192 protein-coding genes, 1 tRNA gene and 1 other RNA gene are annotated in these 212,993 nt (G+C 63.4%); 94 read left to right on the top strand and 100 right to left on the bottom strand.

The window, feature by feature from the left end:
• The first annotated feature begins 259 nt into the window (after positions 1–259).
• Positions 260–1,399 (top strand): MFS transporter, encoded by a 1,140-nt coding sequence (locus AC0L2F_RS25190; RefSeq protein WP_473250237.1) that lies wholly within the window; start codon positions 260–262, stop codon positions 1,397–1,399.
• A gap of 6 nt (positions 1,400–1,405) precedes the next feature.
• Here AC0L2F_RS25190 and AC0L2F_RS25185 read toward each other — a convergent pair whose 3' ends face one another.
• Positions 1,406–2,395 (bottom strand): Bug family tripartite tricarboxylate transporter substrate binding protein, encoded by a 990-nt coding sequence (locus AC0L2F_RS25185; RefSeq protein WP_473250236.1) that lies wholly within the window; start codon positions 2,393–2,395, stop codon positions 1,406–1,408.
• 296 nt (positions 2,396–2,691) lie between these two features.
• Between AC0L2F_RS25185 and AC0L2F_RS25180 the strand changes: the two genes are divergently transcribed.
• Positions 2,692–5,532 (top strand): ATP-binding protein, encoded by a 2,841-nt coding sequence (locus AC0L2F_RS25180; protein WP_473250235.1) that lies wholly within the window; start codon positions 2,692–2,694, stop codon positions 5,530–5,532.
• Positions 5,533–5,548: 16 nt separating this feature from the next.
• Here the strand turns inward: AC0L2F_RS25180 and msrA are convergent, their stop codons facing one another.
• From msrA to AC0L2F_RS25150, 6 genes are all read right to left on the bottom strand, one after another.
• On the bottom strand, positions 5,549–6,064 hold the full coding sequence (gene msrA, locus AC0L2F_RS25175) for a peptide-methionine (S)-S-oxide reductase MsrA (protein ID WP_473250234.1): 516 nt from the start codon (positions 6,062–6,064) through the stop codon (positions 5,549–5,551).
• 153 nt (positions 6,065–6,217) lie between these two features.
• Positions 6,218–6,640, bottom strand: coding sequence for an OsmC family protein (locus AC0L2F_RS25170; protein WP_473250233.1), 423 nt, complete (start codon positions 6,638–6,640; stop codon positions 6,218–6,220).
• Between the two features lie 111 nt (positions 6,641–6,751).
• Positions 6,752–7,600: an enoyl-CoA hydratase/isomerase family protein gene (locus AC0L2F_RS25165; RefSeq protein ID WP_473250232.1), complete on the bottom strand. Its 849-nt coding sequence runs from the start codon at positions 7,598–7,600 to the stop codon at positions 6,752–6,754.
• 62 nt (positions 7,601–7,662) lie between these two features.
• Positions 7,663–8,976, bottom strand: coding sequence for an epoxide hydrolase family protein (locus tag AC0L2F_RS25160; RefSeq protein WP_473250231.1), 1,314 nt, complete (start codon positions 8,974–8,976; stop codon positions 7,663–7,665).
• 233 nt (positions 8,977–9,209) lie between these two features.
• Positions 9,210–9,923 (bottom strand): VOC family protein, encoded by a 714-nt coding sequence (locus AC0L2F_RS25155; protein ID WP_473250230.1) that lies wholly within the window; start codon positions 9,921–9,923, stop codon positions 9,210–9,212.
• 33 nt (positions 9,924–9,956) lie between these two features.
• Positions 9,957–10,628: a sensor histidine kinase gene (locus AC0L2F_RS25150; protein ID WP_473250229.1), complete on the bottom strand. Its 672-nt coding sequence runs from the start codon at positions 10,626–10,628 to the stop codon at positions 9,957–9,959.
• Positions 10,629–10,960: 332 nt separating this feature from the next.
• Here AC0L2F_RS25150 and AC0L2F_RS25145 point away from each other — a divergent pair, with 332 nt between their 5' ends.
• Complete coding sequence (locus AC0L2F_RS25145; protein WP_473250228.1) at positions 10,961–13,804, top strand: ATP-binding protein; 2,844 nt, start codon at positions 10,961–10,963, stop codon at positions 13,802–13,804.
• A gap of 118 nt (positions 13,805–13,922) precedes the next feature.
• Positions 13,923–14,630, top strand: coding sequence for a hypothetical protein (locus tag AC0L2F_RS25140; protein WP_473250227.1), 708 nt, complete (start codon positions 13,923–13,925; stop codon positions 14,628–14,630).
• A gap of 26 nt (positions 14,631–14,656) precedes the next feature.
• Here the strand turns inward: AC0L2F_RS25140 and AC0L2F_RS25135 are convergent, their stop codons facing one another.
• The gene (locus AC0L2F_RS25135) at positions 14,657–17,539 is read right to left on the bottom strand and encodes an ATP-binding protein (RefSeq protein ID WP_473250226.1); all 2,883 of its coding nucleotides are present in this window, start codon (positions 17,537–17,539) and stop codon (positions 14,657–14,659) included.
• A gap of 355 nt (positions 17,540–17,894) precedes the next feature.
• Between AC0L2F_RS25135 and AC0L2F_RS25130 the strand changes: the two genes are divergently transcribed.
• The gene (locus tag AC0L2F_RS25130) at positions 17,895–18,878 is read left to right on the top strand and encodes a helix-turn-helix domain-containing protein (protein WP_473250225.1); all 984 of its coding nucleotides are present in this window, start codon (positions 17,895–17,897) and stop codon (positions 18,876–18,878) included.
• An 84-nt stretch (positions 18,879–18,962) separates the two neighbouring features.
• On the opposite strand, the gene AC0L2F_RS25125 is transcribed toward AC0L2F_RS25130, so the two are convergent.
• A complete protein-coding gene (locus AC0L2F_RS25125) occupies positions 18,963–21,284 on the bottom strand; it encodes a molybdopterin guanine dinucleotide-containing S/N-oxide reductase (protein ID WP_473250224.1) in 2,322 nt (773 codons plus the stop codon).
• 336 nt (positions 21,285–21,620) lie between these two features.
• On the opposite strand from AC0L2F_RS25125, the gene AC0L2F_RS25120 reads away from it, so the two are divergent.
• The gene (locus AC0L2F_RS25120; protein ID WP_473250223.1) at positions 21,621–21,989 is read left to right on the top strand and encodes a RidA family protein; all 369 of its coding nucleotides are present in this window, start codon (positions 21,621–21,623) and stop codon (positions 21,987–21,989) included.
• A gap of 25 nt (positions 21,990–22,014) precedes the next feature.
• On the opposite strand, the gene AC0L2F_RS25115 is transcribed toward AC0L2F_RS25120, so the two are convergent.
• Positions 22,015–22,959: a LysR family transcriptional regulator gene (locus AC0L2F_RS25115; protein ID WP_473250222.1), complete on the bottom strand. Its 945-nt coding sequence runs from the start codon at positions 22,957–22,959 to the stop codon at positions 22,015–22,017.
• Between the two features lie 232 nt (positions 22,960–23,191).
• On the opposite strand from AC0L2F_RS25115, the gene AC0L2F_RS25110 reads away from it, so the two are divergent.
• From AC0L2F_RS25110 to AC0L2F_RS25100, 3 genes are all read left to right on the top strand, one after another.
• Positions 23,192–24,127, top strand: a complete 936-nt coding sequence (locus AC0L2F_RS25110) for an MBL fold metallo-hydrolase (protein ID WP_473250221.1) — start codon at positions 23,192–23,194, stop codon at positions 24,125–24,127.
• A 15-nt stretch (positions 24,128–24,142) separates the two neighbouring features.
• Positions 24,143–25,144 (top strand): alpha/beta hydrolase, encoded by a 1,002-nt coding sequence (locus tag AC0L2F_RS25105; protein WP_473250220.1) that lies wholly within the window; start codon positions 24,143–24,145, stop codon positions 25,142–25,144.
• 230 nt (positions 25,145–25,374) lie between these two features.
• Positions 25,375–26,157, top strand: a complete 783-nt coding sequence (locus AC0L2F_RS25100; RefSeq protein WP_473250219.1) for a Crp/Fnr family transcriptional regulator — start codon at positions 25,375–25,377, stop codon at positions 26,155–26,157.
• Here the strand turns inward: AC0L2F_RS25100 and AC0L2F_RS25095 are convergent.
• Complete coding sequence (locus AC0L2F_RS25095; RefSeq protein WP_473250218.1) at positions 26,144–27,073, bottom strand: hypothetical protein; 930 nt, start codon at positions 27,071–27,073, stop codon at positions 26,144–26,146. The genes AC0L2F_RS25100 and AC0L2F_RS25095 overlap by 14 nt on opposite strands.
• A gap of 14 nt (positions 27,074–27,087) precedes the next feature.
• On the bottom strand, positions 27,088–27,372 hold the full coding sequence (locus tag AC0L2F_RS25090; RefSeq protein ID WP_063995382.1) for a hypothetical protein: 285 nt from the start codon (positions 27,370–27,372) through the stop codon (positions 27,088–27,090).
• A gap of 354 nt (positions 27,373–27,726) precedes the next feature.
• Here AC0L2F_RS25090 and AC0L2F_RS25085 point away from each other — a divergent pair, with 354 nt between their 5' ends.
• The 15 genes from AC0L2F_RS25085 to AC0L2F_RS25015 all read left to right on the top strand — a co-directional run bounded on the left by AC0L2F_RS25085 (position 27,727) and on the right by AC0L2F_RS25015 (position 43,428).
• Complete coding sequence (locus AC0L2F_RS25085; RefSeq protein ID WP_473250217.1) at positions 27,727–28,827, top strand: inositol-3-phosphate synthase; 1,101 nt, start codon at positions 27,727–27,729, stop codon at positions 28,825–28,827.
• Positions 28,827–29,426 (top strand): histidine phosphatase family protein, encoded by a 600-nt coding sequence (locus tag AC0L2F_RS25080; RefSeq protein ID WP_473250216.1) that lies wholly within the window; start codon positions 28,827–28,829, stop codon positions 29,424–29,426. Before AC0L2F_RS25085 ends, AC0L2F_RS25080 begins: the two co-directional genes overlap by 1 nt.
• Positions 29,423–30,526 (top strand): CgeB family protein, encoded by a 1,104-nt coding sequence (locus AC0L2F_RS25075; RefSeq protein WP_473250215.1) that lies wholly within the window; start codon positions 29,423–29,425, stop codon positions 30,524–30,526. The genes AC0L2F_RS25080 and AC0L2F_RS25075 overlap by 4 nt, the downstream gene beginning before the upstream one ends.
• 2 nt (positions 30,527–30,528) lie before the next feature.
• Positions 30,529–31,338 (top strand): nucleotidyltransferase family protein, encoded by an 810-nt coding sequence (locus AC0L2F_RS25070; RefSeq protein ID WP_473250214.1) that lies wholly within the window; start codon positions 30,529–30,531, stop codon positions 31,336–31,338.
• A complete protein-coding gene (locus tag AC0L2F_RS25065) occupies positions 31,335–32,102 on the top strand; it encodes a TIGR04290 family methyltransferase (protein ID WP_473250213.1) in 768 nt (255 codons plus the stop codon). Before AC0L2F_RS25070 ends, AC0L2F_RS25065 begins: the two co-directional genes overlap by 4 nt.
• Entirely contained in the window at positions 32,099–33,052 is a 954-nt protein-coding gene (locus AC0L2F_RS25060; RefSeq protein WP_473250212.1) for a glycoside hydrolase 5 family protein, read from the top strand. Before AC0L2F_RS25065 ends, AC0L2F_RS25060 begins: the two co-directional genes overlap by 4 nt.
• Positions 33,040–34,245: a phosphopentomutase gene (locus AC0L2F_RS25055; RefSeq protein ID WP_473250211.1), complete on the top strand. Its 1,206-nt coding sequence runs from the start codon at positions 33,040–33,042 to the stop codon at positions 34,243–34,245. Before AC0L2F_RS25060 ends, AC0L2F_RS25055 begins: the two co-directional genes overlap by 13 nt.
• Before the next feature lie 209 nt (positions 34,246–34,454).
• The gene (locus AC0L2F_RS25050; RefSeq protein WP_473250210.1) at positions 34,455–35,567 is read left to right on the top strand and encodes an NAD-dependent epimerase/dehydratase family protein; all 1,113 of its coding nucleotides are present in this window, start codon (positions 34,455–34,457) and stop codon (positions 35,565–35,567) included.
• On the top strand, positions 35,567–36,631 hold the full coding sequence (locus tag AC0L2F_RS25045; RefSeq protein WP_473250209.1) for a GDP-mannose 4,6-dehydratase: 1,065 nt from the start codon (positions 35,567–35,569) through the stop codon (positions 36,629–36,631). The genes AC0L2F_RS25050 and AC0L2F_RS25045 overlap by 1 nt, the downstream gene beginning before the upstream one ends.
• A complete protein-coding gene (locus AC0L2F_RS25040) occupies positions 36,628–37,914 on the top strand; it encodes a TIGR04295 family B12-binding domain-containing radical SAM protein (protein WP_473250208.1) in 1,287 nt (428 codons plus the stop codon). The genes AC0L2F_RS25045 and AC0L2F_RS25040 overlap by 4 nt, the downstream gene beginning before the upstream one ends.
• Positions 37,911–39,014 carry a glycosyltransferase family 4 protein gene (locus AC0L2F_RS25035; RefSeq protein ID WP_473250207.1) on the top strand — a complete coding sequence of 368 codons (1,104 nt, stop codon included), beginning with the start codon at positions 37,911–37,913 and terminating at the stop codon, positions 39,012–39,014. The genes AC0L2F_RS25040 and AC0L2F_RS25035 overlap by 4 nt, the downstream gene beginning before the upstream one ends.
• The gene (locus AC0L2F_RS25030; RefSeq protein WP_473250206.1) at positions 39,011–40,141 is read left to right on the top strand and encodes a CgeB family protein; all 1,131 of its coding nucleotides are present in this window, start codon (positions 39,011–39,013) and stop codon (positions 40,139–40,141) included. Before AC0L2F_RS25035 ends, AC0L2F_RS25030 begins: the two co-directional genes overlap by 4 nt.
• A complete protein-coding gene (locus AC0L2F_RS25025) occupies positions 40,138–41,226 on the top strand; it encodes a CgeB family protein (RefSeq protein WP_473250205.1) in 1,089 nt (362 codons plus the stop codon). The genes AC0L2F_RS25030 and AC0L2F_RS25025 overlap by 4 nt, the downstream gene beginning before the upstream one ends.
• Complete coding sequence (locus AC0L2F_RS25020; protein ID WP_473250204.1) at positions 41,223–42,347, top strand: CgeB family protein; 1,125 nt, start codon at positions 41,223–41,225, stop codon at positions 42,345–42,347. The genes AC0L2F_RS25025 and AC0L2F_RS25020 overlap by 4 nt, the downstream gene beginning before the upstream one ends.
• Positions 42,348–42,360: 13 nt before the next feature.
• On the top strand, positions 42,361–43,428 hold the full coding sequence (locus AC0L2F_RS25015) for a UDP-glucuronic acid decarboxylase family protein (protein WP_473250203.1): 1,068 nt from the start codon (positions 42,361–42,363) through the stop codon (positions 43,426–43,428).
• Between the two features lie 34 nt (positions 43,429–43,462).
• Here the strand turns inward: AC0L2F_RS25015 and AC0L2F_RS25010 are convergent, their stop codons facing one another.
• On the bottom strand, positions 43,463–43,723 hold the full coding sequence (locus tag AC0L2F_RS25010) for a hypothetical protein (protein WP_007613108.1): 261 nt from the start codon (positions 43,721–43,723) through the stop codon (positions 43,463–43,465).
• A gap of 133 nt (positions 43,724–43,856) precedes the next feature.
• Positions 43,857–44,354: a ferritin-like domain-containing protein gene (locus AC0L2F_RS25005; protein WP_473250202.1), complete on the bottom strand. Its 498-nt coding sequence runs from the start codon at positions 44,352–44,354 to the stop codon at positions 43,857–43,859.
• A 226-nt stretch (positions 44,355–44,580) separates the two neighbouring features.
• Between AC0L2F_RS25005 and AC0L2F_RS25000 the strand changes: the two genes are divergently transcribed.
• Positions 44,581–45,183 carry a NuoB/complex I 20 kDa subunit family protein gene (locus AC0L2F_RS25000; RefSeq protein WP_473250201.1) on the top strand — a complete coding sequence of 201 codons (603 nt, stop codon included), beginning with the start codon at positions 44,581–44,583 and terminating at the stop codon, positions 45,181–45,183.
• Between the two features lie 58 nt (positions 45,184–45,241).
• Here the strand turns inward: AC0L2F_RS25000 and AC0L2F_RS24995 are convergent, their stop codons facing one another.
• From AC0L2F_RS24995 to AC0L2F_RS24975, 5 genes are all read right to left on the bottom strand, one after another.
• Complete coding sequence (locus AC0L2F_RS24995) at positions 45,242–46,102, bottom strand: SIR2 family NAD-dependent protein deacylase (protein WP_473250200.1); 861 nt, start codon at positions 46,100–46,102, stop codon at positions 45,242–45,244.
• Positions 46,103–46,582 (bottom strand): NUDIX hydrolase, encoded by a 480-nt coding sequence (locus tag AC0L2F_RS24990; RefSeq protein ID WP_473250199.1) that lies wholly within the window; start codon positions 46,580–46,582, stop codon positions 46,103–46,105.
• A 74-nt stretch (positions 46,583–46,656) separates the two neighbouring features.
• Positions 46,657–47,442 carry a succinate dehydrogenase iron-sulfur subunit gene (locus AC0L2F_RS24985; protein WP_473250198.1) on the bottom strand — a complete coding sequence of 262 codons (786 nt, stop codon included), beginning with the start codon at positions 47,440–47,442 and terminating at the stop codon, positions 46,657–46,659.
• A 39-nt stretch (positions 47,443–47,481) separates the two neighbouring features.
• The gene (locus AC0L2F_RS24980) at positions 47,482–47,646 is read right to left on the bottom strand and encodes a hypothetical protein (protein WP_473250197.1); all 165 of its coding nucleotides are present in this window, start codon (positions 47,644–47,646) and stop codon (positions 47,482–47,484) included.
• Positions 47,618–48,127, bottom strand: a complete 510-nt coding sequence (locus AC0L2F_RS24975; protein ID WP_473250196.1) for a DUF2243 domain-containing protein — start codon at positions 48,125–48,127, stop codon at positions 47,618–47,620. Before AC0L2F_RS24975 ends, AC0L2F_RS24980 begins: the two co-directional genes overlap by 29 nt.
• 269 nt (positions 48,128–48,396) lie before the next feature.
• Between AC0L2F_RS24975 and AC0L2F_RS24970 the strand changes: the two genes are divergently transcribed.
• Positions 48,397–48,771, top strand: a complete 375-nt coding sequence (locus AC0L2F_RS24970; RefSeq protein WP_473250195.1) for a DUF4142 domain-containing protein — start codon at positions 48,397–48,399, stop codon at positions 48,769–48,771.
• An 88-nt stretch (positions 48,772–48,859) separates the two neighbouring features.
• Positions 48,860–49,075, top strand: a complete 216-nt coding sequence (locus tag AC0L2F_RS24965) for a hypothetical protein (protein WP_473250194.1) — start codon at positions 48,860–48,862, stop codon at positions 49,073–49,075.
• Between the two features lie 767 nt (positions 49,076–49,842).
• On the opposite strand, the gene AC0L2F_RS24960 is transcribed toward AC0L2F_RS24965, so the two are convergent.
• Positions 49,843–50,016 carry a hypothetical protein gene (locus AC0L2F_RS24960; protein ID WP_197031172.1) on the bottom strand — a complete coding sequence of 58 codons (174 nt, stop codon included), beginning with the start codon at positions 50,014–50,016 and terminating at the stop codon, positions 49,843–49,845.
• A gap of 149 nt (positions 50,017–50,165) precedes the next feature.
• Here AC0L2F_RS24960 and AC0L2F_RS24955 point away from each other — a divergent pair, with 149 nt between their 5' ends.
• Complete coding sequence (locus AC0L2F_RS24955) at positions 50,166–50,735, top strand: DUF1236 domain-containing protein (protein WP_473250193.1); 570 nt, start codon at positions 50,166–50,168, stop codon at positions 50,733–50,735.
• Positions 50,736–50,776: 41 nt separating this feature from the next.
• On the top strand, positions 50,777–50,965 hold the full coding sequence (locus AC0L2F_RS24950; protein WP_473250192.1) for a hypothetical protein: 189 nt from the start codon (positions 50,777–50,779) through the stop codon (positions 50,963–50,965).
• Between the two features lie 29 nt (positions 50,966–50,994).
• Here AC0L2F_RS24950 and AC0L2F_RS24945 read toward each other — a convergent pair whose 3' ends face one another.
• A complete protein-coding gene (locus AC0L2F_RS24945; RefSeq protein ID WP_473250191.1) occupies positions 50,995–51,477 on the bottom strand; it encodes a metallophosphoesterase family protein in 483 nt (160 codons plus the stop codon).
• Positions 51,478–51,491: 14 nt separating this feature from the next.
• Complete coding sequence (locus AC0L2F_RS24940) at positions 51,492–51,710, bottom strand: DUF6894 family protein (RefSeq protein WP_007613137.1); 219 nt, start codon at positions 51,708–51,710, stop codon at positions 51,492–51,494.
• 131 nt (positions 51,711–51,841) lie between these two features.
• On the opposite strand from AC0L2F_RS24940, the gene AC0L2F_RS24935 reads away from it, so the two are divergent.
• The 12 genes from AC0L2F_RS24935 (at position 51,842) to AC0L2F_RS24880 (ending at position 63,914) form a co-directional block, all read left to right on the top strand.
• Positions 51,842–51,964 (top strand): hypothetical protein, encoded by a 123-nt coding sequence (locus tag AC0L2F_RS24935; RefSeq protein WP_007613138.1) that lies wholly within the window; start codon positions 51,842–51,844, stop codon positions 51,962–51,964.
• A 150-nt stretch (positions 51,965–52,114) separates the two neighbouring features.
• A complete protein-coding gene (gene coxB, locus AC0L2F_RS24930) occupies positions 52,115–53,089 on the top strand; it encodes a cytochrome c oxidase subunit II (RefSeq protein ID WP_473250190.1) in 975 nt (324 codons plus the stop codon).
• A 2-nt stretch (positions 53,090–53,091) separates the two neighbouring features.
• Positions 53,092–54,999 carry a cytochrome c oxidase subunit I gene (gene ctaD, locus AC0L2F_RS24925; protein ID WP_473250189.1) on the top strand — a complete coding sequence of 636 codons (1,908 nt, stop codon included), beginning with the start codon at positions 53,092–53,094 and terminating at the stop codon, positions 54,997–54,999.
• The gene (locus AC0L2F_RS24920) at positions 54,996–55,595 is read left to right on the top strand and encodes a cytochrome c oxidase subunit 3 (protein ID WP_473250188.1); all 600 of its coding nucleotides are present in this window, start codon (positions 54,996–54,998) and stop codon (positions 55,593–55,595) included. The genes ctaD and AC0L2F_RS24920 overlap by 4 nt, the downstream gene beginning before the upstream one ends.
• Positions 55,592–55,945 (top strand): hypothetical protein, encoded by a 354-nt coding sequence (locus AC0L2F_RS24915; RefSeq protein WP_473250187.1) that lies wholly within the window; start codon positions 55,592–55,594, stop codon positions 55,943–55,945. Before AC0L2F_RS24920 ends, AC0L2F_RS24915 begins: the two co-directional genes overlap by 4 nt.
• Positions 55,933–56,856, top strand: coding sequence for a cytochrome c oxidase assembly protein (locus tag AC0L2F_RS24910; protein WP_473250186.1), 924 nt, complete (start codon positions 55,933–55,935; stop codon positions 56,854–56,856). The genes AC0L2F_RS24915 and AC0L2F_RS24910 overlap by 13 nt, the downstream gene beginning before the upstream one ends.
• Positions 56,857–56,928: 72 nt before the next feature.
• Complete coding sequence (locus AC0L2F_RS24905; RefSeq protein WP_473250185.1) at positions 56,929–57,720, top strand: GlcG/HbpS family heme-binding protein; 792 nt, start codon at positions 56,929–56,931, stop codon at positions 57,718–57,720.
• 107 nt (positions 57,721–57,827) lie between these two features.
• Entirely contained in the window at positions 57,828–59,663 is a 1,836-nt protein-coding gene (locus tag AC0L2F_RS24900) for a methanol/ethanol family PQQ-dependent dehydrogenase (RefSeq protein WP_473250184.1), read from the top strand.
• On the top strand, positions 59,647–60,486 hold the full coding sequence (locus tag AC0L2F_RS24895) for a substrate-binding domain-containing protein (RefSeq protein WP_473250183.1): 840 nt from the start codon (positions 59,647–59,649) through the stop codon (positions 60,484–60,486). The genes AC0L2F_RS24900 and AC0L2F_RS24895 overlap by 17 nt, the downstream gene beginning before the upstream one ends.
• Positions 60,486–61,121, top strand: coding sequence for a c-type cytochrome (locus AC0L2F_RS24890; protein ID WP_007613167.1), 636 nt, complete (start codon positions 60,486–60,488; stop codon positions 61,119–61,121). The genes AC0L2F_RS24895 and AC0L2F_RS24890 overlap by 1 nt, the downstream gene beginning before the upstream one ends.
• A 19-nt stretch (positions 61,122–61,140) precedes the next feature.
• A complete protein-coding gene (locus AC0L2F_RS24885) occupies positions 61,141–61,509 on the top strand; it encodes a c-type cytochrome (protein WP_007613168.1) in 369 nt (122 codons plus the stop codon).
• Between the two features lie 5 nt (positions 61,510–61,514).
• Positions 61,515–63,914, top strand: a complete 2,400-nt coding sequence (locus tag AC0L2F_RS24880) for a glucose/quinate/shikimate family membrane-bound PQQ-dependent dehydrogenase (RefSeq protein ID WP_473250182.1) — start codon at positions 61,515–61,517, stop codon at positions 63,912–63,914.
• Here AC0L2F_RS24880 and AC0L2F_RS24875 read toward each other — a convergent pair.
• From AC0L2F_RS24875 to AC0L2F_RS24865, 3 genes are read right to left on the bottom strand one after another with little or no spacing between them, the layout of a single operon-like run.
• Positions 63,874–65,700 (bottom strand): SDR family oxidoreductase, encoded by a 1,827-nt coding sequence (locus tag AC0L2F_RS24875; protein WP_473250181.1) that lies wholly within the window; start codon positions 65,698–65,700, stop codon positions 63,874–63,876. The genes AC0L2F_RS24880 and AC0L2F_RS24875 overlap by 41 nt on opposite strands.
• Before the next feature lie 57 nt (positions 65,701–65,757).
• Positions 65,758–66,159 (bottom strand): hypothetical protein, encoded by a 402-nt coding sequence (locus tag AC0L2F_RS24870; RefSeq protein ID WP_473250180.1) that lies wholly within the window; start codon positions 66,157–66,159, stop codon positions 65,758–65,760.
• 22 nt (positions 66,160–66,181) lie between these two features.
• On the bottom strand, positions 66,182–66,376 hold the full coding sequence (locus AC0L2F_RS24865) for a hypothetical protein (RefSeq protein WP_063995349.1): 195 nt from the start codon (positions 66,374–66,376) through the stop codon (positions 66,182–66,184).
• Positions 66,377–67,142: 766 nt separating this feature from the next.
• Between AC0L2F_RS24865 and AC0L2F_RS24860 the strand changes: the two genes are divergently transcribed.
• From AC0L2F_RS24860 to AC0L2F_RS24850, 3 genes are all read left to right on the top strand, one after another.
• Positions 67,143–69,575 carry an autotransporter family protein gene (locus AC0L2F_RS24860; RefSeq protein ID WP_473250179.1) on the top strand — a complete coding sequence of 811 codons (2,433 nt, stop codon included), beginning with the start codon at positions 67,143–67,145 and terminating at the stop codon, positions 69,573–69,575.
• 512 nt (positions 69,576–70,087) lie between these two features.
• Complete coding sequence (locus AC0L2F_RS24855; RefSeq protein WP_473250178.1) at positions 70,088–70,564, top strand: Arm DNA-binding domain-containing protein; 477 nt, start codon at positions 70,088–70,090, stop codon at positions 70,562–70,564.
• Positions 70,565–70,978: 414 nt separating this feature from the next.
• Positions 70,979–71,206, top strand: coding sequence for a hypothetical protein (locus AC0L2F_RS24850; protein WP_231170972.1), 228 nt, complete (start codon positions 70,979–70,981; stop codon positions 71,204–71,206).
• Here the strand turns inward: AC0L2F_RS24850 and AC0L2F_RS24845 are convergent.
• The 3 genes from AC0L2F_RS24845 to AC0L2F_RS24835 are packed head-to-tail and all read right to left on the bottom strand — an operon-like array spanning position 71,203 to position 74,951.
• Positions 71,203–71,553 (bottom strand): phasin, encoded by a 351-nt coding sequence (locus AC0L2F_RS24845; protein ID WP_473250177.1) that lies wholly within the window; start codon positions 71,551–71,553, stop codon positions 71,203–71,205. The genes AC0L2F_RS24850 and AC0L2F_RS24845 overlap by 4 nt on opposite strands.
• Before the next feature lie 17 nt (positions 71,554–71,570).
• Entirely contained in the window at positions 71,571–72,434 is an 864-nt protein-coding gene (locus AC0L2F_RS24840; protein WP_473250176.1) for an alpha/beta fold hydrolase, read from the bottom strand.
• A 9-nt stretch (positions 72,435–72,443) separates the two neighbouring features.
• Positions 72,444–74,951 carry an alpha/beta hydrolase gene (locus AC0L2F_RS24835; protein WP_063995343.1) on the bottom strand — a complete coding sequence of 836 codons (2,508 nt, stop codon included), beginning with the start codon at positions 74,949–74,951 and terminating at the stop codon, positions 72,444–72,446.
• 134 nt (positions 74,952–75,085) lie between these two features.
• Between AC0L2F_RS24835 and AC0L2F_RS24830 the strand changes: the two genes are divergently transcribed.
• The 5 genes from AC0L2F_RS24830 (at position 75,086) to AC0L2F_RS24810 (ending at position 78,465) form a co-directional block, all read left to right on the top strand.
• Positions 75,086–76,012 (top strand): alpha/beta fold hydrolase, encoded by a 927-nt coding sequence (locus AC0L2F_RS24830; protein WP_063995342.1) that lies wholly within the window; start codon positions 75,086–75,088, stop codon positions 76,010–76,012.
• Positions 76,009–76,602: a hypothetical protein gene (locus AC0L2F_RS24825; RefSeq protein ID WP_007613194.1), complete on the top strand. Its 594-nt coding sequence runs from the start codon at positions 76,009–76,011 to the stop codon at positions 76,600–76,602. Before AC0L2F_RS24830 ends, AC0L2F_RS24825 begins: the two co-directional genes overlap by 4 nt.
• Before the next feature lie 90 nt (positions 76,603–76,692).
• Entirely contained in the window at positions 76,693–77,340 is a 648-nt protein-coding gene (locus tag AC0L2F_RS24820) for a CoA transferase subunit A (protein WP_007613196.1), read from the top strand.
• Positions 77,341–77,344: 4 nt separating this feature from the next.
• Positions 77,345–77,995 carry a 3-oxoacid CoA-transferase subunit B gene (locus tag AC0L2F_RS24815; protein WP_063995341.1) on the top strand — a complete coding sequence of 217 codons (651 nt, stop codon included), beginning with the start codon at positions 77,345–77,347 and terminating at the stop codon, positions 77,993–77,995.
• 11 nt (positions 77,996–78,006) lie between these two features.
• A complete protein-coding gene (locus AC0L2F_RS24810) occupies positions 78,007–78,465 on the top strand; it encodes a MaoC family dehydratase (RefSeq protein WP_007613199.1) in 459 nt (152 codons plus the stop codon).
• Between the two features lie 17 nt (positions 78,466–78,482).
• Here AC0L2F_RS24810 and fabI read toward each other — a convergent pair whose 3' ends face one another.
• The 4 genes from fabI to AC0L2F_RS24790 are packed head-to-tail and all read right to left on the bottom strand — an operon-like array spanning position 78,483 to position 83,699.
• The gene (gene fabI / locus AC0L2F_RS24805; protein ID WP_473250175.1) at positions 78,483–79,271 is read right to left on the bottom strand and encodes an enoyl-ACP reductase FabI; all 789 of its coding nucleotides are present in this window, start codon (positions 79,269–79,271) and stop codon (positions 78,483–78,485) included.
• Positions 79,268–80,482 (bottom strand): acetate/propionate family kinase, encoded by a 1,215-nt coding sequence (locus AC0L2F_RS24800; protein WP_473250241.1) that lies wholly within the window; start codon positions 80,480–80,482, stop codon positions 79,268–79,270. Before AC0L2F_RS24800 ends, fabI begins: the two co-directional genes overlap by 4 nt.
• A gap of 5 nt (positions 80,483–80,487) precedes the next feature.
• The gene (locus AC0L2F_RS24795) at positions 80,488–81,450 is read right to left on the bottom strand and encodes a phosphate acetyltransferase (RefSeq protein WP_473250174.1); all 963 of its coding nucleotides are present in this window, start codon (positions 81,448–81,450) and stop codon (positions 80,488–80,490) included.
• A gap of 23 nt (positions 81,451–81,473) precedes the next feature.
• Positions 81,474–83,699 (bottom strand): DUF3141 domain-containing protein, encoded by a 2,226-nt coding sequence (locus tag AC0L2F_RS24790; RefSeq protein ID WP_473250173.1) that lies wholly within the window; start codon positions 83,697–83,699, stop codon positions 81,474–81,476.
• Positions 83,700–83,959: 260 nt separating this feature from the next.
• On the opposite strand from AC0L2F_RS24790, the gene AC0L2F_RS24785 reads away from it, so the two are divergent.
• A complete protein-coding gene (locus AC0L2F_RS24785; RefSeq protein WP_063995336.1) occupies positions 83,960–84,493 on the top strand; it encodes a GNAT family N-acetyltransferase in 534 nt (177 codons plus the stop codon).
• A gap of 621 nt (positions 84,494–85,114) precedes the next feature.
• Here AC0L2F_RS24785 and AC0L2F_RS24780 read toward each other — a convergent pair.
• A complete protein-coding gene (locus tag AC0L2F_RS24780; RefSeq protein ID WP_473250172.1) occupies positions 85,115–85,465 on the bottom strand; it encodes a hypothetical protein in 351 nt (116 codons plus the stop codon).
• A 341-nt stretch (positions 85,466–85,806) separates the two neighbouring features.
• Here AC0L2F_RS24780 and AC0L2F_RS24775 point away from each other — a divergent pair, with 341 nt between their 5' ends.
• On the top strand, positions 85,807–86,268 hold the full coding sequence (locus tag AC0L2F_RS24775) for a hypothetical protein (protein ID WP_245313335.1): 462 nt from the start codon (positions 85,807–85,809) through the stop codon (positions 86,266–86,268).
• A gap of 1,213 nt (positions 86,269–87,481) precedes the next feature.
• On the opposite strand, the gene AC0L2F_RS24770 is transcribed toward AC0L2F_RS24775, so the two are convergent.
• Both AC0L2F_RS24770 and AC0L2F_RS24765 read right to left on the bottom strand, forming a co-directional pair.
• Positions 87,482–88,003: an HdeA/HdeB family chaperone gene (locus AC0L2F_RS24770; RefSeq protein WP_231170975.1), complete on the bottom strand. Its 522-nt coding sequence runs from the start codon at positions 88,001–88,003 to the stop codon at positions 87,482–87,484.
• A gap of 658 nt (positions 88,004–88,661) precedes the next feature.
• The gene (locus tag AC0L2F_RS24765; protein ID WP_473250240.1) at positions 88,662–89,795 is read right to left on the bottom strand and encodes an AraC family transcriptional regulator; all 1,134 of its coding nucleotides are present in this window, start codon (positions 89,793–89,795) and stop codon (positions 88,662–88,664) included.
• Positions 89,796–90,424: 629 nt separating this feature from the next.
• Here AC0L2F_RS24765 and AC0L2F_RS24760 point away from each other — a divergent pair.
• The 6 genes from AC0L2F_RS24760 to AC0L2F_RS24735 all read left to right on the top strand — a co-directional run bounded on the left by AC0L2F_RS24760 (position 90,425) and on the right by AC0L2F_RS24735 (position 97,891).
• A complete protein-coding gene (locus AC0L2F_RS24760) occupies positions 90,425–90,883 on the top strand; it encodes a hypothetical protein (protein WP_473250171.1) in 459 nt (152 codons plus the stop codon).
• Positions 90,884–91,682: 799 nt separating this feature from the next.
• Positions 91,683–92,303 (top strand): glycosyltransferase family 2 protein, encoded by a 621-nt coding sequence (locus AC0L2F_RS24755; RefSeq protein ID WP_473250170.1) that lies wholly within the window; start codon positions 91,683–91,685, stop codon positions 92,301–92,303.
• Positions 92,304–93,600: 1,297 nt separating this feature from the next.
• On the top strand, positions 93,601–93,795 hold the full coding sequence (locus AC0L2F_RS24750) for a hypothetical protein (RefSeq protein ID WP_106942268.1): 195 nt from the start codon (positions 93,601–93,603) through the stop codon (positions 93,793–93,795).
• A 246-nt stretch (positions 93,796–94,041) separates the two neighbouring features.
• Complete coding sequence (locus AC0L2F_RS24745; protein ID WP_007613237.1) at positions 94,042–94,806, top strand: outer membrane protein; 765 nt, start codon at positions 94,042–94,044, stop codon at positions 94,804–94,806.
• Between the two features lie 285 nt (positions 94,807–95,091).
• Positions 95,092–96,144: a SphA family protein gene (locus AC0L2F_RS24740; protein WP_473250169.1), complete on the top strand. Its 1,053-nt coding sequence runs from the start codon at positions 95,092–95,094 to the stop codon at positions 96,142–96,144.
• Between the two features lie 343 nt (positions 96,145–96,487).
• Complete coding sequence (locus AC0L2F_RS24735) at positions 96,488–97,891, top strand: invasion associated locus B family protein (RefSeq protein WP_473250168.1); 1,404 nt, start codon at positions 96,488–96,490, stop codon at positions 97,889–97,891.
• 890 nt (positions 97,892–98,781) lie between these two features.
• Here the strand turns inward: AC0L2F_RS24735 and AC0L2F_RS24730 are convergent.
• The 5 genes from AC0L2F_RS24730 to AC0L2F_RS24710 all read right to left on the bottom strand — a co-directional run bounded on the left by AC0L2F_RS24730 (position 98,782) and on the right by AC0L2F_RS24710 (position 103,368).
• Positions 98,782–98,857 (bottom strand) — tRNA-Lys (locus tag AC0L2F_RS24730).
• Positions 98,858–99,046: 189 nt separating this feature from the next.
• Entirely contained in the window at positions 99,047–99,682 is a 636-nt protein-coding gene (locus tag AC0L2F_RS24725) for a Spy/CpxP family protein refolding chaperone (protein WP_473250167.1), read from the bottom strand.
• A 196-nt stretch (positions 99,683–99,878) separates the two neighbouring features.
• Complete coding sequence (locus tag AC0L2F_RS24720; RefSeq protein ID WP_473250166.1) at positions 99,879–100,883, bottom strand: TRAP transporter substrate-binding protein; 1,005 nt, start codon at positions 100,881–100,883, stop codon at positions 99,879–99,881.
• Between the two features lie 222 nt (positions 100,884–101,105).
• A complete protein-coding gene (locus AC0L2F_RS24715) occupies positions 101,106–102,668 on the bottom strand; it encodes a 2-isopropylmalate synthase (protein ID WP_007613245.1) in 1,563 nt (520 codons plus the stop codon).
• Positions 102,669–103,104: 436 nt separating this feature from the next.
• Entirely contained in the window at positions 103,105–103,368 is a 264-nt protein-coding gene (locus tag AC0L2F_RS24710; RefSeq protein WP_007613247.1) for a hypothetical protein, read from the bottom strand.
• Positions 103,369–103,649: 281 nt separating this feature from the next.
• On the opposite strand from AC0L2F_RS24710, the gene AC0L2F_RS24705 reads away from it, so the two are divergent.
• The 10 genes from AC0L2F_RS24705 to AC0L2F_RS24660 all read left to right on the top strand — a co-directional run bounded on the left by AC0L2F_RS24705 (position 103,650) and on the right by AC0L2F_RS24660 (position 117,679).
• Positions 103,650–104,870, top strand: a complete 1,221-nt coding sequence (locus AC0L2F_RS24705; RefSeq protein ID WP_063995328.1) for an SMP-30/gluconolactonase/LRE family protein — start codon at positions 103,650–103,652, stop codon at positions 104,868–104,870.
• Positions 104,871–105,075: 205 nt separating this feature from the next.
• Complete coding sequence (locus tag AC0L2F_RS24700; RefSeq protein WP_473250165.1) at positions 105,076–106,260, top strand: calcium-binding protein; 1,185 nt, start codon at positions 105,076–105,078, stop codon at positions 106,258–106,260.
• A 10-nt stretch (positions 106,261–106,270) separates the two neighbouring features.
• Positions 106,271–107,374 carry an NAD(P)/FAD-dependent oxidoreductase gene (locus tag AC0L2F_RS24695; protein ID WP_473250164.1) on the top strand — a complete coding sequence of 368 codons (1,104 nt, stop codon included), beginning with the start codon at positions 106,271–106,273 and terminating at the stop codon, positions 107,372–107,374.
• Between the two features lie 241 nt (positions 107,375–107,615).
• A complete protein-coding gene (locus AC0L2F_RS24690; protein ID WP_063995325.1) occupies positions 107,616–108,857 on the top strand; it encodes an ABC transporter substrate-binding protein in 1,242 nt (413 codons plus the stop codon).
• 104 nt (positions 108,858–108,961) lie between these two features.
• A complete protein-coding gene (locus AC0L2F_RS24685) occupies positions 108,962–109,837 on the top strand; it encodes a branched-chain amino acid ABC transporter permease (RefSeq protein ID WP_007601104.1) in 876 nt (291 codons plus the stop codon).
• A 1-nt stretch (position 109,838) separates the two neighbouring features.
• On the top strand, positions 109,839–110,765 hold the full coding sequence (locus tag AC0L2F_RS24680; protein WP_063995324.1) for a branched-chain amino acid ABC transporter permease: 927 nt from the start codon (positions 109,839–109,841) through the stop codon (positions 110,763–110,765).
• Positions 110,765–112,246, top strand: coding sequence for an ATP-binding cassette domain-containing protein (locus tag AC0L2F_RS24675; protein WP_473250163.1), 1,482 nt, complete (start codon positions 110,765–110,767; stop codon positions 112,244–112,246). Before AC0L2F_RS24680 ends, AC0L2F_RS24675 begins: the two co-directional genes overlap by 1 nt.
• 40 nt (positions 112,247–112,286) lie before the next feature.
• On the top strand, positions 112,287–113,528 hold the full coding sequence (locus tag AC0L2F_RS24670) for an ABC transporter substrate-binding protein (protein ID WP_473250162.1): 1,242 nt from the start codon (positions 112,287–112,289) through the stop codon (positions 113,526–113,528).
• A 172-nt stretch (positions 113,529–113,700) separates the two neighbouring features.
• Positions 113,701–116,214, top strand: coding sequence for an excinuclease ABC subunit UvrA (uvrA, locus tag AC0L2F_RS24665; protein WP_473250161.1), 2,514 nt, complete (start codon positions 113,701–113,703; stop codon positions 116,212–116,214).
• Between the two features lie 154 nt (positions 116,215–116,368).
• Positions 116,369–117,679 carry an ABC transporter substrate-binding protein gene (locus tag AC0L2F_RS24660; protein WP_063995323.1) on the top strand — a complete coding sequence of 437 codons (1,311 nt, stop codon included), beginning with the start codon at positions 116,369–116,371 and terminating at the stop codon, positions 117,677–117,679.
• Between the two features lie 231 nt (positions 117,680–117,910).
• On the opposite strand, the gene AC0L2F_RS24655 is transcribed toward AC0L2F_RS24660, so the two are convergent.
• From AC0L2F_RS24655 to AC0L2F_RS24645, 3 genes are all read right to left on the bottom strand, one after another.
• Positions 117,911–119,080: a Gfo/Idh/MocA family protein gene (locus AC0L2F_RS24655; RefSeq protein ID WP_473250160.1), complete on the bottom strand. Its 1,170-nt coding sequence runs from the start codon at positions 119,078–119,080 to the stop codon at positions 117,911–117,913.
• Between the two features lie 49 nt (positions 119,081–119,129).
• Positions 119,130–119,441, bottom strand: a complete 312-nt coding sequence (locus tag AC0L2F_RS24650) for a septal ring lytic transglycosylase RlpA family protein (protein ID WP_007601095.1) — start codon at positions 119,439–119,441, stop codon at positions 119,130–119,132.
• Between the two features lie 103 nt (positions 119,442–119,544).
• A complete protein-coding gene (locus tag AC0L2F_RS24645) occupies positions 119,545–120,390 on the bottom strand; it encodes a CmcJ/NvfI family oxidoreductase (RefSeq protein WP_473250159.1) in 846 nt (281 codons plus the stop codon).
• A gap of 438 nt (positions 120,391–120,828) precedes the next feature.
• On the opposite strand from AC0L2F_RS24645, the gene AC0L2F_RS24640 reads away from it, so the two are divergent.
• Entirely contained in the window at positions 120,829–121,923 is a 1,095-nt protein-coding gene (locus AC0L2F_RS24640; RefSeq protein WP_473250158.1) for a catalase family protein, read from the top strand.
• A gap of 5 nt (positions 121,924–121,928) precedes the next feature.
• On the opposite strand, the gene AC0L2F_RS24635 is transcribed toward AC0L2F_RS24640, so the two are convergent.
• Complete coding sequence (locus AC0L2F_RS24635; RefSeq protein WP_473250157.1) at positions 121,929–125,000, bottom strand: ATP-binding protein; 3,072 nt, start codon at positions 124,998–125,000, stop codon at positions 121,929–121,931.
• Between the two features lie 201 nt (positions 125,001–125,201).
• On the opposite strand from AC0L2F_RS24635, the gene AC0L2F_RS24630 reads away from it, so the two are divergent.
• Positions 125,202–125,381 carry a hypothetical protein gene (locus AC0L2F_RS24630; protein ID WP_007613268.1) on the top strand — a complete coding sequence of 60 codons (180 nt, stop codon included), beginning with the start codon at positions 125,202–125,204 and terminating at the stop codon, positions 125,379–125,381.
• 204 nt (positions 125,382–125,585) lie between these two features.
• Here AC0L2F_RS24630 and AC0L2F_RS24625 read toward each other — a convergent pair whose 3' ends face one another.
• Positions 125,586–126,056: a hypothetical protein gene (locus tag AC0L2F_RS24625; RefSeq protein ID WP_473250156.1), complete on the bottom strand. Its 471-nt coding sequence runs from the start codon at positions 126,054–126,056 to the stop codon at positions 125,586–125,588.
• A gap of 345 nt (positions 126,057–126,401) precedes the next feature.
• Here AC0L2F_RS24625 and glgC point away from each other — a divergent pair, with 345 nt between their 5' ends.
• The 3 genes from glgC to AC0L2F_RS24610 all read left to right on the top strand — a co-directional run bounded on the left by glgC (position 126,402) and on the right by AC0L2F_RS24610 (position 129,615).
• Positions 126,402–127,664, top strand: coding sequence for a glucose-1-phosphate adenylyltransferase (gene glgC, locus AC0L2F_RS24620; RefSeq protein ID WP_007613273.1), 1,263 nt, complete (start codon positions 126,402–126,404; stop codon positions 127,662–127,664).
• Positions 127,661–129,115 (top strand): glycogen synthase GlgA, encoded by a 1,455-nt coding sequence (glgA, locus tag AC0L2F_RS24615; RefSeq protein WP_473250155.1) that lies wholly within the window; start codon positions 127,661–127,663, stop codon positions 129,113–129,115. The genes glgC and glgA overlap by 4 nt, the downstream gene beginning before the upstream one ends.
• 239 nt (positions 129,116–129,354) lie before the next feature.
• Complete coding sequence (locus AC0L2F_RS24610) at positions 129,355–129,615, top strand: SemiSWEET transporter (RefSeq protein ID WP_473250154.1); 261 nt, start codon at positions 129,355–129,357, stop codon at positions 129,613–129,615.
• 46 nt (positions 129,616–129,661) lie between these two features.
• Here AC0L2F_RS24610 and AC0L2F_RS24605 read toward each other — a convergent pair whose 3' ends face one another.
• Positions 129,662–130,459: a DODA-type extradiol aromatic ring-opening family dioxygenase gene (locus tag AC0L2F_RS24605; protein WP_473250153.1), complete on the bottom strand. Its 798-nt coding sequence runs from the start codon at positions 130,457–130,459 to the stop codon at positions 129,662–129,664.
• A 154-nt stretch (positions 130,460–130,613) separates the two neighbouring features.
• Between AC0L2F_RS24605 and AC0L2F_RS24600 the strand changes: the two genes are divergently transcribed.
• Complete coding sequence (locus AC0L2F_RS24600; RefSeq protein ID WP_007601069.1) at positions 130,614–130,793, top strand: hypothetical protein; 180 nt, start codon at positions 130,614–130,616, stop codon at positions 130,791–130,793.
• A gap of 17 nt (positions 130,794–130,810) precedes the next feature.
• Here AC0L2F_RS24600 and AC0L2F_RS24595 read toward each other — a convergent pair whose 3' ends face one another.
• Together AC0L2F_RS24595 and AC0L2F_RS24590 are read right to left on the bottom strand one after the other, a co-directional pair.
• Positions 130,811–132,271, bottom strand: coding sequence for a carboxylesterase/lipase family protein (locus AC0L2F_RS24595; protein WP_473250152.1), 1,461 nt, complete (start codon positions 132,269–132,271; stop codon positions 130,811–130,813).
• A gap of 80 nt (positions 132,272–132,351) precedes the next feature.
• Complete coding sequence (locus AC0L2F_RS24590) at positions 132,352–132,561, bottom strand: hypothetical protein (RefSeq protein WP_473250151.1); 210 nt, start codon at positions 132,559–132,561, stop codon at positions 132,352–132,354.
• A gap of 229 nt (positions 132,562–132,790) precedes the next feature.
• Between AC0L2F_RS24590 and AC0L2F_RS24585 the strand changes: the two genes are divergently transcribed.
• From AC0L2F_RS24585 to AC0L2F_RS24575, 3 genes are all read left to right on the top strand, one after another.
• Positions 132,791–135,481 carry a flavin-containing monooxygenase gene (locus AC0L2F_RS24585; RefSeq protein WP_473250150.1) on the top strand — a complete coding sequence of 897 codons (2,691 nt, stop codon included), beginning with the start codon at positions 132,791–132,793 and terminating at the stop codon, positions 135,479–135,481.
• A 128-nt stretch (positions 135,482–135,609) separates the two neighbouring features.
• The gene (locus tag AC0L2F_RS24580; RefSeq protein ID WP_018457466.1) at positions 135,610–135,882 is read left to right on the top strand and encodes a hypothetical protein; all 273 of its coding nucleotides are present in this window, start codon (positions 135,610–135,612) and stop codon (positions 135,880–135,882) included.
• Positions 135,883–135,970: 88 nt separating this feature from the next.
• Positions 135,971–136,276 carry a hypothetical protein gene (locus AC0L2F_RS24575; RefSeq protein ID WP_007601056.1) on the top strand — a complete coding sequence of 102 codons (306 nt, stop codon included), beginning with the start codon at positions 135,971–135,973 and terminating at the stop codon, positions 136,274–136,276.
• A gap of 15 nt (positions 136,277–136,291) precedes the next feature.
• On the opposite strand, the gene AC0L2F_RS24570 is transcribed toward AC0L2F_RS24575, so the two are convergent.
• From AC0L2F_RS24570 to AC0L2F_RS24515, 12 genes are all read right to left on the bottom strand, one after another.
• A complete protein-coding gene (locus tag AC0L2F_RS24570; protein ID WP_473250149.1) occupies positions 136,292–136,447 on the bottom strand; it encodes a hypothetical protein in 156 nt (51 codons plus the stop codon).
• Between the two features lie 114 nt (positions 136,448–136,561).
• On the bottom strand, positions 136,562–137,077 hold the full coding sequence (locus AC0L2F_RS24565; protein WP_473250148.1) for a septal ring lytic transglycosylase RlpA family protein: 516 nt from the start codon (positions 137,075–137,077) through the stop codon (positions 136,562–136,564).
• 239 nt (positions 137,078–137,316) lie between these two features.
• Positions 137,317–138,969, bottom strand: coding sequence for an NAD-dependent malic enzyme (locus AC0L2F_RS24560; protein ID WP_473250147.1), 1,653 nt, complete (start codon positions 138,967–138,969; stop codon positions 137,317–137,319).
• Between the two features lie 1,990 nt (positions 138,970–140,959).
• On the bottom strand, positions 140,960–143,290 hold the full coding sequence (locus tag AC0L2F_RS24555) for a mechanosensitive ion channel domain-containing protein (protein ID WP_473250146.1): 2,331 nt from the start codon (positions 143,288–143,290) through the stop codon (positions 140,960–140,962).
• A 1,046-nt stretch (positions 143,291–144,336) separates the two neighbouring features.
• Positions 144,337–145,287: a polyphosphate kinase 2 family protein gene (locus AC0L2F_RS24550; protein WP_007613291.1), complete on the bottom strand. Its 951-nt coding sequence runs from the start codon at positions 145,285–145,287 to the stop codon at positions 144,337–144,339.
• Entirely contained in the window at positions 145,247–146,266 is a 1,020-nt protein-coding gene (locus tag AC0L2F_RS24545; RefSeq protein WP_473250144.1) for a branched-chain amino acid ABC transporter permease, read from the bottom strand. Before AC0L2F_RS24545 ends, AC0L2F_RS24550 begins: the two co-directional genes overlap by 41 nt.
• Complete coding sequence (locus AC0L2F_RS24540; RefSeq protein WP_007613294.1) at positions 146,263–147,144, bottom strand: branched-chain amino acid ABC transporter permease; 882 nt, start codon at positions 147,142–147,144, stop codon at positions 146,263–146,265. Before AC0L2F_RS24540 ends, AC0L2F_RS24545 begins: the two co-directional genes overlap by 4 nt.
• A 13-nt stretch (positions 147,145–147,157) precedes the next feature.
• Positions 147,158–147,862, bottom strand: a complete 705-nt coding sequence (locus AC0L2F_RS24535) for an ABC transporter ATP-binding protein (protein ID WP_473250143.1) — start codon at positions 147,860–147,862, stop codon at positions 147,158–147,160.
• Between the two features lie 3 nt (positions 147,863–147,865).
• A complete protein-coding gene (locus AC0L2F_RS24530; protein ID WP_473250142.1) occupies positions 147,866–148,633 on the bottom strand; it encodes an ABC transporter ATP-binding protein in 768 nt (255 codons plus the stop codon).
• Positions 148,634–148,664: 31 nt separating this feature from the next.
• Entirely contained in the window at positions 148,665–149,975 is a 1,311-nt protein-coding gene (locus tag AC0L2F_RS24525) for an ABC transporter substrate-binding protein (protein ID WP_473250141.1), read from the bottom strand.
• 95 nt (positions 149,976–150,070) lie between these two features.
• Positions 150,071–150,775 (bottom strand): NUDIX hydrolase, encoded by a 705-nt coding sequence (locus AC0L2F_RS24520; RefSeq protein WP_473250140.1) that lies wholly within the window; start codon positions 150,773–150,775, stop codon positions 150,071–150,073.
• A 29-nt stretch (positions 150,776–150,804) separates the two neighbouring features.
• The gene (locus tag AC0L2F_RS24515; protein WP_007613301.1) at positions 150,805–151,830 is read right to left on the bottom strand and encodes an ABC transporter substrate-binding protein; all 1,026 of its coding nucleotides are present in this window, start codon (positions 151,828–151,830) and stop codon (positions 150,805–150,807) included.
• A gap of 137 nt (positions 151,831–151,967) precedes the next feature.
• On the opposite strand from AC0L2F_RS24515, the gene AC0L2F_RS24510 reads away from it, so the two are divergent.
• Positions 151,968–152,417 carry a cupin domain-containing protein gene (locus tag AC0L2F_RS24510; RefSeq protein WP_473250139.1) on the top strand — a complete coding sequence of 150 codons (450 nt, stop codon included), beginning with the start codon at positions 151,968–151,970 and terminating at the stop codon, positions 152,415–152,417.
• A 39-nt stretch (positions 152,418–152,456) separates the two neighbouring features.
• Here the strand turns inward: AC0L2F_RS24510 and AC0L2F_RS24505 are convergent, their stop codons facing one another.
• Both AC0L2F_RS24505 and AC0L2F_RS24500 read right to left on the bottom strand, forming a co-directional pair.
• Positions 152,457–153,242, bottom strand: coding sequence for an ABC transporter permease (locus tag AC0L2F_RS24505; RefSeq protein WP_007613304.1), 786 nt, complete (start codon positions 153,240–153,242; stop codon positions 152,457–152,459).
• Complete coding sequence (locus tag AC0L2F_RS24500; RefSeq protein WP_026232716.1) at positions 153,242–154,060, bottom strand: ABC transporter ATP-binding protein; 819 nt, start codon at positions 154,058–154,060, stop codon at positions 153,242–153,244. The genes AC0L2F_RS24505 and AC0L2F_RS24500 overlap by 1 nt, the downstream gene beginning before the upstream one ends.
• A 144-nt stretch (positions 154,061–154,204) precedes the next feature.
• Between AC0L2F_RS24500 and AC0L2F_RS24495 the strand changes: the two genes are divergently transcribed.
• Together AC0L2F_RS24495 and AC0L2F_RS24490 are read left to right on the top strand one after the other, a co-directional pair.
• Positions 154,205–154,987: an ATP-binding cassette domain-containing protein gene (locus AC0L2F_RS24495; protein ID WP_473250138.1), complete on the top strand. Its 783-nt coding sequence runs from the start codon at positions 154,205–154,207 to the stop codon at positions 154,985–154,987.
• Positions 154,984–156,543 (top strand): glycine betaine ABC transporter substrate-binding protein, encoded by a 1,560-nt coding sequence (locus AC0L2F_RS24490; RefSeq protein WP_473250137.1) that lies wholly within the window; start codon positions 154,984–154,986, stop codon positions 156,541–156,543. The genes AC0L2F_RS24495 and AC0L2F_RS24490 overlap by 4 nt, the downstream gene beginning before the upstream one ends.
• Positions 156,544–156,577: 34 nt before the next feature.
• Here the strand turns inward: AC0L2F_RS24490 and AC0L2F_RS24485 are convergent, their stop codons facing one another.
• The 11 genes from AC0L2F_RS24485 to miaA all read right to left on the bottom strand — a co-directional run bounded on the left by AC0L2F_RS24485 (position 156,578) and on the right by miaA (position 168,522).
• Positions 156,578–158,290, bottom strand: coding sequence for a sulfatase-like hydrolase/transferase (locus AC0L2F_RS24485; RefSeq protein WP_473250136.1), 1,713 nt, complete (start codon positions 158,288–158,290; stop codon positions 156,578–156,580).
• A 233-nt stretch (positions 158,291–158,523) separates the two neighbouring features.
• Entirely contained in the window at positions 158,524–158,814 is a 291-nt protein-coding gene (locus AC0L2F_RS24480; protein WP_018454346.1) for a DUF1330 domain-containing protein, read from the bottom strand.
• A 69-nt stretch (positions 158,815–158,883) separates the two neighbouring features.
• Complete coding sequence (locus AC0L2F_RS24475; RefSeq protein ID WP_473250135.1) at positions 158,884–159,729, bottom strand: SDR family oxidoreductase; 846 nt, start codon at positions 159,727–159,729, stop codon at positions 158,884–158,886.
• A 473-nt stretch (positions 159,730–160,202) separates the two neighbouring features.
• Entirely contained in the window at positions 160,203–161,222 is a 1,020-nt protein-coding gene (gene ilvC / locus AC0L2F_RS24470; RefSeq protein ID WP_007600992.1) for a ketol-acid reductoisomerase, read from the bottom strand.
• Between the two features lie 148 nt (positions 161,223–161,370).
• Positions 161,371–161,973, bottom strand: a complete 603-nt coding sequence (locus tag AC0L2F_RS24465) for a LysE family translocator (protein WP_473250134.1) — start codon at positions 161,971–161,973, stop codon at positions 161,371–161,373.
• 2 nt (positions 161,974–161,975) lie between these two features.
• Positions 161,976–162,872, bottom strand: coding sequence for an EamA family transporter (locus AC0L2F_RS24460; protein WP_473250133.1), 897 nt, complete (start codon positions 162,870–162,872; stop codon positions 161,976–161,978).
• A gap of 189 nt (positions 162,873–163,061) precedes the next feature.
• Complete coding sequence (locus AC0L2F_RS24455) at positions 163,062–163,751, bottom strand: class I SAM-dependent methyltransferase (protein WP_473250132.1); 690 nt, start codon at positions 163,749–163,751, stop codon at positions 163,062–163,064.
• Between the two features lie 3 nt (positions 163,752–163,754).
• Entirely contained in the window at positions 163,755–164,297 is a 543-nt protein-coding gene (ilvN, locus tag AC0L2F_RS24450; protein ID WP_007613340.1) for an acetolactate synthase small subunit, read from the bottom strand.
• Positions 164,298–164,320: 23 nt separating this feature from the next.
• On the bottom strand, positions 164,321–165,304 hold the full coding sequence (locus tag AC0L2F_RS24445; RefSeq protein ID WP_473250131.1) for a threonine dehydratase: 984 nt from the start codon (positions 165,302–165,304) through the stop codon (positions 164,321–164,323).
• A gap of 154 nt (positions 165,305–165,458) precedes the next feature.
• Entirely contained in the window at positions 165,459–167,234 is a 1,776-nt protein-coding gene (locus AC0L2F_RS24440) for an acetolactate synthase 3 large subunit (RefSeq protein WP_007613345.1), read from the bottom strand.
• Positions 167,235–167,565: 331 nt separating this feature from the next.
• Positions 167,566–168,522, bottom strand: a complete 957-nt coding sequence (gene miaA, locus AC0L2F_RS24435; protein WP_473250130.1) for a tRNA (adenosine(37)-N6)-dimethylallyltransferase MiaA — start codon at positions 168,520–168,522, stop codon at positions 167,566–167,568.
• Between the two features lie 11 nt (positions 168,523–168,533).
• On the opposite strand from miaA, the gene serB reads away from it, so the two are divergent.
• Entirely contained in the window at positions 168,534–169,439 is a 906-nt protein-coding gene (serB, locus tag AC0L2F_RS24430; protein WP_473250129.1) for a phosphoserine phosphatase SerB, read from the top strand.
• 138 nt (positions 169,440–169,577) lie between these two features.
• On the opposite strand, the gene AC0L2F_RS24425 is transcribed toward serB, so the two are convergent.
• The 11 genes from AC0L2F_RS24425 to AC0L2F_RS24375 all read right to left on the bottom strand — a co-directional run bounded on the left by AC0L2F_RS24425 (position 169,578) and on the right by AC0L2F_RS24375 (position 179,274).
• Positions 169,578–171,074 (bottom strand): Do family serine endopeptidase, encoded by a 1,497-nt coding sequence (locus tag AC0L2F_RS24425; protein WP_063995296.1) that lies wholly within the window; start codon positions 171,072–171,074, stop codon positions 169,578–169,580.
• Between the two features lie 144 nt (positions 171,075–171,218).
• Complete coding sequence (locus tag AC0L2F_RS24420; RefSeq protein ID WP_007613351.1) at positions 171,219–171,425, bottom strand: DUF2065 domain-containing protein; 207 nt, start codon at positions 171,423–171,425, stop codon at positions 171,219–171,221.
• Between the two features lie 71 nt (positions 171,426–171,496).
• Positions 171,497–172,393: a protease modulator HflC gene (gene hflC / locus AC0L2F_RS24415; RefSeq protein ID WP_063995295.1), complete on the bottom strand. Its 897-nt coding sequence runs from the start codon at positions 172,391–172,393 to the stop codon at positions 171,497–171,499.
• Positions 172,390–173,526, bottom strand: coding sequence for an FtsH protease activity modulator HflK (hflK, locus tag AC0L2F_RS24410; RefSeq protein ID WP_473250128.1), 1,137 nt, complete (start codon positions 173,524–173,526; stop codon positions 172,390–172,392). Before hflK ends, hflC begins: the two co-directional genes overlap by 4 nt.
• Positions 173,527–173,680: 154 nt before the next feature.
• A complete protein-coding gene (locus AC0L2F_RS24405) occupies positions 173,681–174,190 on the bottom strand; it encodes a dihydrofolate reductase (protein WP_473250127.1) in 510 nt (169 codons plus the stop codon).
• Positions 174,190–174,675: a GNAT family N-acetyltransferase gene (locus AC0L2F_RS24400; protein ID WP_473250126.1), complete on the bottom strand. Its 486-nt coding sequence runs from the start codon at positions 174,673–174,675 to the stop codon at positions 174,190–174,192. The genes AC0L2F_RS24405 and AC0L2F_RS24400 overlap by 1 nt, the downstream gene beginning before the upstream one ends.
• Before the next feature lie 5 nt (positions 174,676–174,680).
• Positions 174,681–175,475 carry a thymidylate synthase gene (locus AC0L2F_RS24395; RefSeq protein ID WP_007613362.1) on the bottom strand — a complete coding sequence of 265 codons (795 nt, stop codon included), beginning with the start codon at positions 175,473–175,475 and terminating at the stop codon, positions 174,681–174,683.
• Between the two features lie 224 nt (positions 175,476–175,699).
• Complete coding sequence (locus AC0L2F_RS24390; RefSeq protein ID WP_007613363.1) at positions 175,700–177,265, bottom strand: tripartite tricarboxylate transporter permease; 1,566 nt, start codon at positions 177,263–177,265, stop codon at positions 175,700–175,702.
• Positions 177,266–177,272: 7 nt separating this feature from the next.
• On the bottom strand, positions 177,273–178,034 hold the full coding sequence (locus tag AC0L2F_RS24385) for a tripartite tricarboxylate transporter TctB family protein (protein ID WP_007613365.1): 762 nt from the start codon (positions 178,032–178,034) through the stop codon (positions 177,273–177,275).
• Between the two features lie 95 nt (positions 178,035–178,129).
• On the bottom strand, positions 178,130–178,660 hold the full coding sequence (locus AC0L2F_RS24380; RefSeq protein ID WP_473250125.1) for a chromate transporter: 531 nt from the start codon (positions 178,658–178,660) through the stop codon (positions 178,130–178,132).
• Complete coding sequence (locus AC0L2F_RS24375) at positions 178,657–179,274, bottom strand: chromate transporter (RefSeq protein WP_007613368.1); 618 nt, start codon at positions 179,272–179,274, stop codon at positions 178,657–178,659. The genes AC0L2F_RS24380 and AC0L2F_RS24375 overlap by 4 nt, the downstream gene beginning before the upstream one ends.
• 84 nt (positions 179,275–179,358) lie before the next feature.
• Between AC0L2F_RS24375 and ssrA the strand changes: the two genes are divergently transcribed.
• From ssrA to feoB, 7 genes are all read left to right on the top strand, one after another.
• Positions 179,359–179,724: a transfer-messenger RNA gene (ssrA, locus tag AC0L2F_RS24370) on the top strand.
• Between the two features lie 114 nt (positions 179,725–179,838).
• Positions 179,839–180,354: an SspB family protein gene (locus AC0L2F_RS24365; RefSeq protein WP_473250124.1), complete on the top strand. Its 516-nt coding sequence runs from the start codon at positions 179,839–179,841 to the stop codon at positions 180,352–180,354.
• 87 nt (positions 180,355–180,441) lie between these two features.
• Positions 180,442–181,929, top strand: a complete 1,488-nt coding sequence (gene fumC / locus AC0L2F_RS24360) for a class II fumarate hydratase (protein WP_473250123.1) — start codon at positions 180,442–180,444, stop codon at positions 181,927–181,929.
• Between the two features lie 276 nt (positions 181,930–182,205).
• Entirely contained in the window at positions 182,206–182,394 is a 189-nt protein-coding gene (locus AC0L2F_RS24355; protein ID WP_473250122.1) for a DUF4169 family protein, read from the top strand.
• Positions 182,391–182,642 carry a ribbon-helix-helix domain-containing protein gene (locus tag AC0L2F_RS24350; protein ID WP_007613372.1) on the top strand — a complete coding sequence of 84 codons (252 nt, stop codon included), beginning with the start codon at positions 182,391–182,393 and terminating at the stop codon, positions 182,640–182,642. Before AC0L2F_RS24355 ends, AC0L2F_RS24350 begins: the two co-directional genes overlap by 4 nt.
• A gap of 130 nt (positions 182,643–182,772) precedes the next feature.
• Positions 182,773–183,048 carry a FeoA family protein gene (locus AC0L2F_RS24345; protein ID WP_007600961.1) on the top strand — a complete coding sequence of 92 codons (276 nt, stop codon included), beginning with the start codon at positions 182,773–182,775 and terminating at the stop codon, positions 183,046–183,048.
• Positions 183,049–183,068: 20 nt separating this feature from the next.
• The gene (gene feoB / locus AC0L2F_RS24340) at positions 183,069–184,940 is read left to right on the top strand and encodes a ferrous iron transporter B (RefSeq protein WP_473250121.1); all 1,872 of its coding nucleotides are present in this window, start codon (positions 183,069–183,071) and stop codon (positions 184,938–184,940) included.
• Positions 184,941–185,109: 169 nt separating this feature from the next.
• On the opposite strand, the gene AC0L2F_RS24335 is transcribed toward feoB, so the two are convergent.
• The gene (locus AC0L2F_RS24335) at positions 185,110–186,771 is read right to left on the bottom strand and encodes a hypothetical protein (protein ID WP_007613375.1); all 1,662 of its coding nucleotides are present in this window, start codon (positions 186,769–186,771) and stop codon (positions 185,110–185,112) included.
• A gap of 281 nt (positions 186,772–187,052) precedes the next feature.
• A complete protein-coding gene (locus AC0L2F_RS24330; RefSeq protein ID WP_473250120.1) occupies positions 187,053–188,219 on the bottom strand; it encodes a GAF domain-containing sensor histidine kinase in 1,167 nt (388 codons plus the stop codon).
• Positions 188,220–188,366: 147 nt separating this feature from the next.
• Here AC0L2F_RS24330 and AC0L2F_RS24325 point away from each other — a divergent pair, with 147 nt between their 5' ends.
• A complete protein-coding gene (locus AC0L2F_RS24325; RefSeq protein ID WP_473250119.1) occupies positions 188,367–188,864 on the top strand; it encodes a GNAT family N-acetyltransferase in 498 nt (165 codons plus the stop codon).
• On the opposite strand, the gene AC0L2F_RS24320 is transcribed toward AC0L2F_RS24325, so the two are convergent.
• Entirely contained in the window at positions 188,846–190,027 is a 1,182-nt protein-coding gene (locus AC0L2F_RS24320; RefSeq protein WP_473250118.1) for an MFS transporter, read from the bottom strand. The two genes, AC0L2F_RS24325 and AC0L2F_RS24320, sit on opposite strands and share 19 nt — an antisense overlap.
• 61 nt (positions 190,028–190,088) lie before the next feature.
• Complete coding sequence (locus tag AC0L2F_RS24315; protein WP_198287912.1) at positions 190,089–190,484, bottom strand: (R)-mandelonitrile lyase; 396 nt, start codon at positions 190,482–190,484, stop codon at positions 190,089–190,091.
• A 298-nt stretch (positions 190,485–190,782) separates the two neighbouring features.
• Here AC0L2F_RS24315 and AC0L2F_RS24310 point away from each other — a divergent pair, with 298 nt between their 5' ends.
• Positions 190,783–191,682: a LysR family transcriptional regulator gene (locus AC0L2F_RS24310; protein WP_473250117.1), complete on the top strand. Its 900-nt coding sequence runs from the start codon at positions 190,783–190,785 to the stop codon at positions 191,680–191,682.
• A 44-nt stretch (positions 191,683–191,726) separates the two neighbouring features.
• Here AC0L2F_RS24310 and AC0L2F_RS24305 read toward each other — a convergent pair whose 3' ends face one another.
• The 4 genes from AC0L2F_RS24305 to AC0L2F_RS24290 all read right to left on the bottom strand — a co-directional run bounded on the left by AC0L2F_RS24305 (position 191,727) and on the right by AC0L2F_RS24290 (position 198,486).
• Positions 191,727–191,969: a hypothetical protein gene (locus tag AC0L2F_RS24305; protein WP_027519553.1), complete on the bottom strand. Its 243-nt coding sequence runs from the start codon at positions 191,967–191,969 to the stop codon at positions 191,727–191,729.
• Positions 191,970–192,027: 58 nt separating this feature from the next.
• Positions 192,028–193,146 carry a DUF2336 domain-containing protein gene (locus tag AC0L2F_RS24300; RefSeq protein WP_007613391.1) on the bottom strand — a complete coding sequence of 373 codons (1,119 nt, stop codon included), beginning with the start codon at positions 193,144–193,146 and terminating at the stop codon, positions 192,028–192,030.
• 325 nt (positions 193,147–193,471) lie between these two features.
• Positions 193,472–197,116, bottom strand: a complete 3,645-nt coding sequence (locus AC0L2F_RS24295) for an AsmA family protein (RefSeq protein WP_473250116.1) — start codon at positions 197,114–197,116, stop codon at positions 193,472–193,474.
• A gap of 140 nt (positions 197,117–197,256) precedes the next feature.
• Complete coding sequence (locus AC0L2F_RS24290) at positions 197,257–198,486, bottom strand: cytochrome P450 (RefSeq protein WP_473250115.1); 1,230 nt, start codon at positions 198,484–198,486, stop codon at positions 197,257–197,259.
• Between the two features lie 129 nt (positions 198,487–198,615).
• Here AC0L2F_RS24290 and AC0L2F_RS24285 point away from each other — a divergent pair, with 129 nt between their 5' ends.
• The 4 genes from AC0L2F_RS24285 (at position 198,616) to AC0L2F_RS24270 (ending at position 200,817) form a co-directional block, all read left to right on the top strand.
• Positions 198,616–199,227 carry a TetR/AcrR family transcriptional regulator gene (locus AC0L2F_RS24285; RefSeq protein WP_007613400.1) on the top strand — a complete coding sequence of 204 codons (612 nt, stop codon included), beginning with the start codon at positions 198,616–198,618 and terminating at the stop codon, positions 199,225–199,227.
• A gap of 192 nt (positions 199,228–199,419) precedes the next feature.
• Positions 199,420–199,956, top strand: a complete 537-nt coding sequence (locus AC0L2F_RS24280) for a hypothetical protein (protein WP_007613402.1) — start codon at positions 199,420–199,422, stop codon at positions 199,954–199,956.
• Positions 199,957–200,018: 62 nt separating this feature from the next.
• A complete protein-coding gene (locus AC0L2F_RS24275; protein ID WP_007600942.1) occupies positions 200,019–200,372 on the top strand; it encodes a hypothetical protein in 354 nt (117 codons plus the stop codon).
• Between the two features lie 16 nt (positions 200,373–200,388).
• Entirely contained in the window at positions 200,389–200,817 is a 429-nt protein-coding gene (locus AC0L2F_RS24270; protein WP_007613404.1) for a hypothetical protein, read from the top strand.
• Between the two features lie 75 nt (positions 200,818–200,892).
• Here the strand turns inward: AC0L2F_RS24270 and AC0L2F_RS24265 are convergent, their stop codons facing one another.
• The 6 genes from AC0L2F_RS24265 to AC0L2F_RS24240 all read right to left on the bottom strand — a co-directional run bounded on the left by AC0L2F_RS24265 (position 200,893) and on the right by AC0L2F_RS24240 (position 207,820).
• Positions 200,893–201,348: a hypothetical protein gene (locus tag AC0L2F_RS24265; protein WP_473250114.1), complete on the bottom strand. Its 456-nt coding sequence runs from the start codon at positions 201,346–201,348 to the stop codon at positions 200,893–200,895.
• 116 nt (positions 201,349–201,464) lie between these two features.
• A complete protein-coding gene (locus AC0L2F_RS24260; protein ID WP_063995277.1) occupies positions 201,465–202,838 on the bottom strand; it encodes an HD-GYP domain-containing protein in 1,374 nt (457 codons plus the stop codon).
• 188 nt (positions 202,839–203,026) lie between these two features.
• Positions 203,027–204,331: a glycoside hydrolase family 130 protein gene (locus AC0L2F_RS24255; RefSeq protein WP_473250113.1), complete on the bottom strand. Its 1,305-nt coding sequence runs from the start codon at positions 204,329–204,331 to the stop codon at positions 203,027–203,029.
• 43 nt (positions 204,332–204,374) lie between these two features.
• Positions 204,375–206,651: a glycosyltransferase family 4 protein gene (locus tag AC0L2F_RS24250; RefSeq protein WP_473250239.1), complete on the bottom strand. Its 2,277-nt coding sequence runs from the start codon at positions 206,649–206,651 to the stop codon at positions 204,375–204,377.
• On the bottom strand, positions 206,639–207,604 hold the full coding sequence (locus AC0L2F_RS24245; protein WP_473250112.1) for a class I mannose-6-phosphate isomerase: 966 nt from the start codon (positions 207,602–207,604) through the stop codon (positions 206,639–206,641). Before AC0L2F_RS24245 ends, AC0L2F_RS24250 begins: the two co-directional genes overlap by 13 nt.
• A gap of 24 nt (positions 207,605–207,628) precedes the next feature.
• The gene (locus AC0L2F_RS24240; protein ID WP_035974339.1) at positions 207,629–207,820 is read right to left on the bottom strand and encodes a hypothetical protein; all 192 of its coding nucleotides are present in this window, start codon (positions 207,818–207,820) and stop codon (positions 207,629–207,631) included.
• Between the two features lie 417 nt (positions 207,821–208,237).
• Here AC0L2F_RS24240 and AC0L2F_RS24235 point away from each other — a divergent pair, with 417 nt between their 5' ends.
• Entirely contained in the window at positions 208,238–208,549 is a 312-nt protein-coding gene (locus AC0L2F_RS24235) for a hypothetical protein (RefSeq protein WP_473250111.1), read from the top strand.
• 39 nt (positions 208,550–208,588) lie between these two features.
• Here the strand turns inward: AC0L2F_RS24235 and AC0L2F_RS24230 are convergent, their stop codons facing one another.
• Complete coding sequence (locus AC0L2F_RS24230) at positions 208,589–211,174, bottom strand: EAL domain-containing protein (protein ID WP_473250110.1); 2,586 nt, start codon at positions 211,172–211,174, stop codon at positions 208,589–208,591.
• Between the two features lie 150 nt (positions 211,175–211,324).
• Positions 211,325–212,617, bottom strand: a complete 1,293-nt coding sequence (locus AC0L2F_RS24225) for an MFS transporter (RefSeq protein WP_473250238.1) — start codon at positions 212,615–212,617, stop codon at positions 211,325–211,327.
• Positions 212,618–212,993 lie beyond the last annotated feature (376 nt).

Here is a 212,993-nt window from a genome sequence, read left to right as displayed (position 1 = left end):
CAGAGGCGCGACACAGGCGAGGTCCCGTAGCCCGGATGGAGCGCAAGCGTAATCCGGGAAGGTGCGAAACACGGCGCTAGCGGCCCCGGATTGCGCTGCGCTCCATCCGGGCTACGAAGCCTCACTCCTTGGTTCGCACTGGCGTTCCGGCCGCCCAGGGGCCGCCTGCGACACTTCGAGTCCGCCGCGGACATAAAGACGCGACAATTGCGAGGCTTGTCGATTGCCCCTGCCCTGATTCCCCCTCCCCGGAGTTCCCATGTCTTCTGCCGACAGGCCGGCGACACGCCTTGCGACCAGGCTTGCCTTCCTCGTCGCGGGCTTCGGCATCTCGTGCTGGGCACCGCTGGTGCCGTTCGCGAAGGCGAGGCTCGCCGTCGACGACGGCATCCTCGGACTGCTCCTGCTCAGCCTCGGCATCGGCTCGGTCATCGCGATGGTTCTGACCGGCGTGCTGAGCGCGCGCTATGGCAGCAAGCCGATCATCATTGCGGGCGGGCTCGCTCTTGCCCTGGTCCTGCCTCTGCTGACAATCGCGAGCTCGCCCGCGACGCTGGCGCTGACACTCCTCGCATTCGGCGCCGCGCTTGGCTCCATCGACGTCGCCATGAACATCCACGCGGTTGAGGTGGAGCGCGCCGCGGGACGTCCGCTGATGTCCGGCTTCCACGCGCTGTTCAGCATCGGCGGCTTCGCCGGGGCCGCGCTCATGACCGCACTGCTCTCGCTGCAACTCGGTGCGCTCGCTTGCACGCTGATCTGCTCCGTCCTGATGCTGATCGCGATGCTGGCAGCCTGGCCGCGGCTGCTTCGCTCCGTGCAGGTGCAGGAAGGACCGCTGTTCGTGCTGCCGCATGGCGCCGTGCTCCTGCTCGCGCTGCTTTGCGCCATCACCTTCCTGGTCGAAGGCGCGATGCTTGATTGGGGCGCGTTGCTCGTCATCGGGGCGGGTCTCGTTTCGGAAGCGCAAGGCGGGATCGGCTACATCGTGTTCTCGGTCGCGATGACGATCGGGCGGCTCGCCGGCGACGCCGTCGTCGCACGCATCGGAGACCGCACGACATTGTTCTGGGGCAGCCTGATTGCGATCGCGGGTTTCGTGGTCATGCTCACCGCTCCCGTCGTGGCGGCCGCCGTAGGCGGCTTCCTGCTCATCGGCCTCGGCGCATCGAACCTCGTGCCGGTGCTGTTCCGCCGGGCGGCGAGGCAGACGGTGATGCCCACCGGGCTCGCCGTCGCGGCGATCACGACCGCCGGCTACGCCGGCGTTCTCGTCGGCCCCGCCGGTGTCGGCTTCGTGGCACGTCTTGGCGGATTGCCGGTGGCGTTCTGGCTCCTGACCGCGCTGATGGGCCTCGTCACGCTGACGGCGCGTATTGTTACGCGCGCCGACAGCTGAGCGGCCTCACAAATTGCTCATCCCGATCGATTTGATCAGGGGCGCGAGGCTTGCGGATGTGGCCTCCACGATGCGCTGGAATTTGTCCGGGCTTGAATCGTCGTCCGGCTCCATGCCCTGGGCGCGATAGCTCGCCAGAAGCGCCGTATCGGCCATGGCGAGCCGCGTCGCCTGCGCGATCCGGTCGATGATCGCATCGTCGGTGTGCTTGGGTGCGAACAGACCGAACCATCCCTCATACCGGATGCCGGGCATCCCGGATTCGACGGCGGTCGGGATCTCCGGCGCGCCGCTCAGCCGCGTTTCGGTGGTGACCGCGAGCAGCCTGACTTTCCCCGCTTGGGCCAGCTGCTGCAATTGAACGGACATGACGGCAATGACGAGCGATATCTGGCCGCTGACGAGGTCGTTGGTCGCCTGCGCAATGCCGCGATAGGGCACGTGGACGATGTCCAGCGCGCCGGCCTGCTGCTTGAAGGATTCGCCGACCAGATGGTTTCCGGTGGCGATCCCCGGCGTGCCATAGGACAGCTTTCCTGGATTGGCTTTCGCATAGGTGATCAACTCGCGCAGGTTTGCGGCAGGCACCGAAGGATTGACGGCGAAAACCAATGCGCTGTTGATCAGGCGGTAGATGGCGCGGAAATCGCCAACGGAATATCCGGGATTCGCCGACGTCATGGGAATGATGACCTGCGTGCTGCCGTTGCCGAGCAGCAGCGAATAGCCGTCGGGCTCCTCACGCGCGACCGCCGCGGTCCCGATGGCGCCGCCCGCGCCGCCGATATATTCGACGAAGGTCGGCCCGAGCAGCGACGACATCTTGTCCACCCAGGGGCGCGCGATCTGGTCACCCGATCCGCCGGCTCCGTAGGGAATCACCAGGCGAATGGGACGAGACGGATAGTCGGCGGCTTGTCCGCTGCGGGGAAGCGCGGCGAGCGCCGCTGCGCTTGTCAACGCGTGCACGAACTGTCGCCGCGTGAAAGAGGCCATGCTGGAAATTCCGGAAGTCGGCAGTCAATGTGGTGGCGGGACCGGCTCCCGGACGATGCCATCGCAGCAATCCGGCATGACAGTCAATGCTCCATCTGGGCGAGCCCCGGCGTCACCGCATTGTCACATCGGCCTAACTCTTTACTTTCCAAGCGTTATTCGGCGAGCGCGCCGACCCAAGCCGTCCACGCAGGGCTGCCAGCCCTGCCCACTGCTTTCGGCCAGTTTACTGTACGCCTCGTTCTGGTAGACGAGAAAGTAATACCTTTTGACTCCCTTCGAGGGGGCGATGGCGCGTGCCAGATCATAGCGAAGACTCGGCCATTTCCTTTGGGCCATTTCGACTGTTTCCGAAGTCCCGACTCTTGGAGAAGGAGGGCTCGCCGCTTCATGTCGGCGGCCGCGCGCTCGACATTCTCATCTTCCTTGCAGGACGCCCCGGAGAAGTCGTCGACAAGAGAGAGCTCGTCAAGCGCATCTGGGCCGGCGTTAATGTCGACGAGGGCAGCCTGCGCTTTCACGTCGCGGCGCTACGCAAGGCACTCGGCGACACCGGCAAGTCGGCCCGTTACGTCGTCAACGTGCCCGGCCGAGGCTATTGTTTTGTCGCCTCGTTCGCTCAAGCAGCTGCGCCGGCCGCACCGCTCCCGGCCGAAGCCGCTCCTCCCCGCTCGCTGCCCGCTCAGCTCACGAGGATGGTCGGCCGGGAAGATGTCATCGAGAAGATCTCGAACGGACTTTCGCTCTATCGCTTCATGACCGTCGTCGGCCCGGGCGGTATCGGCAAGACCTCGGTCGCGGTCACCGTCGGGCATCGCCGTTCCCAGGATTTCGCCGGGCGAGTCTTCTTTGTCGATTTCGGTCCGCTGAGGGATGCCAGTCACATCGCGACCACCATTGCTTCGGCGCTCGGACTGACCATCAGCGCGGAGGATCCGACGCCGGCCCTGCTGACGTTTCTCAAGACCGGCCCTGCCCTTCTGATCTTCGACAGTTGCGAACATGTGCTGGACAATCTGGCGCCGCTCGTCGAGCGCATCGTTCGCGAAGCACCGCAGCTTCGTGTTCTCGCAACCAGCCGCGAGTCGTTCCGGAGCGAAGGCGAGCGGATTTTCCGGCTGTTCCCGCTGGATTGTCCGCCCGAGCGCGAAGGGCTTGCCGTCGACGAGATCCTTGCCTACCCCGCGGCTCAACTCTTCGTGGAGCGCATTGCGCAGAGCTCGGGCCCGTTCCAGCTCAGCGCGGAAGAGGCCCCCCTCGTCGCGAGCATCTGCCGGCGCCTCGACGGCATCGCGCTGGCGATCGAGCTCGCGGCGGGCCGCGTCAATGCTTACGGCATCGCCGGGACGGCAACTCTGCTCGACAGCCGCTTTTCGCTGCAATGGCGGGGACGGCGCACCGCCGTGCCACGGCACCAGACGCTCGCAGCGGCTCTCGACTGGAGCTACGACCTTCTGCCTGCCGCGGAGAGCGCCACGCTGCGACGCCTGTCGGTCTTTGCCGGGCCTTTCGCGCCGGAGGCGGCTGCGGCGGTCGCGTCCGGTGACGGCCTCAACGCATCCGAGACTCTCGAAGCAATCGACAGCCTGGTAACCAAGTCGCTAATTTCGCCGTCCGGCTCGCGGACGCTGCGCTATCGGCTGCTCGACACCACGCGCACCTATGCATACGGAAAACTCAACGAGCTCGACGAAGCCAGGCAGTTCGCGCGGCGTCATGCCGAGCATTTTCGCGATTTATTCGAGCGCGCGGAGGCCGATATTTCGACGCCGCTGCCCGAATGGCTGAGCATCTATGGCGCGGAGCTGGACAATGTGCGTGCGGCGTTGGACTGGGCCTTCGGGCCCGACGGCGAGGCGAGGCTCGGTGTCGCGCTGACGGCGGCCGCGGTCACGCTGTGGGTGCGTCTCTCGCTGTTCGCGGAATGCCGTGAGCGCAGCAGAACGGCCCTCGCGGCGCTCGGAGACACCGCCGACGACGACCGCATCCGCATGCAGCTCCTGTCGGCGCTCGGCTGGTCGCTGATGTATGGCGAGGGTCGCGCGCGGGAGGCGCGACCGATCCTCGATACGACCCTCGAGCTGGCTGACAGGCTCGACGACAAGGATTTCAGGCTGCGCGCGCTCTGGGGCTTGTGCATCGACCAGTTCAACAACGGACAGTTCGGCAAGGCCCGTGCGCTCGCCGATCGCTTTGCGAACGCAGCTGCGAATTCGTCCGACAGGACCGATGTCATGCTGGGCGACCGGCTGATGGCCGTGGCGCTGCACTATCTCGGGGATCAGAACGAGGCTCGGCTGCGCATCGACCGGGTCAATGCATCGCTGCATGTACTGGCGGAGAAGCCGAAGATCTTCCCGCTCGATCTGAGAATCTCGACGCAATATTTTCGGGCTCGCATCCTGTGGCTTCAGGGCCTGGCCGATCAGGCACAGGCCCTCACGGCCAGAAACATCGAGGAAGGCCGCGCCAATGGCCACGCGCTGACCTTCTGCAGCGTACTCGGACAAGCCGCCTGTCCGATCGCCTTCTGGTCCGGCGATTTCGACGCCGCGGAGCGTCACGGCATCGAGCTGCTCGAACACACCGAGCGCCACGCCATCCGGCTGTGGGGCCTGTGGGCACGGGCCTTCAACGCCGCAGTCATGGTCAGGCGCGGCGACGTCACGACCGGCCTGCCGCTGCTGCGCGAGGAGCTCAATCGCGCCGGCGATGCGCGCTTCCTGCCGCGCTTTCTACCCCTGCTCGGCGAGCTCGCCGCGTGTTCCGGAGAGGCCGACCAGGTCGATCGCGGCCTCGACGTGATCGAGGATGTCCTGACCCGCTGCAACGACCGGCAGGAGCTCTGGTATCTGCCGGAGCTGATCCGCATCAAGGGAGAGTTGATGCTCAGGAGCGCCCGGCATTCAGAGGATGCCGAGGCGGGCTTTCGCGAGGCCATGGACATTGCCGTCCAGCAAGGCGCGCGTTTCTGGGAGCTGCGAAGCGCGGTCAGCCTGGCGCGATTGATGATCGGGGCTGGCCAGAGCGCGAACGCTCTGGCGGTTCTCGATCATGTCTGCGGAGCGTTTGCCGAGGGCTCAGACTTCGCCGATATGCGCGTTGCCCGCGACCTGGTCGCGCAATTGCGAACCTGAACGCGCGCTCACTAGCCTAGCCTGCCGCTGCGGCCCCGCGCCGCGGCAGTTTCCAGTCGGGGCGGATGAAGTGGCAGGTGTAGCCGTCAGGATAACGTTCGAGATAATCCTGATGCTCCGGCTCGGCTTCCCAGAACTCGCCCGCGGGCGCGACCTCGGTCACGACCTTGCCAGGCCAGAAACCGGAGGCCTCGACGTCTGCAATCGTATCCCTGGCGATCCGCTTCTGTTCGTCGCTGGTATAAAAGATCGCCGAGCGGTAACTCGTGCCCAAATCATTGCCCTGACGGTTGAGCGTGGTCGGATCGTGGATCTGGAAGAAGAATTCCAGCATGGTCCGAAAGCTGGTCTTGGTGGGATCGAAGGTGATCTCGATCGCTTCGGCGTGGCCTTCGTGATTGCGGTAGGTGGCATTCTTCACCGCGCCGCCGGTGTAGCCGACGCGGGTGGCGACCACGCCCGGCTGCTTGCGGATCAGATCCTGCATGCCCCAGAAGCAGCCTCCGGCCAGAATTGCGCGTTCCGTTGTCATATCTCCACTCCCAATTGATCCGTCCGTCCGTTCTGCATCCGTCGCATCCTATGCTTTTGGCGGTCGAGCCGAAAGCCGGGCATTTGTCCATCCAGTTCCTCTCGTGGAAGCCAAAGCTTCCAGAACCGGATGGAGACACAATGAAAGCGCGCCCTACGTCAGTTTAGCGTCGAGCGTGATCGCGGCGTTGAGCACTTTCGACACCGGGCAGTTCTTCTCGGCCTCGCCGGCGATGCGGGCAAAGCCGGCGTCGTCGAGGTTCGGCACCTTGGCACGCAACGTCAGGGCCGATTTGCTGATCTTGAAACCCTTGCCTTCGGGCTCGAGCGTGACCGCGGCTTCCGTCGTGAGCTCGTCAGGTGTGAAGCCGGCGAGTTGCAGGCCGAAGGCCAGCGCCATGGTGAAACAGCCGGCATGGGCCGCAGCGATCAACTCCTCGGGATTGGTGCCCTTCTCATTCTCGAAGCGGGTCTTGAACGAATAAGGCGTCGCGGCGAGCACGCCGGATTCGCTCGATAGCTGACCGGTGCCATCGCGACCGGTGCCTTTCCAGACTGCTGTTGCCTTGCGGATCATCTCAATTCTCCTCGTTGATTTTTTCAGCACCGGCGCTCGGTACCGGACGAAAGCGACATTGGCACGACCGCCTGTCGCCGTTCCAACCGGCCGAACGCCGCAGCGGTTCCGTTAGGCGCCAATCTGTCCGACGTGGAAGCCGAGCCGGTTCTCGACATCCCCGGCGCGATGGAAGCCGCGCGACATCAGCGCCTTGATACGGGTCTGGCTCGCGGGGCGGTTGAGCGAAGCCAGGAAGGCGTCCCATTCCGGCTTGATCTCGACATCCGGCGGCAGGCTCGCGACGTCGACGAGGCGCTTGGTCTCGGCGATCGCCTCCTTGTCAAAGGACGCGATGCGCATGGCCAGCGCCTCGACGAAGCCGTCGAGCTCGGCATCCGGCAACGACCGGTTCACATAGCCGTAACGTTCGGCGAGATCGCCGCGGATGTCGTCGGCGCCGAGCAGAACTTCGAGCGCACGGCCGCGGCCCATCAGGCGCGGCAATCGCGCCATCGGTCCGCCGCCGGGCACCAGGCCCGCACCGACCTCCCATTGCGACAGGATCGCCTTTTCGCGGCTGGCAAAGCGCATGTCGCTCGCGAGCGCCAGCTCGCTGCCGACGCCGGTCGCACGGCCCCTGATCGAGGCAATCGAAACGACCGGCGCGCGGCTGAGACGCACCAGCATGTCGGGCAGCGCCTGCAGGCCGGTCGGCCCGGGCGGGATACGAAGCGAATCCTCCAGCGGCGCGAGAAAGTCGTAATGCGTGATGAAGAAGCCTTCGACGGCGCTGTCGAACACCACGACCTTCACCTCAGGATCGGTCTCGATCGCCGTGACGACGTCGTCGAGAAGCGGAAGCTGCCCGGGGCCGAAGATATTGACGGGTGGCATGTCGAAGGTGACACGCCAATAAGACGGCAGCCGACGTTCCAGGCGGATTTGGTTGGTCGTGAAGGTACGTTCGGGGCGGTTCATGATTGGATTCCTGGTCTGTGGGGAAAGAGGGGAACGCGCGGAAGTGCGCGTCCCCGCAGGTCTCAGATCGACTGACGCAGCGGTCGGAAGGCGGCGCGCATTTCCGCGCAGAACAACGCTGGCTGCTCCCACGCCGCGAAATGGCCGCCCTTGTCGAGACGGTTGTAATACATCAGCTTCGGATAGGCCTTCTCGGTCCAGCTGCGCGGGGCGGCGTAGATCTCGTCCGGGAAGACGCTGACGGCGACCGGGATCTTGATGTGCTTGGGCTCGAAGAACACCAGCTTGTTCTCCCAGTACAGCCGCGCCGAGGACACCGCGGTGTTGGTGAGCCAATAGAGCGTGATGTTGTCGATTACGTCGTCGCGCGACAGCCCTTCCGTCTTGCCGTCGAACACCCGAGCAATCATGGCGGTGCTGCGCGCATCATGGTCGAGCATCCAGGACGCGAGGCCCGCCGGCGAATCCACCAGGCCATAGAGCGTCTGAGGCCGGTTGGACATCTCGATCGCGTAACCGAGACCGTGCTTGTAGAAGTCATCGAGCTGATCGTAGGCGTAACGCTCGTCGGCCGAGAGGTTCGACGGCCGCGATCCGCCGGGCTGAAGCGCCCTGGCGATGTCGTCCGGAACGGTCGCGGGCATGTTGGTGTGGATGCCGAGCAGCTCGGGCGGCGCGATCGCGGCCATCTGCTCCGTCACGGCATTGCCCCAATCGCCGCCTTGCGCGACATAGCGGTTGTAGCCGAGCCGCTTCATCAGCACGGTCCAGGCGCGCGCGACGCGCTGAGGGTCCCAGCCCAGCTCCGTCGGCTTGCCGGAGAAGCCGTGACCGGGCAGCGAGGGGATCACGAGATCGAAGGCGTCCGCCGCCGTCGCGCCATGTGCGGTGGGGTCGTTGAGCGGGCCGACGATCTTCATCTGCTCGATGATCGAACCGGGCCAGCCATGCGTGACGATCATCGGCAGCGCGTTTTCGTGACGCGAGCGAACGTGAATAAAGTGGATGTCGACGCCGTCGATCTCGGTGACAAATTGCGGCAAGGCATTCAGCCGCGCCTCGATCTTGCGCCAGTCGTAGTCGTTCTGCCAGTAGTTCACGAGCTGCTGCACCGTCTTCAGCTGCACGCCCTGCGATTGATCGGCAACGATCTCACGATCCGGCCAGCGCGTCGCCGCGAGACGGCGGCGAAGTTCGAGCAGATCCTGCTCGGGCACGCTGACGTGGAACGGGCGAACCGCGCCACTCACGCCTGCCTTGGCGGAATGCAGCGGCAGCAGGCTCGATACGCTTGCGGCAACCGCGGTCATCGCGGCCTGGCTCAACAGTTGACGGCGGTCTGGATTGAGAATGTCGATACGTGCTTGCGTTGTCATGTTCGATCTCCCTGGGTTTGGTCGGTGGCGCTGACCGAATTCGACATCAACGCCTCGGTTCGTCATGGAGAGAGATTGGCGCAGGCCTTGGCAATTTGCTCGTTATGGGTTGTTAGACCGCGTTAGCCGTTGCGAGACGCGATGCGCGCGGCCAAAGCAACACGGCACGCGATGAACTCTTTCATCGCGCGCCGCGTCGGCTTGCATCAGTCGGAGAATCCGTGCTGTCCCACTCAGGACGGCAGCGGCTGGCCCGCCTGCTCGCGGACGATATAATCGGCGTACCAATCGGCCCAGTTCTCATCGTGCCCGCCGGTCCGCTTTTCGTGCTCGCCATGGGCCGCCGCCGCGCGGCGCACTGCCGCGGCCAGCGCAGCCTGCGAAGCGAATGTCGTACCGTCGCCCGCGATCCGTCCCGGCAATCGCGTCGTGACCTCCTGGAACAGCCAGCCATTGCCGTCGGGATCGCTGAACGAGGCATATGAGCCGTAGCTGCCGCGCTTCGGATCAGCACCGCTGACCCGAACGCTGCCGGAGAGATAAGGCTCGTCGGTTCCCGCGTGAACATCGCCGGCGCCATGGAATGGCGCGCTGACCTCGATGCCGCGGTCGAGCAGATCCTTTCGCGCCGCCTCCAGATCGGAGACGATCAGGTAAAGGCCTCGCACCGAGCCCGGCGCTGCCGCGGTCACGTTCCTGCCGAAGATCACCGAGCAGGCCGAGCCTGGCGGCGTGAACTGGATCACGCGCCAATCATCGCCGGAGGCAAAATCGGCGTCCAGTCGCCAGCCGAGACGCGCGTAGAAGGCCTTGGCGCGATCGACATCGGACACGGGGATCACGATCACCTCGAGCCTCTGATCAACGCCACGCAATGTCGAACGCTTGTTCGCAGACTTGTTGGAAGGATTGGCCGCGGCGTCGCGGTCGATTTCGGTAGTGGCCATGTCGAACTCCCTGGGTTGGATCTAAGACGAACTTCAAGCAGCAGCGATCGGCATCACGATCGTTACGCGTGTGCCGTCTTCTCCCGCTTCGCCCTGCAGCCGGGCGTGAATGCTGCGTGCGAGTCCTTCGAGAATCCGGCTGCCGGTGCCCTGAAGCGGCCCGGTCGCGCCGATCCCGTTGTCTGTTACCGTGCAGAACCAGGCGCCATCGCGATTGGCCATGTCGATGCGGATCATTGCGTCATTCCTGTTCGGGAAGGCGTGCTTGGCCGCATTCGTCACCAGCTCCGTCAGCATCAGCGCAAGCCGGTGGCATTGCGACGCCGGCAGCGTGCCGTTCTCGATCGCCGCCTCGCAGCGGATGCCCGCTGGCTCCAGGACCGCCTCGGAAATCGCTCCGCACAGATTTTCGAAGAAGGCCGCCACCGGGATCGCCGTATGGTCGTCATTGTCGGACAGGAGTTGATAGAGCCTTCCGAAGGCGACGATCCGCCGCTCGAGCCGGTCCGCTGCAAGCGACACATCCCTGGTACCCGTTCGGGTGAAATCGCGGCGGACTGACGCACCCAGTATCGTCAGCGTGTTCTTCATCCGATGGTGGGATTCCCGCAGCACGAGCTCCCAGTCACGCGACTGATCGTCTAAATTGGCCACAAATTGAGATCGAACGACGTCGTCATTCGGCCGAGCATTGAAACCGGACATCGTAGCCTCCCCGTTGGAATTAGCGTCAAACTCGGAACTGATACTGGATCCAGTTCGCGCGCATTGCTCGTTAGACGTTGCAAGATTTTGTTATGATGAGGGTACGACGACCGGACTCCGAGCCGTAAGCTTGGCCGTCAAGCACGCCGCCGGGTTTATCCCGATCGCTTCGCAAGATGTTGGCGTTTAAGCCAATTTGATACGGATCGCCGCGAGAGCCGGCCAATTGCTGGCGCCCCGCGCGATTTCGCCACTTTCGGCCAGTTTACTCTGGGTTCCCTTCTGGTAGATCAAAGTGCAGAGTTCAGCTCTTTCACTGGAATGATTGGCCCGTGCCGGACACTAACGACCAGGATTCGGCCATTGCTTTCGGGCCATTCCGGCTGTTCGCAAAGACGCGGCTGCTCGAGAAGGACGGCGCCCCGGTTCACCTCGGCGGCCGTGCGCTCGACATTCTCGTTTTTCTCGCCGAGCGCGCCGGCGAGGTCGTGGACAAGCGTGAGTTGATCCGGCGAGTCTGGTCCGACGTGAATGTGGACGAAGGCAGCCTGCGCTTTCACATCACGACGCTGCGCAAGGCCTTGGGCGATGCGGGCGAAGGCTCCCGCTACGTCGTGAACGTCCCCGGACGGGGTTATTGCTTCACGGCCGCGCTGCTCCGGGCCGCCCCGTCGGAGAACCGGACCAGCCTGCCCGTTGCTGGGCCGCGCTCGCTGCCCTCGCCGCTTTCGAAGATGATCGGGCGGGACGATGCGGTCGCGAAAATCTCCGCCGAGCTTGCGCAACATCGCTTCGTCACGATCGTCGGCCCCGGCGGGATCGGCAAGACTTCGGTCGCACTGGCGGTCGCGCATCGCGAGTTCCAGGCCTTCGACGGCCATGTGTGTTTTGTCGATTTCGGCGCACTGAGGGAGACCCGGCTCGTTGCGGGAACGATTGCGGCCGCGTTGGGCCTGACCGTCAATTCCGACGACCCGATGCCGGGATTGCTGACGTTCCTGCGCAACCGGCGGATGCTGCTGGTCTTCGACAGTTGCGAGCACATCCTCGACGATCTCGCCCCTCTCGCCGAGCGTATCGTCCGGGAAGCGGGCGGGCTGCATATTCTCGCCACCAGCCGCGAATCCTTCCGCGCCGAAGGTGAGCGTGTCCATCGGCTGTTTCCACTGGATTGCCCGCCACAGCGCGACGGACTCGGCATCGCCGACATCCTTGCCTATCCCGCAACTCAGCTCTTCGTGGAACGCATTGCAGAGAGCCTCAGCGAGTTCGAGCTCAGCGAAGAGGATGCGCCGCTTGTGGCCGACATCTGCCGTCGGCTCGACGGCATCGCGCTCGCGATCGAACTCGCGGCGGGGCGTGTGAACGCCTATGGCATTGCCGGGACCGCGTCTCTGCTCGACAGCCGTTTCTCGTTGCTCTGGCGCGGGCGGCGCACCGCTGTCCCGCGGCACCACACCCTGAGTGCGGCGCTCGCCTGGAGCTATGATTTGCTGCCGCCAACCGAAAGCGCAACGCTGCGCGGATTGTCGGCGTTCGTCGGGCCGTTCACGCTGGAAGCCGCGCTTGCGGTTGCATCCTGTCAGGGCATCGGCGAGGCAGAAGCCGCCGAGGCGATCTCCAATCTACTTTCCAAATCGCTGATCGCGACCTCGCCTGCGGAGCGGCGGCTGCGCTATCGCCTGCTCGACACCACACGTGCCTTCGTCGCGGACAAGCTCGTCGAGAACGGCGACGCTGACCGCGTCGCACGCGCCCACGCCGAATATTTCCGCGACTTCCTGCGCGACATCGCCGTCAAATCCACGGGCATGCAGACGGCGGGCGGCTTCCTTCCCTATGCCGACCACCTGCCCAATGTCCGGGCCGCGCTGACCTGGAGCTTTTCAGATGGCGGGGACCGAACGATCGGCGTGGATCTGGCGGCATCAGCGGCGCAATTCTTTCTCGAGCTGACATTGCTGACGGAATGTTACCGCTGGACCCAACAGGCGCTGGCGTCCCTCGACGCGAGCGCGGTGGATGGCCGCAATGAAATGATCTTGCAGGCGGCGCTCGGCGTCTCCGCGATGTTCACGCAGGGCAATACCGAAGCGGTCCGCTCGGCATTCACGCGCAGTCTCCAGCTCGCCCAGGAGCTCCAGGATCTGCACTGGCAGCTCTGGCTGCTGCGCGGACTACACATCTACCTCACCAGGGTCGGGGATTTTCACGGAGCGCTCGGAACCGGCGAACAGGGCGAGAGCGTCGCGCGGAAGCTGAACGATCCCGCCAGCACGCTGAACGTCGAATGGATGTTGGGCGTCGCGCATCATTTGATCGGCAACCAGGACAAGGCGGTGCAGCTCTGCGAGAGCGCGATGTTGCATAATCCCGGCTCGCAGCGGCTGAATATCGGGCATCTCGGCTATGACGACCGCATCGTCGCACTGGTGGCGCTGGCGCGCGGGCTTTGGCTCACCGGCCGGCCCGATCGTGCGATCGAGGCGTCCCGATACACCATTCGCGAAGCCGAGCTGCTCGAACAGCCGCTCACTCTCGGTATTTCCTTGATCTGGACCATCTACGTGTTTCTCTGGGTCGGCGACTTGGCCAATGCGGAAATCCTGATCGAGCGACTGATCGATCATTCCGCGCGGCACTTCCTCGGGCCCTATCATGCGGTCGGCGTCGGCCAGAAGGGTGAGCTGCTGCTTCGCCGCGGCGACGCCGCCGCCGGCATCGAGCATCTCCGCCGCAGCCAGGCTACGCTGTACGCGACGCGACACCGGATCATGACCACGGTGTTTGCGACCGCGCTCGCGGAGGGACTCGTGGCGCAGAACCTGGCCGACGAAGCCTTGCAGACCATCAATGGTGCCATCGCGGAAATCCCCGCTCACGGTGAATCCTTCGACATGCCCGAGATGCTCAGGGTCAAGGGCGACATCCTCGCCCGGTCGGGCAATGCCGCGGAGGCCGAAAGCTGTTTCCGGGACTCGCTCGATCTGTCACGCCGCCAATGTGCGCTCGGCTGGGAGCTGCGGGGGGCCATCAGTCTCGGCCGGGTCTGGCGCCAGGCCGGAAAAGCCGGAGACGCACGCGCCCTGCTCGCCCCGCTGGTCGCGCGCTACCAGGAGGGCCTCCAGACCCGTGATCTCGTCGCGGCCAGGGAGCTCCTTGCGGCGCTGAATTGACAATATCTTCAACGGGATACCACAAGAATTTCCGCTCGCAACTCCTAACAAATTCTAACACGCCAAGCCGCATCCGCCCCGCCATGGTGGTGGCACTTCATGGTGGATATGGCGGGACATGGCGCTTCTTGACGATGTAATTGATGCCAGCGGCGGAATGGCCCGCTGGAATAGCTTGAGCCGGTTCACGCTTCACCTCTCCGTCGCCGGAACGCTGTTCTCCAGCACCGGACATGCCAGCGAATTCAAGGACGTGACGGCGGAGGGCTCGACCCGCACGCAGTCGGTCCGCTTCACCGGCATCACCGGAGGCGAACACTCCGGCTCTTTTCAGCCGGACGCGATCACGATCGAAAGCCTCGAGGGTGAGATCCTGCGGACCTGGCGCAATCCAAGCCTTGCGTTCACCGAGGCCGGTTCGCCCACGCTGGTGGACGAACTGCATCTCGTCTTCTTCTGCGGCGTCGCGATCTGGAATTATCTGACCAATCCATTCCTGCTCGCTCATCCCGATGTCGTGGTGGAAGAACTGCCACCATGGCAGGAGAACAACGAGTCATGGCGGAGGTTGCGGGCGCAGTTCCCGCCGGGCCTGATCACGCTCGCGCCCGAGCAGATCTTCTATTTCGACGACAACGCGTTGCAACGGCGGACCGATCACGATCTCTTTGGAATGAAGGTCGCGCATTACTCCTGGGCCCATGACAGCTTCGGCGGCATTGTGGTGCCGACACTCCGACGCGCGCAGACGCTGCGGCCCGACGGAACCGTGGTCGCCAAGCCCGTGCTGATGGACGTCGAGATCTTTGACGCCGTCTTCGAGTAGCGGCCCGCGCGATTCGCTTCGACTGGTCAGGCCGCCGGCTCGTTCAGCATGCGCCGTGCTGCAATGAGATCGGCGGTCTCGAACCCTTCCGAGAACCGGGCATAGGTTTGAGCGAGCTGTTCGAGCGGATTTTGCCCGCGCTGCCGGACTCGAAGCCGCGCCAGCGACATCTCGGCTCGCAGCCGCCAGGACAATGCGCCCTGCTGTTCGGCGAGCGAGATCGAGGCGACAAGATCTGCCTCGGCCGCGTCGAGATTGCCGCCATGGGCCTCCAGCTCTCCCCGCAGACGGAGCAGCTCGGGCATGTCGAAGGCGCCGCCTTCCTGCTCGACCCGCAGAATGGTTTCGTGAAGAACCTGAATGCCTTCCGCCAATCGTCCCAAGGTGACCAAACCTTGGGACAGATCCGCGGCGAACGCCGAAGCATAGAGCTCGTAGCGATCGGCGTGCAGGCGTGGAAGCGCACTCCGCATCAGGTCGACGCCGCCGGCGACCGCGCCCCGAGCGATCATGCTCTGCGCCCGAAAACCCGCCGCAACGGCTTCGTAGGGCACGAGTCCGTGCATGCTCGCATGCGCGGCCAGACGACCGGTCATGGCCTCGACCGACGACCAGTCGCCGAGCCAGCCGAACACCGAAGCGGACCAGCATAATGCGATACAATGCATGACCACGTCATGCGGCGCTGAAGCGCCGACAAGCGGCCGGACGCATTCAAGCGCGCGATCGGGAAAGCCGCGCAGCCATAGCACACGCGCAAGCGGAATCTGCGGTGTGCGTGAATAGGCGAAGTGCCCGGGTTGGGTCCCGCGGAGCGCAGCGTCGTCGCGCAGGCCCTGGTCGAGATGGGCTTGCGCCTCGGCCTGATCTCCGGCGAGGTGATATGACACGCCGAGCAGCGCTTTGCTCCCGGCGATGCCCGCGGCATCGCCGATCACGCGGGCAATCCGCTCGGCGTGAAGCGCAGTCGGCACCAGACGCCGATAGCGACCGGTCCGGCGGTAGAACATATTGAGCCGGGACAACAACCTGAATGTGTTGGCGTGATCGGAAAGCGCTTCCGCTATCTCCAGCCCGCGCCTGAGCGCCGCTTCCGCCTGCTCGCTGTTGCGCTCGGTAAACATGAAGGCGTGACCGAGCGTCGACTGAAGTTCGAGCTCCCATGCGCCGCCCCGGTCGGCCTCGTCGAGCATTGTGAGTGCGCGATCGGACCAGATGCGCGCCTCGTTCAGCAAATTGAGTTCGACGAACAGCCTTGTGCAGCTGCCGGCGAGCGGCACGCGCAAGCCGGCGCCCTCGTCGTTGGCATAAATCCATTGCAGCGCAGCGCGGGCATCGGCGAGCAGGCTCGCGCGTTCCTGCAATCGCGACGCATGATCGCTGCCCTCCTTGTCCTTCATGCCCGCTTCGAGCGTGCATTGAACATAGAGAGCGTGACGGTGCGCGATCTGCGCCAGCTGTCCGCCGTCGGCCAGTTTCTGCAGGGCATAGGCACGCGTTGCGTCGAGCAGGCGATAGCGCCGCGATGCGCCGTCCGGCTGGTTGGAAACCAGCGACTTCACCACGAGTTGCTCCAGCGCCTCGACGACCCGATCCTCCGGCATCTCCGCCCCGGCCGCGACCGCTATCGCGCCCTTCAACGTGAAGTGACCAGCGAAGACGGCGAGGCGCTGAAACACGATCCGCTCGCTCTCGCCGATCAGACCGAAACTCCAGTCGAGCGTGGCGCCGAGCGTCTGCTGCCGCGGCGGCGCCGTTCGCCGCCCGCGCCATTCGAGCTGCAGCCGGTTGTCGAGCAGCGCCGCCATCTCGCGCAGTCCATAGAGACCGACGCGTGCGGCAGCCAGCTCGATCGCCAACGCGATGCCGTCGAGCTTGCCGCAAATCCGGGCCAGGAGTTCGGCATCCTCGTCGGTGATGTCGTCGCGATGCCCGGCCGCGACGGCCCGATCGACGAACAGGCGCACAGCGGGATAGGCCAGCACCTCGCCGGCACTGAGGCGGGTGCCCTGGGGCGGCCCCGGGAGCGAAACGAGCTCGAAAATCTGCTCGCCTTCCACCAGCAGCGACTCGCGGCTGGTTGCGAGAATGACGATGCCCGGCGCCTCCCGGTAGATGTTTTCTGCAAGACGCGCGACCTCCTCGATGACGTGCTCGCAGCTGTCGAGCACGAGAAGCAGCCGCCGGCCGCGCAGGAAATTGACGATGCTGGCCGAGGGATCATCGTGGTGGACGACGAGCCCCAACGCGGCAGCAACCGTGCTCGCGACCAGGGCCGCGTCCTTGAGCGGACCAAATTCGAGGAAATGGACGTTGCCGTCGAAGCTATCGCACATCTCGTGCGCGAGCGCGGTCGCAACGGTGGTCTTGCCGATGCCGCCCGGCCCTCGCAGCGTGACGAAGCGATCGCGGAGCAAGCGCGCCGCCAACTCGGCCACAGCGTCCTCCCGCCCGACCATCCGGTCCAATCGGCGCGGCAGCGACGGTGGCGGCTCGGCCCTTACAGGCGCACGCGACGCCGGCGCAGACACCTCCGCGCGCTCGCCACGCCGCACGGGCGCGACGAAGCAATAGCCCCGGCCCGGAATGGTGGTGATGTAGCGGGCACCATCCTTTCCGTCGCCGAGCACCTTGCGTAGCTCCGCAACATGGACGCGCAGGCTGATCTCCTCGACGGAGAGCCCGGACCACGCATAGCCGAGAATCTCGTCCTTCGGGACCACTTCGCCGGCGCGACTGACCAGCAGGCGCAAAATATCCATCGCGCGGCTGCCGAGCCTGACCGGCAAGCCATCCTTCTCCAGCAGCCGCGACCGAAGCGAAAATGGCCCGAACGCGACGGTATCCAAATCGAGCATCGTCGCGGCCTCGCTGCCGCGGGGGCCGTGTCCCGCCGAGAGCTCGGTCACTTCTGACTCATCCTGACAGCTGCTCCATGGAAATGCGGCGTGACTATACCCGGCACTGGTGCGAGGTCCAGCGAGGGCACCGCGCAGAACTCACACCGCCGCATCGATCTCCACGGGATGTTCTGCGCTCTCCCGAGTCGGGTCGGAGATGCGCAAATATCTGATAAAATTTGAAAAAAAGACGCTTCCTGAGACGGGATGTCGCACCTGATGCGGTCCCACAAAAACTAACACATCCTAATCACCACTAACGAGCTTGCAGCGCAGCTCACCCCTATCCTCTCACCATGGAAAACGCGGGGCTTTGCGCGTTTGCTGGTCGCAAACAGCGGAGAAAGCCCGGAGAGGACGAACGATGTTGACCAATTTGCAGGCGGCTGATGCCTGGATTGAATTTCCGGGCGGCTCGGGGGATTGCGAGATCCCCCAGGCAACACAGGCGATCATTCGGGAGCGTCAATGGCGTCAGATCGGTCCGCGCACGGGGGCGGCGGCCGAGGACATCGCGATCTCGCGATGGGAAGACCCGCGGAGCACCTCGTCGCACCAGGCGACGACCCCTGAGGATCGGTATTTCGTCGGCATCGCACTGAAGGCCACGCGCGCGAAACTCACCCGGGATCGTCAGGTCATTTTCGACGGCACCATGCCCGCGGGCACACTGTATCTCACCGCGCCGTCGAATCCTGTCGCTGTGCAATTCCAGTCGCCATGCGCCTTCCTGCACTTCCACATATCCGCGGATCATTTTCCGGAGCAATCTTCGGCGACCGAAGGATTGAATGATCTCGTCCTGTTGCGCGACCCGCTCGCGGCCGAGCTTGGCAAGGCGCTGATCGAACTTGGCGACGCCGCGGACCGCGAGTTCACGCGCTGCATTGGCCAAACCCTTGCGATGCATCTGGCGCGCCTGGAATTGCCACGCGCCAGGGTCAATGCCTTGCCGAAATGGCGGCTGCGGCGGGTCGAGCAATATGTCGCCGATCATTTCCACCGCTGCATCAGCCTGTCCGAACTCGCCAAGGTCGTCGGCCTGTCCAGGATGCACTTTGCGGCGCAGTTCCGCGTCGCGACCGGTTACCGGCCCCGCGAATATCTGCTCAATCACCGGATCGAGCAGGCCAAGACGCTGCTGGCGACCACGGAACGGCCGCTGGCGGAGATTGCGCTTGCGGTCGGCTTCAGCACGCAGGCGCATTTTTCGACCGTCTTCAAGCGCATCAGCGACCAATCCCCGGCACGCTGGCGCCTCGCCAGCAAGGGCGAGCGGCGAGAGGTGCAAGCAGTGCCGCCGCGTCGTCCTTCTACGGAGAGGGGCTGGATCAGCGCAGCCGCATAAGCATCCGCTCGCGCCCTCATCCTCCCGGGCCTGCGAGCCACTTGGGGCCGCCCCTGCACCCCACACAGTGCGGCCCCTTTTTTTCTACACCGGATCGAAAGCCCGGATCGGCGGCAGATTGCCGGTGAACTTCTCGACCTCGACCGTCGTGAGCTGGCCGGTGCAGCCTTGCGCAAAGGACGAGGTGCCGACGTCGCGGGTGAGCACGTTCGGATTGCCGTGCACGCAGAGCGGCGCGTTGTCTTCGGGATCCATCGGATCGTACCACGCGCCGGTCGGGAGCTGGACCACGCCGGGCGCGATGCCGTCGGTGACGTGGACCGCGGCGAGACAGGCGCCCCGCGCGTTGAACAGGCGGATGATGTCGCCGTCCCTGATGCCGCGGGCATCGGCATCAACCGGGTTCATGCGCGCGACCTCGCGCCCGCGATGTTTGCTTTGAAGCGAATGTCCACCGAAATCGAGTTGGCTATGCAGACGCGTCACCGGCTGGTTGGCGACCAGAAAGCACGGCGCCGCCGGCTTGGGCATGTCGGACTTCTCCAGCCAGACCGGATGGCCCGGACAATCCGTATCGCCATGACCCGCGATCTTGGCGGAGAATATCTCGATGCGGCCGCTCGGCGTCGGCAGAGCGTGATTGACGGGATCGTCGCGGAAACGGCGCAGCCGGCCGCCGTCGTCGGGCTGTTGCGGCACCACCAGGCTGCCCCGCCGCCAGAACTCTTCGAAGCTCGGTGCCTCCAGGCCGCGCGCTTCGAGCGAGGCGCGGGTCGGCTCATAAAGATGTTCCAGCCACTGACGTGACGTCCGCCCCTCGGTAAAGGGTTCGCGCGCGCCGAGACGGTCGGCGAGATCGGCGAAGATCTCGTAGTCGTCGCGCGCAAGACCGAACGGCTCGGCGATCCGGTGCATCGCGACCATCAGGGGATCGTTGCTGGAATAGCCGATGTCTTCGCGCTCGAGCGTCATCGTCGAGGGCAGCACGATGTCGGCATGCCGGGCCGTGGCAGTCCATGCGAGCTCGTGCACGACCAGCGTGTCGACTTTCGCAAACGCCTTGCGCAGGCGGTTGATGTCCTGGTGATGATGGAAGGGATTGCCGCCGGCCCAGTAGACGAGGCGGATATCCGGATAGGTGCGCGTCTCGCCGTTATAGCGATAGGTGCTGCCGGGATTGAGCAGCATGTCGGCGATGCGCGCCACGGGAATGAAGTCGCGGACAGCGTTGCGGCCCTGCCCCAGTGTCGGCCCCGGCACGTCGTTGACTCGGCGGCCATAATAGCCGATCGCCCCCAACGAATAGGCGTAGCCGCCGCCGGAGAGGCCGATCTGGCCGAGCGCTGCCGCCAGCACCATGCCCATCCACACCGGCTGCTCGCCATGCTCGGCGCGCTGGAGCGAATGAGAGACGGTGATGAGCGCACGCTTGCCGGCGAGCCGGCGCGCCAGCTTGCGGATCGTATCCGCGTCGATGCCGCAGATCGCGGCGGCCCATTCGGCGTGCTTGGGTTGGCCGTCGCTGTCACCGGTGAGATAGCGCAGGAAGACGGGCCATCCCTCAGTGTAGCGATCGAGGAAAGCCTGGTCGTGCAGGTTTTCCGCGACCAGCGTATGAACGATGCCGAGCATCAGCGCGGTGTCGGTCCCGGGCACGCATGTCATCCATTCGGCGCCGGCTTCGACGGGCAGGTCTTCGCGCAACGGACTGACCAGGATGAACTCGCAGCCGCGGCGGCGCGCAGCTTCCATCGCGCCGCGCTCGACATGCTTGCTGATCGAGCCGCCGGCGACCATCGAGTTCTTCAGCGCCATGCCGCCGAACGCCAGCACAATGTCGGTGTCGGCCGCGATCTGCTCCCAGGTGACGTTGCGCTTGGTGATGTCCTCGTAACCGCAGAGGATCTGCGGCAGCAGCACCGAGGACGCGCCGGAGGAATAGGAGTTCACCGAGCGCACGTAGCCGCCCAGGGCGATGTTGAGAAAGCGATGCACCTGGCTCTGGGCGTGGTGGAAGCGGCCCGCACTCGACCAGCCATAGGAGCCGCCGAACACCGCGCCGGGGCCGCGCATGTCACGGATGCGTGCCAGCTCGTCGCCGAGCAGATCGAGCGCCTTCTCCCAGCTGACGGAGACGAATTCGTCGCGGCCGCGGCGATCATCGGGACCAGGACCGCGTTCGAGCCAGCCGCGGCGGATCGCGGGTTGGGTGATGCGCGCCTGATGGCGCAGCGCGCCGGGAAAATTGTCGATGATGCGGTTCGGATCGGGATCGCCCGCATACGCCCTGACCTCGAGCCCGGCCTCGCCTTGACGTGCCGAGAACACACCCCAATGCGAGGTGTGCGGCTTGAAGCCGTCGGACAGGTCGAGGCCGGGGTCGGGGAAGCCAATCGTATCGTCCATCGTCGCATTCCTTGTTCCGGTCGCGGCACTGTCCAGGCCGCACCGATAATCCGGGTCGCAGTATAGCGATCCGCTCTTCGATGTCGTCGGTCAGGGCCGACGAAAATGCCGGACGCTCGTGCAAGGACAGATGGCGAACGTTCGCAGGGACGTGGGCGGTGATTTTTCGACCAATTTGTGCTTTTATTTTCAACGCCTTAGCGGTGCATTCAGAGCCGTGCGGGCCGCCTTCCGGCAAGACTTTTTCGGTAAGACTTGGCGCGAGATCTCTTGCGACGACACTGACATTGAAATGTGCGATATCCCGGCCCGTCACACAGCAACATCGGTCCCATCATGATCAAGCGCGTCTTGCCCTACGAAGGTCTGCTCCACGAAGTGGTCGAGCATCATGGCGTGCTTTACATCGGTGGAATCGTCCCCGAGGACACGAGCCTCGATATGTCGGGCCAGGCAAACGACGTCCTCGGGCAGTTGGCGCAGTTGCTCAAGACCCTCGGATCCGATCTGAGCAACGTCTTGCAGGTGACGATCTACATGACCAGCCTCAAGGAGAAGGCAGAGTTCAATGCGGCCTGGAAAGCGCATTTTGCAGAGGCTCATCTGCCGGCGCGCGCCGCGATCGGCGTGGCCGATCTCGGTCCCGGTGTCAAACTCGAGATCACGGCCATCGCCGCTCGAGGATCATCAAGTCTGGATGCGTAACCTGGTGCGGTTGAGGCAAGTCGAATCAGGAGGCGGCCGCTTGGTACAGGCACTCACGTAACCAAGCATGAGCGCCGTCCTCCTGATTGCGCGGATGCCACAGCGCAACGATGCGTGCCGGCGGCAGATCGAGCGGCGGCGGCGTGAGATCGAGCTCGTGGGAAAATCGCATCAGAAAACGCCGCGGAAGGGTACATATGCAGTCGCTGTGGGCAAGGATGACCGGCGCCAGCGCATAGGTTTGAATCGAGACGGCGACTCGTCGGGAACGTCCGAGCGCAGCCAGCGCATCGTCGACGAGGCCTGAGAAGCCGCCGCCGTCGGCAGAGATCAGCAGATGATCGAGCGCACAAAAGCGATCAAGATCGAGCGCGCCGTTGCCGCGGGGATGACCCTTGCGCTGGGCGGAGAGGAAGCTGTCCTCGAAAAGCGGGCGCTGCATCAGATCGCCGTGTGCCCCATCAGCCCCCGTCACCAGAATGTCGATCTCGCCCCGCTCAAGACGATCGACGACGTCGCGCGTCGGATGGACGAAGGCCAGCCGCGCCCGTGCGGCCGTGGCGGTCAACCGCGCGACGAATCCGGGCGCCAGCGTGACGGCTGGATTTTCATGGATGGCAACGACAAAGGTGCGCTGGCTGCGGGCAGGGTCGAATACGGCCGGTCCCTCGACCATGCGACGGAGCTTGCCGAGCACGTCTGCCAGGTCCGCCTGCAGCTCCACCGCTCTCGTCGTCGGCACCACGCCGCGGCCCGCCGCCGCGGGCACGAACAACGGGTCGGCAAAGACCTGTCGCAGCCGGTTCAGCCGAGCCGATAGCGCTGGCTGGCCGATGTTCAGGCGCGACGCCGCACGCGTGACGTTCCGCTCGCGTAGCAGAGCCTCCAGCGCGAGCAACAGGCCAAGGTCGATCTCGGCGAGATCGGTGTCGTCGGCCAGCCGACCTGGACCGTGTTCCGCATCCGGCATCGGTCCTCCTCCGTTCAAGGCACATGATCGCGGCCGGACGAGCCGCGATGAGAGACGTAAAGCCAAAATGGCGGTCTGAAAAGCTCGGCTGACAGCCTTTCGATATCGACGCGGTCGATGGGACCTATCGAGCCCACAGCCCTCCTCGCGGCATGGTGCGCTTCGTACTTCACGGTCACGGCGGCGCCGGCAATCAGGCCGGCTCAGCCACGACCTGGAGTGGAGGACCTTGATGACGCAAGCGACGAAAACCTATCGCGTTGGCGATGCAGCCGTCACGCGGATCGATGAATTGCGGCTTGCCGCATTCAAGTTCGGCGCCCTCTATCCTGACGCCGAGCCGGATGCGCTTGAGCGCCATCGCGAGCGGCTCGAGGCGGGCTCGTTCGATTCCGCGACCGGCACCTTCATTCAGAGCATCCACAGCTGGCTGGTCAAAACCCCGCACCACACGATCCTGATCGACACGGCAACCGGCAACGACAAGAACCGGCCCGACATCCCGCCGCTCCATCGTCTGAACGAGCCCTTCCTGGCGCGGCTGGCCGCGGCGGGCGTCACCCCGGAACAGGTGGACTACGTTCTGCTCACGCATGTCCATGCTGACCACGTCGGCTGGAACACGCGCCTGGTCGATGGTCGCTGGATTCCGACATTCCCGAATGCGACCTACGTCTTCTCCGGGATCGAGCAGGCATATGGCGAGCGCCTCGCGGCGGGCGCGGACCCCACAGGGGCAGCCCGCCCAGACCCGGCGCTCGGCCCGGCGGCGCGCAAGCCGGCCGATCGCGTCTATGACGACAGTGTGCGGCCCGTGATCGAGGCCGGGCTTGCCCAGCTCATCTCCATGAATGGTGAGGAGGTCCTCGACGGCGTCTCCTTCATTCCGACGCCCGGCCACAGTATCGATCACGCGTCGATCCGTCTCGTATCCCGCGGCCAGCAGGCGCTTTTTGCCGGCGACGTGATGCACCATCCGTTACAGGTGTATGAGCCTTCGCTCAATTCCTGCTTCTGCGAATTTCCCGAGGCCGCCTTGCGCTCGCGCGCCAGCGTCCTGGAGGACGCAGCCGAGCGTGGCGCAACCGTCTTCACCACCCATTTCGCACAATCGTCCGTCGGACGCATCGACCGTCGCGGCGATCGCTTCGCCTGGCAATTCCTCTGATCAAGGAGACCGACCATGGACCAGAAAACTTACGCGCAGGCAGACGGATCCGACATCATGGTCGAGGATCTCATGATCCCGAGCGACACGGCCGGCATCTCGCTTCACTTGCGCAACAAGCGACAAGCGATGCACACGACGTTTTCCGCCGAGCGAACCATCCTGATGGTGCATGGCGCGACCTATTCGTCGGACAGCCTGTTCGATGCGCCGCTCGGTGGCATCTCCTTCATGGATTATCTCGCCGGGCACGGCTACGACGTCTTTGCACTCGACGTGCGCGGCTATGGCGGATCGACGCGTCCGCCCCAAATGGACGCGCCGCCCGAGGGCTCAGAGCCGCTCGTGCGCACCGAGGTGGGCGTGCGCGATCTCGCCAGCGCAGTTCATTACATTCTGAAGCAGCGCAACATCATGCAGCTCAATCTGGTCGCCATGTCCTGGGGCGGCTCTGTAGCCGGCGCTTACACGGCGGGCAATAACGACAAGATCGTAAAGCTCGCGCTGGTCGCGCCGCTGTGGCTGCTGAACGGCCCCGCTCCGATCGATGCGGGCGGCCGCCTCGGGGCCTATCGCAACGTCCCTGTTCTGGACTTCAGGGAGCGCTGGCTTTCGGCAGCGCCGGAAGCAGCGCGATCAAGTCTAATTCCGGCAGGCGGCTTCGAACTCTGGGCGAACATCTCGCTCGCGACGGACCCGCAGGCCGGCGCAGGAGCTCGTCCGCTCATGCGTGCCGTGAACGGCCCGATCCTGGACATCCGCGAGTACTGGGCCGCCGGCAAGGCCCTTTACGACGCCAGCGACATTCGCGTGCCGGTGCTCCTGGTTCACGCCGAATGGGACCGGGACGTGCCCATCAGCTCGGCGCAGGACTTCTTCCTCTCGCTGAAGCACGCGCGATATCGGCGATGGGTCGAGATCGGCGAAGGCACGCACATGGTTCTGCTGGAGAAGAACCGGTTGCAGGCGTTCGACGCGATCAACCAGTTTCTCTCGGAACAGTATGAGCATGAGTAGCGCGATCGAGCGCTCCTCGCGCTTCCGGTTCCCTAATCGTCCGATCCCTGAGGACGATCGCATGCGCCATCTACTGTTCCGGAACCGTTTGACCGATGGTCCCTCCGACTTCCGGGCGCATGCTGGGCGGACAAACAATGACCCGCATGGAGTGAAACTATCAAAGTTTAATGCGCTCTGTCGTTTTCATCGATCAGATTGGAGACGGGTTCTGAGTTGTCAGGCGACCAATGCAGGCAGGATTTGCGTTCTCCAAGCTCGCCGACCGGTTGGCGAGCCTCACTCCCGTAACGGCCGACGATCTCCACCTGCTCGCGGACATGGCAAGCACAATCGCGCATCTCAGTTCGCGTCAGGCCGTTTTGCGGCATGGCGACGATGCCACCCAGTGCTGTCTGCTCCTTCAGGGATATCTGTCGTGGCAGGATGCAGAGAGTGCGGACGGGCAGATCACGTCAATCCATGTTCCCGGCGACATCGCCGATCTACACACGCTTTATCGTCCTCGTGTTGACGGAAACCTGATCGCGCTCGGCCCTGCCATCGTCGCTCTCGTGCCACACCGCTTCTTTCACGATTTGTCCGCGCGTTCGCCCGCTATGTCTCGCGCATTGCTGCTGATGCTGCTCACCAGCCACGCCATTCAGCGCAACTGGACAGTGAACCTGGGCAGCCGTGATGCATTGACGCGCGTCGCGCATCTGCTGTGCGAGATCACCACCCGGCTGCAAAGCGTCGGCTTGGCGAGAGATCTCAGGCTGCCGTCACCCTTTACTCAATCTGACCTTGCGGCAGCATGCAGCATCTCCCCCGTCCACGCCAACCGCACAATTCAGGAACTCCGACGATGCAACCTCCTGCAATGGCAGGGTAAGACGGTAACGATCACGGACTGGCCGGGACTCGTGCGGCTCGCAAGATTCGATCCGACTTACCTGGGCATTCAGTCCAGCCGCGACGATGCGTCGTCCTCGCGTCTCAGGCCACTTACGGCGGACCTTACGCTCGCTTGAGCCCGCTTCTGACGACACCCTGGAGACTTGCGGAGCGTGCAATCAGGGCCTCCCGCACCTCTCCAAGGATGCTATCCCAATTGCCTGGTGTCCTCTGATGAAACAGCCGCAGGCTTGGATACCAAAGGGAATGGGACTCGGATGACGGCCAGCGCCAGTCGCAATCCGCATGCAACAAGACCCACGCGTCACAGCCGAGGGCTCCCGCGAGATGGGCCACCATGGTGTCGACGCAAATGAGCAGATCGAGCCGCTGGAGGAGATGACCGAGAACCGCAATGTCAGGCGTGCTGACGTCCTTCGCGCCGATCTCGGCCAGTTCGCACGTTCGGGCCCCGCGTTGCAGCGAGCAGAGCGTGACGCCGGGAACGGCAAGATGCCCTAGCAGGGACGGCGGGATGGTCCTTCGCTTGTCCCAATTGCCGACTTCCCAAACCAGGCCGACGGCAAGACCGTGTGGCAGTGGTAGCTCGACCGCCGGAGGCAGCGATACGTAAGGTGCACGCATCTCGACGTGCTCCCGCCTCGCCCTTATGGCGTGCGGCACCTCCATGATTTCGATATCGACCTCGAAGTCGATGTCAGGCGCACCGTCGTGGAGCGGAAAGGCCCGATCGACGCCGGCCACTCGCTCGACCAGCGGCAGAAGCTCGCCCTGGGACCAGACCGTGGCGCGGCGCGCGACGTCACGAAGCGGCCGCATGAAGCGCAGGAACTGGATGGTGTCGCCGAGCCCATGGTAGCAGCGGACGAGCACATCCTTCCCCCTCAGGTCCTCACCACGCCAGATCCGCTGCAGGTGACGCGGCCCGGTGTGCTTGGGTGGATAGGCAAGCATTGCCAGATCGCGGTCATTGATCGCCCAGGCGCCTTCGAAGTCGCCTGCCCGCATCGCTTCGGTCCAGCTGCCCGACACGCCCGGTGATCCGATCAACGACGCACGAATTTGTGAAAGCGACTGACCTTGCCGTCCTTGGTGCGGTCCTGATGAAGGAACGCGATGCCGGTCTCGTCAAACTTGGCGAAGAATTCGTCCCAACTGATCCTGTCGAGACCTGCGTCGGGCGGATCGAAATCGATGCGCAGGATTCCGGCGTGTCCGTCCTCCTCGGTAGCCTTGACCGTCGCGGGCTTTCCCCCGCGCTCCTCCGCCCATTTCCGGATGACGTCGTGGCTGGTGGTCTGCTGGGCTTCGCTGGTTTGTGATGATGACATGTGACACCTCGATGGCTGACAAAGAGCGAGCGACGCATAGGTCGTCGCGTCAGACTGTTCGCCGTGAACGCCGGACGGGAGGATTTGTTCTTTCGTGGTGTGGGGCTCTCTCGGAGCATCATCTTCTTCATCTTCATCATGGAAGCTTTTCGTTCCCGCCAAACGGCCTCGAATTCTATCCCAGGTTAAGCGCGCTAAATTTTTTTGGCCGGAATCTGACGTGAGGCGGACTTAGTGGGGTGAGTTCAGGAACGAACATACGTTCCTCACGTTCGCCGACGTACTTACGTCAACACAGTACGTCTTCAACACTGCATGCCTTAACGCTGCACGTCTTCCGGAGGGCCTCGATCCATGCATTCTCGTCTTCAGAACAGGCGGCGCGTGCGCGTCGGCATCGTCGGTGTCGGCAATTGTGCGAGCTCCTTCGTTCAGGGGCTCTCCTACTACCGGGACGCCAAATCGAATGAGCCGGTGCCTGGGCTGATGAACGCCGATCTCGGCGGCTACCACATCAGCGACATTCAGATCGCGTCGGCCTTTGACGTCCATGCCGGCAAGGTCGGACGCGACGTGGCCGAGGCGATCTTCGCAGCACCGAATAACACGCACCGCTTCTCCGACGTCGCGCCCACTGGGATCATGGTCCAACGCGGCCCGGTCATGGACGGCGTCGGCCATTATCTCAAGGACGACGTCCCGATTGCGGATGTGCCGGAAGCCGACGTCTCCGAAGTGCTCGCGACCTCGCGCACGGACGTGCTCGTGTCCTATCTTCCCGTCGGCTCGCAGCGCGCGAGCGAATTTTACGCCGCGCGCGCGATCGAGGCCGGCTGCGGCTACGTCAACTGCATCCCGGTCTTCATTGCCTCGAATCCGGACTGGCGGCGGCGTTTCGAGGATGCAGGCCTGCCGATCGTCGGCGACGACATCAAGAGCCAGGTCGGCGCCACCATTCTGCACCGTGTGCTCGCCAATCTCTTCCGCGAACGCGGCGTGCGGCTGGACAGAACCTACCAACTCAATGTCGGCGGCAACACCGATTTCAAGAACATGCTCGAACGCGAGCGGCTGACGTCAAAGAAGATCTCCAAGACCCAAGCCGTGACCAGCCAGTTCGACGTACCCATGGATGCCGACAATATCCATGTCGGCCCGAGCGATCATGTGCCGTGGCTGACCGACCGCAAGCTGGCTTTCATCCGGCTGGAGGGAACGACGTTCGGCGGTGTTCCCTTGAGCGCGGAAGTCAAGCTCGAGGTCTGGGACTCCCCCAACTCGGCGGGCGTCGTGATCGACGCGGTCCGCTGCGCCAAGCTCGCCATGGACCGCGGGCAGGCCGGCGCGCTGACAGGCCCTTCGAGCTATTTCATGAAGTCGCCGCCTCAGCAGTTCACGGACGAGGAAGCCGGACGGCGAACCCGCGCCTTCATCGACGACAAGGCGTACACCTGATGGCGAAGATCATTCATCTGATCCGCCATGGGCGTCACGCCCTGCTCGGCCGCACGCTCTGTGGCCGGATGAAGGGCGTAGAACTCGATGATCTCGGCTGTGAGGAAATCGCGCGATGTGCCGATACCTTCAGGCCGCCGCCGAGCATGGTTCAGTCGAGCCCGCAGCGGCGCTGCATGCAGTCGGCCTGCATCCTGGCCGCACGCTTCGGCTTGCCGGTCGAGATCGTGCCGGCACTCGACGAGCTCGACTACGGCGAATGGACCGGACTATCGTTCGAGACGCTCGCCCGGGACCCCCGATGGTCGCGCTGGAACGAACAACGCGGAACGAGCCGCCCACCGGGCGGCGAAAGCATGCGATCGCTGCAGAAGCGCGTCGTCGCCCATCTGGAACAGGTGCGCAATGATCATGGTAGCGGCACCGTCGTCGTCGCCGTCAGCCACGCCGAACCGATCCGCGCGGCGCTGCTGCATTATTCCCGGAAAGAGCTCGACGACTTCCTCTCGATCGAGATCGACCCCGGCAGCGTCAGCACCCTCAGCGTGGACAATCGCGGACTCAAGATCACCGGGATCAATCAGCGGGTGCCAGCGTGAAGATCGTCATTTTCGGCCTGACAATTTCCTCGTCCTGGGGCAACGGTCACGCCACCTTGTGGCGAGGGCTTTGCAAGCATCTCGCGCGAGCCGGCCACAGCGTCGTCTTTTTGGAGCGCGACGTGCCCTACTACGCCGGCGCGCGGGATTTGCACGAACTGCCCGGCGGGCAATTGCGCCTGTTTTCGAACTGGGAGGATGTGCTTCCTTTGGCGCGCAGCGACATTCGCGAGGCCGATGTCGCGATCGTGACCTCCTATTGTCCCGACGCGATCGCCGCGACGGAGCTCGTCCTGTCCGAGGGTCGTGCGTTGCCCGTGTTCTACGACCTCGATACGCCGGTCACGCTGGCGAAGCTCATGGACGGCGAGGCCGTTCCCTATATCGGGCCGCGCGGCCTGCGGGATTTCGCGCTGGTCCTGAGCTTCACCGGCGGTTCCCGCATCTGCAACGAATTTCGCGACAGGCTCGGCGCCTGGAATGTCCGCCCGCTCTACGGCCATGTCGATACGGACATCCATCGGCCCGTGCCGTCGCGGCCGCATTACCGTGCGGATCTGTCCTATCTCGGCACATATTCGCAGGATCGCCAGCGCGCGCTCGAGGCTCTCTTCGTCGAACCCGCACGTAACAGGCAGGATCGCCGTTTCCTGATCGGGGGTGCACAATACCCGGAAGATTTTCCCTGGTCGCCAAACATCTACTTCGTGCAGCACTTGCCGCCGTCGGAGCACGCGTCGTTCTTTGCGTCGTCCCGGCTGACACTCAACGTGACGCGCCGGGCCATGGCGGAGATGGGCTGGTGCCCCTCCGGCCGCCTGTTCGAAGCTGCTGCCTGCAAGGCCCCGCTCCTCAGCGACGACTGGCCGGGACTCGATGAATTCTTTGTACCCGGGCGGGAGATCCTGATCGCACGCGATGCAAAGGACACACTTGCTGCGTTGACGATGGCCGACGCCGAGCTTCAGCACATCGCCGGGCGCGCATATGAACGGACCATGGATCAGCACACATCCGACAAGCGCGCAGCCGAATTGATTTTGCTGCTCGAGCAGACGGCATCCCTCGGCGCTCGCCGACAGCAACCCGAGGAGGCCTGATCATGTGGGGCATCGTTCCGGCCGCGGGCCGCGGCAGCCGCATCCAGCCGCTCGCCTTCTCCAAGGAGTTGCTTCCGGTCGGAAGCCAACGGGACGATGGCGTCGACCGTCCGTGCGCCGTCTCCGAATATCTGCTGGAGCGGCTGATCCTTGGGGGGGCCGACAAGATCTGCTTCGTGATCTCCCCCGGCAAATCGGACATCCTCGAATATTTCGGCGATCATTACGGCAGCGCCCAGCTCGCCTATGTCGTGCAGCCCGATGCGTCGGGGCTGTGCGATGCCGTGTTCAGGGCGGGCACGGTGGTCGGCCACGACGAAGACATCCTGGTCGGACTTCCGGACACCGTCTGGTTCCCAAAGACAGCGCTGCAGGCGTTGCCGGCCGCCGACCTGTCGTTTCTGCTGTTTCCAGTCGAGCACCCCGAGTTCTTCGATGCCGTCGTGCTCGACGGCGACCGCGTCACCGAGATCCAGGTCAAGCAGCCGGATGCGGCGTCGAAATGGATATGGGGCGCCTTCAAGATGTCCGGCAACGGATTTCGCGAGCTCCAGTCGCTGTGGACGAAGCGCGAGCGCCGGGATGAATATTTCGGGACACTCGTCAATGCCTACATCGCGGCCGGCGGCCAGGGTTTCGGCGTCAAGGCCGGCGAATCCTATGTCGACGTCGGCACCATCGACGGCTACCGGACGGCAATGGCGTTGCTCGCGGAAAGCTCCGCCGGGAACGGACGCTCTCGACTGCTGGCCGGCGGTTCGCCGGAGGCCGCCCGCCCGGCCCACGCAATGAACAATGGAGTGACCGCATGAGCAGTGGCGCCCTCTCCCGCGAGGAAATCCGCCAGCGCGTCGATGCCCTCGGGCCATGGTTTCACAATCTGGACCTGAACGGCGTGCCGACCGCGCCTTCACACTTTCTCGGCGACTACCCCAACGTGAAATGGCGCCGCTTCTCCGGAATCATCCCGGACCGTCTCGAAGGCAAGACCGTGCTCGATATCGGCTGCAATGCCGGCTTCTACGCCATGGAGATGAAGCGGCGCGGCGCCGAGCGCGTTCTCGGCCTGGACACCGACGACGAATATCTCGCGCAAGCGCGCTTCGCGGCTGAGGTGAACGGGCTCAGGATCGAATTCCGCAAGATGTCAGCCTATGATGTCGGACAACTCCGCGAAAAGTTCGATCTCGTGATCTTCATGGGCGTGCTCTATCACCTGCGGCACCCTCTGCTGGCACTCGACCTGATCCACGAGCACGTCGCCGGCGATCTCCTGCTGTTCCAGTCGATGCAGCGCGGCGACAGCCGCGTAGATCCCCTCGACAAGAACTACGACTTCTGGACCACCGATCAGTTCGATTCCCCGGGCTATCCAAAGCTGCACTTCATCGAGAACAAATATGCCGACGACCCCACCAATTGGTGGGTGCCGAACCGCGCCTGCGCCGAAGCCATGCTGCGTAGCGCCGGCTTTGCGATCGCAGCGCATCCGGAAGAGGAAGTCTATCTCTGCAAGCGGGTGACAAGGCCGCAGGCGGAAGGTCCGGTCTATCCGTCGCGGGAGACCGGCCGATGATCGAAGCCGCCAAGATCTGGAACGAGCCCAACAACAAGTCGCACTGGGACATCCTGATCGATCCGGATTGGACCATGTTCGCAAACCTGGCGCTCGCTGCGGGAAAGGCGATCCGCAGCGCGCATCCCACGCTCCCGCGCGTGCTTGGCGGCATATCGCCGATTGATCCGTCCTTCATCCGCAATATGCAGGCGCGCGGCGTGCTCGATCATGTCGATGCCGTGGCCGTGCACGGCTTTCCGCTGGACTGGAACCTGTGGCAGATCGCGGAATGGCCGGCCAAGATCGACGAGATCAAGGCCGTCACTTCCCTGCCGGTGTGGGTGAGCGAGGTGGGAGTCTCGTCCTTCGGTGCCGAGGAGGTGCAGGCCTGGGGAATGACCCGAACGGCGGAGTTGTTGATCGGCCGGGCGCCGCGAATTCACTGGTACAGCCTCTACGATCTTCCTTCGAGCTGGGAGGCAACCACGCGGCACAAGGAAGCTGAAGGCTCGTCGTACTATCGGCACTTCCACATGGGGCTGCTGCGCGAGGACGGAACCCCGAAAGCCTCGGTGGACCTGTTCGGCCAATATGCACCTGCGATGGGCCTGTGCCAGTGGTTTCACTTCGAGGACCACCGCCTCGATGACGCCGTGCGCTGGATGCGCCGGCTGGGCGTGCAGCATCTCAGGACCGGCCTGTCCTGGGCCGACAGCTTCCGTCCCAACGCGCTCGACTGGTTCGATCGGCAGATGGACGCGCTGGCCGAGTTTCAGGTCACAGTGACCTTCTGCTTCACCCCGGAACATCGGGGTATCGAGCCTCATCACACCAGCCCGCCGCTCGACGTGAACGAGTTCGCGGATTTCTGCGCACAGATGGTCGAACGCTATTGCGCGAAAACCGGGCTCGCGCCGTCGGCAGCGTCTTCGCGCCCGGCCATCTCGGAGCCGACATGCGTGCCCTGATCCTGGTGATGGACTCCGTCGGGATCGGCGCCGCGCCCGATGCCGTCAATTACGGCGACGAGGGTGCCGATACCGTCGGCCACATTGCTGAGATGTGCATGGCCGGAAATGCCGACGGACCGCGCCGGGAGGGGCCGCTTCGGCTTCCCAATCTGGTTGCGCTCGGACTTGGGCAGGCTTGCCGTCTCGCCACCGGGCGCGTACCGCCGGGGCTCGACGGCCGGCCTGAGCAGGCGCGATTTGGCTGCGCGAGCGAGATCTCCAAAGGCAAGGACACGCCATCCGGCCATTGGGAGATCGCCGGCGTGCCGGTGTCATTCGACTGGGGCTATTTTCCCAGAACCAAGCCGTGCTTCCCGCGCGATTTGATGGAGAGCCTGTGCGAACAGGCTCGTTTGCCCGGCATCCTCGGGAACTGCCACGCCTCCGGCACCGAGATCATCGCGGAATTCGGCGAGCGTCACATCAGAACGGGCGAACCGATCTGCTATACATCGGCCGACAGCGTGTTTCAGGTCGCAGCGGACGAGGAGACGTTCGGACTCGAACGCCTCTATGAGGTCTGCCGCGTCGCCCGCCGATTGGTCGACCCCCTCAACATCGGCCGCGTCATCGCACGTCCCTTCATCGGCACGTCGGCAGGTGACTTCAAGCGAACAGCGCACAGGAAGGACTTTTCCGTTCCGCCGCCGGAACGGACGATCCTCGATCTTGCCGAAAGCGCAGGCCGTGACATCGTCACGATCGGCAAGATCGATGACATCTTCGCCCATCGCGGGACTGGGAGGAACCTGCGCGGCGATGGCAATCAGGCGCTGTTCGATGCCACGCTCGATGGGTTGGCCTCTCTCGCGGAGGGCGGGATGTTGTTTGCCAACTTCATCGATTTCGACACGCTGTACGGCCATCGGCGCGACGTCGCGGGCTATGCAGCGGCGCTCGAAACATTCGATGCGCGCGTTCCGGATCTGCTGAACCGCCTGCGCGACGATGATTTCCTGATCATCACGGCCGATCATGGTTGCGACCCGACCTGGAGCGGTACCGACCACACGCGGGAACAAGTGCCGATTTTGGCATGGAGCCCCCGGTCAACTTCTCCGATCGGCAAGCGCGCCGGATTTGCGGACATCGGCGCGACGGTTGCGAGCCATCTCGAACTGCAGGCGCCGGTTCACGGCTTGCATTTCTAGCCCGCTGCACCCGGCAGATTCACCTGGGTTATTGATCCAGGTTAGAGAAATATTCGTTTGTAGGTTTCGCAGGAACGAACATTCCTTGCATCGCTTCTACTCCCAAATGTGACTGGCGCGCCGGTCGCCCGACCAGAACAGCAGCGCGCTTTCATTCTCATCACGGATTGATCCCGCAGGATCGATCTCACGGCGGCACGGAGCGGTGAATGACGCGAGTATTGATCACTGGAGGTGCGGGATTCATCGGATCGCATGCAGCCGACGCGCTGCTGGCGGCCGGCTATGAAGTCCGGCTGCTCGACAATCTCTCGCCGCAGGTCCACGGAGGCAACCGCCAGCGTCCCGCCTACCTTGCCAAAGACGCGGAGCTCGTCGTCGGTGACGTCACCGACGCTCACGCGGTCGATCATGCGTTGCGCGGCACCGACATGGTCCTGCATCTCGCATCAGCAGTCGGCGTCGGCCAGAGCATGTACGACATCGAACCCTATGTCAGAACCAACGAGCTCGGTACCGCCGTGCTGTTGCAAACACTATCCAAACGCCCGGTCGCGCGGCTCGTGGTGGCCTCGTCCATGAGCATTTACGGCGAAGGTCTTTACCGGAGCGCCGATCAGAGTGTGGTCGCCTGCGAGGAGCGGGCGGTCGAGCAGCTTCGCCGCGGCGATTGGGAGCTGCGCGATGCAGCCGGCAACCCGCTCGATCCCGTCCCGACGCCGGAGACAAAGCAGCCTTCGCTGAGCTCGATCTATGCGCTCAACAAATATGCGCAGGAGCGCATGTGCCTGATCACGGGAAAAGCTTATGGCATCCCGACCGTGGCGCTACGCTTCTTCAATGCGTTCGGGCCGCGTCAGGCCCTGTCCAATCCGTATACCGGTGTGCTGGCCATCTTTGCCGCCCGGCTGCTCAACGGCCGCCCTCCCCTCGTCTTCGAGGACGGCCGGCAGCGCCGCGACTTCGTCCATGTGCATGATGTCGCCCGCGCCTGCCGAATGGCGCTGGAGGCGGAGCACGCGCACGACGTCTTCAACGTCGGCTCCGGCCAGAGCCGCACCATTCTCTCGGTCGCGGAGGATCTGGCCGAAGTCATGGGGCGCCGCGACATTGCGCCCGAGCTGACGCGGAAATATCGCGCCGGGGATATCCGGCACTGTTTCGCCGACATGGGAAAATCCCGCGACGTGCTCGGCTTCGAACCTCGCGTCGCATTCAGGGATGGGCTCGAAGAGCTGGCGGAGTATCTCGCCGACCAGATCGCTGACGATCAGGCCGAGCGAGCCACCAGGGAGCTGCAGCAACGAGGATTGGTCGCGTGATGAGTGAACGAGACAACAGACCGGTCCTGATCACCGGCGGCTGCGGGTTTATCGGCTGCAACCTCGCCGACCGCCTGGCGGAGCGCGGCGAGCCGGTTCTGATCCTGGATAATCTCGCCCGCGCCGGCGTGCGGGAGAATGCGCAGTGGCTGAAGTCCCGGCATGGCGACCGGGTCACAATCACCGTGGCCGACATTCGCGAGCCGATCCCGGTGATCGACGCCGTCCGCGAAGCCCGCGCCGTGCTGCACTTGGCCGCGCAGGTCGCCGTCACCGACAGCGTGAGCGATCCGGCCGCCGATTTCGAGATCAATGCGCGTGGCACATTGAACGTGCTCGAAGCCGTGCGGCTCCACAACAACACCGCGCCGATCGTGTTCGCCTCGACCAACAAGGTCTACGGACGCCTGATCGACGATGGCGACATCGCGCTCACCGGCCGCCGCTACACGCCGACAAGCGGCCTGCTCGCCCCCGGCATCTCGGAAAATGCGCCGCTCGACTTCTACAGCCCCTATGGATGCTCCAAGGGAACGGCGGATCAATACGTTCATGACTATGCGCGGGTCTACGGCCTGCAGACCGTGGTGATGCGGATGAGCTGCATCTATGGGCCCCGCCAATTCGGCACCGAGGATCAGGGCTGGATCGCGCATTTCCTGCTGAGCGCCATCCGCAATAAAGAGCTGACGATCTATGGCGACGGCCATCAGGTCCGCGATGCGCTTCACGTCTCCGACGCGGCCTCGGCCTGGCTCGCCGTGCTCGATGGCATCGCGCTCGCCCGTGGACGCGTCTTCAATCTCGGCGGCGGTCCGGCCAACGCGATCAGTCTGCTGGAATTGATCGACCGCATCACCGATCTGACCGGCCGCAAGGTGGCCTATCGCTTTGCCGATTGGAGGCCCGGGGATCAGCCCTGGTACGTCACCGACACGCGCGCACTCTCCAACGCGCTCGGCTGGGCCCCTCAGGTTTCACTCGCAGACGGTCTGCGATCCCTTCACACCTGGCTAGACGGCAGGTTCGGATCGTCACAAGGCAATCGCGAGGCGCTGGCATGATGCGTGTTGCCCTCATCAACCCAAACTGGGATTTTGGCGGCAGCATCTATTTCGGCTGCCGATCCCCTCACCTTCCGCTCGAACTCGGGATCTCTGAGCATTACCTGAAGGCGGCCGGGCACAGGACGCTGCTGCTCGACGCCCACATGTTCGATCTTTCCCTCGCCGATATCGAAGCCGAGCTGCGCGCGTTCGGCCCCGACCAGATCGTCATCACGACGGCACCGACCTATCTGTTCTGGCGCTGTGCCCCTCCCGAGCTCCGCGTTCCGCAGGAGCTTGCGATGGCGGTGCGCGACTTGGCTCCGATCCTCATCGCGGTGGGTCCCCACGGTTCGACAGTGCCAAGGGCCGCGCTTCGAAAGCTCGGCACCGACATCGTCGTGATGGGCGAGTGCGAGGCATCGTTGCTGCGTCTGGCCAATGGCGAGCGGGATTTTCCGGGCCTGTGCTTCGCCGATGGCGCATCGCTCCGCGTCAATGGCGGCCCGCAGGCGGTCGCATTCAAGGATCAGCCGCCGCTCGACTGGCCGGAGGAGATGATCCGGCGGCACCACCATCACCACCACCGTTTCGAAGCCGAGCCGCAGGCGCCCGGCGCCGAGGTCGAGTCGTCCAGGGGATGTCCGTACAACTGCACCTTCTGCGCCAAGGAGAACTTCCGCAACGCCTACCGCAAGCGGCCTCCCTCCATCGTTCTCGAAGAGATCGATGGCCTGCGTCATCAGGGCATCGAATATGTCTATTTCATCGACGAGATTTTCCTACCGAACGCGGAACTGCTGGAAGGGCTGACCACACGCGGGCTGAAGTTCGGGGTGCAGACCCGCATCGACCTCTGGAAGCCGGACATGCTGGCTCTGCTCGGCCGCGCCGGCTGCGTCTCGATCGAAGCCGGCATCGAGAGTCTTACGGTCGAGGGCCGCGCCGCGCTCGCCAAGAACTGCAAGATGACGACCGACCAGCTTGCCGAACGGCTGGTTGAAGCGCGCCGTCACGTTCCTTTCGTGCAGGCCAATTTGATCGAAGTCCCCGAGGACGAGGACCCCGTCGTGCAGCGCTGGCGCCGCACCATGCAGGACGCCGGCATCTGGGCAAACGATCCGGTCCCGCTGTATCCCTATCCGGGCTCGCCGGATTATCGAAAGCTGTGGGGCGAGCCCGACGATTTCGCCTGGGAGCGCGCGCACCGGCACTATCTCGCGATGTTCGATCAGTTCAGCGACGTGCAGAACGATCGCCCGGTCCCGCTCGAGGCTCTCGAACTGCAGGTGGCATCATGAGCCGCAGCTCGCAGCTCAGGATCCTGATGACGACCGATACCGTCGGCGGCGTCTGGACCTACTCGTCATCGCTTGCTTCGTCCCTTGCTGCGGAGGGCGCCGACGTCACCCTGGTGACGATGGGCCCGCGCGCGCGGGCCGGCCAGCTTGAGATGCTGTGTGGCTCGCGGGTCCGCCTGATCGAAACGGACCTTGCACTCGAATGGCAGGACCCGGAAGGACAAGATCTGGCCCAGGCCAGGCGCGTCCTTGCGAAGCTCGAAGCCGGAATGCGGCCTGACGTCGTTCACCTCAACAGTTTTCGCGAGGCGACCTTCGCCTGGCGCGCTCCGGTGGTGGTCGTCGCGCATTCCTGCGTCAACTCCTGGGGGCTCGCCTGCCGCGATACGAGCTGGCTCGGCGAACCGAAATGGCGCGGCTACACCGAACGAGTGACGGCCGCACTCGACACGGCACAGGCCTGGGTTTGTCCCAGCCAGTCCTTCCACGATGACATTGCGGAAATCTATCGGCCTCGCTCGCGCGGCGTCGTGATCTGGAATGGAATTAGTCCTCACGGTTTTGCAGGACGGAAGCAAGCCATGATCTTTGCGGCGGGCCGGCTCTGGGACCGCGCCAAGAACATCGAGGTCCTGGCGGCTACAGCGCCTGGGCTGGACTGGCCCGTTCAGGTCGCCGGGCCGGCGGATGAACGCCCTTCCGCTTCCGTCACCTGGCTCGGGCATTTGCCTCACGAAGCCATGCGCGCGCACTTGCAGCACGCCGCCATTTTCGCCAGCCCCGCGCTCTACGAGCCGTTCGGCCTCTCCGTTCTGGAAGCCGCGGCGGCGGGATGTGCGCTCGTCCTATCCGACATTCCCACTTTCAGGGAATTGTGGAGCGAGGCCGCGCTGTTCGTCGATCCCACCGACAGCAAGGCGCTGCATCGAGCACTCGCAGGTCTGTGCACCGACGATCGCGAGCGGGTGCGGCTGCAACGTGCCGCCTTTGAGCATTCCCTGACCTACTCGCTGACCCGAACCACGAGCGCCTATCTCAGCCTCTACGAGGAGCTGCTTGCCGTCCATCAGGCGCCCGCCCCCATGGAGGTACGCGCATGAAATGTGTTCTGTTCTACCACGCGTTCACCTCCTGCTGGAACAACGGCAATGCCCATTTCCTGCGCGGCTATGCCCGCGAACTTCACGCGCTGGGTCATGAGGTCGTCGTGTTCGAGCCGATCGACGGCTGGAGCCGCTTGAATGCGATCCGCGAGGGTGGCAGTCAGACGATGGAGGATATTCCAATGCTGTTTCCCGGCATCGGTATCCGTCGCTACGACGCCGCCCTTGATCTCGATGAAGCCTTGCACGGCGCCGATCTCGTCGTCGTCCACGAATGGAATTCGCCTGATCTGATCGCAGACATCGGATCGAGACGGGCTCACGGCGCTCCGTTCACGCTGCTGTTCCACGACACCCATCATCGCGCCGTCAGCTCACCGGACGAACTTGCGCAATTCGACCTCGACGGCTTCGACGGTGTGCTCGCCTTCGGAGAGATCCTTCGTCAAATCTATCTGAAGCTCGGCTGGGCCGACCGGGCCTTCACCTGGCACGAGGCGGCCGACATCGCCCTGTACCATCCGCTGCCAGATATCGAGCGCACCGACGATGTCGTCTGGATTGGCAATTGGGGCGACGGCGAACGCAGCGCCGAGCTCAACGAATTTCTGGTCGAACCCGTGGCCGAGTTGAAGCTGCGCGCGGGGGTCTATGGCGTCCGCTATTCGGACGCGGCGCTCGCGACCATTCAGGCGGCAGGCATTCGGTATGGCGGCTGGCTGCCCGCACACTGGGCTCCCATTGCTTTCGCCGGCGCGCGCGCGACTGTCCACGTTCCCCGCGGCCCCTATGTCCGCTTGCTTCCGGGCATTCCAACCATTCGCGTCTTCGAGGCGATGGCGTGCGGCATTCCACTGGTCTCGGCCCCTTGGTCAGACGCGGAAGGCCTGTTCCCGGAAGGTGCCTATCTGAGCGCCGCTGACGGCACCGAAATGAAGCGGGCGCTTCGTACGCTGTTCGATGACCGGGAGTTATGGTCCGCTACCGTGGAGACCGGACTCCGGACAATCAAGGAGCGTCACACCTGCCGTCACCGGGCGGAGCAGCTAGTCGGCATCGTGCAGGACCTCAGGGCCTCAGGCCACGCCACACAGCCCTTGCGATATCTCGGAGCCTCCGCATGAAGATCTGCTTCTTCGGATCCAGCCTCGTCTCATCCTACTGGAACGGTGCCGCCACCTATTACCGCGGCATGCTGAAGGAGATTGCCGCCCTCGGCCACGACGTCACATTCTTCGAGCCCGATGCTTTCGAGCGCCAGGCCCATCGCGACATCGACGATCCCGACTGGGCGGAGGTGGTGGTCTATGCCGCGACGCCCGACGGCTGGCGAAGCTCGCTCGACGAAGCCGCACGGTCGTCCGACATGCTGGTCAAGGCCAGCGGCGTCGGTGTCTTCGATCGGGAACTGGAGAACGCGGTCGCCGAAATTCCGTCGAATGCAATGCGCATCTACTGGGACGTCGATGCCCCCGCGACGCTGGAGTCGGTGGCGGACAATCCAGACCATCATCTGCGCCATGCGATCCGGTCCTACGACATGGTTTTGACCTATGGCGGCGGCGATGCCGTCGTATCCGCCTATCGCGGCATCGGCGCGCGGGACTGCGTGCCGATCTACAATGCGCTCGACCCCGCCACACACTTTCCGGCTCCGCCAAATCCACACTTCGCGTGCGATCTGAGCTTGCTGGCAAATCGCCTCCCTGATCGCGAGCAACGCGTCGAGCGGTTCTTTATCGATGTCGCACGCCAATTGCCGGACAAGACGTTCCTGCTCGGTGGATCGGGGTGGGACTCCAAAGACACGCCAGCCAATCTGCGCAAGGTCGGGCATGTCGGCACCGGCGACCACAACGCCTTCTTCGGCTCCGGTCTGGCTACGCTGAACGTCAATCGCGACAGCATGGCGCGCTACGGCTTCTCGCCGCCAACACGCGTGTTCGAAGCCATTGGTGCCGGAGCCTGCCTGATCACCGACCAGTGGGACGGCATTGATCATTTTCTCGAGCCAGATCGCGAGGTGCTGGTGGCCGCGAGCAGGGCGGAGGTCGCAGAGCATCTTGCCGCACTGCGCTCCGACCGGGCCCAGGCGATCGCAGCGCGCGCTCGTGCGCGCATTCTGAGCCATCACACCTACCGGCAGCGCGCGCGCCAGTTCAACAATCTCTTTGCCGCAAGCAATTCGCGAATCGAGGCAGCAGAATGAACCTCAATATCGTCGTCGTCGGTCTTTCGGTTACTTCGTCCTGGGGCAATGGCCATGCCACGACCTACCGCGCCCTGATCGAAGCCCTGGCACGACGAGGTCACCAGGTCACATTTCTGGAACGCGACGTCCCCTGGTATCGCGAGCATCGTGATCTTGCCAAGCCTTCCGCTTGGACTGTCGAGCTTTATCAATCCTTGAAGGACATCCCGCAGCGTTTCGGAAAGATGATCCGGGATGCCGATCTGGTCGTCATCGGCTCCTACGTGCCCGAAGGCATCGCGATCTCCGAATGGATCACGACCCATGCCCGGGGGATTACCGCCTTCTACGACATCGACACGCCCGTCACGCTTGCGAAGCTCGAGCAGGGCCTGGACTACCTGTCCGCTGCGATGATCCCGCGCTTCGACCTTTATTTGTCCTTTGCCGGCGGCCCGGTGCCCGGCATGATCGAGGAGAACTATGGCAGTCCGCTAGCTCGGGTGCTGTATTGCAGTGCCGACACCGACATCTACGCGCCGCAACGCGCGGAGCAGAAATGGGCACTAGGCTATCTCGGAACCTACAGCGAGGACCGGCAGCCGGTTCTGGAGCAGTTGCTGCTCGCCCCTGCTCGCACTCTGTCACGCCAGCAATTCGTCGTCGCCGGCGCGCAATATCCCGATGAGGTGGTCTGGCCTGCCAATGTCGCCCGGATCGAGCACCTTACACCCAAACATCATCCGGACTTTTACGCAGAGCAACGCTTTACGCTAAACGCCACCCGCGCCGACATGCGCGCGCTCGGCTTCTCGCCCAGCGTTCGGCTGTTCGAAGCGGCCGCGTGCGGCACGCCCGTCATCTCGGACCGGTGGCCTGGAATCGAGACCGTCTTCGAGCCTTCCCGGGAAATCCTGCTCGCATCGAGCCCCCGCGACGTCATGGAGATCCTGCGCGACATGCCCGAGGAGCAAAGGCGCACGATCGCGGAAAACGCACGGCGCCGCGTTCTGGCCGACCACACCTCCGACCATCGCGCCCGGCAAGTGGAGACCTACTACGCCGAGGCATCGGTGCGTCGCCGCCGGAAAGCCCCGCAACTTCCCGCCTCGCGTCCCATGCAGGTCGCTCAAATCTGAAAGGCAGAGCACCATGACACTTCAGACCCGCATCAACGCGTCCCGCCGCTCTCCCACCGTTCTGGTGGCCGGCGGCGCCGGCTTCATCGGATCCCACCTCTGCGACGCGCTTCTGCAGCACGGCCACACCGTGATCTGCCTCGACAACCTGTTTACGGGAACGATCGACAACATCCGGCCGCTGCTCAATCATCCGAACTTTCGCTTCATCGAACACGACGTGCGCGATCCCGCTGAGATCGAGGGCGACATCGACCGGATCTACAGCCTCGCCTGCCCGGCGTCGCCCCGTCACTATCAGAAAGATCCGGTCGGCACGATGAAGACGTGCGTGCTCGGCACCATCAACATGCTGGAGCTCGCGCAGCGGAAAGGCGCCCGGGTGCTGCAGGCATCGACCAGCGAAGTCTACGGCGATCCCGAGGTCCATCCCCAGCCCGAAACCTATCTCGGCAACGTCAATCCGATCGGACCCCGGGCCTGCTACGACGAGGGCAAGCGGGCCGCGGAGACGCTGATGTTCGATTACCATCGCATGTACGGGGTCGACATCAAGGTCGCGCGCATCTTCAACACCTATGGGCCCCGGATGCTGGAGAATGACGGACGCGTGGTCTCCAACTTCATCGTGCAGGCACTTCGCGGAGAGCCGATCACGATCTATGGAGGTGGTACGCAGACCAGGAGCTTCTGTTTCGTCGACGATCTCGTGCGCGGCCTCCAGCTGCTCATGGAGAGTCCATCCTCGATTACCGGTCCGTGCAATCTGGGCAACCCCCACGAGGTCACCATCGAGGCTATTGCGCGCGACGTGCTGGCGTACACGGACTCAATTTCCCCGCTCCGGTTCGAGGAGTTGCCCAAGGACGATCCAAAGCGCCGCAAACCGGTGATCGACACAGCCGTTCGAGCGCTGGGATGGCGCCCGCGCGTGGCGCTCAAAGACGGTCTCAGGGCGACGATCGCCTATTTCGCCATGCGCATGGCCGGGGAAGCGCCGGCACTCGTTCCTGCCATTGCACCGCGCAGGGGCGGACGTACCGGGGCACGCGGCCAGCTGACGATCGCCGATCGGCAGTGATCAGCGGAAAGCACCCACGGGCCCTCGCAAGCTCTCAAGCCCGTGAAGCAGCCGCGCCGCGGGCCCGCTTGCAGAAGTTCTCGAGATGGTACTGGTATTCGGAGATCGCGCGATTGGCCATCCGGATCCGGTTTTCCTGGCCTTCCTCGACCATCATGGTGATGCGCTGGGCGAGAAATACGCACGCCTCGAACTCATCGTGGATCGCCCCGCTGCGGGCGAGAAAGTCCCATGCGATCTCATAGGCCTGTTCGGCAGCAGGATTGCGGTAGTCGCTGAAGATGATGTGCGCCATGACAGCAAAACGCGGATGAGAGGGTTTCGGTCCTGCGAGCCCATATGAGAGCGCAGGCAACCTTAGCGGCCGAACCCGCCGGTCTCGCACCAGACGGGACCGGCGGTCTCGCCGTGATGGCGATGGAGTACGATCAGGCTGCCTGGCGCTGATGCGCCAGATATTCCATTGTCACCTTCTCGACGTTTGAGTCGATCCAGGCGGCCATGCGCTGCTCCTCCTTCAGCGATGTCTCGAGCGGCTCCTTGGCCTCCGCGAGCCCAGCGGCGCCGCAGAGGGCGAGCAAAGATTTGTAGGCAGCGATCTCGAAATTCTCGAAGGCATTGTTGGCGAATGTGTTCTTGAGAATCTCGTCGCCGGCAACTGAATGTGCCATGGCTTGCATGTTCGCCATCATGGATTGCGTCGTATCCTTGAGGCTGGAGGTACTCTCGCCGCAGGCTTCCAGGCATCTCTCCAAGCGCTTCAGCTGCTCGTTGGTCTCTTGAAGGTGGGCGGCGACCTTGGCCTTGACCTCGGGATATTCGTCCAGTCGTTCCGACTGACGTTCCATCAGCTCTCGCGCCTGCACTTCCATCGCATGCGCATTACGTAATCCGACTACGAATGTATCGCGGGCTGCGTTCGTCATTTCATGTTCTCCATTTCATGGGCCTTGTTGCCGCCAACCGCAGTTTCGGTGGATCGTTCCTAGGGTGATCCGTGATGCCAACGTTGGGCCCGGCCGCCGGACCCGAAGCTAACCTGCGATAACAGAACACAAATCCCCTTGCCGCCGCAGGAACGCCGCATACAAATGGCTGTTTCCCGGAGCGGGTGGTCGCATCGCCGAACGACCGCAGCGCTCAGGGACAAGAATGACAGGCAGCTCTCCGCACGTCAGCAACTCAGGTCCTTCGTTTGGCCGGCCTGGACCGGGCAGGCCCGGATTTGGCCGGCCCGGTGAGGGACCGCCGGACAACGCTTCCGATCCGTTCTTCATGACGATTCGCGACGATCTTGCGGACAAGGGCTTCTTCACGGCAAGCGCGGAGGAGCTGATCACCTGGGCGCGAACCGGGTCGCTGATGTGGATGACGTTCGGGCTCGCCTGCTGCGCGGTCGAGATGATGCAGATGTCGATGCCGCGGTATGACGCCGAACGCTTCGGATTCGCGCCGCGCGCGTCGCCACGCCAGTCAGATGTGATCATCGTCGCGGGCACGCTCACCAACAAGATGGCGCCGGCGTTTCGCAAAATCTACGATCAGATGCCTGAGCCGCGCTACGTGATCTCGATGGGGTCGTGCGCCAACGGCGGTGGTTACTACCACTATTCGTACTCGGTCGTGCGCGGCTGCGATCGCGTCGTGCCTGTCGACATCTACGTGCCCGGCTGCCCGCCAACTGCAGAGGCGCTGCTGTACGGCGTGATGCTGCTTCAGAAGAAGATCCGGCGGATCGGCACGATCGAGCGCTAGTGAGCTGACCAACTCGGACTTGAATGGACATCAGCGTTTCAGCGCGCCAGGGTCCGCGTTAGGTCTCTCGGTCGATACGCTGGCGGATGTCCAGCAAAAACCGGCTAACACCATCATCCGGGCTGACGCCGTCAGGCGGCGCTATGGTGGTGATACCCCAGTTCGCCAATACCGCTTCCTGCACCGGATTGCGCTGCGTGACGAAAACAAAGGACCTTGGTCGGTCCTGGCGGTGCCCGGATTCGTCCCAACTCTGCCAAATACGGTGCAGCAGGAGCCGAATATTGGGATCGGACATGCTGTATCCGATGAAAAGCAGCGTGCTGCCCAAGGCATCGGCGCGAAACCGGATATCGAGTGGCAAGTCGAACGCGAGCCGGTTGAGGAAGTCGGTCTCGGTCAGGACGAGCGAGGCATCGTCGTCGAAGTCGCCATGAAACTTGATGATGTGCGTGACGCCGGAACGGGCGCTTGCAATGTCCTTTGCGTTGCTGATCTTGGCATAGGGCTTTTCCAGAACCTCGAATGCCGTCTCGAGGTTGCGGTCGTAGTTCGTGGTGCAAATGGTCGGAAAATCGAGCTCCACAATCAGCTGGTGGAGCCGTGAGGCCGCGATCCTGTCCGGGTCGACGCGCCAGTTGCGGTGGAGCCAGCTGCGGAGCGGGCCAATTCCGCCGCGCTTCAGCCGGTAGTACTCCGGCAGCATCTGGTAGCCGCCGTGCATTCCATCGATCACGTTGCGTTCAAGTCCAAGGTCATCCAGCAGATGGTCGATCAGAAATTGCCAGGACGGCAGGCCGACAGCGATCGAGACGCCGGCGCCGACGAACAGGATCGCGCAGCGCCGCTTGACCGCAGCGGCCAGGACCTCACGAGGCGGTCGCTCCTCGAATGCGTGTCCGGTCGCCTGCTGGTTCATCTACCTTGAATTATTGGAGGGCACCCGGGTTTCTCGAGTCACAGCATCGACCAACGGTGAGGAGGGGGTCTTCTCCGTCTGCGCCGCGAAGCGTGCGATTAGACGCCGAAGCTGCGCCTTGTGCACCAGACGGCTCGCCTTCTTCGGCGAGACCCAGATTGCTTCGCGCTCTCCCTTTTCCGGCCACCAGCGCTCCTGCCCGTGGACCCTCATGGGAAAGACGGCGACGTCCATGGTCCGCTTGCGATCACCCTTCCGCTTGCGATGCTTGAAGGACCCGAGCGCGCGCTTTGCGGTGACGCCGACAAGACCGGCCTCCTCGTACGCCTCCAGCGCAGCCGTACGATGCGGCTCCGTCTTGCGCATCGGAGATCCCTTCGGGACGCTCCACCTGCCCTTGCGCCTGGTCGTGATCAGCATCACGCGCAATTCGGAATTGTTCAGCGTGAACGGCAACGCGGCGAATTGTTTCTTGCCCATCGGGCGCCTCCAATTTGGTCGATAAGCCTACGCCGCAGCCATTGTTCCTTTCTGCGGGGAGCGTCCATCTCCGATCAGAACTTCCATTCGACCATCTTGAGGCGCAATCCGGAAATGGCTTCGCCCGGATTCAAGCCCTTGGGACACGCCTTCGCGCAGTTGAGGATGGTGTGACAGCGATAGATCCTGAAGGGGTCTTCAAGCTTGTCGAGACGCTCGCCTGTCGCTTCGTCGCGGCTGTCGTTGACCCAGCGGGCCGCCTGGATCAGGGCCGCTGGGCCGAGGAAACGCTCGGAATTCCACCAGTAGCTTGGACAAGACGTCGAGCAGCAGGCGCAGAGGATGCATTCGTAGAGACCGTCGAGCTTGGCCCGATCCTCATGGCTCTGCCGCCATTCCTTCTGCGGCGTGGGCGACACGGTTTGCAGCCAAGGCTCGATCAATGCGAGCTGGGCGTAGAAATTCGTCAGGTCCGGAACGAGGTCCTTCACCACGGGCTGGTGCGGCAAAGGCAGGACGCGCAGCGGCTCGCCTTGCGGGACGTCCTCGCTCATGGACTTGGTGCAGGCGAGCGCGTTCTGGCCGGCGATATTCATCGAGCAGGAGCCGCACACGCCTTCGCGGCAGGACCGTCTGAATGTCAGCGTAGAGTCGATGTTGTTCTTGATCCAGATCAGACCGTCCAGCACCATGGGCCCGCAATCGCTCATATCGACGAAGTAGGTGTCGAGCCGCGGATTGCGACCGTCGTCGGGATTCCAGCGATAGACCTGGGATTCGCGCAACGATTTGCTGTCCGGCTTGGGCCAGATCCTTCCCTTTTCGACGCGGGAGTGTTTCGGAAGCCTGAACTCGACCATATTACCTCCGGACGGACATGAGGCGTTGATAACCGCGCATCAGTTGGGATTGAAGCAACGGAGTTGCAGGAGATTGTCCAGCGACACACCAAACAGCACGATGCGAAACACCGGTGCCATCGCCAGCACCAGCAGCAATATGAAAATGGCATAGACCAGAGCCGGCGGGGTCTCTCTAGCGAGCCTGTAGACTGCTTTCCGCATGGACCCTCCCTTGCTTGCAAGCACGCGCCACGGCGACGCCGACAACCAGCATGGCCGCACCCCATAGCAGGAAGCCGATGTCCCAGAAGATGCGCTGCTCGTCAGGGACCGTCTCATTCACCCGATGCAGCTTCAAGATCTCATGGTCCATCACGCCTTCAACCAGATTGAAGATGCCCCAACCGAGCAAGATCGCGCCGAGACACTGGCCGCGCGACCAGTGAATGTCGGATCTGCGCGCCCGTTGCCACAGCACGTACAGGCCGAGCAGCACAACAACATAGGCCGCGCTGTGGAAGATACCGTCCCAAGTCGTGTTGAGCTTGACGTTGTCGAAGGAGTCGAGCGGGTACCAGCCGCTTAACATATGATGCCATTGCAGCAACTGATGAAACACGATGCCATCGAAAAACCCGCCCAGACCAAGCCCGAGAAGGACACCCGCGGAAATCGGGAAGCTGGATGAATTGCTGTCTTGCATGAATTGACTCGTGCGTCGGTCGGCATCTGGATGATGGACAAACCGTCCTCAGTGCTGCCGTTCCTATGATCATGACGCGCTTCCCGTGCCAATAACCTGCGTTAACCTGCCGGCTCATGCCACGATGCCGATAACATCAGGCGGAGCATCGCTCGGCGGTTTACGGCGATGATAGGAACGTTCGAAACGGTCGCAGCGTCTTGTGAATTCAACATTGGAGATTTCATAATGCTGAGGTCCCGCAGCGGGATTTTCGAACGGCCGACCTCATGGGTGGGTCGTTTGCGATGCAGACGAGTCACCTCGCCCTGACGCGCACCGGCAATCCCGACATCGTCAATTTCGCCAATGCAGAGATCGCCGAACAGGTCCAGGTCGCGAGCGCACTCGGAGCAGCGCCGGGATCGGCACCGCTGCGGCCGGATCATGCCGCCCTTTTTCAGCGTCTTCAGGCCACACCGTCGGGTCCCTTCGACCGGATGTATGTACAGGGGCAGATCCGCGGGCACCGTGAATTGCTCGCGCTCAACACGTCTTATTTGCGATCCGGCGGCAACCCCGTCGAACAGCAGGTCGCACAGATGTCGCGGCCGATCATTCAGCGTCACCTTGCGATCCTGAGCAATCTCAGGGAAGTCGGCTAGAGGTTCACCCCAGCGGCAAAAGAGCGGCGGTGGCCGTGTGTGTCGGCCCCGTCAAAGTCTTCGATGATTCGAATCGCGAGGAGCCGATATGGCGTATGCCCTGTTCAAGGACGACGAAAAACTGAGCCGGATGTTTTCAACGAAAGAGGAAGCCCTGAAAAAGGCTGACGACGCTGGTCTGGTCGAAAGCGGCGGCGCTCAACCCAGGCTCGAGGACGACCTGAAGATCAAGCCCTGCTCGCCCGACCCCGAACCTCGAAGCGAGGACGACCTCGATTGGACGCCGGAAAACCCCGCGTCCTGATCGCCTATCTAACAGCCTTTGCAGATGCTCTTGATCTTCCGATCGACGTGGGAATCCTGAGAGTTCTCCGAGCGTATTTCGGCGTCGCCCGGCATTGACGGACCGGGTGTCGCAGTTCCGTCGATCCGTCCGCTGCTGGTTCCTCCCGCAGGATTGCCGGCCCGCCCGACCGTAGTCGATCCTCGCGGACCACCACCGGTCGATTGGGCCGTTCCAGCGGTGTTCGTGCCGGTAGCCGTCGTGCCGCGCGAAGCCGCGGCCGTGTCGGCTGGATTGCCCAGGCTGGGCGATGCACCGCCAGTCTGGTTTGTAGCTCCCGCAGACCCAAGGCCTGCAGACCCAGGACCTGCAGACCCGGGACCTGCAGACCCGAGGCTTGAGGCACCGCCGGCCGACCCAGGGCTTGTAGCACCGCCGGTGCCGCCGCTCGTGCTGCTCGCGCTTGCTCCGCCCGATCCTCCCGAACCACCACCACCGCCGCCGCCACTCTGCGCCGACGCGGCCCCTATCGACGCGGTCGCCAGGAAGCCGATCAGCATCAAGCTCGAAGTTCTCCTAGCCATTGCTCAGCTCCTCTCACGATCATCGTGCGTGTGATGTTGATCGCGCTCACCACCGCCTCCGGAGACGTGTGATTTGCGGTCGTTGGTGGGCGTTCCGGGCGCAGGTCGCTCGTGCTCGCGACCTCCCTTTTCAGGGTGCTTGCGGTCCTGCCGCGAGGAGCCCGGACCACCGAAGCGCTCAGTGTCTGAGTTCTTGTGTGGCATTCATCGATCCTGCTGGTAGCCTTGGTTCGTCGTGTTCTGCTTGATGTTGCCATGACGTCCTTGCGTGTCGAAGTTCTCACGGCCGGGGACTTTTTCGTCCGTCTCGATTCTAGGATCAGATCCGGGTCCCTTGTCGCTGCGCTGCTCTGGCGGTACGGGGGGCATTTTGGTCATTGCATGCTCCGTGTTTAGGTCTCGCGACCTCATGCGCTGGCAATGAGATGCGGCGGCGGTCGTTCCTGATCGATGCTGATGCATGCCCCTAGGAACGAAGGATTCCTGCCCGTGTTGACCCCGCAGTTCATACCGAAGGCTTTCAGTTCATGGTCAAGGATCTATCGCGGAAAACGGAGAAGGACGGAACCCGGAAGCTGATGATGGCGGGATCGGTCGTGGCCGCGGTTCTGTTTGTAGGTTTCATTGTCTGGTTCGCCGTCCCGCAGATGTTCGGGGCAACGGACTATCTGGGCCGCCCCTCCACAGGAGCAGACAAAGGTGCGGCGGCCACGACGGTGGGCACGGGAGTTCCGACGCAGCGCGAAGCCGTCAGCAAAGCTGCCAAGGAAAACCCGGCCGGCAATGAGGACGCGACCGGCGCCCGTGCGCGGGATGTGAAGCAGACCGCCCAGCCGGCTGGCCTCAACGATCAGCAACGCGAGCAGCTCCGCGCCATCATCTCATCGGCGCATAGCCCGACAATGGATCGCCCGAATTTCGAGATGATGATCGGCACTTCCGTGCCACGCCAGACCGAGGTGGCCGACTTGCCGCCCGAGGTCACGCAAGTTCTGAACGGGTTCTGGGGCGACCAGTACCTGATCGCCGGGAATGATCTCGTCATCGTCGATCAGCATTCGCGCCGCGTGGCCGCAATCATCGCTGGGGTACGCTGATCGCGTGCCGCCGCTTCGACAAATTGTAGAGAGGACAGCTTATGCCGAGAGCGAAAGCACCTGAGAACGACCCGAGAGAAACCCCGGCCGACGATCCGCGACAGCAGACCGATTTGCCAACCCACCGGCAGACGGACCAGCCTTGGCAGGGAAATCCCGAGAAGGAGCAGATCGACCCAAAGCGTCCCCCGATCGATCTGGAACGGTGGCAAAGATCGAATACCCACTAGCTGCCACAGCTGCCACGCACGTACCTCGTTCACGCGTCGAGCTCATGGATGGTGGGCCGCAGGTCGCCGTTCTCATCCAGATCGAGCGTTGCCAGCGTGATCGGCAGCTTGAAGCGCCTTGGACCGGCGCTCCCGGGATTCAGGAAAAGCACTCCGTTGATCGTGTTGACCTGCACCCGATGCGAATGTCCTGATATCACCACGTTCACACCGGTTGCCGCAGGGTCGATGGTGAGCGCCTTGAGATCGTGAAGGAGGTAGAAACAACGAGCGCCGAGGTGCACTGTTTCGGTTTCGGGATAGCGCCTCGCCCAACTGCCGACGTCGACGTTTCCCCTGATCGCGGTGACGTGCGCTATTCGGCAAAGCCTCTCCAGAACCTCCGGCGCGCCGATATCACCGGCATGGAGGATATGCGACACCCCCGCAAGACGGTGTTCGGCCTCAGGTCTGAGAAGGCCGTGCGTATCCGAGATCACTCCGATCCTCAACGCCGTGATCCTCAATGCCATGTCAGACCAAGGCTTCAGTGCAGGACATCCAGTGGCACCTTGCCGATCTCCTCACCCTCTTGGTTCGTGACCAGGATGGAAAAATGACGATTTCTGAGTTCGGGACGCACCGCAAGGAGCCTCTTCGCGATCTCCTCGGCGACATCCAGCGCCATGATGTCGTCAGGCAATTCAGCACCTCCCTCGTCTGCAACGGTCTTCGAATCGACCAGATCGAAATGATAGCGCGGCACGTGAACCCTCGAATCCGTCGCAGGAACGCGCGATGTCGAGCCTTCGTTCCGGCGCTCGCACGTCAACTCCTGGCACGTCCGCAGGAACCCTCAGGGTCATCGCGGCATTGCTGTGCTTTTGGAGCCGACACATGCTCGGAGAGTTGCGCGTGCTTGCCCAGCCGGGCGCGATCATCGCCTGTCTCGCCGTCCTGTTGCTGATGGCCGCAGGCGACGCAGCCATCGTGATCGCTGCGAAGGGGTGGCCATTTTAGTCCGGTGATCGATGTCGGACATATCCCTCTTCGGCCAATCGCTCCGATCAGCGCATAGGAACCTTTGTAGGCCTGACCGGTTCCGCATGTGAAGCGGAGTGCGACAAAACGTCAATGCCGGTCTGGGTGCGAAGGGTTTTGGTGTTGTGCATGACGTGGCCGCTTGCTGCGTGCGCGGGCCGGCAGTCGGCGCTTGACCCTCAGGGGCCGCAATCGGGCCAGATCTTGCACACGCTGTTCACCTTCCTCGCTGTAGCAGCGATCGTCTGGACCTCTGTCGTGATCGTCTTGGGCGTCGGAATGTTGCGGCGGAAGCGCGCGGCCGATCGGCCGCTCGATCTTCACCAGGCCTTCGAGGAACGCTCCGGGCGCGTCATTCTTGCGCTTGGGATTGCAACCACCGTCATCGTGCTCGGCCTCTCCCTTGTCAGCTATGCCGGTCAGCGCACCGTCTTTGCCAAGGACGAGAAAGCCCACATCCTGAAGATCATCGGCCACCAATGGTGGTGGGAGGTCCGCTATGAGGCTGACAGTCCGCACCACAGTTTCGTGACCGCCAACGAGATCCGGATCCCGACCGGCCAGCCGGTGAAGGTCGAGCTGGAATCCGCCGACGTGATCCACAGCTTCTGGGTGCCGAGCCTGACCGGCAAGATGGACTTGATCCCCGGGCAGAAGAACGAGCTGCAATTCACGGCGAAGAACGCGGGCATCTATCGCGGGCAATGCGCCGAGTTCTGCGGGATCCAGCACGCCCATATGGCATTCGCCGTGATCGCGATGTCGCCCGACGAGTTCGGCCGCTGGCGCGACCATGAAAACCAGAGCGCGAACAGCCCTACCGATCAGCTCGGCAAACAGGGCGAGGCTCTGTTCCGGGCGCGCGGATGCGCCTTGTGCCACAACATCAGCGGTACGCTGGCGGGCGGGCAGCTCGGCCCGGATCTCACGCATATCGGCAGCCGCACGAGCATCGCGGCGGGGACGCTGCCGAATAGCCCGGCGACGCTCGGCGCCTGGATCGCCGATCCCCAGCACATCAAGCCGGGCAACCTCATGCCGAAGATGCCGCTGCAATCGGACGAGTTGATCGCGATCATTCATTATCTGGAGCAGCTCAAGTGAGCATGGCCGCTGAACCAAATGAATTGCGGGACGACGTCCTGAACGGCCTTCAGCTTTCGACGCAGCTCGAGCGAGTGTGGCGCACGCCGTCTGGACTTATCGGTGCGCTCATGTCGGTCGACCACAAGGTTGTGGGACGTCGCTACATCCTGACCGCATTCGCCTTCCTGCTTCTCGGCGGCATTCTTGCGATCCTGATGCGCATTCAGCTTGCCGGGCCCGAGAAGACGTTTCTCTCGGCCGACAAGTACAATCAGGTCTTCACGATGCACGGCTCGACGATGATGTTCCTGTTCGCCGTGCCTGTCATGGAGGCGTTCGCCGTCTATCTGGTGCCGTTGATGGTTGGCACGCGGAACATCGCCTTTCCGCGCCTGAATGCCTTCAGCTATTGGATGTTTCTGTTCGGCGGCTGCTTTCTGTGGATCTCCTTTCTGTTCAACGTCGGCCCCGACGTCGGCTGGTTTTCGTACGTTCCGCTCTCCAGCCTGCAGTTCACACCGACCAAGCGGGCCGACGTCTGGGCGCAGATGATCACCTTCACCGAGGTCGCGGCGCTCGCGGTCGCGGTCGAGATCGTCGTGACCGTGTTCAAGCTCCGCGCGCCAGGGATGACCCTCGACCGTATTCCCCTGTTCGTCTGGGCGATGCTGGTGACGGCCTTCCTGGTGATGTTCGCGATGCCGTCGATCATGGTCGCATCGACGTCGCTGATCCTGGACCGCCTCGTCAACACCCGCTTCTACGACTCCTCGTCGGGCGGACATCCCCTGCTCTGGCAGCATCTGTTCTGGTTCTTCGGCCATCCCGAGGTCTACATCATCTTCATCCCGGGCACGGGAATGGTGTCGATGATTCTCGCCACTTTCGCGCGCCGCCCGGTGATCGGCTATCTCGTCATTATCCTGTCCCTGATCGCCACCGGCTTCCTGTCGTTCGGCCTCTGGGTTCACCACATGTTCGTCACGGGCCTGCCCCAGCTCGGCGCCGGGCTGTTCACGGCGTCCAGCATGCTGATCGCTGTGCCGAGCGGACTCCAGATCTTCTGCTGGCTGGCCACGCTGTGGGACGGGCGTCCGGTCTACCGGACACCGCTGCTGTTCGTGCTCGGCTTCATCGTAATCTTCGTGCTCGGCGGCCTGTCAGGCGTGATGGTCGCCTCGGTCCCGATCGACACCCAGGTGCACGACACCTATTTTGTCGTCGCCCACTTCCACTATGTGCTGATCGGCGGCGCCGTCTTCCCGCTGGTGGGCGCGGTCTACTACTGGTTTCCCAAGATCACCGGCCGCATGCTCAGCGAACGGCTCGGGCGCTGGAATTTCTGGCTGGCCTTCATCGGCTTCAACGTCGCGTTCTTCCCGATGCATATCCTCGGGCTGATCGGAATGCCGCGCCGCGTCTACACTTATACGGCCGACATGGACTGGGCTCATTTGAATCTGCTGTCCAGCATCGGCGCATTCGTGTTCGCGCTCAGCTTCGCGCTGCTTGTGGTTAATGTGATCTACAGCCTGCGCAAGGGCGCGCTTGCGGGTGACAATCCCTGGGATGCCTCGACGCTGGAATGGGCGACCTCGTCACCGCCTCCGCCGCAGAACTTCGACCGCATTCCGGTCGTCAAACACCGCGATCCGCTGTGGGCCGACAGCGAGAGGCTGCCCGTGGTCGCGGGTCTGAGCGCCGAACGCCGCGAGGTTCTCCTGACCTCGCTGGCGGAAGCCGAGCCGCAGACCCGCGAAGCTTCGCCCGAGCCGAACATCTGGCCGCTGCTCACGGCGATCGCGACCACAATCTTCTTCATCGGGTCGATCTTCACGCCTTGGGCCGTGCTGTGGGGAACGCCGCCGATGGCCGTGACCTTGATCGGCTGGTTCTGGCCGACCGGCAGCAAGGAGGACGAGGAGTGAGACAGACGATCGTCCGCGACGTCTCGGACCTGCCGACTTACGGCTACGGTCCGCGCAGCGGTCCGTGGTGGGGCGCCATGGGTTTCATGGCCCTCGAAGGCATGGGCTTTGCCATTGCCATCGGCGCCTACCTCTATCTCTACGCAGTCACCCCGACCTGGCCGATCGGAGCCTCCCCGCCGGATCTCTGGCCGGGGACGGCCGAGACGGTGATTTATGTACTAAGCATCATCCCGAACGAGTTCACCAACCGCGCCGCACACCGGCAGGATCTCGCGAAGGTGCGGATCGGTCTCATCGTTATGGCCATGATCGGCATCGCGCTGCTGGTCCTGCGCGGCTTCGAGTTCGCGCATCTCAACACCCGCTGGGACAATTCAGCCTATGGCTCCGTTGTATGGCTCATTCTGGGTCTACACACGACTCACCTTGCCACGGATCTCGGCGACACGGTCGTGCTGGCGGTGTTGATGTTCACGCGCCATGCGAAACCGCGCCGGTTCAGCGACGTGACCGATAACGTGTTTTATTGGAACTTCGTCGTGCTCGCCTGGCTGCCGCTCTATGTCCTGCTCGATTGGGTGCCGCGCCTATGACCGAAGCCGAGGGACGTTCCAGACTGCTCTACTGGGCCGGTGTTGCACTGGGGCCTCTCGCATGGGGCATCAATCTGCAAGGGATCTACGTGCTGACGCATTTCTCCTGTGAGAACACCAGGATCAGCGGCGCGATCATGAGTGCGGTTCTGGCTGTCGTCTCGCTCGCGGGCACTGTCATTTCCGCCCGCGCGGTTCGACGCCGCGCGGGGGCTGAATGGACGGATGCGCAAGGCGGCGGGCCACGGACGTTCATGGCCTGGGTCGGCGTCGGCTCCGGCGTGCTGTTTGCGCTGGTGATTGCGAACCAGTTCGCCGCCTCGCTCATGATCAACCCATGCCTGCGCTGAGCCTTGCAGCACTGCTGCTTGCACTGCTCGCGGCGCGGGCCGATGCGCACGGACTGTCGGATGTCGATCCCGGCTCGCTGTGGAGCTACGATCCCTGGCTCATGGCCCCGCTCTATGCCGTCGGTATCGGCTTCTATGTCGGAACTCAGCGGCTCTGGCATCATGCGGGCGGCGGCCGCGGCGTCAGCTTCCGCCAGGTGGCCGCATTCTGGACCGGATGGCTGGTGGCCGCGCTGGCCGTGACCTCGCCACTGCACTGGCTCGGCGAGCGTCTGTTCACCGCGCACATGGTCGAGCACGAACTCCTGATGGTGGTCGCGGCACCGCTGATGGCGTACGCCCGGATCAATGGGCCAATGCTGTGGAGTCTGCCAGCCCGGCTGCGCCCGGCTGCTGGTCGCATGCTCAATTGGCCGATACTGGCGTGGCCGTGGCGTTTTGTCAGGCACCCCCTGAGCGCGACTGCCCTCCATGGCACAGCGCTCTGGATCTGGCATGCACCGCCGCTATATGCGTGGGCGCTTGAGAATACGGCCATCCATCGTCTCCAGCACATCAGCTTCTTCGCAAGCGCGCTGTTGTTCTGGTGGGTGCTGCTGCATGGCCGCGGTCAGGGTCGTAGCACACGAATTCGCGACGGCATCGCTGTCGCGTGCCTGTTCATTACGATTTTGCATTCGGGTGTGCTGGGGGCTCTGCTGACAGTGTCGCCGAGGCTGTGGATCCCAGGCCAGGGCGCTCTCGCCAGCGAATTCGGCCTCTCGGCACTGGAGGACCAGCAACTCGCCGGCATCCTGATGTGGGTGCCCATGGGCATACTCTACACGGGGGCTGCGTTGTTCTTCGCTCATCGGTGGCTGACTGCGAACGGCGAGCATTCCCACCTGCCGCTCCTTCAACATCCGGGCTGAGCGACGCTGCATAGGAACCGCAACTTCTCTTCGGACGTTCGCCTGCCGACTGCGACACTCCACGGAGTTCACATGAAAAAGCGATCCGTCATGGCCGCAACGGCTATCTTCACCGCGGCATTTTTGATGCCTGCAATCTTGAACGCGCAGGACCAACCTCGGCAAGGGATGTCGTGCCCGATCGATCATGACAAGCTCGCCGACATCCTCAAGAAGAGTGTCAAGCCGGGCGGTGGCCCGAGCAACGGAGGTCTCGACAACAACGAATGGGCTGCCGTCGTCGATCGACAGGGCGTCGTCTGCGCCGTCGCCTACAGCGGTAATAAGGCCGATGATCAGTGGCTTGGCAGCCGGGCCATCGCAGCCGAAAAGGCCAACACGGCGAATGCGTTCAGCCTGAAGGACAAGGCGATGGCGACGGCCAATCTGTATGCCGGTGCCCAGCCCGGCGGATTCCTGTTCGGCGCGGCACTCGGCAACCCACCGTCCCCGGAAGCCTTATACGCCGGATCTCCGGACAATTTCGGCACGGCCAACGATCCGATGGTGGGCAAGCCGATCGGCGGCACCATCGTGTTCGGAGGCGGGCTGGCGCTCTATGACGGCAACGGCATCACGGGCGCGCTCGGTGTCAGCGGCGACAGCTCCTGCGCAGACCACAACGTGGCCTGGCGCGTGCGTCACCAGCTCGGGCTCGACCGCGTGCCCGCCGGCGTCAGTCCCAACATGAAGGACGCGATCATCTATGACATCGGCCCCGACGGCAAAAGCCCGTCGGGATTTGGTCATCCCAAGTGCAACGGCAAAGAGGATCAGATCGCAGTCGACCTCGGCGCCGGCGTGTCAGGCAACGTCGTGAGATAACTCGTCGGTCTCACCATTTGGAACCAAGCGAAGGCGGAACGTTTGTAGGTTCGTAAACCGGCCTGCAACGCAGCACGGCCTCGTCACTGCCGTGGAGATCTTTACATATGTTAGTGCGTGGTCTCACGCGTTTGCTGAGCGTGGCGTGCGCCTGCTGGGCGGTGGTGTCGTCCGCCTCGGCACAAACCGATCTGGCTAGCCGGATGAAAGACCCGGCCCAGTGGCCGATGGCGGCGCGCGACTATGCCAACACCCGCTACAGCGAACTCGACCAGATCAACGCGTCCAATGCATCGCTCCTGCAGCTTGCGTGGACGTTCTCGGTCGGCGTCGATCGCGGCCAGGAGGCGGCGCCGCTCGTCGTGGACGGCACCATGTATGTGGTCGGCCCCTATGCGGGCCCCTACCCCAACCGTGTGTTCGCACTCGATGCAACGACCGGTGAATTGAAATGGTCCTACGCACCGAAGCCCGAGCCCGCAGCCGCAGGCGTTGCCTGCTGCGACGTCGTCAATCGCGGGCTCGCTTTCGACAATGGCAAGGTTTTCCTCAACACGCTCGATAACCACACCGTTGCCATCGATGCCAAGACCGGCAAAGAGCTCTGGCATACGAAGCTCGGCGAGATCAACAAGGGCGAAACCATCACGATGGCCCCCGTGGTGGTGAAGGGCAAGATCCTTGTCGGCAACAGCGGCGGCGAGATGGGCGTGCGCGGCTGGGTCACCGCACTCGACGAGAACACCGGCGCGATCACGTGGCGCGCCTACGCCACCGGCCCAGACAAGGACGTGCTGATCGGCGATGACTTCAAGCCGTTCTATGACAATCTCAAGGGCAAGGATCTCGGCGTGAAAACGTGGCCGGCCGACCGCTGGCAGGTCGGCGGCGGCACGATGTGGGGCTGGATCTCCTACGATCCCGATCTGAACCTGATCTACTACGGCACAGCCAACCCAAGCCCCTGGAACGCCAACCAGCGCAGCGGTGATAATCTCTGGAGCGCATCGATCTTCGCGCGAAACCCGGATACGGGCCAGGCGAAATGGGCCTACCAGGTCAACCCGCACGACCTCTTCGACCACGACGAGATCAACGAGAATGTGCTCGTCGACCTCGAGCTGAATGGACTGCCGCGCAAGGTTCTCATCCACCCCGGCCGCAACGGCTATATGTACGTGATGGATCGCGCCACCGGTGAAGTCATCTCGGCGGACGCCTATGAGTTCGTGAACGCATACAATGGCGTCGACCTCAAGACGGGCAAGATCATTCCGAACGAGGAGAAGACGCCGCTCATCGGCAAGACCGTCGAGAACATCTGCCCGACCGCGCCGGGCGCCAAGGATTGGCAACCCAGCGCCTGGTCGCCGCGCACAAAACTTCTCTACGTGCCCCATCAGCATCTCTGCATGAACTTCAAGGCCTCTCAAGTCGGCTACATCGCCGGGACGCCCTATGTCGGCGCCGACGTCGACATGTATGCCGGCCCCGGCGGCTATCGCGGCGAGTTCATGGCGTGGGACCCTGTCGCGCGCAAGAAGGTCTGGGAGATTCACGAGAAGCTGCCGGTCTGGAGCGGCACGCTGGTGACGGCTGGCGACGTCGCGTTCTACGGCACCATGGACCGCCTTTTCAAAGCAGTGGATGCCAAGGATGGGCACGTGCTGTGGCAATTCCGTGCCGGCTCCGGCTTCATCGGCCAACCGATCTCCTATCGCGGCTCCGACGGGCAGCAATACGTCGCGATCCTGTCGGGCGTCGGCGGCTGGCCGGGCGTGGTCGCCAATGCGGAGGTCGATCAGCGCGTGCGCAACGCCGCGCTGGGCTTCACCGGCGCCACGCAGGATCTGCCGTTCTACACCGCTGGCGGCAGCGAGCTGCTGGTGTTCAAGCTCGGCGGCGCGAATGGTGAGGACACCAGCCATGCGCCTTCCAAGTAATCACCTCGGCTACGTCCTTGGGCTTCTTCTCGCGTTCGCGACCACGGCTGCGCCGGCCACAGAGGGCGAGCTTCGCGTCTGTGCCGATCCCAACAATCTGCCGTTCTCGAACAGCGCCGAAGCAGGATTCGAGAACAGGCTCGCGGCCATGATGGCCGAGCATTTCGGCCAGCAGGTCTCCTACACCTGGTGGGCGCAGCGCCGCGGCTTCATCCGTAACACGCTGAAAGCCGGCAGATGCGACGTCGTCATGGGCGTGCCGTCCGGCTATGATCTGGTCGAGACGACGAAGCCCTATTATCGCTCGAGCTACGTGTTCGTCACGCGGCAGGACCAGCACCTTGAGCTTTCGTCCCTGCTCGATCCGCGCTTGCATCACCTTGCGATCGGCGTGCACCTGATCGGCGATGACGGCAACAATCCCCCGCCGGCGCAGGCGCTCGGCGAACAGGGCATCGTTGATAATGTTCACGGCTACTCGATCTACGGTGACTATCGCCAGGCCGATCCGCCGGCGCGCCTGATCGAAGCCGTCGAAAGCGGCAGCCTCGATGTCGCCGCAGCCTGGGGTCCGCTCGGCGGATATTTCGCCCAGCGCTCTCCCGTCCCCCTGACGGTCACGCCAATCCGGGATTACGAACGCTTTGCACCTCAGCAATTCCAGTTCGCCATCGCGATGGGCGTGCGCAAAGGCGACGACGCCTTGCGCGACCGACTGAATGCATTCATCGACGAACACCGGTCCGAGATCACTTCTCTGCTGCGCAGTTACGGCGTTCCGCTGGTGGACCAACCGGTTGCGGTATCGGGAGGACATGAGTGATGTCTGCTCCAGTACTGCGCGCGAGCGCCCTTTCGTTGCTGCTGGCGGTCGTGCCGAATGGCGCGGGGCTGGCGCAGCAGACTTTGCCGCAGTCGCAGGAGGCGCAGATGCCGACGCTGTCTCCCCGCCCGAATTTCGGTGGCAGCGTCGGCAATGGCAGGCCCGGCGTCTTCATGCAGGTTCCGGTCAGTCACCTCCATCCCGGCGCCCAGCCGGACCCGCCGCAAATCAAGAACCCAGTGCAAGGCGATCCCAACGCGCAGCAGCGCGGGATGACTTACTATGTCAACTTCAACTGCGTCGGCTGTCACGCACCCAATGGCGGCGGCGGCATGGGGCCGGCGCTGAGCAACAACACCTTTACTTACGGCTCGCAGCCCGAGAACATCTTTCTCTCGATTTACCAGGGGCGGCCCAACGGAATGCCGGCCTGGGGCGGCGTGCTGCCCGACAGCGTGATCTGGGACCTCGTCACCTATATCGGCAAGATCAGCAACGAGCCGCGCCACCAATGGGGCCGCACCTTCTCGGCGAACCTGCCGTCGCCCGAGGTCGAGCAAGTCCCGAGCGAGCAGGTCTCGACGACCGATCCCTGGTCTGCCACCAAGTCTTTCAATTTCGGCCAGAAGCCCTGACCGGCCGAGCGGAGCAGCGATGGTGAATCCGATCACAAGATTGCTAGTCACTGCACTCCTGGCTACCGCTACCGCCGCCTGCGAGGCTGCGGGTCCGGACAATTTCATAGGCGACGCGCGTCGTGGCACCGACCTCGTCAAGCAGTACCAGTGCGGCGGCTGTCACGATATTCCCGGTATCGCCGGCGCCGAAGGCAATGTCGGCCCACCCTTGCATCGGATCGGCACGCGAACCTACATCGCCGGCTACATCCGCAATTCGCCGGACAACATGGCCGACTGGATCGAGGATCCGCAGAGGGCGTTGCCGGGCAATGCCATGCCGCGAATGGGCATCCCGCAGAAGGACGCGCGGGATATCGCGGCATTTCTCTATACGCTGAAGTAACCATCATGCCTCCGACGCATCGTTCAACGAATTGGTTCCGTGACGCGCCATTGCTGGCCATCACCATGGTGGTCGTCGCTATCATGGGATTGGCCCTCCTGGCTGGCGGTGCCTGGCTCGCGGCCCTCGGTGGCTCCGTCTACTATCTGGTCGCGGGCATCATGCTTCTACTCACGAGCTGGCTGCTCGCGCGCCGCCGTGCCGAGGCGCTCTGGACCTATGCCGCGCTGCTGGCCGGAACGATGGCCTGGGCGATCTGGGAGGCCGGCCTCGATTTCTGGTCGCTGGCGCCGCGCGGCGACGTGCTCGTGCCGCTTGGCTTGTGGCTGATGCTGCCCTTCATTGCCTCCCGCCTGGCGCCCCGCTTGCGCGCAGCGCGATGGGCGCTTGGCCTTGTGCTGGTCGCCGCAGCCATCGCCGTCGGCATTTCCCTGACGAGCGATCGCCGCGATCTTGCCGGCACGATACCTGAGGGCGAAACAAAGGGAGCCATTGCGTCTCCCGAACCGGACCAGCCCGCTGCCGGCCAGAACTGGACGGCCTACGGCGGCAGCGGCTTCGGTACGCGCTTTTCGTCGCTGAGCCAGATCACCAAGGACAACGTCAAGGACCTCAAGCTCGCCTGGGAATTCCGCACCGGCGACCACAAGGGCCCTGATGACCCCGACGAGATCACCAACCAGGCAACGCCGCTCAAGGTGGGTGATCTCCTCTACACCTGCTCGCCGCACCAGATCGTGTTCGCGCTCGAAGCTGCGACCGGAAAACTGCGCTGGAAGTTTGACCCGCAGGTCCAGCACAACAAGGCGTTCCAGCACATGACCTGCCGCGGCGTGGCCTATCACGCGACCAAGCCCGGCGCGGTGACTGCCGACGGCACGCCGGCGCCGAGCGATTGTGCGGGACGCATTTTCGTACCGACCAACGACGGGCGGATGTTCGCGCTCGATGCGCAGAGCGGCGTGCCTTGCCAAGGTTTTGGCAACCAGGGGCAGATCGATCTCAAGCAAGGCAGCGAGATCCAGACACTCGGCTTCTACGAGGGCACCTCACCGCCCGTCGTCACGGACAAGGTGCTGATCGTCGGTGGAGCGGTCATTGACAATTATTCCGACCGCGTGCCGTCGGGTGTAATTCGTGGCTTCGACATCTATTCAGGACGGTTGATCTGGGCCTTCGATGCCGGCAATTCCGATCCGAACGAGATGCCCTCGGCCTCGCACCATTTTACGGCCGGCTCACCCAATTCGTGGAGCATTTCGGCGGTCGACGAGAAGCTCGGACTCGTCTACGTGCCGCTCGGCTCGAGTTCTCCGGATATCTGGGGCGGCGGCCGTTCGCCCGAAAAGGAGCGCTACGATTCGGCATTGATTGCGCTCGATGTCTCGACCGGAAAACTGCGTTGGTCGTTCCAGAACGTGCACCACGATCTCTGGGACATGGATATGCCGTCGCAGCCCAGTCTGGTCGATTTGCGCCTTAACGGCGGCATGACGCCTGCGATCTACATTCCGGCAAAGACCGGCGACATCTTCGTGCTCGACCGCCGCGACGGGCGTCAGTTGGTGCCCGCACCGGAGAAGCCGGTGCCGCAGGGCGCCGCGAACGGAGACCGGCTGTCGCCAACCCAGCCTTTTTCGGAATTGAGCTTCCGCCCCTCGGGCAAACTGACGGACGCGCAGATGTGGGGCAGCACGATGTTCGACCAGCTCGCCTGCCGCATCAAGTTCAAGCGCCTGCGCTATGAGGGGCCGTTCACGCCGCCGTCCGAACAAGGCACGCTGGTGTTTCCCGGAGACTTCGGCATGTTCGAATGGGGCGGCATCGCCGTCGATCCGCAGCGCCAGATCGCGATCGCGAACCCTCAATCGATTCCCTTCGTCTCGCGCCTCGTGCCGCGCGGGAAAGACAATCCGGCCGCGCCGAACGCAGCGCATCCGCCGGGAACCGAGCTCGGCGTGCAGCCGATGTACGGCGCCCCCTACGGGGTCGACCTCGGCATTTTCCTCTCACCGCTCGGCATCCCCTGCCTTGCCCCGCCATGGGGCAACATCGCAGCGATCGATCTCAGGACGCACAAGGTGGTTTGGCAGCATCGCATCGGCACGATCCGCGATCAGGCCCCGCTGCCGCTGCCATTCAAGCTCGGCGTTCCCATGCTCGGCGGTCCGATCGTCACCGCGGGCGGCGTCATCTTCATCACGGGAACGATGGATGACTACATCCGCGCGTTTGACGTTCGCGATGGCAGACAGCTTTGGCAAGACCGCCTTCCTGCCGGCGGCCAGTCGACGCCGATGACCTATGAGGCCGGCGGCAAGCAATATGTCGTCACGGTCGACGGCGGCCACGGGTCATTCGGAACTAAACTCGGCGATTACGTGCGGGCCTACGCGCTGCCGTGATCTGCCTCGGCACGGCTTGTTTGTACTTGCTGACGCCTTGTCCCGGTCTGCCGGCGCGACGCGCAACTGCTGAAGCCAGGAGAGCCACGCCCGCAGCCAGTCCCAGCGCCGCGAGCCCCTGACTGATGATCCCGGCAGGTGGGAGCTGCTTGCGTGACAGCCAACCGCCATCGATCGACGTGCCCTGCGGACCAGCTTCAATCATGGTGCCCTCGCTGCTCTTCGCCGCGCGCGCGCGCGACAGCAGATAGCGGAAGGCAGCTCCCACGATGTTCTCGGTGATCTGCGGAGCCATCGCGTAGGCAATTTGGCCGGCACGGGCCGGCCAGCCCACGGCGACCTCGTCCCGCGGTGCGCGAACAAGGCTGACGAACGTCTCGGCAACGTCCTCCGCCTGATACAGCAGCGGACCTGGATCAAGCGTTCGGCCGGACATATTGGCGCCGTGGACGAAGCCCGGCGTGTCGACCATGGCCGGGAAGACGCCGCAGACATGGATGTTGCGGTGAGCCCTGAGCTCCTGGCGCAAGCTCGCCGTGAACCCGCGCAGGCCGAACTTGCTCGCCGTATAGGCCGCAGCGAAAGGCGTCGGCGCCCAGCCGCCGAGCGAGATGTTGTTGATCAGGATGCCGCGGTTCTGGCGGAGGAAGATCGGAAGCACCGCGAAAGCGCCATGCATCGTGCCGAGGAGATTGACCTCGATCGTTCGGCGATGAAGCGCGATATCCGCGTCCTGATAGGCCCCGAAAACGCCGGTGCCGGCGTTGTTGATCCAGACGTCGATGCCGCCGAAGGCGTCTTCGGCCTCTCGGGCCAGTCGCTGCACCGCCTCGGCATCGGTGATATCAGTCGGGATCGCCAATGCGCGACCTCCGAGCGCCTCGCATTCCGCGGCGAGGCTCGTCAGGACTTCAGCACGGCGTGCCGCCAGGACCACGCTTGCGCCTTTGCCGGCGAAGGCCAGCGCCGCAGCACGCCCGATTCCGCTCGATGCGCCGGTGATGACGACGCGCGTGCCAATCATTTGCCGCGGCTCGGATCCGGAGCCGCCCGCGGGAAGCAGCCAGTGCAGGGATCGCCGGAGGCGCTCGGTTCCGTCCGCTTCGAACCAGTCGCCGTGCGCGAAGATCACCCGCTCCGGAGAGAGCCGTATGAGCCGCTCCGCCGCCGACCGGACGGAACGACCGCCGAGGCGCAGCAGGAGCCGCAGATAGACCGGCGCCATGCCGTTCGGCTTGGAAATGCCGAGGAGGTTTGCCGCCGCCTCGTTCGGCGCGCTGAGATCATTGGGATCGAGATTTTGCACGAGATCCGTCAGGATCAATGTCCGGCTGCGCTTGTCGAACAGCTCGATCTCGGAGAACATCGGAGCATTCAGCGAGACGGCCTCGAGGTTGGCCCTCCATTCCTCAGGCGTTGTGTCTCCCAACTCGCGGTCGATGCGGATGCGTGCCGCCCGCACTTGCCTGCGCGCCGAAAGGCCGCGCGCCGCGAAAACCGTCACCTGCGGCAGCTCGCTCTGCCACTCGGACAGGAACATCCAGTGCGCGATATTCGGCGCGAGCAAGTACCTTATCGTCCCAAGCCGCTCCAGCTCACCGCGGAGAGCCGGCGAATATCTCACCGGCGAATGCAGCACGAGATCGCCATTCGAGAGCCGAATGACGGTCATACGCACCGGGAGTTTCAGACCGGCGGCGCTGATCGGCGCGTCGTCCACGACCCAGATATCGTCCGTCGCTCGCGACAAACGGGCGGTCGACAAGGTGGCGTCGGAACTTTGCATGAGCGTCTTCCATCGCAAGGCGTTTGCTCAAGCCTCGGGAGCGACGCTCGTTCCTCGCTAGGACGCCCGAGCCTGCTTGCGGGCATTGCGTCGGCGACGGCGCGCCGCGAGTCGTCCTCCGACCCTCTCCGCCGGAAAGTGCCGCGTGATCGCCGGTAGGAGTTCCGGCTCTGAGGGAGGTTGTTGGGCGGCAATCGGCGCTTGGTCCGGACGAGCTTCCATCAGATCGAGCACGGCGCGGCCCTTGGCCGTGATGCGCCACCCGCCATTTGTCCGGTCGATCAGCCCTTGCGAAAAGATGTCCAGGCCGGGCACCCGCGCGCCCAGCCGCCGGGTACGCTCCGTCCAGTCGCGACCGCTGGTCGCCAGAATGGCCATATCCCGCTTGAGATCCTCCAAGGCGGCGAACCCATCCGGGTAGCTCACCAGGATCTTGAGGACCGTCACGTGGAAATTCACCCCCGCCCCCACATGACCATCGTCACATCGTCGGGATTTCTGACAGAGCATTGCGGGCCGCTTGCTTGAGCCGATCCGCAGAGATGTCACCCCTGCTTGCAGTCTCCAGAAGCTTCGAGGCTACGCGGGTCCTGGCGCCGATCTCACAGCGTGGAACACCTTCACACACCTCGTCGAGGACGGTGCGCAACAACGCCTTGGTCGCGGTATCGATCATGGAAAGCCCCAGCGGAAAGTTTCACGGTAGGGCAATCGCTCCGGCCAGGGATTCAACATTGTTAATGAGCTGAAAATTTCGCTGCCTGGCTACTGCCGGCTTGGCGATGTTTCGGGGTTGCCGAGCGCGCGACCGTCCTGGTTACTGCCCGCATTGCGCGTGAGGTCGTGCGAACCTCCGTCGCTCGCCAATCGTAGTCGAGGCCGAGCGGCAAGTCGCAGGGACCTGCGACAATACACGCACACTACAGGGGCGCCGCGAAAAGTTGGCGGCGGGCATTTGTGATGCCAGCGATCGGTCAGTATTGCTCCCTATTGCGTGGCGGAAGAGCATCAACGGGCAACAAACTCAAGTTGCATCTCCTGTCGTCACAATTACGGCCATCCCATCACGATTGTGATCCTTTGTACTCCGTCATGACGGCTGCGTTTATCGTTGCGGATTGGAGGTTGCTTTGGACCCGGATCGACTTCTCTTCATCCGATCGCGCCGCGATACCTCGCCAGCACGCGCCGCGTGCAGACATCTCTCATCAGGATTGTTCGCAACGATTGCGCTTATCACTGCAGCACCGGTTTCGACGCACGCTCAGACAAACTGGACCGGGGCATTCTCCAATGGCTGGTTTAACCCTCTAAACTGGAGCGCCGGTGTTCCGAACACGGCGACCAGCGCAAACATTGACACGGTGATCCCAAATTCGACGGAGGTCAGGGGACCGGGAGCAACAGCATTAAACCTTGCAGTCGGTCAAAACGGGACAGGAATGCTCGTCATCCGAAACGGCGGAACATTGACCGACATAGGCGGCTTTATTGGTAATTTGCCGGGTTCGCAGGGTACCGTGATCGTTTCCGACGCCGGCTCCACATGGACGAACATTGGCAACCTCGTGGTCGGCGGTTTGGGCGCGGGCGCGCTCACCGTCGAAAGCGGCGGTACCGTGAACAGTTTCGGCGGCGTCTCCGTCGGATTGTCTACCAACTCGTCGGGGACAGTGACGGTTACCGGCGCGGGCTCCAGTTTGAACATCACTGCAGGCGGCGGGTTCAATATCGGCAGTTTTGGCACGGGCACGCTCACCATCACGAACGGTGGAACGGTCATCAATAACACTGCGTTCACTGCCAACGTTGGTAGCAATGCAGGCTCGCTCGGTACGGTAAGGGTGGCGGGCGCGGGCTCTATCTGGAGCAACAGTTCGGGCGTGAACGTCGGCAACTCGGGCACCGGCACGCTTACGCTTGCGGAAGGCGGCGTCGTTACGGCGCCTAGTGTTGTGATCGCGGCAAATGTAGGTGCGACTGGAACGCTCAACATCGGCGCGGGCGCGAGCGCCCCGGCGGCTGCGCCCGGCACGCTCAACACCCCGAGCGTGGCATTTGGCGCCGGCGCCGGCGCAATCAACTTCAATCATACGTCCGCCGACTATGTGTTTGCACCGACGATCAGCGGTACCGGCACCGTCAATGTGCTTGCCGGTACCACCAGGCTCACCGCTGCCAACAGCTATTTCGGCGCGACGAACGTCAACGCGGGCACGTTGGGAGCCGGCGCGGTGAATACGTTCAGTCCAAATTCGGCAGTAGCGGTGGCCCCAGCTGGAACGCTCGATCTCAACGGCTTCAACCAGACCGTACTCAGCCTCACGAACCGCGGTCTGGTGAGCATGGGTACGAGCACTGCCCCGGGCAAGGTCCTGACGACGAACGGCTACATCGGGATTGGCGGAACGATCGCGATGAACACATTTCTTGGCGCCGACGGTTCGCCGTCGGACAGGCTCGTCATCAATGGCGGGAATGCGACCGGAAATTCCTTTTTGCGCATCACCAATGTCGGCGGCCCCGGCGCCGAGACGGTGGCAAACGGCATTACAGTGGTGCAGGCAATTAACGGCGGCACTACGGCTCAAGGTGCTTTCGCGCTTGCCGGCGAGGTGCGCGGTGGCGCCTTTGACTATTTTCTTTTCCGTGGTGGCCTCGACCCCAGCAACAGTCCCAACGACTGGTTCCTACGATCGACCTTCACCGTGGGGCCGCCGATCGAGCCGCCGACCTTGCCGCTGCCGATCCTGCCGCCCGAGCCGCCGGTGACAGGGCCGCTGCCGCCGGGCGTCTATCCAATTATTGGGCCGGAGATCGCGACCTATGGCGTGGTCCAGCCGATCGCCCGGCAATTGGGGATGACGACGCTTGGCACCTTGCATGAACGCACCGGCGATACTTCGCCGACCGCAAACACGGACACGCCGTGCCCAACCGATGGTAACACATGGGACAGGATGCCGCGCAGGAGACCGGTGAAGGCGTCGACAGATTGCCTGAATGCCGTCTGGGGACCTTCGGTCTGGGGCCGGTTCCTGGGCCAGCAGATCGACAACCACTACAAGGCGTTCGCTGATCCGCGCACCTCCGGACAGGTGCTGGGTTTTCAGAGCGGAATGGATCTCTGGCGAGGCGAATGGATACCGGGCCATCGCGATGCCGGAGGCATTTATGTCGGATATGCCAACGCCAATGTCGATGTGAGCGGCCTGGTCACGAACGAAGCAGCGACCGGCTACGTGCTCCGTCACACCGGCGGTCTCAATCTCAATGCATGGTCGGGCGGCGCTTACTGGACGCATTACGGCCCGAATGACTGGTACCTCGACGCGGTGGCGCAGGCGACGCGCTATGAAGGCGCGGCCTCGACGCAATTCGCCAGCCTTTCAACCACCGGTTTCGGCTTCCTCTCGTCGTTGGAGACGGGCTATCCCATTCGGCTGCCGATGTTCGGGCCGGGCTTCGTGCTGGAGCCGCAGGCGCAGATCGTCTGGCAACATGTGTCGTTCGACGACGCCCATGATGGCCTAGGTGCGGTCGCACTGGGTACTACGTCGGGCACCAGCGGGCGGATTGGCCTGCGCGGCCGATGGACCGTCGTCAGCGACAGCGGCCAGGTGTGGCAGCCTTATGTTCGCGCCAATCTGTGGCGCGATTGGGCGGCGCAGGCGACGACGACATTTTCCGGTGTCGATCTGGTGCCCTTGCTTGAGCAGACCACGCGCCTGCAACTGGGAGGCGGGGTGAGTGTGAGGATGAACGCCAACGTCAGCTTCTACGCCAATGCCGACTACCAGTTCGCTGTCAGCGATACCGACGGAGGCAGGCGCGACGGCGTCCGCGGAGCGGCCGGTATGCGATATGCGTGGTGAACTCGAGGTCATACGGAGAAAAGAGTAGCTAAGAGCAATAAAGTGATCTTGCAAATCCCATTCCCGCCTCCGTCCCGTTCACCCTTCTCCGGCCACCACTTCGACGGCGGAAATCTTCTGGCTAAAGATAACGGATGGGACCGCATGCTGAATTGGTGGCAGTTGTCTGAAGCGGTTGGGCGGCTTGCCTGCTTGTCGCGGCCCGGCGATCTGCCCTCCCTCGCCTTTACAGAAAGTCGCCAACATCGCCGGTTGGCGCAAATGCCGCATCCGCCAAGGCTTGACCGTAGCAACGACGGCCAGGACCACACGTCTATATTTTGGCATCCGGTGAAACACGCCGAAACTAACAAAATACTTGAAGCACGGATTTTTCGACTACCCTGATGCAGGCTGTTTCAGCGGGCTTCACCAAATTGAGGGCCCGGCCCTAAGCCTTCCAGCGGTCCGCACGACAAGCTGAAAGACTCAAAGCCGAGCCCTTTGGTCCAAGCCTTAGGAGCCGAAACCACATGGATAACAGCATCGCCGCCTCCGCCGCCGGCAAGCGCGGCCGCAACAGCAGCGTCATCCTGACCGACCGCCTGTGCGAGAAGCGGGTCGCCAAGCGAGCCAAGCTCTACGACCGCAAATGCCCTGGTCTCTACGTCAGCATCACCGCGGCGGGCGTGGCGACCTTCTCGTACAAGTTCACCGACCGGCAGACCGGGAAGCAGCGTACCGGCTGGCTCGGCGTCTACAATCCCGAGACCTTCACCGTCGAGGACGCCCGCAGCAAGGTCTACGGCCTCAAGGGACTGGGTGCCAAAGCTCTCGCCGAGACTTTCCGGGACCAGAAGGCCAACAAGGCAAAGCGCGGCAAGACCGTCGCCGAGATCATTGAGGAGCGGATCGACTGGATGAAGACGCCAGTCAAGAAGCCGGATGGCGAGATGCGGCTCCGGCTGGAGGCTTGGCAAGACACTCGCGAGAGACGTCACGAATCATGACATCGCAACACTCTCGAATGACATCGTCGCGGGGAAGTTCGGCAAGCCCTCCGTCAGCAACGCCCGCGATATGCGCAAGGCAGCCTCGGGGCTGTTCAACTGGGCGGCTGAAGCGGGCCGCGACTATGTGACCGCCAGTCCTTGCATCAACCTGCCGAAGCTCGATCCCGGGCATCCGCGCACGCGAGTCCTGTCGGAGAATGAGATCAGGATCTTCTGGCATGGACTGGATCGCAAGGACCTGCCCTGGGACCGCCGGACCCGGCTGGCGCTCAAGTTCGAGTTCGTAACCATGCTGCGCTCGCGTGAGTTGCTCGGCGCGCACCGGAGCGAGTTGTTCGACTCGACAGCGAGCACCCGCGGTTTGACATGCCCCTCAAGCGGGTCAAAAAGCGGCGCGGGATCCAGCAGCCCTTGTCTGATCTGGCGATCATCAAGGAAGCGCTCGCGCGGGAGGATCAGCAATTTGTGTTCGAAAGCCCCATGTACAAGGGCCAGCCGATCCACCGCAAAGCGATGGCCGATGCGTTGCGCGGCACAAAACACGAGAAGAACGAGGACAAGACCAAGACGCCTGGGCTAGGCGCCGGCGATCGAGGATCGCGCCTGATGGCCGCCATGGCAGCAAGGAGCGTGATTTAATTCTTCGGTGCAAACGCTTCGGTCGCCGCCTTCATGGCAGACTCGCCCATGCTTCTGGTTTGCTCGGTGAGCAATCGCATTTGGGCCTGGAAGAAATCAGACTGGATCTCGAGGGCGTCCTTCATGTCCTTGGCCTGCATGAGCTTGTCGCCGAGGTCGAACGTCGCGGTGACGTTGCGCTGCATGTAGCCGCAGAACTCCTTGGCGCCGCTTGCAATCGGCAGCTTTGAGGCACTTAAGCCCATTTCCAGCTGCTCGAAATACTCGGCGTTTGCCTTGCGCAGGCGAACCAGCGTCTCGGCGAGCATGGTGCGGAGACCCGCTGCGGATGGATTGCTATCGGCCATGGTGTCATTCCTCCTTGTTATGCCGTAAGTCCCCCGAACCACGCGCCAAAATAGCCGGCGTAGAGCGCGGGCATTTCGAGATTCATCGAATGTCCGATACCGGGCACCACGACGAGGCGGCAGTCCGGCATTGCCGCGGCCATCGTGCGAAGGTCGGCGGGGGGGATCCAGCCGTCCCGTTCGCCCCACAATACCAAATGCGAATGCCCGATCTCCGGCATGCGGCTCTCCAATTCCCGACTCTCCCGCTCGCGTGTGAGATTGACGGGCGTCCCGATCCAGATGCCCTCGGAGACGCCGAAGGTTTGGTCGATGATCCGCTCGAACAGCGCCTGGATGTCCGCGCCCCCTGGACGGAATTGCGGGATCTTGTTCGGCGCCATGCTTTCCGGCACGAACAGCGATGATGCCGCAGTCGCCATCACCGAACGGGTCAACTCCTTGCTTGCCATCATCGCCCGAAACAGTCCGATCTGATCAGCATTGAAGGCCATGCCCAACGGCGTGACCGGATCAAGCGCAAATACACGCCCGAACCGCCGTGGCTGCATCAGCAGCATGCGGGCCGCGATGATGCCGCCGGTCGAATGCGTTGCAAGATGGCAGTATCCAATGTCCAGCGTATCGAGCGCGGCCAGCATGTCTTCCGCATGCTGCTGCATCGTATAGTTGGTGTAGTCGACCGTAGGCTTCGGCCGGTCGCTATCACCGCAGCCGCGCCAGTCGATCCCGATCACGCGGAGGCCGGAGGGAAACAGCGGCGCAGCGAGCTCGATCCAGTCCTTGCTGGCGAGATTGCCATGGATGAAGACGACCGTGACGGCGCCTCGTCCCCACTCTCGCCAGCCCAGCTGGACTTCGCCTGCCTGCACCCTCGGCATCGACCGGCCCTACTTGTTGAGGCCAGCGGTAGGCGCGGCCCCCGGCGGTGTCGGAGCCACCGGCAAGGCCGAGACCACCGCCCCCTTGATCATGCGATCGGTTCCGACCGGCGATGAGGTGTCGACGCTTCCCCGCGTCACGAAATCCACGACATCGGACGGGTATTCGACCGGATTGTCTGTGTGAATGAAATGCCCGGTCTCCGGATAGATCTTGAGGATCGGCCGATTGCCTGCATTGCTCATGCGCGTCATGAACGGCGTGATGGCGTCGCGTCCGAGGTCCGTCAGCCCGTTGAATGCCGGCGTCGGGATGAACGGCTCCTTGTCGCCGAATGCAAGGAAGATCGGCGCCTTGATCTGCGTGAGCCGCTTGTAGAGGTTCTTCGGATCATCCTGCTGCAGTTCCGCGCCGATCGTGTAGATGTCGTAGATAAAGATATTACACCACTGCTCCAGCTCCTTCGGATTGCCCTTGGTCAGTCCGACGCGCTGCTCGGTGTGGAGGCGGGCATATTCGCTGTCGCTGAAGAAATAGCCGCTTTTGGCGGCCGACACCGCGCCGGTCTCCGGGTCACGCTTCTTGAAGTAGAAGAAGTCCCGGATGTTCTGCTCGTCGCGCGCCTTCTCCGCGGCAAGGATCCCGGTCTGGTCCCAGGTAGCCCTCCATTTGTCGAAGTCATGATCGAAGGCCGGGTCGAACAGCGGCGCCTTTTTGCCCTTGGCGATGGTAATCTCGCGCGGATATTCCTCGAGACCGGACGGCGCCTCCAGCGCGAGGCCCTGCACTGCATCCGGCCAGGTCAGGGCATAACCCATCACGAACTGACCGCCGAGCGAATGGCCGAGATAATACGCCTTCTTGACGCCGAGCTGGTTGACGACGAGATCGTAGATGACCTCGCGCATGTCCTGCATGGTGCGCGCCGGGCTCTTGTCGAGATTGCCGGGGCCTGACATGCCGTAATGCGGCAGGTCGGGCACGATCACGCGCAAGCCGCTGCGTAGTGCATACTGCATTATGTTGCCGTAGTGCCCGCCGAACGCGCCCTTGCCATGGATGATCACAAGGATCTTCGGATCCTTCTCCGTGCCGGCATATTCATCCATGTAGCCGATCTGCCAGGAATTTCCGCCCTTGTCTTTGGCATTGGCGTATTTGACCGGATAGGGATACGTCACGAACTCTTTCCAGAACGACTTTTTGGGGTCGATGTTCTCGGCGACGCCGGGCACGCGATAATTCTTGTCAACGAACTTCTGCGCGCGGTCCAGGCTCGCCACATCATCCATGAAGGCAACGAACTTCGGGTCGTTCTTGCGCTGGTTGATGATCGGAAACACACCATAATGTGCGACCGGGCTTTCCTGAGCGATAAGGTCCGCACCGGGTACACGGTCGACAGCCTTCTGAGCCAACTTGAAGTTCAGCCACAGGTCATTCGTGATGTGCATCACCAGCGTCCGCGCCTGGATGCGGCCGAGATAAGGGTTGATGTTGTGCGTTTCGCCGACACGGTTGCGCCAGACCAGGTCGACCGCATCGTAAAGCTTGGCACGGTTGACGACGTTCAAAGCCGCCTTTTCGTTCGGGGGGTCCCAATAGAAGATTTCGGGCTGGACGGCGCCCCAATTCTGGGTCGTACGGAACGCAAAGTCATAGCCCGTCATGCCGAGGATCGACCAGCCGAACGCCACGCCCGGCATCGGATGCTTCTCCTTGGGCAGCTTGTAATAATCACCCTTCGTGTTCTGCCACACCGGATCGGATTCGATCGCTGCCGTCATCATCTGGAATGTCCAGTTGCCGACCGGATCTTCGCCATCCGACTGCGTGGTGCCGCCGATCGGCATCAGTGCGCCGATATATTCGGGATGCATCACGCCCCAGACATAGGTCTGCGTGCCGCCCATGGAAACGCCGGACACCAGCGCAACGCGCGCGACCTTCAGCCCGTCGCGCAGCATTCGGTAATTGGCCTGGACCATGTCATAGTAGCTGTACTGCGGAAACTTTACGCCGAGACCGTCCGAAGGTTTGCTGGCGCCCCAGGTTCCAAGCGGATCGACCATGATGACATAGTAGCGATCCGTATCGATCGGCCGGCCCGGGCCGATAATTGGCACGGTGCCTGATAACGCTGCTCCTTTGACCCACTGCTCGTACATGTCAGTGGAGTCACCGGAATAATATGAGTTGATGACAACGGCATTGGTGATCTCACCAGCTGCGTTGCGCCGCGGCGTACCGACGGCGATATAGGCGGTGTGCAGTTTCCCGGCGCCAAGCGATTCAAGGGTGACACCGCCCTCGCCGCCATTCTCCCACTTCGAGGGATCGGCGAGATCGTACTTGCCGCCAAGCCGGAAATTCGCAATCTCGTACGTCTTCTTCAGCCCGTCATGCTGTATCTGCGACGAGCGGCGCGTGAAGGGCTGCGCGACCGCGAGCGATGTCCCGATCAACAGCAGCAGCAGGCTGATGAGATATCGCCGCATGACATGTCTCCCGATCATGACGAATTCCTCCGGCAGGCTTGATTTTTGCCGAAAGCTAGGAGCGGACGCGGCGCGACCCTTGATCTAGCGCAAGGGAATTTGAACTGCCCGCGCGAGAATTTTGAGAACAAATTACATGCCGGGTCGCCGCGATGCCTTTCCTCACCCACGGCTCCTACCGGATCCGGTATGAGCTCGACGGTCCTGCGACGGCGCCGGCCTACGTGCTGGTCAATGGACTGACTCAATATTCCGAACTGTGGACCGCTTATCGCGACGCGCTCATCGCACGGGGGTTTCGCGTCGCGACATTCGATCTGCTCGGCCAGGGCGCCTCCGACAAGCCCACGCTTTTCATCAATCAGGACGACCATGTCCTTGCGCTGCATCGCTTGATCGAGATGCTCGGTGAAGGACCGGTCTTCCTCAGTGGAATCAGTTTCGGTGGCCTGATCGCGCTCCGCTACGCCATCGAGCATGGGGCGCGCCTCTCGGGTCTGGTGCCAATGAGTTGCTTTGCCGAGCTTTCGCCTCAACTTCTCCTGATCGGCAACGCACTACGCACCGGCCTAATTCTGGGTGGAACCGGCTATCTCCAGGATCTGCTGCTGCCGATGAATCTGTCCGATGAATGGTTGAAGCCGCTGTTGGACAAGCTCGACGTGGTCAAGCGGCAGGGCTGGCTGGTCAATGACCTCTACGCGTTGCAGAACCTGATGGAGTCGTTCCTCGACTTCCAGCCGCTGACGCCGCAACTCGCCTCGATCGCCGTCCCAACCATGATCCTAAACGGAGAATTCGACTTCCTGACGCCGCGCGCCCTACACGAGACGCTGCGTGTCGGAATCCCCAACAGCGCGCTCGTGATCATCCCAGGCGCCTATCACGCTTTCACGTTGGAAAAGGGTGCGCTCACAGCCGACCTGCTCGCGCGCTTCGCCGATGACGTGCTGGCCGGACGCTGGCAGGGGAACAAGGCGGTCTGGATTGCGCCTGAGGATCCTGGCGGTGAGCTCACTCCATTTCCCGCCGGCTACGACCATCTGCGTGCCATCCCCGTCCAGAGGACCCGGGCATGAGCGGACTTCTCGGACCACTCGACTCCGAAGGCCGCGTGCCGCCCAGCCAGCAGACCCGCGTCGCCGCTTTCCTGATCTCGGCCCATGGCGCTCTCGCAAGGCAGTTCGCCCTCGCCCTGCCGGCTAAGTTCGAGGCCGGTTGGCAGACAGAACTGAACGCTCAGCTCTACCGCGAAAGCGAGATCGTCTCGCTTCTGATGCGCGCAACCACATGGGTGCCGGATCTCGCCCTGGGTTATATGGCCGTATCCTGGGAGGCCGCCTGGCTTCCGGCGCCGAACGAAGGCATTGCCGATCGCTCTCTTTGGCAAGCAGTCCACCTCGCCACGCTCGCGCATGCCATCCACGCCGGGATCCGGCCAGCGGCGTTACTACCGCTTGAGGCAAACCCGAATGACCCCTTCGTGATGGCTTTGCGCCGCATCGAGTTCGAGAGCGGGCGCTTGTTGCAGGCGCAAATCCTGTTCCTGAAAGGTCCCGACCTGCTACCCTTCCGCGACACCGTCAGTACAGTCCTGGAAAGCCGACACACCGAACTGCGCAAGCTCTGGCACGACACGCTCGCGAGCCTGGGAATCGTCTGCGAATGATGCGGAGCCTTGACGCAGATCAAAGCAGCGCGACTTCCGCCCTCCAGCATTTATCGACCGCCCTGCACGCGCCGACCGGAGTTCTCCCTCATGAAGGCCATTTCGCTTGAAGAAGCCGTCGCAATGATCCCGGCCGGGGCGAGTGTCATGGTCGGCGGGTTCATGGGTGTCGGGACACCGGAGCGCCTGCTCGACGAGGTGGTGCGGCAGAAGAAGGGCGGCCTGTCGCTGATCTGCAACGACGCGGCGATCCCCGGCAAGGGCGTCGGCAAGCTGTTCGATGCTGCGCTGGTCGCGCGATTGACTGCAACGCATATCGGTCTGAATGCGAAGGCACAGCAGCAGATGCTGGCAAACCAGATCGCCGTTGATCTGGTACCCCAGGGAACCTTCGTCGAGCGCATTCGTGCGGGTGGATGCGGGCTGGGTGGAGTTTTGACGCCAACCGGCGTCGGCACGCTGGTTGCGCAGGGCAAGCGCGAGATCGAAGTCGACGGAAAGCCTTTTCTGCTTGAGACGGCCTTGCGTGCGCAGTTTGCGCTAGTGCACGCCTTCCTTGCCGACTACCTCGGCAACTTGGCGTACGCACTGACCTCGCGCAACTTCAATCCAGTCATGGCGATGGCCGCCGACACCGTGATCGTCACGGCGGAGAACATTGTGCCGGTCGGCGTGATCGCGCCCGACCACGTCGTGACCCCGGCGCCGCTCGTCGACTACCTCATTACAAACGGGTGACGACATGGATCCGCAGATCATCATCGCCCGGCGCGTCGCCAAGGAGCTTCGGAGCGGCGATCTCGTCAATCTCGGCATTGGTATTCCGACGCTGGTCGCGAACTACGTTCCAACGGACCTGAAAGTGTTCTTCCAGTCGGAAAACGGCCTGATCGGAACGGGGCCTATCCCCGAGCAAGGCCTGGCTCATCCGACGCTAACGGACGCAGGGGGGCGCCCGATTAGCGCACTGCCCGGGGCCTCGACCTTTGACAGCGCGATGTCGTTCGGGCTGATCCGCGGCGGCCATGTCGACGTCACGGTGCTTGGCGGTCTTCAGGTCGATGCCCATGGCCATCTCGCCAACTGGATGATCCCGGGCAAGATGGTTCCTGGCATGGGCGGCGCCATGGATCTCGTCAGCGGCGCGAAGCGGGTCATCGTCGCCATGCAGCATGCTGCAAAGGGCAAGTCAAAGATCGTTGCCAAATGCAGCTTGCCACTGACCTCGGCGCGACCGGTGAATCTGGTCGTCACCGACTTGGCTGTGATCGGCTTTGCCGATGGCAGGGCGACGCTTCTAGAGACCGCGCCGGGCGTCACGATCGGCGAAGTGATGGCCGCGACAGAAGCCGACCTCCTCGTCGGCGACCATGTCCGGGAGATGATGATCTGAAGGTAAGGGACATGCGGATATTCGGCGATTTTGATGAGATAAGATCTGCGGTCGGCACCGAAATCGGCGCTAGTGAGTGGATCGAGGTGACGCAGGACCGTATCAACAAGTTTGCGGAAGCGACCTGCGATGAACAGTGGATCCATGTCGATCAGGAGCGCGCGAGGAAAGAAATGCCCGGGGGCACCACCATCGCCCATGGCATGCTGTCCCTGGCGTTGGCACCGATGTTCATCCGCTCGGTGATGGGGTTAAAAGGCCTCCGAAACACCCTGAACTACGGTGCCGACAGGATCAGGTACCTTTCACCGGTCCCGGCGGGCTCGAAGCTGCGCGGCCGCGTCAGCGTTGCTGAAACGGAGGACGTGCCTCCCGACGGGCTGCGCGTGAACTATCATCTGGTCATCGAGATCGAAGGCGGCAAACGACCAGCCTGCGTCGCCGAGTTGATCGCCCTGCACTATCGCTGAGCCGCGTCCCGTCCTCTTCAATCGATGATGTGATAGCCGCCATCAATATAGAGAACGCTTCCCGTAATGAGCTTCGCCCCGTCGAGCGCGAGAAATGCCGTGGCATTGCCGACGTCTTCAATGCTGACGAGACTGCGCGAGGGCGCCTTCGATTGCGCCTTGTCCATCAGTTCGTCGAAGTCGGGAATGCCGGAAGCCGCTCGCGTGGCCAGCGGTCCGGGCGAAATGGCGTGCACGCGGATACCCTTCGGGCCCAGCTCGGCGGCGATGTAGCGCACCGAAGCCTCAAGCGCAGCCTTGGCCACGCCCATGACGTTGTAGTTCTCAACCACCATCTGGCTGCCATAATAGGTCATGGTGAACATGGTGCCGCCGTTCTTCATCAGCGGCTCGGCCAGATGAGCCATGCGCATGAAGGACCAGCAGGAGACCTCCATCGTCTTCAGAAACCCGTCGCGGCCGACGTCCACCACACGTCCGTGCAAGGCTTCCTTCGGTGAGAAGGCGATCGAATGCAGCAGGAAATCGAGTTGGCCCCAGTCCCTCTCGATCCGGGCAAACACGTCTTCAGTCTGCCCCTCCGTCATGACATCGAGGGGCATGAAAATAGACGCATCGAGCGCCTGCGCAAGAGGCTCGACGTGCCTCTTCGCGCGCTCGTTCAGGTAGGTGACGGCGACATCAGCGCCGAGAGCGCGAAAGGCCTTGGCGCACCCCCATGCGATCGACTGGTCGTTGGCGATTCCTACGACGAGGCCTTTTTTCCCCTTCAGGGCAATCTTGGAATCTGGAAACACTGGAATCATGATGCCCTCTCCTGCCTCTGATTGTTCGATGTTCTCTTCATCAGCAGCGACAGTGTGTGCTGCGCGATCATCAACTCCTCGTCGGTCGGCACCACATAGACTGGAATGCGACTGTCGGGACCCGAGATCAGCTGTGAGTGGCGCGTATTCTCGGTTTGATTGAGGGTGACGCCCAGCCACGCGAGCTGGCCAGCGACATGCGCGCGAATTGTTGCGGAATTTTCACCGATACCGGCTGTAAAGACAAACGCGTCCAGCCCCTGCAGCGCCGCGGCAAGCATCCCGGCATTGAGCCCTATGCGGTAGCTGAAATATTCAATCGCGAGTCTGGCTCTCGGATCCTCACTGCTCTCCAGTTCCCGCATATCGTTGCTGACGCCCGATAACCCCTTCAAGCCGCAATCGCGGTAAAGGAAGTTCCGGACGTTGGAGGCTGACATCCCCTTCTCGGAAATGAGATAGAGCACGACCCCGGGGTCGATCTGACCAGGGCGGGTTCCCATCGGAAGCCCATCGAGAGCGGTGAAGCCCATGGTGCTTTCGACGCTTCGTCCCGCGCTGAGAGCGCACATCGAGGCGCCGCTTCCGAGGTGAGCGACGATCACCCGACCATTCGCGATTTTCGGCGCGACCTTTGGCAAGGTCTTCGCAATGTATTCGTAGGAGAGACCGTGAAAGCCGTAGCGACGCACGCCTTCGGCATAAAGATGATGCGGGATCGCATAATGATCGGCGACCGCGCTATGCGTGCGATGAAATGCAGTATCGAAACAGGCGACCTGCGGAAGCTCCGGGAAATTGCCGAGAATCGAGCGGATCGGCGCCAGATTATGGGGTTGATGCAGCGGCGCGAGCGCAATGAACCGCTCCAGCCGGGTGACGACACCATGATCGATCTGGGTCGGCCGGTCGTAGTCCGGGCCACCGTGAACGACGCGATGACCGACAGCGATCGGGTGAATGCGTTGCTCGTCCCGCAACCAGGCGCCGGCAATGTCCATCGCGGCCGGTACATCCGGCACCGCCTCGATCGGATAGGCGCGATCCGCAAGCGGATCGCCGGTGGAGCCACTCGCGCGCAAACGCGGGCGGCTGCCGATCCCATCCATCTGCCCTTTCAGCTGTCGCCGCAATATTCCGTCACCCTCGATCGAGTAGACCTGGAACTTGACGCTGGAGGAGCCGGCATTGACCACAAGGATGGTATCCATGGCGTTCACGCGGCAATCGTTGGAGCACGCCGGCGCCGGGCATGGGCATACAGCGCAGCGACCGCGCACGAGGCCATCCGCGCACGCGCCGAATCCGCGCGTGACGTCAGGACGACCGGGACGCGGGCTCCGAGCACGATGCCGGCGCCGTCCGCCTTGGCGAAATAGGCGAGATTCTTTGCCAGCATGTTGCCGGCCTCCAGGTCGGGAACGACCAGGATCTGAGCGCGACCGGCGACCTCGGACTTGATCCCCTTGATGCGCGCCGCCTCCACGTCGATGGCGTTGTCGAAGGCCAGTGGACCGTCGAGGATCCCTCCGGCGATCTGCCCGCGGTCCGCCATCTTGCAGAGTGCCGCCGCCTCTATCGTAGACGGAATTTTCGAGGTCACGGTTTCAACCGCTGACAGGATTGCCACGCGCGGCGATTTACCGAACCCAGCTTCCACATACAGATCAATGGCGTTCTGGATGATGTCGCGTTTGGCGTCCAGATCAGGGAAGATGTTGATGGCCGCGTCCGTCACGAAGATGGTCTCCGCATAGGCCGGCACGTCCATCACGAAGACATGGCTGATACGCCGATCGGTACGCAGGCCTCCGGCCTTCGCGGTGACCGCGCGCATCAACTCATCCGTATGCAAGCTGCCTTTCATCAACAGCTCACCTCGGCCGGCGTGGATCAGCTCTACCCCCTTTGCAGCGGCTTCATCGCTATGTGCTGCGTCAACAAGCTCGAAGGCCGCGATGTCGAGACCATGCCTGGCGGCCGTATCCCGGATCTTCCTTTCAGGTCCGACCAGGAGCGGCCGGATAATGCCGGCCTGTGCACTATCGACAGCGCCCCGCAATGAGCTTTCATCGCACGGATGCACAACGATGGTTGGGGCCGGCGGCACGGCCTGCGCGGCCGCGATCAAGCGGTCGTATTTGCTCGGGGACTGTGCCTGCGACGTGTCGGCTGACATGAGCCGGTTCCTTCCAGACAGTGTTACGATGCCCTCGCCTTGGGGTCGAAAGGGGCAACGTTCGACGCCCTCCCCGACGTTTCGGCGTCGAGACCGAACAGCTGTGCGACACGCTGCAGGCGGCTGGCGCGCTCGCCTGTGATGTCCTCGCTGGCCGACAGCACCTCGCTCATCGTCGTGAAAGCCGCGCGGCGTTGATTGACGTCGTCGGGAAGCAACTTCGGGATAACGGCCAGCGCCGCCTCGCGATCGAGCAGCAGCATGAAGAACTGCTCGCGAACCAGCATCTTGAATTCGGCAAGCGTTAATCGCGCTCCGCTGTCGTCGCGACGAGCCTGACGCAACGCCTCGATGCTGCGTTCATCCACCATTCCTCTCGCCGAGCCGATATAAAGCAGGGCACGGATGGCCGCCTCGCGAAGCCCCCCTTCGCCAATCCTGGATCGGAGCTCGGCGATCCGTTTGTCGAGCATGGCACGGTGTTCGGCCGGCATCTCGCGCCGGCGCGACGGTTCAGCTTTCGGATCTATGCCGACCGCCGCCTGTAGCGCCGGCGAGCCGTAGACGTTGAGGAACATCGCCTCGCTCATCGCTTCCTGCGAATCGCGCCAGCTGTCCAGCGCATGAACGATCTGCTTAGAGACCTGCTCCTGAAATGCCAGGAACGGATTGTCGTTCGAAACCGGCTTGCGGTTCTCTTCTAGCCCTTCCGCTGCCGACTTCACCGCGCTCATCCACGGATTCTGACTTCTGAACGCCTCGTACTGCGTCCGCAGCGGATGCAGATTGCGCATCATCTCCGCCGTCTGCGGCGCCACCATGCTTTTGATCCAGGGCTGCACGAACTTGCGGTAGGCGGCAAGATTGAGCTCCGAGACGCGTTTTGCCGCGGCAAAGCGCCGCTCGTCCTCAGGCGAATTGCCACCCATGGCCCGAATATCGTCTAGTGTCCGGGCCTCGCAGCGCATCACCCACTGGCCCACAACGAGATCGGAACTGGTGGTTTCTTCGTCCTTGGCTTCGAACGTTGCTTCGTAAAGGCCGGGTGGTAGTACATCGATCAGATCGATGTTGCTGGAAAATTCGGCGTGCTCCTTCTTGGCGACACCACCTGACACGAAGATGCCGAGATGGCCGACGTTCTCGTGAACGGTATAGACGATCGTCTGCCCATAGGCCCTGATGTCATCAACGTCGGCGTAGCATTCGAGGATCCAACCCAGCGCCTGTTGTGGCGGAGTGATGTTGTCGCCCTTGGAGCAGAACACCACGATCGGCGAACTGATGTTGCGCAGATCTACCTTCTGCCCGTCGGCCATGGTGATATTGCCGGCGGCCAAGTTGTTGCCGACGAAGAGCTCGTCGACAATGAACTGGATCTCCTCGGCGTTGAGATTGACGTGCCCACCCCACCAGCGCTCGAACTCGAGGTAGCGATCGGCTTCGGTATCGACCTTTGAATAGACGTTGTACTGCTTGGTCCAGAGCGTGTTCGAGGGGTTCTGGCCTTCGAAATTCTGGACCAGCCAGGCACCATCGAACTTCCCGCCGCCGAGATCGCTCACGAGCGCAGTTAGCCAGCTTCCGCCCAGAAGGCCGCCCGAATATCGCATCGGGTTTTTGCCATGCACGCCCGCCCAGTACGCGAGCGGGGCTCCGGCGATGATCAGTGGGCCGAACAGTTCGGGCCGAACCGAAGCCAGGATCATGACCGCCCAGCCGGCTTGGCAATTGCCTATCACGCAGGGTTTCCCGTCAGCTTCCGGGTGACGACTGATCACTTTTTCGATGAACAGTGCCTCGGCACGCGCGATACGCTCGATAGTCTGGCCCGGCACCGGCTCCGGCAGGAAGCCGATGAAGTAGCAGGGATGCCCCGCCTTCATCGCGACGCCGATCTCGCTGTCGGCCTTGAACCCGCCGATGCCTGGACCGTGCCCGGCGCGTGGATCAATCACGATGAACGGCCGCCGCGTGGAATCGATCTCGACGCCGGCTGGCGGGACGATGCGGGCAAGCGCGTAATTGACGGGTTCGTCCAGCTTGCGGCCATCGATGATCAGTTCGGCCGCATATTGCAGAACGTGTGGCGCGGTTTGGGCGACGTGCTCCCGATATTGGTCGCCGCGCCGGCGCATCACATCGAGGAAGAGTATGCTCCGTTGCCCAGCATCGACCATGTATTCAATCGCCGAGGCGACGAGACCGGACATCGGACCACCGGGTGATCCAGGCACTTCCATCTGCATGCTCCGACCTCGATGTGGTATGAATGCATCCAAAGCCCGCCGCAACTGCAGGCCTTTGATATAGGTCAATGCTGGACGGCGAGTACGCCGACCCAGTCGTGTCAGGTCGTCATCCCGCCCGAATGTGTCGAGCTGACTGCCGAGAGTCAGGCCGCCGGCTTTTGCGGGGCCCTTGATACAAATCAAACGGGTAACCGACCTCCCGTTCATAGACGAGCCTCAGGCCGTCGTGTTTTCCGCCGCCCGAGCCGAGACCTCGCATGTCGGACATCGCCAAATACAGCGTGACGGAACGCTTGCGGGACGGCAGCACGGCCGAAATCCGAGCGTTGCGGCCGGCCGACGAGACGGCTGTCCTCGACGCGCTGGATCAGACCAGCAAGCAGTCGTTGCAGCGCCGTTTTTTTGGGATCAAGCGTCATTTCTCGGACAAGGAGCGCGCGTTCTTCATGGATGTCGACTTCATGAATCACGTCGCGCTGGTGTGCGAGGTCGGGCAGCCCGAGCGGACAATGATTGTCGGAGGCGCTCGATACGTCGTGTTTGAGCCCGGACGAGCCGAGTTGGCCTTCGTCGTCATCGACGCTTGGCAGGGCCGAGGCATCGGCTCCATCTTGATGCGCCACCTTGGCGAGATCGCCTCCAATGCCGGATTGCGTGAACTCACCGCTGAGGTCCTGCCCGAGAACAAGTCCATGCAGGCGGTGCTCGGCAAGTTTGGCTTCAGGCCGGACGGCAACCGCGACCCACACACGATGAATTTGGCGCTACACCTGGGCAAAGAGGGGCGGTGATCAATGAGCGGTGCATGGCGCCCGCGCTCAAGATCTTGCGGAGCGATGCATCGTCGCACCCCATCGCCGGTCGGCCCCGGGCGCCCTGGTTATCCTGTTGCCGGCCGTTCCGGTCGGCCCGGCTATCGTCCCGTGGCGGTTATCCGGGCTGATACTATGGCTACCGCATATACGGAGCGGCGGCGCCGTAGGAGGGGCCGCCCTCCGAGCTGCAGCCTAGGGAGCTACGACAGCTGCTAGTACGACAACTATGGCAATTACGTCCCGGTCAGCACCTTACTGACTGCTGCCCATCGGCGACAGGTCACCTCACGCCGTCGCGGCGCTTTCTTTTTACCTGCGTATCGATCCGTGGCAGAGACTTTGCGCCCACACATTTTGTGGCCTCAAATAACAAAAACTTGGCGACTTCCCGCAAGCGAGTGTCTGCCGAGTACTGCTATCTCCGATCGACCTCACCCCAATGCGCAGGCTGGTCGCGGTGGACCAAAGCGCTTGGTCAATGCTCCCACAAGACACCCAGGATCGAATTTTGGTCGACGGCAGCATGCCCGAAAGAGCGCTTACGCAACTGAAGATCGCGCAGGCTTACGTTCGGCTTTCGTGCATCCCAGACAACGATCAAAATTTATCCGTTTCGGTCGCCACGGTGGCAAGCTGTGTAATACGCATGTTGCGAGGTCCCAAACTCGATCTGAATGGCGTGCCACTATTTTGGCTAGAGCTGTTTGATCTCAGTGCCGGGCTTTCACTCGACAGCTGCTGCTGCCACAGCATCGAGGATGCGGTACCGGTGCTTGAGGGCTTCGTTGCCCAGGCCGCAGCCATGAGCCAGCCCGGGGGCGAGCCGCTATGAACGATCACCGGCATCATCTCGAAGCACTGCGAAAGCAGGCAGCAGAGGCTGCGTTGATAAGCGCGCTTACGACCTCGCCAGAGAAGCGAGAACTTTTCGCCAAGATTGCGGAACATCTCGACACGCTCGCGGCTGCTGTGGAGCTGGCATTGAAGGCCGGCTTCATGTCAGAGGCAGGTACCGGACCACATAGGTTGGGGACTGCTGGGGCAAAGATTTGATCTAGCTCAACGCGGCCTTTGGTTATGCGCCGACGGTCGGCACATGAAACCGCTCGTCAGAAAACGCGGCGCGGCTAAAAAGCTCAAGCTGTCCTACACGGAATGGCGCGCCGAATCGTCGCGGAATACGGCAGCCAGCTGGGGCGACCATCAACACCTCCGGACGATGCTCACGCATTCGAACGCTTCCATGCACCCGGTTGCAACCTTTAGCATAGTCTCGACGGGTGTTCGGAATGACAAATTTGAAATCGCGAGCCGTCTATCTGGTTCTTCTTTTGGTTCAGCTCAGTGGAGCCCTTTTCATAATCTTGGAGGGCTTGCCCGAATTTAGGCACTTGATGAACTATCCCGGTGAGCAGCTGCCGTTCGAACGATCTGACAATCTTGCTGCACCGATCATGATCATGGCAATGCAGGTCGCCTATTGGTATCGCCTGCAGCGCGTTCCGCTTCCCCCTCAGCGCTCGAATCCAATCCTGAGCCACCTGTTTTTGTTTCTGGGGCGTCTTGCCTTCATTTTTGGTGGGTCGCTGTTCGGCGTCGTGTTCTTCAGACATTTGCCTGAGATCCATCAGGGCGCCGATCTATGGCTCATGTTTCGTCGCGGGCTGCAACTCCTGGCGTCGCTGTTCGCGCTATTCTGCGTAACGCTTGAATTAGAGCGATTAGGGCGCGCGCTTGGAAGTAACCAATAGCCGCCTCGCCTGCTTCAACACCACGCCGGGCTTCACGCCACGGCCCAATCTGCATTGGGACACAATGCAGTAGCCAAACACTGACATCCTGTTTGTCTAAGGCGCGCCTGCCAATCGTACAAGCTTCCAACGACTGGCGAGAACGTCGAAGGCCCCGGTGCAGTCACCATCTTGATCGGGGCCGGTCGCGCCGTGGGTGGCCTACTTTCTCGGGTCTGGAATGATCACGCCCGCGAAGTGTGATTCACAGACCCACGACCTTTCCGCGTTCGTGCGCATTTCCGCTGGGCTGGAGAATCCCGGGTTGGCGCGCATGATCGTGGCGATGCCGGTCAAACATTTCGCGCAGGCATCCAAGCCTGGGGGCGGATACTGCTCAAATGCCTCTCACACTGCTCCGCTGCTGCGCATCTTTCCCTCAAATCGTTTTTGGTCATCAGGAGTCCGGATTGCAAACTTCTAGGTGTCTTTCTAACGACACCGAAGCTCTCAGTAGCACGGCGGATATGGGTAGTAACCGCAGTGTCGACGGTGATAGTACGCTCCCGTGGCCGCTGCTCCAACGGCAGCCGCGCCTACCGCAGCTCCATAGTATCCACGCCGATAAGCGCGCCGATGCACTCGCCTATGAACCCCCGCAACGCTGCCTGGTGTGAGCGGACGACCGACACGAGCATCAGCTTGGTCGACGGACATAACGACTGTCCCGGCCGGTGACAGGTGAAACGACACTGGCGTCAAGCACAACATCGCTGCACCGAGGCCTGCGCCCAAAACCGCTGATATTTTCATGTTTTCTCCTGTTTGGTTCGTTGCGAATTGCCTAGTGGCGCATGACTACGTTTCTCTTCGGCACCACCGTCGTGCCATTTCTGGTGCGGCTGCGCGCAGCCTGTGCACGAAAGCATCGCTGACGTTGACCTAGATCAACCCAGCCGCCGAATGAGGTTGTCGGGTCGGGGGTTACGAAAGATAAGCATGCTGAAGATGATCCGCCGAGGGAGGAGTAAACCAAGACAAGCGCCCAGCACGTGCCTGCTGCTATTTGGCCGCAGCGGATCGAACGCTCCGGTCTTTTTTGTTTCCGCCCCGCAGCCCTTGCCCTCTTATTGACCGACGGGCGAAGCGGTCAAGTTGGTGAGCCAAGGCTCTCCAGCTACGGAAAGGCTCATAAGCACCGAAGATCGGGGGGCCGGGTGGAAAACTGGCCGACTTAGGTAGCTCTGTTCTGAATGGCCGTTGGTAGGGTGCGAGATTTGTTCTTCTTGCAATACGTAACGACCGCACTGGAATTCCTCTGCAGACGGTCGAAGTCCAATAAACTGTTGCTTGCTGCGGCGTTGTAGTAGCCACTCATAAAATATCTTACAAACTCTTGATCCGCTGGACCGTACGCCAACCAGGTTCCGCAAGTGATCTTGTTAAAATCCAGCGTAGCGTTAGGCACCGCAGTTACGCCTATCGATTTTTCCAGCCCTGCCATCACACTGGCGCTCGGGTTGGATTGGCACCACCCTCTTACGCTTGCGACATTTGTCCGATGCAGGTCAAAATCCACAAAAGTCCTCCGACTTTCATAAGCAAACCAGCCGGTCATCCAAGCCGAAAACTTACTCGACGGTGCAGCCGGCATGGCAAGATATTCGCCACAGGTGATGCTGCGAATATCGGCCGTCGTGGCACGCGCCTCACTGGCGAAAGCTGAGGACACTAAGATCAGCGCAAGCAGAAGCAATCTGCACCTCATTGTGATGACCTCCCGAGCAACGATTGGCTACCAGACCAAGCAACAGCGTGATCACACATCCCGTGACCACAACTGCATTCGGGCGTTGTGGCGACAGCCTAGTTGATCTAGATCAACGCCGGCGAAGCAATGTCCCTGCCAACCATCCCGGCTCAAGCAAAGTATGTCCTCGCGAAGGCAACGAAGTACTCGTCACGTCAATTTAAGGATGGCGCACACTGACGCAAGAGACCGTGAGGTGGCGCTTACGCCGGCCGCGATTCGGGCGTAATGTACTCACTCAAGAGTCGATCGATCACTAATTGGGTCTCAACTTCGGTTCGGAATCCTGCAAGGATCAAAATAGAACCTCGCGGCGATTCTTGCGCCAGAGACGTCTCGCGGGTACCTTCGGCCGTGATTGACGGGTCCGGGAAGTGCCGTCGGATCGAGGCATGACAAGACATGATTTCCCCCTCTTCGAAGTGAACTACTCCGGAGCAAGCTGCAGCAGGGTAGACGGACTCGCAATTGCACCAAAGGGCATCGTCCTTGGGAACACTATGAATAGCACTTGAGCCGGCCTGCGAACCCGAGCGCCATGACGTCACCCTTTCTCCGCTCCACACTCGGCAAGTACTCCGCTCGTCGAAGTAATCAACGGCAATTAGGGCTTTTCGTTGCAACTCAGTTTCTGTTGAGACCTTGACCGGAACTGTCGTGGTGTCATTCCGGTCCATCGCTTGAACGCGTGTGTGAGGGAACTCAGTTCGCGATAGCCAAGCAGCCAAGCAACTTCAGACACGGGTAGCTGCTCTTCTTTGAGATACCGCTTTGCAAGCGCGGCCCGCAACTCATCAAGGATTTCAGCGAAGGACGTCTTCTGTTCGCCAAGCTTGCGTGACAGCGTGCGGGTACTCAGTCCCATCTGCCGTGCGACTTCCTTCGCGACGCCTCTACCGTGAGGCAGCAGTGTGGTAAGCGTCTTTTCGACTTTTGAACGGACCGTCGGGCCATGCGGCACTTTCCGTACCAACGCTTCATCCGCATAGCGTCGCAACAAATCGTGCAGATAGCCGTCGCGGCCGACCAGCGGAAGCAGTGCCACCGGCACCGGAAAGGAGATCACATCGCCGTCAGCGCCGAACTCGACGTCCCTGCCAAAGAACGTTCTAAATTCGGGCGGCAGCGCGGCTCGCAGGTGCCTCACTTGGAGCCTGGACGGCACCAGACGGCCATCCGTCACCTGCCTGCAGATCCGCACCAGCGTCACTATCCAAAATTCGATCTGTTGCCGCTCGCCCCTTCGATCGACACCGACATATTCGAGGGCAACGGTCGCAGTATGCCCCTCCATGTCGAAACACAGCCGGACTCCCTCATTCATGATCCGGCTGTACCGTTCCGCGGCACGAAGCGCGTCGGCGACATTCTCCGACGACGCCATAACGTAGTAGACAAGGCCGATCTCACGCAGATCAAAGCTCCGGGCCAGCCGGAAACCCAGGATGTCGTCCTCCAATACTTGGGAGGCCAATTCCAGAATTTTGATCTGAGTCGCCACCTCGAGCCGGACCGCAGGGTCGCGGAAGTCATTCAGCGTCAATCCCGCCTTGGACAGTAGCGCAGCTGTGTCTTGGCCAGAGGCAGCGACGCGCGCGCAAGCCAACCGTGCAATACCGCCCGTCGCGCTAGGTATCGCACTCAGGCTTCCCGCCGACCTATAACTCGCTCCTGCCTTGCTCAAGACCTCAAAGCCTACATTTATGGCGATCCAGCATTGGGCGATCCCCGTCACCATAGTAGAAACATCCTGCTGCAGCGCCCTTTCACATTTGCCCGACTGCGTATCCCCGGAACGTCCAAGCGGTGGTCTTCCAAAGCCGCTTTTCTTTTCAGGCGGGAACTCAAAAGGTCGCGGGGCTTCGATTTCCTGCAAATGCCTGAGGTCATTGCGTTCGCAATGTTTGACCTAGGTCAACACTGGGCCACCAGGGATCCAAGATTGATTACGTGGGGCACGAATGCTCAGCGTCGTCATTCCAGGACGGCCGAACGATATAGAAGACAAGCGCGATGCTTATAACGTCCTTTCCGCTTTAGAGGTAATCGTGTTGATCAGCGCGAGCGTGATCCCGGACGATGCTCTGGCCCGTCGCGGTGGTGGCGGCGGCTTCCGGGTGGCGGAGGATCACGAAGCCCGAATGAGAGCCGGAGGTTTTCAGGCGACAGTTGCCGAGGAGGAGCTGTTCACGCTGGACGCATTCGCGGCGGGCGCTGCCGGACGCTCGCCCCGGTGCACCCGATCGCGGAGCGGCCGGCCGCCCAAGACGATTTGCTGCAAAGCGTTCGCTCGCGCATCGCGAAGCCGCTATTCCATCTCGTGCGGGCGAAGAGCTGCAATGACGGTCTCAGTCGAAGAGGCAAATTATGAGAAATATTGCCCTGTTGCTCGCTTCCACATTGTCGATTGCATGCGCCAGCCAGTGCCAAGCCGTAGTGAGAATTGCGAACGATCGAGGTGGTTTGATCCAACGTTACCTGGATCGTTATGATGAGTTAAAGGGCACGGGGCAAACCGTGGTAATCGACGGCCTCTGCGCGTCCGCCTGCACGATCTTACTAGCAAAGATCCCATCAGATAGAGTTTGCGTGACAGAAAGGGCAAACCTTGCTTTCCACGCAGCTTGGGATCTCGGCGTCGGTGGACGCCATGTTACAAATCGAGAAGCTACACGGATGATCTATTCGATGTACCCGGCTCCAGTTCGGAGTTGGATCTCAGGCCGGGGTGGTTTGTCGCCTCACACCATCTTCCTTCGCGGCGCGCAGTTACAGACGATATTTGCGCGCTGCTATTTGGACTCCGCAGTCTTCTTGCGGTCATAGTCCTAAGCTCGCGTCTGGGCCTCCAGCAATTGCCGCATCGCAAGTCCCTGAAGTCGCTTTGATCTATCTCAATTCTCCGACAGGGGCGGGTATCAGTTTGGGGGAGTCGCGTCCATCGCCCTGCCGCGCCGGCCGGGCGGTTGGGCGCTTCCAGGGAGCTCGATATGATCAAGTCGCTCGGAATTGCCACGTTCGCCTTCTTCTTCGCAGTATCGGCTCAGGCGATGACGCCTGGCCCGATTGCACAGCCCGAAAGCCTGATTACGGAAGTCGCTGCTGCCTGCGGCGTCGGTAGGACACGTATCAACGGCGTGTGCGTGGCACGGACGACCGTCCGGCATACCCGTCGGGCGGTCCGCAGATGTGTGAGAGGGACGACGTGCTGATTGGTTGTCCTCAAGGACAATACGCAAATTGGTGTGTCGCGATTAGAATTCTAGAGTACCGACCCCAACGGTACATCGACGCCCCCCACCGGCCTCAGTCTTCCCAGACTGAGGCCGTCTTGCGCCTGAAAGGTTGGACGGACCGGTCACCTTGTGGGATTTATCGAACCGGGAACAACTCCAACCGCAACGCTGATGCCGGCACGCCAACGATCAGCCTTCGAGAGCCGGTCATCGTCAACTGACGAAGCCGACGATGCAGGTGAATAGCGCAGGCACAAAAAGCAAATGTTTACGCAATTTACCACTCGGCCATCAACGCGATGTTCTTCATTTTCCCGTCTGATAATCGCCTTGTGCGCCTTGTTTGGTCGGATGCTCGGAATGGTCCTGTCGTAGCGGAGGTGGGCGGCATGTCCGAAATGGTGGAAGTGCCCGCCGGAACGAGTTTATTTCTACTCGCCTTCTCGCTGCTGATATTCGACATCCCCCGCTACACTTTATCGCTGGTATCTCTTGCTCTGTTCAGCTCGAAGCGGCGAAGAGCTGGCAAGACGGTTTGCCAGGCGACGGTAAGCGTGATTATCCCGACATTCAACGGCGGCTCCGGGCTTGCTCCGTCGATCAGTTCGCTGCGCCGGCAAACCCTGCGACCTGTCGAAATCATCGTCGTCGACGACGGCTCCACCGACGCAACACGTGCGGTCGCGGAGCGGGCGAGAGCGCAGGGCCTGGTTGACATGGTCATCTGCCATGGGAGGCGCTGCGGCCGCAGCGCTGCCATCAACGCTGCAGCACGGTTTGCCCGCGGCGATCCTCTCTTGACCGTAGATGCCGACACTGTCTTCGAACCGAACGCGGTTGAGCGCCTCGCGGCTGCGTTCGGCAATCCGCTCGTCGCCGGCGCAAGTTGCAGCGTCGCGATCAGCAACGAGCGCGACTCGATATGGACAGGGCTTCAAAGCGTCGAATACCTGATGTCGATCACCGCGGGGCGGTCGATCCTCGACGTGCTATGTTGGTCCAGAGTATGACTTCACGCCAAATATCGCGGGATACACTTGCCCGAAGTGCTGCCGCGGCATTGTGCCGGCTGACCCAGCTTGCGAGATCGTGGGGACTAGCGCGCGCTGCACCCGATGTCGGGTTGAGATGGTGGTTTCGCCTGCGTATGCTCCGGCTGGCTTGTAACGATTGGCGATGATCTTGTTAGACGTTCGTTGCCGAATGACTAGTTCCGCCGATGGCGCTGTAAGTGGATGTGTTCCCTGAGCGCTCTTGCATCCTGCCGGAACGATCGAGTTAACATAGATGAACGGAGATGTTTGATCTGCGTCAATCGGCGATGGTGCCACCTGCATTGCACTTCAGGAAGGTCGCGGCCGTATCAGCGCGCTGCGGCTCTTCCTCCAGAAGGAGAATGCCATGCTCCGCCAATTCCTTATTGCAGCTTCAGCCGCGACCGCGCTGCTTGTAGCTAGTTTGCATTCTGACGAAGCCTTCGCCCGTCGTGGTGGTGGAGGCGTGCGAGCCGGAGGCTATCACGGCGGCGGCGCGATGCGGGCGGGCGGCTACCGCGGCGGAGCCGTGGCCGTTCGAGGCTATCGAGGCGGTGCAGTTGCTGTGCGCGGCGGACGCTATGGCTATCGAACCGGCGCGTACCGTGGCTACGGCGCCTACCGAGGCTACCGCTACGGCGCAGCCGCTGTAGGCGCTGCGGCAGTCGGCGCCGCCGCAGCAGGCGCGTACTACGGAGGCGGCTGCGGATACGATGGCTACGGAAACTGGATTTGCCCGAACGGCTACTAAGGCTCTCAAGCGGACACTAGCGCTAGGGCAAGCGGGCAGCCCGTTCTGCCCTAGTAGCTGGTCGATCACGCGCGAAGCCTCCGGTCGGATTTGCGCGGCTTGTCCGCCCCAATGCCAAGTTGGACGTGCGGCCATTGATGACTGGGAGAGCCATCCCGACAACGAGCCCAAGTCGGTGCTTTAAAGACCAGACGCGACCAGGCAACCTCGATCGAAGTCTGCAGATGGCTCAACGAGCCCGCCGCCGCGAACACCTCTGTGGCTCTCAGGCACATTGAATCGCCCCGGCTGTTTCGGATAACGAGCCTTGATCAGCCTGTTATCCCGACAGCCCGAAAGCTATTTTCGGCCGGGGCATTCACCCATTGGCACAAAGTGCACTGGCCAAGCACTGCGCATCTGATTGTCTAGAGTGCGCCTTGCCGATTCTTTCGAGCCCCCAAGCTTCCAGGATTGGCGAGATCGTACAGGCCCCGGCGCGGCATCAGCTTCGCCGGGGCCACGCGGGGATGGTCCAGGACTATGGACACAGAAGCAGACCGGCAACGAGGTTTGGAGTTGGGTCGCCGCTGGGCAGAGCATGCTTCGGCGCACGAGCTTGCCACCATGGTGAGCGGGTCGTTTGATGATCTCAGCGAAATTCTGCCAGCGGACGCATCTGATCAGTTCGTCGGCGGCTTCCGCGAAGGCGTGTTGCACGTCTGGCGCGGGGCCTAGGATCTCAGCATAAGGGTGCGGGGATGAGACCAAGCGCCCTTCCCACCATCGCGGAACAATTTCAGGCGGCCAGTTGACCGGTCAATATTCCTGACACAACTCAAGCGCGCAAATTGCTCAATTTTCCCAGCTGTTGCCGCGTAAGCACACCGAATTCCAGTCGGCTCAGCTAGCTTCGAACTGGAATGCCGGCTGCCAAGAAAAGAGCCGGCATCGTTAGGGTGAAACGTGGATGGAGCAAAAAAAATGAAGAAGATTTGGTTGAGTTGCATGGCCTTGCTGGCGGTGAGCATGGCGGCACCCGCGTCAGCGGCTGATCTGGCTGCTAAACCTTACGTCAAGGCCCCGCCCCCGGTGATCGCGCCGATCTATGATTGGACCGGGTTCTACATCGGCGCCAACGGCGGTTGGGGACAAAGCCACGGCTGTGTGGATTTCGTAACGCCAGCAGGGACGGTCGCAGGTGGTTGCGCCGATCGTTCCGGCGGCCTCGCTGGCGGACAGATCGGGTACCGCTGGCAAACCAATCAGTTTGTGCTCGGCCTGGAAGCGCAGGGAGATTGGGCAGAAATCAAGAATACGCGGGTCAGTCTGATCGACCCGCTGATTTCGACAACCGGTAAGATTGACGCCATCGGGCTCTTCACGGCGCAGCTCGGCTGGGCGTGGAATGCCTCGCTGTTTTACGTGAAGGGCGGCGCCGCCGTGACGCGCAACCGATTCGATATATTCAACAACGTCACCGGGGTCGGCTTGGCATCGGCGGGCCACACACGCTGGGGCGGCGCCCTTGGCGTGGGCTGGGAGTACGGCTTCACGCCCAATTGGTCGTTCGGTATCGAATACGACCATCTCTGGATGGGGCGTGATAATGCCGGCTTCGCAGGCGTCGTCACTCCCGGAGGGTTCGTCCTCACCGGCAGCGGGGTCAGCCAGGATGTGGACATGCTCACGCTTCGGTTGAATTACCGTTTCGGTGGATACGGCGCACCGGTCACGGCGAGATATTGATCGCACCCAACTTGGCAAACCAAAGCCCCGGCATGCCGGGGCTTTTTTGTGCTTATGAATCCTTGGCGCTCAAGAAGCGCCGAGCATCTCCAGCGCAAGCACCTCGAGAGAGCTGCGACTGCGTCATCGCCCCAAGACAATTGTCTCGAGCTGTTACCATTCTGTCACGCATTTGGACGTTGCTTGTGCCTAGTAGTGAATGCCGTCGTAACCTGGGGTCCTGCGGTTCGCGGAGCGCTTTGCTGTAACAGCGCTTGGCTGCAAATACTGCCCAGAGGTTTGTAAATGGGATCAAACAAACCGCAACACTGCGTCATCAACTATGCGGCCGCGATTGCTGCACTCGTGCTTTGCAGTGATGTTTCGTATGCCGACCAGGGCGGTAGCTCATTCTGGTTTCCAGGCCAGTTTGCGAGTCTTGCCGCCGTGCAGCAGACGCCGGGCTGGGCGCTCAGTGTCATCGATTACCATTCAGGCGTAGCGGCCGCGGGGAGCGCTGCCGTGGCTAAGCAGATCCAAGCCAGCAGAATCCCCGCCAACGTCAACGTCAGTTTGAATCTGGGTCTGAGCGGACGGACTGATCTAGTCGCCCTCGCGCCATCGTATACTTTCGAGACGACGGTGCTTGGCGGTCAGTTGGTCGTGGGCATGTCCGGCCAATACGGCAGAGCCGCCGCCAGTCTCGCTGGAACACTGACAGCGATGGCTGGACCGATTGTGGTGACGCGCACTGGGACTGTCGAAGGCTCACTTGTCTCATACGGCGACCTCGCGCCATTCGCGGAGGTGTTTTGGAACGATGGCGTCCACAATTACATGGCTTACGTCACAGGCAATATTCCCGTCGGTGACTATGATCCGACGCGGATTCCCAATATCGGGCTCGGTCATGGCGCGATCGACATTGGAGGCGCCTATACCTATTTCAACCCGGCGGCAGGAAACGAAATCTCGGGCGTCGTCGGCCTCACCTACAATTTCAGGAATCCGGACACCCAGTACCAGAGCGGCATCAATCTCCACTTCGACTGGGGCGCATCGCACTACCTCACCAAGCAGCTTTTCGTCGGGCTTGCTGGATACGCCTATCAGCAAATCGCCGACGACTCAGGGCAGAACCCGATCCTCGGTGGCTTCAGATCACGCGTTTTCGGCCTCGGTCCGCAAATCGGGTACAGCTTCCCGATCGGAGATATGCAGGGCTCTCTTAGTCTAAGGGGATACGGCGAATTTGGAGCAGCCAACCGTCCGTCGGGATGGAACACCTGGCTGACGTTCACTATTTCCCCGTCTGCGCCTGCCGCCGTAGCGCCCAGGAAGCATTTGGTTGTGAGATAGACCTCTTCCGAACTGGAAGGTCGGCTGCGGTCGGCCGAAGTATCAATGAGAGAAACTGCGAAGAACTCCAACCTTCGCAAATCTTGTCCGACATGCGTCACTGAGCGAACCTCAGGCAAGCGGCAGGTCTCAAAGGGCCACAAGCGGACCGCGACGACAGCTGCTGCGGCAGCCCGAAGACGCCAAGAGCAGCATGAAGAGGCCGTGGGCGCTCATTCAAGTTTTCGCTGGATACCAAGCCGCATCGCCTGGGGAACTTGCGGGCTACCACTTGATCCAAATCAATGGATGCCTACCCCCGAGACCTAGCGTCAGGCCAGACTATATCTGTCGGAGAAAGAAGATGCTGAAGCACTTGCTTGTGGTTCTTCTTTTGCTGGTTTTCCCCTCCTCACTCCATTCCGTTACTGCAGCAGATGACCGAACTGCGGGACCACAAATCCAGGAGGAAATCTGGGCGCTGCCGTTTCCGCTACCTGTGCTTGCTTTCTTGGTACGACCGGTCGGAGATGGCCCGTTTCCCCTCGTGATCATGAACCACGGAATTTCTCTGGACGCCAATCAGCGGTCCATGTTTCCGATGATAGAATATCGGGATGCGGCACGCTGGTTTGCGCGTCGCGGCTATGTGGTCATCTCGCCGATCAGGTACGGAGCCAGCAGTCTCGATGACAAGGATCAGGGGCTGTACGGAGCTGTCTTCGGCCACGTTGGTAGCTGCGACAACCCGAATTTTCGTGGTCCCGGGCTCGCTATTGCCACTCTGAATGAGTGGGTCATCGACTACATGAGTAAGAAGAAGATGATCCAGCCTGGTAAGGTCATCGTCGTTGGCCAGTCGGGCGGTGGATGGGGCTCGATTGCTCTTGGAAGCCTGAACCCGTCATCCGTTCAGGCTATCATTACCTTCGCGGCGGGGCGTGGAGGCCGCGTCGATGGTAAACCCAATAACAATTGTGCTCCCGATCAGCTTGTTGCCGCTACCGGCGAGTTTGGACGCACCGCACGTATACCGATGCTTTGGGTCTACGCGGAAAACGACACCTATTTCGGGCCGGAGTTGACGAAGCGGATGTATCAAAGCTTTGTCGAAGCGGGCGGCAATGTCGACTATCGTATGCTGCCCCCCTTTGGAAGTGACGGGCACTTCATGATCGATTCAGCGGACGCTGTGCCGATATGGTCGCCCTTGGTAACCCAATTTCTAGAGAAGCATTCAGCAACCGCCACGCCGTCGGGACAAGTCAGCGGCTCTTCACTCCAGCAGGAGCCTCACGCGAAGCCGCCGCGGCTGCGCGTGCCTGAAAACATTCATTACTCAAACTGGGAGAAACTTTGCTTCGACTCGTCCGACGGGACCACGATATGCCGGACGACATCAACCGGCACGGACGACCTCGATCAGGTGGTGGTGCGTGTCGACCTGATCCAACGAGCTGACGGTCCGGCTCGCTTGCAGCTCTTCGTTCCGCAAGGAGCAAATCTGCAGCAGGGTGTAAAAGTGACGATAGATCAGGGTAGCCCTACCCAAGTGCCCTTCAACTGGTGTCTCACCAACATCTGCATCGCGGCACGCGGAAGCGAACCAACCTTCGCTGGCCAGATGGAAGCCGGCCGACAGCTCAAACTTGAACTCACCGACCTCAACGCCTCTTCAGTTGTGTTAAGTCTGCCGCTCGAGCAGTTCGCCAACGTTCACAAGGGGCCGCCCACCCGCACGTTCGATTTCACGTCAGATGAGGAATGAATAAAGCATTCACCCGGTCGTCGGACATGCGCAAGCGGCACCGTCCCTCCACCTGCGACTCAAGTCAACAAGACCGTCACGAACCGAACAGGCCTGCCTTCGAAGAACGCAGCGCGGTTACGCCTGCCTTCCGTGGCGGCTCCGATGCTCAGGGTATCGGGGGTCGACCTCGTCACCGCGGTGTGCCGGTCGGGGGTGATTGGCGCCTTCCCTACCGCGAGAGGAGAAAAAGCCAATCCCTTGACCAAACCCCGATTAGACAACCATCCAGAGGTGGCTCTCTTCTCGGTGGGAAAACCGGCCCAGTTTGCTCAAGCCGAAGAGGTTGCCTCCGCCATCATCAAAGCCGGAGGCGAGATGATCGCTTCGCGCTCAAGGCACTATCAGGGCGCGGCCCGGCCTCGCGGACGATGCGGGCTGGGCGATCGGACTCGTGCTGGAGTTCTTCGCGGGAATGATCCCGGTTGGCCCTGCGGCAGCGTCGACATCGACCGCGGCGACGACCCGCCCGGCAGCGCCTTGACGTCGCCCCCGATCATCCTGCCCCGGCGAACAAGCGAATGCGCACGGGGCCGCGACGCCTTGGAGAAATTCTCTGGCTTGGCGAAGCCATCGGGACACGAAAGCGAAAGGTACTCGGCGATCTGCTCGGGCTCCAGGAGTCCGAGCTAAAACAAATGCGCAAAGAGGGCCTCATCTAGCCCTTGGGCAGCATCCCGTCACGATGCCAACCGATTTTGCAGCAGCGGTACCCTGCGGCGATGGGGCAGAAACAAAGGAAAGTCGCGCAGCAATCCGGCCATAAACCTTCGACAACAAAACGTCGCACGAGACCCGCTTTGTTCTCAGCGCCCCTTCTCGCCAGTTCTTGAAGAAGAAGGCTTATTGTTTGGTGGGCGCACCAGGGCTCGAACCTGGGACCCGCTGATTAAGAGTCAGCTGCTCTACCAACTGAGCTATGCGCCCGAAAGGCGGTTAAAGCCTTGCGAGGCCGGTCGTTTAGCAAAGCGATCCGGGTCTGGCAAGCGATGGCGCGCAAGTTTTCCAAGGGTATGCCAAGGCTTTTCCAAGGGTAGGCCCACATCCCCCAAAAAAGCGAAAAGCCGCTGGATTCCAGCGGCTTCGCCAGGGCTGATCGCGGCAACCCTTGCAGGTTCAGAGCCGGCCCTCGTGGTCCCGGTCCGGGCCGCCGTCGCGGTCGAACCGGTCACGGTGGAAGTGGTCCATGCCGCGCTCCATCATGCGGTCCATGCCACGCTCCATGAAGTGGCGGCGGGGTCCGTCTTCGCCGCCGCCGAACGGGCCGCGGTGGCGGGTCAGCACGGCGAGGCGCCGCTTCTGGCCCTCATCCAGGGTCTTGTAGAGCGGATCGGCGGCATCGGCGATCTTCTTCAGGGCCGCCGACGTCGCCCCCATGTCCTCGGCGCGCTGGCGCAGGCGGGCGACCGGATCCTCCGGCCTGTCGGCATCCTTGTTGGCGTCCTTATTCGCGTCCTTGCCGGCATCGCCGGGACCGGCATTCATCCGCGCATTGGCGCGATCGATGCGCAGCTTGGCGAAGTCGCGCACGGCGGCCTCGACCGGCGGCCACAGCTTTTCCTGGTCGGCGTTGAGCTTCAGCCCGGCATGGACGGCGGCTATCCGCGCGTCGACCATGGCGGCGCGGTCTTCCGGGTTCATGCGGATGTGGCGCATGTGCTCGTGCATCCACGGGCGATGATATTGGGCATAGACCGCGCCCGAGCCGGCGATGCTGAGCACGGCGATGGCGGCGATGGTGAACTTCCTCATGCGAACTCTCCTCTGGAAGGATGCCACGAGGATGGGCGCAGCGCGGCTGACGTGCAACTTACAACTTGGACAGGAAGCGCGTTCTGTCGAAGATGTAACGCTCCTGAACTTTCATTCAGTCGCAATCGGTAATCATTCGCAACAAAAAGGGGCTTCCGCGCCCGGCACGGAAGCCCCCATTCATCATCCGTTCAAATCAGTTCGTCGTGCTCTTCGCTTCCTTCTGGAATTCGTCGATCAACGGTTGCCCGATACGGCTTGCGGCGTCCTTGTAGACCGGCTCCATGGCCTTGCGCATCGCCTCGTCCTGCTCCGGCGTGAGCTTGATGATCTCGCTCTTGCCGCTCTTCCTGATCTCGGCGAGCGCGTCCTCGTTCTCCTTCTGCGACTGCGTATTGTTGAAGTCGGTCGCTTCCTTCATCGCCTTCGTCAGCTGGTCGCGGATGTCGGCCGGCAAGCCGTCCCAGAACTTCTTGTTCACGATCACGACGTAGCCGATATAGCCGTGATTGCTCTCGGTGATGTACTTCTGCACCTCGTGCATCTTCTGGGTATAGATGTTCGACCAGGTGTTCTCCTGCCCGTCGACGACGCCGGTCTGGAGCGCCTGGTAGACTTCGCCGAACGCCATCACCTGGGGCAGCGAGCCGAGCGCCTTGAACTGGGCCTGGAGCACGCGCGAGGACTGGATGCGGAACTTGACGCCCTGATAGTCGGCCGGCGTCACCAGCTTCTTGTTGGCACTCATCTCCTTGAAGCCGTTGTCCCAATAGGCAAGGCCGGTGATGCCCTTCGGTTCGAGCAGCTTGAGCAGCCTGGCGCCGAGCGGACCTTCCGTCACCTTCCGCAGCGTCTTCAGATCAGGGAGGATGTAGGGGAGATCGAATACCTCGAACTCGCGGATGCCGAGCGGGCCGAACTTGGAGTTGGACGGCGCCAGCATCTGCACGCTGCCGAGCTGGAGCGCCTCGAGCTCTTCCTTGTCCTTGTAGAGCGTCGAGTTCGGGTAGATCTCGACCTTGACCTTGCCGCCGGTGTACTTCTCGGCGAGCTCCTTGAATTTCTCCGACGCCTTGCCCTTCGGCGTGTCGGTGGCCACCACGTGGCTGAACTTGATGATGATGGGCGACTGGGCCGATGCCGGCCCGGTCAAGCCAAGAGCCATGACCGCGATGGACGCAGCGATCGCGAAGGTGCGCATAATCTCTCCCTGTTGTTATTTGGGCCGCCCGGCGCACGGGTGGCCTATCAGTGCCGGTTGCATCAATAGCGGCTGGGAGGCGGAGCCGCTATTGGCCCTTAGCAGGGCAGCTATTCGCCGCCACATGCAGAGTCATTCCGGGGAGGTTTGTTAGGACCTGACCCGGAATCCCGAGATTCCGGGTTCTCGCTTCGCGAGCCCCGGAATGACGAACTTCGTTCGTCAGCTCGCCGCCGCAGTCGTCACCGTGTCGCGCTGGCGCTTCATGACGATCTTGTTGAGCGCGCCGAGATAGGCCTTTGCCGAGGCCACCAGTGTGTCCGGATCCGCCGCGCGCGCCGTCATCGCACGTCCCTCATGCGACAGCCGCACCGAGACTTCGGCCTGCGCGTCGGTCCCTTGGGTCACTGCGTGGACCTGGTACAGCTCGAGCTTGGCTTCGTGCGGCACCAGGCGCTTGATGCAGTTGAACACCGCGTCGACCGGCCCGTTGCCCTCGGCCTCCTCGATCTTGATCTGGCCGTCGACGTCGAGCTTCATGGTCGCGCGCTGCGGGCCATGAGTGCCGGCGATCACGGTCAGCGAGGTCAGCTTGATGCGGTCGTGCGAAGCCGCCATTTCCTCGTCGACCAGCGCCTCGATGTCCTCGTCGTAGATGTCCTTCTTGCGGTCGGCCAGTGCCTTCATCCGCGTGAACGCATCTTCCAGCTGGTTCGGACCGAGCTTGTAGCCCATCTCCTCCAGCTTGTGGACGAAGGCGTGGCGGCCGGAATGCTTGCCGAGCACCAGCGAGGACTGCTTGAGGCCGACCATCTCGGGCCGCATGATCTCGTAGGTGGAAGCGTCCTTCAGCACGCCATCCTGATGGATGCCGCTCTCATGCGCGAACGCGTTGCGGCCGACGATGGCCTTGTTGTACTGCACCGGGAACGAGGTCGCCGCCGACACCACCTTGGAGGCGCGGGTCAGCTGCGTGGTGTCGATCTTGTTCCAGAACGGGAATTTGTCGTTGCGGACGTTGATCGCCATCACGATCTCTTCCAGCGCGGCGTTGCCGGCACGCTCGCCGATGCCGTTGATGGTGCACTCGACCTGACGCGCGCCGCCAATGACGCCGGCCAGCGAGTTCGCCACCGCCATTCCGAGGTCGTTATGGCAATGCACGGAGAACACCGCCTTGTCCGAGTTCGGCACGCGCTCGATCAGTGTCTTCATGAAGTGGGTGTATTCGTCGGGCGTGGTGTAGCCGACGGTGTCCGGAATGTTCACCGTGGTGGCGCCGGCCTTGATGACGGCTTCGACGATGCGGCACAGATAGTCCATCTCGCTGCGGGTGCCGTCTTCGGCCGACCATTCGACGTCGTCGATCTGGTTGCGGGCGCGTGCGACCATGGCAACCGAAGTCTCGAGCACCTGCTCCGGGGTCTTGTTCAGCTTCACCCGCATATGCAGCGGCGACGTCGCGATCACGGTGTGGACGCGGCCGCGCTTGGCGAATTTCACCGCCTCTGCGCAACGGTCGATGTCGGCCGGATGGGCGCGCGACAGACCGGCGATGACGGCATTCTTGGAGCGGCGGGCGATCTCGCTGACCGCCTGGAAGTCGCCTTCCGAGGTAATGGGGAAGCCGGCCTCGATGACGTCGACGCCCATATCATCCAGCATCTCGGCGACCTCGAGCTTCTCCTCGAAAGTCATGGTGGCGCCGGGGCACTGTTCGCCGTCGCGCAGGGTGGTGTCGAAAATGATGACGCGGTCCTTCTCGGACTTGTTCACGGAGGCCATTTCGAAAATTCCTTTTGAGCTTTTGCGCCGTCAGTCTTCTGGGCGCTTGAGGTGTCCGGTGATCTCGACCAACCCCTGAGCGCCCAGGCGCATCGCGCCCAGCCGGCCCTCAGGGGCAAGTAAGAAGAAGCCCGCCAATCAGGAGGGTGGGCAGCAGCGCGGCCGGGATCGTGGCGGCGGCCAGAGCCACCTCCCCCGAAATCCCATCGATTTGGCCGCGAATCAGCATTGCCAGACCCTTTTGAGCCCTCAAATCCTCGGTCAAAACCGTTGACGGTTGGTTGCCGGGAGGCTCGATGCGTCGTTTCTAGACGAGAAATGGCAGCAACCGCAACGCCAAAAGATGGACAGAAGGGCTGACATGATCGCAGCGCCGGATGCGTGAAGGCACCGGAGCCGGGTGTTTGGCCGACCGAACGCCGACGCGACCGTCGAGCTACGCGGTGCGGCGAGCGCGAGCCCTGCTCTCCCAGCGGTTCAGCATCTGGCCGAGTTCGCCGGTGCCGACCGGCGTAGCCTTGCCGGCGATGGCGATCTCGTTGGTGTTGGCTGGTGCGTTGGCATTGAGCCAATCCGGCTCGCTGTACTCACGCCAGCGGCGCGCCTCGGCTCGCCTTTTGCGGGAGACGTAGTCGCGGGTGAAATAGCCTCCCGCAAATGCAATCCCGAGCAGCAAAACCAGTACGACGACAGCGACCACAGTAAACTCCGACTTACGCCCCGAATGACGTTCTGCCAGCATCGCGCAGGAGGTCAAGGCTTGACATTTCACCTGCTTGGCAATGTCCCGAAGGCAGCTCGGGTAAACCCCGTCACGCCGGACGAATTTGTCGTTTCCGTGTTCGATGTTGCAGCGCTTTTGCCGCCCCGATATCTCGCTGAGGATGCGTACCTCCCCCTCGCAACCGTCATCGGACCGGACTAACCTTCACCCCGCTCGGCCGGATCAACCGGCCAGCCGAACATGACCGGGAGGACGCGATGACACGCCAAAAGCAGCGTGACCAGGATGCTGCGCTTTCACGACGAACGCTCGTTCAGGGGCTTGCGCTCGGCGCCGCCACAATGGTTGGCGCCGGCTCCGCGCTGGCCCAGACCGGACCTGCCGCGCCGCCGACGACGATCACCACTCCGCCACGCGATTTCGGCCCCCACGGCGCGCCGACCACCTATTTCTGGGACCCCGACGTCATCGCGGTCGATCCGTCCTTCAACGATCTCGCGCAGCCCAACACGGCGATCAAGCGTCTCCATACGGGCCTGCTGTGGGCTGAAGGGCCGGCGTGGAGTGCACAGGGCCGCTATCTGCTGTGGAGCGACATTCCCAACAACAGGCAGATGCGCTGGAGCGAAGACGACGGTCGCGTCAGCGTGTTCCGCTCGCCGTCCAACAATTCCAACGGCAACTCGTTCGACTTCCAGGGCCGTCAACTTTCCTGCGAACATTTGACCCGGCGGGTGACGCGCTATGAACATGACGGTACCGCGACCGTGCTTTGCGACAACTACAACGGCAAGAAGCTGAACTCGCCGAACGACGTCGTCGCCCATCCTGACGGCAGCTACTGGTTTACCGATCCGCCCTATGGCGGCCAGCTCTACGAAGGTGAACCCGACGCCGCGGGCGGTCCGAGCAATTCCGGCGGCAAGCTCAATCCGCGAATTGGACAGCCGGCGGGCTTCGCACCGGGCAAGCGCGAGCTGCCGACCAATTGCTATCGCATCGATCCTAGCGGCCGTGTCGATCTCGTCGTCACCGAGGAGCAGGTGCCCGACCCGAACGGGCTGTGCTTCTCGCCGGACTTCAAGAAGCTCTACGTCGTATCAACCGGCAAGGGACCCGGCGACACCGGTGCCGGCGGCAAGGGCGAGATTATCGTGTTCGATGTTGGCAGCGACAACAAGCTCGCCAACCAGAAGCGATTCAGCGAGTGCGTGATCGACGGCGTGAAGTGCGGGCCGGACGGCGTGCGCTGCGACGTCAACGGCAATGTCTGGGCCTCCAGCAATGCCGGCCGCGCCGTCGGCTACAGCGGCGTGACGACGTGGTCACCGGAGGGCAAGCTGCTCGGCCGCATCCGGTTGCCCGAAGTGTGCGGCAACGTCTGCTTCGGCGGCCCCAAGCGCAACCGCCTGTTCATGGCCGCGAGCCAGTCGCTCTATGCGGTGTATACGGCCACGCAAGGCGCAGGACCGGGCTGAGCCCGCGCGAGACATCGCAAGCACGGGCGTCGGCGTGGATCGCCGGCGCCCGCGGTTCCCTGATCGCAATCAAGCTACGCCTCGGGCAAATCTCCGCCATCAATCCAACGAAGATTGAATCGCGCGGCAAGGCCGCAGCGCGGCGCCAAGGCATGTGCTCTCATGATCTTCGTTCCCGCGCACGACTTGAACGAGGAGTTGCGCGATGCGCCGTATGCCAAACGACACTATCATCGTCAGCGTTGGGACCCAGCAATTCGTCACTGAGTTCGGGGACCCGGGCCTGCCGAACGACGGTCGCGGCGGCAGCGACAAGATGATCGCGACCGTCGACGGGAGCAACGCGGTCCTGATATTCGTTGGCGACGACCAGACCCTGCAAGCACATTCTCACGGCGGAAACGACCATCTCGCTGCGACCGTCACAGGCTTCGGCGACTACGTGTTCCTGGACGGCGATGCGCAGGCGATGTCCGGCGACGCCCATGGCGGCAACGATGTACTTCATGTCGATGCATCGACATCGATCTACGCGACTCTCGGCATTTTTGGCGATGCCGAAACTGCCATGTCGGCCGACACGAGGGGCGGCAACGACCTCGTCATCGCATCGATGGGAAACAGATCGTCCGGCGCGTTCAGCGGAGACTCCGGCAGTTCCATGAGCGACCATGCGCATGGCGGCAACGATATCCTCAGCGTGACCCAGGTCGGCAATTACGGCGGCGCCTCAATGTCCGGCGATGCCCTCGTCTCCATGAGCGGCGATGCGCAGGGCGGCAACGACATCCTCATCTACACCGTCGGTGCCGCAGCCCAATCTGGCGGCGCGTCTCTGGTCGGAGACGCCGGCTACATGAGCGACGATAGCCGTGGCGGCAACGACATCCTGATCGCGGTCGCGGACGGCAACCCGGACTCCACGTCCATCGTGCTCGTGGGAGATGCCGCGAACATGTCAGGTAATGCGCATGGCGGAGATGATATCCTCCACGGCAGCAGCCTCGACGATTGGCTGTATGGCGATGCACAGACCTACGCCCCGTTCACAGCCGGCTCGATCGCAGGCGGCAAGGACATGCTGAATGGCGGTGGCGGAAATGACCAGCTCTGGGGCGGACCGAACGACGACGGTTTCGTCTTCAACAAGGGCTCGGGCCTGGACGTGATCAACGATTTCGACCAGGGCAACAAGGCTGTCGGCAGCACGGCGCGAGAGCATGATTTGATCAATTTGCACGATTACGGCTTCGCAGACTGGGCGGCGCTGAAAAGCCTGATCAGTGATGACAGCACAGGAAACGCGGTGATCCACCTGACGGCGACGGATGCGATTACGCTAGAAGGGGTCCATACCGCGGATCTCCATGCGAAGGATTTCATTGTGTAAGGGAGCATTCATGCGCGTTGTGATCTGCGGCGGCGGCGTGATCGGCGCCTGCACCGCCTGGTTTCTCCGCCGCCGCGGCATCGAAATCATCGTCGTGGAGCGGACGGAGGTGGCGGCCGCAGCGTCAGGCAAGGCGGGCGGCTTCCTCGCGCGTGACTGGTGCGAGGGCTCGCCGCTCGATGCGCTGGCGCGACGGAGCTTTGCGATCCATGCGCAACTGCCGGACGAGATCGCAGGCGATTGGGGCTATCGCCCGATGACCGCTTATAGCGGCTTCGTTACTGCTGATGGCCATCCACGCCGGGATGCACCGTCCGCCCTCGGCTGGCTCAGCAACGGCGTCATCATCGCGCAGCGCATCGGCACGATAGAGACCACTGCGATCGTTCACCCCAAAAAATTCACCGCAGCCGTGATGAACGCGGCGCTCGCGCTAGGCGCCGAGCTTCGCACCGGCCAGGTGACCGGCATCATGCGCGATGCCGACGGCACGACCGCGACGGGCGTCGAGGTCGACGGCCGCATCGTCGAGGCGGACGCCGTCGTGATCGCGATGGGACCATGGTCGCTGCTCGCCGCGCAATGGATGAGCCTGCCCGCCGTCTACGGCCAGCGCAGCCCGAGCATCGTGTACGACACCGGCCCGGATGTGCCGGCCGATGCGCTGTTCCTGGAGTCTGACGAGAATGGCAGTGCCGTGTCAATCGAGGTCTTCCCTCGCGCTGACGGCAGCACGCATATCACCGCTCTCTCCGACATCGCGCCGCTTCCGCTCGATCCGGCTGCCGTGACGCCGGACCACGACGCGATCGCGCGCCTGCAAACCATGTCCGAGCGGCTGTCGCCGCTGTTCCGCTCCGAGAGGATCATTGCGCGGCAAGCGTGCTTCCGGCCGGTGACGCAGGACGGCCTGCCGCTGATCGGCAAGGTGGCGCGAACTGAAGGTCTTTATGTTGCGACCGGGCACAATGTGTGGGGCATCCTGAATGCGCCCGCCACGGGCGAGGTCATGGCGCAACTGATCGCGGAGGGTGCGACGCGTAACATCGACATCTCGGCATTCGATCCGGCCCGGCTCGAGCCGCTCGATCCATCGCTGCTGCGAGCGCGCTGAACAAGGTTGCTTTGTCGATCATCGTTGTGCGCCCGCGATCGCTGCGCATGCCTACCGACGAAATCTGCATGCCTGCGCGTGAAAAGGGATCCGATAGCTTTCCTGCCCGCTATTTGCGCAGCGCTAGACTTTAGTTCGTCTCTCACAATCCTGGACGCGGTTTCACTTGCCGAGAATGTCTCCGCCGGTATAGTCGTGCGCATAATGGCTCATAAGAGGCCTGTTGAAGGGAGAGAACAAGATGAAGAAACCGCTCTCTGTTGCGTTGCGAATAGCACTCGGTACTGCCGCAGCCGCTGTGTTGATGACCTCAGGCGCGGCACTTGCGGCCGATCCGATCAAGATCGGTGTGATCGCGGAAGCGCAGGCGATTGCCGGCGCCTCCATCCCTCAGGCGGCACAGCTCGCGGCCGACGAGATCAACGCCAATGGCGGCGTCGACGGCCGCAAGATCGAGATCGTCTCTTACGACAATCACTCGTCCTCGGCAGATTCGGTGCGCGCGTTCCAGCGCGCGGTAAACGAGGACAAGGTCAACGCGGTCATCGCCAGCTACATCAGCGAAGTCGTGCTGGCACTGGAGCCCTGGGCCTCGCGGCTGAAGACGCCGTTCGTCACGCCCGGTGCCGCTTCCAACGAGATCAGCAAGAGCGTGCATGCCGACTACGAGAAGAACAAATACACCTTCCACGGCTATCTGACCTCCGCCGCGCTGGCGCTCTCGGTCTGCGACGGCGCCAAGGACCTGCTGGTCGACAAGATGCACATGAAGACCGCCGTCATCATGAGCGAGGACGCCGCCTGGACCAAGCCGCTCGACATCGGCTACGAGGAATGCCTGCCCAAGATCGGGCTGAAGGTGCTCGACCACATCCGCTTCTCGCCTGATACCACCGACTTCACGCCGATCTTCAACAAGATCGAGGGCTCCAAGCCCGACGTGATCATCACCGGCATCTCCCATGTCGGCGTGCAGCCGACGGTGCAGTGGAAGAACCAGCAGGTGCCGATCCCGATGTTCGGCATCGCCTCGCAGGCCACCAACGAGACTTTTGGCAAGGACACCAATCAGGCGGCGGAAGGCGTGCTCTACCAGGGCGTCTCTGGCCCTGGCGTCGCGGTGACGCCGAAATCGGTGCCGTTCGCCGAAGCCTTCAAGAAGAAGTTCGGCAACTATCCCTCCTATGCCGGCTACACCGCCTATGACGAGGTCTACTACATCGCCGACGCCGTGAAGCGCGCCGGTTCGACCGACGCCGACAAGCTCGTCGATGCTTTGGAGAAGACCGACTGGGAAGGCACGATCGGCCGCGTCCAGTTCTACGGCAAGGACGATCCGTTCACGCACTCGATCAAATACGGCAAGGGCCTGATCACCGGGCTGATGCTGCAATGGCAGGGCGGCAAGCAGAGCGCGGTCTGGCCCAAGGAAGTCGCCAAGGTCGACATCAAGTTCCCGAGCTTCATCAAGCTCTCGAACTAGCGGGACACGCTCCCGGGACCAGTTCCCGGGAGCTTTCACATGCGGGTCCCGCCGCACGTCGCTCCAGCAACATCGTCTCTCATCATTCAGATTGCCAACCCTAGATGCGTGCTTTCCAGATTCTGATCGATGGCTTCGCCATCAGCGCTCTCTATGCTCTCGGTGCCACCGGTTTCACGCTGATCTTCGGCGTCTCCGGCGTCCTCAACCTCTCCCACGGGGCCATCATGGTGGCGGCAGCGGTGGCGGCCTGGGCCGCCGCGAGCATCCTGAATGTCGGCACCTATGCCGGCGCACTGATCGGCGTAGGTGTCGCCCTTCTCACCTCTTTTGCCACCTATTTCGCGGTGGTGAAGCCGATCCAGGACTCCCGGCGCATCCCGAATGAAGAGAAGGAAATCTTCGTCCTCACCGGCACGCTGCTATGGGGGATCATGATCCAGGAGGTGATCGCTTATTTCTTCACCAACAACGCCAAGACCGTGCTGCCGATCGTCGAGGGTGTCGTCGAAATCCTCGGCGTACGCACGCCCAGCAATGAGATCTTCACCGCGATCGTGTGCTGCTTCGTCATCGCGCTGTTGTGGCTCCTGGTGAACCGCACCCGCACCGGCAAGGCGGTGCTGGCCGCCTCGATGAACCCGCGCGGCGTCACCCTGCTCGGCCTCGAGCTCACCAACATCTATGTCGTGGTATGGGCGATCTACGGCATTCTCGCCGGCATCGCCGGCGTGCTGCTCGGAATGTTCCTCGGCGTCAGCTCCTACAGCGTCGGACCGCTGACCGCGAGTGCGTTCTCGATCGTCGTGCTCGGCGGCCTCGGCAGCGTCTCCGGCTCGCTGATCGCGGCCTTCGTGGTCGGCTATCTCGAAACGCTCACGGCCTATCTGGTCTCCCCGGCCTATCGCACCATTCCGGCGCTGCTGCTGCTCGTGTTCGTGATGTACATCCGGCCCCAGGGCCTTCTGGGGAGGCGCTGAGATGGCCAGCTTCTTTACGACACGCCTGTTCTTCATCTCGCTCGCGCTGGTCGTCATCGCGGCAACGCTTCCGCTCTACGTCTCCGGCTACGTGCTCGGGCTTCTCACCGTCGCCTTCTATTTCGGCGTGTTCGCGATGGCGTGGGACCTGCTGTTCGGGTTCGCCGGCGAGGTCAATTTCGGGCCGACCTTCCTGATCGGCGTCGGCGCCTACACCGCGGGCATCCTCAATGCCCAGTTCGGCTGGTCGGTTTACGCCTGCATCGTGCTCGGCGCGCTCGCCTCCGTCATCGCCGGCCTCGTGCTGGCGCTGCCGGCGCTCCGGGTGCGCGGACCGTATTTCGGCCTGACCACGCTGGTCGCGGTGCTGATGCTGCAGAATTTCATCGTGGTGTTCGCCGACCTCACCGGCGGCGAGATCGGCCTGACTATCCCCGACGTCATCACCATCAATGCCGGCGCCAATTACTGGATCGCCCTCGGCTTCATGACGATCTCGGCGGCCATTCTTTATGGCCTGTCGCAATCGCCTGTTGGCCTGGTGCTGCAAGCCAGCGGCCAGGACCCGGTGCAGGCCGGCGCGCTCGGCTTCAACATCGTCAAGCACAAACTCGCCGCCTTCATCGTCAGCGCGTTCTTCTCGGGGCTATCGGGGGCGCTGCTGGTGTTCTACTTCGGCACCGCCTCGGTCGGCACCGTCGTCGACGTGGCGGTCGGCGTCAACGTGATCGTGTCGGCCGTGCTCGGCGGCCGGCGCACCGTGCTTGGCGCGGCGCTGGGCGCGATCTTCCTGATCGTCGCTGGCGAGTTCTTAAGGCCCACCGGCGAGCTCGCGACCTTTATCGTTTCGGCCGTCGCGCTGCTCGTCGTGCTGTTCTTCCCCGGCGGCTTCCTCGGAGCGGCCCTCTCGCGTGAGGCGCGCTCGTGATGGATATGCGATCTTCAAACAGGGCCGTGCTCGAAGTCCGCGGCCTGACCAAGCGCTTCGGCGGACTGACGGCGGTGAAGAACCTCGGCTTCGAGGTCAATAGCGGCGAGATTTTTGGCCTGATCGGGCCGAACGGCTCGGGCAAGTCGACCGCAATGAAGAGCGTGATGGGCATCGAGCGCCCGACATCAGGCGAGGTGATCTTCGAGGGCGAGGACGTGGCCGGCCTTCCCGCGCACAAGATCGCGCGCAAGGGCTTTGGCATGGTGTTCCAGCATTCGCGGCCGCTGAACCGGCAGACCGTGCTGGAGAACATCATGGTCGCGCTGCTGCCGGACAGCCTGTTCATGCTGTTTCCGGACAAGGCGCTGGTCGAGCGCGCCAAATGGATCGCCGACCGCGTCGGGCTCGGCAGCGTTATGAACCGTCGCCCGCCGACGCTGCCCTTCGCCGATCTGCGCCGGCTCGAGCTCGCCAAGGCGATCGCGCGCGATCCGAAGGTCGTGCTTGTGGACGAGCCCTTTGCCGGGCTGACGCGCGCAGAAGTCGACGTTTTCTCCGACCTGATCCGCAGCTTTCGCGACGAGGGCCGCGCGGTGATGCTGGTCGACCACAACGTCAAAAGTGTCGCGGCGCTGGTCGACCGCGTGCTCGCGATGTATCTCGGCGAGGAGATCGTCACGGGCAAGGCCGATGACGTCATGAAGAACGAGACGGTGCGGCGGGTCTATCTCGGTGGCGCCATCGAGACCCATGCGCGACCCGAGACGAGCTTCAAGGACAAGGTGCCGCTGCTCCAGGTCGAGAATGTCAGCGTGTTCTACGGCAAGGCGCAGGCGCTGGAGAACGTCTCGATCCACGTCCATGAGGGCGAGTTCGTCTCGATCGTCGGCCTCAACGGGGCCGGCAAGACCACGTTGTTCAACACCATCTCTGGCTTCCTGCCTTATAGCGGCGAGATCGTGCGCAGCGGCGAGAAGCTGCGCGGCACGACGCCGGCGAAGATCGCCCGCAGCGGCCTCGTGCAGTGCCCGGAATCGCGCGAGCTGTTCGGCGAGATGAGCGTGCGGGAAAACCTCGATCTCGGCGGGCAACATCTGGCCGACGACAAGCGTGCGGTACAGCTCGCATGGCTGTTCGAGCTGTTCCCCATCCTGAAAGAGCGTCAGGGCCAGATGGCGCAAACACTCTCCGGCGGCGAGCAGCAGATGCTTGCGATCGGCCGTGCGCTGATGATGCAGCCGCAGATCCTGATCCTGGACGAGCCCACGCTGGGCCTCGCCCCCGTCATCCTCGAGCTCCTGTCCAAGGCCCTGGAGAAGCTGCGGCAGACGACGTCGATCACGGTGCTGCTCGGCGAGCAGAACGTGACCTTCGCGCTTCCGCATGCCGACCGCGTCTATGTGCTCGAACATGCAAGGATCGTCTGGGAGGGCGATCCGGGCCGCTTCGCCGCGGAGGCTGGCGCCGATTTTCTCTAGTTCGCGCATACCAACAACAAAAGAAGCAAAGGGAACGACCATGCGACCATCGCCGAATTTGAGCAGCAGCTTCCTCCTCGCCTCCGCGCTGGCGCTGTGCCTCGCTGCTCCCGCCTACGCGCAGTCGAACGAACCGATCAAGATCGGCGTCATCGCCGAAGTGCAGTCGATTGCGGGTGCCGCGACGCCTGGCGGCGCGCAGATCGCCGCCGACGAGATCAACGCGAAGGGTGGCATTCTTGGCCGCAAGATCGAGATCGTGACCTACGACAACAAGAGCTCCTCGGCCGACTCGGTGCGTGCATTCCAGCGCGCGGTGAGCGAGGACAAGGTCTCCGCCGTGATCGCGAGCTACATCAGCGAGGTCGTTCTCGCGCTCGAACCCTGGGCGGCGCGGCTGAAGATGCCGCTGATCACCCCCGGCGCGGCCTCGAACGAGATCACCAAGGCGATCCATAACGACTATGAGAAGAACAAGTACACCTTCCACGGCTATCTGACCTCGGCCGCGCAAGCGCAGCTCGTCTGCGACGCCGCCAAGGATCTGCTGGTCGACAAGCTCAAGTTCAAGACGGTCGCGATCATGAGCGAGGACGCCGCCTGGACCAAGCCGCTCGACGTCGGCTACGAGGCCTGTCTTCCGAAAGCAGGCCTCAAGGTCGTCGAGCACGTGCGGTTCTCGCCTGACACCACCGACTTCACGCCGATCTTCAACAATATCGAGGCCAAGAAGCCGGACGTCATCGTTACCGGCATCTCGCATGTCGGCGTGCAGCCGACCGTGCAGTGGAAGAACCAGCAGGTGCCGGTCCCGATGTTCGGCATCAGCGCGCAGGCGCTGAGCCCGACCTTCTGGAAGGACACCAATGGTGCCGCCGACGGCGTCCCGTCGCTGGCGGTCGCAACGCCCGACGTCGCCGTGACCTCCAAGACGAAACCGTTCGCGGCGGCGTTCAAGGCCAAGTTCGGCTCGCCGCCGGCCTACACCGGCTACACGGCCTATGACGAGGTCTACTTCATCACGGAGGCGATCAAGCGCGCGGGCTCGACCGATCCCGACAAGATGGTCACTGAACTCGAAAAGACCGACTACGAGGGCACGATCGGCCGCATCCAGTTCTACGGCAAGGACGACGAGTTCACCCACGGCATCAAGTCGGGTCCGACGACCGTGTCAGGTCTGGTCTTCCAGTGGCAGGACTCCAAGCAGGTCGTGGTCTGGCCCGAGAAGATCGCGGAGGGCAAGCTCAAGTTTCCGAGTTTCGTGAAGCTGTCGCAGTAACCGGCCGAGCCCGCCACCGGGCTCGGTACTGGGCACCCATCACCCTGAAAGGCCCGTCGCTTCAATCGCGGCGGGCCTTCGTTTTGTGCAGAACGCAACGGGTACGCTGGCATCGGTGGACCCATCCTGCGATCCTGCCGTTAACCTCCTATGCGTGGGCCGGAGCAGCCAGATGGACGACCGACCAAGACAACCCGATGGCCTGATGCAGGATGACGGCTTCGTTCGCGTGCGAGGCGCGCGTGAGCACAACCTCAGGAACGTCGACGTCAGTATTCCGCGCAACGCCCTCGTCGTGTTCACGGGCGTATCGGGCTCCGGAAAATCATCGCTCGCCTTTGGGACGATCTACGCCGAGGCACAACGACGATATCTGGAATCGGTGTCGCCTTACGCGCGGCGTCTCTTCCACCAGATGCAGATCCCCGAAGTCGACGACATCGAAGGCCTGCCGCCCGCCGTCGCGCTCCAGCAGCAGCGCGGCGCGCCGACGACGAGGTCGTCCGTCGGCAGCGTGACGACCATCTCGAACCTGCTCAGGATGCTCTATTCCCGTGCCGGCGATTACCCGCGCGGACAAAAGATGCTCTATGCGGAATCGTTTTCGCCGAACACGCCGGAAGGCGCCTGCCCGACCTGCCACGGCATCGGCAGGATGCTTGACGTCACCGAAAAATCGATGGTGCCCGACGACACCAGGACCATCCGCGAGCGCGCCGTCGCGGCCTGGCCCAGTGCCTGGCAGGGACAGAACCTCCGGGACATCCTGACAACGCTGGGCTACGATGTGGACAAGCCCTGGCGTGAGCTACCCAGGAAGGACCGCGAGTGGATCCTGTTCACGGAGGAGCAGCCGACCGTTCCGGTGTATGCCGGTTACACTGCAGCAGAAGTCAAACGAGCCCTCCGCCGCAAGGAGGAGCCGAGCTATCAAGGCACGTTCACCGGCGCCAAGCGCTACGTGATGCAGACCTATGCCAAGTCCGAGAGTGCGATGATGAAGCGCCGCGTCGCGCAATTCATGATCACTCAGGACTGCCCGACCTGCCACGGCACGCGTTTGAAGCCTGAGGCGCTCAAGGTGAAGTTTGCCGGCCTCAACATCGCCGAGATGTCGCATCTGCCGCTCAAGCAACTGCAAGTGGTGGTCAGGCCGTTCGCGAAAGCCTCGAGCGACAGGTCGGAAAAGGCGGTCGTGGCAAGGCGCATCTGCGAGGATTTGTCGGCGCGGCTGGCCGTCCTGCTCGACCTCGGGCTTGGCTATCTCGCCTGCGAGCGCAGCACGCCGACGCTGTCGCCGGGCGAGTTGCAGCGCTTGCGTCTGGCGACGCAGGTCCGCTCGAACCTGTTCGGCGTCGTCTATGTGCTCGACGAACCATCCGCCGGCTTGCATCCCGCCGACACCGAGGCGCTGCTGCGGGCGCTGGACCGGCTCAAGCACGCGGGCAATTCGATCTTCGTGGTCGAGCACGAGATCGAGGTCATCAGGCATGCCGACTGGCTGGTGGACGTCGGGCCGGATGCCGGCGAAGGCGGCGGGAACATCCTCTATAGTGGACCGCCCGCAGGGCTCAGTCAGGTCGCGCAATCCCGAACCGCCCATTATCTCGCCCATCCACGAAAGCCGCTGCCGACGGTCCGCCGCGAACCGAAGGCGCATCTGAAAGTCCGGGGTGTGACCCGCAACAATCTTCGCGGCCTCGACGTCGATGTCCCGCTCGGGGTTCTCGCCAGCGTGACCGGCGTGTCGGGCTCGGGCAAATCGAGCCTGATCAGCCAATTCCTCGTCGATGCCGTGGCGGAGCATCTCGGCCATACACGGACCGCGGAAGCGGATGACGACAGCCTGGCAGCACCCGCGATCGAGACATTGGGTGGCAAGATCGTCGCCGGCCTCGATCAGGTCGATCGCCTCGTGGTGGTCGATCAGAAGCCGATCGGCCGCACGCCGCGGTCCAACCTTGCGACCTATACGGGCCTGTTCGACCACGTCCGGCGGTTGTTCGCCGCGACGCCGCAGGCAAAATCCCGCCGCTACGATGCCGGGCGCTTTTCCTTCAATGTCGCAAAAGGCCGATGCAGCACCTGCGAGGGCGAGGGATTTGTCTGCGTCGAGCTTCTGTTCCTGCCCAGCGTCTACGCACCCTGCCCGACCTGCCAGGGCGCCCGTTACAACGACAAGACGCTCGAGGTGAAGGTCCGCGGAAAATCCATCGCGGATGTGCTGGCGATGCGCGTCGACGAGGCCTTCGAATTCTTCCGCGAAGATCCAACACTGAACCGTTCGCTGGGGGTCGTCCGCGAGGTCGGCCTCGGCTATATCCGCCTCGGTCAGTCCGCGACCGAACTGTCGGGTGGCGAAGCCCAGCGCATCAAGCTCGCGACCGAGCTCATGCGTCCGCAACGCGGCCACACGCTCTATGTCCTGGACGAGCCGACCACCGGTCTTCATCCCAGCGATGTCGAGCGCCTGATCGCCCAGCTCGAGCGCATCGTGGACGCCGGCAACAGCGTGGTCGTGGTCGAGCATGACGTGGATGTCGTCTCTCATAGCGACTGGATCATCGACCTCGGTCCCGGTGCCGGTGATGAAGGCGGCCGTATCGTTGCGTCGGGAACACCGCAAGAGGTCGCGGAGGCCGGCGGGAAGACCGCCGGCTATCTCGCCCGACGCTTGAAACAGTAGCGGGCGATCTCGTCGTCACCCATTTCGCAATTGCGTTCTGCGCCGCGGAGCCAGACCCCGACTTTCGCCATGTTGACTTTCCGCCGCCCCGCTCCCCATACTTCGAAAAAAGATAACAAGACCAAGTCATAAAACGATTTTGAGGGAGGATAGGATGCCGACTTCACGCAGGCAGCTGCTGAAGAGCTCGGCGGCTGCCGCCGCCGCACTCAGCCTCGATTGGACGCGCGCCCAGGCGCAAGCCGAGAATTTGCGCATCGGCCTGATCTACGACCTCACCGGTCCGTTCGCCGCCGGCGGCTCGGTCGCCTCGTCGGTCGGCGCGCAGATCGCCATCGACCTCGTCAACGAAAAGGGCGGCATCGGCGGCAAGACCAAGATCGTGCCGGTCGCGGCGGACTCGCAGAGCAAGGCCGACGTCGCCATCAACGAGGCCGAGCGGCTGATCAGCCAGGAAAAGATCGACATCATCAACGGCGTCTATTCCAGCGCGCATGCGGTGCCGATGGCGGCGAAGGTCGAGCAGCAGAAGAAGATCCTCTGGATCACGACCGCGGTCTCGACCGCCGTGTTCAAGGACAAGAACCTGCAATACGTCTTTCGCGCGCAGATCCATTCCGATCAGTACGGCCAGGCCTTCGCGGGCTTCGTCGCCGAGCACGCGCAGGGCAAGCTCGGCATGGACCCGAAGGACGTCAAGGTTGCCTTGATCCACGAGGACGGCCCTTATGGCGTCGGCGTCGCGGCGGCCGACGAGGCCTATGCCAAGCAGGCGGGCATCCAGGTGGTGATGCGCGAAGGCTATTCGGCTTCCGCCCCCGATCTGTCGGTGCTCGTGACCAAGCTCAAGCGCGCCAAGGTCGATGTGATCTCGCATGCCGGCTACAACCCCGACATCACCCTGTTCCTGCGTCAGGCCCGCGAGAGCGGCCTGCGGTTCAAGATGCTGTTCGGCGCGGGCGCCGGCTACAGCCAGCTCGACAAGCTGCGCGCGACCTTCGGCCCCGACATCGATAATTTCTGCAACATCGATCCGGTGCCGGCGCAACTGCTCGATCCGGCGAAGCTCGCGCCGGGCATCGGCGATCTCACGAAGACCATGGTATCGCGCTATCAAGCCAAGACCAGCGCCACCGACGTGCCGCCGCATTGCTCGATGGGTTTCAACCAGACCTGGATCTTGCTCAACAACGTGCTGCCGGTCGCCAAGGAGAAGTACGGCAGCTTCGAGCCCGAGGCCATTCGCAAGGCCGCGCTCGACGTCGACATTCCCGCCGGCGGCACCATCCAGGGCTATGGCGTGAAATTCTTCCCGCCGGGCACGCCGATGTCCGGCCAGAACGAGCGCTCGACCCCAGTGGTGATGCAGAACGCCGGCGAGCACATCTCGGTGGTGTGGCCGACGAACATCCGGACGCGGGACCCGGTGTTTCCGCTACCGAAGGGATCGACCTACGGGACGTAATGGCGGCGTGCCGAAATTGCCCGCGTCGGCGCCATCTTCCCCTCTCCCCTTGCGGGAGAGGGTGGCTCGCCGCGAAGCGGCGAGACGGGTGAGGGGTTATCTCCGCGAGCGATCCTCTCACAGCTGTGTTCGCGGATAGAACCCCTCATCCGGCGCTTCGCGCCACCTTCTCCCGCAAGGGGAGAAGGATTGGCACCGCGGCTGCGGCTAGCTCAGCGAGTTCATCACCCCCTACAACACCACCCGCCGCCCCTCCTCCGCCGCCCAATAGCCCGCGTAGTTCACCTTGATCGTCTCATACGCCAGCGTCAGATCCGACAGCGGCTGCCGTCCGGTCGCGGCGCATTCCATGAAGTCCTGGATCTCCTGGAGATAGCCGCGCGTCCACTCCTCTTCGAGGCAGACATATTGCCAGCCGGTTTTGCGGTCGACCTTCTCGGTGATGTAGACGGAGGCGAGCTTCTCCTCGGAGGTTTGGTAGCTCATCAGATGATTGTTCGGCGTGATGTTGGCGAACAGCGAGCCGCCTGACGTGTAGGTCTCGATCAGATTGCGCACGCCGCCCATGATCATGTCGCCGGAGAACACGGTGGCCTTGGTGCCGTCCGAAAACGTCGCGGTCAGCGTGCCCCAATCCTCGACGTCAACCGGATTGGCCTTGATATAGGTGCGCTCCTCCGGCTTGAGGACGGCCGTGACGTTGCCGACATCGCCGCTGACGCTGGCGACGCGGATGGTCTCGCCGCGCGCCTTGGCCTCGACCTGCTTGAGATACAGCACGGCGGAGAGCGGATGGCAGCCCATCCGGATCAGCGAGCCGCCGCCGGTCATCGCCCATTGCGCGGCATGGGCCGCGTGCGAGCCGGAATGGCTCTCCTCGCCCTTCATGAACAGGATTTTGTCCTTGGTCGCTCTGAGGATCTCCGCGGTCTTGGTCACCGCGGGTGCGTAGATCCAGTCCTCGGCATACATGAAGAGCTTTCCAGTGCGCTCGATCGCGGCACGCGTGGCGTCCATCTCCTCCAGCACGCGCTCATACATCAGCGCCTTCGGCACATGCTTGCCGATCGGCTGCCGGTCGCCGTCGCGGCCGAAATAGCCGGCGAACGGCTTTTCGCAGATCACGTGCTTGCCGGCCTGCATGGCGGCGACGATCATCCCCGCATGAAGATTGGGCGGCGTGCAGATGTCGATGACATCGAGCTCGCGGTCTGCGATCAGCTCGGCGAAATTGCGATAGACCCGCGGGATCTGGTGGCGGTGTGCAAATTCGACGACATGGTCGCCGCGCGCAGCCACTGCCGCGACTTCGACATCCACGCCGTAGACACGCCGGAACGCATACATATGCAGCTCCGACACGAAGCCGCAGCCGACGAGTCCCACCCTGATCCTGGCCATAGCGCCCCCTGACCCATGCTGTGGGCGGCACTATAGCGCGCTGGCAGGTCTATTCCACCGAGACCCGCACCACGCCGGCACTCATCATGCCCAGCGCCTTGGCGGCCGGCACCGAGAGATCGACGATCCGGCCGCGGATGAAGGGGCCGCGATCGTTGACGCGGCATTGAATCGAGCGGCTGCCGTAGGACACCCTCAGCACGCTTCCGAAGGGGCGCGTCCGGTGCGCGCAGGTCAGCTCGCCTTTCCCGGCTTTTCCGTATCCGTAATAGGAGGCAAGCCCGCTTTCGGCCTGGGCAAAGGAAACTGCAGAAAGCGAAAAGGTAGCAAGGCAAGAAAATAGCGTGGTCTGCGCTCGCACGGCACCGCTCCCGGTTGGCCCTGCCCCGCCCAGCAACGCTTGTTGGTTCCCGTGGGTTCCTGAGCCGCCGCCGGGCCGCGCCCGGCGGTGCCATCACACATTGTTACTGTTTGTGAAAGACCAGCGTGCGGACTTCGATGCTCTCACGCGGCGCCGCATCCGCCGGCGTCGTCGGATCGACGAACGCGGTGTGCGGCCCGAAGCGCGTGCGGCCATCGGTTGCGGAATCGTAGCACTTGAGCAGCAGCGCTTCGTCCGGTGTCATCTCGGGGAAATAGAACCAGCGATGGTTCGGATTGTATTTCACCGAATACGTCTCGCCGCGGCGGTTCGGATAGATCAGATCGGAGGCGACGAGATCGTCGGGCGCGACCGTCGTGCCGTCAGCCATCGCCAGCGGCGAGTCGCGCAACGGGCCGCGGATCGGCCGCCACAGATTGATCACCTGGACGCGGCCCTTCAGCAACTCATCGGCCTCATCGGGCAGATGCTCGCGCACGCGATTGGCGCCTGAGACGGCGGTCTGGTCGACGTGGACGCGCGTTGCCGGCTGACGCGGGCCAGCGTCGCGAATGTCCGCGGCGCCCTCGATCCGCCTGCGCACGGTATGGTCGAAGATGACGACGCGGTCGGCTTTCGGCGTTGCGCGCAGGAAGGCCTCGACGGCGGGATAGTAGACCGCCCTCACCTCTTCGTCGTTGCTGAAGTCCTTGACCCGGGTTGGATGCCGCACCAGCGCAAAGCCCTCGCGGTCGAGCGAGAAATTTTGCGCGATCAGTCGCGCATCGAAGATCGGGACCTGATGCGGCTCCGGTAACGACGTGCTCTTGGGCTCGCCAGGCGGCGGATCGAACGCATAGGTGCGCGGCTTGCCGGAAACTGGCGCGAGATAGTTGAGTTCAGCGGTGACGAAGGGAAGCGATTCTATTCTTTGTTCTTGCAGGCCCATGGCCGGTCTCCCGATGTGGTCGTCTGGATGATTTCTGAGGGGACCGAGCGTGCTGCAAGGGAGGTCGTGGAAATAGCAATGCGGGTGTTGCCGTTGGCATGAAACGCAGAACGAACGTTTCGCAAAATCCTGTCGGGTTGGAATTCGCTCCGTCCACTTCACGGGTGCTTGAGAGCTTGTGAGATCTCGTGCCTCGGGCCGGCCTTAAGGAAAAGATCAGGACAACATAAGGAGCCCATAAGGACTTCCGAGAAGCCGCTGGCCTAGCATCGACCGTGTGATCGCGTCGGTAACAGGATGCCTCATCTCGCGGTTGGTCCAGGCAATCACAACTCGCTCTCGGGTTGCCGATCCCGACCGGACGGGCTTACAGTGATTTGCCCTGCGGCCGTCGACGCTTGCAATGGGAAGGCGACCTTCGGGCTGGAGATCAGCGCCATGTCAGCCGATCAGTATCTTCGTTACGATCCATCCGTCGAACACATCCGGCCGGAGGAAGCGGCGGCCGTCGAGGAGATTGTTGCTTCGATTTCGCGAACGAGCGATCGCACTTTTCGCAAAGACAAGCATGGGACCCGGCAGCAGCACGCCAAGGGCGCCGGCTATCTCCGGGGCGAGCTGATCGTCTACGAGGATTTGCCGGATCATCTGCGCCAGGGCCTGTTCAAGCAGGCTGGCCACTTCCCGATCATCGTCCGCCTCTCCACCGCATTCAACAGGAGCGATCGCGTCCGTTCGCCACGGGGGTTTGCCATCAAGGTCCTGGGCGTGACCGGGCCCAAGGCGCTCGGCGACGACGATTCGACGAACCAGGATCTCCTACTCGTCAATCACCCCAGCTATTTCGCGGATGCGATGGCCTATATGCGCGCACAGCATAAGGTCGAGCACACCCTGTTCCTGCCTGATCTGGCGTACGGACCCATAGGCTTTTTCGCGCGCGTCCTGGTCGCCGCATCGGACAGAACAGGCATTCCGATCCCGATCGTCTTGAAGGCGCTCGGTGATGCCGGCAGCAACATTCTCGGAGAGACCTTTCACACGGAGGGAGCATTGCGGTTTGGCGATTATATCGCAAGGCTTCGCCTGGTGCCGAAGTCAGCGTCGGTTCGCCAACTCACCGGCCAGCCCTGCCACGATGCCGATGATGCCGTGCTGAACAGCGTCGTTGCCTTCTTCAAGGACAATGCGGCCGAGTACGAATTATTTGCCCAGCTCTGCACCGACCTGGAGCGAACACCGATCGAAGATGCCTCGATCGACTGGCCCGAAGACGTCGCGCCACCGCAAGCACTCGGCAAGATTACACTGCCGCGCCAGACCGCCGACAGCCCCGCGCGTCGCGTCTATTCCGACGAGGTGCTTTCGTTCGATCCATGGCGATGTCTCGCCGCGCATCAGCCGCTCGGATCCATCATGCGATTGCGCAGGGATGCCTACCGGGCCTCCCGCACGCTGCGGCAGCAGCAAAATCACTTCAAGGTCAAGCAACGGCCCGGCGAACCGCGAGAGATCGCGGACCTGCCGGATTGAGCCGATCACCGTCCCTCACGATGAGGCCCGCTGTCCCGGCCTGCGTCGAAAAAGGACGCCGACCGCAGCGGATCGCCGGGATCTAGCGTCTCTGCCAGCGACGCAATCACTTGGCAGGAGCGGTCCCGCCACTTGGCAGCCCTTTGCGCTTGTCCGAGGCTCTCATAGAGCATCGCGGTCGTGCGATAAACCCGCCAGGCGGCATGCGGCAACCTGGCACGACGGACGATCGAAATTGCCGCCGACAAATGCCCGCCGGCGAGTTGCGCATCCTGCTTCAGGATCGCAATTCTCGCCATGGTCTCGTAGCACAGCGCGAGAAACGGCCGGTCGGGTGCCGCGCTCGTCACCTCGTGAAACTGGCTGGCCGAACTCCGGGCAAGGTCCAGATCGCCGATCGCGATCCAATAGTCGGAGCAAGTGAGCCAATAATGGGGGATGACCAGCGACTCCATCGGCACCCGGTCGACCTCCATCCGCCGCTCCATCGCATCGAGATGCTGCCGCGCCCGAGGCAGGTCGCCCATCCGGACATAAGCCCGCGCCAGCAGGTTCCTGCCGACGAAGAAGGTGAACGGATTGGCCTCGATCATCGGGCCGAGCGCATCCTCCGCACGCCGTGACGCGCTGCCATATTCCTCCGCCTCGGAATACAGCCATCCGATCGCGAGATGACACAGCGCGACGGCCTGCGGATTTGCATTCCGTTCCGAGATAGCCAACGCGGAGACGAGGTTTCGTTGCGCCTGGCCCCATTCACCGAGATAAATCTGGGCAAACGCCTCGACCGACTCATAGAGGACGAACAGATAGACATCACCGACCAGGCGGGCGAGCTCCTTTCCCCTGGTCGTCGCATCGCAGCAGGCGGGATAATTCGCGCGCAGGAACTCCAGCACCATCTCCATCGAGCAGCGTCGCAGCCGCATGCTCAGATCCTGCTCTCCGGTGATCAGTGCTGACGCACGCTCGGCAAGGTCCGCATTCTCGCGATCCCAGCCGCGGAGCATCAGCTTCAAATTGGCAAGGTTGCCCTGGACCAGAGCGCTGAACGCGGCGTCGTCGATCGCCCTGCTCTTGACAAGGGCCTGTTCCGCAACAGGCAGGCTCTGGCGTCGATCGACGTAAAGACAGAATCGGCTGAGATCGACCAGCGCGTTCACCTCTTCGCGCACGTGCCCGTTCTCCGCCGCGTGCGCGACGACAGCGCTGAGATCTTGCAGGGAATTCAGGAAATCTCCACTGGCCCGCCAGGCCCAGGCGCGCTGGAGCAGCAACTTCAGACGCGTCGCCACCTGAAACTCCGGCGGCAGATGCGGCACCAGTTCCAAAGCGCGGGACAGGTAATTGGCGGCCTCCCGCGTGCTGAACCTTCGCGCCGAGCCCTCGGCCGCCGCGCCCAGATAATGCATCGCTTTCGGGAAATCGCGGCCCAGTTCGAAGTGGCGCGCGACAACGGCGGCGATCTCCACAGCCTGCGGCCCATAGCCTTGCTCGAGCCCCGCCCCAAGCAGCGCATGGGTTTTCATGCGGCGCGCCGGCGCGAGCCGCTGGTAGAGGATCTCCTGGTAAAGCGCGTGCTGGAACGCATAGCGACCGGAGACACCTCCGTTCGGCCACTCGGTCATGCCGGCAGCGACGATAATGCGATCGGTCCGTGCCAGGTCCTCGCACATCTGCTCGACATCCAGCACGGGACGGTCCAGCGCACCGGCGATGTGAAGCGCGGAAAATTCCGCTCCCGCCGCACTGGCGACCTCGAGCAGGCAGCGCTCGTCCACGGTGAGGTGATCGATCTGCTGCTTGATCATGCCTTCCAGATCGCGCGGCATGCTGTCATGCGAGGCCGCGTCTTCGCTGACCAGCCGCCAGCCCAGTTCGTGCTCGACCAGCGCGCCCTGCGCCACGAGATGGTCGAGCAGAGACGACACGAACAGAGGATGGCCGCCGGTTCGCGCGAAGATGCGCTCGACCAGCTCTCTGGCAAAATCGGCCGAGTTGAAGCGCAGCGAAAGATAGCGTTCGACGTCGGTGCCGGTGAGCCGATCGAGCGCGAGCTCGGTGGCGTGTCCGTGAATCCGCAAGTCCTGGTGAACCGCGCGGATGGGATGTCCGCCGACAGCGACTTCCATCGGCCGGTAGGTGGCCAGCACGAGGATAGAAGCCCTCCGATCCCGCCGCGCCAGCCGGGAGAGCACATCCACGGTGGCGAAGTCGCTCCAATGCAGATCTTCCAGGATGATCACCCATGGTCGCGTGACGGCGAGATGTTCCATGAGATCGGCAAATTCGCGCAGCATGCGCTCCCGGGTTGCGCCAAAGACCTCATGCTGGAACGCTGCCCGGTCTGCTTCGCCGAGGAATCCGGGCATTTGCGCGAGCCACGTCGGCGCGTGCTCGCGGATGGACGCCAGCAGCGATGCTCCATCGGTTCGACGGCAGCACTCGTTCAGCGCTCCGATCAGCGGAAGAAAGGCCTCATGGGTGCCGAACAGCTCGTTGCAGCTACAGTGCAGCACGCCCAGTCCCTGCTGGTTCATCCTGTCGAGCGTCATTTGCAAGAGGGTGGTCTTGCCGATCCCGGCCTCGCCGGTGATGAAGACGACCTGACGCTGTCCGGTACGCGCGAGTTGCAACGCCTTGTCCAGCGTGTCGAGTGCCCCCGTGCGGCCGACTCTCCAGTGCCGGCGTCGATCGACAGCCTGCTCCGTGACGGACGCCGCCTCTTCTTCGGGCGCCCGCTCGATCGCAGGCAAGTCGGCGGTCGCGACCGGCGCAATGAAGCGATAGCCGCGCCGCGTGACCGTCTCGATGTAATTGGGGGACTGCCTGTCGTCGCCGAGCACCGAGCGTAGCGCATTCACGGCAACGGCGAGGCTCGACTCGCTGACGTGCAGATCGGACCAGACCGCGTCGAGCAACTCTTCCTTGGTGACGAGCTCACCGGGCCGACCGACGAGATAGCAAAGAACCTCGAACGGCTTCGGCGCCAGCGCGATCCGCTCCCCGCCTCGCCACAATAGCGCGTTGGCACGGTCGAGGCGGAATTCACCAAAGGCAAGCGCGTCTCTACGCACGGCTCCGACCCCCGGATGCTCCCCCATCTTAAGGGAAAGCTCAGCCAAATGTAAGGACGCGATAAAGACCTGCGCCCTGCGCCGGCACTAGCATTGGCCTGTCCATTTCAGAGACGCCGGCAAGGCGTCGGACGGCCTTTTCATCACGCTGTCATTCAGTCGACAGGCAGTCGATGCCTGAATTTTGGCAAGGAGTTGGCCATGAGCATTTTAAAACATCTGGCGATCCCGCCTCTCGCTTTTGTCATTCGCCAATACGACATCAGGGTCATATTGGGCGCCACCGTCCTCAGCCGCATCTTCCTCCTGGCGATCTACCTCGCGTGCGGCGGCCCAGGCCTGTCCGAGTTCGATCTCGCCAACACCATCGCGCTGCCATGAGCTCGGGACCGCTCGAATGGTGCATCGAGATCGCGATCATCGTCGCGATCTGCATCGGGATTGTCACGGGCGGGCATGGCCGGCTGGTCGTGCCGCATCACCGGGTTCAACGCGCGCAAGCCGATCGGGCCGCATGCGTCCAGCGGCCCTCAAACCCTTTCAGCATCGGCGACCTGCGGCGAGCGGGTCCGCCTGTTTGATCAATCACCAATACGCGCGGCGATAGTGCCGGTACGGCCGGTAGTAGCCGTAACGGTGACCGTAATATGGACGATAGGCGCGATAGCCGTAATAGCGCGGACGCGCGTAATAGCCGCCATAACCGTAGCCCGGTCCATAGGCGTAACCCGGTCCATAGCCGCCATAATAGGCAGGCGCATAGCCGTAAGCCGGCCCCGGATATCCATAGCCGCCGTAATATGGACCACCGCCATAGTAGCCGTAGCCATAGGTGCTGCTGGCGATGGCGCTGCCGATGATCGCGCCGGCTGCGAGGCCGCCAATACCCCATCCAAAACCTCGGCCGCGCCAATACACCTGCGTGACATCATCGCCGACCGCGGCCTTCATGGTCGCGACATTTGTCGGCATCGGGCCCGCGGCGGCCCGCTCGACTTGGCCGGCCATGACCGCGCCGGCCAGCGTACAGGCGATTGCCGTTTTCCAGATCGTCATCGTCTTACTCCCTGTCTGACATTTTGCTTGGACATGGACGCAGCCCATGATCGGGCATCCTGGCGCAAGGTCAAAGCCGGAAATTCGGCCTCGATTTTGCGTGCACCGCACAAGACGCATGCCTCCATTCTGATCAACCGGTACCGGACGGGCTCGACAACCTCGCCGCGTGTGACACCGGCAAGACGGTGCCTGGGGCCCGATCACCGCGGCAAAGCATTAAGCTTCCGGCGCATTCGCAACCAACAACCACCTTCCCGATTTACTATTCGTGCCATTACTATCGGTTCCAAATGAGCGCGGCCGGGAGGCTTCTCGCGAGCGCCAGAGTTGTGGGAGAATGACATGAGTGCCGCGAGACCCGAGCCGCTTGCCCGTCAGGCGCTGGCGTTCGTCCTGGCCGGCGGACGCGGCAGCCGGCTGCTGGAGTTGACCGACCGGCGCGCCAAGCCCGCGGTGTATTTCGGCGGAAAATCCCGCATCATCGATTTCGCGCTGTCGAACGCGGTGAACTCGGGCATCCGCCGCATCGCCGTCGCCACCCAGTACAAGGCGCACAGCCTGATCCGGCACCTTCAGATGGGCTGGAACTTCTTCCGTCCCGAGCGCAACGAGAGCTTCGACATCCTCCCGGCGAGCCAGCGCGTCTCCGAAAACATGTGGTACGTCGGCACGGCCGATGCGGTCTACCAGAACATCGACATCATCGAATCCCACGCCTGCCGCTTCATCGTGGTTCTCGCCGGCGACCATATCTATAAAATGGATTACGAGGTGATGCTGCGCCAGCATGTCGACAGCGGCGCCGACGTCACCGTCGGCTGCCTGGAGATGCCGCGCCAGGAATCTTCCGGCTTCGGCATTATGCATATCGACGAGAACGGCTGGATCAAGGAGTTCCTGGAAAAGCCGAAAGATCCGCCGCCGATGCCGGGCAAGCCGGACGTCTCGCTGGCCAGCATGGGCATCTACGTGTTCGACGCGAAATTCCTGTTCGAGGAGCTCAAGCGCGACGCCGAGGATCCGAATTCCAACCACGATTTCGGCAAGGACATCATCCCCTACCTCGTCAAGAACGGCCGCGCCATGGCGCACCAGTACTCGACCTCCTGCGTCCGCTCCGGCAGCGACCCCCGCGCCTATTGGCGCGATGTCGGCACTGTCGACGCCTATTGGGCCGCCAATATCGACCTCACCGACGTCGTGCCCGAGCTCGATTTGTTCGACAGCGCCTGGCCGATCTGGTCCTATTCGGAAATCACGCCACCGGCAAAATTCGTCCACGACGAGGAGAGCCGGCGCGGTCAGGCCGTGAGCTCGCTGGTCTCGGGCGGCTGCATCATTTCCGGCGCCTCGCTGCGGCGCTCACTGCTGTTCACCGGCGTGCGCGTCAATTCCTACGCCAATGTCGAGAACGCCGTGATCATGCCCTACGTCAATGTCGGCCGCGGCGCGCGCCTGAAGAACGTCGTGATCGATCGCGGCGTCGAGATCCCGGAAGGGCTCGTCGTCGGCGAGGATCCCGAGTTGGACGCAAGACGCTTCCGCACCACCGAGCAGGGCATTTCGCTCATCACCCAGCCGATGCTCGACAGGCTCAATACATGACGCCTGTTCGCGTCATCGCTGTCGCCTCTGAAGTCTATCCCATCGTCAAGACCGGCGGCCTCGCCGATGTCGCGGGCGCGCTGCCGATCGCGCTGAAGGCGCATGGCGTCGAGATGCGCACCTTGATGCCGGGCTATCCCGACGTGATGCGGGTGCTGGGGGGAGCCGACGAAATCCGGCGCTGGCCGGATTATTTCGGCGGACCCGGACGTCTGCTCGCCGGCTCGCATGACGGCCTCGATCTGTTCGTGCTCGACGTGCCGCATCTCTACGCACGGCCTGGCAACCCCTACGTGACACCCGAAGGCGTCGACTGGCCGGACAATGGCGTGCGGTTCGCCGCGCTCTCGCGCATCGCGGCCGATATCGGCCACGGCCTCGTTCCCGCCTTCGTGCCCGACGTGGTGCATGCCCACGATTGGCAGGCCGGGCTGGCGCCGGCCTATCTGCATTACGACAACCGCCCGCGGCCGGCCACCGTGATGACCATCCACAACATGGCCTATCAGGGCAAGTTCGCGCCCGAGCTGATCGGTTCGATTGGCCTGCCCTGGCGCGCCTATGGCGTCAACGACCTCGAATATTTCGGCGGCATCAGTTTTTTGAAGGCCGGCCTGCAATTCGCCGATCGCATCACGACGGTCTCGCCGACCTACGCGCAGGAGATCCAGAGCGACGAGGGCGGCATGGGGTTCGGCGGCTTGCTTCGCGCCCGCGCCAACGTGCTGAGCGGAATCCTCAACGGCATCGATGTATCCGTTTGGAATCCGCAAACCGATCCGCACATCGCCTACCGCTTCGGCGCGGAGGACCTCACATTCCGGGCCGCCAACAAGGCGGTGCTTCAGCAACAGTTCAATCTTGATTCGTCGGATGAAGCGCCATTGCTCGGCGTTATTAGTCGCCTGTCCTGGCAGAAGGGGCTCGATCTCCTGCTCGAGGCCATCCCGACCATTTTGCGCGAAGGCATGCAGCTCGCGCTGCTCGGCAGCGGCGACCGCGATCTGCAGGATCGCTATCAGGCCATTGCGCGCGCGAACCCTGGCCGGATCGGGGTCGTGATCGGCTATGACGAGATCATGGCGCATCTGATCCAGGCCGGCTCGGACGCGCTCATCGTGCCCTCGCGGTTCGAGCCGTGCGGCCTGACCCAGCTCTGCGCGCTGCGCTACGGCGCCGTGCCTATCGTCTCGCGGGTCGGCGGCCTCGAGGATACCATCGTCGATATCGGCGAGGCCGATGTGTCCGGCCACGATGCCACCGGATTCAAGTTCGGACCGGTGACAGCGGATGCTCTCGCCGGCACGCTGCGCAAGGCCAACATCGCCTTTCACGACAAGCTGACCTGGCGCCGGCTGCAACTGAGCGGCCTTGCGACCGACGTGTCCTGGCGCAACCGCGCCGGTGACTATGCCGCACTCTATCGCGGCCTCATCACCGCGCGCGCCTGAGGGGAGCTGTCGCGTGGAATAGCGTTCCTGCGGTCCATCCTTCGAGACGCCCGCTCCGCGGGCTCCTCAGGATGAGGGCGGAGTACACGGAAGCGATTTCGACAGCCGCGGTGCTGCTTAGCCTCATCCTGAGGAGGCGCGTAAGCGCCGTCTCGAAGGACGAGGCGCGCGCACAGACTGTCGCCTGGATCGCCACCCCAGACCCGTCACCATCGTCGAATCAATGCTATAGAGCCGCCATGGACCCCTTCGTGATCAAACTGATCGGCTTTGCCGCCGCGACCTGCACCAGCGTGGCCTACGCGCCGCAAGCCATCAAAGTGTGGAAAACCCGCTCCACCGGCGATATTTCGCTCGGCATGTTCCTGGTCATGGTGCTTGGGCTGGCGCTCTGGCTCGTCTATGGCCTGCTGTCGGGCGATGCGCCCCTCATCGCCGCAAACGTCATCACCATGGTGCTCGCCGGCGGCATCCTGTTCATGAAGCTGAAATTCGGGTGAGCCACTCTTCTTCACCTCTCCTCGCGTGCGGGAGAGAGGGTGAAGATTACCCCCCGAACACATACGACGCCATCGCGACATTTGCGACCTCGTCGACGAAGACGCGCTTGCCCGCGTCGCTGCCGGCGGCGCCGGCGGCCACCATGAGCGGCAGCAGATGATCTTCGCGCGGATGGGCCAGGCGCGCACTCGGGGCGTTCTCCCAGTCCACCAGCATCGCGTTGCGGCGCGCCGCGTCCTTGTGGCTGATCGCCTCGTTCAGATAGGCCTCGAAATCATACGAGATCGGCTTCGACTCGGCACGGCCGAACCCGCGCATGTTGTGATACGTCAGCCCGCTGCCGACGATCAGAATGCCTTCGTCCCGCAGCGAGGCAATCGCCTGCCCGACCTCGATGTGTTCGGCCGCGTCATAGCTCGATCTCAGCGATAGCAGCACGATCGGCATGTCGGCGTTCGGATACATCAGCCCGAGCGGCACGAAAGTGCCGTGATCGAAACCCTGGTTGGGATCCTCCCGGCAATCGACGCCCGCGCGCGTGAGCAGCGCCTTCACCTCCGCGGCGAGCTCGGGCCGCCCCGGCGCAGGATATTTGAGGTGATAGGTGTGCTCGGGGAAACCGTGATAGTCGTACACCATCGGCGGATGCGCTGAGGTGGACACGGTGAACGCGTCAGCCTCCCAATGTCCTGTAATGACGAGCACGGCCTTGGGCTTCTCCGGCAAGAGCTGCGGCAGCCGGCCGAACGCCTCGGCAGTCTTCGCATATTGCACTCGCCTGTCCACCATGAACGGCCAGGGACCGCCGCCATGCGACAGGAAGAAGGTCGGAAATCGCACCATGGGTGAAGGCTCGTTTCATTGGCAACATGCGCGTGCTGCCCGCGCGATCGGTCGCGAGCATAGGCAAACCGGTATGGTTAGCAAGACGTTAACGATTTTCCGCCCAGAATCCCGGGCGTAGCCGAAGGAGTCGGCCAGCAGCCAGGGACGTGAAATGAAGAAGTTTGCGTTGGGGGACGTCGTCAACAGTGACAAGGGCCGCCGCGGCGTCGTTCGCGCCGCCTACAAGTCGAAGGAAGGCCAGCAGTTCTACGCCGTCGAGAAAGACGGCGCGATGGATTATCTGGAGGAAGACCGGCTGAGCCCGGCGCCGCGCGTCGAGCTTGCGGCTTAAGTCCAACTCATCCTGCCCTAACGCCCGAACCGGTCCAGGCGCTCCGACCAGGGGTCGTCTCCGCTCGCGATGCGCTCGTTCGTGATCAGCAGCAGGCGATCGTTGCCTGCGGCCGAATCCCAATGCGGCAGGTCCGCACCGTTGGGATCGCCACTCTTGGCGAAATTGATCCAGTAGGCGCGCATGCGATTTGCGACCTCGCGATCGGCTCGTGACAAGATGCCCGCACCGGGCATGCCTTCCACGCCGAAGATGAACTGCAATTCCCGCCCGTGATCGCCCTCGGGGTTTGCGCGCCGTGCCTCCGGCACATAGGCAAAGCGATAGCGGAAGGTCGGCGCACCGCTGGCGGCATGCAGGCGGGCCAGCAGCCTCACCGGCTCCGAGAACACCTTGTCGGTGTAGAACCTTGCCGCGCGGCCGGAAGGTCTGGCGAGGTCGGGATAGAGCGTGCGCAGTTCATCGCTCGTGATGCCCCACGATGCCAGCTCTTCCCGCATATCCAGCTCGCTATCGAAGCCCGTCTCGTCGTCGTTCGAGCCGATGATCAGGGGAATGCGGCTCTCATGTCCGGCCGCGAAGCCCGCGGCGACCTCCTCGCTCACCAGACTCCCATCGATCGTCGGCGCGAAGCTCCGCGGCGATTTTTCCAGGAGATGTTTTTCGACGGCAAGCAGGCGTCGCGACTCGGCGGCGCGTAAATCGACCTGTCGCCCCAGCGCCGCCACGAATTGCCGGCCCACACTCTCGGCCTCTTGTGCCGAACGCAGGCGCGCACGGCCGGGGAGCGATTGCAGAATGGCTTTCTGAAACAGGTCGCGCGCTTGCGCAGACAGCATCAGCAGCGCGATCGAGGTCGCGCCTGCGCCACTGCCGAACAAGGTGACATTGTTCGGATCACCGCCGAAGGCTGCGATGTTGTCGCGCACCCAATGCAGCGCCGCGATCTGGTCCATCAGGCCGTAATTGCCGGAGCCGCCTTCCGACAGCGCGGGATCGCTGAGCCAGCCGAACGCGCCGAGGCGAAAATTCACGGTCACCACGATGACGCCGGCTTGCGCGAGCCTGGCACCGTCGAACAGCGGATCGTTCGCGGTGCCGCTGACGAAAGCGCCGTCGTGGATGAACAGCATCACCGGCAACGGCCCGTCGACCCCGAACGGACGGAACACGTTCAGCGTAAGGCAATCCTCACTCGATCCCGGCAGCGAGGGCTGAAGACACGGCGCGCCATAGGCATAGGCGGTGCGCATCTCCGCACTCTCGGGCGCAGCCTGCGGCGGACGCCAGCGCAGCGGACCGATCGGCGCGGCCGCATAGGCCAGCCCCTTGAACGAGGCCACCTCGCCTTCGACGGCGCCAAGCATCTGCCCTTCACGCGTCAGCGCAAATGGAAACTGGCCGACCGGCTGGGCCATGGCCGAGCCGGCGCAACAGAGGATGAGAGACGTCGCAAAAAGCGCGAACACGGACCGCATCTTCGGAGCATCTCGATGCGCGGAAGGATTTTGGCAGGTTATGTCCGTGGCCCGCTGCGAGGCAAGCGCCGCGGTCGCGCCTAGCTCCCCTTGGCGACAAGCTCCGCCAGTGCGTGCCGTGCGATAATGCCGAGTTCACCGAGCGTGGTGTGACCGGACTGCGCCGCCTCGATCAGCCGCTGGGCGATGAACCTGCGGCTGCCGTGATCGCCGCCGTGCGGCAGTTGGCGGCACGTCTCCTCCAGGACGACGTCCATGTTCGCTTTGGTCCGCTCACTCAACTCTGTCATGACGCCCGTCGGCACGCGTGGCTTGTAGCCGCAAGCATACACAGACGGACCGTACAAGATTAGCCCGGGAAATCACGGCCATTGTGCATCGCGATGCGTGTGCTGCCGCAACATTCACGCGGCCATGATGACGCCGCAAATGGTGACCGAAGATTGCACGTGCCGTGATGACAAGCCGAACCTGCAGCGATAGCCTGCCGGCAAAACAAAACACACGGGAGGAAATGCCATGCCTGACGCAATGGTTGCTGCACGTGCCTCTGATGCAGGGCGCGGAACCAGCCAGCAGGTCGATGTTGCCGTGGTCGGTGCCGGATTTGCCGGCCTCTATCTTCTCCATCGGCTGCGCAAGGCCGGCCTCACGGCGGTCGCCCTCGAAGAAGCCGGCGACGTCGGGGGCACCTGGTACTGGAACCGATATCCCGGCGCGCGCTGCGATATCCAGACCATCGATTACAGCTACACCTTCGATCCGGACCTCGAGACCGCCTGGACCTGGTCGGAGAAATACGCGACCCAGCCGGAGATCCTGCGCTATCTCGGCTTCGTCGCCGACCACTACGATCTCAGGCGTGACATCCGCTTCAAGACCAAGGTCACCGAAGCGAAATGGGACGAGGCGACCGAACGCTGGCAGCTCACCACCGACAACGGCGCGCCGGTCTCCTGCCGCCATTACATCATGGCCACCGGCTGCCTCTCGGCGCCGAAGCCGCCGGAGATCGACGGCGTCAAGGACTTCAAGGGCGAGGTCTATTTCACCGGACGCTGGCCGCATGGCGGCGTCAATCTCGCCGGAAAACGCGTCGCGGTGATCGGCACGGGATCGTCGGCCATTCAGTCCATCCCGCTGATCGCCGAGCAGGCCGCACACCTGACCGTGTTCCAGCGCACGCCGAATTTCGCGCTGCCGGCGCACAACGGTCCTGCGCCTTCCGATCGCATGAGCCTGCTGCAAGGCGATCGCGCGGCCTATCGCGAGCAGGCGCGCCAGTCGATGGCCGGCGTGCCCTATCCGCAGCAGACGGTCGTGAGCTGGCAATTAAGCGATGCCGAGCGTCGTGAACGGTTCGAGCGTGCCTGGGCGGCCGGCGACCTCGTCCACATCCTGACCCAGCTCTGGGCCGACCAGGCGGTCGACCTCGACGGCAACAAGATCGTCCAGGACCTGATCCGCGAGAAGATCCGCGCCGCCGTCAAAGACCCCGAGACCGCCGCGGCGCTGATGCCGGACGATCATCCGTTCGGCGCCAAACGCCCCTGCCTCGATACCAACTATTACGCGACCTACAACCGGCCGAACGTCACGCTGGTCAATCTGCGCCAGGAGCCGATCAAGGCGATCACCGCAAGTGGGATCACGACGGCCAAGCGCAGCGTCGACGTCGACGTCATCGTGTTCGCGACCGGCTTCGACGCCATGACCGGCGCAATCCGCGCCGTGCATCCGATCACCGGACGTGGCGGCAAGTCGCTCACCGACGTCTGGGCGCAGGGGCCGCAGACCTATCTCGGGCTCACGGTCGAGGGTTTTCCGAACTTCTTCATGATCACCGGGCCCGGCAGCCCCTCGGTGCTGTCGAACATGGCGGTGTCGATCGAGCAGCATGTCGACTGGGTCGTCGACCGGCTCAAAGCATTGCGCGACGCCGGCTTCACCACGATCGAGCCAACGGAGACGGCGCAGGCCGGCTGGAACAGGCACATGGCCGACTGCTCGATGGTGACGCTGCACCGGCTCGCCAACACCTGGTACACGGGCGCCAACGTCCCCGGCAAGGTGCAGGGCCTGATGCCCTATACCGGCGGCGTCGGTCCCTATCGCAGCATCTGCGACGAGGTGGTCAGCCGCGGCATGCTCGGCTTCAAGCTGACCGGCCCCGACGTCGCCGCGCAATGCAATGACGGCGAGGTGGTGCGCCTCCAGCCGGACGTGCGGCTGGTGCTGAACCTGCTGGCGTCGCTCAACCTGCCGCCGATCGAGTCGATGGGCGCGCAAGGCGCCTGCGCCTTCGTCAATGAGTTCAACAAGGGCCGCCCGGCGGGACGGCTGATCGGCGACATCGTCGACGGCACCCTGCCCGGCGCCGACGGTCCCCTGCCTTATCGGGTCTACAAGCCGGCAACATCAGGTCCGCATCCGGTCGTAGTTTATTTCCACGGCGGCGGCTGGGTGCTCGGCGACGAGCAATCGGACGAGCCGTTCTGCCGCGACATGGTGCGGCGGACCGGCATGATGCTCGTCAGCGTCGGCTATCGTCATGCGCCCGAGCATCGTTTCCCGGCCGCGGCCGAAGACGGCTATGCGGCGACGCGCTGGATCGCCGAGCACGCCGCCGAGCTCGGCGGCAGGCCGGGCCCGGTGCTGGTCGCCGGCTGGAGTGCTGGCGGCAACATCGCCGCCGTCACCTGTCAGCTTGCGCGCGATCGCGGCGGCCCTGAGATCGCGGGCCAGCTCCTGATCTGCCCGGTCACCGACTGCACCTTCGACCGCCCCTCGTACAACGACAATGCGACCGGCTATTTCCTGACCCGTTCGCTGATGTACTGGTTCTGGGACCTCTATTGCTCGCCGGCCGACCGCACCGATCCGCGCGTCTCGCCGCTCCGCGGCAAGGTCGCAGGACTGCCGCCGGCCTTCGTCGTCACCTGCGAATTCGATCCGCTGCGCGACGAAGGCATCGCCTATGCCGAGGCCATGGCAGCCGCCGGCGTCCCGGTCGAGCAACTGAAGGCGCGCGGCCATTTCCATTCGTCCTTCACGATGGTGGACGTGATCATCACGGGCGCGCCGGGCCGGGTGCAGATGGCCGAGGCCTTGCGACGCTTTGCCGGGCTTCCGCCCGAAGTTGGTCACGGCGACGAGACCAGCCACGGCCGCACCAATCCGGGACATAGGATCGCGGCGGCAGCGAGCTGACAGGAATAATTGGCGGGAACTATTTCCCTGTCATCGCGTTTGGTGCTGTGGCATTGAGATGCAGTAATGGGTGTGGGCCCCGGTACGCGCGATCGTGTGCCGGGGTTCTTTTTGCGTGAGGCAGGACAATGGGGGACGTGGTTGGGGATTCAAAGGTCGATTTTGGTGTCCTTGCGGTGCTGCATAAATGGCCATCGCTTGCGAACCAGCGACGGTCGGACCGAGCGTCCTACCAGGTGATCGAGGGCACGCTCGACGAATGCATCTCGGCGTTCATGGCGAAACCGGCGGCGACCAGGCATCTCTATGAGATCCGCACGATCGCACAACCGCCGCTGGTCACCGACATCCTCTCGCCCGAGCACATCACGGAGCTGGCGCGCCTGAGAGAATTTCTCTGATCCCCGCAGAAGCACCGTCTGAGCGCAGGAACCTTCTTCCGGCTTTTCCCGTTGATGGTGATCGGAAGCGAAGGCGTGAGTGCCTCAGATGCTTGAAGCCGGCGTGCCAGCCCCGGTCGTGCCCTATGGCGCAGACCAGACCCTGTTCGTGGTGATCGATCGCCTCGACAAGGCGACCGAAATCCGTGTCGAGCGAAGCGATCTCGATGCCACGATTGGCGAGCTCGTCGCCGGCTGCTTCAACGACCCCGTCAAGGTCATCTCGTTCAACACGCTCGAGCACTGGATGAAGGACATCTCGACCGACGTCGCCGGAGAGATTCGGGCGCGCTGCGACATCGATGGCGTGACGCTGCCCGACTATCTCAGCGACTTCGTCGAGAGCCATAGCTGAGCGTGCATGGAGGAATCAGGCGCGCCGGTACTTGGCAGCGATGACCTCGATCTCGCGGCGGCGTTCGCCTGCGAAGGTCAGGAGCTTTTCGATCGTCAACGTATCCGTGATCCGTTTGGCCAGCCGTTCGGCGCGTGCGGCCTGATCTTCGAGATACTGGATCGTGGTCAAACGTCGCCCCCCCCGAGTGCGATTTGGAGTCCCGAATTGCTCGGGTATCCATCGTGCGCTGGAGGCGGCTAACAGCCGGTTAAGCACAGCGTTTCGGATCGATGCAGCTGGAAATTATCGCACCACGTCGAGCCGGACATTGGTGACACCCTTGTCGACCATGCCGAGCGCCTCGGCCGCGGAGGGAGAGATGTCGACCACGCGTCCGCGAACATACGGACCGCGATCGTTGATCCTGACGGTCACGAAGCGGCCGGATGAGACGTCGGTGACGCGCAGCTTGGTGCCGAACGGCAGGCTGGGATGGGCCGCGGTCAATTCGTTCTTGTCGAACCTCTCGCCGCTCGCCGTCTCCGTGTCCGAATAGAAGCTGGCGACGCCGTGCGAGACGCTCTGTTTTGCATCACCGTCAGACACGCGCGCCCGGCTGATCGGACGCGGATGCAGCGCCGCCACCCTGTGCGGTCGTTCGACAGCGGCTTGGCGGTGGGTGCCTAGATCGGCCTTCTGGCGGCCGACCGGCGACTGCGCACACGCCGCAAGCGACGCCGCACCGATGATGGCGAGCAGGATCCGGCACAGGCTTGCCGGCGAGATCCGGGCAGTTTCGGCACGTGCAAAGCAAGACATGATGCGCCCTCCGAATGGCCCCGAGTTTCGGCGGGCAATGAGGGCAGAACCTTGTCGGAACGAAAGCGCGCCTGCGGCCGCGGCCGTTTCGCTTTAGCTGTGGCGATTCCACCACACTGGCTTGTCCTGAATCGAGACAGATTCTTTCGCGAGCACCTCTCTCACTTCCTCTCCCCCGTTCTTGCGGGGAGAGGGAGTGGTGAGGAGCCGCCTCCGCGAGTCCGGCTTGAATGTAAGCGCTAGTACTGCGGCTCGTACATCTGCGACTGAACCAGTGCCTTCACGTCGTTGGGCGCGGGTCCGTCCGCAAGCCCGCGCTGAAAAGCGACATCGGCGACGGCGGCAGCGATACGCACCGAGACCTCGCGGATGCGCGGCAGCGCCGGGTAGAGGCTGCCTTGCGCAAGATCGTCCTTGCCGACGCAATTGGCGAGCGTATGGGCGGCCGCCATGAACATCTCGTCCGTCACCAACCGCGAGCGGCTGGCGATGACGCCGAGACCGACGCCCGGGAAGATGTAGGAGTTGTTGCCCTGGCGCGGCACGAAGGTGCGGCCGTTGAGCTTGACCGGCTCATACGGACTGCCGCAGGCAAACAACGCGCGGCCCTCGGTGTAGCGATAGGCGTCCTCCGCCGAGCATTCGGCCTTCGAAGTCGGATTGGAGAGCGCGAACACGATCGGCTGTTCGTTGAGCTCGGCCATCGCCTTGAGCACCTCAGGCGTGAACGCACCGCCGACCGCGGCAACACCGATGATCGCCGTGGGCTTCAGCGTCCTGATCGCGGTGAGGAAGTCGGCGATCGGCGCCTGGTCGGCATGGGCATAACGCAGCTTGTGGCCGGACAGGCCTTCACGTCCGCCGACGACGAGGCCGCGGGAATCCACCAGCCAGTTGCGCCGAAGCGCCTCGGCTTCAGAGGCACCTTCCGCCATCATCGCGGACGTCACGAGATCGGCGATGCCGGTCGCGGCCTCGCCCGCGCCGAGGAACAGGATGCGCTGATCCCTCAGCTTGCCGCCGTTGACGCGCAGCGCCGAGAACAGGCCGGCGAGCGCCACCGCCGCCGTGCCCTGGATGTCGTCGTTGAAGACGCAGGCCTCGTCGCGATATTTGTGCAGCAGCTTGAACGCCGAGTGGTTGGCGAAATCCTCGAACTGGATCAGCACACCCGGAAAGGTCTTTCGCGCGGCGACCATGAACTCGTCGACGAAGCTGTCATAGGCCTCGCCCGTGAGCCGCCGCTCGCGCAAGCCGAGATAATACGGATCTTTCAGGAGCTCTTCGTTGTTGGTGCCGACGTCGAGCACGATCGGCAGGCACGTTTCGGGATGCACGCCGGCGCAGGCCGAATAGAGCGAGAGTTTTCCGACCGGAATGCCCATGCCGTTGGCGCCGAGATCGCCGAGGCCGAGGATGCGCTCGCCATCGGTGACGACGATCAGCTTGGCCGGATAGGGCCAGTTCTTCAAGATCTCGCCGATCTGGCCGCGATCGCGCGAGGAGATGAACATGCCGCGTGGCCGCTGGAAGATCAGGCCGTATTTCTGGCAGGCGAGCCCGACCGTCGGCGTGTAGATGATCGGCTGGATCTCGTCGATATTGTCGACGACGACGCGGAAGAACAGCGCCTCGTTGCGGTCGTGCAAGGCATTCAGCGCGACGTATTTTTCGAGATCGGTCGGCAGCGTGCGCAGGTTGACGAGCACCCGCTCGACCTGGGTCTCCATCGTCAGCACGCAAGGCGGCAGCAAGCCGCGCAGGCCAAGCGCATCGCGCTCGTGCCCGGTGAAGGCGGTGCCCTTGTTGAGCAGGGGATCGCGCAGCAGCGCCATGCCGTGCACGGGTAAGGACGATGTCGAATGGGCGCTGACCCGAGCAGGTCTGTTCACAAATTCCCCCAGGGAGTTTCTTATTCGAGGACAGCCATTGTCGGCCAGTGCTCACCTTATATCAAGGACGTAACCATCTGCGCATCGATTGTGATCTCGCACCGCAGCGAGGTTGTCGCGAGAGACGTGGCCCTGCGTGCGTCAAAAGGCAACGCGCGGCATCGGCAGTGAGCTCCCTCCCCCGCGTGCGGGGGAGGGGTTGGGGAGAGGGCTGTCTCCGCAATGGGATTGTCGGGAAGCGGAAATCCGCAAACGGTGAGTGCCGCGGGTGGAAATCTCCTGCCCCAGTTCGGCAAAGCGCTGCTCGAGATTGGGTCGGCCACGCCGCGACGATGGCTGCGTTCAGCTTCGTGACGATCCCCCTCGGCGTGTTATCCCAACGATGAGCTGCGGGCCCATCGCAGCGAATTGGAGCCGGAGTGAACGCTGCCGGGCCGGCACAGGCAAGCTGGAAATGATGCTGGACCGCTTGGGACATGTACTCATAAACTCGCGCTGCACTTCGTGTGAGGTCCGCTCTGCCTCCAATACCGGCCGTGTTGGCGCACCTCACTCCAGGTCCGAGTTGAGCCAATAGACGACATCGCAACGGCGCGAGCGGCCCGGTGAGCGATCATGTCGATGGCGCCTCATCCTTGGATGGGCTCATTGCCGGTATCGGTATGTTGTGATACAACCCCTAGGTGTCGGGGCGGCTGTTCCGTCCTCGATTTGGGGAGGTACCTTATGAGATTCTCGTCAGGCTTCGCCGTGCCGTCAGTCGTCGTGACCTTGTCAACCGTCTTACTGTGCAGCAGCACGGCAATGTCGCAACCCACACCAAACTCGTCACTTCCCGCCGTCACGGTCGAAGCGCCGAAGGCAAGACCAACTCTTGTGCCGAGGGAAGGGCCAACGACCGTGACATCGCATCGGGCAACCCGCCATCGTGCGACCGGCTTGTCAGCTGCTCAAAATCCTGCGTTCGGGCCGAATACGGCCTTGGGCAGGCTTGCCAAGCTGGAGAGATCCGCTAGCAGTTGCAACGGTGGTTGCGAAACAAGTTACAGGGTCGGCAACGCTCCATGGGTCGGATGTAGCCTTTCCGGCCAGGAAGGGGTTGACGGTAGCATGTTCTCGCCGACCTGCCGAGACACACTCAACTACAACACCTACGCGCAGTGCGTAGAGACCAAGGGTTTCCTTGGCGCGACGTCCAGAGAGTCTCGGTGGCTTTGTACCAGCCTGCTGGCTGGTGGCAAGTTGCCCGGCGAAAGGCTGGTCGCCGACGCCAGGCAATCGGGCCACCGTTAATCGAGTCCCTCCTGGCGGCGATGTCCCAAAGATCGACCGCATGGCGCGAATGCGTCGAGCCATGCGGTATGCCCGCTACGGGTCAAAAGTGTCGCTCTGACACGCCACCGTTCACTTCCGGTCCACCCCTGTGAACGGACGTGCTCAGGCTCGCTTACCACTTCGCTGATGGGCCAAGAGGCGACCTTCCTAGAACTGCCGGCGAGAGCTAAACCCTATTGTCTGTTTCGCTGCTCAACAAAATCGCCCCACTCCTCCCTAAGAACCGCACGATAAATTCCGGGAGGAAGCACTTCTTCTATGACTTCCGCATTCCGGGAGGCGTTTGGATCTAAGAACAGCCCGACCAAGGGCATGCACGCCTTCATGGCGTAGCGCGCGGCGTCCTCGGCTGTCCGAACGCCCGCCGCTTGAGCATCATGCGCGTGCGACCGAACACAAGCTCGAAAGCGGGAAACGGACGGCTGCTCTCCCTGATGCGTCTGAGCGGATAGCTGAGACGATAATGTCAGAAGCGAGATCAAAATAGCTGCTCTCAATAGACACTCCAAGACATTGAAACGGAGTAACGTCGAACCTCGCTATTGGGACCGAAATAAGGGCGGCCAAGTCTGCAATGGGTCACAAGCCGCCGATCACACGTTAGGTGGGACACTTCCGCTTTGGATTGGTAAGCCGACGTTTACGGGTACACGCCCTAACCTGCCGCTCGACGCGGCGTCAGATGAGCCGCGCTGTCCGCCGGCGGCGCGATGTGCATCAGAATGGTCTGGGTGGCGGATGCGACCTCGATGCCGTTGTGCTGGAAACGCTGCTTCATGCGGCGATTGAATTCGCGCTGCACCGGCCAGCGGCCGGCCTCGGTGCAGCGGATCTGGCCGACGATCGACACCATGGCGCCGTCGACCTTGTCGATGCCCCAGAGCTCGAGATCGCCGCGGATCAGACTGCGGAATTCCACCTCGCGGCGCATCTCGTCGACAATATCCTTGAGGATCTGGCCGGCGCGGTCGGTGTCCTCCTTGTAGGCGACGTTGACGCTGACGGACGCGTTGCCGGCGCCGCGGCTGGCATTGGTGATGGTCGTGACCGCGCTGAACGGCACGATGTGCACGGCGCCGTCGCCGGCCCGGAGCCTGATGGTGCGGATCGAGACGTTCTCGACCACGCCCGAGAGCCCCGACACGCTGACGCTGTCGCCGACCTGGACGGTGTTCTCCAGCAGCAGGAACAGCCCGGTGATGAGGTCCTGCACCAGCTTCTGCGAACCGAAGCCGATGGCGATGCCGACGATGCCGGCGCCCGCCAGCAGCGGCGCGACGTTGACGCCGATCTCGCTGAGCGCCGTGAGGCCGACGACGGTGGCAATCACGCACAGCAAGGCCGTGCGCAGCATCGGCTGAAAGGTCCGCAGCCGCGCGGCGCGGGCATAGTGGCCGTCGCGCGACAGCGTATTGATCTGACGGTCCAGCAGCGCGTTGCTGGCTTCCCAGATCGCCGCCGCGCTGAAAACGGCAATGCCGATCGTCACCACCGCGGAGATCAGCCGGCTGCCGATCTGGCCGCCATAGAACCAGACGATGGCGTCGACGCCCCAGACTTCGAGCACGGCCACCAGGCCGATGAACGCGATCACGCCAGATACGATCTTGCGCAGCAGCGGCAGATAGCGGTTGGCGCGGATCTCGAGGCCCGGAAAGCGCTGGAGGATTTCCGGCCTGATGCGGAAGCCGCGGTCGATCAGGCCCAGCGTCAGCATGATGGCGACACGCGTGATCAGCGCCACCGCGATGGTGCCGACGAAATATTGCAGCAGCAATGAATATCCGTTGCGGATGTTCAGCGCCCACACGGCCCACAGAGCGAGGTCGAGCGCGATGGCGAGATAGTGCCAGCCACCCGCGATGCGGTTGCGCAGTGCCGCCGCGATCCCCTGCCGGTCGGCGGGCGCGCGGATGGCTTCGGCGACCTGGCGGCGGCATTGCAGGATGATGACGACGACGAAGAGATGAACGACCAGCATCACCATGCGCAAGAGCGCGGCATAGCCGGCGCGATGCAGGCCGAGCAGCAGCGCAACGTTGGCAACGGCGATGCCGGAGACGGCGACACCGACAATGCGGCGCGCCCAGATCTCGATATAGGCGGCGGTTTCGGCCTTGACCGGAAACAAGCCGAACGGTCCCGCCAGCACACGGACCACACAGATGAGCCCGCGCGAGAACGCATAGGCGTTGACGACCGCCAAGATCACGAGGCGGACGGTGGCGGGCTCGCCGATCTCGGTGCCGAGCAGCGCCGTGGCGGCGCCGACAAAGACCAACACGGGTAGCAGCTCGAGCAGAAAGCGTCCCAGCACAAGGGGCAGCCGCAGCATGATTTGCCAGGCCCGCGCCAGGCTGTGGCGGCGCCTGTGCAGTTCGGGCGCGGGGGTGACATCGGCGACCGATGATGGCGGATCGGCAATCGGCAACACCTGCACCGGCAGGCGCGCCGTTTGCGGCATGCGCCCTTCCAGGAACACGACGGGGCGCCGGATCAGACGGAACATCACCCATTCGGCGCAGAAAGCAGAGCCGAACACCAGCGCGAGCTTCCAACCAATCTCGATCAGAAGATTGTAGGCCGCGGGATCGTTCGCGGTCCGCACGATCCAGTAGTAGAACGCCGGGAAGTGCGTGAGCGTCCTGGCCATATCGGCGACGTCTCGCGACATTTCGCCGATCTCCTCGGACACAGTGAGCATGAGCTGCGCACCGAGGCCGTCGGCCGCGAGCGGGATCGGTGATTTTGGCTCGGGCGCGGGCTGCTGTGGACCGGACGCAGTGGCGATCGCGCGCAGCGTATCGATCATCTGCGCGCGCTTCTTGTCGTCCTGCAGCGTCTCCAGCGCGCGCTTGGCCTCATCGGGCGACAACGCGGCAGCGCTATTGGCCGCCGGCGCAGGCGGCGCAGCGCGGACGCTGGAGAGAGATGAGATCGCGATCAGGAGCGCGGCGAGAAACGCGGAGGCAAGCTTATGCGACACGAGGGATTCCCTGGAAAAATGAATGCGACGGCGACGTCGGGACCGTCACCGCCGAAGCACATGCATCATGTCGGATCGACGCTATTCGCCCGCGCGCTGTGTCGGAAGTTGGCCAGTGAGACGACATTCTCTTGGCATTTGCCGCGGTGCAGGAAGCGGGAACCACGTCGCAAGACGGGACGTGCAGCGATCGGAATGCGCGCACGCGGCTGCTAGCTCGACTGCGGCCATCCTTCGAGACGCCCGCCTGCGGCGGACCCTCAGGATGAGGGATGAGTATGCGGCTGCATTTCAATGCAGCTGGATGCAGCTGAGCCTCATCCTGAGGAGACCGCGAAGCGGCCGTCTCGAAGGACGAGGCGCTCGCTCAGGCGCCGCCGAGACGTCATGTGCGATCGCCCTGATGTGCGATCGCCCTGCGTCATTCCGGGAGTCGGCCCGGAATGACGCGATGAGGAGGAGGAGAGAAGCAGGATGTCAAAAGCGCGGCGGCCTTGTCACGGCCATCCGACGTGATCGCTGTGATGCAATCGATGTGATGCAGAGTACAGCGCCGGGCAGGTAGGGGCTATGCCACACTGATGCAGCCCACTAGACCTTGACCCGGCGTGCCGTTCGCGTTTCTGCCGCTATGCGATAGTCCGAACGAGCTCCATCGCACTTAACGCGGCTGGTTCTGCGGAGGTGGTGTCATAGACCTCCCCTTGCTCTTGATGTGGACGTTGCGCGTCGCTTGTTTGCGACCATTGGGATGGTCCTCCCGTGACGCAAGACTGTCAAGCAAGATCAATGGCGCGCAAATCACATTTGAGGGCGCGTTCCATTCCAGCGCGACGGATTCGCCGCTGTCGAAACACGAGAAGTGGACGAGTTACAAGACTGCCCTTCCCGCAGATGTAGAGCGCGTCTGCTACGGTGGCCCGCGGGTCCTGAGGAATTTGGGGATGATGACATCATACCCCTGTTTTGCCCGACGAGTCAAACGATTTCGCTAAATCCGCAAGCGCTAACGCTGACCTCCAAGTCATTGATTTCGCTATCCCCGGCTACTGTGCATGGGGTTGTTTTCGCGTTTTTTGTTTCTTGTCCGCCTTCTCCTCCTTCTCCAGCGCCTTGCGCACCTCGTCGAATTCGCCCAGCGAGGCCTTGTCGGCGCGGGGGAAGCGCAGATCGAGCTTTTCCAGCGCCGCGACGATGGCCGACCCGATCACGACGCGGGCGAACCATTTGTGGTCGGCCGGCACGACATACCACGGCGCATGAGGCGTGGCCGTGTGCCGGACGATGTCCTGATAGACCGCCTGGTAGCGCGGCCACAGCGCGCGCTCCTTGATATCGTCCATGGAGAACTTCCACTGCTTGGACGGATCCTCCAGCCGATCGAGGAAGCGCTCGCGCTGCTCGTCCTTGGACAGATTGAGGAAGAACTTCAGCACCACGGTGCCGTTGCGTGAGAGATAGCGCTCCCACGCAGAGATGTCCTCGAACCGCTCCTTCCAGATGCTCTTGGTGACGAGCTTTGGCGGCAGCTTCTCCTTGACGAGGATCTCCGGATGCACGCGCGTCACCAGGCACTCCTCGTAATGGGAGCGGTTGAAGATGCCGATATGGCCGCGCTCCGGCAGCGCGACGGCGTGGCGCCAGAGGAAATCGTGGTCGAGCTCCTTGCTGCTCGGCGCCTTGAAGGCACTGACTGCGCAGCCCTGCGGATTGATGCCCTCGAAGATCGCCTTGATCGCAGAATCCTTGCCGCCGGCGTCCATCGCCTGAAACACGATCAGCACGGACCAGCGATCCTGGGCGTAGAGCTTCTCCTGAAACGCGATCAGCCGCTTCATGTTGGCATCGAGAATCTCCTGGGCCTTCTCCTTGTCGAGGTCGCCCTTCTCGTCGGTCTTGTGGTCCTTGAGATGAAACTTGCCCGAACCATCGTACCGGAACGGCGTGATGTAGCGGTCAAGTTCCTGGGCGAGCGATTTGGACGGCTTCTTGCTCATGAGCGCGGGGCACCTTGCGTTGCGGCTTCAATCGGTCGAGCAAGCTACCAAGGATGCCCTTCGGAAGGAATATGATGAAAAGCACCAGCAGCACGCCGTAGACGAGATTGTCCCAGCCGACCGCCTTGGTGCCAAAACCGATGCGCAGGGTCTCGGCCAGCATAATCGTGATGACAGCGCCGAAGGTCGGGCCCAGCGAGACGAACAGCCCGCCGACGATGGCTGCGAACACCATCTGGAGCGACACCGCGATGCCGCTGACCGTGTCTGGCGTGATGAACATCTGGTACTGGCAGTAGATCGCGCCGGCCAAGGCGGTCATCAGCGCGCTGAGCAGCGTGATCTTCAGCTTCTCCGCGGTGACGTCGACGCCGGCCGCGGCCGCGGCGTCCTCGTCCTCCGAGATCGCCTCCAGCGCATAGCGGGCCATGCTGCGGTCGACCCAGTGCCAGACCACGATGCCGAACAGCCAGACCCCGAGCGCGATCAGGTACCAGGTGATCTTGTCGTCGAATTGCAGCGCCCAGAGCTTGTTGCCCGCGGCCCGGTTCGGCGTGTAGCCGAGCGAGCCGCCGGTGTAGTCGCGCGTCGCCGTGATGACCTGGAGCACGATGCCGGAGAGCGCGAGCGTCACCAGCACGAAATAATGCCCGGTGATGCGGAAGCGGAAACAGGGATAGCCGACGATCAGCGCCAGCGCGCCGGCCGCGACCATGCCGATGGGGATGCCGATCCAGGGCGACCATCCCAGGTGATTCCAGAGCAGCGCGGTGACATAGGCGCCTATGCCCATGAACCCGCCATGGCCGAGCGAGACGAGGCCAAACCGCCCCATCATCGACCAGGACGTATAGGCGAACGACCAGATCAGGATCAGCACCAGGATGTGCAGATGATAGGGGTCGCGATAGACGAAAGGCAGCGCGACCAGCGCCGCCAACCCCACCACCCAAGCTGCAAGCCGTCCCCGCCCCATCATCGGCGCCTCGCGAGCAGGCCCGCGGGCCGGATGAACATCATGACGATGAAGAAGGCGAAGGCGAGCACATAGCCCCATTCGAGATCGGAGAACAGGCCGCCGAGTGAGATGATCTCGGCGAACACGAAGGCGGCGATGAAGCCGCCGATGAAATTGCCCAAACCGCCGAGCACGCAGATCAGGAAGGTGATCGGCCCGAACGACAGGCCGACGAAGGGATGCACGTCATATTGGAGCACAAGGAGGCAGGCGGCCAGCCCGGCCAGCCCACCGCCGATCGCAGAGGTGATGAGATAGATCCGCTTGGTGTCGACGCCCATCAGCGCCATGATCTGCCGGTCCTGCGAGATCGCCCGGATCGCGGTGCCGGTGAAGGTCCGCGTCATGAAGAGATAGACCGCGACCATGCCGACCAGCGCGGCCAGGAAGGACAGAAGTCGTGCGTAGCTGAAATTCATGTCGCCGAAGGCGAGCACCGGCAGGCGGATGCCGAGGTTACGGAAGTCGATGCCGAAGGCAACAGTCGCAAAGCTCTGCAGCACGAACAGCACGCCGCCGGTCGCAAGCAACTGGTTGATCGGCGGCGCAGTGAGGAGCGGCGCGATCACCAGGTAATGCAGCGCCGCGCCGAGCACCGCGACCAGCAGGATGGTGAGCGGCGCGGCGAGGAAATAGCTGATGCCGTAATACTGCACCAGGAAATACATCGCGTACATGCCGATCATCACCAGCTCTGCGTAGCAGATCCAGGTCACGTCGATGACGCCGAAGATCAAATTGAGCCCGAGCGCGAGCAGCGCCAGCACGCCGCCGAGCAGGATGCCGTTGATCACGGCCTCCAGCAGGTAGATGTCGAAAATATCCAGAAATGCTTGCATGCCCCGATGAACCTCACACCCCGAGATACGCTTCCTTGACCGTGTCGCTCGCCAGCATCTCGGCCGAGGTGCCCGAGGACCTGATCGAGCCCGCCTCGATCAGGTAGGCACGATCGACCACCCGCAGCACCTGCTGCACATTCTGCTCGACGATCAGCACGGTCAGTCCGCTGGCGCGGATCCGCTTCACCAGCTCGAACACCTGCTGCACCACCACGGGCGCGAGCCCCGCCGACGGCTCGTCGAGCAGCAGCAGCTTTGGATTGGACATCAGCGCGCGACCGATCGCGCACATCTGCTGCTCGCCGCCGGACATGGTGCCGGCCATCTGGTGACGGCGCTCCTTCAGGCGCGGAAACAGCTCGAACACCACCTCCAGCCGTTCGGCGTAGTGGCCGCGCGCCTCCTTCATGAAGGCCCCCATCTTGAGATTGTCGTCGACCGAGAGCTGTGGAAACAGCCGCCGGTTCTCCGGCACATGCGCGATCCCGAGGCTGACGATCTTGTGCGGCGGCGTGGCCACCACGTCGACGGCTTCCATTCTGATCGACCCACGCGAGGGGCGGATCAGCCCGGAGATGACCCGCATCAAGGTGGTCTTGCCGGCGCCATTCGGCCCGATGACGCCGACGGCCTCACCCGCCTTCACGTCGAGATCGACGTCGAACAGCGCCTGGAAGGTGCCATAGCCGGCATTGACGCTACGGAGCTCCAGCATCGGCTACCCTCCCGCGCGGCGGCGCGCTGCGGCGGCCGCCGCCTGCGTGGTCTCGGCATCGGTGCCGAGATAGACCTCAATGACACGGGGATCGCCGGCAACGGCACTCGGCAACCCTTCCGAGATCTTCTCGCCGTGATCGAGCACCATCACGCGATCGACGACCCGCATCAAAACGCCCATGATGTGCTCGACCCAGATGATGGTGATGCCGAGCTCGTCGCGGATGTTGCGCAGCATGTCGGCCGCCTGACCCATCTCGGCCTCGTCGAGGCCGCCGAGGCTCTCATCGGCCAGCAGAAGTTTTGGCGCGGTGGCGAGCGCTTTCGCCAGTTCGAGCTTTTTCAGGCCGGCTGCGCCGAGGCCATCGACACTGGCATGGCGATCGGTCGGCAAGCCGACCATCGCCAGCGATCGCTCGGCCGCCTCCTCGGCCCTGGCACGGCTGTGGCGGCCCTGGCCGTAGAATCCGGCGAGCGCGACGTTCTCGAAGATCGTCAGGCGGCGGAATGGCCGCGGGATCTGGAAGGTGCGGCCGATGCCACTGTTGATGATCCGGTGCGGCGGAAGGCCTGCGATTTCGGAGCCGTCGAACAGGATCGAACCGGACGTCGGCGCCAGCGTACCTGAGAGCATATTGAAGATCGTGCTCTTGCCCGAGCCGTTGGGTCCGATCAGGCCGAGGATCTCGCCCTGGTCGACTTTGAACGACACATTGTTGACGGCGGTGAAGCCACCAAACCGCTTCACCAGCCCGCTGACTTCCAGCACCGTCCCGCTCTCCTCTCTGCGCGCATTTGCGCTACTGGTTGCTGTAGGTGGTGCCCTTCGGCAGCGGCAGCACGGCCTCGCGCTGCGCCTGGCTCTTGGGCCACACCACGGAGGACTTGTCGTCGATGTATTGGATCACGACCGGGAACGAGCGCTCGTTCTGCCCGGCCATCGGCGTGCCCTCGCCGTAAAACTTGACGCCGAAGCCGAGCATGGTGCCGCCCTCGGGGATATCGGTATCGAGCGCAGCCTTGCGCAGCGCATCCGGATCGACCCCGCCATATTTCTTGATCGCGCGCGGCAGCACGTCATTCATGAACACATAAGTGTTGGACGCACCGATGCCGACATGCGCCGAGCGGATGGCGACGCCGGGCCGGATCTTGTCGAACTCTTCGCCGACCATCTTGATCACGGGCGGGAGCTTTGGATCCATGGTCTTCTGGTTGGCAAGCCAGATCGAAATCGGGTCGGCGTTGAAGATGTAGGTGGCATCCGCCCCCATGCCTTCCTTCAGCTTCTCATAGACGCCGTAACCCGCGCCGTGCCCCATCAGCGCGCCGAACTTCAGCCCCTGTTCGCGCGCCTGACGCAGCAACAGCGTGATATCAGGGTTGTAGCCGGTGTGGAAAATGACGTCGGGCTTGGCGCGCTTCAACTTGGTCACCAGCGCGGAGAGGTCAGGCGCGGTGGCTGAATAGCCCTCCTTCATCACGACGTTGAAGCCCGCCTTCTTCGCGCCGGCCTCGTTGCCCCTGGACACGTCGACACCATAGGCGCCGTCCTCGTGAATGATGGCGACGCGCAGATCCTTCGGCTCCTTGTCGAACTTCGCCTTGGCGTTCTGCGCGATGAAATCCATCGTCATCATCCCGAACTGGTCGCCGCTCGCCTGCGGGCGGAAGACGTATTTGTAACCCTTCTCGTTGAACACGGCCGAAGAGATGCAGGTCGTCATCCACATGAACTTCTTGAGCTGCTCGACGCGGGCCGCGACCGGCACGCATTGCGCCGAGGAGAAGAAGCCGAGCACCATGTCGACCTTTTCCTGCTCGAGCAGGCGGACGGATTCGTTGATGGCGATGTCGGGCTTGCTCTGGGCATCGGCATAGACCGCCTCGATCTTGTAACCCTCGACGCCGGTCTTGGCGAAATGGTCGAGGATGATCTTTGCGCCGACATAATTGAGCTCGGACCCGCCGCCTGCGAGCGGTCCGGTCAGGTCGAACACGACGCCGATCTTGATCTTCTTCTCTTGAGCCTCGGCCGAAGCCATCAAGCCCGTGACCGATATCGCGACCAACAGCCCACGTACCAAACGGGCAGCCCTGCGCACGCGCATCAAAACCTCCCTGGACGATTGTGCATTGCATTCTTTTTGGTTTTATATTTCTGCCCATCACATGGGCTGGGCGCAGCGATGTCAAGCCTCGCGCATCAGCGCGACGCGAACTGCTGCTCGACGAAGGCCGTGACAAATCGCGGCATGGACGGCGTGAGATCACTTATCCCGCGCACGAGATGGATTGCCGAGAGCTCTGGCTCGGCATCGCCCGCCAGATTGGCTTCGATCCGCGCACGCGCCACATCGCCCGGCATGTCCAGGTTGACAATCTGCAACATCGCAATCGTTGGGCCGGTGACGACGCAGTGCCAGTCCGGTTCGACCAGATAATCGGCCGCGGTCAGGCCGGTCTCTTCCTCGAGTTCGCGGATCACGCTGCCGGGAATGTCCAGCGTGTCGCCCCTGACGTCGTCGAGGTCGGGCGTGCCCGACGGGAAATAGATCCGGCCCGCATTGGCGGTGTGCTGCGCCATCTCGCCCATGACGAAGGCGCCGTCGGAGGTGCGCAGCGCGCCCATGCCAAAACCGTTGAACACCGCCTTGTCGGGAAAGCCCCAATCGCGCCAGGCGAGGAAGCTCGCGAAATCGGTCTCGAAATAGGTCGCAGAGAGATGGCCATCTGTAAACACGGCATCCCGCCCGATCAGGACGCGACCGTTCCAGAGTTTTGGTCGCTCACGCTGCTTCTCGGCGAAATGCGCGGCGATCTCGGCGCGCCGCTCCTCCGCGAATGCCCAGACGATCGGCCGGACGGCAAGTTCAAGCGTCGTGACCCGATGAATGATGGGTGATGTCATGACGCCTGATGACCACGCCTTGGCGTCAGTTATTTGACGCTTCCCGTGGTCTTCTTGGCTTGCTCGACGTATTTGTTGGTAAAGGTCTTGCTGACGTCGATCTTGGCGCTGGCGACCTCCGGCGAGCCGACGCTGAACACCGCGAGCACAGCGTCGGCGCCCTTCGGATCCATCTTGCCGGTCTCGGAGTACATCGGGATCGTGTTCTTGAGTGCCGCGAGATAGAGGTCCTTGTTCTTGCCGACCGTCTCCTCCGGCATCTTCGCCATGATCTCCTCGGGCGAGTGCGAGTGGATCCAGGCGAGCGTGCCCAGGATCGCGTTGGTCAGCGCCTGCGTCTCCTTCTCGTGGCCGGCAACCCAGGCCGCGGTCGAGTACAGCGCGCCGCCTGGATATTCGCCCCCGAACGTCTCGAGCGTGTCCTTCTGGGTGCGGGTGTCCGAGAGGATGCGCAGATCCTTGTGGCTGCCCTGGAGCACGGTCACCGACGGATCGAGCATCACGGCCGCGTCGATCTGGCCCTGCTCCATCGCGGCGACTGCGGTGGCGCCGAGGCCGACGCCGATCACGGCGGTGCTGGCGGGATCGACGCCATTCTTCTTGAGCATATATTTGAGGAAGAAGTCCGTGGAAGAGCCGGGCGCGCTGACGCCGACCTTCTTGCCGGCGAGATCCTTGATCGACTTGATCTCGTTCGTGTGCGACGGCGAGACCACCAGCACGAGGCCGGGATAGCGGTCATAGACGACGAACGCCTGTAGCTCCTGCTTCTTGGCTGCGAGGTTGACGCAATGGTCGAAATAGCCGGAAACCACGTCGGCGCTGCCGCCGAGCACGGCCTTGAGCGCGTCCGAGCCGCCTTTGAGGTCCACGAGCTCGACATTGAGGCCGGCCTTGTCGTATTCGCCGAGCTGCTTGGCCAGCACCGTCGGCAAATAGCACAGGCAGGAGCCGCCGCCGATCGCGATCGTGACCTTGCTTTGCGCCGCGGCAAGACCGGTGGTGAGCGTCAGCGCGATCAACGCGCCCGCGAGCCTGGCTATCGTGTTCTTCATTGGTTTCCTCCGTTCGGCTGGCGGCACCATAGAGCAGCCGGACTGGCTTGAGAAGCAGGACCGAAGGCGCTGGCCATCGGTCTTTCGGCGCAATAGCATGAGCCCACAAGAACAATTCTTGATGGGGAGGATCATCCATGAATCGCCTTGCAATCGGGCTGTCGATCGCCACCGCTTTTGCCGCCGGATGCGGCGCAACCCACCTGCTGCGGCCGGCGCTGGCCGCGGAGAACATCACGCCGCAGATCATCCACACCGGCGAGATGGAGGGCGACGCGCTCGGGAACGCCAACGCTGTCGGTTACCGCTCCAAGATGTTCGCAAGCGCCGACGGCGCCACCATCTCGATCCAGGTTGGCAATGTGCCCAAGCACATGCATCCCAACACCAACGAGATCCAGTATATCCTGGACGGGACCGGGACGATCTGGTTCGGCGACAAGGAAGTCACGGTGAAGCCGGGCGACCTCGTGATCATCCCGAAGGGGACGCCGCATGGCGGCACCAAGCCGATCAGCGGACAGGTCAAGGCGATCGCAATCAAGACGCCGCCGCAGGCACCCGACGACACCAGGCTGCTGGACTGATCGGTCCGGGGCTCGCGCGGCGCACGAACCCCTTGCGGCCTAGCCGCGCCCGTCCACAGTCGGCCGCCAGACCAGCAACCTGCGCTCAACCAGCGTCACGCCAAAGTCGATCAGGATGACGAAGGCCGACAGCACGAACATGCCGGCGAACACGCCGGCGACGTCGAAGATGCCCTCGGCCTGCTGAATGAGATAGCCGAGCCCCGCCGCCGATCCCAGATATTCGCCGACGACCGCACCGACCACGGCAAAGCCCACGGATGTGTGCAGCGAGGAAAACATCCACGACAGCGCCGAGGGCCAATAGACGTGCTGCATCAGCTGCCGCTCGCTCATGCCGAGCATGCGGCCGTTGTCGAGCACGGTGCGGCTGACCTCCTTGACGCCCTGATAGACGTTGAAGAACACGATGAAGAACACCAACGTCACGCCAAGCGCGACCTTGGACCAGATGCCCAGCCCAAGCCACAGCGCGAAGATCGGCGCCAGCACCACCCGCGGCAGCGCGTTGACCATCTTGACGTAGGGATCGAACACCGCGGCGACCAGCGGCTGGCGCGCGAACCAGAAGCCGATCAGCACGCCGCCGGCCGATCCGATCACGAAGGCCAGGATCGATTCCGTCAGGGTGATGCCGAGATGCTTCCAGATCACACCGGACGAGAACCATTTGACGATCTGGGCGAAGACATCGACCGGGTTGGAGAAGAAGAACGGCGGCAGCAGAATCTTGCCGAACACGGGTACGGTCGACAGCAATTGCCACAGCGCGAGGCAGACCACCGCGACCAGCACTTGCAGCGAAAGCAGCGTCACCCGCGACATCAGACCGCCTCCGCCGCTTGCGTGGACTGCGCATAGCCCTTCATGACCTCGTCCTTGAGCACGCTCCAGATCTCGCGATGAAGCGCATGGAACTCCTTGTCCAGCCGCACTTCAAAAATGTCGCGCGGGCGCGGCAGGCTCACGCGCCAGTCGCCGATGATGCGGGAGGACGGGCCCGCCGACATGATCACGACGCGGTCGGCGAGCGCGATCGCCTCTTCCAGATCATGGGTGACGAACAGCACGGCCTTGCGGTCGGCATTCCAGAGGTCGAGCAGCAGATTGCCCATCACCTGCCGGGTCTGTGCGTCCAGCGGCCCGAACGGCTCGTCCATCAGCAGGATCTTTGGATCGCGGATCAGCACCTGCGCCAGCGCCACGCGCTTGCGCTGGCCGCCCGAGAGCATGTGCGGATAGCGGTTGGCGAAGGCGCCCAAGCCGACCGAGGTCAGCCATTTCTGCGCCCGCGGCAGCGCCTCGCTGCGGGGCGTGCCGCTGACTTCGAGCCCGATCGCGACGTTGTCGAGCGCGGTCTTCCAGGGGAACAGCGCATCGGCCTGGAACAGATAACCGGCATCCCGATTCAGCCCGGCAAGCGGCTGGTCGAATATCCTCACGCTCCCGGCAGCCGGCTTCAGCAGCCCGGCCGCGACGTTGAGCAGCGTCGATTTCCCGCAGCCGGTCGGGCCGACGATGGCGACGAACTCGCCCTGCGCGACCGTCAGATGCGCCTTCTCCACCGCCGTATAGACCCGCCCGTCCCCCAGTTGGAACGCGACCTTGGCATCTTCCAGCGCCACTGCCGTAGGCGTTATCATGTGTTCCCTCCGAACTTGGCCCGATGCCTTAGCCGCTCGCGCGGCCAAGTTCAATCAAGCCGCCAAGCGTGGTATGCATGGGCGTTGTCATTCCCTTCCTTCCCCCTCCCTCCTTGGGCGGGTCAGCGCAGTGAGCCCCGCCCGATGTCGTCCAGGCCGATGATCGGCTATGCCCACGTCACCAAGAGCTTCGGCGCGCTCAAGGCAGTGGACGATGTGTCACTCGACATCGCCGAAGGCGAGTTCGTGGCCGTCGTCGGCGGCTCGGGATCGGGCAAGACGACGCTGCTGCGGCTCGCCAACCGCCTGATCGAGGCGGATGGGGGCACGATCACGGTCGAGGGTGACGACGTGCAGTCCGTCGATCCGGTCGCGCTGCGGCGCCGCATCGGCTACGTCTTCCAGAGCGGTGGGCTGTTCCCGCATCTGAGCGTCGCCGACAATATCGGGATCACGCCGAAGCTGCTCGGCATCCCGGCGGCGGATATTGCAACGCGGGTCGATGAGTTGCTCGAGCTCGTGCAGCTCGACCGGGCCGCGCATCGCGGGCGGTTGCCGGACGCGCTCTCGGGCGGCCAGCGCCAGCGTGTCGGCGTGGCGCGGGCGCTTGCGGCAAGGCCCCGGATCGTGCTGATGGACGAGCCCTTCGGCGCGCTCGATCCGCTCACCCGCGATGCACTCGGCGAGGATTTTCGGGAGCTGCACCGCAAGCTCGGCCTGACCACCGTGATGATCACCCACGATATGACGGAAGCGATCCTGCTCGCCGACCGCATCGCGGTGATGCGCAGCGGGAAGCTGCTGGCGCAGGGCACGCCAGTGGAGCTCTCGAAAAGCAGCGACGCCTACGTGCTGGAGCTGCTGCGGACGCCGCGACGCCAGGTCGAACGATTGAACGCGCTGCTGCCACAGGGCGGTGCGGCATGAGCCTTTTCACCGATCCGCGCTGGGGCGAGGCGCTGGGGCATTTGCCCGACTATCTCGGCAACCACGTGCGGGTAAGTCTCGCCGCACTTGCGCTCGGCCTGATCGTCAGCCTGCCGCTGGCGATCCTGACGCGCAACCGTCCCACGCCGCGCGCTGTGCTGCTCGCGCTCGCCAGCATCGTACAGACGGTGCCCGGGCTGGCGCTGCTCGCGCTGTTCTATCCCCTCCTGCTGCTCGCGGCCTCCGTGGCGCTGGCCTGGTTCGGCGTCTCGTTCTCCGCCTTCGGCTTCCTGCCGGCGATGCTGGCACTGGCGCTCTATTCGATGCTGCCGGTGCTGCGCAACGGCATCACCGGCCTCAACGGCATCGATCCCGCGCTGATCGAGGCTGCCAAGGGCGTCGGAATGACCGCACGGCAGTCGCTGGTGATGGTCGAACTGCCGCTCGCCCTTCCGGTGATGATGGCGGGAATCCGTACCGCCGCAGTGTGGGTGATCGGCACTGCGACGCTATCGACCCCGATCGGGCAGACCAGCCTCGGCAATTACATCTTTGCCGGGCTCCAGACCCAGAATTGGGTGTTCGTGCTGTTCGGCTGCTTTGCCTCTGCCCTGCTGGCGCTCGCCGTGGATCAACTGCTCGGCCTGATCGAGAGCGGCCTGCGCTGGCGCAGCCGCGGGCGTGCGGCGCTTGGCGCTGCCGGGATCGCGGCACTGGTCGCCGCAACATTGGTGCCGACGATGGGGCGCTCGTCACAAAGCTATGTCGTAGGCGCCAAGACGTTTGCCGAGCAATATGTGCTGTCGGCGCTGATGCGGGACCGGCTGCAGGCGGCCGGTCTTGCCGCCGTCGCACGATCCGGTCTCGGCTCGAGCGTGATCTTCGAGGCGTTGAAGGCCGGCGATATCGATCTCTATGTCGATTATTCCGGCACACTCTGGGCCAATCAGCTTCGCCGCACGGACATCAAGCCGCGCGCGGAGCTCTTGGCGGAGCTGCAGACGACGCTTGCGAAGGAGAACATCACCCTGCTCGGCGAGCTCGGCTTCGAGAACGCCTATGCGCTGGTGATCCCGAAGAAGCGGGCGGAGGCGCTTGGCATCCGCACCATCGCCGATCTCGCCGCGCATGCTTCGACCCTGTCGATCGCCGGCGACTATGAGTTCTTCTCGCGACCCGAATGGGCGGCGCTGCAAAAGGCCTATGGCCTCTCGTTCCGCGCCCAGCGCCAGATGCAGCCGGACTTCATGTATGCGGCGGTCGCCAGCGGTGAGGTCGATGTCATCGCGGGCTACACCAGCGACGGGCTGATCGCAAAATACGATCTGGTTGCGCTCGACGATCCCAGGCATGCGATCCCGCCCTACGATGCCATCCTGCTGCTGGCTCCGAAACGCGCCGGTGACGAGCGGCTGCAGGCCGCGCTGAAACCCCTGCTCGGCAAGATCGACATCGCGACCATGCGCGAAGCCAATTTACGGGCCGCCGGCAATGATGCGAATTCGTCGCCGGATGCGGTGGCGAGGTGGTTGTGGGAGAAGGTGGGTGGGCGGTAGGCCGTGCCATTCATCCGACGACGTTGGAGGGACGCTACAACCCGCGGATCGTCCCCGCATCGATCAGCAGCCGATTCAGCCGGCGCGCTTCGGCCCCGTCTTTACAGCCGTAGAATATGCCCTTGCAGCGGAGCATGATTTCCTTCTGCTCGGCGAAGGACGGATCGAGCGGGATGCCGGCGGCTTCCTGGATGACCAGCGGCAGATATGGGCCATCGACCGTGTCCATCACGGCCTCGCTCTTCACCGGCTCGAAATTGACGGCGTCGATCGCGTAGTAGGTCGCGTAGAGACGTGGGTCGTAGGCGTCGAGTTTTTTGCCGATTGCACCCTCGTCGAGCCCGGGCTCGAGGATAGCAGGCGCAAACTCGGGCTGATGATCGCCATAGCGCACGATCAGGAAGGGTTCGCCCGGAAATTTCTTCTTCAGGCCCGCGAGGAAAGCCTTGTACTGCTCGGCGCTCATCGCCTGCCGGCGCAGATATTCGTCGATGGACGGCACATTGCCCGGTGCGCGCCAGTTCGGCAGCAGGTCCGGGCGGAAGCGCGTTTCCCAGGGGAAATGATTGGCGCCGAGATAGATGAAGGTGAACAGCGGCTTGTTCGGCGTTCGCTCGCCCATCAGCCGGAGCGCCTTGTCGTAGAAGAAGCTATCCGGCTCGACATTCTTGGCGCCGAGATCCTTGGAGTCGAGGAAGCGTTCGATGCCGGTCGTCATCTGAAAGCTGCGCGCGGCCATGAAGCCGCCATTGGCGGGGTAGAGCGACATCGTGTCGTAGCCGCAGCGGCGCAGCGCCAGCGGCAGGCCGCGCTCGACACGGCCTGTTGCGATGCGCGTCACGAAATAGGCGAAGCGGCCGAACGAGCGCGACGACAACCCCGCGAGCACATTATATTCGGTGAACCAGCTCGGTCCGCCATTGCTCTCGGCCAGGAACGAGCGCTCCTTGCCGTCCCAGGATTTGAAATGGCTGCCGTAGCCTGGCGGCACCTTGATGCCACCAGCGGCGCGGATGTCGAAGCTCGATTCATCATGGACCATGATGATGTTCGGCCGCCGGCCGGCGGGATGGCAGGCATCGACCAGCGGCATGTTGAGCCGTTCGTTGGTCGAAGCAGCCGACTCCATGAAGCCGTATTGCGCGAAGTCGGAGACCGCGCTGACGCCGGAGCGGAAGAACTTCGAGAGGTAGCCGTCGTCGTAATAGCCGCGCCAGGCCTCGTCCGGATGATAGAGCGAATAGCCGACCAGCGCGGCAAGGCAGGCGAGCTTGCAGGCAAGCGCCGGCAGCCTACGGATGCGGAATGGGTCGAGCCACCACAGCGCATACATCAGCGGTAGCGTGACGAGCCCGGCCCCGATCACCGACCAGCGCAAATTCGGAAAGATCGTGAACAGGAACGCGACCGTGTCGCGGTCGATCATCATCAGGTCGATGAAGTTGACCGTCATCTGCACGACGTCGTGCTTCAGCCGCGACAGCAGCACCAGCACCACGACCATGGTCAGCGACAGCGCACTCGAGAGCGCCGGCCGCCGCAGCAGCGCGATCCAGAAGAAGTTGAGGATGCCCCAGGCCAGCACGAAGGAGAGGCGTGCGCCGAAATCCGTCTCGGTCTCGTACATCAGGACGAGCGCTGCGAGATGTGGCGCTGCAACCGCGAGCAGCCGCCAGATGCCGAGCGCGGCGACGCTCGCCAGCACGGCGGTCGTGGCAGAAGGACCTGGATTGGGCGCGGACGCCATTGACGACACGCAACTGCTGGTCCGGCAAGGCGATGCCGAGCCGGCTGACCGGGCCTGCGGCGTTCGGCGCAGCCGGAAGGCCTGCACCGTGTCATAAAACTGTAATTGAACGGTCACGGACAAGCAACGCGTGTCGCGATCCGACCTTCGCTCAATGTTAGCGGAAGCCCATCGGTCTCCGCGCCCAATTCGTCCCGCCAGAGCAATCCCGCAGTGCAGAACCGACTTGCCGTCTAGTCGAGGCCCTCGACGCTGACCAGGCGGGCAGAACTGCAAGCGTCCCGGACCGCCTTGAGTCCCTGATAGGTCGCGCCTGTGTAGAACGCCTCCCAGGCTGCGACGGACGGGAATTCCAGCAGAACGATCCTGCGGGGCTGCCAGTCTCCCTCGTAGACCTTGTGGGCGCCCCCTCGCGCCAGATATCTGGCTCCAGCGGCCTCCAGGGCGGGCTTCACGCCCAACATGAAGCTTTGGTACTGCTGCAAGTCCCTGATCTCGACGTCGAAAATCACATAAGCCGGCATCTCAAGACGCTCCCACGATCGGAAATCGATTACCTTGTCTGGCAATGGTCTCGCCTCGGAGGCTCAGCTCTACGGCAGCAGCCCGAGACGCTTGGCGATGATGCGGTCGACCACACGCTTGGGCAGCGTGGCCGTCATCAAATGTCGCATCCGGTCCGGCGTGATCTGGTAGCGAACCCTGGGCCTCTCGGTGGTGAGCGCCTCGAAAACGACCTCGGCGATCCGCTCGGCCGGCAGCCCGGTCTCGCCGAGCTTCATCATGAACGCCATGACTTTGTTCAGCGCCGGCAGATAAGGCGAGTTCTGGTAGACCGAGAGATCGATCTGCTCGGCCTTGCTCCAGATCGGCGTCTTGACTGCGCCGGGCGCGACGATAATGACGTCGATGCCGAACAGCATCAATTCGCGGCGCAAGCTCTCCGACAGGCCTTCGATGGCATGCTTGGAGGTGCTGTAAGGCGCCGACAAGGGATTGCCGTTCTTGCCTGCGACCGAACTGATCATCACGATCCGGCCCTTCGGCCCCTTCAGCGACGGGTCGGCGCCGAGTAGCGGCCCAAAGGCCTGCGTCGCGATGACCGGGCCGATGACGTTGATCTCCATCTGCCGGCGGAAGTCGTCGACCAACAGTTCGAGCACCGGACCGGCGACCGCGACGCCGGCGTTGTTGACGAGACCGGCCAGCGTCTCGCCGCCCAGCGCCTCGCGGACTTCTCGCGCAGCGGCGAGGACCGCCGCCTCGTCGGTGACGTCGAACAGCAGCGGCGTGAAGTTCGCACCGAACTCACCCGTAAGCCGATCCGCATCGGCCTGCTTGCGGACGCTTCCGAAAACGCGATAGCCGCGCCCGACCAGAAATTTAGCAATGGCCCAGCCGATGCCGGTGGACGCGCCGGTGACGACGACGGATCGCATGGTCTTTCCCCCCAAGAGCTCCCGCGATCATGCAGGGGAAAGGTGCCGGGGCGCAATGCCGTCCCCGCTGAAGGAGACGCCGCAGGTGTCAGTTCTTAAGGTGAAGCGAGGCGCGAACGTCGCGACGTGAGATCGGTTGCATCATGAAGATGTGGATGAAGAGCCGAATTCTTGGCTCTGAAGACGCTGGATTTTTGAGGATTGGAGCTTCCGAAAAATCCTGAGAAACAACGCGAGACCAAGAATGTGGTTTAAGCGTCAGTTCTTCGTGCTCAGGGAGCACTTTAGCTCGCGAAGAATTTGAATGAAGCAGCAATGCTTCGCGCGAGACGAAAAGAGTGAGACCGCTGGTTGCGATCTCGCTCGAATATAGTCGCGAAGATTTAAGAATTGGTTTGGTGAGCGAAGCTTGTGTTTTCGCTCGCATGACCGGATGCGGCGTAACCGATACGCCGCATCCGAACGACCGCGACTTAGTTCTTCGACTTGTCGACCAGCGCGCCCTTCTTGATCCAGGGCATCATGTCGCGCAGCTTGGCGCCGACTTCCTCGATCGGGTGCTCGGCGAGCTTGGCGCGGGTCGCCTTGAACGAGGTCTGGTTGACCTTGTTCTCGAGCATCCAGTCGCGGGCGAACTTGCCGGACTGGATGTCGTTCAGAACCCGCTTCATCTCCTTCTTGGTCTCGTCGGTGACGATGCGCGGACCAGTGACGTACTCGCCATATTCCGCGGTGTTGGAGATCGAGTAGTTCATGTTGGCGATGCCGCCTTCATAGATCAGGTCGACGATCAGCTTCACCTCGTGCAGGCACTCGAAATAGGCCATCTCCGGGGCGTAGCCGGCTTCGACCAGGGTCTCGTAGCCGCCCTTGATCAGTTCGACCAGGCCGCCGCAGAGCACGACCTGCTCACCGAACAGGTCGGTCTCGCATTCTTCCTTGAAGGTGGTCTCGATGATGCCGGCACGGCCGCCGCCGACCGCGGAGGCGTAGGACAGGCCGAGGTCGTGGGCGTTGCCCGAGACGTCCTTTGCGATCGCGATCAGGCAGGGCACGCCGCCGCCGCGCTGGTATTCCGAGCGCACGGTGTGGCCGGGGCCCTTCGGCGCGATCATCAGCACGTCGAGATCGGCGCGCGGGTCGAGCAGGTTGAAGTGGACGTTGAGACCGTGCGCGAAGACGAGGGCGGCGCCCTTCTTCATGTTGTCGTGCAGGTGCTCGCGGTAGATGTCGCCCTGGAGCTCGTCCGGGGTCAGCATCATGACGAGGTCGGCCCATTTGGCGGCCTCGGCCACTTCCATCACCTTGAAGCCGGCAGCTTCCGCCTTCTTGGCCGAGGCCGAACCCTTGCGGAGCGCAATCGCCACGTCCTTGACGCCGGAATCCTTCAGGTTCAGCGCATGGGCGTGGCCCTGGCTGCCATAGCCGACGATGACGACCTTCTTGCCCTTGATCAGGTTCAGGTCGGCGTCGCGATCGTAATAAACACGCATGGTCGTTTCCTCGTTCAGGGGGCCGGAATCGGCCGTTGGTCAGGTCTTGTCAGTCAGGTCTCGGACGGTGAAATTTGCGGATTTCGGGGGCTGTCTAGAGCATTTTCGGCCCCCTGGGAAACCCGTTTCTGCATGGAAAGCCGGGGCATCATGCATCCATGACCACGGGATAGAGGGACGCCAGCAGCAGGATGGCCATCAGGATGTTGAAGGCGCGGACCAGCCGCTCGGAGGTCAGCACCGGCCGTAGTGCAGTGCCGAACAGGACCCAGACCACGGTCGAGACCGCGCCGACGAGTAGGCTGACCAGGGTCTGGATCGCGATATTGATGGGGAATTGGGCAATCGCCGCGTAGGCGGTGATTGTGCCGATCACGATCACCCAGCCCTTGGCGTTGATCCACTGGAACATCGCCGCCCCCCAGAAAGTCATCGGGCCGCGGCCGGTCTCACCATCGGGCGTGGTCGGGCCGGACAAAGCAATCACGGCGGCAAGATAAATCAGATAGGCCGCGCCGGCATATTTCAGAATGGTCTGCAGGGTCGGATAGGCCAGAAACACTGTGCCGAGCCCGAGGCCGACCGCTGCAATCATGAAGGCGAAGCCGATGACGACGCCGACGATGTGGGGAATCGTGCGACGGAAGCCATAAGTCAGCCCGGAGGACAGCAACATGATGTTGTTCGGCCCAGGCGTGAAATACATCACGGCCATGAAGGCGAGGAAGGCATACAGCAGCGACTGGGACATGCTCACCTCACGCGGCCTTCGGCTATGGTTCTCTGGGATACCGCCTCGGGGCGCTTCGCCAGCACCATCACCGCGATACCGCCGATCACGGTCAGCATGCCGGCGAGGCGCAGCGGACCGAACTGCTCGCCGAACACGATGCTGGACGCGGCCGAGCCGACGAACGGCACCAGCAGCGCGAACGGCACCACTTGCGCGGTGGGATAGTCACGCAGCAGCCGGCCCCACAGCCAATAGGCGATACTGGTGGAGATGCCGCCGATCACCAGCAGGCAAATGAGGCCAGTGAGCGACATGTGAATCAGCGACTGCCACGTCGGTGCCGGTCCGTTGACGACTAACGTGAGCGCGAACAGCGGCACTGCAGTGGCGAGACACAACCAGGCGAACAGATCGAACATCGGCACGCCGCGGGCGCCCCGCAGCAAGATATTGCCAGCCGCAAAGCTGACCGGCGCGATCATCAGCACGGCGAAGGCACCGACGCTGAAATCATAGCCCACCGTGCCGCAGATCATCAAAAGGCCAACGGCTGCGATGACGATGCCCAGCGTCTGCACCGGCGTCGGCCGCTCGCCGAATGCGATCGCGGCAAAGCCGATCGTGAACAGCGCCTGGCTCTGCACGACGACGCTGGTCAACCCCACCGGCACGCCATGGGCGATGCCATAGGCCTGGCTCAGAAACTGGCCGAGAAAGAGCGTGAAGCTGATCGCGATCAGGAGCGACCATGCAACTTTCGGCTTGCGAATGAATAGGCACGGGACCGAGGCAATGGTGAAGCGCATCGCCGTCATCAGCTCCGGCGAAAATTCGTCGAGCGCGATCCGGCTCGCCACGAAGGCAAGCCCCCAGATGACCGCCACCAGGATGGCGATGAGGATGTCGGCCGGCTTCATCCCAAACTCCTAACCTCTCCCGCTTGCGGGAGAGGTCGCGCCGAAGGCGCGGGTGAGGGTTCTCCCCTCTTGGGGCTTCGCGCTTGCGGAGACACCCTCTCCCCAGCCCTCCCCCGCAAGCGGGGGAGGGAGCGCAGCTACATCGTAGTTGCAGTTTGCTCTCACGGCTTTAGCCTTGCTCGCCGGCCGTTACGTGGAAGAATTGGGTTTCCGCAGCAGATAAGTGCCGTGCATCGGGGCGTGGTAATCGGCCGAGACCAGCGTGAAGCCGACGTCGGTCAACATCCGCTCCATGACCCAGCCAAAAGTGGAATACTCGTCGCGCATGTGGGTGACGACGCTTTCACGCGGGACATCGTGGTTCTTGATCTCAAAGTCGGCCCATTGATCGACGTCGCGCTCGACGGCATCGGGCATCGAGGCGTAGACGATGTCGCGCAAATAGAAGGTGGCACCAGGCTTGAGCGCGCGATAGATCCGCGACATCGCCACCGCCTTCCAGAAATCCGGCAGATGGTGCAGCGTGAACTCGCTGACGATCAGGTCATAGGACTCCGGCCGGTAGGCGAAGCTGAGCAGGCCGGCGGACTGCGTGCGTACGGGCGCCTTGCGGTCGCGCGCGTAGATCTCGGCGAGCGCCAGCATCGCGGGCGAGATGTCGATAGCGTCGACCTCGGCGCCCATCAGCGCGGCCTCGGTCGCGAGCACGCCGTTGCCGCAACCGATGTCGGCGATGCGCCAGCCGCGCTGGACGCCGAGCATCTTCAGGGCGGCGCGCGCCATGAGATCGGCATCGTCATGACTGTCGTAGATCGAGGCCACTGCAGGGCCGATCCCCATCCGGTTCCGCTCGTTGTAATACCAGTCGCGCGCCAGCATGGCTCACATTCCTTCAGGCCCGCGACCAATCGCGGCAACACCGGTGCGCGACACTTCGACGAGGCCAAGCGGACGCATCAGGTCGATAAACTGATTGATCTTGTCGGTATTGCCTGTGATCTCGAACACAAAGCTCTCGGTGGTGGCGTCGATCACGCGGGCGCGGAACGCGTCCGCCAGCCGCAGCGCCTCGACGCGATGCTCGCCCTGCCCGCGCACCTTGACCATCGCCAGCTCGCGCTCGATCGAGCGTTTCGTCAGCGTCATGTCGACGACGCGATAGACCGGGATCATGCGGTCGAGCTGATGCTTGATCTGCTCGATCACCATCGGCGTACCCGTCGTGACGATAGTGATGCGCGAGAGATGCTTCTGGCTCTCGGTCTCCGAGACCGTGAGGCTCTCGATGTTGTAGCCGCGCCCGGAGAACAGGCCGATGACGCGCGCAAGCACGCCGGGCTCGTTCTGCACGAGCACCGAAAGCGTGTGCGTCTCGTTCGGGTCGTGGCGCTCCTCGATGAAATAGGCGGATGCGGGCTGGTTCATTGTCGTCCCCTTCATTCTCGTCGTTACGCCGTCGCCCGACGAGCAACCGGCGCATCCGTCCCGACCCAACCGCGGAACAGATCGAAATCGATATTGCCGCCTGACAGCACGAGACCGACGCGCTTGCCCGACAGACTCGTCTTTTCCTGAAGCGCCGCGGCGAGCGCGGCAGCGCCGGCGCCTTCGGCCAGATTGTGCGTGTCGGTCCAGAGCGCATGGATCGCGAGCGCGATCTCATCGTCCGTCACCTGGACGATACGCGAGGCGCCTTTACGGATGATGGCGAGCGCTTCCGGATCGGGAATCCGCGTCGCCATGCCGTCCGCGAGCGTGTTGCTGGTCTCGGTGGTCACGACGTGACCCGCGGCGAAAGACAGCGCGTAGGACGGCGCCTCGGTCGATTGCACGCCGACGATCTCGGTCTTCAGGCCGAGAAGATCGCGTGCCATGATGCAGCCGCAGATGCCCGAGCCCTGCCCGATCGGCACATAGAGGATGTCGAGATCGGGCGCGGCACGGAACAATTCGAGCGCATAGGACGCCACGCCCAGCACCAGGTCCGTATGGAACGACGGCACCATGTGCAGCCCGGCGAACTGTGCGTGGCGGCCGGCTTCCTCGCGTGCGGCCTGAAAGTCCTCGCCATGCTCAACGAGCTCGGCGCCGAACGCCTTCATCGCGCGGTTCTTCTCGACCGAATTGCCGCGCGGCACATAGACCACGGCAGGCACGCCGTGGCGGCTCGCCGCAAAGGCAAGGCTCTGACCGTGATTGCCGCGCGTCGCCGAGATGATGCCCGGAATGTTCGGCCGCTCGCGCTTCAGCCGTTCGAGGTAGACCAGCCCGCCGCGCACCTTGAAGGCGCCCGTCGGCGTGTGGTTCTCGTGTTTGACCACGACCTGCGCGCCGAGCCGCAGGCAGAGCAGCGGCCAGGCGTGCGCCGGCGTTGCCGGCACCGCCTGCCGCACGATCGCATGTGCGCGTTCGAGCTCCTTCAGGTCGAACATGTCACCTTCTCATCAATCCATCTCTCGCGACTGTCATCCCCGCGAAGGCGGGGATCCAGTATTCCAGAGGCCCCTGAGAGCGATCGACAGGCCGCGGCGTACTGGATCGCCCGGTCAAGCCGGGCGACGACAGCGGGGTTTGTGACCATCACGCTCACACCAGCGCCTTGCCGCCGGCGAACGCCTTTGCGGTGGCTTCGTCGTTCGCCTGCTCCGGCAACAGCATCTCGTTGTGCGCCTTGCCGGAGGGGATCATCGGGAAACAATTTTCCAGCGACGCGACACGGCAGTCGAACAGCACCGGGCGCTTGACCGAGATCATCTCCTGGATGGCACCGTCGAGATCGCCGGGCTTGTGCACCTGGAAGCCGACGCCGCCGTAGGCTTCCGCAAGCTTGACAAAGTCCGGCATCGCCTCCGAGTAGGAATGCGACAGGCGGTTGCCATGGAGCAACTGCTGCCACTGCCGCACCATGCCCATGTACTGGTTGTTCAGGATGAAGATCTTGATCGGCAGCTCGTACTGCACCGCCGTCGACATCTCCTGCATCGTCATCTGCACCGAGGCATCGCCCGCGATGTCGATGACGAGGCTGTCGGGATGGGCCACCTGCACGCCGACCGCGGCCGGCAGGCCGTAGCCCATGGTGCCGAGACCGCCCGAGGTCATCCAGCGATGCGGCTCCTCGAAGCCGTAGAACTGCGCGGCCCACATCTGATGCTGGCCGACCTCGGTGGTGATGTAGGTGTCCTTGCCGCGGGTCGCCTCGAACAGGCTCTGGATCGCATGCTGCGGCAGGATCACGTCGTTGCTCTTCCTGTAATAGAGCGAGTTGCGGGCGCGCCACTGCGCGATCTGCTGCCACCAGGCCTTGATGTCGGGCTTCTTCGCCTCCGCCTTGAACACCTGGAGAATGTCGCCGAGGATGTTGCCGCAGTCGCCGATGATCGGCACGTCGACGCGGATGTTCTTGTTGATCGAGGACGGGTCGATGTCGATGTGGATCTTCTTCGAGCCCGGCGAGAACGCGTCGACGCGGCCGGTGATACGGTCGTCGAAGCGCGCGCCGACGCAGAGCATGACGTCGCAATCATGCATGGTCATGTTGGCTTCGTAGGTGCCGTGCATGCCGAGCATGCCGAGCCAGCTCTTGCCCGACGCGGGATATGCGCCGAGGCCCATCAGCGTGGAGGTGATCGGAAAGCCGGTGACTTCGACCAGTTCGCGCAGCAGTCTGGTCGCCTCGGGGCCGGAATTGATCACGCCGCCGCCGCTGTAGATCACGGGACGCTTGGCGCCTGCGAGCAGCGCCACGGCCTTGCGGATCTGCGTCGCATCGCCCTTCACCCGCGGCGCGTAGGAGCGATGCACGTCGGACTTGCGCGGTGGATGATAGGTGCCGGTCGCGAACTGCACGTCCTTGGGCACGTCGACGAGCACCGGGCCCGGTCGACCCGTGGTCGCAACGTAAAACGCCTCGTGCAGCACCTTTGCAAGATCGTTGACGTCGCGCACCAGCCAATTGTGTTTGGTGCAGGGGCGCGTGATGCCGACAGTGTCGCATTCCTGGAACGCATCGTTGCCGATGAGATGCGTCGGCACCTGGCCGGAGATGCAGACCAGCGGGATCGAGTCCATCAGCGCGTCGGTGAGCGGCGTCACCATGTTGGTGGCGCCGGGACCGGAGGTCACCAGTGCAACGCCGGGCCGGCCGGTCGAACGCGCATAGCCCTCGGCGGCGTGGCCCGCGCCCTGCTCATGCCGGACCAGGATGTGCTGGACCTCGCTCTGCTGGAAGATCTCGTCGTAGATCGGGAGCACCGCGCCGCCGGGATAGCCGAAAATGTCGGTCACGCCATGATCGATGAGCGCGCGGACGATCATCGCGGCGCCGGTCATCTGGTTCGGATCGTGGCTCTTGTCGCTCATTGGCTTGCTCCGGATGCGCTGTTGTCAGCGGCTTCGTTCGTGTCGGGTTTTCGGAAATAAAAAAGGCCCCGAAGAGGGCCCCATGCACACCGCCTGTCATGTGGATGGCAGCTAGCCACCCCCGGCGGTGTGCCTGGGTACGACGGCGATAAGGAGTTTGGTAATAATGTTACGCATGGCAGGTGCCCGGCTTCCCAAAGGTTGCGCGAAACATAGCGGCCAATGCCCCGATGTCAAGGCAATGCGGCCGTTCCCGCGCGATTTTGGGAGTGTAGCGGTGTTCCCGGAATTGGGCGAGAGGTAAATTCGGGAGCCGAGGCACAAAAGCGTGTCAGCCGGGGTCCCGTGCCGCGCTCACGGCCGCCGCCAGCCAGTCCCGAATCTCTTCCGGCTTCACCCACTCGAATTCGGGCAATTGGTGCCGGAACCAGGTGAACTGCCGCTTGGCATAATGGCGGGTGTCGGCCCGGCCAATGGTAGCCGCCTGCTCCAGGCTGAGCTCACCGCGCAGATGCCGGATCAGCGCCGGCACACCATGAGCCTTCATGGCCGGCAACAGCGGATCGAGGTTGCGGGCGGCGAGACGCTCGACCTCCTCCAGCGCGCCGGCCCCTAACATGACGTCGAAGCGGGCGTCGATGCGCGCATAGAGCTCGTCGCGCTCGGGCGCGAGGAACACCGCGCGAAAACTGTCCCTGGGCAAGAGCGGCGGCTGGCCCTCATGGTGCCAGTCCAGCAGCGACCGGCCGGTGGCTTCGACCACTTCCAGCGCGCGCGCAATGCGCGTGCGATCGCGCAGGTTCAATCGCTCGGCCGCCCGCGGATCGGAGGCTGCGAGTTCCGCGTGCAGCGCTTCGACGCCGTTCCGCTCCAGCCGCGCCCGGACGTCCTCGCGCACCTCGACAGGGATCGGCGGCACCACGGAAAGGCCCGCCGTCAGCGCCTTGAAGTACAGCCCGGTCCCGCCGATGAAGATCGGCAGGCGGCCCTCCGCTTGCGCCTCTTCCAGCGCCCTCGCCGCGTCACTCACCCAGGCACCAGCCGAAAAATTCACGGCCGCATCGACATGGCCGTAGAGGCGATGAGGCACCCGCGCCTCGTCGCCATCTGTGGGGCGCGCGGTGATGATGCGGAGGTCGCGGTAGACCTGCATGGAATCGGCATTGATCACGACCCCGCCCGCAGCGAGCGCAAGCTCGAGCGCCAGCGCCGACTTGCCGCTGGCGGTCGGGCCTGCGATAAGCACCGCCTTGCCAACATGCCTTCTGCCGACTTGCCTCTCGCTCACGAAAACCTCAAATGTCCCTCGTCGCCACGCTGATCTGCAACCCGAATAGCCCCGCGCTCGACTCGACCATCGTCGACGGCGCCCGCGCCGTGCTGCCTCAGGCAGCTCCGACGCACTGGCTGTTCGACGGAGTTGCAGTCGATATCCCCTTCGGCGCCGCCAGTAACCTCGAAGGCGACCGTCACGCCATCGAGCAGCGACTCCGCGAGATTCGAGGCGACCTGCCCATCGACATCGTCGTGCAGCCAGTCGGCTTCCGGCGCAAGAAGCTTTTTCTCGCCGACATGGATTCCACCATGATCGGCCAGGAATGCATCGACGAGCTCGCCGATTTCGTCGGGGTGAAGGCCCATGTGGCCGCCATCACCGAGCGCGCGATGCGCGGCGAGGTCGAGTTCGAGCCGGCGCTGCGCGAGCGCGTCGCGCTGCTCAAGGACCTCCCCGCCAGTGCGGTCGACGAGGTGCTGGCCAAGCGCATTACGCTGACGCCGGGTGGCCGCGAACTGGTCGCGACCATGCGCGCCCATGGCGCCTATGCCTGTCTCGTGTCCGGCGGCTTTACGCTGTTCACCAGCGCGGTCGCCACCAGGATCGGTTTCCAGGAGAACCGCGCCAACGAGCTCGTCGTCCGCGACGGCAAGTTTACCGGCGAGGTGAAGGAGCCGATCTTGGGGCGCGCGGCAAAGCTCGCGACGCTGGTGGATCTAATGGAGTCGTTCGATCTCGACGACGTGGACTCGCTGGCGGTTGGCGACGGCGCCAATGATCTCGCGATGATCCAGGCGGCGGGCCTGGGCGTGGCGTATCATGCGAAGCCTGCGGTGGCCGCGGCTGCGGCGGCCCGGATCGATCATGGCGACCTCACCGCGCTCCTGTACGCGCAGGGGTATCGGCGGGAGGAATTCGTGGAGGCGTAGTCTCCTCTCCGCTGTCATCACCCGCGAAAGCGGGTGATCCAGTATTCCCGAGACAGCGCGAGGATACGGAAAAGCCGCGGCGTACTGGATGCCCCGCTTTCGCGGAGCATGACAGTGAATGTGTGGCTGCTCGTGCGCCTACTGCACGCTCAGCGCGACAAACCGAAGCTCGCCGTCGGCGTTCGACACCAGCAGCAACACCGACTTCTTGCCGTCCTTCTTGAGCTGGTCGACCCGCTTCTGGATATCGGCGCCGCTGGAGACGGCCTCCTGCGCCACCTCGACGATGACGTCGCCGGCGGAGAGGCGCTTCTCGGCGGCATCCGAATTGGCGTCGACATTGGTGACGACCACGCCCTTGACGCTGTCCTTGATCTTGTAGCGCGTACGCAGATCCTTGCTCAGCGCCGCGAGATCGAGGCCGAGCGCCTTCTGTGTCACAGTCTTTTCAGGCGGAGGCTCGTCGGTCTTCACTGCGGCCTGCACCTTCTCGGGATCCTGCAACCGGCCGAGCGTGACCTTCTTGGTCTCCTCCTGACTCTTCCGGATGATGACGACGTCGACCTCCTTGCCGACCGCCGTGTCGGCGACCACACGAGAGAGATCCTTGGGGTCCTTGACGTCCTTGCCGTCGAACTTGACGACGACGTCGCCGGGCTCGATGCCGGCCGGTTTGGCGGGGCCCTTGTCGTCGACGCCGGCAACCAGCGCGCCGCGCGGCGGCTTGATGTTGAGGCTCTCGGCGATTTCGTCGGTGACGCTCTGGATGCGCACGCCCAGCCAGCCGCGGCGCAACTCGCCGAACTGGCGGAGCTGGTCGACGACACCCGCGACCGTCTTCGATGGTACGGCGAAGCCGATGCCGATCGAGCCGCCGGAGGGCGAGATGATCAGCGTGTTGACGCCGATGACGTCGCCATCGAGGTTGAACAGCGGACCGCCGGAATTGCCGCGGTTGATGGAGGCGTCGGTCTGAATGTAGCTGTCGTAGGGACCTGACGAGATGTCACGGTTCTTCGCCGAGACGATACCGGCTGTCACCGTGCCGCCGAGGCTGAAAGGATTGCCGATCGCGACGACCCAGTCGCCCAGGCGCAGCTTGTCGGAATCGCCGAACTTCACCGACACCAGCGGCTTCGGCGGTTTGAACTTCAGCACGGCAAGGTCGGTCTTCTTGTCGACGCCGACCAGATCGGCCTTGATCTTGGTCCCGTCGTTGAGGATGACGTTGATCTCGTCGGCGTCCGCGATGACGTGGTTGTTGGTGACGACGACGCCTGACGTGTCGATGATGAAGCCACTTCCGAGCGAGTTGGTCTTGCGCGGCGCCGGGCCGTTCTCGCCGCCCTTGCTGCCGCCGCCGGGACCCTTCCGATTCTTGAAGAAGTCGTCGAAGAACTCCTCGAAGGGCGAACCAGGCGGCAGTTGCGGCATGGCATTCCCGCCGCCACCCTTGGCCTCGACGGTCTGCGAGGTCGAGATGTTGACGACCGCGTCGATCACCTTCTCGGCGACGTCGGCGATGCCATCCGGTCCGCGCGCATGGGCCGGTGTGCCGAGTGCGCTGAAAGCGCCAAAGGCGAGCGCGGCCAGCCCTAAGCGCAAACGGGTCGGGGCAATGGTGGCAGCGGTCATTGTGATCTCCAGGAAACAAGGATTCGAGGTCAAGACTGCGCTCGAACGGGGGGACGGCGCAAGCGCGGACCTTAACGGGCCTCAGAACCCGGATAATAAGGCGAAAACCGGTCCCTCGCCTTCACTTTGGCGTTGGTGCGACGGCTAAATTGGACGTCGCATAACCCAGATCAGGATCAGGCCGGCCACGGCCGAACCAATGCCGACCGCCCGCAGGACATTGTCCGGCGTGGCCATCGCGCTTTTCATGGCCTTGCGCATCCAGGCCGGGCTTGCCGCGAACATCAAGCCTTCCAGCACGAACAGGATGCCCAAACCGATGAGGAAGTCGGTGAACGCAATGGACCTCATCGGATTGGAACCTCCCGTTGTGCTGTTCTTGTCTGGACGAAGGGCGGCCGGACCTGCCGCCCTTGTCTCGCTTACGGCTTCGCCGGCGTCGTGGTCGCCGTCTTGCCGGACGGGTTACCAAAGAACCGGAAGAAATCCGAGTCCGGGCGCAGCAGGAAGCGGGTGTCGTTCGCGCGCAGCCCGTTCTCATAGGCCGTCATCGAGCGGTAGAAGGCGAAGAAATCCGCATCCTTGCCGTAGGCTTCGGCGAACAGACGGTTGCGCTCGGCATCGCCGACGCCGCGCGTCTGCTCGGCCAGCGACCTCGCATCCGCCTCGATCACGGTCGCCTCGCGGTCGGCCTTGGAGCGGATCTCCTGTGCCTTCTGGCCGCCCTGCGCGCGGAACTCGGCGGCTTCGCGCTCGCGTTCCGTCTTCATGCGCTGATAGACCGCCTGGCTGTTCTGCTCCGGCAAATCGGCACGGCGGATCCGGACGTCGACGACCTGGATGCCGTAGCCGTCGGCCTCGTGGTCGAGCTGATCGCGGATGCGCTGCATCAGCTTCTCGCGGTCGTCGCGGACCACGTTGATGAAGGTGACCTCGCCGAGCACGCGGCGCAGCGCCGCGTTCAAGAGCGTGGTGAGCTGGATGTTGGCGGCCTGGATCGAGCCGATGCTCTGATAGAAGCGAAGCGCGTCCTTGATGCGGTAACGCGCGAAGGCGTCCACCACGAGCCGCTTCTGGTCGGACGCGATCGCTTCCTGCGACGGGTTCTCCAGATCGAGGATGCGCTTGTCGATGTTGATCACCGAATTCCACGGCGCCTTGAAGTGCAGGCCGGGATCGGTGACGACGTCGACGGGCTTGCCGAACTGCAGCACGATGGTCTGCTCGGTCTGCGCCACCGTGAACAGGGACATGTAGCCCACGATCACGACGAGCAGGAGCCCGAGCAGCGTGACGATGCCTGTGACCGGAGATCTCATCGGTTGCCTCCGGTCGTCTGCTGGCCGGTTGCGGGCGGCCGCTTGGCCGTCAATTCGCTGAGCGGCAGATAAGGCACGACGCCCTGACCCGACTGGCCGCCGTCATAGATCAGCTTTTCCGAGCCGCCGAGCACGCGCTCCATCGTCTCCAGATAAATCCGTTCACGCGTCACGTCGGGCGCCTTCTTGTATTCCTCGTAAACCTTCAAGAAGCGCGAGCTCTGGCCCTTGGCCTCGGCGACCGTCTGCTCCCTGTAGCCTTCGGCGGCCTGCATGATCTGCGCCGCACGTCCGCGTGCCTGCGGCACGACCTGGTTGGCATAGGTCTGCGCCTCGTTCTGCAACTGCTCGAGATTGGCGCGCGCTGCCTGGACGTCGCGGAAGGCGTCGATCACCTGCGCCGGCGGGTCGACCTTCTGCATCTGCACCTGGCTGATCTGAATGCCGGCGCCGTAGCTGTCCAGTGTCTTCTGGATCAGTTCCTGCACGCCCTGTTCGGTGACGTTGCGTGCACCGGTCAGGATCGGCTGGATCTGAGAGCGGCCGATCACCTCGCGCATCGCGCTCTCGGCGATCGCCTTCACGGTGCCTTCGGGATTCTGGATGTTGAAGAGGAAATCGCCGACGCCGTTGGGCTTGATGCGCCAGAGCACCGTGAAGTCGACGTCGACGATGTTCTCGTCGCCGGTCAGCATCAGGCTCTCTTCCGGCACGTCACGAATGGAGCGGCCGCGCCGCGCCGGATCGTCGATCAGCGTCATGCCGATGGAGATGGTGGAAACGCGCAATGCCTTTGGCAGCAGCACGGTCTCGATCGGATAGGGCAGATGGTAGTTCAGGCCAGGCTCCACGGTGCGGACATGCTTGCCGAAGCGCAGCACGACGCCGAGCTCTTCGGACTGCACCCGGAAGAAGCCCGACAGCAGCCAGAACGCGACGATGAGGAGCACGATCAGCGTGATGCCGATGCCGGAGAAATAGCCACCCGGCATGATCTGCTGGAGGCGATCCTGGCCGCGCCGCAGAAGGTCTTCCAGATCCGGCGGCCTTGGCCCGACCGGTTGCGGGCCGTTGCCCCATGGCCCCTTCGGACCCGAGCCCCATGGGCCACCGCCCTGATTCTTCCACGGCATTCGACGCTCTCCTCGGCAGGGTGAAATTGCCCCCCGCCCGCTTTGTCCGGTCCGGCTTTATAGGGGACAGGCAGGTCCCTTACAACGCAGCCCTCGCCGCCCTCCGAGCTAAGCTCGGGGGCAGAAAAGTCAATGTTAACATTGGCAAATGCGGTTAATGGCCCGCCCGCCGACGATATGTCACATAGGAGTAGTCGGCGCTGTCGTGGGGTCCGGCTGGATGACGGATGCGCTCAACCTCATCCCACTCTGCCCTGTCGATGCCGAAATGCGTATCGCCTTCGGGGCGGGCATGCACTTCGGTGATTTCGAGGCGATCGGCGCGATCGAGCCATTGCCGATAGATTTCGGCGCCGCCAATCACGGCGATCTCGGCGACCGAACGCCGCAGGGCATCGCCGCGCGCGATGGCGTCTGCGGCGGCAGTCGATGTCGCGACGATGGCGCCGGCGGCGCGATAATCCGCATCGCGCGTGACGACGATGTTGGTGCGGCCGGGAAGCGGCCGGGGCAAGGATTCGAAGGTCCTGCGGCCCATGATCACGGGCTTGCCGATCGTGAGCGCCTTGAAGCGCGCCATGTCGGATTTCATTCGCCACGGCATCGCATTGCCGGCGCCGATGACGCCGTTCTCCGCGATCGCCACCACGAAGACGATCTCCATCAGGACGCGCTCCCGGCAAGCCGCGTCAGCGCGGGCCCGGTGACGCGGCACAGGGTCCAATCGTCCAGCATGACGGCACCGAGCGATTTGTAGAACGCTATCGATGGCGCGTTCCAGTCGAGCACCGCCCATTGCAGCCGCGACCAGCCGTTCTCGACGCATTCCCTGGCAAGGTGCACGAGCAGAGCCTTGCCGAGGCCCCTGCCCCGATGCGACGGCCGCACATACAAATCTTCGAGATAGATGCCGTGGCGGCCGCTGAACGTCGAGAAATTCGCAAACCACACCGCGAAGCCGACCGGCTCGCCGTTCCACTCGGCGAGGGCGCAAAAGAGTTGCGGATTGCTACTGAACAGCGCCTCCGCAATCATGTCCTCGGTCGCCTCGACCTCGTGCGAAAGTTTTTCGTACTCGGCCAGTTCGCGGATGAAAGCGAGAACAAGCCCGGCCTCACCGGGACACACACGGCGGATGTTGAGCGACATCGACTTCAGACCGCGACCGCGGCCTTGATGTGCGGATGCGGATCGTAGCCGACGAGCTCAAAGTCCTCGTAACGGAAGGAGAAGATATCCTTCACGTCGGGATTGATCCGCATCACCGGCAGCGCGCGCGGCGCGCGCGTGAGCTGGAGCTTCGCCTGTTCCAGATGGTTGGAATAGAGATGGGTGTCACCGAACGAATGCACGAAGTCGCCGGGCTTCAGGCCCGTGACCTGCGCCACCATCATGGTGAGCAGCGCGTAAGAGGCGATGTTGAAGGGCACGCCGAGGAACACGTCAGCCGAGCGCTGATAGAGCTGGCACGATAGCTTGCCGTTGGCGACGTAGAACTGGAACAGGCAGTGGCACGGCGGCAGCGCCATCTTGTCGACCTCGGCCGGATTCCAGGCCGAGACGATCAGGCGGCGCGAGTCCGGATTGCGCTTGATCATGTCGATCACATTCGCGATCTGATCGATGCTGCGTCCGTCCGGCGCGGGCCAGGAGCGCCACTGATGGCCGTAGACGGGGCCCAGATCGCCATTGGCGTCGGCCCACTCGTCCCAGATGGTGACACCGTTGTCGCGCAGATATTTGATGTTGGTATCGCCCTTCAGGAACCACAACAGCTCGTGCACGATCGCCTTCAGCGGCAGCCGCTTGGTGGTCAGCATCGGAAAACCGGCGGACAAATTGAAGCGCATCTGATGGCCGAACACCGACAGCGTGCCAGTGCCGGTCCGGTCGGTCTTTTCGGCGCCGTCTGAAAGAATCCGCTCGAGCAGGTCCTGATACTGGTGCATGTGCGTGGGCCTTTGGGGAGGCGGCGAATTTAGCGGCCGCCCCCGCGATGCGACAGCGGCGATTCGCCGTCCGTGGGCATTATACCCGGAAAAGTGAGCGTTCCCGGTGCAAACGACAAGGGGCGGAACTCGGCGTCCCGCCCCTCGTCTATCAGGTTGATCCTGCTGGCCAACTTGCCAGCTAGGGTTCGAGCCACGGCGCGCCCGACACGAGGCGGGTCGCCTTAGTTCTCGGATTCCGTGAACACCTCGTCGCGCTTGGCACGCAACGCGGGCAGCACCGTGAGCACCAGGAGGAAAGACGCAATCGCGAGCAGCACGGCCGACAGCGGACGCGTCAGGAAGACGCTCCAGTCGCCGCGCGAGATCAGCAGCGCGCGGCGCAGGTTCTCTTCCATCAGCGGTCCGAGCACCATGCCGAGCAGCAGCGGCGCCGGCTCGAAATCGTGCTTGATCAGCCAGTAGCCGACCAGACCGAACACGCCTGCCAGGATGACGTCGACCGGCGCGTTGTTCACCGAGTAGATGCCGATCGCGCAGAAGATCACGATCGAGGGGAACATCAACCGGTAGGGGACGCGCAACAGCCGCACCCAGATTCCGACCAGCGGCAGGTTGATGATGATCAGCATCAGATTGCCGATCCACATCGAGGCGATCATGCCCCAGACCAGCTCCGGCTGCTTCTGCATCACCTGCGGACCCGGCACGATGCCGTGGATGGTCATCGCGCCCACCATCAGCGCCATCACGGCGTTGGGCGGAATGCCGAGTGTCAGCAACGGGATGAAGGAGGTCTGCGCCGCGGCATTGTTGGCGCTTTCCGGCGCCGCCACGCCTTCGATCGCACCGCGGCCGAACCGCGACGGGTTCTTGGCGATCTTCTTCTCGAGCGTGTAGGACGCAAAGGACGCGATGACAGCGCCGCCACCCGGCAGGATGCCGAGGATCGAGCCGAGCACGGTGCCGCGCAAGATCGCAGGCGCCGAGTCGATCAGGTCTTTCCTGGTCGGCATCAAGCCGGTGATCTTCTGCTGCACGAGGTCGCGGTTCATCTCGGCGCCGGCATCGAGGTTGCGGATGATCTCGGCGAAGCCAAACACGCCCATCGCCACCGTCGCAAAGCCGAGACCGTCGGCAAGCTCCGGAATGTTGAACGCCATGCGCGAGGCGCCGGTCTCGATGTCGGAGCCGACCATCGACAGCATCAGGCCGAACACGATCATCGCGATCGCCTTCAGAACCGAGCCCTTGGCCAGCACCACCGCGAAGATCAGGCCGAGCACCATCAGTGAGAAATATTCGGCCGGGCCGAACGCCAGCGCGAGCTTGGTCAGCGGCGCACCGAGCACGGCGATGAGCACGGTCGCGACGCAGCCGGCAAAGAACGAGCCGATCGCCGCGATCGCCAGCGCCGGGCCGGCACGGCCCTGCTTCGCCATCTGGTGACCGTCGATGGCCGTGACGACCGAGGTCGCCTCACCGGGAATATTAACCAGAATCGAGGTGGTGGAGCCGCCGTACTGGGCACCGTAATAGATGCCGGCGAGCATGATCAGCGCACCGACTGGCGGCAATCCGAACGTGATCGGCAGGAGCATCGCCACGGTTGCGACGGTGCCGATACCGGGCAGCACGCCGACCAGCGTGCCGACCAATGCGCCAATCAGGCACATGAGAATGTTGATCGAGATCGGCAGCGACAAACCGTAGAGCCACCAGGGTGACCACCACGAGATCTGAAACACCACACCGAAACCAAGGCCCAGATTGTGGAAGAGATCGAACATCACACCCTCACTGAACCAGGAAGCGCGGGAACATCGGCATCGGCAGCCCCAGCACATAGGGGAAGAGCAGCGCGCAACCGAGCGTCAGGCAGGCGCCGACGATGATCGCTTCGACCCAGCGCGTTTCATGCGTGCCCATCGCCGAGATCAGGAAGCTCGTGAACGCCGTCACCACCACGCCAAGTGGACGAATCGCCAGGGCGAAGAAGACGATCGAGATCATCACGAAGAGCGGCCCGCGCCAGGCATAGTGCGCCATCGCCGGCCCGTCGGTCAGCAGTCCCGTCAACGCAATGCCGGCGCCAAGTGCAACCAGGAGCCCGCCAAACATCCGCGGCGCCGTGCCGGCGCCGAAGGAGAAGCCCCGCATGCCCTGCAAATCGCTGGAGGCCCACAGTGCGAACAAGGCGAGCGCCATCAGCACGATCCCGCCGACATAGTCCTGCGCCGACCTGATCGTCATGAAGATCGTGAGAATCGCCACGGCCAAGATCGGATAGGAATAGATCAGCGCCAGCAGCACATCGGATGACGCCTTCTTGGTGTCACCGCCGACCGCCCCGAGCAACGCGCCGGGCGCGCCCGCGAGCAGCGCCGTAGCGTGGCTGATCACCACCGCCGCGGGGCCGCGTCCGGCGCCCCAGCCAAAGATCGTCCCGAACGACCAGATGAATTCGAAAATCTGCGGCGCTATGGCCAGCAGACAAAAGCTGATCACCACCGAAGTGTTTCGGTTGGCTGTCGCCGAGTGGCCCATCGTATCGGCCATGCATGTCTCCTCCGCGACCCGTAAGCCACGAGCACTGTTGTTCTAATCGGCTGGAAATCGATGCCCCCGCCCGGATCCCTGCCTAGCCATTTTCATTACACAATGCCAGCAAAACCCAACAAGCCCCCGACGAGCAAAATCCAAAGTGGATTGATGCGCGAGACGGATGCGACCACTGCAACTGTTGCGGTCAGAAGCAGCGCAGCAAGCGTGCGATCGGTCGACTCGGCGAGGATCAGGGCGCTCGCCGCCATCAAGCCGATCGAGAGCGGAACCAGTGCAGTCTGGATCAGCCCGGGCCAGCGCGACTGGCTCGGCCGGTTGAGGAGCCGGCTGACATAATAGGCAAGCAGCGCGGTGGGCAGGCACATGGCCAAGGTCGCCGCCAGGGCGCCGGGGATGCCAGCGACCGCATAGCCGATTAACGTGACGATAAGGACGTTCGGACCTGGTGAAAGCTGCGCGATCGCATAGGCGTCGGCGAATTGCTTGTCGGTCATCCAGTGATGCACCTCGACCGCGATGCGATGCATCTCGGGCACCGCCGCGGCGGCGCCGCCGACTGCGAACAGCGACATCAGACCGAAGGTCGAGATCAGCGCCCAGATCGGGTTCTCCGCGTTCATGCTGCTACCTTCCGCCGCATCAGGAAAATGGCGCCGACACTGACGGGGATCGCAACCAAAAGCACGGCCTGGAGCGGCAGGCGAAGGACGCCGATGGCGAGGAAGACGCCCAGCATCAGGATGAGCGCGACGGCGTCCAGCCGCTTGAGCAGCGGCGTCATCATCCGGAAGACCACCGCGATCAAAAGACCGACGGCCGAACAGGAGATGCCCGCGAGGATGCGGCGCAGCACCTCCACATCGCCGAACCGGGCATAGATGATCGCGAGCACCGTCATGATCAGCGTGGGCGGCAGCAACAGCCCCGCAAAAGCGGCAATGCCGCCGGCGATCCCGCGCAGCCGCGCGCCGAATACCATCGACAGATTGACGATGTTCGGCCCGGGCAGGAAATGGCAGAGCGCAAACGTCTCGTTGAACTCGTCCGCCGTCATCCAGCGGTGCTGCTCGACGATGGCCTGCCTGGCGAAGACCAAAACCCCGCCGAAGCCCGCCAGCGACATCCGCGCGAAGGCCAGAAACAGCGCGAGCAGCCCGGGCGGAACGGCGCGAGTGGCTGGCCGGTCCGGCTCTTGAACTGGTTGTTGGGCGGCCGGTGCGGAATCCTCGGACATGTCAGGAGCTTAGAACACCGGCCGACGCGCGGCCAAGCCTGCCGGGAACCTATCCAGAGGGAACCTCCGAATGATCGCTCGAAACACCTGTTATTTGAAACGTTTGCCCCCTATATTGGGAGTGCCGGTCCGCCGGCTATGGAAATAAACGGTCGTCGCAATAAACCATTCGGACCCGGGGGCGGTACCCGGCGCCTCCACCAAAGCCCACCAGCGGGCTGGCCCTGAAGCGGGCTTTGGCGGGGGCGAAATAGGATCGACGAGGGCGTAAAGGGCGTTCTTTTTCCCGGTATTGTTCCGCCGTTATCGGGCTATGCAATAGTTGCCAACGACAACTTTGCTCCGGTTGCTCAGGCTGCGTAACGCAGTTTGAAAGACCATTCTGAAGTCCTAACGGGTTAAGCTCCGTTAGGCGGGGTTCGGAGGCACCTGGCAACAGAAGCCTCCACTTACCTCTTATTTCCTACCCCGCGGGGACTCCTGCTGACCCGTCAGGCGCGGTACTATTGCGGCTTGGCGAGTCGGGCCGGCAGGGCCCAGCTCCTGGAATGCAACAGGACCACCATGGCGACCGATCATATCCGATACGATGTGCTGGCCCGCGACGCGCTGCGCGGCGTGTTGCGCAAGGTGCTGACCGACGCCGCGTCGCAGGGACTGCCCGGCGAGCATCATTTCTTCATCACCTTCGTGTCGAAGGCCGAGGGCGTGAAGCTGTCGTCGCGGCTGCTGGCCCAATATCCGGAAGAGATGACGATCATCCTGCAGCACCAGTTCTGGGATCTAACCGTGCTCGAAGACCGCTTCGAGGTCGGCCTGTCCTTCGGCGGCATTCCGGAGCGGCTGATCGTGCCGTTCAGCGCCATCAAGAGCTTCCTCGATCCGTCCGTGAAATTCGGCCTCCAGTTCGACACCTCCGATGTCGCCGACCTCTCGGCCGAGACGTTGCCGGCCGCTCCCGCCCCGTCCGCAGTCGCGGTGCCCCCTGCCACTGAACCTGCGGAAGGCACTGAGGAGCCGGCGGCTCCGAACCAGGGCGGCGCCGAAGTCGTGCGATTGGATCGTTTCCGCAAGAAATGATCTAGATCGGACTGGCGCCCGTCGCAGGCGGCCAAACTCCCTATATAGAGGCACATGAAGAGGCCGCGTGGTATTTCGCGCGGCGGAATGGATGTGCTCATGGCCAAAACCTCCCTCTCGAAGATTTCCCGCTCGAAGGCTGCCCGCTCGAAGGCTGCCCGCTCGAAGACCGACCGTTCCTCACGCCCGGCGACCCGCACCGAGACCGACAGCTTCGGCCCGATCGAGGTCCTCGCCGATCGCTATTGGGGGGCGCAGACCGAACGCTCGCGGCAGAATTTTCGCATCGGCATCGATCGCATGCCGATCTCGCTCGTGCATGCGCTCGGCATCGTCAAGCTCGCCGCGGCGCAATCGAACCAGGAGCTCGGCCTGCTCGACCAGCGCCGCGCCAACGCCATCATCCGCGCCGCGCGCGAGGTGATCGAGGGCAAGCTGGACGATCATTTTCCGCTGGTGGTGTGGCAGACCGGCTCGGGCACGCAGAGCAACATGAATCTCAACGAGGTCATCGCCAACCGCGCCAATGAGCTCCTGGGCGGCGAGCTCGGTGCCAAGAAACCGGTGCATCCCAACGATCATGTCAACATGAGCCAGTCGTCGAACGACTCGTTCCCGACCGCGATGCATATCGCGGCGGCAAGCCGCATCACCGCCGATCTCGTCCCTGCCCTCGGCGAATTGCTGCGCGCGCTGCGCAAGAAGGAGAAGGAGTTCGCAAAGATCGTCAAGATCGGCCGCACCCACACCCAGGACGCGACGCCGCTGACGCTCGGCCAGGAATTTTCCGGCTATGCCGCACAGGTCGAGAGCGGCATCGCCCGGCTCAGGGTCGCGGTGAAGGAACTCTATCCGCTGGCGCAAGGCGGCACCGCCGTCGGCACCGGCCTCAATTCGAAGCCGCGCTTTGCAAAACTGTTCGCAAAGCACGTTGCCGGGATTACGAAGCTGCCCTTCACCAGCGCCGCCAACAAATTCGAGGCGCTGGCCTCGAACGACGCCTATGTATTGGCGCACGGTGCCATCAATTCGGTCGCGACAGGCCTGTTCAAGATCGCCAATGACATCCGCCTGCTCGGATCGGGTCCGCGGTCGGGCCTCGGCGAACTGATGCTGCCGGAGAACGAGCCGGGCTCCTCGATCATGCCGGGCAAGGTCAATCCGACGCAGTGCGAGGCGACGACGATGGTGTGCTGCCAAGTGTTCGGCAATCACACCGCGATCACGGTCGCCGGCAGCCAGGGCCATTTCGAGCTCAACGTCTACAAGCCCGTGCTGGCCTACAACATGCTGCACTCGATCCGGCTGATGGCGGACGCCGCGCGCTCCTTCACCGAGCATTGCGTCAGCGGCATCCGTGCCGACGAGAAGCGCATCAAGGAACTGATGCAGCGTTCGCTGATGCTGGTGACGGCGCTCGCCCCCAAGATCGGCTACGACAACGCGGCCAAGGTGGCCAAGACGGCGCATGCCAACGGCACCACCCTGAAGGAAGAGGCGCTGCGGCTCGGCTTCGTCTCGGCGGAGGAGTTCGACCGCCTGGTGCGCCCCGAGAAGATGACCAGCCCGGGATAAATTCCGAATTCCGATAGCCATCCGTAATGATACGGAGCCCCTAGCTCCATTAAATGTAGGGCTTAAAGGACGGGATTTGATTACCGTCAATGTCGCGGCGGGATTGCGTGTTACGCAGCCCCTCCGTCCCCATGGGGCGGAATTCATCGTTTGATGGCCCAAGGGTCGATTGACGAGGACAAGCGAATGGCGATCAAGTCTCATCGGGCGCAGTGCGGCGCACAGTTTCTGAATGTTTCATCCTGCCCACGGAGGATCGGATGATGGAGACGCGACATGGCGAACGTCATCAACCTGAATCGTTTCCGGAAGCGCGCCGAGCGGGAAGCCACGGCGAAGCAGGCGGACGCCAACCGAACGAAGTTCGGCCGCACGAGGGCGGAGCGGTCGGCGGAGGAGACGCGCGCGGACCAGGCGAAGGCGCACCTGGACCAGCACCAGATCGATCGCGAGGAGCAGCCATGAAGTCGCCCGTCGTGAAACGGTCGATCGTCGTCGCCGGTCACAAGACCAGCGTCAGCCTGGAAGAGGCGTTCTGGAACGGCATGAAGGAGATCTCGGGCCTGCGCAACATGACGCTGTCCGAGCTGGTCGGCGAGATCGACGGCAACCGCCAGCAGGGCAATCTGTCCTCGGCGATCCGCCTGTTCGTGCTCGACTACTTCAAGAGCCGCGCCATGGCCGCCATCCAGGCGGAAAAGGTCCCGGCCTAGCAGTCGCTTTGACGCCGATCCTGGCGCCAATCGCCTCCGTCACGAAGCTGGTACTTTAAAATCACTCTAAGGTGCAGTTTCAGCGACCGAGCGCGCTTGACCTCGATGCCCTGCGTTGAAAATACAGGGCATGACCGACATCCATGATACGCGTCCGCAGATGCCGCTGGGCCTGGCCCAGCGCGGCTATACCGGCGTCATCCAGCACCTTTCCCCCAAGGACGCAGGCTCGGCGCTCTCGGACATCGAACTCGAGAGCCGGCTGATCGAGCTCGGCTTCGTCGAGGGTGCCCGGGTCGAGGTCCTGCACGAGGGGCTGGTCGGGCGCGACCCGATCGCCGTGCGGGTCGACAGCATCACCATCGCGGTCCGCCGTCGCGAAGCCATGGCCATTATCGTCGCCTGAAGCGACCGGACCCCAGTTCCATGGAATTGCCCCTACTCCACCTCGCCCTGGTCGGCACGCCAAACAGCGGCAAGACCTCGCTGTTCAATGCGCTGACCGGCAGCCGGCAGAAGGTCGCGAACTATCCCGGCGTCACCGTCGAGCGCAAGGAAGGCTTCTTCGTCACGCCGTTAGGACGTCAGGTCTCCGTGGTCGACCTGCCCGGCACCTATTCGCTGCGCGGCCGCAGCCCGGACGAGGAGATCACTCGCGACTTCGTGCTCGGCAAGGCCACCGGCGAGACCCTGCCCGACCTCGTGCTGTGCGTGGCGGATTCGACCAATCTGCGCCTGACCATCCGCCTGCTGCTGGAGCTCAAGCGCACCGGCCGGCCGATGATCCTCGTGCTCAACATGTTCGACATCGCGACCCGCCGCGGCATCACTGTCGACGTCGAGCGGCTCGCCAAGGAGCTCGGCGTGCCCGTGGTCACTTCGATCGCGGTGCGCAAGGGCGGCACGGCCGACCTGCTGTCGCTGACCGACGAGATTTCGGCGAAGCTCGCCGCCGAGCCGGGAGAGAACAATTGGCGGGCGCTCAGCGTGGCCGACCTGCGCGCCACCCAGCGCGAAGCGGACCGCATCATCGCCGACTGCGTCAGCCTGCCCAGCAGGCCCGACACCTGGACCGCGCGGATCGACGCGGTCGTGCTGCATCCCGTCGGCGGGCTGCTCGTGCTCGCGGCTATCCTGTTCGTGATGTTCCAGGCGGTGTTCGCCTGGGCGCAGCCGCTGATGGAGCTGCTCAATTCCGGCTTCGATTCGCTCGGCGAGTTCGTGCACGCCACCCTGCCCGCCGGCCTGCTGCAAAGCTTCCTGCAGAACGGCGTGATCTCAGGCGTCGGCAGCGTCATCGTGTTCCTGCCGCAGATCATCATCATCTTCCTGTTCATCCTGCTGCTGGAAGATTTCGGCTACATGGCGCGCGCCGCGTTCCTGATGGACCGCATCATGGGCGGCGCCGGCCTGCACGGCCGCGCTTTCATTCCGCTGCTGTCGAGCTTCGCCTGCGCCATCCCCGGCATCTTGGCGACCCGCGTGATCGACAACAAGCGCGACCGGTTGACCACGATCCTGATCGCGCCGCTGATGACCTGCTCGGCCCGCATCCCCGTCTACACGCTGATCATCTCCGCCTTCATTCCGGCAAAAGACGTCTGGGGCTTCATCAACCTCCAGGGCCTCGTGATGTTCGGCCTCTACGCTGCGGGCATCATCAGCGCGCTTGCCGTCTCGTTCCTCATCAAATTCTTCATGCTGCGCGACTATGCGCCGGCGCCGTTCATGCTGGAGCTGCCGGACTACAAGATGCCGCGGCTGAAATCGATCGCGATCGGCGTCTACACGCGGGCCAAGATGTTCCTGCACCGCGCCGGCACCACGATCTTCTCGATGATGGTGCTGATCTGGTTCCTGGCCTCGTTCCCGCAGCCGCCCGCGGGCGCCACCGAACCGGCGATCGACTTCAGCCTGGCCGCGATCATCGGCAAGGCGCTCGAGCCGCTGCTGGCGCCGGTCGGCTTCAACTGGCAGATCGCGGTCGCGCTGATCCCGGGCATGGCGGCGCGCGAGGTAGCTGTCGCAGCACTCGGCACCGTCTATGCGATCGAAGGCGGCAAGGAAGCGGCCGAGCAGATCGGCCAGGTGCTGGCGACGAAATGGTCGCTCGCGACCGCGCTGTCGATGCTGGCCTGGTACATCTTCGCCCCGCAATGCGCATCCACGCTCGCCGTGATCCGGCGCGAGACCGGAAGCTGGACCTGGATGGCCGTCACCTTCTTCTACATGCTGGTGCTGGCCTATGCCGCGAGCCTTCTGACCTACAATGTCGCGGTCGCGTTCGGGGCGGGGTAGGTCCCAAAACAAAAACTACGAAAACAACCCCATGCACAGTAGACGGGTGTTGTAAAATCAATGACTTACGCGTAGGCGAAAATCATCCGGCCGCAGGGCCGCGCCAGTTGCTCCGTCGGGCAAAACAGGAGCATGATGCCATCATCGCCATGACCGACCATATCTGGCGTCAAGCCGGTCTATGCGCCAGCACCGTTCCAATCCGCTCCTTCTTGAGCGCGAACTGTGCGGCCAATGCGAGGCCGAGTGCCAGACAGAACGTCGTCCCAGCCGCAATGAAGCGCAGCTTATTGGTGTCCCAGATTGCCCCCTCCTGTGCCACCAGCGACAGCAGTTGGGGCAGAAGCAAGAACACGTTGGTTGCCGCAAAGCCGAAGCAATTGAACAGTCGCCACGCGACCGTTCGCATCGAATTGTCGATGTCCGGCAGATCGGAGCAGCTCTGCCTGTCGAGATAGTACGAAATATAGACTGTCACGAGCGCCGGCCCGAGGCCCCACCGCAACATCGCAAAGTAAAGGCTGGCAAGAGACATTTCCCGCAAATTGCCCTCGCCAAAATTATGCACGGCCACCGTCAGGCCAGCGGGCCCTACGGCGAGCGCGACCAGGAAGCTCCAGCAATAAGTGGTGAGGTGGGACTGATCTGAATTGCTTCCCAGAGACGACATCGCAAATCGAAGCAAGAGAACTACGACGATTGCCAATCCATAATTGCAAAGCGAATACATGACCCATGCAATCGAGCGATTGGGGTCCTGCGCCCAGACAACGCCTCTGCCTTGCAGCACGTCATAAATTACGGCCGAAATGGTCACTCCCAGATAAACGGAGCAGATCAAGGCAATGATATAGACGATCCAGTACCGTAGCGGATTGTCGTGAATGGGCGCATCGATTTCGATGCCGAATTTGCTGGCCTCGTTGCGCAGGTCGATGCGAGAGCCGTTGCGATAGATCAGGTAACACGCGACAAGCCGGGCAAATCGATTGTAGAGGTCCTTGATCAATTGCGTGGCCGGGGGCGCAGCAAGGCCCGTCAACGTCCCAGCCTTCCACTGGCTCATCGTCGGCGCCGCCTGCTGGAAGTCTGCCATCAGCTTGTCGAAACCAAAGCTGTCCTCGGTGAAGAAGGTGGCGTCATCTCCGGTGTCGCGTCCCTGCGCCAGCCACCATTTCATGTAACAGATTTCCGCCCACATGCGATCCGGGGTGTTCGGGTCCTTGCGGAAGTCCTGATCGACGACATCCGGAGAATTCGCGATGACTTTCGAGAGCACATCCTGCGGCACACGCAGCGAAAAGCGGATTTGCGCCATGATCTGCTTCGCGAGCTGAGGCACGCTGATCCAGCTCTGGATCACATCGCGCACCATCAGCAGGACGTTCCACTGAGCCTCCTTCGTCAGGAGGAACAGATACACGGCCCCCATTGCTGCGACGACGGTCAGGTACGGAGCAGACTGACTTTTCGCAGCCTCTATGACCGTCTCCGGGATTGCAGGAACCAGCGGCGCCAGGGCAATGACGTCGCGGTTCTCATGGATGAGAAGAAGGAAGAAGCCGCATGAGAATACGACAAAGATGAACCCGCCCAATCGATACTGCTGCCGGGTCGTCATGTATCGCGGGAAAGTCGGGACTTCGGCAATGTTGACCGCGCGGCCAAAAGCCTGCCAGGCTAACCGGCCTGCCACGACAAGGCCCAACAACGTGATGGACCAGCGCACCAGCGAAGGAACCAGGTCGGACGCGGCGTCGCCGACCTGATCTGCGGAGGCTTGTGTCGACAGCAAAATGGAAATGACAATTCCCAACACGATGCTAGCCATAGCCTGAACTCCCTCTTGAGCGAGATAGTTCGAACGGGCCGCTCTACGCGGAATTAGGCTGTACCGTAAATCCGGAGCGACCACGTGTGTGTGAACCAATTCACACCCTCTGGAAGTTTTCGTGCAGCTCCCTCGGAAGAGGCCCAATGCCTTGTCCGCAAGACCCGGCATCTCAACAAGGCGCCGGTTGCGCCGTCGGGCAAAACAGGCGCACGATGGTATTGTCGGGGAATTGGCGCGACGCTTCGTGACGGCAAGCTAGGCCGGCGTAGCACGCCTTCTCAGCCGCTCGCCGGGAACGACGCGGTGAACACCGTCTCATCCAGCATCGACGACGCGACGATCAACCCGCCATGGGCGCGCACGATCTCTTGGGCAATGTACAGTCCGAGCCCAAGCCCTTTCTGGTTCGGCAGAACGTCGCCGCGATCGAACGCAGTGAAAAGGCGCGGGATCGCATCAGCCGGAATTGGCGCGCCTTTGTTGACAACGCTGATGTCGAAGCCGGCTTCGGTCGTCTGCGCCAGCACCCTGATCGGCTTGTCGGCGGCGCCATAGGAAATCGCGTTGCCGAGAAGATTGGACAGCATCTGACCTATGCGGTCGGCGTCGATTCTCACGGGTCCCGGAACGTTGACGACAGTTTCGATGACGCGATCCGGATGCACGTTCTCGAACTCCGCGACGATCTGCTTGATAACAGGCTCGAGGGCCTGTTCTCTCAGCTTGAGCTGCATCCCGGCGCCGAGCCGCGCGCGGGCGAAGTCCATGACATTGTCGATCAAGCCCGCCATCCGGGCCACGCTTCCCTGCAGCAGGTTGATCCAGCTCTTCCCCTCGTCATCGACCTTGTTGTTCAGAAGCCGCAGGCCGCCCTGGATCGAGGCAAGAGGGTTTCTGAGGTCGTGTCCAAGCACCGCGATGAACTGCTCGCGCAGTTCGGCATTGCGTTGTTCCAGCGCGAGCCTGTTCGCGATCAGCTCGACGCGTTCGGCCGCATCGAGGTGAGACGCGATCAGCTCAGCAAAAAGCTTGAACATGCCGATGATCTCGGGGGTCCGAAGCTTGCGCGGCTTCGGATCGATCGCGCAAAGAGTTCCGAAAAATGATCCGTCGGGAAGAATGATCGGCACGGAGATGTAGCTCTGGAAGCCATATTGCGCAGGCGTGTGATGCGTGCTGAAGCCGGCGTCTTCGCTGACGTTCTCGATGACAACCGCCTCACGGCTCTGCCGGATCTCGTGGCAGATCGTGGTCTCGACCTTGAGCTCGTCACCGGGTTTCAGCCCGAACGCAAGTTCGTCACGCGAGGCACAGGTGATCCACCTGTCCTCGGTGACGCGGGCAACGGCCGTAAACCCCATGCCGGTGGTCCGGCTGACCACGTCCAGGATAGTCGAGACCGCAGCGATTCCGCTGACCCTGGCTATGTCGCGCTCGAAATCCATTGCCACTCCGCATCGGAACATTCGCCCCGGGGAAGACCGTCACCCCAACCAAAGCGCGTCCTCGCAACGGTGAAAAGCACTGCCAGCCAAGTTATTCCGCGTCAATGTTGCTCGACGCCTCGCCTTGAAAGCGGCTATCTGTTCCCAATGGAACATTTCAGCACGGTTAGACTCACCGCCGAGAGGCTTCGTGAGGATCACCTCGCAGACCTCGTCGCATTGCATCTCGATGCCGAGGTGTCCCGATATCTCGGCGGCGTGCGCCCGGCGGAGAGGACGAAGACCTATCTCGACACCAACATGGCGCATTGGGACCAGCATGGCTTCGGACTGTGGGTGCTGCGAACGAAATGCGGGGCATTCGCCGGGCGAGCGGGCATCCGGCACATCCTGGTGGACGATACCGACGAGATCGAGATTGCCTACGCGTTCAAGCGCGAAGTCTGGGGCCGTGGCCTTGCAAGCGAGACCGCGACCGCACTGACGGATATCGGACTGTTGCACCACCAGCTGCCGTCCCTCATCGGCCTGGTCTATGTCGGCAATGGCGCATCGCGTCGCGTTCTGGAGAAGTCCAACTATCTCCTTGAGAAAAGCACGATCCGTCACGGCGAAGACGTCGTGATCTACCGAATTCGGCGATAGCCACCAAAAGCGAGAAGCCCGGAGCCGCAGAGCACGACGGCGGCGGCAATGAAGGCGCTCCGGTATCCACTGCTGTCATACAAGACCCCTCCAAGCGAGGCGCCCGCCGTTATCGCCAATTGGATCACCGCGACTATCAATCCGCCGCCCGCCTCCGCATCCTCAGGCAGCGTCTTGCTCATCCAGGTCCACCAAGCGACTGGTGCGGCGGTGCCGATGAGGCCCCAACCGGCCAGCAGCACAGTGACAACAACGGTTGAGCCTCCGAACGCGATCAAGCCAAGGGCAAGGGCGGCCATCGCAAGCGGCATCCCAATCAGAAGACCGTACAGGCCCCCTCTCAGAAGGAAGCTGATGAGGTAGGTCCCGAGCAGGCCCGCGACGCCGACCACGAGCAGGATGGCCGAGAGGGTCGAGACGTCTACGCGCGTCACGGTCTCCAGAAATGGGCGCAAATAGGTGAAAAGCGCGAACTGGCCCATGAACAGGAGAGCGACCGAAAGCATCCCAATGCTAACCGCCCGCCGGCGAAGCAATCCGAGTGCGTTCCACGCGGCACCGCGCTCGGAAGGCATCGAGCGCAATGTGGCGTATTGCCAGACCAGAGTGACGATCGCGAGCGGGACGACACAGAAGAAGGCGCCACGCCAGCCGATGAACTGACCGAGGTAGCTCCCGAGCGGCGCGGCGATGGTGGTCGCCAGCGCATTGCCCCCGTTGAGCAGGCTGAGGGCAGGCGCGACCTGCTGTTCAGGCACTAGACGCATGACCGTAGCCGCCGACATCGACCAGAACCCGCCGATGACGACCCCGATCAGCGCGCGCCCTACCATAAACACCAGCGCGTTCGGCGCCAGCGCCACCATCAGCCCCGAGACGATCATCAGCGAGGTGAGGCCCAGCAGAAGGCTGCGTCGATCGATGCCCCTTGTCACCGAGGCTATCGCAAGGCTCGTGAAGACGGCAAAGAGCCCGGAGACCGCGATGGCCTGGCCCGCCTGCCCTTCGGTCATCTGGAGATCGGTCCCGATGGGTGTCAGCAGGCTGACCGGCATGAACTCGGACGCAATCAATGTCCCGACGCATAGGGTCAGCGCAAAGACCGCACTCCAGGCCGGACCGCGCGACATCGTCTCATTTCTTGCTGCGAATTGTACGCTCATGAAACCTCTTCCGATCGGCTGGGCGCGCTCGCCTGGGTTCGATACGGCGCATGAAGCGTCTTCACATTCGGTACTGCTCGTCGCCGACCTTCTCCATCCAGTCGACCGCTCGTCCGTCCTGCGATTCCTGGATGGCGATGTGCGTCATGGCTGTGGTGGCCGACGCGCCGTGCCAGTGCTTCAACCCCGGAGGAAACCAGATGACATCGCCGGGCCGGATTTCCTGGACGGGCCCGCCGTCCCGCTGCGCCCAGCCGAGCCCTGCCGTGACGATCAGCGTCTGCCCGAGCGGATGCGTGTGCCAAGCCGTGCGTGCGCCGGGTTCAAAAGTGACCTGAGCGCCGCTGACGCGTGCCGGCTCGGGAGCCGCGAACAGTGGGTCGATACGCACCGTCCCGGTGAACCAGTCTTCGGGCCCCTTCTGGGAAGGACGGGACCCGTTTCTCTTGATGTCGATGTCCATTGCAGTCTCCTTCAGTGCTTCGGACGCGAGCGCCGGCGCCCTTTGAACTTCGATGATGGCGATGGCGATTGCGCTCCCCCCCAATGAGGACGCCTCTGCGGGTCGTCACCGCATGCCTCCGCTCATCGCCGATCGAGAGAGGGCTTCTCGACGAGGGCATTGTTGTTCTTTCCACTGCAGCCGCTTTTTGTCCCGCCACAGGCCGCCGCCCGATGCTGATGGGCAACTAAGGCTTCCGCCTCCGCCCGATTAGGTGATAAAATCTGAATGCAGTCATAAGACAGGCTTATCAATGAACCGGGACGACGCCAGCGATATCCTGGCCTTCCTCGCTGTGGCGAGGGAGCGCAACTTCACACGTGCCGCAGCCAAGCTTGGTATGACGCAATCGGCGCTGAGCCAGATCATCCGAAAATTGGAGGAACGGCTCGGCGTCCGTCTTCTCAATCGAACGACCCGAAGCGTCACGCCAACTCAAGCCGGAGAACGGCTGTTCCTGAGCGTCGGGCCCAAATTCACCGAGATGGATGCTGATCTCGCTGCACTGAGTGAGCTTCGGGAAAAGCCCGCTGGAACCGTGCGTTTAACGGCAACGGAGTATGCCGCCGCCGAAATCCTGCTGCCGGCACTGGGGAAGATTCTTCCCCAATATGCAGACATCCACGTCGAGGTGATCATCGATTACGGGCTCACCAACATCGTGGCGCAGCAGGTCGATGCGGGCATTCGTCCGGGCGAGCTCGTCGCCAAGGACATGATCGCTGTGCGCGTCAGCCCTGATCTGCGAATGGCCGTCGTGGGGTCGCCGTCCTACTTCGCCGAACGCAAGCGGCCAAGGACGCCGCAGGATCTAACCGGCCACAATTGTCTCAACCTGCGTCTTCCGACCCACGGCGGCAGCCTGTACGCGTGGGAGTTCGAGAAGAACGGGCGGGAGCTCAACGTGCGCGTGGAAGGGCAGCTTGTGTTCAACAGCGCAGGGCTTCTGCTGGAGGGCGCGCTCAAAGGTTTCGGACTTGCCTACCTCACCGAGGGGCACGTGCAGCCATACATCTCACAGGGCCGGCTGATCAGGGTGCTGTCGGACTGGTGTCCGCCGTTCTCGGGTTATCACCTTTACTATCCCAGTCGGCGCCAACCTTCACCGGCATTCTCGCTGCTCGTCGAGGCTCTTCGATATCGCGGCAAGTAGATTGCCCCTCATGGCGCCGGACAATTCTCCGGCGGGCACGATTGCTACCTGAAATACCCCAGCACGAGATCGACATCGGCGCTGCCGGCTACGGTGCCGTTCAGCTCGGCGTCGATGACGCGGCGGCAGGCTTCGATCGCAGCGTGGTCACCGAGGTCGTTGGCGGCTTCCAGCACGAGCCAGGCGGCATCGACCGAGGCCTGGTCCGCTGCTCCGCCGCCGATCTCGCCGGCTGCGGCCTTGTTGAGGTTCTTCTTGCGAACGGCGGTGCCGAATTGAGGCAACATTGCAAATACTCCCTGCCAATTCCCGGATGATGCTCGGTGTACCTGTTCGGTGTACCGCTCAGTGCACCTGCAGCTCGGGCTGACGACCCGTGACGGGATCGGAGCCGGTCTTGCGCGACTGGTAGAACTTCAAGACGCTGCGCGACGTCTCGATCTTGAGCTTGCCGAAATCGCGTTCGTTGTCGTGGAGCTCGCGCGCCGTGATCAGATGATCCTTGGCGCCGAGGAACAGCAGCGACATCGTGGTGTCCCAGGAGAAATCGAGCGCCTTGCACAGCACCAGGATCATCTCGCGATTGCGATCCATCATCGCACGCTCGATCACGTCGACCGGCAGCGACGACAACAGCGACAGGCCGATCTGCACCTCGTCGAACCGGTGCTGGCGCGCATAGTTCGAGATCGAGTCCTGGTTGAGGTTGCCCTGCCGGTACTGCGTCGTCACCACGCGCTTGGCGACGAAATAGCTGCGCGAGGACGGGCCGAACTTGGAGTGCAGGTCGCCGGTGACGTCGCTGACCGAGCTCTGGATCTGCGCCATCATCTCGGGGCGCTCGTGCTCGAGCCGGCGGCGGACGTCCTCCGACGCCTTCGAGATCAGCTGCTGGAAGATGTGGCGCGGCACGTCCTTGCGCAGCCCAAGCTGCTCGGCAAGAATCGAGTCACCCTCGGCACGGCGAACCATGTGGAGCAGGCCCGAGCCGGAGAAGCGCGCGCCCTCGTTCCGGGCAACCGACGTCACGACCTCCTGGTCGCCGCGCTTGACCAGCACGTCGGTGACGGCCTCGCCGATCGACTTGCGCTGGGCGATCGCGAGCAGATGCAACTGACTCTTGGTCATGGCGCTCTCGACCAGCAGCTTCTCGTCGAGACGATTGGAGTCGCGCAGCACGGGACCGGCGACCTCGATCTCGTCGGCGCTCGCGAGTTGCGCAATGACATTGAGCGGAGCGTGATCGCAGGCTGCCATCACCTCGGAGAGTTGCACCCGCGCGGCAACTTCGATCTCGTCGGCGAGCCGGCCGATGACCTCGCCGAACGTGCTGATCTCGTCGTCGCTGTAGCGGCCGGTGATCAGAATGTCGGTCGCGTGCCACAACGCCTTGGTCCGGCTTTCGTCGGTGCCGCGTGCGATCGCGTCGTCCAGATCCTGCAGAAGTGTTGTCGCGCCGTTCATCCCGATGACCCCAGTTCTTGGCTAGCCATCCTGCGTGTGCCGGCAGGACGCCGAGTTCCTCTGGGCCCAGAGACTAGGGAACAAACGCGAGAATCCGGTAAAGTCGGCAGATCAGTTTTGCCGAGCAAAATTCGTTAAAATGCGAGGGAATGAGTTTACCGGTCGTCACGAGCAAGCTGGGCCCCCTCTCCCGCTTGCGGGAGAGGGTTGGGGCACTGATGCCTCTACGGCGTCATGGCCGGGCATGTCCCGGCCATCCACGTCTCACCGCTTAGGACGAAGAACGTGGATGCCCGGGACAAGCCCGGGCATGACGGACTATCGCCTACGGATTCGACGGCGTCAGCACCAGCGGCGGCTTTGGCTTGGGCTTTGCGGGCGGCGGGCCCGGGGCCGGCCTGACGTCGATCGGCGGGGGCAGCGGCGCGATCTGCGTGCTTGCAAGCGGCGGGCTTGTCAGTGGAGGGCTTGGGGCCGCGGGAGCGGCCTGCGGCGCCTTGGGTGTCGGCGCGACCCTGATATCGGCCTTGGGCTTCGGCGGCGGCGCACGGCGCGGATCGCGGCCGGGCATCGGCACATCCTGCAGCGACGGCTCCGGCGCCGGGTCGGGCGACACCAGGGTCGGCAGCGCGGCGGTCGCCGGCGGCGGCTCGCCGCGCTCGATGGCGTCCAGGCGGCGCGTCTCGCGATCGATCGTGCGCACCGCGAGCCACGACGACAGCGGTCCGAGATCGACGGTGCGGTTGAGCCTGTCGGGGGGACCGGCCGCGAATAGCTGGATCTCCGGCGGCGCGCCGGAGAGTCCGGTCATGATCGGCGTCAGGCTGGCGCGGATGTCGGCCTGGTCGGCGGGGATGTCGTAGCCGCCGGAGACGATGGCGCGCGCGTTCTTCGCCTCCAACGACGTTGCGCCGACGCGCAGGCGCCCATCGCGGATCGTGAACGGGATCTGCGCCGAGGCCACTGCAATCGGACCCGCCGACAGCGCGGGCTCGACCAGCTGCCGCAGCCGGTTGTCGTCGGCAACCTGTCCGCCGTCGCTGGCGCGGATGGCGATCTCGAAGGCGCGCGGATTGAGGCCGGAGATTTCAGCGGATTCGAGCGTCACCGTGCCGTTGCCGGCGAGCGCGCCGGTGAGTGCAGCAACGCTGCGGCCCTGGCTGGTCAGTGCCATCTGCGCCGAGGCGCGTCCCTTCGGCAGCGCAAGGTCGCGGTAGCGCAGCGCCGCCGCGTCGACATTTCCGAGCTCGATACGCGCGTTCAACGTCAGACCATTGGCGCCATTGCGCGCATCGAGGCTCGCCGACATCTCGCCGCCGCCGAGGCCGCCCTTCATTGCGTCGAGCGCGAGCGACTGACCGTCGCTGCGGAGCGTACCGCCGAAGGGGCGCAGCTCGATGCCGCCGGGCAAGGTGCCGTGCAATGCCTGGAAGGCGACGCGGCCGCGCCAGCCGCCGAGAAGGCCGGCACTCAGCGACTCATTGGCATCGTGTCCGGCCGCGCCGATAGCCATCGCGAGCGCCGGCACGAGGTCGAGCGTATCGAGGCCGACTTCGCCGTCGACGGCTTTCTCCTGATCGAGCGTCACCGCCAGATGGCCGCGCAAATGCGAGCCGGCCACGGTGCTGTCAAGATCGTTGAAGGTCAGGCGGTTGCCGGAGAGGCCGACGCGCGAGGACAGATTGACGCTCTGCACGGATTTATCGGCCGGGCTGGTCCCGAACAGCGGGGCCAGATTGGCATGGCGCACGCGCAAATTCACGCTGCCTTTCGGCTCCGACAATTCGACGTTGCCTTGTGCGTCCGCGTCCAATCCGCCGCCGCTGAGCTTTGCATTCAATTGCAGCGGATGGCGCCACGCGCCGCTCAAATGGCCTTCGAACTGCGAAGCGCCCTCGCCTGCGGCCACCACGCGATCGAGCCCGAGCAACGCCAGCAGTGAACTGGCCTGCGGTGTCGAGACTTTCGAATCCAGCGTGAAGTCGCTGTTGCGCAAGCGGTCGATGTCGATGCCGTTGACCGCGGCCACCGGCGTCTGCGCGGCCAGCGTCGCGCTGGCCTTGAGCTGCGGGGCGTCGAGCTCGAATACGGCGCGCGCGTCGTTGCGATCGGCATGGTCGGCGTTCTTGTCGAGGCTGAGATCGAGCTTGAGGCGGGTCGCACCTGGCAGCGACGGGATGGTATCGAAGCGCGCGCGTACCGATGGCGCAAACGGCTCGAGCAGTGCGGTGAGATCGCGCAGCGAATTGGCGGAGGATTTCAGCGCGAGCTTGCCAATGGCCTTGGCGCGGTCGAAGCTGCCGCTCGCTTCCGTGGTCACGCCGCTGGCCTGGCCGAACCGCAACTGCTCCAGCGAGAGCGATGCCGGGCCGTAGCCGAGTTTCGCGGTGAACGGCCGCAGCTCCTGGCCCGCCGAGATCGCGCGGCCGATATCGAGCGAAAGCTTCGCTTCCTCCGGCCATTCGCCCTGCGGCCCCGAAAGCGCGCGCGCAAAACTTGCGGCGGCATCGAGGTCGAGGCGGTCAGCCCTAAGCTCCGCGTCGATCCGCGAGCCCTTGCTCGCGCCGGTCTGGACGAAAGCGATGCGGCCTTCGACCGCGCCGCCCTCGATCTCGGCCTTCAGCCTGTCGATGGCGAAATGGTTGGCGGCGATGGTCACGTCGCCGGCAAGGCGCAGCGGCCGCGTGCTGCGGCGGTTGACCTCGCTGCGGCCCTGGAGCCAGGCCACCAGCGTATCGGGATCGGAGGAATCGACGCTGAGACGGCCGCTGAAGCTGTCGGCGCCGGGCGTCGCGCCGTTGAGCGAGAGCTGCGTCTGGCCTGGCGCGCGCAGCTCGAGCCGCTGGAAGGTCCAGGATCGTCCGTCGGTCGCAAGCTCGGCCGTGATGTTCTGGAGCGGCCGTGCGCCGAGCATGATCTGGTCGGAGTTGAACTCGATCTGCGCCGGGATCGGCGCCTGCGGGATTGCGGCGAGGCCCGCACGAAGCGCCGGCAGGATGCGCTGCGGCTCGGCATCGTTCTTGGCCGTCAGCTTGTCGGCATCGACCTGGCGCGCCGACAGCACCGCACGCAGCAGCGGCGAAGCGCCGAACCTGATATCGCCGACGCCGCCGAGCTTCAGCGCGGAGTCTTCGGGCCCGAAGCTGGCGTCGACCTGCTCGAACTTGGCGCCGGCCGGATCGGCCTTCAGTTTCGTGGTGAGCTTCCAGGGCATCGGCCCCGCCTCGCCCGGCTTCTTCGGCGCCGGCACCGCGAGCGTCAGCGCGCCTTCGAATTTCGGCAGGCGGTTGTCGAAGGCAAGCACGCCTTCGAGATCGGCCAGGATCGCGCGCTCGCCGGGATCGATGTTGAGGTGGAGGCGGGTGGCGTTGCCGTCGGCGCTCGGGCCGGAGGAGACGCGGAACGGATAGCGGACGCCAGTGGCGGTGAAACTGCCGTCGCCCCGGACCGAGCCGGCCAGCGAGCGCACGTCGCCGGAGAAGGCGATGTCGTTGAGCTCCAGTGTCGAACGGCTGGCGGCATCATGCAGGGCGATGCGGCCGGTGAGGTTCAGCCGTTCGATCGCCAGCGATGCCAGATTGAAGCTGCCGCTCGCGGTAGACGGCAGATCGACCCGCCCGCGCGCGTCGAGGCCGAGATCGACCGCCATGCCATTGACCGAAAGCTCGGTGGCGCGCCATTCGCCGCGCATCAGCGAGCTCAGGCTGAACTCGACGTCGAGCTTGTCGGCGCGCAGGCGGCCGAGATCGTTGTTGCCGCCAAACGTGACCGCGCGCAGCCGCAGCGTCGGCGCCGGCAACAGCCGCGCGTCGAGCTCGCCCGCGACCCGCACCGGCACGCCGATGATCCTGCCGGCCTCCGCTTCAAACTGGGGCCTGAACTGGTTCCAGTCGACGAAGTACGGTCCGATCAGAGCGGCCAGCAGCGCTAAGATAAAGGCAATCGCCAATCCGAGCAGCGTCGTCTGCACGGGTCTCCCCTCGGCCAAACCGGATGCGGGCCTTGCCTGAGCCGCAGGGCCTCAGACGTACCGGAACAGCCCCTTATATAGGGGGAAGTGTGGCGAAGTCACAGCGACTGTTGCGCGCGGAGGTTAACGCCGGTGACCTATCACCAGCTCGCGGGCAGCCGCTTCAGGCCGCGCAGCACGAAGGTCGGCCGCCATTCCGGGTTTTCGACGTCGTCGATGCGCAGATCGGGCAGCCGCCGCAACAGCGTGGCGATGGCGATCTCGGCCTCGAGCCGGGCCAATTGGGCCCCCAGGCAGAAATGGATGCCGCCACCGAACGACAGCGGCCTCACGTTCTGGCGGGTGACGTCGAGCCGATCGGGGCGGTCGGGATAGACCGCCGGGTCACGGTTGGCCGAGCCCAGCAGGCAGAGCACGGTCTCGCCCTTCGGGATCTTCGCGCCGCCGAGATCGTCGATATCCTCCAGCGCGACCCGCCCGGTCATCTGCACCGAGGAATCGTAGCGCAGAAACTCCTCGATCGCGCCCACCATCAGCTCCGGCCGCGCCTTCAACAGTGCGAGCTGGTCCGGATTGCGATGCAGCGCCAGCAGGCCGTTGCCGATCAGATTGACCGTGGTCTCGTGGCCGGCGCCGAACAACAGGATGATGTTGGCGGTCAGTTCCTCGTTGGTGAGCTTGTTGCCGTCTTCCTCGGCCTGCACCAGCTGGGTGATGAGATCATCGCCGGGATTTTTGCGACGCAGCTCGAACAGCTGCTGAAAATACATCTGCGCCATCATGTTGCCGGCGTTGCCCTTGGCGATCTCCTCCGGCGAGAGCGGCACGGGGTCGAGCAGCCGTCCGCCGTCGCGCGAACTGTTATAGAAAGTCTCGCGATGGTCCTCGGGGATGCCGAGCATGTCGCAGATGATGGTGACAGGCAGGCGGAAGGCGAAATCTTCGATCAGGTCCATGTGGCCGCGGTCGACCACGGCATCGATGGTCTGGTCGACGATCTCCTGGATCCGCGGCCGCATGTCCTCGACGCGGCGGGCGGTGAAGGCCTTCACGACGAGGCCGCGCAGGCGGGTGTGGTCGGGCGGATCGGCCTGCAGCATCCAGTGGCTCATGCTGCGGAAGACCGGCTCCTCCATGATCTTCTCGCTATAGCGGCGCTTGGAACGCTCGACGAAATCCTTGCCGAAACGCTTGTCGCGCATCACGAGGCTGACATCGGCATGGCGGCTCGTGACGAACTGGCCGAACGGCGTCACGTGGATCGGAAAGATCGCGCGGAGCCGGTCATAATGCGGATAGGGATCGCGGATGAAGTCCGGCGACAGCGGATTGAACAGCGGACCGCCGGCGCCCTGCACGTGCTCGTTCATGGTGACCTCATATCGGTTGCCGCATGAATCGCATACGCCGGGCAGCCCCTCTTGCGCAGCGTAACCATCCCTGAATTATCAACTCGATACATTGTTGTATCGAGTTGCATTCTGCCCTAACCTGCTCCGATGTCAAGGGTGAGAACCAGACCGACCAGGGACGACACGCGCGACAAGCTGTTCGAGGCGGCGGCGCGCGTGTTCGAGGAGGACGGCATCGGCGGCGCCAGCATCGAGGCGATCGCGGCGGCGGCCGGATTCAGCCGCGGCGCGTTCTATTCCAACTTCAAGAGCAAGGACGAGCTGATCATCGCCATGCTTGAGGACCATGTCGCGCAGTCGATCCGGCGCAACATGGACATCCTCGCGCAGCACGGCAATCTCGACGACTTCATCGCGGCGCTGAAGACGATGGATCGCACCCGGCAAGACCCGCTCGGCCGCTCGCCGCTGCTGCACATGGAGATGATCCTCTTCGTCGCGCGTGCCGAGAAGCGCCGGCCGGAGCTTGCAAAACGCCTGCGCGCGCGGCGCAAGCTGGTCGCCGACATCGTCGAGGCCACGCTGAAGAGCAACGCGAAGGGCGACACGCTGAACCCGCCATGGATGGCCTCCGTCGTGCTGGCATTGGAAGACGGCTTTCGCCTGCACCGCCTGATCGATCCGGAGACGACGCCGGCCGACAGCTTTTTGCGCGCGATCACGGATCTGCGGCGCAGGACGGGATTGGCGTCGGACTAGCGTTTGTTTTCCTTCGGATCGCCGAGCTTCGCTGTTCCCGCTCGACACGTTCGCTGCGCTTCGCGGCTGGAACCTGGCCAGGATCATGCGCGCGCATTTTCCACTTCGTCGCACCCATCCAAGGAACGTTTGTGCGGCTTACCACTTTATCCCGAGCCTGTTTTGGCAATTTGATCTTTGGAGGAGACAGCGATGAGGATTCTGAAATTATCTGCGGCCGCAGCTGCGCTGCTGGCCGGTACGGCGCTCGCGATGGCGCAGTCGAGCTCGACGGTCGGCACTGGCGGCTCGTCAGCCGGCGGTGGCACCAGCAACTCGACGATCGGCACGGGTGGTTCATCGGCAGGTTCGGGCAGCGGCTCGGGCTCGGCATCGACGCTTGGCACCGGCGGCTCGTCGGCCGGCGGCGGCACCAGCAGCTCGTCGATCGGCACCGGCGGCTCTGCTGCGGGCTCCGGCAGCGGCTCAGGCTCAGCCTCGACGCTCGGCACTGGCGGTTCGTCGGCGGGTGGCGGCAAGAGCTCGTCCAGCGTCGGCACCGGCGGCTCGGCGGCAGGCTCCGGCTCCAACTCGGCATCGACGCTCGGCACCGGCGGCTCGTCGGCCGGCGGCGGCAAGAGCGGCTCGACCGTGGGAGCGGCCGGCTCCTCCGCGGGACATGCCAGCGACATGGGCATGGACAAGGGCAAAGGCCACCACAAGGACGAGATGAAGAAGGACAAGGACTGACACATCCCGGCCGGCGGAGCGGCAGCAATGCCGCTCCTTCGTCCTTCCTGAGGAGGACTGGCATGAACAGATCAATCGTTGCGATCGCAGTTTTGACTTTGATGAGCAGCGCCGCCGTGGGGGAAACCATGCAGAAAACCGGCAAGACCGCGTCCGGCGAGACCTGCCGGGTCACGGTGGAAAAACATCCCGACGGCAGCATTACCGCGCTGGGGTCATCGGGTTCCGGCACAACCGGCTCGACCTCATCGAGCGGCTCGCTGTCGAGCTCGAGCTCGGCCGGCGGATCGTCGGTGCACGTCCAGGCCGGCGGCGGCAACGTGTCGAGCTCATCCTCGACGGCCGGCGGCCCGGGTTCGACCAGCGCGAGCACCGTCACAGTCAACGGCTGCACCATCTCGACATCGTCGCCATAGCAAAAGGATTTCACAGATGAGAATGTTGATCGCGACCTCGTCGCTCGCACTCCTGCTCGCCGCCGCCTCGCCGTTGTCGGCGCAAACCAGCGTGACCGGCGGCACCGGCGGCTCGGCTGCGGCCGGCGGCACCTCGGCCAGCACGCTCGGCACCGGCGGCACGTCGACGTCGGGCTCCGGACAGACCGGCTCGTCCATCGCAGCCGGCGGCAGCGCCGCGTCCGCCAACGGCAAGGCGCAGTCCGGCACAAGCATGAACAAGGGCAACGGTCCGGTGCTCAATTCCAATGCGCGCGCGCAGGCGCACGAGGGTGGCACGTTCAGCCGCTCCCACACCCGCACGAAAGTGAAGGCGGGCGAGGAGGTCGGGTCCACCACCAAGACCATGTCGCACGTGCCGGGCTCCAAGCCGACCATGTCGACGACATCGACCAATTTGCGCTGAACCATCCTCACGAGACTGCTGCCCGCGATTTGCGGGCAGTTTTTCTTTGTGAGCAGGTTTTTCTTAGTGAACGGATCAACCGCCGCTCAGCGTGCGGCTGACGCGGGTCACGACCGCATCCCACTGCCGCTTCTCGGAAGCCGGGTAGTTGATCAGCACGCAATGCACGTAGCGGCGGCCAAAATTGCAGCGGTTGTACCAGATCTTGCCGCCCCGGGTGCTGGAGACCACGAAGAAGCGCGGCGTGATGCGCTTATAGGTGATCCCCGACGGCGGATTCTTCCGCGCCAGGAAAGCGGCCGGCGAGCTACCGTCACTGGGAACGGCCTGCACCGTCAAATCCGCGCGGCCGTCGCTGGTCCGGTACTGCATGCCATAGCCGTCGGGCTGGCCGGCTTGCTCGGTGAAGATCGACGAGGGAATGTCGACGCTGGTCCCGGTCTCGGGAATACGATAGCCGCTCCAGCTCTCCGCACCGGCAGCAGCCGGCAAGCTACAGAGCATCACAAGGATGGTGGCAATCTTTTTCATCGTATGGCCCGGTTTGCGCTGGTGGGCCGACAACGTGGGGAAACGCCGGACGTTCCTTTCCGCGGCATGAACGCGCGTTGCGCCGGACGTTGCAAGCCGGATGACGACGGACCCTCTCAAGCCGCGAGCGTCTCGTCCACGCGTCCAAGAGCCCGGCGAAGAGCCGCAAAGCAGTCCGCGTCGATTTGGGTGCCGATCATCTCCGACATGATCGCAAGAGCTTTCGTCACCGGCATCGCAGCCCGATACGGCCGGTCCGCGGTCAGCGCATCGAAGATATCCGCGGTCGTGATGATTCGGGTGTCCAGGCAGATCTGGTCTCCCGCGAGCCCACGGGGATAGCCTTTGCCGTCCAGCCGCTCGTGATGCGCCCCAGCGATCGGAGCGAGATCGCCAAACGCGCCGATGCGCGACAGGATCGCTTCCGAATGCGCGGAATGCTTGCGCATGATCTCCCATTCGTGGTCGTCAAGCTTACCCGGCTTGTCGAGGATTGCGTTGCTGACGCCGAGCTTGCCGATGTCGTGCAACAGCGCGGCACGCTTGAGCCAGCGTCGCCGCTCGGCAGTGAACTCCAGCTGCTCCGCGATCATGTCGGTAAACAGCGTTACGCGCTCGCTGTGGCCGCTGGTGTAGGGACTCTTGGAATCGACCACCTGGGCGAAGGCCGCCGCGATATCATCCAGATAGTCCTCGTCCACCGGGACGCTCGCCTGCTGCGGCAGCAGAGGAACAGTCTCGGACCCACCCTCAGCGCCAAGCATGCCCCAGAATCCAGGCTGCGCCGCGATGCGCTCAAAAGCGGCGACCAGCTCTGGATCGAACCAGGTGCCGGCTCGATTCCGCGCCTCACGGAGGGCGGCTTCGGGACCGTTCGCGATGTAAAACACATCGACCACCTGGGCCAACAATGCGAGGCGGGAATAAATCGGGATCGCCGCGCCGCGAAGGCCGAGCGGCTTGCCGCCGCCATCCCAATGCTCATCGAGGTTTTTGATGCCCTCCGCGACCGGCTCGGAGAAGCGCATTTTGCGGGCGATGTCGGCGCCGCGATGGCAGCGCGTCTCGATCAGTTCGCGAGCGATCTCGCCGCCGTTCTGGAAGATGTTGACGATGGCGCGAAACCGTTCGGCCAGGCCGGCTTTCAGCCCGGTATGGCCCAGCACAAAGCGCAGCGCCTGCGGCAGGCTGCCGTCAATGAGCTTGAAATCCTGTTTGAAGGAGAGATCATCGGTCAGATACAGCTCGCAGATGCGCGCAGCGTTGCTGCTGCAGCCGAGATCCTTCAGCAACAGCGCGTAGTAAAGTTCGACTATCTCGTCCTCGTCGAGGCCGATCTCCCTGCCGATCAAGACGCCGATGCGGCTGCATCGCACGCAATGTCCGGCCGGCTGCCCCTCGGAGAGATCGAGTGCGTGGCTCAGCGCACCCAGCAGTTCAGAAAGCGTGATCCGATCGAGCGGCTTGGGGGCGTGCAGGATGGGGTCCATCGACGGGGGCTCCGGGGCTGGTTCGGCCTGTGAAGACGCGGATCACATCACCAGCCGATCAACTGATCACCAGAGGGTTAACAAGAGGTTTGTTTGGGGGTGATCTGTTCGAAAGTCGCCCCCTGCGCCGACCGCTTCACGCTTTTTTCATCTCACCGGATGGATGTCGCGAACGGTCAGCGCAGTTCCTACGCGCTACTGTCCATGGCCGCGATCAAGGATGCGATCTCGATGGTTGCGAAATTGCAGAAGGTGTCGGAGACCGCATAGGGAAAGATGATCTTGTCGCGGTGGCGCATCGCGCCGCAGGTATAGACGACGTTGGGAACATATCCTTCGCGTTCGGAAGGGTCCGGGCGCAATAGCGGCTCGCGCAGGCGGCCGAGCACCTTCGAAGGGTCTTTCTTGTCCAGCAGCGCGGCCCCGATCGAATATTTCCGCACAGGGCCGACACCGTGCGTCAGCAGTAGCCATCCCTCATCGAGTTCGATCGGTGATCCGCAATTGCCGATCTGCACGAATTCCCAGGGGTATCGCGGCTTCAGAATCGGCTGGCCCCCATCCCACGTATGCAGATCGTCGGAAAAGATCAGATAGAGGTTCTCGTTATCCTGGCGCGCGATCATCGCATATCTGCCCCCGATCTTTCGCGGGAATAACGCCATGCCCTTGTTGCGCGCGGCATTGCCCTTCAGGGTCGATAGCCGGAACGATACAAAATCGGACGTCTCGATCAGCTCCGACCGGATCGCCCGTCCGCTATAGGCAGTGTAGGTCGCGTAGTAGATCGTCTCGCCGGCGTTGCTGAATTGCACAAAGCGGGCATCCTCGATCCCGTTCGACTGCGCTTCGGTGATCGGAAAAATCACCCGCTCGCTCAGATCCTGGCCGGCCGCGAAAGTAACAGCAATCTCGTCGCCGCCGGCGCCCGATGTCAGCCTGACGAGATCGGGGCTGGATGCCAGACGCACCGTCGGGTCGATGGTCACGGTCCCGTCTTCCGCAATAAGCCCCGAGCGAAATGTCAGCGAAGACACATGACCCTCGCCGACCGCACGCAGACTCAGGACGAAGCGGAGGCTGCCTTCCGGCGTTCCGGATTTATCGGGATGTGGCACGATACTCGGATTGAACAATGCCGAGGCCTCAAACGAATATTCGTTGAGAAAATAGGCGCCCGCGAGTTGGCGCTGCACCTGCGTGAAGACAGCATGGTCGGCCAGCGCCTCTTCCATTTCCGCGGCGCGTGCCTCGAAGGTCCGCAACAGATTGCGGTGACGGCCGAGGAAGTTCTCCAGAACGTCGGCCAATTGCCGTCCAGCGGTCTCGGGATCGAGCGCGAGGACCCGTTCGACGATATGGTTGGCGCGGGTCTTGTCCGTCGGATTGAGGTCGCGCGGCTCTGTTGCCGGCTTGAAAGGCCGGACGATGACACGGGTCGGATCAGGCCGCAGCTGAAGGGCTTGGCGTTTGAGGAAGGGAGATTGCGACAAAACGGCCTCGATGGGTTGAAGGAGGAAATCGTAACTGGCTCCATCAAGCGACGAGAGGAGCAGGCTTGGCCCGGCTTTCGCTCAGGCGGGCAATTTGCCGAATCTCGGAAAGGCCCAGCAAATACGACACCACGGATTCCCCTCCCCGATTCTCGTTGGGACGATCGGGGTGCAGGCCATCCCGGCAGCTTCCGGTTTCCAAATCGACCAGCGAGGCCGACAGATCGTTGCTGCCCAGAAACCACGCGAATACCCGCGCGGCTTCGGCTTTCCACTCGACATCGTGATCGGCCCGCCACGCAGCGAGGCATGCCGCGATGGTCGCCGCGGCCTCCAGCGGCTGCTGGTCGAAGGCTTGCGACGGTTGGCGTCGATCACCAAATCCCGCCGTGCCGATGGGGCGGAATTGGCCCTTCGCTGAGGTTTGCCGCTTCACAAGCCAGCGCAGCGACTCCAGCCCGATATTGACATAGCGCGATGTCTTGCTGGCCAGGCCGGTCATGATGAGCGCCTGAGGCAAGCGGGCGTTATCGTAGGCCAACCCATCCTCGAACCAGACCCAATCGCCGGTTGCTACTGTGTCGAAGATCAAGATTAGCCGATCGGCAAGCACGGCACGCAGGCGGGTCGCCTGGACATCGCCCGGGACAGCCGAGCAGTAAGCATCAAGGCCCAGCAATACGAACGCCCACGCCCGGGGCGAACGAAAATCTTCCACTGTCGCCATCGCTTCGGAAAACAGCGCCGCGGCCCATGAGCGCCGCGACGGACTGGCATCGGTCAACGCACACACGCCCAAGGCCCACAGCGTGCGTCCGTGACTGTCCTCCGACCCCTTGTCCTCCAACCAGCAGCGGTTGAAGCCCATGAAATTGCGAAATCGTCGTGTATCCGGATTCCAGGCGTGCTGGACGAAGGCGGCAAATCGCGCCGTCAGGGCCTCCGGCAGCCGCTCTTCGCCCGGATTGTTGAGCGCACAGGCCACCAACAGCGCCCGGGCGTTGTCGTCGACGCAATAGCCGTGGGCACGATCCGGCACGCTATGAACGGCATGCTGAAACAATCCCGTGTCGTCACACATCGACAGGAAATGACCGAGCTGCATTTCCGGCGGGGCGCGGCTGTCGCGCAGCAGCGTACCAGTATCCGTGCGCGCAATGGTCTTGAGCCGATGCCGTCGGCCGGCGTTCTCGAAGACCGACATATAGCGTTCGGCGGTTCTTTCCCACGTCATCGCGCGGCTGCTCGAATAGGCGCGCTTGCGCATCGCCTGCCGAAGCACGTCGTTGGTGAGCAACTTGGCGATTTCGACGCCGAGCGCGGCCGCATCGCCAAACGGAACCAGGATGCCGCGGCCATCGGCCAATAGTTCACGGGCATGCCAATACGGGGTGGACACCACGGCTTTACCGAGGCCGAAACTATAGGCCAGCGTGCCCGACGTCATCTGGGCTTCATTGAGGTACGGCGTCACGTAGACGTCGGACATCGAGATGAACTCGAGCAGCGTTTTCTTGTCGACGAACTGATCGAGGAACACGACGTGATCCTCGACGCCAGCCTGGCGCGCATGCGCCATCAGGGCCTCACGATAGGTTTCGCCACGATCGCGCACCAGGTTGGGATGCGTCGCACCGAGCACGACATAGACGGCGTCGGGCCGGGTCCTCAGAATCGAAGGCATCGCATCGATCATGACTTCGATACCCTTGTTCGGCGACAGCAATCCAAAGGTCAGGATGACCGACTTGTTGCTGAATCCGAGCGCGGCCTTGGCCGCGTCGGGCTCGACGAACGCAAATTCCGGGATGCCGTGCGGGATGATTTCGATCTTCTCGTCGGCCACGTGATAGACGGAGCGCAACAACTCCCGACCCTTTTCAGCCATCATGACGACCTTGGACGAGCACTCGACGATGCGCGCGATGACATCGCGCTGAGCCTCTGTCGGCTCGGACAGGACTGTATGCAAGGTTGTCACGATTGGTATGGTCAGGCGCGACAAGAGCGCCATGATGTGGCCTCCGGCTTCGCCGCCGAAAATGCCGAATTCGTGCTGCAGCGAAACCGCCTCGAAGCCGCCGGCGTTCAGATAGGCGGCCGCGCGGGCATAATCATCTTGCCGGTTGTCGTTGATCTCCAGGCCCACGGTGGGAGGATAATCGTAGACCTGACCGTGATCGGTCATCGCCACGATGACGGTCTCCAGATCACCCCGGGACGCCGCAATGGCGCTCTGCAAGTCGGTGGTGAAGGTCGCAATGCCGCAGCGGCGGGGAAGCGAATTGCCGATGAATGCGATACGATTTACGGCAGCCAATTTGGCGTCTCCGATTGTTTGAGCGCGGCGGTCTCGAAGGGAGACGGGACCAGGGGGCTGGGAAAGGCGTGCGGTACGCGAGTGGCGCTGGTGGCGCTGCGCTCTATCAACGCAGCAGGGTTTATCTTCGGGCCGGGATAGGCCAGCAGCGCTTTCAAGCCGTTCGCACCGACCTCGATTTCCGCATGGTCGGCTTCCAGGAAGAACGCCTCCCCCGGCGCCAGCCTGGTCGAGCCGAGTTGGGCGTGGCCTTCGATCGCCAGCAGCCAGGTCTCTTTCGGTGCGTCGAGCATCCAAACGGAGCCCGGAGCGAGGTCAGTTTGCTCCAGCGCAAAATAGGAATTGACCGTCAGGACCGTTCGCGCGCCGCTCAGACGCTCGGAAGGCATTTGGATCCCGCGTGGGCCCGCCGTCGCCACCGCGACCGCATTGTCGATGTGCAGTTGGCGCTGTCGTCCATAGTCGAACAGCCGGAACGTGGCGTCGCTGTGCTGCTGGATTTCGACGAGCACGATGCCAGCGCCGATCGCATGGACGGTTCCAGCAGGAATGAAGATGACGTCGCCTGGATGAACCGGCTGCCAATCCACGATATCGGCGATCGAGCCATCGGTGATCGCGGTTCGCAACTCGGCGGCGGAGCGCTGATGGTTCAGCCCCACCGCGACCTTGGCACCGGGAATCGCGGAGACGATGTACCAGGCTTCGGTCTTGCCGTTGGCAAGCCCGATCGAGCGCGCGAACGCATCATCCGGATGAACTTGAATCGACAGCGGCTCGGTAGTGAAGAGCATTTTGAGCAGCAACGTCGTCCTGGGCGCAGCAAGACCCGGGCGCTCGAACCACAATTCCCCGATCGGGCCATCGCTCGTCGACGCCAGGCTCCAGGGCCGCAGATCGAGGCTGCCCCAGGGCTTCGGCTTGGTTCGCACGATGGCATGTTCGACCGTCAATCGGGCCTCCCAAAGGCTGTGCGATCAGTCGTTGACCGTTCGCGCCGGACGCGGGCCGGTCCAGGGCGGAAGCGCGTCCCATTCAGCCCTTCGCATGCGGCGCTCTTCATCGCCGACCTTGACGAAGACAAATGGAGCGTCGTCCTGCCCGGTCTTCGATCCCGTGAATGTGGCCGGAAGCCCGTTCGAGTTTCGGATCGTTGCTGTGTTTGCCACGTAAACCTCCTGACGATCTGCGTGCGAGATCGCTGCTGCAGATCAATTGAAAATGGATTCCGATGCATGAAGGCCGACGCAGTGACCCGCACCGGCGCCGGCGATACCAATCAGTCCAGGAGATTTGTATTCTGGGATATCGGACATCCGACCGCCTGCGTGGTTGAGGCGGGAGCGCAATGCTCTCAGTCACCGATAACTGCCAAGGGCGGGCGGCGATATCGGGTATATAGGAACGCCGTCGCCCAATAGCGAGACGAGCGCATCAACCAGATCGGCTTTATTAGCTGTATCTTTGTGTTGGCGTTACTCTATGGTCACACGGCCTGACGTCTGAGTTGACGGGGCTCATCGCTCGATTTCAATACTGGCCGGCTGATCCCCCTCTCAGAAGGGTTTTCGGCAATCGGATGTCGCATGGTTTCAACGGATCGTTTCCGGCAAGAGATTCGATCCCGGCTCGAATTGGCGAATGCGCAAGGCCGCCAGAACCTGACCATCGAGTGTGGCGAACTTTACCGGTCCATGAGCCAGCTGCCCATTTTCAATCGATGGATGATCTTCTGCTGCAATGCTATGCGCGCGGAAATGGCCTTGACCGATCATTTGATTTTCGATGACAGGAACGAAAGTCTGCTGACCGTTCACTATGCATTGCCGCGTCAATGCCGACCAAAAATCAAACCAGCCACGATCCAAGCAGCGCGTTTCGTTGATTTCGATCGCTAGCCGGTCGTTGCTGCTGTGGCGGCTCCGAGAGCAGACGCCCTAAGCCGACCGCTTCACCGCAGTCGCGCCGGCCGGTGCAATGTCGAGACGAGCCAGCATCGCCCGCGCCTGCTCGGCGCAGTGCTCGATCAGCCAGCGTTCGAACGCTACGGGCGCGAGCGCGGGCGCGTAGAGGAAGCCTTGCACAACGTCGCAGCCGAGTTCGGCCAGCACCTTGCGCTGCGCCTCGGTCTCGACGCCTTCGCCGACGACGGTCATGCCGAGGCCCTGCCCGACCCGCACCACGGCGGTGGCAATCGCGAGCGCGCCAGCGTCACGCTCGATGTCACGCATGAAGCTGCGGTCGATCTTGAGCTCGCGGATCGGCAGATGGGCGAGCCGGCTGAGGCTGGAATAGCCGGTGCCGAAATCGTCCACGGAAAGCCCGACGCCGAGCTCCCGGATCGCGTTCATCGTCTCGAGCGCGGCGACGCTGTCCTGCATGAACGCGCCCTCGGTGATCTCGAGCATCAGCGCGTCCGCCGGCAGATCGTATTCGGCGAGGATGTCCTTGAGCCGCGCGGCCAGCGTGACGTTGCGGAAATTGATCGGCGACAGGTTCACCGACACGGATGGAATGTCGAGCCCGGCGCGGCGCCAGCTCGCCATCTGCCGGCAGGCCTCGCGCACCGACCACAGGCCGATCTGCTCGATCAGGCCGCACTCTTCGGCGAGCGGGATGAATTTTGCCGGCGAGACGTCGCCGAGCTCGGCATCATGCCAGCGCGCCAGCGCCTCGACGCCATGGATCGCGCCGTCGCAGCTGCGGATCTGCGGTTGGTAGCTGAGGGTCAGCGCGCCCTCGGCGATGGCGCGGCGCAGCGCCGCAATCAAGGCCAGCCGCTGCTCGGTGAGCCCGTTCATCTCGGCGCTGAACAGGCGATGGGTCGAGCGTCCCGCCTGCTTGGCCATGTACATGGCCGCGTCCGCCTGCTGCATCAGGGTGTCGATATCTGTGGCATGATCAGGATAGAGGCTGACGCCGATGCTCGCCGACATCTGCAGCTGCCTGGAGCCGAGCCGCAGCGGCGCGGCCAGCGCTTCGGTGATTCCGGCTGCGACGCGCTCGGCACCCTCGGCGTTGCGCCGCGGCAGCAGGATCACGAATTCGTCGCCGCCGAGCCGCCCCAGCATGTCCTCGGGTCCGATCTGCTCGCGCAGGCGCTGCGCCAGCTGGATCAGGAGCTCGTCGCCGGCGGCATGACCGAGCGTGTCGTTGACGTCCTTGAAATGATCGACGTCGAGGAAGGCCAGCGCGACGTGGCTGCCGGTCGGGCAGGCATCGATGGCGGTGGTGATGAGGCGCCGCAATTGCGCGCGGTTCGGCAGGCCGGTGAGGATATCGTGATAGGCGAGCCGCGCGATCTCGGCGCGCGCTTCCTTGCGCTCGATCGCGAAGGCGCCGAGATTGACGCAGGCCTCGACGATGCGGCGGTGCCAATTGCTCGGCGCGCGCGGCTCCCGGTAGTAGAAGGCGAAGGTGGCGATGACCCGTCCGTCCTTGGCCTTGACCGGCGTCGACCAGCATGCGCGCAGGCCCATCGCGAGCGGCATCGCCTTGTAAGGCTGCCAGCGCGGGTCGGTCTCCAGATCGGTCGCCAGCACCGGCTCGCCGTAGAAGGCCGCGGTTCCGCACGAGCCGACATTGGGCCCGATGGCAACGCCCTCCAGTGCGCGGGAATAGTCCTCGGGCAGGCTTGGGCCGCCCAGCGGATGGATCAGGCCCGCGGCGTCGACGTGCAGCAGCGAACAGACGACGTCGGGCGCCATCTGCTCGACACGGCGGCACAGCCGGTCTGCGATCTCGCCGATCGGAACCTCATCAGCGAGCGCGCCCATGATGAGCTGCTGCAGCGAGTGCAGCTGCTTGGTCTCGGTGATGTCCTCGAGCAGCGCGAAGATGTGCTTGACCTGGCCCTTCCTGTCGCGGAAGGCATCGATGCGGGCGCAGACCCAGATCTCCTCGCCGTCCTTGTCATAGGCGAGCATCTCGACCTCGCCGCGGTGGCCGCCATCCATCAGGCGCTTGACGAGCTTCGCAACGGCCTTGCGATCGGTGTGGCGGCCGGCGATCAGCCCCCTGGCACGGCGGCCCTCGGCTTCTTCGCTGGTGTAGCCGAACAGCGTCGTGAAGGCGGCATTGACGTAGACGATCTTCTGCTCGGTGTCGGTGATGAGCACCGCGCGGTTGGTCTGGTCGGAGACGGCGTGGAGCAGCCCGATTCTGGCGCGGCGCTCGGCATCCGCGGTGACATCGCGCGCGAACACGATGCGGTAGGTAATGCCTTCACTTGCAATGGATGAAAGCGAGATGGCCGCGCGGATGCGGCTGCCGTCACGGCGCACCAGGCTGATCTCGTCACGGAATTCTGCAACCGGATCGGCCTGAAGGCATTTGAGGGTGAGAATTTCGGCGTCGCGGCCGAGCACATCAGCGCGCGCGAGTTTCCAGATCCGCTCCGCACCGGCATTGAAATGCGTGATGCGATGCGCGCTGTCGACGATGACGATGCCCTCTTCGGCACGTTCGAGCGCGGCCAACAGCACTTCCGGAGTTTCTGTCATGGCACGATCGGAGGCGGACATCACTAGACCCGGAGGCATCGGGAGATACGGCAACGAGGCTAGCGCCGCGATGGTGTCCAAGACGTTTTTGCAGTCCGCTCGCACCGCGCCAAGACGCGACATGCTTAACGTTCCGCAAAAGACGCGAAGGTAATTCGGTGCGTACGGAACCTATTCGGCGCCGCCGCCCGCCGGAAGCTTGCCGGCGACGGCGCGCACCTTGCGCGGCGCGGCTTGCCAGATCGAGAGCGCCGACAATCCGCTCACGATGATGGCAACGCCAAAGGCGAGCGTGTAGTCGCCGGCCCGATCGTAAAGCAAGCCGGTGACCCAGGGACCGGCCGCGCCGCCGGCCAATGCCGCCAGCATGATCGTGCCGAAAATGCTGCCCTGGTGCCTGCCCTGAAAAATCTCGAATACCACCGCGCCCATGATCGAGGTCAGGCCGTAGCCGAGCGCGCCCTGCGTGAACACCATGAGGTAGACCAGCCACAATGACGGCTGGAATTTCAGTGCCATCAGCGCGGCGAAAGAGATCGCAAAACCCGCGCAGCTGATCGCCCACACCCATTCCCGCCCGATCCGGTCGGAGACATGGCCGAGCAGGATCTGCCCAGGAATACCGAGCAGGCTGACGATGCCGAGCGCCCACACCGCAACACCCGGGCTGAAGCCGATGTCGAGGAGGAATTTGGTCTGGTGCACCTGCACCGCGTACCAAATGTACAGGCCGCAGAAATAGCCGAGCGCAATCCACCAGAACCGCGTCGTGGCGACCGCTTTCCGGAGTGTCCATTCGGTCCTGGCCCAGACGGGATCGACGATGTTGGAGACGGGTTTTGCGGCGCCTGCGGCCGGCGCGGCATCGCCGTCAGGCCGCAGGCCGATATCCTCGGGGCGCCTGTGCAGGAACAGATTGATCGGCGCCAGCACGATCAGGACCATCAAGCCCATCGCCGTGCAGGCGGTGCGCCAGCCGGTCCCTTCGATCATGTGCTGCACCCACGGCAGCAGCGTCACCGAACCGATGCCGACCCCGGCGAAGGCGATGCCGATGGCGAGGCCGCGCGTTCGGATGAACCAGTTCGGCAGGAACAGCGACTGGCCGGAATAACCGAGACACACCGAGCCGGCGCCGACCATGACGCCGATGGTGACATAGAGATGCCAGGGCTCGCTCGTGAGCGGCGCGAGCAGCAGCCCGCCACCCATCAGAACCACGCCGAGCTCCATCACCGCGCGCGGGCCGGCGCGATCCATCAACCGGCCGATCAGCGGGCTGACCATGCCCGACACTACGAAGCCGAAGGAGAAGGCGCCCGCGGTGACGCCGCGCTCCCAGCCGAATTCGGAGATGATGGGAGGAAAGAACAGCGAGAAGGCGGTGCGCGCGTTGACGCCGATGGCCATGGTGACGAAGGTCACCGCGACCACGACCCAGCCGTAGAAGAACGGAAGCCGCATTGTGTGTTTCATCCCTGGACGGTCCTTCCGACCATCCGGGACTGCCCGGGTCAAGCGTTTTTCGCGCATGCCCGTTGAGCGAGAGCGCGATCACATTCGAGAGCGGTTTCCCCGCGGCCATCCTTCGAGACGCCCGCTTTAGGCGGGCTCCTCAGGATGAGGACGGAGTGTACGGCGGCAATTCAACAGGCGCCGATGCCGCCTAGCCTCATCCTGAGAGGGTGAGAATCTTTCGTCTAAACGGGCATTTGCCGTAGCCGCTTTGCTATGATTCGATGACGGGGCGAAGCAGGGGCAGATGATGGCTGACGATCAATTGTTTGAGGATTTGCCCGAGCAGGATAAGCCACTACCCAAGGGACGCGGCGCGGTGCGG

It is taken from the genome of Bradyrhizobium sp. Ken64 (assembly GCF_055807555.1).
This window is presented reverse-complemented; position numbering and strand designations above follow the sequence as displayed.

Coding starts and splice junctions, on each gene's coding strand:
- AC0L2F_RS25190 (WP_473250237.1), top strand. CDS start 260: ATGTCTTCTGCCGACAGGCCGGCGACACGCCTTGCGACCAGGCTTGCC.
- AC0L2F_RS25185 (WP_473250236.1), bottom strand. CDS start 2,395: ATGGCCTCTTTCACGCGGCGACAGTTCGTGCACGCGTTGACAAGCGCA.
- msrA (WP_473250234.1), bottom strand. CDS start 6,064: ATGACAACGGAACGCGCAATTCTGGCCGGAGGCTGCTTCTGGGGCATG.
- AC0L2F_RS25170 (WP_473250233.1), bottom strand. CDS start 6,640: ATGATCCGCAAGGCAACAGCAGTCTGGAAAGGCACCGGTCGCGATGGC.
- AC0L2F_RS25165 (WP_473250232.1), bottom strand. CDS start 7,600: ATGAACCGCCCCGAACGTACCTTCACGACCAACCAAATCCGCCTGGAA.
- AC0L2F_RS25160 (WP_473250231.1), bottom strand. CDS start 8,976: ATGACAACGCAAGCACGTATCGACATTCTCAATCCAGACCGCCGTCAA.
- AC0L2F_RS25155 (WP_473250230.1), bottom strand. CDS start 9,923: ATGGCCACTACCGAAATCGACCGCGACGCCGCGGCCAATCCTTCCAAC.
- AC0L2F_RS25150 (WP_473250229.1), bottom strand. CDS start 10,628: ATGTCCGGTTTCAATGCTCGGCCGAATGACGACGTCGTTCGATCTCAA.
- AC0L2F_RS25140 (WP_473250227.1), top strand. CDS start 13,923: ATGGCGCTTCTTGACGATGTAATTGATGCCAGCGGCGGAATGGCCCGC.
- AC0L2F_RS25130 (WP_473250225.1), top strand. CDS start 17,895: ATGTTGACCAATTTGCAGGCGGCTGATGCCTGGATTGAATTTCCGGGC.
- AC0L2F_RS25125 (WP_473250224.1), bottom strand. CDS start 21,284: ATGGACGATACGATTGGCTTCCCCGACCCCGGCCTCGACCTGTCCGAC.
- AC0L2F_RS25120 (WP_473250223.1), top strand. CDS start 21,621: ATGATCAAGCGCGTCTTGCCCTACGAAGGTCTGCTCCACGAAGTGGTC.
- AC0L2F_RS25115 (WP_473250222.1), bottom strand. CDS start 22,959: ATGCCGGATGCGGAACACGGTCCAGGTCGGCTGGCCGACGACACCGAT.
- AC0L2F_RS25110 (WP_473250221.1), top strand. CDS start 23,192: ATGACGCAAGCGACGAAAACCTATCGCGTTGGCGATGCAGCCGTCACG.
- AC0L2F_RS25105 (WP_473250220.1), top strand. CDS start 24,143: ATGGACCAGAAAACTTACGCGCAGGCAGACGGATCCGACATCATGGTC.
- AC0L2F_RS25100 (WP_473250219.1), top strand. CDS start 25,375: ATGCAGGCAGGATTTGCGTTCTCCAAGCTCGCCGACCGGTTGGCGAGC.
- AC0L2F_RS25090 (WP_063995382.1), bottom strand. CDS start 27,372: ATGTCATCATCACAAACCAGCGAAGCCCAGCAGACCACCAGCCACGAC.
- AC0L2F_RS25085 (WP_473250217.1), top strand. CDS start 27,727: ATGCATTCTCGTCTTCAGAACAGGCGGCGCGTGCGCGTCGGCATCGTC.
- AC0L2F_RS25080 (WP_473250216.1), top strand. CDS start 28,827: ATGGCGAAGATCATTCATCTGATCCGCCATGGGCGTCACGCCCTGCTC.
- AC0L2F_RS25070 (WP_473250214.1), top strand. CDS start 30,529: ATGTGGGGCATCGTTCCGGCCGCGGGCCGCGGCAGCCGCATCCAGCCG.
- AC0L2F_RS25065 (WP_473250213.1), top strand. CDS start 31,335: ATGAGCAGTGGCGCCCTCTCCCGCGAGGAAATCCGCCAGCGCGTCGAT.
- AC0L2F_RS25060 (WP_473250212.1), top strand. CDS start 32,099: ATGATCGAAGCCGCCAAGATCTGGAACGAGCCCAACAACAAGTCGCAC.
- AC0L2F_RS25055 (WP_473250211.1), top strand. CDS start 33,040: ATGCGTGCCCTGATCCTGGTGATGGACTCCGTCGGGATCGGCGCCGCG.
- AC0L2F_RS25050 (WP_473250210.1), top strand. CDS start 34,455: ATGACGCGAGTATTGATCACTGGAGGTGCGGGATTCATCGGATCGCAT.
- AC0L2F_RS25045 (WP_473250209.1), top strand. CDS start 35,567: ATGAGTGAACGAGACAACAGACCGGTCCTGATCACCGGCGGCTGCGGG.
- AC0L2F_RS25040 (WP_473250208.1), top strand. CDS start 36,628: ATGATGCGTGTTGCCCTCATCAACCCAAACTGGGATTTTGGCGGCAGC.
- AC0L2F_RS25035 (WP_473250207.1), top strand. CDS start 37,911: ATGAGCCGCAGCTCGCAGCTCAGGATCCTGATGACGACCGATACCGTC.
- AC0L2F_RS25030 (WP_473250206.1), top strand. CDS start 39,011: ATGAAATGTGTTCTGTTCTACCACGCGTTCACCTCCTGCTGGAACAAC.
- AC0L2F_RS25025 (WP_473250205.1), top strand. CDS start 40,138: ATGAAGATCTGCTTCTTCGGATCCAGCCTCGTCTCATCCTACTGGAAC.
- AC0L2F_RS25020 (WP_473250204.1), top strand. CDS start 41,223: ATGAACCTCAATATCGTCGTCGTCGGTCTTTCGGTTACTTCGTCCTGG.
- AC0L2F_RS25015 (WP_473250203.1), top strand. CDS start 42,361: ATGACACTTCAGACCCGCATCAACGCGTCCCGCCGCTCTCCCACCGTT.
- AC0L2F_RS25010 (WP_007613108.1), bottom strand. CDS start 43,723: ATGGCGCACATCATCTTCAGCGACTACCGCAATCCTGCTGCCGAACAG.
- AC0L2F_RS25005 (WP_473250202.1), bottom strand. CDS start 44,354: ATGACGAACGCAGCCCGCGATACATTCGTAGTCGGATTACGTAATGCG.
- AC0L2F_RS25000 (WP_473250201.1), top strand. CDS start 44,581: ATGACAGGCAGCTCTCCGCACGTCAGCAACTCAGGTCCTTCGTTTGGC.
- AC0L2F_RS24995 (WP_473250200.1), bottom strand. CDS start 46,102: ATGAACCAGCAGGCGACCGGACACGCATTCGAGGAGCGACCGCCTCGT.
- AC0L2F_RS24990 (WP_473250199.1), bottom strand. CDS start 46,582: ATGGGCAAGAAACAATTCGCCGCGTTGCCGTTCACGCTGAACAATTCC.
- AC0L2F_RS24985 (WP_473250198.1), bottom strand. CDS start 47,442: ATGGTCGAGTTCAGGCTTCCGAAACACTCCCGCGTCGAAAAGGGAAGG.
- AC0L2F_RS24980 (WP_473250197.1), bottom strand. CDS start 47,646: ATGCGGAAAGCAGTCTACAGGCTCGCTAGAGAGACCCCGCCGGCTCTG.
- AC0L2F_RS24975 (WP_473250196.1), bottom strand. CDS start 48,127: ATGCAAGACAGCAATTCATCCAGCTTCCCGATTTCCGCGGGTGTCCTT.
- AC0L2F_RS24970 (WP_473250195.1), top strand. CDS start 48,397: ATGGGTGGGTCGTTTGCGATGCAGACGAGTCACCTCGCCCTGACGCGC.
- AC0L2F_RS24965 (WP_473250194.1), top strand. CDS start 48,860: ATGGCGTATGCCCTGTTCAAGGACGACGAAAAACTGAGCCGGATGTTT.
- AC0L2F_RS24960 (WP_197031172.1), bottom strand. CDS start 50,016: ATGACCAAAATGCCCCCCGTACCGCCAGAGCAGCGCAGCGACAAGGGA.
- AC0L2F_RS24955 (WP_473250193.1), top strand. CDS start 50,166: ATGGTCAAGGATCTATCGCGGAAAACGGAGAAGGACGGAACCCGGAAG.
- AC0L2F_RS24950 (WP_473250192.1), top strand. CDS start 50,777: ATGCCGAGAGCGAAAGCACCTGAGAACGACCCGAGAGAAACCCCGGCC.
- AC0L2F_RS24945 (WP_473250191.1), bottom strand. CDS start 51,477: ATGGCATTGAGGATCACGGCGTTGAGGATCGGAGTGATCTCGGATACG.
- AC0L2F_RS24935 (WP_007613138.1), top strand. CDS start 51,842: ATGCTCGGAGAGTTGCGCGTGCTTGCCCAGCCGGGCGCGATCATCGCC.
- coxB (WP_473250190.1), top strand. CDS start 52,115: ATGACGTGGCCGCTTGCTGCGTGCGCGGGCCGGCAGTCGGCGCTTGAC.
- ctaD (WP_473250189.1), top strand. CDS start 53,092: ATGGCCGCTGAACCAAATGAATTGCGGGACGACGTCCTGAACGGCCTT.
- AC0L2F_RS24915 (WP_473250187.1), top strand. CDS start 55,592: ATGACCGAAGCCGAGGGACGTTCCAGACTGCTCTACTGGGCCGGTGTT.
- AC0L2F_RS24910 (WP_473250186.1), top strand. CDS start 55,933: ATGCCTGCGCTGAGCCTTGCAGCACTGCTGCTTGCACTGCTCGCGGCG.
- AC0L2F_RS24905 (WP_473250185.1), top strand. CDS start 56,929: ATGAAAAAGCGATCCGTCATGGCCGCAACGGCTATCTTCACCGCGGCA.
- AC0L2F_RS24900 (WP_473250184.1), top strand. CDS start 57,828: ATGTTAGTGCGTGGTCTCACGCGTTTGCTGAGCGTGGCGTGCGCCTGC.
- AC0L2F_RS24895 (WP_473250183.1), top strand. CDS start 59,647: ATGCGCCTTCCAAGTAATCACCTCGGCTACGTCCTTGGGCTTCTTCTC.
- AC0L2F_RS24890 (WP_007613167.1), top strand. CDS start 60,486: ATGTCTGCTCCAGTACTGCGCGCGAGCGCCCTTTCGTTGCTGCTGGCG.
- AC0L2F_RS24885 (WP_007613168.1), top strand. CDS start 61,141: ATGGTGAATCCGATCACAAGATTGCTAGTCACTGCACTCCTGGCTACC.
- AC0L2F_RS24880 (WP_473250182.1), top strand. CDS start 61,515: ATGCCTCCGACGCATCGTTCAACGAATTGGTTCCGTGACGCGCCATTG.
- AC0L2F_RS24875 (WP_473250181.1), bottom strand. CDS start 65,700: ATGCAAAGTTCCGACGCCACCTTGTCGACCGCCCGTTTGTCGCGAGCG.
- AC0L2F_RS24865 (WP_063995349.1), bottom strand. CDS start 66,376: ATGATCGATACCGCGACCAAGGCGTTGTTGCGCACCGTCCTCGACGAG.
- AC0L2F_RS24860 (WP_473250179.1), top strand. CDS start 67,143: ATGCTCGTCATCCGAAACGGCGGAACATTGACCGACATAGGCGGCTTT.
- AC0L2F_RS24855 (WP_473250178.1), top strand. CDS start 70,088: ATGGATAACAGCATCGCCGCCTCCGCCGCCGGCAAGCGCGGCCGCAAC.
- AC0L2F_RS24845 (WP_473250177.1), bottom strand. CDS start 71,553: ATGGCCGATAGCAATCCATCCGCAGCGGGTCTCCGCACCATGCTCGCC.
- AC0L2F_RS24840 (WP_473250176.1), bottom strand. CDS start 72,434: ATGCCGAGGGTGCAGGCAGGCGAAGTCCAGCTGGGCTGGCGAGAGTGG.
- AC0L2F_RS24835 (WP_063995343.1), bottom strand. CDS start 74,951: ATGATCGGGAGACATGTCATGCGGCGATATCTCATCAGCCTGCTGCTG.
- AC0L2F_RS24830 (WP_063995342.1), top strand. CDS start 75,086: ATGCCTTTCCTCACCCACGGCTCCTACCGGATCCGGTATGAGCTCGAC.
- AC0L2F_RS24825 (WP_007613194.1), top strand. CDS start 76,009: ATGAGCGGACTTCTCGGACCACTCGACTCCGAAGGCCGCGTGCCGCCC.
- AC0L2F_RS24820 (WP_007613196.1), top strand. CDS start 76,693: ATGAAGGCCATTTCGCTTGAAGAAGCCGTCGCAATGATCCCGGCCGGG.
- AC0L2F_RS24815 (WP_063995341.1), top strand. CDS start 77,345: ATGGATCCGCAGATCATCATCGCCCGGCGCGTCGCCAAGGAGCTTCGG.
- AC0L2F_RS24810 (WP_007613199.1), top strand. CDS start 78,007: ATGCGGATATTCGGCGATTTTGATGAGATAAGATCTGCGGTCGGCACC.
- fabI (WP_473250175.1), bottom strand. CDS start 79,271: ATGATTCCAGTGTTTCCAGATTCCAAGATTGCCCTGAAGGGGAAAAAA.
- AC0L2F_RS24800 (WP_473250241.1), bottom strand. CDS start 80,482: ATGGATACCATCCTTGTGGTCAATGCCGGCTCCTCCAGCGTCAAGTTC.
- AC0L2F_RS24795 (WP_473250174.1), bottom strand. CDS start 81,450: ATGTCAGCCGACACGTCGCAGGCACAGTCCCCGAGCAAATACGACCGC.
- AC0L2F_RS24790 (WP_473250173.1), bottom strand. CDS start 83,699: ATGCAGATGGAAGTGCCTGGATCACCCGGTGGTCCGATGTCCGGTCTC.
- AC0L2F_RS24785 (WP_063995336.1), top strand. CDS start 83,960: ATGTCGGACATCGCCAAATACAGCGTGACGGAACGCTTGCGGGACGGC.
- AC0L2F_RS24780 (WP_473250172.1), bottom strand. CDS start 85,465: ATGTTCCGCAATCTTGGCGAAAAGTTCTCGCTTCTCTGGCGAGGTCGT.
- AC0L2F_RS24775 (WP_245313335.1), top strand. CDS start 85,807: ATGACAAATTTGAAATCGCGAGCCGTCTATCTGGTTCTTCTTTTGGTT.
- AC0L2F_RS24765 (WP_473250240.1), bottom strand. CDS start 89,795: ATGGTGACGGGGATCGCCCAATGCTGGATCGCCATAAATGTAGGCTTT.
- AC0L2F_RS24760 (WP_473250171.1), top strand. CDS start 90,425: ATGAGAAATATTGCCCTGTTGCTCGCTTCCACATTGTCGATTGCATGC.
- AC0L2F_RS24755 (WP_473250170.1), top strand. CDS start 91,683: ATGTCCGAAATGGTGGAAGTGCCCGCCGGAACGAGTTTATTTCTACTC.
- AC0L2F_RS24750 (WP_106942268.1), top strand. CDS start 93,601: ATGGACACAGAAGCAGACCGGCAACGAGGTTTGGAGTTGGGTCGCCGC.
- AC0L2F_RS24745 (WP_007613237.1), top strand. CDS start 94,042: ATGAAGAAGATTTGGTTGAGTTGCATGGCCTTGCTGGCGGTGAGCATG.
- AC0L2F_RS24740 (WP_473250169.1), top strand. CDS start 95,092: ATGGGATCAAACAAACCGCAACACTGCGTCATCAACTATGCGGCCGCG.
- AC0L2F_RS24735 (WP_473250168.1), top strand. CDS start 96,488: ATGCTGAAGCACTTGCTTGTGGTTCTTCTTTTGCTGGTTTTCCCCTCC.
- AC0L2F_RS24725 (WP_473250167.1), bottom strand. CDS start 99,682: ATGAGGAAGTTCACCATCGCCGCCATCGCCGTGCTCAGCATCGCCGGC.
- AC0L2F_RS24720 (WP_473250166.1), bottom strand. CDS start 100,883: ATGCGCACCTTCGCGATCGCTGCGTCCATCGCGGTCATGGCTCTTGGC.
- AC0L2F_RS24715 (WP_007613245.1), bottom strand. CDS start 102,668: ATGGCCTCCGTGAACAAGTCCGAGAAGGACCGCGTCATCATTTTCGAC.
- AC0L2F_RS24705 (WP_063995328.1), top strand. CDS start 103,650: ATGACACGCCAAAAGCAGCGTGACCAGGATGCTGCGCTTTCACGACGA.
- AC0L2F_RS24700 (WP_473250165.1), top strand. CDS start 105,076: ATGCGCCGTATGCCAAACGACACTATCATCGTCAGCGTTGGGACCCAG.
- AC0L2F_RS24695 (WP_473250164.1), top strand. CDS start 106,271: ATGCGCGTTGTGATCTGCGGCGGCGGCGTGATCGGCGCCTGCACCGCC.
- AC0L2F_RS24690 (WP_063995325.1), top strand. CDS start 107,616: ATGAAGAAACCGCTCTCTGTTGCGTTGCGAATAGCACTCGGTACTGCC.
- AC0L2F_RS24685 (WP_007601104.1), top strand. CDS start 108,962: ATGCGTGCTTTCCAGATTCTGATCGATGGCTTCGCCATCAGCGCTCTC.
- AC0L2F_RS24680 (WP_063995324.1), top strand. CDS start 109,839: ATGGCCAGCTTCTTTACGACACGCCTGTTCTTCATCTCGCTCGCGCTG.
- AC0L2F_RS24675 (WP_473250163.1), top strand. CDS start 110,765: ATGGATATGCGATCTTCAAACAGGGCCGTGCTCGAAGTCCGCGGCCTG.
- AC0L2F_RS24670 (WP_473250162.1), top strand. CDS start 112,287: ATGCGACCATCGCCGAATTTGAGCAGCAGCTTCCTCCTCGCCTCCGCG.
- uvrA (WP_473250161.1), top strand. CDS start 113,701: ATGGACGACCGACCAAGACAACCCGATGGCCTGATGCAGGATGACGGC.
- AC0L2F_RS24660 (WP_063995323.1), top strand. CDS start 116,369: ATGCCGACTTCACGCAGGCAGCTGCTGAAGAGCTCGGCGGCTGCCGCC.
- AC0L2F_RS24655 (WP_473250160.1), bottom strand. CDS start 119,080: ATGGCCAGGATCAGGGTGGGACTCGTCGGCTGCGGCTTCGTGTCGGAG.
- AC0L2F_RS24645 (WP_473250159.1), bottom strand. CDS start 120,390: ATGGGCCTGCAAGAACAAAGAATAGAATCGCTTCCCTTCGTCACCGCT.
- AC0L2F_RS24640 (WP_473250158.1), top strand. CDS start 120,829: ATGTCAGCCGATCAGTATCTTCGTTACGATCCATCCGTCGAACACATC.
- AC0L2F_RS24630 (WP_007613268.1), top strand. CDS start 125,202: ATGAGCATTTTAAAACATCTGGCGATCCCGCCTCTCGCTTTTGTCATT.
- AC0L2F_RS24625 (WP_473250156.1), bottom strand. CDS start 126,056: ATGACGATCTGGAAAACGGCAATCGCCTGTACGCTGGCCGGCGCGGTC.
- glgC (WP_007613273.1), top strand. CDS start 126,402: ATGAGTGCCGCGAGACCCGAGCCGCTTGCCCGTCAGGCGCTGGCGTTC.
- glgA (WP_473250155.1), top strand. CDS start 127,661: ATGACGCCTGTTCGCGTCATCGCTGTCGCCTCTGAAGTCTATCCCATC.
- AC0L2F_RS24610 (WP_473250154.1), top strand. CDS start 129,355: ATGGACCCCTTCGTGATCAAACTGATCGGCTTTGCCGCCGCGACCTGC.
- AC0L2F_RS24605 (WP_473250153.1), bottom strand. CDS start 130,459: ATGGTGCGATTTCCGACCTTCTTCCTGTCGCATGGCGGCGGTCCCTGG.
- AC0L2F_RS24600 (WP_007601069.1), top strand. CDS start 130,614: ATGAAGAAGTTTGCGTTGGGGGACGTCGTCAACAGTGACAAGGGCCGC.
- AC0L2F_RS24595 (WP_473250152.1), bottom strand. CDS start 132,271: ATGCGGTCCGTGTTCGCGCTTTTTGCGACGTCTCTCATCCTCTGTTGC.
- AC0L2F_RS24590 (WP_473250151.1), bottom strand. CDS start 132,561: ATGACAGAGTTGAGTGAGCGGACCAAAGCGAACATGGACGTCGTCCTG.
- AC0L2F_RS24585 (WP_473250150.1), top strand. CDS start 132,791: ATGCCTGACGCAATGGTTGCTGCACGTGCCTCTGATGCAGGGCGCGGA.
- AC0L2F_RS24580 (WP_018457466.1), top strand. CDS start 135,610: ATGGGGGACGTGGTTGGGGATTCAAAGGTCGATTTTGGTGTCCTTGCG.
- AC0L2F_RS24575 (WP_007601056.1), top strand. CDS start 135,971: ATGCTTGAAGCCGGCGTGCCAGCCCCGGTCGTGCCCTATGGCGCAGAC.
- AC0L2F_RS24565 (WP_473250148.1), bottom strand. CDS start 137,077: ATGTCTTGCTTTGCACGTGCCGAAACTGCCCGGATCTCGCCGGCAAGC.
- AC0L2F_RS24550 (WP_007613291.1), bottom strand. CDS start 145,287: ATGAGCAAGAAGCCGTCCAAATCGCTCGCCCAGGAACTTGACCGCTAC.
- AC0L2F_RS24545 (WP_473250144.1), bottom strand. CDS start 146,266: ATGATGGGGCGGGGACGGCTTGCAGCTTGGGTGGTGGGGTTGGCGGCG.
- AC0L2F_RS24540 (WP_007613294.1), bottom strand. CDS start 147,144: ATGCAAGCATTTCTGGATATTTTCGACATCTACCTGCTGGAGGCCGTG.
- AC0L2F_RS24535 (WP_473250143.1), bottom strand. CDS start 147,862: ATGCTGGAGCTCCGTAGCGTCAATGCCGGCTATGGCACCTTCCAGGCG.
- AC0L2F_RS24525 (WP_473250141.1), bottom strand. CDS start 149,975: ATGCGCGTGCGCAGGGCTGCCCGTTTGGTACGTGGGCTGTTGGTCGCG.
- AC0L2F_RS24520 (WP_473250140.1), bottom strand. CDS start 150,775: ATGACATCACCCATCATTCATCGGGTCACGACGCTTGAACTTGCCGTC.
- AC0L2F_RS24515 (WP_007613301.1), bottom strand. CDS start 151,830: ATGAAGAACACGATAGCCAGGCTCGCGGGCGCGTTGATCGCGCTGACG.
- AC0L2F_RS24510 (WP_473250139.1), top strand. CDS start 151,968: ATGAATCGCCTTGCAATCGGGCTGTCGATCGCCACCGCTTTTGCCGCC.
- AC0L2F_RS24505 (WP_007613304.1), bottom strand. CDS start 153,242: ATGTCGCGGGTGACGCTGCTTTCGCTGCAAGTGCTGGTCGCGGTGGTC.
- AC0L2F_RS24500 (WP_026232716.1), bottom strand. CDS start 154,060: ATGATAACGCCTACGGCAGTGGCGCTGGAAGATGCCAAGGTCGCGTTC.
- AC0L2F_RS24495 (WP_473250138.1), top strand. CDS start 154,205: ATGTCGTCCAGGCCGATGATCGGCTATGCCCACGTCACCAAGAGCTTC.
- AC0L2F_RS24490 (WP_473250137.1), top strand. CDS start 154,984: ATGAGCCTTTTCACCGATCCGCGCTGGGGCGAGGCGCTGGGGCATTTG.
- AC0L2F_RS24485 (WP_473250136.1), bottom strand. CDS start 158,290: ATGGCGTCCGCGCCCAATCCAGGTCCTTCTGCCACGACCGCCGTGCTG.
- AC0L2F_RS24480 (WP_018454346.1), bottom strand. CDS start 158,814: ATGCCGGCTTATGTGATTTTCGACGTCGAGATCAGGGACTTGCAGCAG.
- AC0L2F_RS24475 (WP_473250135.1), bottom strand. CDS start 159,729: ATGCGATCCGTCGTCGTCACCGGCGCGTCCACCGGCATCGGCTGGGCC.
- ilvC (WP_007600992.1), bottom strand. CDS start 161,222: ATGCGTGTTTATTACGATCGCGACGCCGACCTGAACCTGATCAAGGGC.
- AC0L2F_RS24465 (WP_473250134.1), bottom strand. CDS start 161,973: ATGTCCCAGTCGCTGCTGTATGCCTTCCTCGCCTTCATGGCCGTGATG.
- AC0L2F_RS24460 (WP_473250133.1), bottom strand. CDS start 162,872: ATGAAGCCGGCCGACATCCTCATCGCCATCCTGGTGGCGGTCATCTGG.
- AC0L2F_RS24455 (WP_473250132.1), bottom strand. CDS start 163,751: ATGCTGGCGCGCGACTGGTATTACAACGAGCGGAACCGGATGGGGATC.
- ilvN (WP_007613340.1), bottom strand. CDS start 164,297: ATGAACCAGCCCGCATCCGCCTATTTCATCGAGGAGCGCCACGACCCG.
- AC0L2F_RS24445 (WP_473250131.1), bottom strand. CDS start 165,304: ATGTTCGACCTGAAGGAGCTCGAACGCGCACATGCGATCGTGCGGCAG.
- AC0L2F_RS24440 (WP_007613345.1), bottom strand. CDS start 167,234: ATGAGCGACAAGAGCCACGATCCGAACCAGATGACCGGCGCCGCGATG.
- serB (WP_473250129.1), top strand. CDS start 168,534: ATGTCCCTCGTCGCCACGCTGATCTGCAACCCGAATAGCCCCGCGCTC.
- AC0L2F_RS24425 (WP_063995296.1), bottom strand. CDS start 171,074: ATGACCGCTGCCACCATTGCCCCGACCCGTTTGCGCTTAGGGCTGGCC.
- AC0L2F_RS24420 (WP_007613351.1), bottom strand. CDS start 171,425: ATGAGGTCCATTGCGTTCACCGACTTCCTCATCGGTTTGGGCATCCTG.
- hflC (WP_063995295.1), bottom strand. CDS start 172,393: ATGAGATCTCCGGTCACAGGCATCGTCACGCTGCTCGGGCTCCTGCTC.
- hflK (WP_473250128.1), bottom strand. CDS start 173,526: ATGCCGTGGAAGAATCAGGGCGGTGGCCCATGGGGCTCGGGTCCGAAG.
- AC0L2F_RS24405 (WP_473250127.1), bottom strand. CDS start 174,190: ATGGAGATCGTCTTCGTGGTGGCGATCGCGGAGAACGGCGTCATCGGC.
- AC0L2F_RS24400 (WP_473250126.1), bottom strand. CDS start 174,675: ATGTCGCTCAACATCCGCCGTGTGTGTCCCGGTGAGGCCGGGCTTGTT.
- AC0L2F_RS24395 (WP_007613362.1), bottom strand. CDS start 175,475: ATGCACCAGTATCAGGACCTGCTCGAGCGGATTCTTTCAGACGGCGCC.
- AC0L2F_RS24390 (WP_007613363.1), bottom strand. CDS start 177,265: ATGTTCGATCTCTTCCACAATCTGGGCCTTGGTTTCGGTGTGGTGTTT.
- AC0L2F_RS24385 (WP_007613365.1), bottom strand. CDS start 178,034: ATGGCCGATACGATGGGCCACTCGGCGACAGCCAACCGAAACACTTCG.
- AC0L2F_RS24380 (WP_473250125.1), bottom strand. CDS start 178,660: ATGAACGCGGAGAACCCGATCTGGGCGCTGATCTCGACCTTCGGTCTG.
- AC0L2F_RS24375 (WP_007613368.1), bottom strand. CDS start 179,274: ATGTCCGAGGATTCCGCACCGGCCGCCCAACAACCAGTTCAAGAGCCG.
- AC0L2F_RS24365 (WP_473250124.1), top strand. CDS start 179,839: ATGGCGACCGATCATATCCGATACGATGTGCTGGCCCGCGACGCGCTG.
- fumC (WP_473250123.1), top strand. CDS start 180,442: ATGGATGTGCTCATGGCCAAAACCTCCCTCTCGAAGATTTCCCGCTCG.
- AC0L2F_RS24355 (WP_473250122.1), top strand. CDS start 182,206: ATGGCGAACGTCATCAACCTGAATCGTTTCCGGAAGCGCGCCGAGCGG.
- AC0L2F_RS24350 (WP_007613372.1), top strand. CDS start 182,391: ATGAAGTCGCCCGTCGTGAAACGGTCGATCGTCGTCGCCGGTCACAAG.
- AC0L2F_RS24345 (WP_007600961.1), top strand. CDS start 182,773: ATGACCGACATCCATGATACGCGTCCGCAGATGCCGCTGGGCCTGGCC.
- feoB (WP_473250121.1), top strand. CDS start 183,069: ATGGAATTGCCCCTACTCCACCTCGCCCTGGTCGGCACGCCAAACAGC.
- AC0L2F_RS24335 (WP_007613375.1), bottom strand. CDS start 186,771: ATGGCTAGCATCGTGTTGGGAATTGTCATTTCCATTTTGCTGTCGACA.
- AC0L2F_RS24330 (WP_473250120.1), bottom strand. CDS start 188,219: ATGGATTTCGAGCGCGACATAGCCAGGGTCAGCGGAATCGCTGCGGTC.
- AC0L2F_RS24325 (WP_473250119.1), top strand. CDS start 188,367: ATGGAACATTTCAGCACGGTTAGACTCACCGCCGAGAGGCTTCGTGAG.
- AC0L2F_RS24320 (WP_473250118.1), bottom strand. CDS start 190,027: ATGAGCGTACAATTCGCAGCAAGAAATGAGACGATGTCGCGCGGTCCG.
- AC0L2F_RS24310 (WP_473250117.1), top strand. CDS start 190,783: ATGAACCGGGACGACGCCAGCGATATCCTGGCCTTCCTCGCTGTGGCG.
- AC0L2F_RS24305 (WP_027519553.1), bottom strand. CDS start 191,969: ATGTTGCCTCAATTCGGCACCGCCGTTCGCAAGAAGAACCTCAACAAG.
- AC0L2F_RS24300 (WP_007613391.1), bottom strand. CDS start 193,146: ATGAACGGCGCGACAACACTTCTGCAGGATCTGGACGACGCGATCGCA.
- AC0L2F_RS24290 (WP_473250115.1), bottom strand. CDS start 198,486: ATGAACGAGCACGTGCAGGGCGCCGGCGGTCCGCTGTTCAATCCGCTG.
- AC0L2F_RS24285 (WP_007613400.1), top strand. CDS start 198,616: ATGTCAAGGGTGAGAACCAGACCGACCAGGGACGACACGCGCGACAAG.
- AC0L2F_RS24280 (WP_007613402.1), top strand. CDS start 199,420: ATGAGGATTCTGAAATTATCTGCGGCCGCAGCTGCGCTGCTGGCCGGT.
- AC0L2F_RS24275 (WP_007600942.1), top strand. CDS start 200,019: ATGAACAGATCAATCGTTGCGATCGCAGTTTTGACTTTGATGAGCAGC.
- AC0L2F_RS24270 (WP_007613404.1), top strand. CDS start 200,389: ATGAGAATGTTGATCGCGACCTCGTCGCTCGCACTCCTGCTCGCCGCC.
- AC0L2F_RS24265 (WP_473250114.1), bottom strand. CDS start 201,348: ATGAAAAAGATTGCCACCATCCTTGTGATGCTCTGTAGCTTGCCGGCT.
- AC0L2F_RS24260 (WP_063995277.1), bottom strand. CDS start 202,838: ATGGACCCCATCCTGCACGCCCCCAAGCCGCTCGATCGGATCACGCTT.
- AC0L2F_RS24235 (WP_473250111.1), top strand. CDS start 208,238: ATGGTTTCAACGGATCGTTTCCGGCAAGAGATTCGATCCCGGCTCGAA.
- AC0L2F_RS24230 (WP_473250110.1), bottom strand. CDS start 211,174: ATGTCCGCCTCCGATCGTGCCATGACAGAAACTCCGGAAGTGCTGTTG.
- AC0L2F_RS24225 (WP_473250238.1), bottom strand. CDS start 212,617: ATGCGGCTTCCGTTCTTCTACGGCTGGGTCGTGGTCGCGGTGACCTTC.